Origin of the sequence: Paenibacillus sp. ALJ109b (assembly GCF_010747435.1) — a bacterium.
Classification (GTDB): domain Bacteria; phylum Bacillota; class Bacilli; order Paenibacillales; family Paenibacillaceae; genus Paenibacillus; species Paenibacillus taichungensis.
The window spans coordinates 57,672-288,357 of record NZ_JAAIFP010000007.1; the positions used below are offsets into that span (position 1 = coordinate 57,672).

A 230,686-nucleotide genomic window follows, 5' to 3' on the forward strand; every position below is an offset into this window, starting at 1 on the left:
TGTTGTGGCTAATCCGGAGGACACAGGCATCTATAACCATCGTATCCGCGAATTTACGGATGTGGTGCACGAAGCTGGTGGTGTCTGCTACTATGATCAGGCTAACGCCAATGGCCTGCTCGGTATTACACGAGCGAAGGAAGCGGGTTTTGATATGTGCTTTTTCAATCTTCACAAAACCTTTGCTGCGCCCCATATGTGCGGCGGTCCTGCTACGGGCGCTCTCGGTGTGACGGAAGAATTGAAGAATTTCATGCCTGGCCCTTTGGTGGATAAGGAAGATGACGGACGTTATATTTTGAGAGATCAAACGGAAGTCAGCATTGGTAAGGTACGGAGTTTTCACGGTGTAGCCCAAACTGTACTCCGATCCTACGCCTGGATTATGAGCCTCGGACCGAACGGTCTGAAAGATGTCGCCCAGGTGGCGGTGCTGAATAACAACTATCTATATCATAAAATTGTTCAAATACGCGGAGCGAGTGCCCCGTATGTCCAAGGTCGTCGTTTAGAACAGGTCCGCTACAGCTGGAAGCAACTCACGGATGAGACTGGAGTGACGACGGAGGATATTACGCGGAGAATGTGCGACTTTGGCTTGCATTACTGGACCTCTCATCACCCGTATATTGTTCCACAGCCGTTCACACTGGAGCCAACGGAATCCTATTCTAAGGAGGATCTGGACGAATATATCCATGCGCTGGAGCATATCTCAAATGAAGCCTATACTCAGCCAGATATCGTCAAATCAGCTCCGCATAACAGCACGGTGCATCGCAATGACGAATCATCTTTGGACGATCCGAAACAATGGTGTATTACTTGGCGTGTATATTTGAAAAAAACACAGCCAGAGCTTCACTAACCACATTAGCATGACACTGTAGCTACTCTTATTGTTCATATAGAGGAACATTAATATTACTCATTTTATAAATAAACAGAAAAGCGACGACCCTCAAACGTGTTGAGGGTCGTTTTAATATGATTCTATAGCTTTCAGTGGAGTTAGATAACGATCTCTCCGGTTCCTCTTCCCCGTTTACACCGATTTTCTTATTCACTCAGCATGGACTGTGTGAAACTGATCCACTCCCGAGTTGCGAAGGATAAATATCGATCCTTCCGCCAGATCATGCCGAGCTGCCATGGAATCACAGGTTCCATCACGGGTATAATGCGCACACGCATATGATCCACCTCACGGCAGATCGTCTCTGGCAGCAACGCCACACCCAGATTGGCCGCTACCATCGCACTGAGCAGATCCCACTGGGAGCTTTCATACACCACCCGGGGCTGGAATCCCACATGCTGACAGGCGGCGATAATACGGTCATGCAGCGCAAAATCTTCCCGAAACAGCACAAATGCATCATTCTCCAGTTCACGTAGCGCGACAGAGTCTTTACCCGCAAGCGGGTGCGAAGGATGTACGAGCAGATTCAGCTTCTCTTTCACAAAAACAAAATGATCCACCAGTTCATCCACCGTTGGAAGAACGGCAACGCCAATATCCAGTGCACCGCTAATCACGTCGGCCTCCACTTTTTTCGCACCATCCTCGAACAGCTGAATGGTCACCTGGGGATAGGCTTTGTGAAATTCACCGATAATCATCGGGAAAAAGCTGGACCCCACCATCGGTGGCAGACCAATCCGAAGGTGTCCTTTCTTCAAATTCATTAGATCGTCCAGCTCGGATGATAAGCTGCGGAATGACTTTTCAATCTCCAGCGCCTGTCGGAAAAAGACATGGCCTGCATCCGTTAACGCTACCTTCTTGCCATAACGATCGAGCAGCGTTACGCCCAATTCGTCTTCCAGGCTTTTGACGGTTTTGCTAATGGTCGGTTGTGTAATGAACAGCACTTCGGCCGCTTTGGTGAAGCTTTGCTGCCGAGCAACTTCCAGAAAATATTGCAAATGGCGGATATCCATCGTCTGATCCCCATCTCTCATAGATAAATGGAATGGTAAACATTCTTAATATGCATTTTACTCATGAAAGAATGCGATGTAAAATTTGTGATATCAAGTGAATCATTTTCATAAACAACTCAAAATCATCACATTCATTATACAAGGAGGGATTGAAGTGAAGAAATGGGGCCTTGGCATTTTGCAAGTTGCGCTTTTGATGGCCTTTTCACTGCTCATGGACCAGTTGGCCCGTGCTCTCCATCTACCTGTACCAGGTTCCATACTCGGCATGATCGTGCTGTTTATTTTGCTTCAGACCCGAGTCGTGAAGCTGCGCTGGATCGAAATTGGAGCTGCCTGGCTGCTCGGTGAGCTGCTGCTATTTTTCATTCCGTCAGCCGTTGGCATTATGAACTACATGCCCATGCTGGAGCAAGACGGACTGCAAATTCTATTTATTGTTCTGCTTAGCACGTTTCTCGTCATGGCCTGCACAGGCCTTGTTGCCACCCGAATCGCCAAACGAAAGGAGCGTCACACCGGATGATTGGATTCCTCTGTCTCTTGTTAACCGTCGGTATATACTTGGTCGCCAAACGCATATATCGTAACCTGCCCAAAGTGTATCTGTCTCCGCTGCTGATTACGCCGCTTCTTGTCGTCGGTGTGCTGCTCGCAACAGGTACGGATTACGCAGCCTACAGCAGTGGTGGTAAATGGCTAAGTTTGCTGCTTCAACCGGCAACGGTGGCCTTCGCCATACCGCTCTATACGTTTTTCCATGTACTCAAAAAACATATTTCCGAGATCGTCTTCAGCGTTATGACGGGCTCCGTCGTGGCGGTCCTCTCTTCTGCCCTGCTCGCCAAATGGCTGCGCCTGGACTCCGGACTCATTCATAGTTTGATCCCTAGATCAATCACGACCCCTATTGCGATGAATGTATCGGCTACCATTGGAGGCATTCCGGCGGTTACAGCGGTTTTTGTCATCATGACCGGTCTGCTGGGGGCAATTATGGGGCCATCCATTGTGAAAATGCTGCGTATCGATGGTGAGATTGCACGTGGAACGCTGCTTGGAACCGGTGCCCACGGAACAGGCACATCCAAGGCTTTTGAGCTCAGTTCACTGACAGGAACCATCTCCAGTATCTCCATGGTACTGGCCGCATTGTTCACATTAGCGGTTGCACCCGTGCTATCCAAACTTATTTTCCCATAATAGATGGAATTAACCCTATTTCTTGAAATATTATTGTTGTATTAAAGCCCTTTCTTCCTTACAATAAGGACAGGTTTTAATTGTGAATATTGCGGGGGAGATGCGATGAAAAGAACCGGAATGAAGAGATCTCTGGACCGCCTTGGACGAATTGTCCTTCCCAAAGAAATGCGGGATACGATGGAAATCCATATCGGCGATCCGCTCGAGTTTTTCATTGAAGGGAAAGAGTTGATTTTGAGAAAGTACAAATCAACATTGTGTATTTTTTGCGGTGATGTGGATACGGAAATGTATTTCAAAGAGCAATTCATCTGCCGGACTTGTGCAATTCAATTAAAACACCCGGATGACACTCCCGAATGGTTCGTTCCTCAGAACAAACAGGCTCCTGCACCCGTGGAGCGTCCTGCTACCGAATCCGCCACAGTCTCGTCTCCCACTTGGGAAGAAGGGGCTACAGCTGCCAACCAAGAGTATCCGGACCTGCGGCCGAAGACGGCACGCATGCTGCAACAGATGAAGGAAATTGTTGAACAGAATCCCGGTTTGGCTCAACAGCAAATTGCGGAAAAGCTTGGCATTAGCCAAGGACGCGTCTCCCAACTTAAAAAACTACTATAATAGGAATTTATTCGATTATTTATAATCAGGAGACCTTCCGTTTCAAGAAGTCCCGTTGCAAGAGAACCCTTTGAACTCCGTGGGTTCTTCTTTTTTTTGAGAGATAAATCATAAAAAAGACGACTACCGCTTAATCACAGTGGTCATCTTTTTCAATATTCTTTAATCCAGCGTGTAACTCTTAGACCTGCACGAGATCCATATCCATTTCTTCTGCTTCCAGTTTACGCATCCCCATAATAAGAACGACAATGTTGGCAACCAGCAACACCGCTGGGAAAGGAACAGCTGCGTATTGTCCATAAATTAGATGGCTCCCCACAGCCCCAATCAGAATAAACGTCAGTACTCCCGAAGCCAGAATACGAGTACGAGGAATCAATAGACCCACCGCACTGAGCAGCTCTACTACACCAATGAGATACATCGTCCATGTAGGATAGGAGAAACCTTCGAAAGTCTGTACCATCATCTCTGCTCCACTAACCTTGTTAAAGCCTGCCATTACAAACATACCTGCAAGCACAACCAACGCAATATATCCCAAAATTCTTATGCCTTTGTTCATATGTATAATCCTCCTGAAAATGAATGTCCATATCCATCTGTTTTATAAAAAGCAATCTATGTAAAAGTTACAACGTAACTCTATTTTTAAAAATGGCAGTTTGCACTGCAAAGTTGGTATGTGCTGATATTATACATATTAATAATCATTAACTTACTTTTATGAAGTGAGTATATAATAATAACATTATTTATTCAAGTAATTTTTTGACGAATAGTGTATAATACATACAAAAGGTATGTTACAGTACATTTTGTAGTAACATGTTTGACTTCATTGTCCCTTACTTTGGTCAGAGCGGCAGAAAGCCACGCACTTTTATATATACGAGGAAATCCATCACTACTTACTTGAATCGAGGTGAACACGTTGAAGCTGAGAAAAGTAAAATCACCAAGTCCCTGTCTCATTACGCAAGCCATGGATATCATCGGTAAGAAATGGGTACTGCTCATCATGTACCAACTGTTATCCGGACCCAAACGATTCACAGAGCTGGAAGCTGAAATGGCGATTAGCGGTCGGTTGTTATCCGAACGTCTGAAGGAAATGGAAATGGAAGGTATCGTAACCCGCCATATGTATCCTGAAATTCCGCCTCGCGTAGAGTATGAATTGACGCCCAAAGGCAGAGCTATTGAACCCGTCATTAATCAGATTTACAACTGGTCCTCAGACTGGTTGAAACAGCAGCAGTCTACTAAGTAGCCAGATTCTGATTCATGTACAACACAAAGACGCCTGAATTGAATTGATCTTCGGATCAGTCCAGATTCAGGCGTCTTTTTCACGCGTTTATATTTCTGTTTACGTCATAAAGGATTAATGCGAGAGGTGTTTGGATGGCTGAAGCTGCACCGGCAATCCCGAATCTGCCGAAACCAAGGCCGCCGTTGTAATTTCCTGTGTACGGCAGGCATCCGCATAATCTGACAATATCCGTGAACGATCTCCGGTACGAAGGGCGTGAATGAACGCTTCATTTTCCCGCTCATACGGGTTATGCCCTGCAGGAATCTCCAGACCTGCCATCGCATGAGGGGCAGCACTTGGCAGAAGAAGACGTTCAGGTGTCCAGTCCCATACTCCGGCATCCGTGTAGAACTGGAGCCCCGCACCGCCCTCACCATCTGGCAGCAGGCAGGTGTTAGCAATGCTTGCGATCGCTCCACTCTCCAACTTAAGCGTTACATTCGCCACATCAGCTACCGTGACATGCTCATGCTTTTCATGCATACTGCGTTGGGCCGCTACAGCGTATACCTCTGTCACTTCACCAGCACAATACCGCAGCAAATCCACGATATGGGTCGTCTGTTCCACAAACTGTCCCCCGGAGCCTTCCTGGCGACGCCACCAAGCGACTCCCGGCATTCCGCCCATCCAGCGTCCAAGCGCCATGCCGACGGTCTGCTCTTTCATCGCTTCTTTCAGTACCTGTGCAGCCTCCTGATAACGGAAATGATAACCTACCGATGTCAACAATCCGGACTTCTGTACCTGATCCAACAACTGACGAGGAATATCCATGCCTGTACTCAGCGGCTTTTCCACCAGGAACGGGATACCCCGACGAATCAATTCAGCTTCAATCAATCCATGAGACATCGGAGGAACACAGATATAGACTGCATCCAGCTTTTCACCATCCAGCATATGTTCAAGTTCACCGTAGCCAACAGCATCATAGACGGAAGCCATTGCCTCTGCCTTCTCCAGCGTTGTTCCGCAGACAGCTGCTACACGAACGCCTTCCATTCGTGCCAGAATATCTGCATGTACCTTGCTGAACCAACCTGTTCCAATGATTCCGATCTGTAAAGTCATAGATGTAAACCCCTCTCCTTGTTACACGCTTACATGTTCCATTCGACCCCCAGATGCGAAATCCTGCATTACATTTTGCCCGATGCTTCCATGAGCAGCTGATCCAGTTCATTCGCAAACCGAATCGCTTGCTCCTCCCGCCAATCCAGGTGTTCAGCCATATACTGAATAACCACTGCCTTATACTGGCGGACTTCATCAATGCGGAAAAACAGGTCTCCGGTGCGTCTCACAAAAAAGTCTGCCGGTGTCACAGCCATCTCCTCGTCAATGGCATAACGCAGCATTAGCAGCAGCTCCTGTGACATACCATGCAGGTCGGCCTTTGTCCGCGGATCAGGCATCCGTTCGTACAGTGCGTCCACATTGGAACCATACACTCTGGCTAATCGTTCCGCAGTAGATCTGTCGAGTCCAAGTGCTACCCCATCCTTAATCTTGCGTTCAGCATACGCACCAAATCCGGCGGAACCACCAACATGGCCTCCAGAAATCGGCATCTTTTTCGTAATACATGGTCCAGCGGATCTCCCCGTCTCCTGCTCCAATTGGCGGGAAGCCAGATCAACAACCATCTCTGCCATCTTGCGGTACCCGGTCAATTTTCCCCCGGCAATCGTGATCAACCCCGAAGGGGCTACCCACACTTCATCCTTGCGCGAAATTTCGGAAGGCCCTTTACCCTCCTCATGGATCAAGGGACGTACTCCAGCCCAACCGGACTCCACGTCCTCAGCTCGAATTCGAACGTCCGGGAACATGCCGTTGACGGCATCGATGACATAATCCCGGTCTGCCTCAGAGATTAACGGGTGTGCGGGATCATCTTCAAAGACGGTATCTGTGGTTCCCACATAGGTTTTCCCATCCCGCGGGACAGCAAAGACCATTCGTCCATCCGGTGTATCAAAATATACAGCCTGCCTTAACGGGAAACGTGTACCGTCGAATACCAAATGAATACCTTTCGTCATCTGCAACGTTTTGCCTTGGCGCGAACCATCGATTTTGCGCAGCTCATCCACCCATGGACCGGAAGCATTAATCACCTTGGTTGCCCGCAAATCATAAGATTGACCGCTGATCTGGTCCACAGCCTGAATTCCGGTAATGACCCCATTCTCCTTCAGGAATGCTGCTGCCTTCACATAGTTCACTGCCTGTGCGCCGCGCCGCACCGCTTCCTTCATCACTTCAATGGTAAGCCGGGCATCGTCCGTTCGGTATTCCACATAACGTCCACCACCCAGCAGTCCTTCCTTGCGCAGCAAAGGCTCACTGTCTGAGACGGCACCGGCATTTAACATTTGGCGTCGTTCACTACGCTTCACTCCGGCAAGCCGGTCGTACACCATCAGACCAATGGATGTGCTGAAGCGTCCAAAGGTACCCGCCGTATAGATGGGGAGCAGCATCGGTTCGGGTGTTGTTACATGCGGCCCGTTCTCATACACCACCGCCCGCTCCCGTCCCACCTCAGCCACCATTTTCACTTCAAACTGCTTCAGATACCGTAGACCGCCATGCACCAGTTTGGTCGAACGACTGGATGTGCCTGCCGCAAAATCCTGCATTTCTACCAGTGCTGTCTTCAATCCGCGGGAAGCTGCATCCAGCGCAATCCCGGCTCCCGTGATTCCCCCACCAATAATCAATATGTCAAAATGTGCATTCGCCATCCGATCCAGATATTCGGTTCGTTTTTCCGCTGAGAACGATGTTGTCATCCCGATTCCTCCCATTGATTACCTCTGTTTTACCCACAAAAGCACAAAAAAAAGACCACGTCATTCGCTTCAGCAATTGCTGAGCGGTACGTGGTCTCTCCCGATCTCCAGACATCATTTTTTTAACTTGTGACTTAATCCTATCACACATTTAAGGCGGCGTGAAGGCCTGAAATGACACATTATTCAAAAAAATTTCAAAAAGTTGTTCTGCCTGCGGATGGAATTTCAAACTGATCCACTAATCATTTATTTTTCCTTATAGTGGGTATATGTTTTCTCTTCTCCAGGAAAATAAACCCTGTAAGTTATGCATCATTTCCCACCAATAAATATCATTTATTGTAGAACTTTATCGAAAAAGTACAAATACCCATTTGAAATTTAATCCACTCATTTGAACACCATAGCTGCCTTCACTGCACGTTGCCACCCTGCATACAGTTCTGTACGCTCTTCTTCAGCCATAACCGGCTGGAAGACACGTTCCGTATTCTCGTGATTCGCCAATTCATCCGCGCTATTCCAATAGCCTACTGCAAGTCCTGCCAGATAAGCCGCACCTAATGCCGTCGTTTCGTTCACATTGGGGCGCTCCACAGGGATATTCAGAATATCACTCTGGAATTGCATCAGAAAATCATTGGCCGCCGCTCCCCCATCTACGCGCAAGGCATTCACTGGAATACCTGAATCGGATTCCATTGCCTCCAGTACATCCTTGGTCTGATACGCCAGTGCTTCCAGGGTTGCACGGATAAAGTGTTCTTTGGTCGTTCCTCGCGTCAAACCAAACACTGCTCCCTTAACCTCACTGTCCCAGTAAGGGCTTCCCAGACCTACAAATGCAGGCACCATATAAACGCCGTCTGTAGAGGGTACACGTGCCGCATAGTCCTCACTGTCTTTTGAGGAACGAAGCATCCGTAAGCCGTCACGCAGCCACTGTACCGCCGAACCTGCGACAAAAATACTGCCTTCCAGCGCATACTCGATTTTGCCATTAATGCCCCATGCAATAGTTGTAATCAGGCCATGGTTGGATTGTACGGGTTGTTCACCGGTATTCATGAGCATGAAACAGCCGGTGCCGTACGTATTTTTCATGCTTCCCTTTGTATAACAGCCCTGGCCGAATAATGCCGACTGTTGATCTCCTGCTGCTCCGGCAATCGGAATCCGATGGCCAAAGAAATGGTAGTCAACCGTATGTGCGTACACCTCGGATGAACCGCGCACTTCTGGCAGCATCGCTTTGGGAATGTCCAAGATATGCAGCAATTCATCATCCCATTGCAGATCATAGATGTTGAACATTAATGTGCGGGAAGCATTGGATACATCAGTGACATGAGTACCACCGCTCAGCTTCCAGATCAGCCAACTGTCGATTGTACCAAACAGAAGCTCACCATTCTCTGCACGCTCTCGGGCACCAGGCACATGATCCAGAATCCACTTCACCTTGGTCCCCGAGAAGTAAGGGTCAATGAGTAAGCCTGTTTTGCGATGAAAAAGGTCACCCAGTCCCTTCGCCTTCAACTCATCACAAATATCAGCCGTTTGTCTGGACTGCCAGACTACTGCATTATAGATGGGCCGGCCCGTTTCTTTGTCCCATACCACAACCGTTTCCCGCTGGTTCGTAATGCCGATGCCGGCAATCTGGACCGGCTTGATTCCACTTTCGGCCAGACATGAAGCCATCACTGCCAGAATGGAGCTCCAAATTTCATTGGCGTTCTGCTCCACCCATCCCGGCTTGGGAAAGTACTGCGGAAATTCCTGCTGTGCGATATGCACTATCTCACCGCTCCGGTTAAACAGAATAGCCCGGGAACTCGTCGTCCCCTGATCTAGGGCCAGTATATATTTTTCCATACAGACAACCTCCTGTTGTGGGATTACTGCTTATATTCTGTATGCGATTTCTTGTAGTGCTGAATCAGGTCCATGTTGGAAGTGGTTACTGCGGTAGCTCCGGCTTCCAGCGCCAGTTCAACCTCTTCCGTTGAGCGGATCAACCCACCTGCAATAATGGGTATACCTGTCCGTATGGATACTTCTGCAATAATATGCGGGATAACACCGGGCAGTACTTCAATATAATCCGGTTGGGTCTTGGACAGCAAAAGATAACTTTTCTCCAGCGCATTTGTATCCAGCAGGAAAACACGCTGAATGGCTGTAATCCCTTTCTGTTTCGCCTTCTGAATTACACTGGCCCGCGTCGAAATAAGCCCTGCCGGACGAATATGCTGGCATAAATACTCTGCGGCATATTCATCGTTCTTCAGCCCCTGCACCAGATCGGCATGCAGTACTATTTTCTTGCCACGTCGCCGTGCTTCTTCCAGCAGACTATGAAGCTGTGCAATATGCGTATCCAGCATAACCCCATAGGTGTAAGGGCCTTCAATCATTGCTTCAAACTGCTTCATGCTCTTGGCAGCCGGTAACACATACTGTCCCTCAAATGGCACCTTCGTTCCTCCCGCATAAATCAGATGCCTATATTGTATAGTTCGTATGCCATGAACGGCAAGCAAAGTCAGGTCCGTCAGATTAATTCTTGGCGTGAGACGGGGCCGTTCCATTCTCTAAACTTAAAAAGCTGTTCATGTTTACCCCAGAAGGAGCATACACAAACAGCTTAAATTGTCCTGTCTATTGGACAGTATGACAAACAGGCTTTATGCCAAAATCATATTGAACGATCGATCGGGATCGGGATCAACCTTTTAGGCTTGGGCGTGTGGAAGCAAGGTCTCTTCACCAGCCCATGCATCATTTTCTGCCAAGTGACCCGAACGGCTCACTTTGGTCTGCAAATATTTTTCGTTAAAGGACGATCGATCTCCCCACAGTGGCACACGTCCACCCACATTCAGTCCCGCTTCCTGCAAAGCAGCGAGCTTGCGTGGATTGTTGGTGATCAATGTAACGGGAGCTGTACGAAGTGCCCGCAATACGGCAATGGCATCATCATAATTACGAGCATCGTCTGTAAATCCAAGTTGCAGGTTAGCATCAACGGTATCCAGACCTTCCTCTTGCAACAGGTAAGCCATCGCTTTGCTGAACAGACCGATGCCACGGCCCTCATGGTTTGCCAGATAGAAGAGTGCGCCTGCTCCATGGGCAGCAATCATCTTCATCGATTGCTCCAGTTGGAAGCCGCAGTCACAACGTTTGCTGCCAAAGATGTCGCCTGTATGACAGATGCTGTGCATCCGAATCAGCGCTTCCTGTGCTTCGGCAAACTCACCGTACACCAATACGCTGGATTGCTGACGTTCAGCCAGTTCGGCGGTAGCGAGAGATTCAATCAGCTCGCGGCTTTCCATAGCTTTCTCCGATTTCATCCAGCTGTACCACTGGAAGGTATGTGTCTCACCATCCAGATTCACCGGAAGTTTAATCGGCCCAACGAGGTAAATGAATTCTTTTCCACTCGGAAAAGTCTGAATTTTGGGGGCAAGCAGTTGAATAATATGTGAATTAATCATTAGTAATTTCCTCCTGTTAAACCATCTTGGTTATGAATTGATTCGCATCCAGACGTAAAATGGATCACTGGATTGCATATCATACGTATCTATATTATTGTCATCATCATTAGTTACTTTATGTAAGCAAGTTTAAAATAAAAATTATATTGTGTCAAGTAACTTTTGTTTTTAAAGTAACTAATAAATTTATGATACGTAACCGACACAAATTTGTGTTTCATTTCAGGAATATTGGGTATGAGTTTATAAACTGCTCATACACTTATGTTGTAGTCCATCGCACTTCATGCCTCGAACTTAACGATGAGGGGGTTATCACATGATCCGCCGGAAAAGAACATGCTGGACAGCCATTCTGCTAGTCTGTGTCATGCTGGTGAGCGGATGCTCCATATGGCCGGGACAGAACGATTCATCGAGTAACAAAAAGGTAGCGCTTACATTGTGGTACTGGAATCGTTCCATCGATGATAAGCTGATTGCCAAGGCCAAGGAAAAGTTCCCCAATATTGAACTGACCGCCCAGAAAATCGGTGGTGATTTCAAGGCAAAACTCAAAACGACACTCGCTGCGCGCTCAGGTGAGCCAGACATTGTCGCATTGAACGATTGGATCATGGAGCTCTTTCCCAGCGAGGACCGTTTCTATAATCTGTATGATCTCGGCGCAGGTGACGTCGAAGACCAATATCTGGATTGGAAATGGAAGCAAGGCGTTACACCGGGTGGACAAATGATCGGTTTCCCTATGGATACGGGACCGACAGCCCTCTTCTACCGTGCAGATCTATTTAAAGAGGCCGGATTGCCTTCCGAGCCTGAAGAAGTGGCTCGTCAGATCAACAACTGGGATGCCTATTCTGCTGCAGGAGAAAAGATCAAGGAGAAGTTCGGAGGCAAGGTATTTCTAACCGACAATATTGGAACCGTTTACAATCAAGTGTTATCGCAAGGAACCGAACGGTATTTCCGTCCTGACGGCTCGTTTATCGGCATGGATTCTCCACTCGTCAAGCAGAGCTGGGATACCGCCGTATCCTTCAAGCAAAAAGGGCTGCTCGCTAATGCAGACGGCTGGACCCCTGGCTGGAACGCAGCGATGAATAATGGTGAGATTGCTTCCTTTGTGGGAGCCGTCTGGATGAAGCAGGTACTGCAGGAAGCCGCGCCGGATACTTCTGGCCAATGGCGAGTCACTCGCGCTCCTGGTGGAGACGGCAATAACGGTGGATCATTCCTGTCCATTTTGAAGTCAAGCAAACATCCAAAAGAAGCGTTCGAAGTCATCCAGTGGCTGCAAAGCCCGGATAACCAGCTTGAACAATATAAGACGTTGAACCTGTTTCCTTCGGCACCTGGTGTGTTCGATACACCGGCGATGAAAGAAGAAGAACCCTTCTTCGGCGGACAGGCAACAGGGCCTGTATTTGCCGAATCGGCACAGCATGTGCCCGAGGCTTTCTTTGGTGAACGATACCCTTCGGTGCACAACATCATTACTCGGCGGCTGAATGATATTGCGAAGCAAAATGCCAACCCGGAGCAGGTCTGGCCTGATACGGTTCACCGTGTTGAGCGGGAGTTACAGCGTTAATTCAGACACTCTAATGAGATGGCAATCCGCAAAGGAGGAATTCATATGGCTGTAACCGAACCTCGCCTCACTCCGGATCAGGGGAAGGTAAGTCCGGATTTGGATCGGCAGAAATCACTCTTGTCCCGGATGTGGGAACATCGTGCACTCTATGTAGCGATCTCCCCGTTTTACATTCTGTTTGCCGTGTTTGGACTGTTTCCAATCGGTTTTTCCTTATATCTGGCCTTCCACAAATGGGATGGCATTGGTGTGATGACCTATAACGGACTAAACAACTTTAAATATATGCTGACCGATGCTGAATTCTGGCAAGCGGTGGGCAACACGTTCATGATCTGGATTTATTCCACCATCCCGATGCTGTTCTTTGCCCTAATCATTGCGTTTCTGCTGCATGCACCTTTTGTGAAGTTCCGTACGCTGTTTCGGGTGGGTTATTTCCTGCCGAACGTGACGTCCATCGTGGCCGTCGCCATTATCTTTGGTGCCCTGTTTGCCAACAACTACGGGTTTCTCAACTATCTGCTCCAGTCCGTCGGGCTTCCAGTGGTGGAGTGGCTGAACGCGCCATGGGGCATCAAAGTGGCAATCTCCTCCATGGTGGTCTGGCGCTGGACAGGATATAACGCAGTCATCTATCTGGCCGGACTTCAGAGCATCCCGCAGACATTGTACGAGGCTGCCAAGATTGACGGGGCATCCGGGATACAGTCTTTTTTCCGAATTACGATTCCAATGCTGCGTCCCGTCATTCTGTTCACTGTAATCACATCAACGATCGGCGGCATGCAGCTATTCACCGAGCCACAAATTCTCGTGGGTAACGATGGCGGCGCAGGTGCAGCCGGGATGACCATTGTATTGTACCTTTACCGCGAATCTTTCATTAATAACTACTTCGGCTACGGTGCTGCGGTTGGTTGGGGCATGTTCCTCATTATCGCCCTGTTCTCGATTGTGAACTGGAAGCTCGTTCAAGGCAAGTCATCCTGATGTGACAAGGGGGGAGCGCTCATGACGTCCAAATCTCTCAAATCGCTGGTGTTGTATATCGGTCTTATCGGGGGCATGCTCATTTCCATGTTCCCGTTCTATTGGCTGATTGTAATGTCTACCCGGACGACGTCCGACATTTATAAGTTCCCACCTCAGCTCTGGTTCGGAGGCGAACTGTGGAATAATATCAGTCGGGTGCTTCAGCAGATTGACTTCTGGGGCGCATTCATGAATACGTTGTTTGTGTCGGGCTTGGTGACGGTACTGGTACTGTTTTTTGATTCACTGGCAGGGTTTGCGTTTGCGAAGTTTGAATTCCCGGGTAAAAAATGGCTCTTCGTCCTGCTGCTCGCCACCATGATGGTGCCTTCCCAGCTGTCGCTGGTCCCTTCCTTCGTGCTCATGGCGACGTTCGGATGGGTCGGTTCCTTCAAAGCCCTCATTATTCCGGGCATGGTGAACGCCTTCGGCATCTTCTGGATTCGCCAATATGCCACGGAGTCCATACCGAATGATCTGCTGGATGCCGGGCGCATCGATGGCTGTAATTTTTTCCGGCTCTATTGGAATGTAGCGTTGCCCATTCTGCGGCCTGCGTTTGCTTTCCTCGGTGCGTTCACATTTATTGGCGTATGGAATGATTATCTCTGGCCCCTGATCGTCCTGACGGATGCACGAAAGTATACGCTGCAGATTGCGTTGTCTCAATTAAACGGACTGTACAATACGGATTACGCGATGGTTATCGCGGGTACATTGCTGGCTGTTATTCCGCTGATCGTAATGTTCCTGTTCATCAGCCGCCAGTTTATCTCCGATATTGCCGCAGGAGCTGTAAAGGATTAGGGATAGCGCATTTTGATCCATCCCTCAAGTCTGATATTCTTATCTATAGATAAATACCAGATGCCATATAAGTTGGATGAATAGACAGCATTCATTTCACTTATATATTCAAGAAAGAGGGATGACAAAATGGCTTCTTCACCCTATATGATCGGCGTAGATATCGGCACTACCTCCACCAAGGCCGTCCTGTTTGAAGAGAACGGAACCATTGTGGCTCAAGGCAGTGCCGATTACCCGCTGTATACCCCTACTCCTGCGATTGCAGAGCAGGATGCAGAAGATATTTTCAAAGCCGTAGTAGAATCAGTTAAACAAGCGACCTTCAAAGCGGGCATCAAACCGGATGAAATCCTGTTTGTATCGTTCAGTTCAGCCATGCACAGCATTCTGCCTGTTGATGAACATGGCAAACCACTGATGCGGGCGATGACTTGGGCAGACAATCGCAGTGCCGAGTGGACGGAAGCACTCAAAACCGAAATGAACGGTCACGAAATCTATTTGAGAACAGGTACGCCGATTCATCCGATGTCACCTCTGACCAAAATCATGTGGCTAACCAGAGATCAACCGGAACTGTTCAAACAGACGCACAAATTTATTTCAATGAAAGAATACGTATTTTATAAATTGTTCTCCGAGTATGTAATTGACCACTCTATGGCTTCTGCTACGGGAATGATGAATCTCGAAAAGCTTGACTGGGACGAGGAAGCTCTCCATGTCGCAGGCATCACTCCGGATCACCTGTCCCGCCTTGTGCCGACGACACATGTACTTAAGAAAGGCTTGAATCCTGAGTATGCCAAGGAGATGGGTATTGCGGATTCAACGCCATTTGTCATTGGGGCAAGTGACGGCGTGCTCTCCAACCTGGGTGTTAATGCCATTGATCCAGGCGTCGTAGCGGTTACCATAGGGACAAGCGGAGCGATTCGTACCGTCGTGGACAAGCCGGTCACTGATCCGAAAGGGCGCTTCTTCTGTTATGCGCTCACTGAGGATGCGTGGGTGATTGGCGGTCCAGTCAACAATGGCGGGGTTATATTCCGTTGGATTCGGGATGAGTTTGCGGCATCCGAGGTAGAGACAGCGAAACGACTCGGAATTGATCCGTATGAAGTATTGACCCGAGTCGCCGAAAATGTACCTCCAGGCTCGGAAGGCCTGCTGTTCCATCCGTACATGACGGGTGAGCGGGCCCCCCTCTGGAATCCGAATGCACGCGGTTCATTCTTCGGCCTGACGCTGCATCATAAGAAGGAGCATATGATTCGTGCTGCTCTCGAAGGTGTCTTGTTTAACCTGTACACCGTCATGCTGGCGATTGAAGAGAAAATCGGACGTCCCAAAAAGATTCAGGCGACAGGCGGCTTCGCCCGCTCTGAGCTGTGGCGCCAGATGATGGCTGATATTTTTGACCAGGATGTCATCATTCCCGAGAGTATCGAGAGCTCCTGCCTTGGGGCAGCTGTATTAGGGCTTTATGCTCTTGGCCGCATCGATTCCCTCAGCGCCGTCTCCGGCATGATTGGATCGACCCATCGGCATCAGCCAGACCCAGATAGCGTTCGCATCTATCGCGAACTGCTGCCGATCTTCATCCGTATCTCCCGCAAGTTTGAAGAGGAGTATGCCGATATCGCTGCTTTTCAGAATAAAACGATGCAGAAGTGAGTTGATACGACAACGAATCGCTGCACGTTAAAGAGGGCCATCCCACTATGTCTATGACATATGGGGTGACCCTTCTTCATGTACTTTTTTGTACAAATACTTCAAGTACCATAGGTGCATTGCCCATAGCACCATTAGCAACGGTGACATGATATGCAAGATAGATAACGAAGTATTTCACTAAGAAGAAATACAAAAGAATGTATGCATCCATATCCTAATTATTGCAATCATCCATTATATTTGCTGAATGCATCCTTATCTGCTTGCACATTTTCCAAATATACAATCTGTCCTGCCTCATTCACACGAGCGATATCGATGCCTGTTTTGGCATACACCGTTCCGTCCGCAGCTTGTCCACATACCGCCCAGTTCGTTTGATAGCTGCCATCCGGTTGAAGCTTCCACTCGTCCCACATATGTTTCACATCGCTATTGTATTCATAGAAAGCTTTCATAAAACCATCGAATCCTGTTCTGCTGGTTCCATTAAGCATAATCTCTGCATCCGGTGTAAACAGGGACAAGAGATCCTGCATCGCGCGTTCGTCTGTACGGGAAGCATCAAATAAACGGAAATAGTTGTTTAACAAGGTAGTCATGGGTATTCCTCCTGAGGTATACAAGCCGATTTGGATTTCAGTTCGAAAAGTTTCAAACTAACTGGGATGAAATGTACCACACTTTCCGTCCCCAGAACAACCCTCAGTTCGAAAAAAATCAAACATTGAAAGAGATTGTCGAATATGCTACCGTCATAGATATGAAAACTCCAACGATACCTATGGCTTCGGAATTGAATCTGACCACAGTCTGCAACGCACTCGGTGATCCGGTACGGATGAAAATTGCACACTGTCTGGCCAGCTCTGGCGAGAAAAACTGTTCCGCCTTCGAAGTGGACCATATTTCCAAATCAACGTTATCTCATCACATCAAAATTTTGCGTGAAGCAGGCCTTATCCGGCCTCGCATTGAAGGTAAACAGCACTTTTATTCTCTACGAAAGGAAGACTTGAACTCCCGTTTTCCCGGTCTTGTTGAACTGATTCTGAATACAACCGCGGAATATGTACATTAAGGAAAACGAAGCTTGAATCATGCGATCCATCATCTTATCGATTGTATAAAGGAGGTTTATTTCTTGGATAAAAAAGCAGCAAAAATTCTTCTAGGCACCTTCTGGGGAAGCGGCGGCTGGAAAACAATATCTGCTCCCTTCTCGGGGGATGACTTTGAATATGCCAAAAGCAGTGGTGTCATGTTCGATCCACTGACCATTACCCATGATGAAATCGTCGCACGTTTGCATAAGATTCATCAGGACAACTCCATCAAGCGACGGGTAGTATCAGCATTTTTACACAGTTTATCCACCAAAAAAGTTTACCTTCGCAGCGCTCTTTCCAGCTGGACTCTAACATCGCAACTGCCTTTGCATACCTACGAGGAACGCCGCGCACTACATGCCAACACCAGCTCCTGCGGGGATTGTAACTTCCTTCGACTGCAATCCGACAAGACGTACACGGACGTGGATCTGAATGTATTGAACTTTGAACGGGTGAAATGGGGCGGAGTCCGCCACAACAACCTGTTATACTGCCTGATGGATCTGGATCTACTGCTGGCTAGCAAGGAAGCCATCTATGAAGTGACTGACACAGACATCGCTATACTTGTGAGCATGCTTGAAGCAGCGCAAACCTGCGAGCCTCATGACAGCGCACGCGGGTTGGAGAAACGCTGGAAAGGCTTATTTCCTTCGAGCAAACAGGAACGCGACGCCATCCTCGAAATCTGGAGTGCATCCGGTCTGCTTGTGCCGCAGGATACGCCACGAAAAAGCAGAGGTGGGTACAGCGACTTCCACTTTGCCGCTACCTGGCAAGGCGATGATGGTTATAGCGCTGATGCAGCAATTTCCCTTTTTGGCTCCTATCTACCCCAGAAACTCTAAGCCCTTAACCAGCCATAGGTCTGCTTAAACCTGGTTATATGAATGACAAACAAATACTTAGGTGGATATAGTAAAAAACACTGTAGCTCGAAGGCTTGCAGTGTTTTACTGAAAATTGACCGATAATTTTCCAATAGGCATCAATACATATTTGAAGGACGACTTACTATGTGTGGAATCAATTCACACTTGTCGTTTTTTATATAATTGGCAATAACCCACTCTTTACTGCCCGATTTATTCTAAACTTTTTAACGATTCAATCATATTAATTCGGGATACCTTTCTCCGAAGCATCAAGTTAGAGAGCCCGGTAAGTAAAAATGCAATAATGATTGATACCAGCATAACAAACATATTTATTTGATCTGGGATTTGTTGATGGGTACTCGACAAGGCCTCAATAATAATCGAATACATGTATACGCTGATCGGCAGAGCTATAATGACCGCAAAGGTGGTGAGTATCATATTCTCGGAAAAGATAAGTCGATTTATTTTGTTTTTTTGATAACCCAATACCTTAAGAGTAGCCAGCTCGCGATTTCTTTCATAAATGTTGATGGAGGATATGGTGTAGATGGCGCCGAACGAAAGAATAACAGCACTAATGATAAACATAATGAAGATAAAACTATTTTGCTTCATAATAAATTGTGCAGTTTTTTTCAAATCATCTTTATCCGCGATTGTATCTACCTGGTTATCTTGTTCAAAAAACTGTCGAACGTTAGGAAGCTCTGCGGCATTGTTGGCTTTTACTAGAATCGATGTTGGCTTATAGTCGATGTCAAATCTATTCAGATACGCTATCGAACAAAAGAAAGATGGATTGGAATATTGATTGGATATTTGCGTAACCTTCATATCAACCGTTTTATTTTCAAACGACGGATCGGTGAATCGAATTTGGATCGTGTCCCCTATCGTAACTTTATATTGATTTGCATACGATTTGGGTATCAGCACGCCATTGTCCATAAGTGTCATCGGATTGTCTTTCTCGTCGAAAAATTGAATAAGAGCGTTGTCCTTCTCCGTAACGGTCAACGTGGCGTTCTCATGATCATCGCCCTTGGCGAATTCCACGGGAAAGGTCGATTGATAATAGCTGCTTTCAATCCCGGTGGGTAGCTCCACCTTCTCTAATGCTGCTCCCCTCGTGTATTCAACCTTCAAATCATAGGTATTTACCTCTTCGATCTGGTCGGCCACCCTCTGCAAAGACGTTTGCGTCCCGAAAGCAGTGATCAATAACACCGTGCTCACCACAACGCCTACGGAGCTTGCTATCGCCTTTTGCTTATTAAGAAAGATGTTTCTCAAAATGAGTTTATTGCTATAGGAAATACGTCCCCACATTTTCGGAAGCCGTTCAATAAGCAGTTTTTTCATCTTCCTCGGCGGTTTGGGCCTCATCGCCTGTGCTGCGTGTTCTCGCAGAATACCTATGCCGCTCAAGTAACAAGCCAGCATGCCGAATGCACTCGAGAATAGGATAGGCATAATGATCGAGAAGGGAGATAAGGAGAATGTTATGTTCGGCAACGAGTAGGATCTAGCATTTGACGCCTCAATCATTGGAACAAATATGATTGACGAAACGATACAACCAAGAATGGAACCTATGATACCGACCAGTATCGGGAACCCCATGTAATGGAGCATGATGCTGCTGTTCTTCACTCCTAACGCCTTCATAATTCCTACCTGGTTCCTTTGCGAATCGATGATCCGAGACATGGTGAGGAAAAGAATGATCGCTTCGATTATAAAGAGAACTAGCGGAATAACCTTACTCATCAATTTATTGTTATAGACTGTTTGTTGGAGCTGCGAGTAACTGAATGTTCGGTCTTTACTTATTTGGCTTACATAAGAGAAATTTTTGGAATGCGCTTCAACGTTTCGGCCTAATCGGTCTACATTGTACCCTTCTTCCGCATCGATCAAAACCTCATTATAATAAAGGCTACCTACGATTCGTGGAATTCCCGCTTCAGCCACATATGCGAATCCGGAATTTTTATGGTCCTGAGTTTCGTTCTTTTTGGTATATTCTACATTTTCGCCCAGTCCACTAATGGTGAATGCCACATCCTCGTTATTGACGCTTAACTTTATTTGATCCCCGACTCTGTACTGATGTTCCCTGGCGTAATGGGAATCAAGCAAGATTTGATCCTTGCGAGACGGAATGTTGCCTTCAATTATCGTAGGCGTATTAATGATATTGTTGGCGGGGATCGAGTGGATCTTTAAGGTCGCTTTCGTATCGCCAAAAGATTGCGTCGCATCAAAGGTATACCGTCCTTCAACCTTGTTTATCCCTTCGATTTCACCCAAATCCGACGTGTCCTGCCTGGAAATTTGGTCATAGTAGACGTTCAAGTCACTTAAATTATGTGTTTGAAAGTATTCCTTCGTATAAGAGCTAAGATTATTGCTTAACGTAACCAACCCCGTGTAGAAAAAAGCGCCTATGGTGATAACCAATACAAAGGCCAGAAATTGACCGATCGATTGCTTGATATCCCTTATCAATTTTTTGAATAATTTCATCACCACTCAATCCCTTCAACGCTTTGTTTATGCTCATTGACCGTTACGCTTTCGATTTTTCCGCTTTTCACCCGAATGATTTTATCCGCCATCGGCACAATCGCGGAGTTATGCGTGACCAGCACAACACATTTTTTCGTTTCCGTATTCAAATCCTGAAGCAGCTTCAAAACAGACTTGCCAGTTACATAATCCAACGCACCAGTCGGCTCATCGCATAGCAATAGCAAAGGGTTCTTTGCAACGGCTCGTGCTATAGCAACTCGCTGCTGTTCTCCTCCGGAGAGCTGGGACGGGAAGTTTTTTATACGATGATTTAAGCCGACTTTATTTAATATCTCTTTGGCATCCAGATGGTTTTTACATACTTCAGTGGCAAATTCAACGTTTTCTAAGGCATTCAAATTGGGAATTAAGTTATAGAATTGAAAGACAAATCCTACCTTCTCGGCGCGATATCCCGTAAGCTTCTTCTCGTTGAAGCTAGTAATATCCTTATCGCCAACAGTCACTCTACCCGAGGTGGCCGTATCCATGCCACCAAGTATATTCAGAATCGTGCTTTTGCCTGCTCCGCTTGCACCTAGAACAACGACGAATTCGCCCTCGTTGATGGAAAAGTCAACGCCGTTCAGCGCCTTAATCGGCACTTCGCCAATTTTGTATTCTTTCGTTACGCTTTTAAATTCGATTAAAGTTTTCATAAATTCTTCTCTCCCCGTTATCTATTTGTCATACTTCTGGTGCTCCCTTTGGCAAGTATTTTTTTATTTATGTAAGTATGTTAGTGTATGAGTATGTCACTCATGTAGCATACTATAATTCCATCGCAAACAATTGTCAATAACTGGACTTCGTGTAAAAAAATCATCATCTCCCCCTAAGAACGATTGTTTATTGACAAATTTTCGCATATAAGTTATGTTTTCCTGCTAGATGTGTAACAAACTACAATGCTGAGTGGTGAGGTAATGAGCGTCACTTTCGACGAAAAGCAGCCAATTTTTCAACAAGTAGCAGATATCATTGAGGACGATATTCTCAACGGAACTTACCGAGAGGACGAGCAAATTCTTTCCGTTGCTCAGTTTTCTCAGCTCTTTCAAATTAATCCAGCGACTGTTGTGAAAGGAATTGGCCTGCTCGTAAATGAAGAAATATTGTATAAAAAAAGAGGGCTTGGCATGTATGTCTCGTCTGATGCCAAACAAAAGATTAAGAATAAGCGAAGAAATCGTTTTTATAAGGAATTGCTGTCCAATCTCATTTGTGAAGCTGACAAACTTGAACTGGCAACCGAGGATATCATTGAGATGATTAAACAATTAAGGAAGGAATGAATTCATTGTGAGCATCTTGGTGAGTTGCGACAAATTGAATAAGAAATATGGTCGAACCTACGCATTACGGGATCTGGATATACAGCTCGAGGAAAACGTTATTTATGGCTTGCTCGGACGAAACGGCGCAGGCAAAACAACCTTGCTAAACATCATAGCAGGTGGACTCTTCGCCAATGACGGCACCATTGAGATAAGAGGTAAAAAGTTGGGTAAAGGAGCCCTACCAGAAGATTGCTGTTTCGTACGGGAGAATAACAAGCTATTTGGAGGAGCACGATTGATTGAGATTTTGCAGTTCGCTGCAAATTTCTATCCCAATTGGGACTGGACGTTTGCTCATAAGCTTCTTCAAACGTTTGAGCTTGATCCCAACAGAAAAATCAAACAGCTCTCAAGAGGCACAGAATCACTCGTAGGTAACATCATCGGTCTGTCTAGCCGATCGTCGTTGACATTATTCGACGAACCGGTGCTTGGACTTGATGTATTGATGCGGGAAAGGTTTTACAAGGAGCTTTTGGAGGATTACGCCAATCATCCCCGTACGATTTTACTTTCTACGCATTTGATTGATGAAATCGCCCCAATCGCAGAAAGAGTCTATATCATTGATGAGGGCTCCCTCCTGCTTCATGACGAGATGAATCGGATACGGATGGCAGCTTATTTGATTCGTGGAAATTCAGATGCCGTAGCTTTGTTCACAAAAGGAAAGCGAGTATTACATACAGAATCTTACGGCCACGGAAAGCTTGCCGCCATCTACGAAAAATTCAACGATGAGGACAGGCTGCAGGCCCGCAAACTAGACATAACTATTGAAAATTTGACGCTTCAGAAGTTTTTTTCGTATTTGATCGAAGGAGGTCGTTAAATTGGGTGCATTGACCGTTCATTTAAAGGCGACCTATTTGCAAATGAGGATTTATATATGGATGGTCATTATTTTAATCCTCCTTGGCAGGTTGGCAGAATTCATTGTTGGCCTCTTTATAGACAGCAGTCAGAACACAGGAATCGCGGATGGCAACCTGCTGCTGCTTATTTTGCTCATTTTCGCAATCGTACTTCCGCTTAGCTATTACAACCGCATCGTACATTTAGGAGCAAGCCGGAAACAATATTTTTTCGGGCTTCAGTTCGTTTATACCGTGTGGGCAGTGGCCATCGCTTTATTCAATTCTTTATGGTCTATGCTTGAAGTGAATGTACTCCACAAAAACACCGTAAATCTTATTGAAGCGTTTCATTGGAATGAATTTGGCGTTGTAGGTTCTTTCCTCTATCAAACCATTTTTTATTTGATGACGATGGCGCTCTTAAGCATGCTGATCTCTGGCTACCACCACCTTGTCGGTTGGCTGATGTGGGTGCTATTCATTGTGGCAATTCCAACCGGAACAGCGATTCCTGCGCTACGCGCTCATGTTGTTTCTTTTTTTGAAGCATTGTTATTCAACGGCTCACTACTCAAGGGTGTTGGATTTAATCTTGTGCTTTTCATCGTTTTCGTGGCCGGTGGTTGGTTTTTCACAAAGGGGAGAACATGCTAAACTATCTGGGTAGAAACTTAGGTTACAATAATGACATCGACAGATTTCCTGTTTAGCTCGTATAATAGGGGGAAATTGGTAGATAGGAGTGAATCAAGCGAATTTATGGTATACATACTGGCTTTTATGCTGTCTTTTGCTGTCGTGGTTCTGCTTATTCCGCCGCTTGGTCGACTGGCACATCGGCTCGATTTTGTGGACAAGCCCCGAGAAGATGTGGAGCGTAAGCTGCATAGGCAACCCATTCCACTGACGGCGAGTTACGCGATATTTACTGGATTCTTCCTGACATACATTGTTCTTACGAAAGAAATTTCTTGGGAAACGGCGGCCCTGGTCGCCGGCGGAATGCTTCTATTAACGATTGGTACAGTCGATGACTGGTACAAAACGAAAGGCAAAGACTTCCCTGCCCTGCCTAAAATGATCATTCAAGTCTCGGCGGCAGTACTTGTATTTGCTTCCGGCATTGCGTTCACCGGGTTCGTAAATCCCTTGAATTCTGAATACATTATGCTTCCGATCTGGCTGCAATTTATTCTGACGATCCTGTGGATCTTCGGTGTGACGACAGTCATTAACTTCACAGATGGCATGGACGGACTGGCAGGTGGTTTGTCAGCCATCTCAGCCATTACACTGTTTATCGTTGCAATAACCAAAGGCCAAACCGATTCTGCCCTCATGGCCATTACGCTGGTAGGTGTAACCCTTGGTTATCTGAAATATAACAAAGCTCCCGCCAAAGTGTTCATGGGTGATGCAGGGGCTACGTTTCTCGGCTTCATCCTGGCGGTAATCGCCCTGGACGGTGCTTTCAAACAGGCAACTATGTTGTCCATCTTCATCCCGATTCTGGCACTTGGTGTGCCGATCTTCGACAACATTTTTGTGGTCATCAAACGTTTCATTCAAGGTAAAGCCATCTATCAGGCAGATGCAAGTCAAGCTCACTATCGCTTGCTGCGTGCAGGTCTGAATCACAATCAGGTGGTTGGGGTCCTGTATCTCATCAGTACCTGTCTTTGCCTATCGTCTATTATTTTGATGCTGGTGGAGATGTAAATATTAGAAATAATCGTTACAACATAAGGTGTGCAAAAAGAGACGAGCCCACTGATCCTTGGGCTCGTCTCTTTGCTATGTCGCTGATAAAGTGAATTAACCTTTTAGCGGAGTAGCTACCGTGTCGTTCACAAACCTCGGTCTTCGCCCCCTACCCTTTCCCTCTCTCTTTTCCGTACCGTATATACTCTCTTATCTGGAAGCTACAGGCGGCAGCGGAGCCGCAGGTCTTTGCCCATCTGCCCAACCCGGACGGTCAAGTTCAACGAGACGGCGGTAACGCTCTTCCCGGGCTAGCAATTGTTCGTGAGAACCCTGCATGGTGATCTGTCCATTTTCCATAAAAATAAGTTCATCAAACCGTTCCGCTCCCATCAGGTGATGGGTGACCCAGATCATTGTTTTGCCCTGCATGCTGTCCAGAATAGTCCGCATAAGCGCTCGCTCCGTTACAGGATCAAGTCCTACCGTCGGTTCATCGAAAATAATGACAGGTGTTTCGCGAAGAAGGACCCGGGCCAGTGCAATCCGCTGTCTTTCTCCACCAGAGAAACGAAGTCCTGTCTCCAGCATCGGGGTATGATAACCCTGCGGCAAAGATTCAATGAGATCGGACAATCCTACTTGCGCAGCCACTCGCTGGATTTCTTCGTCTGTTGCTTGCGGACGGCCGATCCGCAGATTGTTAGCTACTGTTGTATCAAATAGATGTGGACTTTGGTTCAGCACCGCAATGACATCCGTTATATTTTCGCCCATCGTTTGTACTGGAAGATCATTGATGAATACGTTCCCGGCGGATGGGAGCAACGCTCCCTGGATGAGCTTCAGGAGGGTTGATTTCCCGCCGCCGCTGCGACCGAGAATAGCCAAGCGTTTGCCCTGAGGAAGATGAAGGGATACCTCCTGCACCGCATACGGAGCATCAGTCGTATAACGATAACTCACCTGATCGATCTGAATGTCGGCTCGAAGCCTGGGCGGAATGCGCAAGCGGATACGTCGGTCAGAAACTCTTTCCGTGCGACTCAGGGAACCCAGCTGCTCTCCAGCTACCAGATTGCTGCCTGATACACCTAAGGTCATCTCCGCTTTGGCTCCGGCTGCTGCATTCGCTTCTTCGGTTCCAGACTGTTCTGGCTTATGCTCTTCACCTTCCAAGTGCTGCAATCGTTCCAGCGATTCACGATACTGCGGGATATGCTCCACGGCATCTCCTACGGGCAGCAGTGCTTCCGTGAGTGGAAACAGTACCAGTACAAATGCTGCAATCATAACCGCAGGCAGCTGTCCCGCAGAAGCTGCATTTCCCGCCCATAAGGTCACGGATACCACCATTAGTCCGATCACACATTGGGCAACCAGATCACGCCAGCGCGTCCATTGTCGCAAGCGGAGGCGAATCATATCTGCCTGGCCTTCAGTCTCTTCCTGCCGACGCACAAATTCTTCAGCTCGTCCACTTGCTATCCAATCCCCGAGGCCAAGCACACCATCTGTCAGACGAGTGTACAACTCAGCATTCTCCCGCTTCAGCCGCACCCGCAACTTCCACGTCACTCGGAGCGAAATGGCAGGCAGCACGGCAACCAGAAACAGCATATACAACCCCATAAACATTCCAAAACCCAGATCAACGCTGCCAAAGGCCACAACAGCTCCACCGTACATCATGAGCGCCGTAACCGCCGGAAATACTGTACGCAGGTAAATATCCTGCAGTCGTTCTACATCCTCTGCAAGAGCAACAAGTACGTCTCCCGTCTGCATACGAGAGCGCAGGAACAGTGCCTGCGGCTCCAAAATCCGATACAGCTTCACGCGCTGATCCGCGAGTATACGTAAAACCGCATCATGACCCACCAGACGTTCGACATACCGGAATACGGCACGGAAAATCCCAAATGCACGAACTCCCACGATAGGTACATATACCATCAAAATATTTTCAGGACGGAGCGCCGACTTGGAGATCAGAAACCCGGAGGTGAAAAGCAGCAGCACAGCACATAATGTAGCGCATATCCCCAGCGCAATGACTGCCACGAGTCTCCAGCGGTACTTTGCCACGTACGGAGTGATCCAGCTATTCTTTTTGCTCCCGCTCCGGGCTGTTTCTGTCTGCTCATATCCGGCTTTCATCTTACACCGCCTCCATCTGGGCCTGAATCATCTGGTAATATACGCCTTGTCGGGCCAACAATTCTTCATGTGTTCCTGTCTCTGCAACCGTGCCGCCCTCCATCACGATAATGCGATCCATATGGGGCATCCAATGCAGTCGATGTGTTGCCAGAAAGACCATCTTACCCTCAAACAGCGGTAACATCGTCTGTTTCAGTTCATACTCAGTCTCCACATCCAGATGCGCAGTCGGCTCATCCAGCAGCAGAATTGGGCGCGCGCTAAGCAAGGCCCTCGCCAAAGCCACCCGCTGTTCCTGCCCGCCGCTGAGCTGCCTTGCCCCAGCCCCAATCGGTTCCTGCAACCCATTTGGCAAGGAGGAGGTAAGCTTATGCAGACCTGCTGCGTTAATGGCATCAGCCACCTCCGCATCCGAAGCTTCAGGCATATAGAACCGAACATTATCCGCTAAGCTGCCACTGAAAATAGTTGGATGCTGCGGGATCGCCGCCGTTTGTTTTCTCCAATCCTCCATCATCTCTGGAGATAAGGGCTGGCCGTTATATAAGATCTGACCTGAAGTAAGCTGCTGGAAACCTGCTAGCACATCAATCAAGGTTGATTTCCCTGCTCCGCTCGCTCCGATAATCCCTACTTTGCCAAGACCAGAAACCTGAAACGTCACATCATTCAGCGAGCATGGCCCGTCTTCCTGATGCCGTACCTGTACGTTGGTAAGCGCCAGTCTGCTCGTTGCCTCCCAAGAGGGTTTCGATGAGAAAGCAGCCACGCCAGTTCGGGCATTTACCTCGCGCAAGTCCACCCGTATGGTGGATGGAGCCACACTGCTTAGGCCAGAAGAAGGCTCAGACGAAGAGGATTCTCCGTTCTTTTCTGACACACCATGTAGAACAGCACTTGTGTATGCTTCCTTTTGCTTACGTTCGGCCATTTTCCCTCGTTCAATCATCTGGCTGATCGCTTCCCCGGCCTCTTTGCCGTCCAGTGTAGCGTGGTAATCTGCGCCTACCATTCGTACAGGCAGGAAGTATTCCGGTGCGAGAATGAGTACGGTCAGCGCTGGTCCAAGCAGCATATGTCCTTCCGTCAGGCGCAGCCCCAAGCCAACCGCCACCGAAGCCACCGACAGCATGGTGAAGAAATCGAGTGCGAAGGAGGACAGAAAAGCCATACGCAGCGTAGACATCGTAGCCTTGCGATATCGCTGACTGACCCGAATGATCGTTTCTCCATGCTTCCCGCCCTGTCCCAGTGTTTTGAGTGTTTCCAGTCCACGCAGCGTATCTACAAAATGGTTCGCAAGCGCTTTGTACGACTTGAACTGTCCATCGATCTTGCGTTGTGCAGCCAATCCCACCAAAATCATAAACACAATCAGGATCGGCAGCGTCAGCGTCAAAATAACCCCGGACATCATATCCAGCTTGAAGACATAGAACAGAATAACGATTGGCGTGAACCCCATCCCCAGCATTCGAGGAATAAACAGTTCCAGATACGTCTTATACTGGGCTGTTCCTTCGCGTGCCAAGGTGACCAGGTGCCCTGTTCCTTCCGTTTTGGCAAAACGCGGTCCCAGCCGGAACCACTGCTCCACCATCTGTCTACGCAGATCGTTTCCTGTCTTCTCCGCGTACCGCAAAGCGATGAGCTGCAACCAGAATGACAGGGCATAGCGGACAGCAAAAGCGGCCAGGAACAACAGCAGCACCGGGTACTGCTCCGTTACGGGTGAACCTTGAAACAATGCCGTAATCGCCTGTGCTAGCCATTTCGCCTGCATGATAATCGTCATCGCCTGTAACAGTACTAGCGCTGAGGCCAGCGCAAGTACTGGCCTGATGCCCGGCAGCTTCAGCAGCCCCCGTCCCATATCAGTACTCCAGGTGATGCTGATCGTTCAGACGTTTGCGGAAAATGTAATAACTCCAGATCTGATAGCCGAGTACAAACGGAAGCAGCGTACAAGCCACAATCGTCATCACTTTCAGAGAATATGCACCGGATGAAGCATTATAGACTGTTAGGTCAAACGCCGAACCCATTGAACTCACCATGACCCTTGGGAACAGACCGATAAATACGGATGCAAACGCGATTGCAATCACGGCTCCCGTCATGCCGAAGGCCCAGGCTTCACGTTTCTGACGCACGAAGTAAGCGGCCAGCCCCAATGAAGCAGCGCCAAGGACAACCATAATCCAGAGAGCCCAGCCGCGTACGGCGAACACATCGGTCATGAAGTATGTCATCACAGCGTAGATCGCGAGGATCGCGGCCAGCGGCAGCATCAGTTTTTTGGCCATATTCAGGGCACGTTCTCTAAGATCTCCGACGGTCCGCAAGGAAGCAAACAGCAGACCATGCACCAGACACAACAACGTAACGCTCAACCCACCTACCACCGTATACGGATTGACGATGTCCAGGAAGCTGGGACGGAGCTGCATCTGAGCATCAATAGGCAGGCCTTTCATCAAGGTAGCGAAAACAACGCCGAACAAGAATGGCAGTAACGCACTGGAGACTACAATGATGATGTCCCATGTTTTGCGCCAGCGTTCATGTCTCATTTTGCTGCGGAATTCAAAGGCAACTCCGCGTCCGATCAAGGCCAGCAGTACCACAACTAGCGGCAGATAAAAACCGCTAAACAGCGTGGCATACCAATGCGGGAAGGCTGCAAACATTGCACCCCCTGCCGTAATCAGCCAGACCTCATTCCCATCCCAGAACGGACCGATCGAGTTGATCAGAGTACGACGTTCACGATCCGTTTTGCCAATCATTGCAGTAGACATGCCCACACCAAAATCAAAACCTTCCAGAAAGAAAAAACCAACAAACAAGACGGCAATCAGCAAAAACCACAACTCACTTAGTGACAACAGAATAACCCCCATCCACGCCGAACGGATCGGCCGATTCATCATGCTCCTCCGGCTTTTCGACTGCATATGGCCCTGCCTTGATTTCACGAACGAACAGGTAGACCATCACCGCTCCCAGGATTGCATAAGTGACTGTAAACGCGATGGTGGAGAACAAAATCTGACCTGCAGACACGTTGGGTGACACCCCGGCTTCCGTCGTCATATAACCGAATACCGTCCACGGCTGCCTTCCTACCTCAGTCATAATCCATCCCGATGTATTAGCGATAAACGGCAGAGAGATGGCAAACACCATCAAGCGCATAAACCATTTGCCTGCTTCCTCCAATTTGCGGCGCATCGCCAGAAATGTACCGTATATCGCTAGCAAAATCATCATTCCGCCCGCAGCAATCATGATGCGGAAGCTCCAGAACGTCGTCCTTACCGGAGGAATGTAATCTCCTGGACCATACGTCTGCTCATACTCCGCCTGCAATTCCTTCATGCCTTTGACACTGCCGGAGAACTTGCTGTAGGACAGATAACTGAGCAATCCGGGGATTTTGATCTCGCCGGAATTCTCCTGTTTGTTCGGGTCGATAAAGGCTACCACGGTCCATGGTGCAGGGTCTTCCGTCGTCGTCCACGTTCCTTCACTGGCTGCCATTTTCATTGGCTGCGTCTCCACCAGATATTGCGCCTGGAAGTGACCAGAGAAGGCAACCCCCAGCGAGGAAACCAGGCCAATAATGATGGCAATGTTGAACGATTTGCGGAAAATCTCCACATCCTGCTTCTTCATCAACTTGTAAGCACTAATCCCAGTTACGACGAATGCACCTGTCATCAGGGCACCAAAGATCGTGTGCGGGAACTCTACCAGCAGTTGACCATTTGTAATCAGTGCAAAGAAATCATTCATCTCAGCGCGGCCATTATTAATCTCGAAGCCAACCGGATGCTGCATGAATGAATTGGCTGCCAGAATCCAGAGCGCAGACAGGAATGTGCCGACAAATACCAGCCAGATACAAGCTAGGTGCACTTTTTTGGACAAACGATCCCATCCGAAAATCCAAAGCCCAATAAAGGTAGACTCCATAAAAAACGCCAGCAAGGCTTCAATCGCCAGCGGCGCACCAAATACATCCCCGACAAACCGGGAATACTCGGACCAGTTCATGCCGAACTGGAATTCCTGAAAGATACCCGTGACCACACCGACGGCAAAGTTAATCAGGAACAGTTTGCCCCAGAATTTGGCCATCGTTTTGTAAACTTCCTTACCCTTCACTACGTACAACGTCTCCATAATGGCTACCAGCAGCACAAGACCGATGGACAGCGGTACAAAAAAGAAATGGAAAATCGTTGTGAGCGCATATTGGATACGCGATAACATGATCGGATCCATACCGTTACCCCTTCTTTCTGTTCATATCGCAGTGTTCGTATTTGGCATTGAAGCCCCTTCTTCAGTTTCTGTCAGCCAAACACGTATTGATGAACGTATTGTGCCAGATAGACTATTTTATACATGTGACAATTATCACAAACCCTGCCATGCCAGCAAAAAAAAGTGACGATGGTCACACAATAGAAAAAAATAAACCTAATCTTTGGGCTTGCCAGCTTCGTCTATTCACGGAAGATGCTCATGTTTGGGACGGAACGCCCATATGTTAGTGTCAGGCATAAAATACGCTGGGCAAAATGGGCATTACATATTGAATTATTGGATTCATTAATATCATTCAAAGCAGCGCCAATCTGATGTTTATCAGGTGGTGATGCTTCAATCCATGAACGGACAAAAATGTAAATCAAGTGAGGTGATTCATCGATGGAAGAGCTGTCTCCGATCCCGGACCCGGAGCCTCATCAAGGGGTAGATGCAGAAGAGTCAAGTACGGACCTGCCTGCCTTTCGTTATATTCTTTTCCCCCGGAAGGGAGGATGGTCTGCTTTTCCCTATCCAGACATCGCTGCTCTGATGGTCGCGGAAGGGCCTGTCTACTATGTCAGCAGCCTGGAGCGCTCCGAGAAAATGCCTGCGAATATTACCGTTATCACGCTTCCCGAAGCAGAACAATTGCTGCAAGAGCCCCGTACGGTTGCTGTGGTTGCTCATCCCTACTGGCTTACCGCCACAGCCTCGCTCCATCCGGAGCTCTGTATTGTACTTCTTCCCGAGCCGGTTGGTGAAGAAGCGGAGTCCCCCTTATGGGAGAGCTGTATTTCAAGACTGGTCGGTATCGCCGATCTGGTGGGCACCACTTCAGAAACACGCTACATGAAGCTGGTATTCCAGGGTGTACGCGCCATCTGGCTGAATGGAGAGGATTCCTCCCCTGCTGGCGTCATGCAAAAGGATGACCTCGAAGTCCCTCTCCGGGACTATGAACTGCTATTCCTGCATGCGCTGCGACAGACCCTCTCGGGTGTTCAGGATACGGTCACCCAGCTGCAATGCAGTGTGCGGGCCGACTTCTATCGTCAGCTTCGGTCCAAAGCTGGAGCGCATGAGACAATTTCCTTTTTGCTGGCAGCCTATGAATATGTGCTAGAGGATTCCAGAGCGGCCGCTTCACTCAAGGAGGCCTTCTCCCACGCGATATTAAACGGGCGCAATGATTGTTTAAGCTCCCACTATCGATTCCTCTCCGCGATTCATGCAAGGGCCGGAGAAATCGAGAACGCGCTGCAGGTTTATGGAATCAGCGCAGGCAACGAGCAGGAACGGCACCATTATGAACAACTCTGTCGCTGGCTGGAGGCCGGGGAGGAACAGCTTGTCCGGGCAGAACTGCTGCGTCTGAATGATGATTATGGAAACGCATTGCGCATTTTGGATGAACTCGGAGGCGAAACGGCACGGCATTGGAAATTTCGTATCTATCAGGAGACTGGACGTGTGGAAGATGCATTAGATTTGGTGCACGCAGTGGATATTCAGGATAGCCCCAGCCGACAGGATTATCGGCAATTATCAGGTCTAGCTCTGGCTCTGCGGGGAGAACGTCACGGGGCGGTGAGACAATTTCTGGAGACGGCACTGGAGGATGAAGATTCTCTTGCGCGAATCGTCGAGATGGAGCTGTTGGATCAAGCCGTCCAGCAATTGCTGGGGGAGGTGCCATGATGCTGGACCCGAAGAAGCGCAGACTACATGTGAATGGACCGATGGTGCATAAGGATATACGATCCGAAACAACTTATACTCCAACTGAAACGCTGGAATCGCTGCATGCTGACCCAGAGGGGCAAGGGGATCAGCAGCATGCTGCAAAACACCAGGATACAGACCTATTCAGAGAGCCGTTTTCCGTTCGTCGGGTTCGTAAAAGTCAGGGCAATAAACTGACCGCCATGCTTCAGGTACGTAACGAGCGAGGGCGATATCTGGAGGAAGTGCTGGACGATTTAAGTGAATTTGTGGATGAGATCGTCATTGTGGACGATGCCAGCACAGATGGAACACCCGATCTATGCAGAGCCTATCCAAAGGTCGTTCGTCTGGAAGTGCTGGAAAAGCCGTTATTTGCGGAGGAATGGCGATTACGCAATGCACTATGGCAAGCAGCAGCAGGTACCTCGCCGGATTGGCTGCTCTCGGTTGATGCCGATGAGCTATACAGCACGGAAGCGAAGAAAGCGATACGCGCTCTGATTAACCAGGACCATGCGGACTGGATCGCTTTCCGCTTCTACGATATGTGGGGCGGACGAACCCACTATCGGGAAGATGAGCTTTGGGGGCTTCACCGACGTCATACCGCTTCCCTGGTCCGTTATATGCCGGGTTATCCTTACTTTTATCCGCAGCAAAATCATCATGTGCCTCGCCTTCCCTTGCCCTGCACCGTACTGCCCGGAATCAGCACAGAATTGAAAGTCCAGCATCTTGGCTGGGCAGGAAGTCTGGAGGATCGGGTTCGAAAATATTTGCGTTATAAACGAATTGATCCACACGGCGAGTGGGGAAGCCTGGAACACTATGAATCGATTCTGGATCCGGATCCCCGACTGATTCCGTGGAAGGAGGAGCAGTGAGATGGGCGTGGTCAGCATATTGACACACAGCTTCACCGATGGATATAACCGTGAATTCAGCCGGGTGTTCGGGGGCGGTCTGGAGCGTTACGTTCTTGATTTGTGCAGTGTAATCCGCGGATTGGGACACATCCCCGAGGTTCATCAGTTGTCCTATTTTGAAGCTTTTCAGACCCGTACGGAACAGATCGATGTATATGGGTATGCCTACGATATGAATGATGTGCCCGAAGCTTTTGCCCGAATGGCTGCCGCAGCGCGAGGGCCTGTGATCTATGCAAGCTGCCTGTGGCAGCCCATTGCCTACAAGCCGGGTAGTCTCGGCATCTGCCACGGTATTAACTGGGATCGTCCCGCGCTGCCGCTGGAAACCAAGCAGCAAGTATCGGAGCATATTCAACTGGCACTGGATGGACTTGTACGCATCGTGTCGGTCGATTCACATTTTCAGACCTTTTGCCGTGCTGCTTGTACGTTTGCGGATGCCAGTCAGGTCGTGCTCATTCCCAATGCAGTGGATACCTCCTACTTCACACCTGCTCCGCCAAGACGTACGTTCGAGCATGAACAGGAAGAAGAATGGCTGGCTGCATGGAAGAAAGATCTTGCAGGCCATGAAGATCATGCTGAAGCTACCATCTCGGGGTTGAATGCTACGTCCGTGAGGGGAAGAAACGATGGAGACGGCATGGTACGGGCGAACAGATCCGAGGTGACAGTAATCGCTGAAGAACTGGACTCGAGGGATATCCGACAGGGCCACACTGGTCGGCAGCCAAATGAGCTGATGGGTGAACATTTGAAGGATCAGGGCGACGACACAAAGGCTGCAATTCATGTGAACCCATCGCGTCCACTGCGCATTTTATATCCGCGCCGCATCAGCATGGAACGGGGCATTATTCCGATGATGCTGGCAGCTGACCGACTGCTCGGTGCCTCTCCTGATCTGGAGGTCGAATTTGCGGGAGAGCTGGTCGAAGGCAGTACGGTGGGCCGATCCTTCCGATATTGGCATCGCACACACCCCCATGCGGATCGAATTATACAGCGCACGTATGATTTTCGGGATATCCGCGATGCCTACCATCAGGCGGATATCGCCGTGATCCCGACGGTCTTCTCGGAAGGAACATCCTACGCTTGTCTGGAGGCAATGAGCTGCGGGCTTCCGGTTGTTGCTTCCAATGTTGGCGGACTGAATGATCTGATTCAGGATGGCTTCAACGGACTGCTGGTACCTCCAGGGGAAGAAGCGCTGACCGCCGCGCTGTTGCGTCTCGTTCAGGATAAGGCCGAGCGGGAGCGGCTGGGTATCTATGCCCGCGAGACGGCGCTATCCTACGACATATCCCACTGGCGGCGGAGATGGAGTACGGTATTGGAATCTTTTCTGGCAGAAGCAGGATTAAAGGAGGGAATTCGGGGATGATGGATACACCAAATGCAACGGATTTCACGGAATCAAGATACATTCGGGAGGGTGACCCCAAAACGGATACATTGGTTTTTCCACTGCATCCTGCGTGGTGGAGCCGTCCGTACGAGTACGAATGGGCACGCCAGTTTGCGCGGCAGGAAGACGTCGTACTCGACGCTGCCTGTGGTATATCCCATCCATTCAAATTCTGGCTGGCAGAGTACTGCCGGGAAGTTCATGCCTGTGATTGGGATGAGCGCATTTTGTCCAGAGAAGCGATCCGGCTGGATATCGCTTCTGATTTTGGTGAGCTGGCCGCACGCGATCTGCCGGAATCGAGCCTGGACCGACTGCATCTTGCGCAGGCCAATCTGGCTCAGCTTCCGTATGAATCGGAGATGTTTGACAGCGTATTCTGCATCTCTGTGTTGGAGCATCTGGATACAGGCACGATGCTGCGGGCCTTTCGCGAATTCGCCAGGGTACTAAAGCCGGACGGACGATTGATAGCCACGTTTGATGTGCCAGAGATGCGCCCTGATCTGCTGGAGACCATTATGGCTGTCACTGGACTGACGATCGAAGGTAAGCTGAGCGTGAAAGAACCGGAGGATGCCATCTGGTCTGACATGTATGGCCCGGCAATCCGTTGTTTTCGTGCTGTTATTCGTAAGGAGTAATTGGGATGGATAAATGGGATCAGTGATGAGGGCGTAGATTCAGATTAACTCTAAATCCTTAAATCTTTTGGATACCGAAGCCGTTAGAGATGAACCAGCAGCATGCTGCACTGGTTAGCGTATGCTTCGGTGGATGCTGCGCCGAGTGATGTCAGGCGCAGCAGGGTATGCAGGCCCGGCGGGATGGTCGTCGCCGGGCTGCCGGAGGCGGCGGGTTGCCGTGCAGTGACTTGGGCCGATTCGGCCCAATCACGCGCAGTGCGCTGCCGCCCGGCGAGCAAAGCGAGCGTGCCCGCCAGTACCATGGCGGGCACTTCGTGCGTGAAGGGCTGCTGCACGCCATGCGGCGTGCCGAATAGCGCAAGCAGCCCTTCACGCACGCTCGCGGGCGCGCGCAGCAGCCCGCAGCGGGCCGCAGGCGGAAGCGCCGCGAGCAGCGCCGGCGCCTGGCCGGGCGGCAGGGCCCGCAGCAGGCGCAGCCATGCGGCCCAGGCGCCTACGCGCGCGAGCGCCAGCGCCGCGGCGTGCACGGCCTGCGGCGCTTGCAGAGCGCTGCTGGCCGGGGCGCCGCCGCGCAGCAGCGCTTCGGCTGCGCGGGCTGCGTCGGGCGCGGCTGCCTGCTGGCGGGCCTTACGCAGCGCTGGCGACGACGCTACGGCGCCTCGCGCTGAGCCAGCCGCAGCCCGGGTGCGATGCTCGCCGGGCTGCTTGTGGCCTAGCGCCCACAGTGCCAGCGCCGCCTCCGGCCCGTGCTGCGCATGCGTCGCCCAGGGCTGCAAGGCCGCCCGGGCAGCGGCGTCCTCGCCGAGCTGGGCCAGCGCCAGCCCGGCGGCGAGGGGCTGCGCCCGCAGCGCGGCGGACAGCGATGCCGCGTGGCGCAGCAACCATTCCGGCCGATGCGCATCCAGCGCGGCCGGGATCAGCGCCTGCCAGGCCGCAGGCGGCAGGCTTATCCGCTGGGCTGCGTCTGCGATGGCGTTCGGCCGCCCGCTAGCTGCCGCCAGCAGTAACAGCCGCTGCCATGTTGGCAAGCTGCCGGGCTGTACGGCGAGCGCAGATGTATAAGCCTTAGCTGCCTCCTGCCAGCAGCCCAGCCGTTCATGGGCCATGCCTTCCAGAGTCAGGCTGCGATACGTTCCCGCACCGGAAACGGACGTATATCGACTGGCTGTGGATGCTGCAGCTTTCGCCTGTTTGAGCCAGTCAAGCGCCGCAGCATCCCGTCCCTGATCGAGCTCCAACACAGCACCAAGCTCCAGCAAGTCAGGGAAGTCAGCATACACCGGCCTCCATTCCTCAATGATAGCGAGTGCTCTCTCTGGGCGGCTACGTTCCCGCCAGGCATAAGCCGTTTTGAGTACCAGATCCGAGTGATATCCGCATTCCGGCGTAAGCTTTGCCAGCAAAGGCTGTAACAACCTGAGCGCTTCATCGTATCTTGCTTGCTGAAACCACTCGGCAGCCATGGCATATAACAGTTCCGGTTGATCCGGTGACTCATGGAGAGCGGAGCGAATCAGCCGCATATTGCGCTCGGGTTTATTTTTGCCAACAATAACGTGCTCCAGATAGCCATAATGAATAACTTCAAGCCCGGAATCGACCACACCCCACGGAGCGAAGGACAGAATCGAAGATGCCACTTCTTCATGAATCATGCCTTGAAAAGCAATCCGGGGATCATTCCGAAATAAACGACACACCGCATCCGTCACACGCTCTTCTCCTGACATTCCGAGCAAACTCGTGACCTGTATCCAGTATCCCCATACGTCGTCCTGACTTGAGGTCAGCAGCCGCTTCATCTCGGCCAGATTGTGCTCGGTCTGCATCCAGACTTCATCCGCATCCAGTACCAGAATCCAAGGATGAGCGGCAGCAGCAAGAGACAGGTTGCGGGCAGCACTAAAATCTCCGGTCCATGCCGTACTGATGACAACCGCACCATAACGACGGGCAATGTCGATCGTCTCGTCCGTTGATCCCGTATCCACAATGATGATCTCATCCACAACATCCTGAATAGCATCCAGACACCGTTGAAGTGACCTAGCCTCATCCTTCACGATCATGCACAGGCTGATTCCTGTCTGCATGTTCATCCTCCCTCCTTCCTATTCGGGGTTCTACTCTCTTTCATTCAATCTTCAAAACTCAAAACCATCCGGCCCCGGTAAATCCAGCCTAATCTGCTGAACCACAGGCCAACAATGGTCTCGCTGTCCTTCTGTCCCTTGAGCAAATGCCTCCAAATGATGATCGGCAGCACTGACAAGCCCTTTCACCAACCAGCTGGTTCCCACACGTGAATCGGAGGCCCCGGGAAAGGGTTCTGCCGCTTCCTGACGTGCGCCTTCCACCAATGGATATACTCCTTCTGCCAACTGCCCCTCACCAAGCTGAACCAGCGCATGCAGCACATCCCATTTCCCGGATTGCACACATCCTTCCATCATCAGTCCAAGTGCCTGCCAGCCATTATATGCTGTTTCAGCAGCCACGTTTGAGTCGTCATTTTGGGCAACCACTTGTGAACTACTGCTTCGTTCTGCCTGTTGATATCGCTCCGACTCCGTACCCGGTTGCGAATGACGATACAGCCACGCAGTCAGTCGATCTTTCCCCTCTATTGGTCTTCCTTCAATCCAGTTTAGTCGCTCTATCCAATGGGTAGCTGGTACAGAAAGCTCTCCTTTTTTTCGCCGTATCGTATGCAGCTTAAGGTGTGCCTTGTTCCATTTTCCCTGTTGAATCTGGAGCAGAGCCTCAGCCATGGATAACCTCCCCCTCATCTCCGCTGAAAGGTCTGAAGATATGTCTGGCAACAACTGCACAGCTGTATCATAGCAACGACACTGCTCCAGAATGCCCAATACTTTCTGAATTGCCTCTTCTGAAGTCATTGCAAATCGCTCCCTAATCAGCTCCACCAAGTGTTGCTCTTGACCCGAAACCCGCATGATCCGAAAAATCCGGTACAAGGGCGGCAGCAGGCTCGATTTGGCACGGACTGCTTCCACATAAGCATCCACTGCGCCTTCAAGGTCCGCCCTCCCCTCCAGCAGCCTACCCAGGGTATACCATGTCTGATAGGTTCCGATTCCTTCTTCTGTATGAAATATGGGTGGCGGCGGTCCCATACGAACTGCTTCACGCAGCGATAGCTCTGCCTTTTCGGTCTCGCCCAACGCCTCCTCACATACTCCGCGATGATGCAGCAGGTCCGTGTATTCTGGGAAGAGTTCAAGAGCAGCATGGATGTGATCCAATGCTTCCTGCCAGCGACTCAAATGCTGGAAACAGCGAATCTCATATTTGAACAACAGATGTGCATAACTTGTCAGGGTGGGATCAATTCCCGCTTTTGCTACCCCAAACGTCTTCAGCGCCTGTTCCGTTTCCCCCATCCGTAAATACTCAACACCCAGGTTATAGTGATGGAACGGCTGATCTGGCTCTTCCTCCACCGCCTGTTGAAGCAAACGCAAATTCCGGTTCACCTTATCTTTGCGCTCCACAATGGCCGTCTGATACCCGTAATGGTGGATGATCATGTCTGTCACGTGAAAAGCAGCCTGTGGATTTTTCCGACAAATTGCCACCGCGATCTGCTCATGAATCCGACCCTCGAACCGATGCTCCGGCTCGTTCCTAAAGAGGCGCAATACCGGATTTACCGTCACCCCTTGCTGACCCGAACCTGTATAGTTATGGATATTTAAAAACAATCCGTCACATCCGCTGGCTGCCGTCCAGCTTCTGATCTGCTCCCGTGCAGTCTTATCCAGCGCCTCGTCCGCATCGAGAAAAAGAATCCATTCGCCCGAAGCCTGCTCCAGTCCAGCATTTCGTGCCGCGGCAAAATCGTCGCTCCACTTAAACGGCACAACCTCTGCCCCATATTCCCTGGCAATGGCAGGACTTCGGTCCGACGAACCGGTATCCACAACAATGATCTCGTCCACCGCCCCACGGACACTTTCGAGACAATGAGGCAATAGCTCTTCTTCATCCTTCACGATCATGCATAATGAAATGTGCTTGGTCGGCAAGCTGGTTCCTCCTTTCCCTTGCATGGAACACCGTACGCCAAGGAAGTCCTTCGGCGGTGCGAAGCTGCTGTTCCAGCAAAGTTTGTTGTGCCATGAGCACCTTATCAGCGGGAGAACGAGTTAGTTCCTGTCTGATAACCCCCAGCGCCAACCGTATATAACAGACAGCAGCTCCAGCCCTCGCCTGCCGCTGTTCTGAATCCTTCTCCAATGCCTGCTGGAAAAGAATTAATGCCTGATCGTAATGCCCTTTAGCATACACGGCTTCCCCAAGGTAAAAGAGGCTTTCCGCATCTAAATCGCCTTGTGACATAGATCGAATCAGCAGCTCTGCGGCCGCCATGGTGTATCCCTGGCGGTAAAGAACAGCGGCCATCCAACGGCTATGAACACCATTTTCGTCGTGTTCAGAGTTAATTGCAGTCATCTTCTCGTATAGCTTCTTGGCAAACGCCAATTGTCCCGTTTGCACTGCCCGAATCAATATGTTCTTACTCAGCTCCGTTGCAGCGTGAAGCGTCTGGTGAACTATTTCCCCATCTCTGTCATCCTCGACATGCATTCGTTTTCCCGTATCCAGCAGGCCATTCAGCAGTCTCCAGCCTTCCCTATCCTGAGGTTCTGCTGCTGCCATAAATGATTCGGATACAGATAATTCATTTGCCCAATAGGTCAATGCCAAATCCAGTCGTTGCTCAGGTTGGAGGTTTACGCCCGCAAGATGCTCGTCACTCCACTGTTTCTGCACGAACTGCAACGCATCTGATACCCTGTTGGCACATAACATCCAATACAGGTACTCTTCATGTTCTATACGCAAATTTCGGGTATCTCCATGTAGCAAGTCTAATGCTTGCCCATACGCTCCGCTGGAAGCAAGTGCATACACCACATATGCCTGACCATCATCGTATGTGACTCCGCTCAGATCTGGATCCTCTTTCTTTGAATGCTCTTTCCAGCGTGCGCATAGTGTCTCTGTTATGCTTTCATCCGTCTCTCCGGATTGCTGCAATACATCGGCTAACCCTGTCCATGCAGGAGCATACGTGATCTCACTCCCCAGAGCCAGGCTGTACAGATGAGCAGACTCCTGCAGAAAGCCTCTTTTCTGTGCAAGCCTTCCCATGGCTGTATAGGCCTTGTAGCTATCGCTACCTATATCCGTTACGTAATGCCTTTCCAATCGGTCTGGCTCTCTGTGAACATCATCAGAGGACTTGCCCTCACGTAATTCATCGCTTCCCGGTTTATCTGTTTGCTCGATTGCCTGCTGATGTATGCCTCGAATCTCTGCCTTGTTATTGTCCTTGAGATCAGCTCCATTGAAGCCCTCCCGGCAATCTGTTGCTCTTGCATAGGACTTGTAGGCCCTCTCCTCCAGACCCTGTTGCTCCAAAATCTCTCCATATATCAGATGCAGGTCGGCATACCCCGCATAACGCTGTCTTTCTACCGCCAATAATCCATGAGCCTCGTCATAGCGCCCCATTGCCAGAAGAACCTTGGCATAGTCCCGAACCAGGGTGGAGCGATACGGAGCTTGCAAGGGTGTATGAAGAAAGGATTCAGTAAAGGCTTCTGCTGCCTGTTCGATATTCCCTAGCTGGCAGTATGTCACCCCCACATTATAGAGGTGAAAAGGTTGCCCCGGACGATCAGCTAACTCCTGCTGCAAAAGCTTTAGATTACGCAAGGGTTTGTCTCCTTGAGCAATCGTGGACGGCAAATAACCATCATGAACCAAACGCAGTGGAGCCAAGGGTTCATGCTCAGCGATCCCGTCTTCCTCACGGGTAAAGGAGTCGTTTATTTCCAGAGCGCCTTCTTCATGTTTTCCATTATCCTTTGCTCCTCCACGAACCAATTGCTCATGGATACGCCCCGCATACCGATATTCTTGATGGGTGCGAAAAAGACGCACAGGTTGGAAGATCACACTCTCTCCCGCTCCCTCGCCAATTCGGTTCTCTATCGTAATCCGCAGTCTCGAAACGCTCTTATGGACCTTCGGTAGATAATCCAAAAGCTCTTCCAAACCCTGTATGACATACTCATCCGCGTCCAGACACAGAATCCATTCTGTGCTCGCAAGAGGCAAACTTATATTTCTGGCATATGCAAAATCATCTTCCCAACGTGCGTGAAGCACCGTTGCACCATAATGTCTGGCGATCTCCGGTGTACGGTCTGTTGATCCGGTATCTGTAATGAAGCATTCGCAGCCAATCGACTTGAAGCCGTCAAGACAGCGGGCCAGATGATGTTCTTCATTTTGCACAATCATATGAATTCCGAGTAACCTGTTCTGCATATGCAGCCACCTCCAATGCAAAAAAAAGTACATGAAGCCCACCAAAGGGACTCCATGTACCTATATGACAACAAACCAGGTTATGTGCCTTGTCCATTGAAGAACACATCAATCGTGCTGGGTGCTCCCAGCAGACTGGAGCGGTAGGAAAGACGTGTATATTTGAGAAAACGCTGCGGCACCAGAACATCCACCGATCCTGGCAAAATCCCGGTCACCGTGTCCACATCATCGTACCAGTTGGTACCGTTGGCACTGATTTCAACGCGGGCATCAACCCGGTTAAGCCCCGGCCCTCTGTTATATACAAAGAAAGAATAAGTGCCGAATACACTCGTCGTGACCGCCGGAAGCGGTGTAAACGTGTTTGCCGTCGGCGTACTAAGAAGCTGTGATTCCTGAAAGCTCTTTTGCGAGATGGACGTCACGCTGCTGAGTGTACCCGCTGTAATCGTGGCTCCCAATACGCTTGTAATGGTACCATTCAACAAATTGGTCAACGTCCCGGCCGTAATAGTGGCTCCGAGTACACTGGTAATGGTACCGTTCAGCAAATTCGTTAACGTTCCCGCTGTCACGGTAGCTCCCAAGACACTGGTGATTGTACCATTTAACAAGTTCGTCAGTGTTCCTGCTGTAATCGTAGCACCAAGTACACTGGTGATTGTACCGTTCAACAGATTGGTCAGCGTCCCTGCGGTAATCGTCGCTCCAAGCACGCTCGTAATTGTACCATTCAGCAAGTTTGTCAGCGTCCCCGCTGTCACCGTGGCTCCAAGCACACTGGTGATCGTTCCGGCTGTGATCGTCGCTCCGAGTACACTTGTGATTGTACCGTTCAGCAAGTTCGTTAGTGTTCCCGCCGTTACCGTGGCTCCAAGCACGCTGGTGATCGTTCCGGCTGTGATTGTCGCCCCAAGTACACTCGTGATTGTACCATTCAGCAAGTTCGTCAGCGTTCCCGCCGTTACCGTGGCTCCAAGCACGCTGGTGATCGTTCCAGCTGTAATCGTCGCTCCGAGTACACTCGTGATTGTACCATTCAACAAGTTGGTCAACGTTCCTGCGGTGATTGTAGCTCCAAGCACGCTGGTAATGGTACCATTGAGCAGGTTTGTTAATGTCCCCGAAGTCACGGTTGCGCCAAGCACGCTGTTAATTGTACCCGCCGTGATCGTTGCTCCGAGGACGCTGGTAATCGTTCCGTTCAGAATATTCGTGATGGTTCCGGCATTAATGGTAACGGTAGTGAGACCTGATATATTACTAATCGTACCATCCAAAATAATTCCGAGTACGTTCCCGCTTGTATCGGTGTGAACCGGCTGGGCCGCACCTGTACTATCATGACCAAAAATCAAAGTCCTGAGATTATCCGGATTCGTGTTAAACGTTGTAAAGTTAGGCATATGCCTCGTCCTCCTCCCTGGTAAATCGGTTGTATTCCACGTTCTTACGGCATACGCTGCCCCTGAAAATAAACATCGAGCCGGGTTGGCTGATCCGGTTCAACCGATTGGATAACCAGCCGGGTATAACGCAGAAATCGCAGCGGCACCAGCGCTTTGGTTTGACCTCCGGCAATCACTTCCTGGCTGTCCACAGCATAGTCTCTGGCATTAGGGCTGATCTGGATCTGCACAAGAGCCGGATGTTCGCCCCGATTTACAATGCCATATGTGTACATGCTGAGCGATGAGGTGTCTTGAGCCGGAAGAGAATTCATACTACCGTTTGTCTCGGCTCCGACATACGTATGCTCTGTAAAACAGTGAGTAGCACCAGGGAGTGTCGTACGTGAGGAACTACCCTGCTTGAACCGGGGACGAGTAATCCGGGCACAAGGAGGTTTCAGCAATTTAGCGCGGCAGGAACGACGGGATTGGCGGCGGCTGACATATTTAGTTGTTTGGTTCGTTTTCTTCTTGCTACGCTTCGCTGTTCGACTCATATCGATTTCCCCTTAAAAAATGTGCTTCCGCATCGTATGCCTGCATGTAAAATACGGGCACGGCATGCGCCGTTATTTGAGGATTTACTATGCATATCCCAAACCCTTCCCTTGTTTCCCACATACACTGCAAGTACAACCTCTTCACGGCTCTCTTTCAAACTTTCATAGAAACAGTTCATTCCAAAAATTTCGCTTTGATTATTCAGACAGATTGGAGGTGGATTATATGACCAATTCCAATGTATTTAATCAATCCAACGGCCCCTTATATACTCAACTGACTAATACATTCTCTGCCCCCGGCATTGAGTCCACTCCAGAGGGCGGTGCGGCAGCCGCAGGCAGTTCATTTGCACTGACTACCAATAATGTCAGTGTAGGTGCTGGACTAAATCTGTTGCTGCAGGTCGTTAATGCAGCGGGCAGTGGGCGTACCTTGTACGTCTCTAGGATCAGCGGAGGTACAACCGCAGCTGCTACACTCATTGTCTATTCCGGCGGAACCATTACAGGTGGTACCACACCTGCGCCAGTCAATACATTGTTGGGCAATACCAATACGAGTGTGATGACAACAAGGCAAAATACCGGCTCATTAACGGGAACATTAACAAGCTTATTAAGCATTCCTCTTACAGCGGGCATGTATATGTTAAACCTGAACGGTTCTATCATCGTCCCTCCAGGGCAGACACTATCCATCAGTGCGGGAACGGGTTCCCAAACCGCCTCCATTAATCTTTCCTGGTGGGAATTCTGACATATCATTTAGAAAAGGAGTGTGCACAATGCCGAATGAACACGTGTTCAACCCGCTAAACCGTCCCGTTTATACGTCCATTACTAATACGTTTACTTCTCCCGGCATTGTGGCTCCACCTGAGAATAATGCAGGTAGTACTGGCAATCTGTACAATGCAGGCTCAACCAACTCCACAACACTAGGATTGCTGGGGGGCAGTGTTATTGCTACTGTCCAACTGACCAACCCAGTCGGGAGCGGTAAAAATGTATATATATCACGGCTTTCCGGTGGAATCACGGTCGCGCTCAACTTGCTTTCTTCCTTCAGTGGTACCATGACTCTGTCTGCAAATGGAACATTGACATCACCGAGCACACTCACACCGGTAAACAATAATTTATCAAGCAGTAATACGAGCATTGCAACGGTACGATTCTCCGCTGCCGCTCCCACGGGTACCACAACCTTATTGGCTATGCCCTTGCAGGTAGGGCCCTTTCTATCCAACGAGTTAGGACGTTACGTGGTTCCTCCCGGTCAGTCCATTAACCTGTCGGTGAGCGGATCCCTGTCTGTTGGTGGGCTGATGGCCTCCACTTCCTATTTCTCTTGGTGGGAAGCATGATGTACTGCCCTATTAAATAGAAATAGCCGCTTACGGATAAGTAACCGTAGCGGCTGTTCATCGTTCGATCTTCTTTTTACCGTAACAATGGCAATTATGGCTGTCTGACTGACTTCTGTCCAAGTTCTCCAGTCGACTCTACCGGATGCGCTTGTTTCCCCACCCATAAGATTCGTTGCAGCAGCATGCCTGCCAAACCAATGGCCAGTGTCGCCATGCCGATATATTGAAATGTGGGACTGGGTCCTACACTCCGAATCAAGGCGCCGCCAGCAAGTGGAGCAACGACCAGCACGACACTGGAAAGTGAGTTTTGAATACCGAATACACGGCCTACATAGGCAGGCGGAGTTTCTTTTTGCAGCAAGTAATTCAACGTCACCATGAACAGACCATTGCCCACTCCGATGCATAAGCCCCAGATGATGATCCAGAACTCGGACGTTTGAGAACTAACCCAACCAAGCGCAGCAATTCCCGCACCAATCAGCAAATATCCTCCACCCAGCCCCCAGCCATACCCAATTCGCGGAAGCCGATTCAACAGGAGAATGATCACAACCGCACCTGCCCCAGCGGATGATCCCAGCCAGCCAATCAGGGCTTCGTTGCCAGGCTTGATCTCCCGAAACAGCGTCGTAAACTGGTAATCGATCATGAGGATCGCCATTAATCCAAAGCAACCAAACAGAATCGTACTCAGAAGGATGCGGCTGCTCTGAATAAAACGCCAACCTTTCTGCCATTGGCTGAATAAAGATTCCGTGGTCTCCCCTGTTTCCAAAGGACTCCCGTCCGATGAAGACGATTCTGGATTCTCTGTTAGACGCCGTAAAGGCCATAATACGGCTCCGGACAACAAACGTGTACAAGCATTGATTAAAATACAAACTTGTGGTGAAAATACGGCCACAATGACTGCACCCAGCAGCGGTCCCGCTACTTTGGAGCATTGGTTCACAAAACCGTTCAATGACGATGCCTGGAACAAATGCTCCTCTGCTACTACTTGGCGGGTGAGTGCCTGCTGCGCAGGAACATGGAATACTCCCATCAGCGCTCGTAAAGCAAGAAGCGGCAGCAGCCAAGCCGCACTTGGCGCGAACAGAATTGCAACCGTTAATACAACGGTGATCACATCACATATCATCATGATTTTCACCTTCTGCAAACGATCAGCGAGTGCACCTGCCACTGAGCCAAGTACGATACCCGGAACAGCCATACATACCGGAATAAGGGCAATGATCAGCGGATCAGCACCCCAACGATAAGCGACCATTATCTGGATGGCGAGCGCGTCAAACCAATCTCCAAAGGTTGCAAGCGAATACGCAATAAACATTCGCATGAAGCGGAAGTTGGTCCATAGGCTTTTGGAGGCGCTATTGGACGAAATGGATGATGGATTGGGTTCATTTGAAACGACGGTCATACGTTATACTTCCTCCCCTGATTACAGCCTTGTTGCTGGCTTGTATGTTCCTGGCTGTAATCATAAGGGAGTTATATCAGAGGAAGATCAGAGGATGGAGCAAACGGGGATAAAAATGTGCGAATTTCATCCACAATTTGCTGTCCATAAACAGGTACGCCGTAACTTTTGGAGATATCCGCATGAATTTGAAGGTATTTAGTGCGAAGACGCCCCTCTATCCGGTGATGTGCTATGAACAACAATATCTGGTATGCCGAATTGAGATATAGCGGTGCGTTCAATGTCATTTTCAATACGTCCAGACCATCGTCCATTCTCGGCTCTGCCTCTCGTATTCTCCCTTGTCTGAGCAGCCATAGGCCTTCCATTACTTGAAAACGTCCGATTTCCCGCAAGTATGGCGCATCTTTCAACCCGGAACGCAGAGAAGCCATTTGATCCTCTACCGCTTCGCCGCTGCCACCCCACAGTTCCACATACAACGCTGAGAGCTTTACCGGAAGTCTGAAATGGACCAGTTCATCTTGCTCCATCACATGATACGTTTCAATGAGTCGGGCTTTGGCTTGCTCATACTGGCCCACCTCTGCGTAGACTTCAACAATGTTCAGAATGCGAAGTTCACGAAGCTGTTCGGCAGACAAAGCGGATGAATTCAGAGCCTTTTCGTACAATAGCAAACTCTCCGATGGTTCAATCAGGGTATGTGTAAAAATGAGCAGCCAATACAAACGTTCCTCGAAGGGAATTTCCGTTGTTGTAATCAGCCATTCCAGATCTCCCTGAATAAAGTGGATATACAACTGATAAAATGGATCAATCGCAATGCCCAGCGCTTCTTGCTGATCCAGCAGCGTGAGCATCGACTTGCCCTGCCCATACAGATGATATTTGCGGAACAATCCATGAATCACTTCTCGCATCTCCTGATCTTGGGCGGAAGGGTTAGAGGGCAATATCGCCATATTCGATCGGATGATAAGCCGGTAACCATAACCACGCACGGTCTCCAGTGCAATTTCTTCCCAACGTTTCAGTTTCTTGCGCAGTCGATACACATGGTCGTCCACGGTGCGTTCAACCGGATATTCCAGGGGCCATACCCGGTCCAGCAGTTGGCTGCGAGTAAAGGCTTTTTCCTTGTTCTCATACAAAAAATGCAGCAGCGCAAATTCCTTCGCCAGCAGGCGAATCGAATCGGTACGCCGGGTTACGGTGTATGTTCCTTCATCGAATTGTAACGACATGCTCGGCCCTCCTATGTATGCTTACTAATTGTGATCCTTATTCTGTTCAACATACCACAAAAACCCTTTGCGAGAACGCAAAAGGTTTTTGTACCGAGATGTACTGCGTTTCTTCCCGAGCGCAAAATGCTCCCTCGATCTAACCGAGCACCACGCGATCATCCGCCATCTTTTTGCCACTGATGCGTTCGAATTCTCCCAGCAGTTCAGGTACGGTCAATGTACGCTTGCGCTCTTCACTGACGTCCAGAATAATCCGGCCCTTGTCCATCATAATCAGACGATTACCCAAACGTATGGCCTGCTCCATATTATGTGTGACCATCAGGGTTGTGAGTTTCATTTCCCTTACAAGCGTCTCTGTCAGTTCAGTGATCAGCTCGGCACGAGAAGGATCAAGTGCAGCCGTATGTTCGTCTAACAGCAAAATCTGCGGCTGGGTGAATGTCGCCATCAGCAGACTAAGCGCCTGGCGTTCACCACCGGACAGAAGGCCTACTTTGGCATTGGGACGTTTGTCGAGCCCGATACCAAGCTTCTCCAACTGGGCATTGAAAATCTCCCGTCTTGCACGGGTAACTCCAAAGCCCAATCCGCGCCCCTTGCCTCGTTTGTACGCCATCGCCATGTTCTCCTCAATGGACATATGCGGTGCTGTACCCGCCATCGGGTCCTGAAACACACGGCCAATCCAGCTGCTGCGCTTATGCTCAGGCAGGCTTTTGATGGAGCGATCATTGATCAGCACATCGCCCATGTCGGGCTTCATGACGCCTGAGATAATGTTCATCAACGTTGATTTTCCTGCGCCGTTACTACCAATCACCGTCACAAAATCTCCCGGATTCATGGTCAGATTTACGCCAACCAGTGCGGTCTTCTCGTCCGTCGTTCCCGGATTAAACAGTTTGGTCACTTGTGTAATCTCAAGCATAATCACATGCCTCCCTTCGCCTGTTGGCTCGACGAGCCCATAAGCTCTTCGGTTCGTTTACGAGCCAGACTTTTCTGCTTCATGGAGCGCTGCATGGTTGGGAAAACAAGTGCGATAATAACGATCACCGCGGTGATTAGCTTCAGATCGGATGTGTCGAACCATTCGACCTGGAGTGCGATCGCGACCACAATTCGGTAAATAATTGAACCGACAACGGCCGCAAGAGTGGCCCAGAATACGGTTCTTGCACCCAGAATCGCTTCCCCGATAATAACGGAGGCCAGTCCGATAACGATCATCCCAATTCCCATCGTAATGTCTGCAAAACCAGATTGCTGTGCAATAAATGCTCCAGACAGCGCAACAAGTCCGTTGGACAGACTGACACCAACAATGGTGGTCACATCCGTATTCGCACCGAAGCTGCGAATCATGCGTTTATTGTCACCTGTGGCGCGCAGTGCCAGTCCAATATCTGTTTTCATAAACAGATCCAGCATGATTTTGAATACCAGCACAACCACGATTATGATGATCATGACATGCTCACCCGAAAAAGGGTTGTCCATGCCCATAATGGATTTGTTCGGTGCGCCGAGAATACGCATATTAATCGAATACAAGGCAATCATCATCAGAATACCGGATAACAGCCCGTTAATTTTGCCTTTGGTATGCAGCAGACCTGTACAGGCGCCAGCCACCATTCCTCCAGCCATTGCTGCCAAGCAAGCGAGCCAAGGAGAGAAGTCGTTGGATATCATGACCGCCGCGATTGCGCCTCCAGTTGTAAAACTTCCGTCTACGGTGAGATCGGGGAAGTCCAGTATGCGGAATGTAATATATACACCCAATGCCATCAGTGCATACAACAATCCAAGCTCGATTGCCCCTTCAATTGAACCCCAAGTCAAATTCACATTGCTTCCTCCCTGTCTATCGAAAAAAATGAGGCGAACCCGCCTGCACGTCCGCCTCGCATCGCTACTGCCGGAGGATCTCCGGTCAGATTATTGAATAATGTTGTTATCCTGGTCCTTCACTTCTGCCTTCATCTCATCGGTAACAGTGATGCCTTGGGCTTCAGCAGCTTTCAGGTTCAGAATCAGATCCAGCTTATCGGGCACGGTGACTTTCAAGTCGCCCGGTTTCGACCCATTTTTCAAAATATCCGCAGCCATTTCACCCACCTGGTATCCGTGATCATAGTATTTGAAGCCAACGGTTGCGAAAGCCCCTTTTTCCACGGTATCCCGGTCACTGGAGAAGAACGGAATTTTATTTTTATTCGCTGTCTGGATGATTGTATCCACTGCGCTAACTACTGAATTATCCAGTGTGATATAGAAGGCATCCACTTTGCCCACTAGAGAATCGGTCGCCTGTTTTACTTCGGATGTGTTCGTAACTGGTGCTTTGACCAGCTTGATATTATGTGTTGCGAGTGCTTTTTCTGCATTGTTAGCCATCACAACTGCATTCGGTTCGCCCTCATTAATAACCAGACCTACCGTCTTCACATCCGGCAAATTTTTGGCGATAAAATCAGCCAATTGCACGATCGCCTCCGGGTTCGTATCCGATGCACCTGTTACGTTACCGCCTGGCTTGTCCATGTCACTCACCAGTTTGGCACCCAGTGGATCTGTCACTGCCGCGAAAAGCAATGGCTTGTCCTTTACTTGTTGAGCCAGGGCCAGTGCGGATGGTGTTGCAATCCCTAGGACCAGATCATTCTTGGAATCCCCGGCAATCTTCTGGGCAATGGACAGGTTGTTCGTTGAATCCCCTTGCGCGTTATTGTAGTCAATCGTCAGATTCTTGTTCTCTTCAAGACCAGCATCCTTCAGCGCTGCAATAAATCCTTCACGTGTGGCATCCAACGATGGATGTTCGACGATTTGCGAGATCGCAATGCGATAGGATTTTTCTGCCGTACCTTCACCTGTTGTGCTGCCCGATCCCTCGGTCGCTGTGCTACCGCCGCTGTTATTTCCGCAACCAGCTGCTACGACCATAGATGCAACCATCATCAGAGACATTAACCATTTCTTTTTCATGTGTGAGAACCCCTCTCCATCTTCTAAAATGTTGATGCCCTCATCGTTATCCAAGTGACACGATAGGGCGGGACAAAACGAACGCTTCAACGCATTGTTGCTTTGATCGACAAAAGCAGACAAATATAGACTTTTCTCATGCGACTGAAGTCCATGACTCGTGTTGGTATTTTATTGTTTCCCTAATATTAAGGTGCGACCTGTTTCCCGTCAATGGTTGAACCGCTTCCAATTTGCATTCATTGCAGATACGTGAGAGAAAACATTACATAAAACAAAAAAAGGCCTCTGCTAAGAAAGGATATACAACTGGTTTAAGAGAAAATACATATCATTCTTTTTCTTTTTTCAATTCTTCTAGTTCAGATAATGTTAGCCCGGTAGCTTTGATAATGGTATCTTGATCAAGCCCCAAAGCGAGCATATTGATTGCGATTTTACGTTTACTCTCTGCTTCTCCTTCTTTGATGCCTTCTTTGATGCCTTCTTCGATTCCTTTTTGGATGCCTTCTTCCAAGCCTTTCTTGAGACCTTCTTCTCGTGCGCCCTCAATCATGGAAACTTCATCCCATAGAAATTTCTGACGGTCGATATATTGTTGACGTGCTTGCTCATCCTGGCTCAGAAACTCCAATACACTCATGGCTTTTTTCAACGCCGGTTCCGGTTCGTGCATCAATAACTCCTCCCAGCTTGATCTAGTCATTCCTTTCAAAAATAACAGCCAGCGCACCAATCCATTCTTCATTTGAATATTTTCATCATTCAGCTTAGGTATTTCCATAAAATGAATCTCTATAACATCCGTCAACGGAATATCGGTATGGTCTTCTCTTAAATGAAATACGTTGTGGTACTGGTCATTAGCGAGCATTTTGAAATTAACAATGTTGAGTGTCCTTGTCCAGATAAGGGTTGATCAACAAAATGTCAGTCAGTAAGGATTCGCCTGCATTTTTAAAGGTATGATTTAGAAAAGCCAGAAGCACATCCTTATTCTCTTCACTTCCAAAAATTCGTTTGAACACATAATCGTTCTTGGGATCAAGCAACTCTGTCATCATTATTCACTCCTACATGCAAAATGAACAGGATATATCTGCTGAATATTTAGCAAATATAAGGATGCGAACATACACTAGATGTTAGCCCTATTGTAGCACGCATCCCCATATCAAAATAACGTTTTTACGTAATTTATGATCAAAAAAGAGACTGTTCCGAGTGATCGAAACAATCTCCGTACATTCTAATTCCCAGCCGCCTCGCGAATCTGGTACGTGCATTTTTTGCCACCGTCTGCATAACATTCAGTGCGCTCCACATCAGCCTGCAGCAATGAACGGAACAGCTCCAGTTCACAGCGGCAAGCCTGTTTATAGACACTCGCTACCTGCACAATGGGGCAGTTCAGCTCGGTAAGCACATAGGTGCCATCCTCTTCTTTGGAGGCATCAGCCATATATCCGTTTGCATTCTGAATGCGCGCAAGCTCCTCGACACGTCCGGCCAGATCCTGACCTTCCATCTGTGGCTGTCCGCTGCGAAACAGCTTGTCCCGGCGGCTCTCGAACAATGCATCCACGACACCGCTGCCCGCTGAATCCGACAGTTCCTCCAGCAGTTCCAGGGTCAGTGATGAATATGATTTTGGGAAAAAGCTATCCCCGCGTACCGTCAGATGGTACACCGCAGATGGACGTCCAGCTGTCGCTCTGGCTTCCCGAACTTCAATCCATCCATCCTGCTCCAGTGTTGTGAGGTGACGGCGAATCGCCATGCCGGTCAGACCAAGCTCAGCTGTCATTTCCCTTGCGGTCATTGTGCCTTGCTGCTTCAGCATGAACAAAATCCGTTCACGCGTCGTTCGTTCCTCTTCGCGCTTCACGATCAGCACCTGCTCTCCCTGCTTATGCGGTTACCGGTGCTGCCTCCCGGCAGGCATCCGAGCAAAAGCGGTTATGCGTCTCTTCGCAATCCTCACAGCATACATGCTGCAGGTTGCAGGTTGGACAATTAATATAACGGTCATGTGTCGTTCCACAGTGATAACAGCTAGCAATCACGATATCTTCATCCGTCCGGTTAATCGGCACGGAAATACGCTCGTCAAATACATAACATTTGCCATCAAACAGACGACCTTGTACCTCATCGTCCTTACCATAGGTTACGATTCCGCCATCAAGTTGTGCCACGTCCTGGAAACCTTCGTTAATCATGAACCCAGTCAGCTTCTCACAACGGATTCCGCCAGTACAGTAGGTAATGATCTTTTTGTCCTTCATGTCACCCAGGTTCTCCCGAATCCATTCTGGGAACTCACGGAACGACTCAACGTCCGGACGAATCGCGCCTCGGAAATGACCAATCTCGTACTCGTAGTCATTGCGGCCGTCAATTACAATGACATCCTCCTGTTGAAGATGCTCGTAAAATTCTTTCGGGGACAACCGTTTACCGCTAATTACGTTCGGGTCCAAGTCTTCGTCCACGCGGAACGTAACCAACTCGGCTTTGTGACGAACAAATATTTTTTTGAACGCATGCTCTTCGACATCATCAATCTTGAATACCATATCGCTGAACAGCGGGTTGGCATGCATATCCTTCATGTATTGCTCGGTTTGCTCTGGTGTACCGGATACAGTACCGTTAATGCCTTCTGAGGCAATCAGAATACGGCCTTTTACACCCAGGTCCTTACAGTATTGCAGATGCTCTTGCGTAAACGTTTCAGGGTCTTCAATCTTCACGAACTTATAATATAAAAGCACGCGGTACGCGCTGTTACACATGTGTATCACCTGTTCCTATTCCATGTTGTTATTGGCCGGATCATCCGACAAGACTACAACGTTGCAACCTTGCTCATTAAAAAGAAAATAAACAGCCGTCCGAAACAATGTCTCGAACTGCTGCTTTGAACATTCGACTTTTATTCCTGCGTTCTAGTTTATCGGAAGCGGAATAGCTTAGTCAATATAAATGTATAGAAAGGAATGTAAGTTATGGAATACATTTTTCGTTACTTATCTTAATTGAACGATTAAGAATACTGAATGGCATTGGCAATAAGCATAAATACAATACCCATAGCGATCCACATGACCATCAGCGGCCAGAAGAATCTAACCCATTTCTGATACGGAATGCCGGAAACTGCCAGACTGCCCATCAAAGCAGAAGACGTTGGCAGAATCATGTTGGTAAAGCCGTCTCCGAACTGAAAAGCTAGTACGGCAGTCTGGCGGGTAACCCCGAGCAGATCCGATAATGGAACCATAATCGGCATCGTAGTCACGGCCATACCTGTACCTGACGTGATAAACACGTTCATAATATTTTGGAAGAAATACATACCCAATACCTGCACCGAAGACGGCAATTCGCCAACCGCTGTGGACATTCCGTATACGACGGAATCAATCACGTTCCCCTGATCAAGGACAACCATAATCCCTCTTGCCAGACCGATAATAAAGGCACCGTAGGCAATACTGCTTGCACCTTTGACGAATTCGCTCGCAATCCGGCTGGGCCCGAACCCGGACACTAGACCAGAGATGACGCCCATGCTCAGGAAGAGAGCCGCGAGTTCCTCCATCCACCAGCCTTCTTTGGATACACCCCAGATTAACAGGACGAAGCCGGCTACAATCGTAATGATGGTCAGAATATGTGTGATGCGAATTGTAGGCAACTTGTTCAGATCCACCGCAGGGGCATCTGCTGCCTGCTCCTGTTCCAATTCATGCACCAAACCGCGAGTTGGATCAGACTTCACTCTGGACGCATACCGCATAATATAGATACTTGTTACGGAGATGAGACACACCAGGATAATCGCACGAAGCCACATACCTGAGAAAATCGGAACTTCTGCAATAGCTTGAGCTAGTCCCACATTGAACGGATTGAGCAGTCCCGCCGTAAAACCACACGAGGCCCCCAGTGAGATCATCGCCGTACCCGTTAGAGCGTCATATCCCAGCGCACGCGCGATGGCAATTCCAATCGGTACAAAGACCATAACCTCCGTGGACATGCCCATGGTAAACCCACCAACTGAGAACAAGGTGATGAATACCGGGATGACCCATAATCCTTTATTAGCAAACGAACGAGCTACCCTACCTGTAAGAGCCTCAATCGTTCCCGTACTCGTAATGATCTGAAATGCTCCACCGATGATGAAAATAAAGAATACAACATCTGCGGAGTCAACCAGTCCGCGAACGATGGACTTGGGAATATCCCACAATCCCGTTGGATTGGCCTCCACATGATGGTATGAACCCGGAACGAGCAAGGATTTGCCTGTCGCTTCATCCTTGACCCGATCAAATTCCCCTGCAGGAATAATATAGGTCAGGACAGTAGCTACGAGCACCAAAATGAACAAGATGACGAAGGTGTGAGGCATTTTAAACCATTTACGCCGTTGTTGTGGTTGTTTTGTTATGTTTTCCAATTCATCATCCCTCGTCCTTCTGTTGTTTCCATGCTTCAAACTCATCACGTACCTGCTGCAATGCTGCCTTGTCTGCGTACAGGTCGAACGCTGTCAGTGCAAGGGCCTTCGCCGCACGGTTTAACTCAATCATGCCTTCCTCTGCTCCGGCAAGCCGGGCAAATTCAGGAGTGTGTGTTGTCGCATCTCCTAACCGAATATACGGATGGATTGCGGCTGTAATTTGGCTTACGTTACCGATATCCGAGGAACCCACACCGCCTGTTTGCGGTGGATCATGTACTTCAATGCCCATATCCTCCAGGTTCTGCTGGAACAGACCCGCCAGAGTCTTGTTGTTATTCCGCTCGGCATAGATCAGGCCTTCTGTAATATCTACCGTAGCCCCAACGCCTTCCGCAGCATGGCGCACGACGCGGTAAACTTTGTCCATGACGACTTTCAGTTCTTCAACTGTCTTCGCCCGAATGATATATACGGCTTCAGCCAGCTCAGGCACCACGTTGGGCGCATCTCCACCCTTGGTTATAATCCCGTTCACCCGAACGTCATCCTTCAAATAAGGACGCAGCGAGTTTATTCCCGCGTACGCGTTGACCAAGGCATCTAGCGCACTAATGCCCTTCTCAGGAGACGAGGCAGCATGTGCCTGCTTGCCGTGGAACGTAAAGGTTGCGTCCACACAAGCCAGCGCACCTCTCAGTACCATCGTTTTTTGCTGCGGGTGACACATCATGACGGCATCCATCTCATTGAATACGCCATCGTTCACCATGATGATTTTGCCACCGCCCTCTTCTTCAGCCGGTGTACCAAGTACGACAATTCGTCCCGGAAGATCAGGGCAAGCTTCCTTGAGCGCCAATGCTGCACCTACAGCAGAGGTTCCGATCAGATTGTGTCCGCAGGCATGTCCGATGCGGGGCAGCGCATCATATTCAGCGAGCAGTGCAATCGTGGGTCCACCTGACTGACCTTCCCATACAGCGCGGAACGAGGTGTCGAGGCCTGAAATGCCTTTTTCCACCTGAAATCCGGCTGCTTCCAGCGGTTCGGTTAACCATTGTTGTGCTTGGACTTCCTGAAAGCTCAGTTCAGGGTTAGCGTGAATACGCAGGGATAATTCCCGCAAGTCGGGGTCTATCAGATCTACAGCTTCTTTGATTTTTTGCTTCATAAGAGCCGGGTCAGAATACATATTTTTTGCCGCCTTTCTTCAAATACAGCATTTCTATATTCAATTCAATCGAATAAATATACAATCAGATTGGATATATTGTATGTGTGACCAAGCTATAAGTAAATTCGAAAAAATTAAGGAATAGCCCATAAAAAATTTTATGGACTCGCTAGATATAATATATGGATATCATTAGATGTCAGTATCATACTGGTTTATTTACATATTAACCAAGACAGCATCGGTATACATTTTGATCTTATGTACATCCTTCGAATCAGTTTTCCCCATAAAAATGACATTGCCAAATAGCAATAAAATTCCTGTTTTGATAAGGAAATATCGGATAATTATGCATAAAGCCTAGCACCTGCACCACCACGTCTGTATCTAGCTTCCATCCACAACATGCTGTGTTCCAGCCGTTTTCATCAAGTCAACAAAGCGACCAACCGTTGCCTGTTGCAGTACACTTTCCTTATACACCAACCACGTGTTACGCCGCACTCCCTGTCCATTCTGTCGGATTAGTTCCTGCTGATGAAGACCATCCGAAGCAGATACGAAAATACCCGGAATAATGGCATAACCAAGCCCGTATCGCACCATTTCCTTGCATGTCTCATAGCTGTCCACACGCATCGCTACAGTTGGTGAACATTCATAGCGCTCATACCACCAGGCCGCTACTCCTTCTCGGAATGGACTCACAGGAGATCCACCCGTTTTTGTCAGGGGCTCCTGAAATGCAATTTGCGGAAGCGCGGGAAGTTCATCCAGATGAATGGGTTCACGGGATACAATGCAGACCGGTTCATCGTGCAGCAGATGTTTCCCCTCATACCAGGGATGCTCCCCCCGTATGACACCCACCTGGATTTCGTCCCTCATCAACAGTTCCATAACCTCCACACTTAGTGCACAGGTCACAGCAAACTGAACCTCAGGGTACAGCTCCTTGAACTGCTTTAACAAGGGAGGAAGCTTGTACAACGAATAATGATTGGCAATCCCCAGGCGCAACGTTCCCTTAACCTCATTACGAATGTTAGACAACTGCTCCTTGACCTGGTTAAGCTCCTTGAGCATTTTACGGGCATAGATCGCGAGATGCTCTCCTTCGGGAGTAAATCTGGCGCCTTTTAACGTTTTATCGATTAGTGGCACGCCAAATTCCTTCTCCAATTGCTGCAAACGGTATGTCAAAGCCGGCTGGGTCATAAACATGCGCTCCGCAGCCTTGGTCAGACTACTCTCCTCGGAAACGCTCAGCAGTAGACGGCAGTCCTTCTCATCCATGATCATGTTCCCCCTTTACTTCTCGTCTCTTCAGTATAACCCAGAAAAACTGCGTTAAGAGTACAGAAAAAGCCCAACTCGATATGAGTCAGGCCCGCCCCTGCTAATTTGCTTCTTCTTCTTCGATGATGATTTACTGCGAAATCGTAATGACCGAGGTAACAAAGTGGTATGATTCATTTTCCTGCACTGCCTGTGACAGTAAAATTCGGTTGCCTTCCGGACTCCAGCTCAGCGGATCAGATGCGTTATCCATATCAGCTGAGATCTGGAACTGCTCTGCCGATTCCGTATTGGAGACGAATAGCCCTTTTTCATCATCACTCTCCGAATTGATCGTGTAGGCGATTTTGGAATCGTCACCAGACCAGCTCGTGCCGAAAATCTGTGTACCTCTGGCAAGCGTCGCTTTTTCATTCCCTTCGAGATCGGTTAGCACCAGCGCCCGTTTAGTATCGGCTGTTTTTTTCACAATCGCCAGTCTTGAGCCATCGTTGGACGGGATTACCCTCTCTACACTTTTCAGTACCTGCTTTACTTCACCGGTCTTCGTATCGTAGCTATTCAACTGTCCGTCCGTGCCTGTGATGTAGTAAATTACATTGCCCGAAACGCTGACACTGCTTATATTAAAGTTCCCCGTCTTGACCAGCGCTTTGGTCGTTCCATCCACACTAGCTGATATGATATCCCCATTCATGTTTGGAAAAACAACATGCTCCTTATCCAGCCATGCTCCTTCAAAGACAAATCCATCGTCCTTGCCCGCAGGTACCACTTCCCCGTTGTGCAGATTCAAAATGAAGCCTTTGCCTGTCGATTCCTCTGGTTCTCTGTAGAAAATATACTGACTATCCGGGGACACGAGTGGTGAACCCAGACTCACTTCACTTTCCTTCACGGGTGTATCTGTGCCCTTCGTAAGATCGTACATGTATAAGTTATGCGGGTAACGTTTCTCACCCTCCACAGTGACAGGCTTCATGGACTCGTTTTCTTTATCCGACAAAATCCAGTCATTGCTTAGCCACGCTACCCCGCGCATATTCGACAGTTTATCGATTTTCTCCAGCTTAAAGCTCTGGTATACCGACGTATTTGTATTGTCCTTGACCGTAATATCCGTGCCGGATTTCCCGTTCTGTGTATTATCCCCTGGTTTCGTTGCTCCCCCGCATGCTGTTGCTGATAATAGGACGATTGCCCCGAGCGTGCCCATAGCCGCCTGTTTCCAATTCATCATGGTCCCTCCTGAGTACTTTCTATAGACCAAGCATACATATCGCATACTTCCAAAGTTATTCAGACTTGTTTCCAACTTGTAAACTTGAATGGGCCAGAGGGAAAACAAGCTGGAACGTCGTCCCTTCTCCGTGTTGCGGATCGCCCGGCAACAATGAGATTGTGCCGCCCTGCTTCTCTACAAACTGCTTGACGAGTGATAGTCCCAGCCCGGTTCCCCCGGTTTTTCTAGCCCTGTCTTTATTGACGGTGTAAAAGGGTTCAAAGATTTTCTCGCGCGCCTCGTTCGGAATGGGCGTACCCGAGTTGAAGATGCGAATCACCGCTTGTCGCTCCTGCATTCGCAGTTCATTGCTTACCCGGATGACACCTCCCGGCACATTATATTTGATCGCATTATCTAACAAATTGATGAAAATATGCATCAGGCTTTCCCGATCGCTGCGGATCACCGCAGGCAGTAACACCAGCTCCATGTTCAATGCAAACTTCTCGGCTTTGCCCCGCATCCGGCCACAGGCATCCTCCAGTAGAGCACGAACTTCCACGTCTTCTGCCTGATTCTCAAAATCATATTTCTCCAGAGCAGACAAATGTAATACCTTCTCAACCATCTCGTACAGCCGCTCAGTTTCCTTGCCAATATTGCTCGTGGCATCATCCAGCAATTGTGGATCATCTTTATACATGTCCAGCAGCTCTACATACGCCTTAATCGACGTAAGTGGCGTCTTGAACTCATGGCTGATGTTGCCAATATATTGTTTCTGCTGCTGCTCCAGGGCCTGAAGCTTCTCGATAGCGAGCTGAAGCTTCTGTTGTTCCATATGCATGGCTTCAATATTTTGCTGAATCGATGTGCTCATATAATAAATGCCCTGTCCCAGCTCACCTAATTCATCCTTGCGTTTCACAGGTGATTCAGTAATATAAAGCCCTTCACGGATGGAATCGGCAGACCTCTTCAAGCGGGTTATGGCAACTGCAAAACGATTGTAGAAGAGATATCCTAAAATGAAGCTTAGTCCAACAACCGCAATTCCCGCCCACATAAACAACTGAAGGATATGGGCATAAAATTCATGATAGCTCTGAACCGGATACTGCATGCGCACAGCACCCATCTGTCCATCCGGTCCGTCCAGCGGTGCTATATAGAGCAGGGTATCCCCCTGTTCGTGGTAAGCAATTTTATTTTGCAGCGCATAGTTCAGCGTCGCTGTGATATCTGCACTTTCCTCAGACATGATCGATGAACCAACTTGCTGTCCCTTCATATCATAAAGCGCGATTGGCAGACCTGTGGAGCTTGCAAGCTCCTGCGCCAGTCTGCGGCCATTTTGCTGTAAAAAAACCTCCTGCTCCAGACGAACGGACTCGGTATAGTAAGACTGCCGCACATTCAGATTCACCAGACGGGTCTGCTGGGACAGAATGGTCTCGATCTGTGTCTGCTGGTTGCGCTCAATACCTCGCAATACCAGGGAGCTGAGCACAACAACGGTCAGGATAAGCAATGCGGCCAGAAAAACGCTGAACTTCAGCTTGATGCTGACTCTCATACCAAGCCGCCCGGTTCAGGGGCTGATGCCTTATAGCCAATGCCGTATACCGTCTGCAATTTTTGCTGGTCGGTATCGCCGATTTTTTTGCGCAGCCGCTGAATATGAATATCCACCGTGCGTGTACCCCCGGCATATTCCATGCCCCACACCCGGTCCAGCAAATCATCCCGTGTGTATACACGCTCGGGGTTGGACATCAGAATGGTCAGCAAATCGAACTCTTTTGGCGTCAAATCCAGCTTCTCCTCATTCACCGTCACGGTGCGGTGAGCGATATGGATACGTAGCGTTCCATTGACGATAGCCTGATTCTTCTGGTCGTCAGAGGATGGACTGCTTTTCTCTACACGACGCATCAGTGCCTTTACCCGGGCGAGCAGTTCGCGGATCTCAAACGGTTTGGTCATGTAATCATCCGCGCCCATTTCCAGGCCAACGATCTTATCCACAATATCATTTTTGACGGTCAACAAAATAATGCCGATATCCTCCCGATCCTCCAGCCTGCGGCATACGCCGTATCCATCCAGTTTGGGCATCATCACGTCCAGAATCATGACCTGCGGATGGAATGAAGCTACCTTGACCAGCGCTTCTTCGCCGTCATTTGCTGTCTCTACTTCATATCCTTCGCGCCGTAGCGCGTAAGCAATAGCACTAACAATGCTTGACTCGTCATCCACGACCAGCACTTTTTTATTCATCCGAATCATCCTCTATATATGTCATGAGTTATCTTATTCTTTGGATCTATGTTAACAAGGTATGGCCTGATTAGCTATGGAGGACTTTTCGATTTGCGAGAAACGCTAGAAACGTCTGTATCCTCCCAGCTTGGACTTCGCTCCACTTTTTTTATACCCCAAACACAACAAAAAGAGCCAACCCGTGATTGGATCAGCCCTAATAAAAACAAAAAGAGCCCATCATCAGGAGAAATGCTCCATCCCATTTGGCTCTTCTTTAATAAGACTAACGGCTCCAAGTGCGGCGCCTTTTTATTTCTATACCCCGCTCAAATCGAATTTATTTCCCAAACCATCATCATACTGCTGGCACAGGCTGAGCTCCAACTTCCTCCTCATGATCCAACAGATCATGTTTCTCCCAAGCCCGGCTCTTCCAGCGGAAATACATAATGACAGCACGTGTCCACTCGTCTGCGGCAATCGCAAGCCATACACCGGCGAGCCCCATGTGAAGCTTGAACACCAGCAGGTAGCCCAGCGGCAGACTCATGCAGACCATGGAGATCAGTCCCATATATACCGGGAACTTCGCATCACCTGCGGCACGAAGGGAACCAATAATCACAATGTTGCAGGTTCGCCCGGTCTCCAGCAGAAGACTGAGCAGGATGACCTGTGCACCCAGTTTTATAATTTCCGGATTATCCGTGAACACACTCATCAGCGGAACACGGAAAAGAATAATAATTACATCGATCACAACTGTGGCGAGCAGCGCCCATTTTACACTGTCGAATACACGTTTGTATGCATCGTTCTTGCGTCGCGCACCGACCAGTCGGCCAACTATAATGGAAGTTCCCATTCCGATAGCCATGCTGAATAGATAGATGTAGCTTGAAATGTTACCCGCATATTGCCGGGTCGCCATCGCTTCAGCACCCAGATAGGTCACATACAGTGTGAAGACGAGCTGGCAGGACTGATATACAACGGATTCCAGCGCAGAGGGGATACCAATTCGCAAGATTTTGCTGATAAATTTCTTCGAAAGATTGATGTAATAGCTAAACTCTACCCTTACATCCATAACGCGATAGAGCAACCAGAAGAAAATAATCAAACAGATCAGACGGCTTCCGACCGTTGAGATCGCTGCCCCTTCTACACCAAGCCTCGGCATGCCGAAATGGCCAAAAATAAGAGCGTAGTTACCAACGACGTGAATCACGTTCATCAGAACAGAAACATACATCGTCTCTTTGGTGTAACCATGCGTACGAATCGTCGCGGCCAGCGCGTTAATCAGCGCCTGAAGGAAGATTCCGCCTCCGACAATACTTATATAAGAACGGGCAAAATCGTATATTTCACCTTGGATATGAAGCAGTGTAAGCAGATGTCCTCCGAACAGAAGGAAGCTTCCGCTCAGGATTAGTCCAACAATCAGATTAAGCGTAATCGCATTACCTGTGACCTGTGCCGCCTCACTCAACTTCTTCGAACCAATATATTGTGCCACAACAATAGCAGCACCATGTCCAATGACTTCCAATACAAGAATCGCAATGGAAATAATCTGGTTAGCTGCTCCGACTCCGGATACTGCATTATCGGACACCGAACTGAGCATGAACGTATCCACGCTCCCCATCAACATAAACAAGAAGAGTTCCAGGAAAATAGGCCATGTTAGCCGAATCAGATTCAGATCTTTGGCATCCGAACGCAAGGACTCTTTGGTTGAGGATATTGCTGTCATTTTCTCACCTTTCCCGTGTGGGCTTTAATTCTTAGGGTATGTTAGCACAGGTAGTTTGAAAATGCAGTAGTTTTGCGAAAAAACTTGAAAGTTTTTTGAAATTCCAATAATAGGTATTTTCAGTTCTTTCATTTAATTTGCATTATAGAGAATAAATACATTCATATAGTCGTTCTAAATACATGTTCTCAGGAGATATACGAAGTCCGAGGCGATGAGCAAAAACCCTCACACATCCCTTTTGGATCGGGATGTGTAAGGGTCCAAGGTTTAAGTTAGCCATTTAATCATATGGAATACATGGTCTATCCTTTTACCGATCCGGCAGCGATGCCCTCCACAATTCGGTTGCTCAAGACGAGGAAAGCGATCAGGATCGGCAGGATGCTAATCATCAGTGTCGCACCAATCGCTCCCCAATCCGTAGTGTACTGTCCAATAAAATTCTGTACCCCAACGGTCAGCGTCTTGTACGCATCTGTGCTGATGAACGTATTCACGAAGATGAATTCATTCCAGTCATAAATCATGTTGATAATCGCTGTCGTAGCGATCACCGAAGCTGTCATCGGCAGGACGATACGGAAGAAAACCCGATGGACAGAGCAGCCGTCCATCACCGCTGCTTCCTCCACTTCCCGCGGAAGGGCGTAGTAGAAGCCAAGCAGGATCATAATGGTGATCGGCATATTAAACGCGATGTATGAAAGAATGACCGACAATGGATGATCTGTAAGATGGAGCTTCAGAAAAAGGCTGAACAACGGAATCAGCGTAGAATGCACAGGGATCATCATACCCACCATGAATAGTCCGAGCACCAGAGAACGTCCTTTCCAGCGCATGCGGGTTATCGCAAAGGTGACCAGACTCGCGAACAGCACGGTGAATACAACGGACACCACCGTGATCCAGACACTATTGAAGAAATATAAACTAATGTTGCCTTCCGTCCACACCTTCACATAGTTCTCCCAACGCGGAGTCGCGGGAAGGGCAAACGGTGCCATATCAAATACTTCCTGATTGTTTTTTAGCGAGAACAGCAGCAGCCATATCAAAGGCAGAATCTGCAGCAGCGCCACCAGAATCAACAGACTGTAGAGCAGGACATAGCCTAGCCTTCTCAGCACTGTCGGTCCCACGCCTGTTCCGGGATAGGCTGGCAACCGAATCGCAGTATCGGTCTTCACAGGGATGGGCCTCCTTTCATTTCACGTCACTTAAGAATACTGAATGGTGTCCTTGGATGCCGTAGCCTTTCGAAGCAGCCAGGTTACGACCAGACAGATCACGAGCAGGAAGAAACCAACGGCACTCCCATAACCAAAGTCGAATCCACGGAAAGCCTGATGATACATATAGGAAGCCATCACTTCACTAGAACCATTCGGTCCACCGTCCGTCATCACATAAATGAGGTCAAAGTACTTCAACGAACCAACGACAGCCAGCACGATAGTCACTTTGATCACTTCCGTAATCAGAGGCAGCTTGATTCGGAAGGCAATCTGCCAAGGACTTGCACCATCAATCCGCGCTGCTTCAACCAACGATTCCGGGATATTCTTGAGTGCAGCGTAGTAGATCAGAATATAGAATCCGGCATACTGCCATAAGATCGGTACGAACAGGGCATACAGCACCAGGGATGGCTCCGCCAGCCAGGCTGGTGGATTGGCAATCCCGATTGCTTCCAGAAAGGTATTAAGCACACCGTTACTGGGATGATAAATCTTCAGCCACAGCTGGGCAATCGCTACGGAGGACAGCAGCATCGGAATCAGATATATTTTCCGAAACAGGTTGGCACCCTTAATTTTGCCTGACAGCACAAGGGCAATCATAAGATAACCGATCAGGCTCAGTGCTGAGAATAAGGCCAGCAGAAAGGTATGATATGCACTCTGCCAGAACGTTGCGTCATGAAGCAATCTTGCATAATTTTCAAAACCGATAAAGGTCATTGCGCCGATCCCGTCCCACTGCATCAATCCGTAATATCCGGTCAGCACGATCGGGATATAGATCAGTACCAATAACAGCAGCAGTGCGGGAAGCACGTACAACGCAGCGACTAAACGGTTGGACATGACTTTATCCATCACAATATCCTCCCTATGAGCGTTGTACGTTAGTTGCCTTTATCAATCGCTTCCTGATGATTCTTCACAAATTCCTCAGGAGTGACCGCTTTTCCGAACAACGCCTGGATCATGTCCAGATGGACTTGAGCTGCGGTCGGTTTCATCTGCACGTCGGCGAATAATGTCAGGCTGCTGGCCTGATTCAATTCATTCAGCAGGTCAGTATAAAGCTGCGGCAGTTGTACCTCGGCTGTGTCCACTTTCGTTGCCGGAATAACACCCGCTTCGGTTACAGAGCTTTCGCCCCATTTTTCCACAAAATATTGAACGAATTTTTGAGCTTCATCCTTCACCTTGGAGTTCTGTGCGACGAACAAGCCTACACCCGGGCCGCCGACCCAACTGTTAATATCGCTTTTGCCGCCATCCATCGTCGGGAATTTGAAAAATCCGATTTTATCCTTGAACTCCTGCGGTACATCCGGATTGGTGGTATAGTTCGGCAGTTCCCAGGTGCCCATCAGGTACATGGCAGCTTTCTCATTCATGAATTCCGATTTGCCTTCATCATTGGACAAGCCGTTATAACCTTTGTTAAAGGCGTTCATATCCACCAGCTTCTGTACTTCGGCTGCCGCCTGGATCAGGGCAGGATCGTCAAACTTGCCTGTGCCATTGATGGCCTTCTCCAATGCATCCCCGCCCAATCGATTGGCCAGATACATATACCAGAGAGATCCGGTCCATCGATCCTTGTTGCCGAGAGCGATGGGAACCACACCATTGTCTGTCAGCGTTTTCACAACACTCAGGAATTCATCATATGTGGCCGGGGGCTGCAGATTATATTTGGCGAAAATGTCTTTGTTGTAATAGATCGGAGAAATGTTCAACTCAATCGGGAGCGCATAGGTTTTGCTGTCTACGGCATACGCCTCGGTTGTTCCGGCAATGAATTTCCCCTCGAGCGAACCACTCAGGAGGTCATCCAGTGGAGCAAACAGATTGCCCTTCACGTAAGGCTCAAGAAAACCCGCAGCCCAGGTTACGCCTACATCCGGGAGTTCATTGGAAGCGGACAAAATTTTCAATTTGTTCTTATATTGCTCATTCTCCAGCACTTCCTGCTTGATGGTCACGTTGGGATGATCGGTCTGATACTGTTTGATGATCTCATTGACCAGCTTATTCTGCTGTGCAGAACTGCCTGCTGGCCAGAGATGCATAAACTTGAGGGTCACTTTTCCGTCAGAGCCACTTCCACTCGCTTCACCCTCTCCGTCAGAACCTGAATTGCTGCATCCGGATAAAAACACGGCGAGGATAAGTGTCAATGTCAGTAGCATTGCTATTGGCTTTTTTCTCATATTCCTAACCCCCTGTAATGGTTATTCGGTTGATGTAACCGCTTTAATAAAATTGTAGCATGGGTACATCTCCCCCATAAGACCAGGATGATTTGGAAAAACTCCACTATTTTATGGTTATTTAGTCTCTTTACGAATCCCAATGGAATGACGATATTTGCTTGGGCTAAGCCCTTCGAGACTTTTGAATACCTTAATAAAATATTTATCCGTCTGGTAGCCTACCTGTTCGGCGATCTCCGAGATTGGCAGGGCCGTCTGAACGAGCATCTCCTTCGCCCGCTGAACACGTGTGCGGGTCAGATATTCGCTGAAATTAATTCCTATCTGCTCCTTGAACAAAACGCTAAAATAACTGGAGTTCAAGTGCAGCATATCAGCGATTTCCCGCAGGGTAACATGTTCGCTCAGATGGGCATCCACGTAAGCAACAGCTTCACTGATCTGGGGATTAAGTCTCTCGTCTCCCCGTCCTTTGGCATCCAGCAGCTTGGGGTCAACCAGCTTCTGCATCATTTGAATACGCCGTTGTTGGTCTCCAAGCTGCAAAGCCTTCTCTACCGTCTGAATAAGCTGTTCCTTCTCAATCGGTTTAAGCAAATAATCTACCACGCCAAGCTTGATGGCCTGCTGGGCATATTGGAAGTCGGCATGCCCTGACATAATCAACACGACTGGTTTGCTCGGAAACTGCTGAACGGCTTCAACGAGGGACAGGCCAGAGAATTCCGGCATGCGAACATCTGTAATCAAAAGGTCCGCCGTCTGTTCACGGAGCCATGCTGCTGCTTCGACTCCACTTGCCGCAGTTCGAATTTCGTTACGACCAGCCGACCAGCCTTCCAGCGTCTTGCGAATTCCTTCTCGTGTACGCGGTTCATCATCAACGATTAGAATCGTTCTGCCATGAATCATATGCACCCTCCGTATCCTTCGGAATCTCAAAGCGAATGACAGTCCCTTCACCGACCTTACTCGTAATGCAAAGTCTGCACAATTCGCCAAGCTGACTGCCAAAATAAAGCTTCAACCTGCGATGCACGTTAATCAGCCCCACGCCTGTTCCCTTGTCGGAAACAGCAGGTCCACCATTCAATGCACGAACAACGGATTGAAGCCGGAAATCATCCATGCCAGGTCCATCATCCCGAACTTCGATGTGGACCAGCCCATCCTGCGTGGAAGCATCTACATGGATGCTTACCTTTCCCGGTTCAATTTTGCTCTCAATCCCGTGAAGAATAGCATTCTCCACCAAGGGCTGTATGAGCAATTTGGGAATCCTCACGGTGCGCATCGCATCACTCAGTCTGATCTCCCATTGCAGCCGTTCTCCCAGCCTCATCTCCATAATTCGAAGATAACGCTCCGCGTGCTCCAGTTCATCGGCCATGGTAACCCATTCATCCTGATTGGGACTGGAGATGATGTAGCGAAATAGGCGGGACATCGCCACAACCATACGCGCCATTTCCTCGTCTCCTTTGTCATCAAGTGACCAATAGAACGCCTCCAGCGTGTTAAACAGAAAATGAGGATTGATCTGCGACTGCAGAGCTTTCAGTTCTGTTCTTGACTGCATGATTTCCTTCTCGTATATCTCCTGAGTCAACTCATTTAGCCGATAAACCATCTGATTGTATACTTCATTGAGCCTATGAATCTCCATCGTTGAGCTGAACATAATATTGGGCTTCATGGCTCCCGGACGTGCACTGCGCATGGCCCTCATTAGTCGGGTGATGGGACGTGTAATCATGGTGGACAAGAGAAAGGACATAATGAGGAACAGCACGACGCCAAACAAACCGGAAATAAGCAGTGCCGTCCGAAGAATGGACACGCCCTCCGTTGTCTCGCTCACAGGTGTAAGAACCGCGAGCGTCCATCCAGTCATTTCGGAATGCTGTCTAACGACGATATAAGGCTCCTCCCGGGTCTCGACTACAGAGCTGTCACTGCTTAGGAGTGCCTCCACATCCAGACTAGCCTCCAGATTGGAAGTAACTACGCTTCCTGCCGCATCTACCAGAAGAATAGAATCCTCCACATCGTCCTCAGCATCCAAGTCATTCAGTTGAAAAAAGCTACGCTGCATCCGCACCACGACATAACCGCCAGGTTCAAAAGCCCGGTCCATCAGGCTGATTCGCCGAATAGCCATAATGACCCCCGGATCTTCCGGGTCGGGGCCGACCCAGACCAGCCTCCCCTTCTCCGCGTCTGCTTCCGCTATCCAGTTACGTCCGAGCCTTCCATCCAAAGATCGGTCATCCATGGGAAATATTCTGCTGTAAGTTGTCGTATAGATTTCCAGACTCTGCACACCACTCATAAAGGACGGATAGCTGCTCACAACCTGCAAGAGAGCTTGACGCTGATTAAACGTAGCCGTTTCCCCACCTTTCTCATTGCTCAGCAAACGCTGCACATAAGAATCATCTGCCACTTGAGCTGTCAACGAGTTAACTTGTGCGATTAAGGCATCCAGTCTGCCGTTAGCCTGAACAGCAGTTTGATGGATATGCTTCTCCGCATTGGTCTTCAGCAAACCGGATACCCGGTCATAGGCGGCGATTCCCGCAATAAATAACACCACCAACATCACCAGTACAAAACCAACAAAAATCTGATTGCGCAACGAGTTCCATCTGCCCCAATTCACTCGCAAACCCCATTCTCCTCCCCGCATGTAAAAGAAATCGCCACCCGTTTCTCATCTTGGGTGACGATTGAGTACAAGTATGCCGGAATCCATCATCGCCAATTATTGAAGCGTTTACATTTTGGCTCATCGATCTCCTTCACCGATCTTTGTTTAGTGATTAAACTAACGACTAAAAAATAGCACAGAATCCTATCTTTATCAATCATTTAAATATAGGGCAGCTCCACAAACCGGAAGCTCATGAAAACAAAAAAAGGACGGACTCCATGAGTCCGCCCTTTTCTTCATTATTTCACTGAACCTTGTGTTACACCATTGATAATCCACTTTTGTGCAAACAGATAAATGATGATCATCGGCAGCAACGCCAGCAGGTACGATGCAAACGCCAGGTTGAAGTCAGTATTGAATTGACCCTGGAACACATATTGTACCAGAGGAAGCGTGTATTGTGCCGGATCACTAATAATAATGAGTGGCAGCAGAAAGTCATTATAGGTAGACAGACAAGTTAGAATACCAACCGTGGCACTGATCGGCGCCATCAATGGGAAAATGATTTTCCAGAATGTTCCCCAGGTTGTTGCTCCATCTACGAAGGCTGCTTCCTCCAGCGCTACCGGAATGGACCGAATGTAACCTACATACACAAATACGTTAAAGGCGAGACCATAAACCGTATGCAGCAGGATAAGACCCAGAAGATTGGTCATTTCCAGTGACGCAGTCAGCTTAACAATCGGCAGCATGATGATTGGAAACGGAATGAACATCGCGCTGACGAAGTAATAGTACAGCCCTTTGAAAAACTTCCGTTTCTCCATATTCCGGGCAATTGCGTAAGCAACCATAGAGTTACTGAGCAAGGTCAGAATGACTGTTGACGCAGTAACAATGGCACTGTTACGGAACGATTGGAAGAAGTTTGTCATGTCTATTGCACTTGCAAAGTTCTCCCAGTGGAGTGTTGTCGGAATAGCAAATACCGATTGAGCCATTTGCTCCGGATTCTTCAATGCGATTGTAACTGTCATATATAAAGGGAACAGAATGAACAAGGTACCCAGAACAATTAACAACATAACGGGCCAGTTGGTACGTAAACGGCTTCTCATTACAGATCCGTCTCCCTTCTTTGCAGGAACCGGATTTGCAGAATCGAAATCACCGCAATAACGATGAAATAGATAACCGAGTTCGCAGATTGATATGCATATTCGCCGCCTTCAAATCCACCCGTGTAGATCAGATGGGAGATGGACTGTGTTGCCCGTCCCGGTCCACCATTCGTCAAGGCCACGATCTGGTCAAAGACCATCAGTGAGTTTTTCATCGCCAGCACCATATTAATTGTGAAGAACGGGGCAATAAGCGGAAACGTAATGCTCCAGAATTCACGCCATTTGCCGGCGCCGTCCAGATTTGATGCTTCATACAATGTCGTAGGGATCGTTTGCAATCCCGCCAAATACAGAATCGTATTCAACGCAACGGATTGCCATACCGCTACAATCACGATCCCAATCCATGCCAGGCTTTCGCTCCCTAGAATGTTGGTGGATAGGGCGTTGATGCCCAGGTTTTGTCCCCAGATCGGGAATACGTTGGAGAACAGGTAGTTAAATATGTAACCCACGATCAATACACTCAGGATATTCGGCAAGAAGTAGATGCCCCGGAAAAAGTTACGGAACTTAATCTTGGCATTCAGCCCGAGTGCAATGAGCAGGCTCAGAATATTCGTCAGGATCGTTACAACGATCGCAAACTTGAAGGTAAACCAGTAGGCGTTGCCTACATTGTCATCTTGAAACAGATTGAAATAGTTTTTGAATCCAACAAAATCATAACCTTTACCGAATCCGTTGTAGTTCGTAAATGAATAATAGATCCCCTGGAGGGCCGGCAGCGTCATAAATACAAAGAACAGTATTACCGCCGGAACCGTCATCCAGTAATAAGGCGCAATGCGCTTGTTCATACTCCATCCTCCTTCGGACAAGGCGTTATCGCCGATTCGCTACCTTGTCCCATTCTTTGTCGAGTGTATCCAGATAGTTGTCGATGTTCTTGTTCTGCAAAAAGGACTGTACGATGGAATTCAGCTGCACTGCAGCCGGAATATAGTGATCGGCGAAGTCGATAACCTTGCCCTGCTCAATGTAAGGTGTCAGTTCCTGTACAGCAGGATCATCTTGTTTTACACCTTCCACCGCAGAGAACAGCGTCTGTTCCTCAATGTATTTGCCTATATTTTCAGGCTCCAGCAGAAACGCGATGAACTGCTCGGCCTGCTCCTTGTTCGGTGTATCCGCTGCAATGGTAAACAGGGAGTCGATTCCGTTCACCAGCTTGATCTTGCTCAGATCATTGCCTGTCGGGAATGGGAAGAAACCAATGTCCACATTCGGGTTGGCTTTGCGAATCTCGGAGATCGCCCAGGTACCCTGGATGTACATATAAGCTTCGCCATTGGCAAAGGCACGGTTACCATCCGAATACGCTTTACCGAAGTTGTCGCCGTGACCGTAATTCATCAGTTCCAACTGCTTCTCCGCAACCTCACGGTATTTCTCCTTGAAGGTCACTCTGTTCTCGCGACGCTCCAGGTAGAAATCAATACCAACCAAGTTAGGTCCGAGTGCATTGAACGGCAGATTGGTCTGCCAGTCGTCCTTGTATGTGAAGTAAAACGGAATTTTACCCGCATCCTTAATTTTTTTTGCTGTAGCAATCAGCTCGTCCCAGGTCTTGGGTACGTCCAGACCCATTTCTTTAAACAACGTTTTGTTGTACATGATGCCGTTTGCATTTGTTGCGTAAGGGACACCTGTCACTTCATCCATGCCCGTGACATCCTTCAGCATCTGTATGTAGTTGGGATCGATCGTTTTTAACAGTGGACTGTCTGTCAGATCGGCGAAAATATCACTCTGTGCAAGAATGGAATAGGTATCGGTTGCCCCCATTGCCATAATGTCTGGCACATCGTTCTTCACCACACGTGTCTTCAGCACCGTCTCCGCGTCAGGTGGATTCACCTGAGTGACCTGAATATCGGAGTGTTCGGCATTGAATGTTTTGATTAATTCGTCAAAGGTTCCTTTGGCTTCGGGTTTGTTCTGAAAAAATTCAACTTGCACTTTGCCGTTGGCATTATTCCCACTGGTGCAGGAAGACAGAAGTACAGCCGTTATTCCACAAAGCAGCATTATCCCGAGTGCCTTGGTAAGCGATGTTCTCATGTTGTACCTCCCTCAGCTTATATACGTAAAGATTTACCCATTAAATTAGTGAAATAACCACATGGTTAATCCTTCCACCGTTTTATACTTAGAGCGTTGACTATAATGTGTCCTATTATTCCTAAAACGGTTTCGGTGAAATTGAATCAGTCCCATTGAGCCCGAGTCCGCTCATTGACATAACAAAAAAGGACATCGGAATATATCCAATGTCCCTCATGTATTCAGTTACGCTGCTTACATCAAAGCTGTTGCTAACTCTCTATCAACGCTCTATTTTCGGCAAAGCATTACGTAAACGCTTGGCTCGGTAACTCTGAAATGCACGGATTAACATGCCGATGACCAGCATAACCACACCAACATTTATTGCTACATCCGCCAAATTGAGAATACCACGTCCCGACGGAAATACGAGAAAATCCGTTACGCGTGCGTAGATAAACCGATCGATTGCATTACCCAAAGCACCACCGACCATGAAACCGGCACCTGCCTGCATCCAGAAACCGCGAATCTCACCTTTTTTCCGATAATACATCATGCCCGCCACGAACAGAATGGCGACCACACCGAACAGACGCGCATTCCCCTGAAACAGGCTGCCTGCCATTCCACTGTTCTCATAATGCTGCAATTGCATTCCCGAGTCGCCAAGCCTCATCGTGTCGCCAACTTCCATATACATCCTCACCGCCATCTTGGTTCCCTGATCAACCAAGGTAACCAGCAGTGCTACAAAATAAAATAACATTGTGCCACTCCTCCTGCCGGACGCTCCAAAGTTAAACTAAAGGCTCTCCGCTGTAACATTTCCTTCACTTTAACACACCCGAAGCGTTGTCACCAACTGGGTAGAGCACGCGCATTACAAACCATCAGGAGTGATTCTTCCGCTTTAATATATGATAGGTGTTGCTGAACATACCGAATAGCACTCCTGTAATCGGGAATATGGCCCAGTTAACGTCCCATCGCTGGTATACAAAGCCCGTGAACAGAAACAGCGCCGTAGCCAAAGGCCATACGATAGCCCCCACTGCTCCTACCATTCTTTCCTGCTCCTTCTTATCAGCACTAAAGTGTGGCTCCTCCAGCAATTTCGTGTAAGCCCCCTGGATATTACCGTAATAAATGAACAGGAACACGCCCACCGCTGCCATTAACATAAAGAGAGAGACACCGTAAGATGCGTAGACATCGTTAATATATGCACCCGCGAAAATAAAAACGGGTGACAGCACGCACAGACCGACGCCTGTAATGATCGAAACGCGGTATGTCAGCGCGAAATGAGCCTGATTGCGTTGAAGTGACATCTTGAGCGCATAGGGCAACTGAAAGCCCTTCTCCATATACTTGAAGCGATCAAGCTTCATCCCGCTGTGAATAAACATGCCGACTGCAATGGCGATCAGTACAAACATCCCGATTAGTCCCAGCAGGCTGCCCGTTTCCATCGATCCTGTCATGGACTTGATATTGTTGTTTTCAAAGAATGTATCAAGGAATATCAGGAATGCAACCCCCGAGGAGCAGAGAAAAACGCCCAAGCCGGTCCATAGACCGACGCTGCGTTTGACAGCAGCATAATCGTAAGCCTCTTCCTCCGTCAGCACAGGTGCTGCTTCCTCGATCCCGGCTGGTTGAATACCGAGCTCAGCTGTTAACTCCTCGATATTGCCAAATTCCGCAATCACAATACCAATCGCCTCATTCTCCGATTTGCCCTCTCGCTTCAGTTCCAAGTATTTATCTTCCATCCCCGAGAGAAGCTCCTGTTTCAAACGCTCCACCTCGGAGGTCTTCGGCAGATTAGCAAACATGTTTTCCAGATACACCATAATCGTCTCCATGCTCTGTCACCACTCCCTGATAAATAGATTCACAACCTCCTGCGTAACCTTCCATTCCTCGCATTTTTCCTTGTAATAATCGAGGCCGAGCGGCGTGATCCGGTAATAGGTACGCCGCTTCCCAAGACTCTCATCCCGGTAGAATGATTCAATGTACCCGTTCTTCTCCAATCGGGTGAAGGCAGAGTATAGTGTCGTCTCTTTCATCACATACTTCTCATCTGTCAGCTGCCTGATGTTTTTGGAAATCTCGTACCCGTACGACTCCCCTTCTAGCAGCATGTAGAGAATTAGCGTATCGTTGTAGCCGCGTATAACGTCACTGCTGATCACAAAAGATAATCCCCCTCTGTTACTTCATCTGTCGTAGTAGTTGAAGTATATCACAACTTACTACGACAGGTGAAGTAGTTGGACTTAAAATGGGCAAAAAAAATCCGTACCTGGAATAGGCACGGATGATAAATACTTTTATTTGAGTTGAAATCCACAATTTTATTGAATAGCAGAGAGCACATCCAGCAGCATGGATTTGAATTTCGGACGGTCAATGGCCTCACAGACGCGTACATTCGGCTCTTTACCGAAACGTCCGTTGATATCCACAACGCTATATCCGCGCGTTAACTCTCCTGCTGCTTCTACATCCACATAATACTGACCGGATTTGGTCATGAGCGACTCATCTGCGGCAACAGCCATCAGCAACGTATCCGGGTGAGTGGTGCCATTCAGTTTATGTACCGATTTGTTGAACTGCATCACCACTTTGTTGATAGCCGTGAAGAAATCGGCACCAGATGTACCCAATGCTGCAATCTCCGCAAGATCATCATCATCCATAACAGAATATTGCGTACACATCTCCCAGCCAACCATGGTGGTCGGAATGCCTGCGTGCAATACAATTTTGGCTGCTTCCGGATCTACATAGAAGTTATACTCCGCAGCTGGTGTGATATTACCCAGTGCATTATTCGTTCCACCCATGATGTAGAGGTGGGCAATCTCCGGAATAATGGTTGGGTCCTTCTGGATTGCCATCGCAATATTAGTCAGGGGTGCAATGGCCAGAAGCGAGATTTCGCCTGGATTTGCGTGTACTTTTTCAATGATAAAATCTACTGCATGCCCTGCCTCTGGACGCTGGTCCGCCTTCGGGAAATGGGCTCCGCCCATGCCGTCATCGCCATGTACGTCTTCCACCGTGCGGTGCTGGGCCTTGCCATAGGCCATCAATGGGCGTTCGCATCCTTTGTACACAGGCACCTTGCCACCATGTCCTGCAACCTGTACCGTGTACAGGGCATTTTCAACCTCCTGGTCAAACTGTACGTTCCCGCCTGTAATCGTAATGCCCTCCACCTGAAAATGGTGCAGTGCCGTCAGAATCGCAATCGTATCGTCTCCTGCTGTATCTGTATCGATGATGACTTTTCTCATGATGCCGCGCTCCTTCGTTGAATTGATATTCATTCCAAATAAACACTAGGGTTTATTTTACATCAAAAACGTACCGATGACGATGGAAACGCCGATGATAATGGAACGCAGCAGCTGTGCTACCGCCATATTGCCTCGTGCGATTTCGTCACATACCCGCATCTTGGGGGTAAGGAAGTCAAATATAATATAGACCAGACATAAAATAATGATTCCTAGCGCTGACCAGAGCAGCATATCCAGCCACGAATGCGTGGAGAAGGACACCATGCCCACTATGATACACAGGCCCAGCAATTTGCTGCCCATATACATGCCTGCCGCCTCGTTGCCTTTCGCGATTTCCTCGCTATCGTTATACCGGGTCAATTGGCTAAAAGCGAAATACCCACATACCAATACAACCAGCAGAATGCCTACACCTACCGCTACATTCAGCAGGTTTAATCCCAAATTGTCCATTCCTTCTCCTCCTCATCATCCATCCGTTCATTGACCACAGCCGCACAATAATAGGCCATATCTCCGGTTACCTTCTCCCCGATCCGTGGCAGTACACCGGCAAACCGTCCACCGATGACAAACACTCCTGTAAGCAAATAACCGCTGTATTCGCCATCCTCTGTCTGAATTACGGCATGCTCCATCGGTACCAGCTGCTGATATATTTTAGGCTGATTATTATAATAGGCTGCAATCTCCTCATCTTCTTGCAGTTCGGCTATTGTGTTGGAGTTCGTAGGGGCGTGCAGCTGATGAGAAGCAGCAGTTTGGCCCCCATGATGATCCGATTCCTCACCCAGCAGCGATGTGCCTCGACCCTCGCGCCCCCAATAGCTTTTGGCTACATAAGGCATTGCGCTCCATTCAAAAGGCCCAGCTTCGAAATAAGTCGGTAGCAGATACCGTGAAATGGAAGCTAACTCTGCATCGTTAAACAGCCGAAATCCACAATATTCCGGGGTTTGTTCATTACGTTCATAGAGTGACCAGATCGCTGCCATGAAGCCCTTGCTCTGCATCAGCACATGCTGTGCAGGATTCATCAGACCCAGGCGTCCATCCTGAACCAATTCAAGCAGTGCTGCGCCGATGTCCACGCCGGTTGTATCATCTCGATCATCGATTAGATATTCCAGGGGATAGAGCCGGTACAGAAGGTTGATCTCGCGTCCATGATGGTAGAGCGCCTCCCCTGGAGCAATCTCCAACTCCTCCAGTGGAACGTAGAACGTTTCATACCCCGCCTCCTGGCACAGCTTCATCAGATACTCCGTATTAGTCCGATCCTCCACATGCTCCCCAAATGAAGTAAAGGTCACCGGGCCCAGCAAACCCTGCTGTGCGTAAGCATCCAGCCAGCGGCGAAAGCATTCCCGGATACATTCATCCATTCCTTTGGATGGAGCATGGAGCGATATTTTTTCAGCCATCCCCACCAAAATACCTTCCAATGCAGCTGCTTCAGGTAATCCGGTTGGGGTATCCGTATTATTCTCAATACACTTAGGTCCAGCTTCCCCGATAATCCAGTCCTGCCGAGTGATCCCGCCTGTCACTATCTCCATACGCGCCGCCGGAATCAGGCCGGGATGAATGCCCAACTGCTGCTCCAGAAAAGAGTCGGGCATGTATTGCTGAATAAAACGCATCACCTTGCAGTAGATTCCATCTACAACCTCAACTGCTGTACGCAATTCCTGCATCTCCGCAGAAGAATAGACCGTCAACGCAGGCACGCAATATTGCTTACCATACATGCGATGGTATGGGACCTGCTGCCCTGCTTCGCCCCTGAATACTTCTTCATGACTGAACGGCAGCTGGTATATATGCCTCATCAGGTTCTAACCTCCCGAACTGCGGAAGAAGCTGCCAAAGCCGCTCGATTTTGAACTGGATTTGCTGTAGGAGCTGCTATCCTTGTTGCTCCGATAGGACGATCCGCCACCGTAATAATAGTGCCCACTACTGGAGTCATATTCACATCCGGTATCGTATTCCGGGTCACATTCGTCGTTATTGCTGCTACAACCGGATAATACGGCCGGAACCGCAAGCATTAGGGAGAAGGCAACCAGCTTGGCGCGTGATCCGGGTTTGGGTTTGGAATTTTCGTCCATCACAGATCCACCTCCTTCATAAAAAACAACACTTTCTTGCGATCCGCATCCAGCAAGGAATACACAAATTCATAGGTCATACCGCCCTGGACCATGTAATGGTCCAGCAGTTGCTCGGCAAGCTCCATCGTGTACGAGGAGGATTCTGCCAAGTCCAATTCCTGAAATGCACTCCCATTCCACAGCATATATTCCGCACTGTACATGGAGGACATTTTACACATTGCCAGTGCAGCGTCCGCAATCGCTGTACCGTATTCCGCAGGTTTTTGATTGTCATACTCGGTCACGTAAACTGCATGCTCCCGACGATCCTCGCTTTCATTGGACAGATGCGCCCAAAGCCTATTTTTCATCAGGGTAGCATCGACCAGCTTGCGCATGAAAAGCTCATCACGAGTAACCGAAACCTGCTCCAATACCCCCGTCTCCACCTGCCGGTCATCCGACCAGTTCCGATAAGTCATTGAATAATAAATAAAGATAACCTGCCTTTCTGAGAGCTCTAAGAGGAGCCGTTTCCATACACACAAACGTATTAAACGCATGAGAAGGAAAAAAGTTACACTATTCCCGATGACATGTAAAAAAGCTTTTTATATAAATCCCAAGAACGGTTTTCAATCAGCAAGATATAGATCGAAATCATTCTATTCCTCTAGATCCTGTACCCGCGAGCGATACACAACATAACTAGCCAATTAATGCGGATATCATCGCGTTATGAAGCTAACTTTGAAGATCAAAAAGGCCAGAGAAGTTTCTCCGGCCTTCTATCCTTCTTTATCTATTTCAAGATCTACCCTAAGATAAGCTCCCTAATCTGACCTGTCTCACAGCTCTGCCCACTGGGCCAACATTTCATTATATTCACCAGACAATTGCTCGCGTTCGTTCCACATTTGCTCCAGCTCGTTTGAATTGTTCTGCACGGATTCAAGCTGGCGGTCCATCTCCTGGATTTGCCCTTCAAGGCGAGCCAGTCTCTCCTCCAATTGTTCAGCGGACAGCTTTTTGGAAGTGACCGTGGTATCAGGCGTTCTACCGGACTTCGTCTCCTGTTTCGGTTTTGAACTTCCACGTGATGGAGTGGCTTCAACTGCTACATGCTGATTTGCCGCGGCTGCGCGGGCTTGCAGATCCAGCTTTTTCTCGCGATAGGCTTCATAGTCTCCCAGATAAGCGGTCATCCGCCCATTCTCCAGTTCCCACACGTGGGAAGCCAGTCGATTGACGAAGTAACGGTCATGCGAGATGGCAAGCACCGTGCCTTCGAAATCAACGAGTGACTCTTCGAGTGCTTCCCTTGAAGCGATATCCAGATGGTTGGTTGGTTCATCCAGCAAAAGCACATTCGGCTTGCGCTGAACCAGCAGAGCCAACCTTAGCCGTGTCCATTCCCCACCGGATAACTGTCCTACGGAGCGAAATACATCTGCTCCATAGAATAGATACCGGGCCAAAATGCCGCGTGCTTCTCCTTCTTCCACGCCCGCTTCCTGACGGAAGTACTCCAGCACATTCAGCTTCGGATTGGAAGGCTCCTCCTGCTGGGCCAGATAACCGACGTCTACACGTGCACCCCACTCCAGGTTGCCTGCACTGGGTTGTTCCTCGCCCAGCAACAGCTTGAACAACGTCGTTTTGCCTGAACCATTGCGTCCAATAAGGGCAATTTTGTCGCCATATTCAAGTAATCCTGATACACCGCACAGAATTGGACGTTCTCCATAAGCCTTTTCAACCTGTTCCATAACGGCCACCCGTTTTCCCGTACGGTCCGTAGGACGAACATCAAAGTCAGCGTTACGCCGCTCCAGTACCGGGCGCTTCACCTGTTCCATCCGTTCGATTGCTTTACGCATCGAAGCCGCGCGACGGAAGAACTTTTCATTACCCCCGACTCGGCCCCATTCTTCCAGTTGGCGGATCGTTTCTTTCATTTTTTTGATCACCTTCTGCTGCTCCTTGAACTCCTCGAATTGCTGCAGCAGTCGTTGTTCCTTCACTTTCATATATTCCGTATAACCACCAGCTGACGTCTGCGCTTCTCCATCCTCCAGCTCTAACGCCCGGGATGCTACACGGTCCAAAAAGTAGCGATCATGTGAGATCAAGATTATCGTACCTGTGTACTCGCGCAAAAATCCTTCCAGCCATTCCACCCGCTCCAGATCAAGATGGTTGGTCGGCTCATCCAGCAATAACAGATCAGGCCTTACAATTAGCTGTGAAGCCAGCACAACCCGGGTCTGTTCACCACCAGACAACGAACCAAACCGCCATCCGTAATGCTCCTTCGCAATATCCAGACCGTCCGCCACCTGATCGATCCGGGCATCCATTTCATATCCACCCTCGCGCTCGAACTGGTCCTGCAAGGCCGCGTACCGCTTCAACAGTCGCTCCAATTGGTTCGGATCGGATGCACAGTCCGGATCGGACATCTGCTGCTCCATATCCTTCATTTGACTCCTGCACGCCATAAGCTCCCTGAATCCAAGACTCAGCACATCCAGCACTGTGTACTCGTCCATTCCTTCCGGCACCTGAGCGACGTAACCGATTCGTGTATCCTTCTTGATCATCAATTGTCCTTCATCCGGCTGGCTCAGTCGTGCCAACAGACGCATCAATGTTGTTTTACCGCTTCCGTTGCGGCCGATTAAGGCGACCTTGTCGCCTTCCATAATTTCAAATGTGATGCCGTCCAGCACCAGATGTGCCCCGTGGTATTGGGTCAGTTGTTGTGCGCTAATAATCATCATAATAAGGTTCCTCCTATGGATTGGAAGATCCTGACCGCAACACAAAAAGAGCCGCAGGAGGTTAGCTCCGCGGCCCTTCAGAATTCAAGCAATATCGCTTATCGTCCGAATGAGGTCAAGGCAGGCATCTTCTCGCAAGTGTTAACTTCCGTATATTCAAAATTGGACAGACTTCTCCCGTTGGTCAGAAAAGTATGAACAATGCCAGCCATAGCAATCGGCAGCTGGCTAATACGGTTGTTAAGCATCTCGTGATTCACCTGTCTTCACCTCCCTTGTCATAATTAATGTCAATATATCACAGACGAATGCATTCCTGCAACCGCCCTATCGTCCAATTCACTCTTACTGTACAGCAGCTAACCCTCCGATTAATTCCGTCTCCGACGCCGAAACACTACATCCGTGATCGCCACCGTAATTAGTGTCAACATTCCCGCTGTACCCAGCGATACGCCAAGCAAGGCATAACCGATACCGTTCCACCCGCCAATATCAATGCTAATCATGATCACAACGGCTCCGCCGAGCAAGGCCACACATGGCAGTATATATTGAACCCCGGTCATTCGACGTCCCTGTAGCCGATAGATGAGCCATTCGATCAGCAGCTGCACTGCCCACATGCCAAGCGTCCATAGGATGAGTACTTCCATAAGGTTCTCCTCCTTCTTGCTGAATGGTTAGAGCCTTCATTACAAACCTTACATTACTTCAACCAGTTGGCAAAGAACTCCCGGTATCCCTCTTTCATGATCGTGCGCGAAAAAGCACCAAAGGCATACTCCCGGTTGTCTTCCGAAATACTACGCGGCGCGGCAGCAGCCATATTCACCAATTCAAACCAGTTATCCTCATTTCCTGCAAAAGCATGCGTGGAACGGATGTGTCCATAGCAGGCATGCTCCGGTTTCACAACCATTTTGCCCATCGCCATAGCTTCGGTCAGCGGCATCGCAAACGTATCAAAGGCCGAACAGCTCCAATACACCTTGGACGAGTTCATCAGGGTAAATACTTCATCCTGTGTCAGCGCGAATTGCAATTTTACGTTGTCCGGAATGTTGTATTTCTTCATGCTTTCCTCATAGCGGCGACCGCCGAATACCATGTATACTTCCTTGTCCGGGTTCTGCCGGGCGTATTCCAGCACCAGATCCGGGCGACGATTCGCTTCATCCCGACCGATCCAGAGCACACGATTATGCACAACCTGACTCGGGTCGTAGTGGCGATGCGCCAGCTCTTCGTTGAAGCCGATCGGGATAACGTTCACGTCATGTACACCGAAATTGCGTCCCAGTTCTGTTTTTAGGAACTCCGTCTGCACAATCGCTTTATCCACCATCGTATAAAATGGCTTCATCATCTCATACCCCGTCAGCGCCGGGTCGGGAAAGCTGTGCGGGAACAACACACTCTTCGGTAAAAACATCTTCAAAAACGTAAACCCAGATACGGTATAGATGACATGCTCTATATTTTGGCTATAGATCTGGTCCAGTACGATATCATAGTTCACCAGGTCGCCTTTCTCATGCTCATAGCCTGGTAACCAGTCATACCCGCTGACATGGCGCTCCGGTGAGATGAACACAATCTCAACGCCCAGCTCCAGCCCAATCTGCTTCAACCGATCCGCAAATACGCGCGGGCCCTGTGCCTCCGTGAATTGAATTTTACGCATTACGAGTCCTACTTTACGCATGTTCTGCCCCCCTCATTTCTATTCCCTACAACTCTGTTTTATACACTGTTTCAGCGTCATTGCCGTCTCATGCCACTGGTTCCGCAGCTGTTCCTCCGGCCATACACAGTCTGCACTTCTCAGATCCCCATCAATCAGACGCAGCATCCAGAGCGAGAATACAATGGCATATGCACGGTACCACCTTTTAAAAGAAACCCGTTCAACCTGAACGCTATGGCGTTCCAGCCCGTCCAGATAAACATCGATAATCTGCTCCCGCAGCTCAGGCGTAACGGTTCTCGGGAACAGCGGGTGTGATAGATCCACCAGATGATATACGTCCCAGAGAGCCGTATTCAGATGCGCATGCTCCCAATCGATAATCACCAGCCTGCCATTCACATCCGCCATGTTGCCGGGATGGAGATCTCCGTGACACAAAACACGAGGTAACTTCTCCTCCGCTGTATGGATTAGCGAGGCGATGTTGTGCCAATCCGATGGTGACAGCGAGATCTCCAGCTTGGACAACAAATCAGCGGTGGATTCCTTTTGCCCAAGCAGATCATCCAGTATGTCCCGAATTGGCGGTTTCTGACCCACCCGGGGCAGCTCACCCCAATCAGTAACAGATAAGGAGTGCCACTCCCCCATATGTACAGCAGCAGCCAGCATCGTCTCTTCCCGCGAATCATGCACCAGTTCGCCCAGATCCTCATAGATGATCCAGCTCTGTTCCGCGTTAATTTCACGGTCTGATGCAGCAATTAGCGCTGGATAAATAGGCGGCAATACAGACAGCACATACTGGGACATCCATTGTTCACGTCCATGTTGTGCAGGATTGGTCAGTGGTTTGAAAATATAACTTTCCCCGGTACGAACAGTGAAACGCTCCACATATTTACCATTCATGCCTTTGTAGAGCCTTTCTCTGCTTGTTACATATTGTTCATTTAACGTCCCTTCGGGAGTCACCCAGCGATGCGCCTGCACTTCTTCATTCACGCCATTCACCATCCATTTCGTTCCCCAGACCTGGAGCTGGCGCCGCTGATGTTTGCCTTTGCAGCCCTACTTCTGTCCAAGCTCCTTTGCCCGTCTATCCGTTATTATTTCTATCCATCATACGTTGCCGTTCATAAGCCTGCAAGCTTTGAGTGAAAGCACTTTTCCTAGCGTTAAATAAGAGATTCTGAAATGTTAGTTGCAATTTAGTTAGTAATCACTTACTATACAATCATGAAGAACAAACCTCATGTAGACAGCAAAAAGAAAGACATCCTACAAGCGGCGATGCGCTTGTTTGCAACCAAAGGCGTTGACGGCATTTCCGTCAAAGAGATCGGTGACGCCGCCGGAGTAACGGATGCGGCGATCTACAAACATTTTAAAAACAAAGATGCCGTTGCCCTTGAGGCCTTCACCCAATATTGCGCAGACTATACCGCCCTGATTGACGGGTATGTTCGCCAGGAGGGCCCGGTGCTGGAACGCTTCCGACAACTGATTACCGAAGTTCTCCATCTGCATGATGAAGATCCCTACGGGCTGCTGCTGATTTCACAAAATCATGAGATTTTCATTGAAGCTGGAAGCAGTGAGGATTACCGTCAGCCGCTTGATGCGTTGATTGATCTAATCGATCAGGGGATTATGCGAGGTGAACTGCCAGATCAGGATTCACGGCTCACAGCCGTTCTGGTCATTGGTGCCATTACGCGCCTGGCCGTATCCAGTATGCAAGGTGAACTGCCGGAGCTGCTTGTTCCATACACCGGGGAAACCGTTCACCGACTTGCGTTGATGTTGGGTCAGGTAACGACTGAGTTGGGATAACACCCGACGGATTGCATCTCAAATTCGTTCCGATCAGATCAGGCAATAATCATTGGAATAAGTATGCGCCTATACACAAGACCAGCTTCATCCGACTTCAGGATATTCCTGAATGTTTACCAGGTCATTCGTGACCTTTTCTTTTTGCACATGAGGTTAGCGTTCATTAACTAAAATAGTCAGGACGTGTCATCACTATGAAGAAAATATTAATCATCCAAGGCAACCCCGTCTCCCCAAGTTACAATGGCGCAATCGCCGAAGCTTATCGTAAAGGCGCTGTGCAGGCAGGTGCCGAGGTTCGCATGATCACCCTAAACGAGTTGGAATTTAACATGAATTTAGAAGGTGGATACCGCAATAAACTTCCACTCGAACCCGACTTACTGGAAGCCCAAGAGGCGATTAAATGGGCAGAGCATCTCGTATGGGTATTTCCGATTTGGTGGGGAGGACCACCAGCTTTGTTCAAAGGATTCATCGACCGCATCTTCATGCCAGGCTATGCCTTCAAGTATCACAAAGGTAAACTTTTCCCGGATCAACTGCTCAAAGGTCGCACCGCACGCATGATCACCACCATGGACGGTCCGAACTGGTACTACAAATGGTTCCAGGGTGAACCTGCACACAAAATGATGAAGATCTCCACCTTTGCTCTGACAGGCATCAAACCTGTGCGCATAACACCTGTAGATCTAGTGGGCAAACAGTCCGAGGAACAGAGAAAGAAATGGTTGGAGAAGATTGAGCAGCTTGGACGGAAGATGAATTAAGTAGGTATTTCTAAAATTCGATCAGAATGTACATCCTCCATCGCTTAGAAAATATCCAATTGTATCCTTCCACAATATGGAGATTACACTTAAAATAAGACGTTGTGACAGTGTTGCCATAAAAGGAGGTATCCATAGAATTAATGGTCGTCTCATAACATCACAAAAGCATGGAGGATCACGAAAATGAGAAAGATATGGTTCGTACTATTGGCTTTATTCGTAGCTTTTCCAGCTTCGAGCACATCTACCTACGCAGATTCTGTTAAAGCGAAAGCCGAAGCTAGTGTTACCAAAAGCAATGTTACAGTGAATGGAAAAACAATAAAATTATCCGGTTTCAATATCGCAGGAAGCAACTATTACAGTCTAAGAGATATTTCCAAACATTTATCAGGAACAACAAGTGAGTTTGATGTCATATGGAATACGAAAACCAACGCGATCGAGATCGTGAAGGAGCAATCTTATACTCCTGATGATTCGATTAAACAAAAGTCCTACTCTTCAAACAATAGCTACACAGCGATTTTGTCCAATGCCAGAGTAATCGTTAATGGAGCTCCTCAACAACTTAAAGCATACAATATAGATGGATCGAATTATTTCCAACTTAGAGATTTAGCTGCACAAATACCTTTTGAAGTTGAATTCGATGAAAGCTCCAATCAGATTAATATTTTTTCCAAAGCCGTTGAGAATACATATCGTGCGAACGTTACATCCATAATCAATGACAATGTCGTATCATCTGAATTCCCAAGATGGAAGAACCCAATCCTCTCCTATCTCATTCATAACGCAGATCAAACGATTAGCGTAGTCGAAGCCAACCAGGGAGTGACCATTGAGACTTACAATACCGATTTTGAACTCATCGAGAATCACAAGGTAGATTTGGAACTTCCGTTGTTTGGAGGGTTCTATAGCGGTAAAACCTACAACTATATTGCCTTTGGGCAGGGAAATAAAGAAGAAAACGACGATAAAGAAGTTATCCGTATCGTTCGATATGATAAAAATTTCAAGCGAGTGGATAGTCTGTCGATCAAAGGTGGAGAAAGCTTTACTATAGAACCATTCGCTCACGGATCGGGGAGAATGGCGGAGCATGACAATACACTCATCTTCCACACCGCACGCAAACGTTATACTACATCCGACGGACTTAACCATCAGTCTCAGTTAACGATTCAAGTGAATACTTCAACAATGACTGTCACAAACGACCTGGGTCAATTTCAGAAGAATCATGTAAGCCATTCCTTTGATCAATATGTACAGTTCGATGGGAGCACACCTGTCCTTGTGGATCATGGAGACGCCTACCCTCGCTCTATTGTTATTCATCGTGGGAATGGATCGAATTATACCGAAGCAGACGTATTCAACATCCCGGGCCGAGTTGGCGCAAACATGACGGGGGTATCTCTCGGAGGCTTTGAAATGTCCAATGACTATTATATGGTTGCTATGAACTCCATAGATCACACTTATGTAACAGACTATACTTCCTACGAGATGGTTGGGTTACCCCGAGATCAACGGGACATTATTCTTAGCCTGATGCCCAAATCCAATTTTAATAGCACCGCTGCAAAACAGATTACCTTGAGTAAATATGTTGGAAGTGACCATATTGCCTCTATACCTAAATTGATCAAACGTTCTGACAATAGCATGATCGTTCTTTGGCAAGAATTCGATATGAATAACCATCTACAGGATGTCAAATATGTTGAGATTGACGGACAAGGCAATCCATTAGGGGAAATTCAAAGCTTACCTCACTATGTATTATCTGAAACGGATCCCATTGTAGTCGATAACCGTATCATCTGGTATACCAACGTGGATGGGAAACGTACGTTTTACACCATTCCTCTTCATTAATTCAAAAGTTGTTCCATAAGAATCCAAAAATTTTGAAGTATCTAATTACAGAATCCCCCGTAGTCGAAAAAGGTACTTTAAGAACCTACCCACGAAGATGGTAGGTTCTTCTTTTTTTTTGCTTATTGCTTGTCACAGCACGGATATCATCAAAAAAACAATGAACCCGAGACAGGGTGTCTTGCATCCACAGCATTGATGTAGATGGAGAAATTTTGGATATTATTGGATTTGGTTGCATCAAACATTGCATCTGCAATGTGCGTATCCGGCTGCACAGGTTTGAAAAATATTCCATCTACAGTCAAGGTTTAGGCTTTCACTCTAACATCTTGATAGAATTGGCGTATGACCTTCTCAGCTGGTTTGCCGTAAACTCCGTATCCATCATCGCTCAGGGCATCCTGCTCCTGATGCAGATGCGCGCTCCAGTCCCACAGACCAAATCCGCGTACCCACTCCCTCTTGCTTGCATGACAGAACATGGCTTCATAGAACTGCTCCTGCTCCTCCGCGCTGACCGCTCCTTCTAACCCCCAGTCGTTCGGCACCTGTGCCGATCCACTGCGGCTAGGGCAGCCCGCTTCTGCGAAGAAAAAAGGTTTGCCGTAGGGTGCAATGACATGCTCAATACGATCCAATTGCGCTTCCCAATCTCCGATGGGATAGTAACCGCTGGAGGAAATGACGTCTACGACATCCCACCATTTCACATGCCCTTCCTGATACTTGTCGGTGTTGTAGGATACTAGCCCGGAATACACTTCACGCACTCCCGCGATGACCTCGCGCCATTCCTCGCTCCGACGCTCAGACTGCACCATCTCACAGCCCACAATAAACATCTCGCATTTCTCACGCTCTGCAATGGCTGCATAATGCTTCTGATACACGGTATAACTGTGGAACCAGTCTTTCCATTTCGGCTCACACGGCACATCGATATCAAAGAAGTTAATGTGTGCACGCCATGTGCCATCGGTGCAATGATCCTGATGTGCCGCCAGTGCAAAAATAACATGCGAACTGCCCGTGCGTTCAGCCATCAGACGCAAGGATTCTTTTGCTTCCGGCTTGCGGAAGTCTCCCCTGCCACTCATCCAGCCAAATGTAAATCCCTTGATGTATTCCATATGCATTGTTCCGCAATGCCCCTTTCATTCTGCAAGGTAAAATAATTTTAAAAAAGCTGAATTTTACACAGCAACGGAGAGTGCAGAACCAATCTGAAGAAGCGCAGCGTTCGCATTTATCCTCGGATTTTACCCTTGCATAAAGAAAATCAAAAAATCCGAGGATAACGGCGATCGGAAGATGGTACTGCAATCGAAGTGATCGTGTAAAAGTGATCTGCATCTTTTGAAATAAACCACAATTATAATTTGCCTTCCTCACGGTCTCCAGCAATGACTTCGTCGGTTTCGATGACGTAGTTCACAATCTCTTCGACAGTGGTATAAGCGACTCCAACGTATGTGTCGGCTGCACCAAAATAGATGGCGATCCGTCCTGTCTCCGCATCATGCAATGTGGCACAGGGGAAGACGACATTGTCCACAAAGCCTTGCTCCTCATACCATTTTTCCGGTGTCAGTACGAAGTTCGAGGAACGATATTTTACTTTCGATGGCTCATCCAGATCCAGAATGACCGCACCCATGCTGTAGACAAAACCATTACAAGTCCCGGTTACGCCGTGGTAGAACATCAGCCAGCCTTCGGACGTTTCAATCGGTGCTGGACCGCCGCCAATTTTGACCGACTGCCACCAGCCCTGACCACCTTTGCTCATGACATGACGGTGCTTGCCCCAGTACACGAGATCCGGACTTTCGCTCAGAAAAATGTCCCCGAACGGCGTATGTCCGCTGTCGCTTGGTCTGGACAACATCACATAGTTATCATTGATTTTACGTGGAAACAACACGCCATTCCGGTTGAACGGCAGCATCGGATTTTCGAGACGCACAAACGTTTTGAAATCATCCGTTTTGGCCAAACCCAACGCTGCACCGTAGAAATCGGTACACCAGATGATGTAATACGTATCTTCTACTTTCACCAGACGCGGATCATATGCATAGTTCGGCATGAAGGGATCGCCGTTCTCATCCACAAAGGCAATACGTTTCTCTTCAATATTCCACTCAAGGCCATCCTCACTGGAACCCATATGAAGATGCGGACGTCCATTAATGGTTTCTGCGCGGAATACCCCGATGAATTTTCCTTCATATGGAATCACTGCACTGTTGAAAATACGGGCAATTCCCTTGACTGGGTTACGCGGCACAATCGGGTTCGTGGAGTGTCTCCATACCGGACCTTCCGTGCCCTCCGGTTTATCCTCCCAAGGCATATTCGGCAATGCATCCCCAACAATGTGTACATTTTTCGTATCAACAACTGTCATCGTTTCATTTCTCCCTTCGTTTTTTATTTAACGGAGCCTTGCGCGAAGCCATTGTAGATGTACTTCTGTAGCAGCAGGAAGATGATCATCGTTGGAATGATGGCAATCATGATCCCAGCGCTGATGACCTCCCACTGTGATCCGAATGGCCCCTTGAATTTGAAAAGAGCCGTGGATATGACCTGCAAGTCTGTCTTGGGCATGTACAGGAATGGTGTGTAAAAATCGTTGTAGATGTTGACACCCTTCACGATAATGACCGTTACAATCGCCGGTTTCAGGAGGGGCAGAATGATTCTCCAATAGATCGTAAAGTAGGAAGCGCCGTCCAGCATGGCGGATTCATCCAATGCATTCGAGATGGAACCCAGGAATTGCAGGAAGATATATACCGCGATGATATCTGTACCTAGGTACATCACAATGGCTGCCCATCTGGTATTGAACAAATCCAGCGCGTTGATGATCTGGAATGTGGCGACCTGTGTCGTTACACTTGGGATTAACGTGGCGAGCAGAAACGCGGCGACCATGATCTTTTTACCTTTGAATTTGAAACGATCCAGCACATACGCGATCATGGAACCCGTTAAAGTGGCACCCACGATGGAGATGATCAGGATGATAATCGTATTTTTGAAACCGACCAGCATGTTGCCGTCCACGAAAGCCTTGGTATAGTTTGCAAAGTTCAGCCAGTTGGCTGGTGGGGCGAGCGGACTGCTGGTCGCATACTCTGCATTGGTTTTGAGTGATGCAAACAGCACCACAACAATGGGTACAAGCGCAATGAACGCTGCGAGAATGAGTGAAGCATATTTAAATATGCTCGCTAGGGTGTATTTGAATGGTTGCACGTTCATTCCTCCCCTTTCATGGTGACACGCTGAACCAACGTAACAAGAATGACGATAAAGAGCAGCACAACAGCCATCGCTGACGCCAAGCCCAGCTTGCCGTATTTGAATGCGAGGTGAACCGTCTGGATGACAAATGTCTCACTACCGTTGGAACCATCGGTCATAATATATGGAATATCGAACGCACTGATTGCGCCGCTAATCGCCAAAATCAGATTGAGTTGCAGGATACGCGTAATGCTTGGCAGGATGATATGGCGGAACTGCTGCCAGCGATTGGCTCCGTCAATGTCTGACGCTTCATAGACATCTTTTTGAATGGAAGAGATCGCACCTAGGAAGATGATGAAGTTAAAGCCCATGTATCTCCATACCGATGCGCCTGCGAGCGACACGTTAATAATATTCGGATTCCCAAGCCAGAGCTGGGTGTATTGTCCAAGCCCTACGGCCTGCATGAGTGTATCGAGGGTACCATCCGGTTTGAAGAAAAAGAGGAAGATAAATCCGATGGCTACGCCATTTAGCAGATAGGGGAAAAACAATATGCCTTTGAAAAAGTTTTTGCCGCGGATTTTGAAGCTCAGAATCGTTGCAAAGTAGAGGGCCAGACCCATTTGTACGAAGGTAGCCACAAAATAATACAAACTGACAATAAACACTTTAAAATACTCAGGGTCACTGAATATCCGCGTGTAGTTCTCAAACCCCACATAGTCGAACCTTTTGCTGTATCCATTCCAATCCGTGAAGCTGTATTTGAACATGTTAATGACAGGTAAATAAGCAAACGTGAACAGCAGTGCCAGCGGAATGATTGAGAAGGCACAGATGATAAATATGCGTTGCGCTGAGTAGCCCCAATTCGAAATCTTTAAGTATTTCATGCTCTCCACACCTCCAAGCGGTTCTGCCGCTTTTATATCGAAAGACTCCGTCCAAATAACAAATGTCTGAGTAATCAACCACCGAAGGTGGCATTCCACATCCGATATGCTGCATCCAGATGCAAAATGCCGTATGAAAAGGGGAATCCTCTCCCCTCAGCCAAGGCGTGGTGCCTCGCTGCATGTCAGCGGTGGTCGGACACTGGTAGCGCCTTTACAGATCGTTGTATACCCATAATCTGCTTATTTCGTCAGTTCTGTCCGCGCTTTAACCCATTTGTCATTCAGATCCTTCATGATGTCATCGTACGATTCGCTGCGATTACCGATGGCAGCTTCGATAATGCGTTTCTTGAAGTCAGGCTGCCAGAGGCCAATCTCGCCTTCGTTGTCGATTTTGTCAACCAGACCTTCCTGTCCTTCTTTGGCAGGAGTCAATGTGGAGAATGTAACGTCTTTGTATTGATCCAAAATCGGTGGCAATTCCGCATTTTTGTCTGCGCTCATGCCTCCCCCTTGCTCAACCGCATAGTTTGATTTTGCGAGGAACCAGTCAATCCATGCTTTCGCAGCAGGTTTGTTCTCACTGTTCACGTTCATGCCGATGTTATAGTCTGCTGCGAGCGGAACGACCACATCACTTGCATTCGTAGGAAATGGCAGGAATCCAATATTATCCGGTGTATCTGTCAAACCTTGAATTTGTGTAATGGCCCAAGATCCAAGTGCCATCGTTGCAATTTTCCCGTTCGCCAGATCAGCCTTAGAGCTTTCCCAGTCGGTTGTGGTCGGATCTTTTTCAATCAGGCCATTTTGGGCTGCATCATAAAGCACTTTGTACAATTCATAGTGCGGCTTGCCAGCCACAAAGTTTTCATCCGTGTTCGGTTGATCAATGTTTACGTAGTCCACACTGCCTGCAACCGTCGGCAGATCTGCTTCCCATTGTGTCAAAGCCCAGCCGGAGGCATAGTTGGTGTACAGTGGAATCGCGTCTGTATTGTCTTTCACCAGTTGGAGTGCAGCCTGGAATTGCTCAGGCGTTTTGGGAACTTCCGCAATGCCAGCGTCCTTGAACACCTGTTTGTTATAAATGATACCGGAGAACGTGATAACGGTTGGAATACCATATACTTGGCCGTCAACCATACGCTCTTCAATGGCTGTGTACTTATCTTTCAACTCATCGTACGTGCCCAGCGGTTCAAAAAAGTCCGGAATGTCCGCAATCGGTACACTGGTGGGGATCATCAGCACATCACCGTAATCTTTGGTACTCATACGAATCTTCACTTGTCCCTCATAGTCGGCCAGTGCCTGGAAGTTTACTTTGACATCCGGGTACTCCTTATTAAATTCCGCAGCATAGTCTTTGAATACAGTATCAACAATATCTGTACGTTGTGTAAGGACAGTGATCTCACCCTTGATATCTGCAGGATCTGTGCTGATTTCCTCTCCTGCCTGTGAGGATCCACCTCCAGAAGAGCATGCTGCGAGCAGAGAAGTGATGAGCAGCATGGTGAGCAGCAACATCCAACCTTTGTTTTTATTCAATTCATTCGACCCCTTTCTTAAGTTAATTTAAGTTATCGTTAAGGTTACAAAATGAATTTTATTATGGTAACGCTTACCTGTCAATTAAATTATTTATAACTTAACAATAAGTTTTTATTTCGGGACGCGTTGACAATGCTTTTGCCCGACACTAATATTATCAAATAAGGTTAACGTTAACTTAATTAAACTTTATCCCTGTACTTTGAAGGAGCGCTCACTTATGACTCACATCAATGACATCAGAACTGAAATAAAAGAACACTGGGAAGGTCATATTCTGCCATTCTGGTCCGCCCTCAAAGATCATAACAACGGCGGATTCTATGGTTGGGTTGGCAATGACCTTCATGTCGATCCACTCGCTCCCAAGGGCGGAATCGCCACGGCACGACAATTATGGTCCTTTGCAGCTGCCTACCGGGTAACCGGAAATGAAATCTGGCGTGATCACGCTGAACATGCTTACCGTTTCCTTGTGGATCATGTGATGGATATGGAATACGGCGGAATGTACTGGATGGTCAATGCCAATGGAGAACCATTGGACACAAGCAAACATGTGTATACCCAATCCTTCGGCGTCTACTCACTGAGTGAGTACTATCGTGCCACCGGGGATGAATCTGCTTTGGAACTTGCGAAAACGCTTTTTGCTCTCATTGAGGATCGAGGGCTGAATGCCGAACTACCTGCATATAAGGAACAATTTGACCGCCTTTGGAATGAACAGCCCAATGAAATGCTGAGCGAAAATGGTGTGATTGCGGATTACACGATGAATACGCATATTCACGTGTTGGAGGCCTATACCACGCTCTACCGAGTGTGGCCAGATTCGCAGGTGAAGACGGCGCTGGAACGCTTGCTCGGCATCTTATATGAACGGGTGTATGACAAGAACACAAAGTTTCTTGGGGTATTTTTCAACAAGGATTGGCAATCCATCATCGATCTGCGTTCATTCGGGCATGACATTGAAGCCAGCTGGCTGATCGACGAAACGTTGAAAGTGCTGGGCTTGGACCAACACCCGGAGTATTCCGCTATGGTTACGGATATTGCCTATAACATTTCCAAGGTGGCTGTACAGGACGATGGCTCCCTGATGAATGAACAAGAGGGCGATCATGTGGATGAGAAGCGGATATGGTGGGTTCAGGCCGAGGCGATGGTCGGCTTCTACAACGCCTATGAGCGTACAGGTGACCCTTTGTTTTTGGAGAGAGTAGAACGCTTGTGGACATATACGAAGGAACATATTATCGATCACCGTGCTGGCGGGGAATGGTACTGGTCGGTAGACGGAAACGGCAAACCGGATCAAAGTGAAATCGCCGGACCGTGGAAATGCCCGTATCACAATAGTCGATTCTGCATTGAACTAATTGAGAGGATGGGATAACGATGATACACCCCAAATACAATGAATTATTGGAGCAACAGGAGCAGCTGCTTACACGCCAAAATGAAATTGATCCTTCCTTCTACAACGGCGTATACGATCGGTACCGTTATCCGGTAATCACACGCCATCATGTACCGCTGCACTGGAGATTTGATCTGGACAAAACGACGAATCCCCACTTCATGGAGCGTCTGGGCATTAACGCTACGCTTAATCCGGGGGCCATCTATTTCAATGGTAAATACGTGATGGTCATCCGAACCGAAGGATTGGACCGTAAATCCATCTTCGCCCTAGCTGAAAGTGATAACGGCATCGACGGATTTCGCTTCACAGGCAAACCCTTAGTGTGGGAAGATATCGATGCCGACGAAACCAACCAGTACGATATGCGATTGGTTCAGCATGAAGATGGCTGGATCTATGGTATCTACTGTTCTGAGCGCAAAGACCCGGAAGCTCCAGCATTTGATACATCCAGTGCTGTAGCCCAGGCCGGACTTGTCCGGACACGCGATCTGGTCAGCTGGGAGCGTCTACCCAACATCACAACCAACTCCCCTCAACAGCGAAATGTTGTATTACATCCAGAGTTTGTTGATGGTAAATATGCGTTCTATACACGGCCGCAAGACGGATTCATCTCCACAGGCAGCGGCGGCGGGATTGCCTTTGGTCTGTGTGATGACATTCTGAATCCAGTGATTGAGGAAGAGACAATCATCGATGAACGTATATACCATACGGTATACGAAGTAAAAAACGGCCAGGGCCCTGCTCCGCTCAAAACGGATCGCGGCTGGATTCACATTGCTCACGGGGTTCGCAACACGGCAGCGGGTCTTCGTTATGTACTGTACACGTTCGCTACGGATCTCAATGATCCGGCACGCATTATCGCCAAGCCGGGCGGACACTTCATTGCTCCTTATGACGACGAGCGCGTAGGCGATGTGTCCAATGTTATTTTCTGCAACGGTGCGGTGGTCAACGAACAGGGTGAGGTGTTCATTTATTATGCATCCAGCGATACACGCTGTCATGTGACCACAACGACGCTGGATAAACTGGTCGATTACACCTTCAATACTCCGGCTGATCCATACCGTTCCTTGGATTGTGCTAGCCAGCGCGGTGACCTAATTGAGCGGAATGAGAAGCTTCTCCAAAAGCAATTGTCTTAAAATCCGAAGAGTAGCCTTCAACGGAAAATGCAGCATGCTGAAAAATTAGCGCAGCGCCAATCAGAATTTCTTTATTCCATGTGGGTAACGATGTATACTAATATGGATTGTTGTTATGTTTGAAGGAAGCGCTAACCATAATGACAGCACATTGTACGTAAACCGGCTTGAAGGAGGCGACCAAAGCTGAAGAACAATATCACCATGCGGGATATCGCCGACAAGCTCGGAGTTAGCAGTGTGACGGTCTCGAAAGCATTAAATGATAAAGATGGCGTCAGTGGCGAATTGAAGGAAAAAATTAAAGTGCTTGCCGTTCAGATGGGCTACCGGTATAACGCCGCGGCTCGTTCGATGAAGGAAGGCTTGACTCATAATATTGGTGTTATTATCCCGGAACGGTTTACCGGACCTACACAATCGTTCTATGTACGTGTATTCCAGCGCATCACCAAACATCTGGAGGATCAGGGATACTACGGTATTCTGCACATTCTGAATGTTCAGGACGAAGAGGAATTAATCCTGCCGAAGCTCTATAGTGACAACAAAGTGGATGGTTTCATTGTGCTTGGACAAGTCAGCAAGGAATATATTGAGCTGGTCCAGTCGATGGAGGTACCCAAAATGTTTCTCGATTTCTACGATGAGCATTCTGATATCGACTCTGTCGTTACCGATAACTTTTACGCTGCTTATGAGCTGACAAACGTTTTGGTACAGCAGGGACACCGCCGCATCGCTTATGTAGGGAATCTCTATTCTACAAGCAGCATTCAGGACCGATTCCTCGGTTATTACAAATCATTGCTGGAACATCGGTTGCCGATGAATCCGGATCTTGTGCTTAATGACCGCGATGAGCGAGGTACGTTTATTGAAATTGATCTGCCAGAGCAGCTGCCTACGGCTTTTGTATGCAACTGTGATCAGGTGGCCCATCTGCTCGTTCAAAAACTGACTTCACTGGGTATTCAGGTGCCTGCACAATGCTCTGTGGTTGGGTTCGATAATGATATCTATGCCACACTCTCCGATCCCAAATTAACTACGGTTGAGGTCGATGTGGAACAGATGGCGCGTACTGCGGTTCATTCCATGCTCAAAAAGATTGATAACCCGAGTCGCAGCTTCGGCCGCGTACACGTGAAGGGCAATATCATTTATCGTGATTCGGTGAGTGCTGCACCTGCCCTTTCGGATGACGTACCTAACTAAAAAGGAACTAGACTCCCTGTTCCACAAAAAGAGTGCTCCCGGCCATTACGGCTGCAGGAGCACTCTTTGCTTATGAAAAAAAGAGGAAGTGGTCAGGAACCACTATAGATCACGGCCACTCTCCACTCGATTCCAAATACCTAACTCCTGTTACAGCCTAGTAACTCGTCTTCAGCCAATTGTCTTTGGACCAGGATAATTTGCCGGCACCTGCTCCGCTTGAACCGGTGAGGCGTGCATTCAGCGTCGCTGGATCATCGGTAGTGTAGCTGTAAGGAAGTGCCGAGAATCCATTCCAGGAGAAAGCTTTCACTGCGGCCGGAACCGGGCTGAGCGGACTGCCGGATGTATCACTGTTTCCACGGAATGAGCTTCCATCCAGAGAATACATCGTGTCAGTCACCTTAATTTTACCGGTATACGTTGCATCGGCCGGATCCGTCTGATTATTGCGGACCGGGAACAGTACGTCTTTGATCGCCGATTTTTCGACCAGCACTGCACCATCTTCAGTGGAAATAGCTCCGTTGCCAATGATATCAAAATGATACCCTTTGGACGAAATCGCCGTTGCCATCGCAGAAGTGATTCTGGATTTGGCTGCACGTGCCCCTGTCGCATCCATCACAATATTGTAGGCGTGTGCATTGCCTCCGCGCAGACGCGGCATGCGATCCTGGATATCTTTGTACAGGTTATGGTGCAGGGTCATGGACAGATTGGCATTGGCCGATTCGAAGCTGGTCGAACCAACCAGATGACCTTTTTTCTGAGGGGATGAAATGGCAATGATATCGGCTTTGCTGAGCCCAACCGCGCTGCTACGCAGGTAGTTGTACATCGGATAGGAAGCCTTGTTCGCCTCCAACTCGTTAATCTGCTGGGTAACCCAGCTGTTTGAGCTGCCGTCATCCCCTTTGAAGAGGGACCAGGAGATAGTCACACCGCTTGTTCCTTTTTTCGAATCGACAAGCCCGTCATAGGCTTTATTGAATGTACAGTGATCAATCCATACGTTGCTGTTCTCCTCAAGAGTGATGTAATCCCAGTCATTTTTGTCATAGTCACCTTTGGTCGCTTCATCCCATTCCCATAATTCATCGAATTCGAGGTTGCGAATAATAACGTTGGAACTGCGTTTGACACTGATGGCTGCATGCTTGATCTTGGCACCGTTGGCTGAGAAAATGGTCAGGCCATTGAAGCTGTCAATCGTCAGCTTACTGACACCCGTTTGCTTCAATACAGGATGAGTCAGAGCATCATTATGCTTGGCAAAAGGAGATGTCTGTGCAGCGCTCGGAATTTCGTTCCATCCCAGGTTCAGGTCGTTCATAATCTCGACGACTTTGACACCAGAGTTCTTTTTCAACGCCGCAGCGAGATCCGTTGCATTGTATACCTTCTTATACTTGGACGTGTCCGACTCGCTGATGGCACCTCCACCCGCATTCCCTTGGGAGAAACCTGTAAGATTGTAATCTGCATTGCCTGCTGCCTGTACACTTGTCGGTCCAGACAATAGAGTAAAGCCCAACGTCAGAGCCAGTGCGGCACTGCACCATGTTCGAATTTTGCTTTTCATAAAACCATTCCTCCCTAATGATAATGATTACGTCCGTCCATTTCTGCCATCGCATGTCACGAAGGACATGTCCTCAATGTAAATGTTGGAAGCGATTACAACAATAATCCTTATCTCAGATTCTATGTATATGTGATCTTATCTTCAGGGATTGTACCGTATGCAACCTGGCATCGTACGTACTTAACTTATGTATAGGGCCCTTCTACCATAATTGAACGATTACTTGAGATTTAGTGAGAATATTATCTATTATTCAAGTCTAAACTAAGAATATCCTGGAGGTGTTCATTCAATGTATGTCACTTGCCCTTCCTGTAGTAAAGAAGTCAAAATTAAAAAAAATGGCCACGGCAGATGTTCATGCGGTGCCCACATAAAGGTTATAAATGATAAATAACCACTCCACCTCTTCATTCTATTTATAAAAATAAGCTCATTTTTATAAATAGATATGTACATTTCGCTTTTTATATGTAAAAATCTCTTTAATTATAGAAAAGAGGTGATGGAATGAGGTATATTCAAAAAATTTATCATGAGAAAAGTGCTAGTGAATTTAACACTACATATCAACAAAGATTCAATTATGAGTCAACAGTCCATACGGGACTAAAAATAAAACCAATGAGCCAGCCAAATAATTATGAGCTTTACTATGTTCCCACTAACCACTTGTTAACCCTCGTAAACAATATCCATCTCATATCTCGAGAGTTTCAGAAAACGTTTGAACAGCTCCCTACGGTAGCGCAACACCAATTTATTAATGAGTGCTTGGTAGAAGAACTATACAATACCAATGATTTGGAAGGAGTAAGGAGTTCACGTGAAGAGATCGCAAGAAGCACGAAAGAGATTCAATTAAAAAGAAAATCTAAAAATAGGTTTGACAGTATGATTAAATCTTATTTGGCTCTATTAAACAAGGAAATGAAGTACCCCGTTTCACCCCAAGATATAAGACAAATCTATGATGAAATTACAAATGGTGAGATTGACTCGAGCGAGTTACCCGATGGCGAAATTTTCAGAGAAGAAGCAACCTATATTTATAAAAAATCGGGGAGCGGAAAGATTATTCACCAGGGAATGACACCAGAAAAAGAAGTTTATCGTGCAATAGAACATTTATTAAACTTTATGAACACTCATGACGACATTCCTCTGATTATAAGAGTGGCTGTTGGCCATTATTTCTTTGGTTATATCCATCCATTCTATGACGGTAATGGCAGGAGTTCTCGCTTCATTAGCAGCTTATATTTGATAGAGGTACTTGGTGAGATCGGTACACTGTCTCTATCTAGAGGGTGCAATACGTATAGGAACAAGTATCTAGAGACTTTCGAGATTACAAACAGTATTAAGAGTCGGGGCGAAATGAATTGTTTTATTGAATCCTTCCTTGAAATAATTCTGGAAACGCTTAGCAAAATGAGTGGCGAGTTAAAAGAAAAAATCGAATTACTTAAAATTACTGAGAATAAATTATCTAAAGATTACAGACTCAAAGATAAAGATGCTATATATCGCAATATCATGTTTATCTTGGCCCAAAACCATTTCTTTGTTACAGAAAACGGATTGACCATCAAAGAATTGGCTGAAATTTTAAATAAATCCGAAATGACGATCCGCAAAACAATCAAAGAATTGCTACAAGTGTCTCTTATTGATAAAAACGGTGAGAAACCCGCGTATTATTCAATTAGCCGAAACTACTTTGAATGATAATTTATCTGAAACAACTGATTATATTTACAACTAAAAAAGCAGGACTGCACCTGCTGCAGCCCTGCCACAATTTATCTTTTGATGGAACGTGTCCAGAACCCGCCATGGAACTGTTTGGGCTCAACGGTGATGACAAATGCTTTAGGATCAAGCTCCAGAATCGTCTGATACAGCAGTTTCTGGTTTTTTCGTTTCGCCAAAATCTCCATAACCAGCCGATCTCCATCTCGTCCACTACCAACCCAAGCAGTGACGCCGTATCCTTTATCCCGCAAGGCATTCGCTACATCCCCACCCATCTGGTTACAAATAACCTTAACGGTAACGTAACCGAGTGCAATCTTCTCTTCAATCCAAGCACCCAGCAATACCCCCAGCCCATAACCAACGGCATATACAATTAACGCAGATGGCTGGGTCAGATATTTGAGTACCAGATTCAGACCGAGTACGTAGATCACAATTTCGCCCATACTGATGAGCGCAGCAATATATTTCTGTCCTTTGAGCGTCAGAATCATCCGAAGCGTATAGGCAGATACATACACAATCTGGATCAAAAAGATAAATACCAATATTTTAAACAATCGCAATCCCTCTTTCCTGACTTTCACAACGGAATGGGCCGTTTGTTGCACGCCTTCTTTCCGCTTCCTCTGCATGTCATTTACGCTTCTGTGTATTTACTCTATCTCCATCATTGGACGTTATGCGGTCATTTTAAACGGTGGAACGTAAATCGGACTGCAGTTCCTTGCCGGAACTGCCATTATAGAGCCCTTTCTGCGCATTATCAACCCGGCCTGAGACCCAGGGGCGAAAATCGGCTTGACTGAATATGCTGAACCAACAGCAGGTAGATTGAGGCGTACAGGCAAACAGGTTCGGAAAACGACGGCTACCAAAAGGGGGAACTGTCATGCAGTTGTGGCACGAAATGGAGCGGGAAGGTATGGAAGAACTCATATTTTGCCATGATTCACACAGCGGGCTTAAAGCCGTCATCGCCATCCATAGCACAGTACTGGGTCCCGCACTTGGGGGATGCCGCTGCTGGACGTATGCATCGGAGGAAGAAGCGGTTCGGGATGCCATCAAACTCGCAAAGGGCATGACATACAAGTCGGCAGTCTCCGGTCTGCCTTATGGCGGGGGCAAAGCTGTGGTGTGGGATGTGCCCGCCGAACTGGTCATCCAATCGGGTGATGCCAGCCCAGACAACAATCTGAATCCCAGAAAAGGCAAACAGGATGTCGGACCCCATACGAACATCATTAAAGGCAAGGATACATCGGACGGATTAGATAAGGGTTTAGATACGACATCCAAAAACAACCCGTTAGCTTCCCGGCGTGCCGAAACGTTCCGTTCACTAGGCCGCTATCTGGAACGACTGAACGGACGTTATGTGACAGGCCTGGATTTGGGCACTACGGCGGCAGATATGGACCAGATCCGGCTGGAGACGGTACATGTGACAGATACGACCGGGTCACTTGGCGCGCAAGATGATTTCACAGCCGAGATGACCGCCTACGGTGTATACACTGGCATTGTGACATCGCTCCGTCACCAAGGCATCGACGCCTTGCAGGGCATTTCCGTTGCCGTCCAGGGACTGGGCAAGGTCGGCTATGCCCTGTGCCGTTACCTGCATGCAGCCGGGGCACGGCTGATTGTGGCAGACGTTGTACCCGAACGTGTACAACGTGCTCTTGTGCAGTTCAGCGGCGCCATGTCGGCCGATCCGGCCCATATTCACGCCGCTGACTGCAAGGTGTTCGCCCCCTGTGCCCTAGGGGGCGTATTGACCCCGGCAACGGTGGAGGAGCTGCGCTGCTCCATCGTTGCCGGGGCGGCGAACAACCAGCTCAGCCATCGGGAGCTGGTTGTTCGCGGCATACAGGCGCGCGGCATCCTGTACGCGCCTGACTATGTGCTCAACGCAGGCGGAATCATTAGCACCGCCTACGAGCTGGAGGGCGCAGGGCCCGACCTGATCCGCCAAAAGGTGGCGGGGATTGCGGGCACGCTGTCCAAGGTCTATGCGATAGCAGAGCAATCTGCCTTCTCCACGGCGGATGCAGCCGATCAGCTGGCAGAAGCTGTCCTGCAAAGCAGAAAACCCCATGCTTAACATATACCGATTTTGCATATTTACTAGCGGCTCGTTAATTATTCCAGAAGCGAGATCACTGTTACAGTTCGCCATATCATTTTCTCCATAGTTAAAAATCAGCGCATCACATAAAGAATTAGAAAAAAACGTAAAAAAGCCAATCCGGGTCATCAAGAAAACGGATTGGCTATAATCAACTTTTCTTCACATATACATCTTCTACACTTCACAGGCAACCTCAACCTGCTACCGCCCGCTTTAACCTTCAACCATTACAGAGGCCCGCTTCACCCGATGCAGCATCGTCCAGAACAGCATATTAATCACCACCAGGAGCGCTACATAGATCCAAATGCCTGCTGGTATGGTGCGGATGAATACATGTAGTCCCCATAACAATGCCATGAGTGGAAAGAAGGCAAAGACGAGCCAGCCGTCACTCTGCCCGGCCACACTAAAGGATTGGGAGAACGGCGGTTTTCGCATCAACAGCTTTCCAGACAGCGGGATAAGTGCAGTTGCCACCAAAAATATTACGACCAGATCAGGAAGAATTCTTAACCCAAAGGTCCACACAAATATGATAGCGTTCAATATAAATACGGGTAGAAACATATTGCATAAGAAAGCCTTCAGCGCTCCACTATATAGCACATTCTCGTTGGCCAGAGGGGCTGCCCGGAAGGTCCAAAACGCCTTATATTGCCCGGAATACTTCAGCATGGTCACAACAGACACAATCAGCATGAGCACAATATATAGCGTGTAAAAGAAGGAGCTTTCCCTGAATTCTGCCCACGAAGAACTCTGCAATTGGGTGAACCAGAATACATAGGGTAATACAAAAGATAAACCAACCGAAGGGTATACCTTCAGCTTGAACTCCCTTTCACTTCGCATCATACTGGCAGACAAACGAAAGCACGCCTGCTCTTCTCTCGAACGAGAGAATACCCTCGCCATGATGCGATCCCAATTCCCACGTCTTCGTCCGGAGGCCTGACCTGCGTGTGCCATTTTCTCCAAATACAATTCGAAGGAAGGCATCAGCTTCACGTACACCAACAGACTGACCATTGGAACGATCACAGCAAGCGCCGAGAAAGTATACAGCCAGGCATCTCCCCCGCCACCGAACAGCAGCTCAAAAGCCGCTGCATACCATACAGGAGGCAGCAGTAACTGCCACCAAGCAGGCGTGAACACCATATTAAAGTCGATGATGCTGAACGAACGTATGACCAGCTGATAACCTACGGCAATCCCGATGGAAAGCAGGATTTGCATCATGTTGATCATGTCCTTAAGCTTCTCGCCATCCAGAAACTTCATCATGAATAGATAGATCAGGGACGTGGTCACCAGAATTAACATATTAATCAGCACCAATTCCACCAGAAAAAGCAGAAAAAAGCCGATCCCGTGGGCAATCAATCCGGCTACCAGCGGCGCAGCCGTCAGAGAGCCTGTCAGGAGCAGCAAATAAACCCCTGCGTGAATGGCACGAGCCAAGCCAACAGTGCGTCCATTTACCGGCTTGGTCATGATGATATTACGATCCCGAATATCGAGCAGTACCGAAGAAAAATCGGAGATCATGGAGGTCATGATCATAAACATCAGCATGGCGGTCACTAGACCCATCTGGAGCATAAAGTGTCCCGTATCCCAGACAACAAAAGGAACCATAATCAGCCCCATCAGTGCATACAACCAGAGGGAACGCAGATACAGGTTGCCTTCTTTCTGCTTCTTATTGCCATTACGCGCTGACAATACCGTCGGCACCCTGCGCTGATCCATCTGAAACTTCACCCGTAGAATCAAACGCAGTACATCATAATCCGCCCCTGTTTTGGCGATAATAGGCCGAAAACGGTCCAGAATCTTCAGCGTGCGGAAGTCCGAGGATTCTGCCATATCAATACACCTCCTGCACGATGGACACAAAACGTTCGGCAATTGCCCGATGCTCATTGAAGCCCGTCAGTTGGTTGAATACTTCCTCCAGCGAGCCTTCCATGGATTGCTGCTGAAGCTGCCTGAACGTACCATCCGCCATCACACGTCCTTCGGCAATCAGAACGATTCGGCTGCTGATCTTCTCCACCACATCCATGATGTGTGACGAATAGAATATCGTTGTGCCCTTGGCTGACAGCTGTGTCAAAATCTCTTTTACCACCATCACACTGTTGGCATCCAGTCCACTGAGTGGTTCATCCAGGAACAACAGATCCGGGTCATGCAGCAGCGCGGAGATCAGCAGCACTTTCTGACGCATGCCTTTGGAGAAGGAAGCAATGCGGGAATGATATGATTTTTCCAGTCCAAAACAGTCCATCAACTGCTTCGCCTTATAATCGGCATCTTCATAGGACAACCCGTACAGTTCTCCTATAAAGGTCAGATACTCTGCCGGGGTTAATTGTTCGTATAGCTCCGCGACTTCCGGTACATAACCGATTCTTCGCTTATATTCCGCGTCACCATCCGCGATATCCTTGCCAAAGATGCGGACCGTACCCACATATCCCTCAACCAGTCCGAGCAAAATCTTGACCGTCGTACTTTTACCCGCACCGTTCGGACCGATGTATCCGATCATCTCGCCCCGATTCACTTCCAGATCAATCCCATTGAGCACATAACGCCCGTTATACCGCATACGCAAGCCTTCAATTGACAGTACTTGTTTTTCACTCACTTCGTTATCCAGCCCCTGTCTCAACTATTTCTACAATTCTACTAGTTTACCACAGATTGGATTAAGAGAAAGGGTTAAAGAAAAATTAAAAGACCCTTGCTCTGCACAAAGAAATGCATAACAAAGGTCCAAAATTTATAAATTAGAATACAATTTTTGTTAATTCACCAATTAAGCCTGGTAATTATTATTTTTTTATTTAGTTGAAATTCTTATTAATAAAAGGTAAAACAACACCCCTCCTATCACTCCAAAAAAAGCATATAAATCTATAAAAATATAAGCTATAAACGCGGATGATATCAACGTCACAATAATCCCAGCTCTATTTTTTAATAATAATCTATAAGTTAGATAGCCTAGCAATCCAGAGATTAATGTCGATAACAAAACAATAAATCCTTATTGAACCTTAACAATCTGGAATTGCTGATTCGTACCACCATTATCTGTCCACTGGATTGCAGCTGCCCCGTCTGCCAAGGATTGTCCCGAAATATCAAGCACCTTGCCTGTGCTGCGGTTTTTCAATTTATAATAACCACCGCCCACACTAACCAACTGCCATTGCTGACTGGCCCAGCCACCATCGTTCCACTGTTCAATAACAGCTCCATCTGCAGTAGAGCCATTCTCAACACCGATCAGCTTGCCGCTGGATCGGTTGATGATTCTGACATAACCGCCACCTGCATCCGTGATCTGCCACTGCTGGCTGGTTGTTCCGCCGTCTGCCCGCTGTTCCAGATCGGCACCATTATCCGAAGAACCACCGATGACATTAAGCAATTTATTACTTTTGCGACTAATCAACTGGTACGAAGCATTCGGGTCCCATACGTTAGTGGTATCCACTCCGGTTACGGAACCCGTGGCTGCATCGATGGTAACCGTGCTTGCCCAGTTCATTGCCAGACTGGTTGCACTAGGGAAAGACAACGGTAACCACACATACTTGGAATCCTGCACTGGCCCGCTCCAGGCGCCAGCCCAGCGATCGCCCATGTAGAGATAGGATGTTGTCTGTGAGCCTTCCACTGGAAGCACGTATGCGGATTGGGAGCCATAGGTTGTACTATCTCCAAAGTTGCTCAGGCCGCTCCATGTGCCAGTTATGCTGGTAGCAGTCGCATATTTGGCCTGATTCGGATTCCACCCCGTAGCCCCGGATGTGATCAGGAAGTAGGCCCCACCCTTTTTGAACATGGCAGGTGCCTCACGATATTGACCCGGCCACAGCGTCGTTACAAGCGATTCCACACCGAGAAAATCTGGAGTCAGCTTGTAGATATTCAGGTCAGCATTCACTTTGGTCGCGGAAATAAGATAAGCCGTTCCGTTGTCGTTGTATACCGTCATGTCTCTCGAATCATAGCCAAGCGGCCGATAGCTGCCCACATACGTATAATTGCCATCCACTGTACTTGAGGTCGCTACAGCCACTTTCGCTTCACCGTAGTCAACCCCGTTTTCCTTATGCATCCAAAGGACATACTTGCCTGTTGCACTGTTATAGATGACTTTCGGGCGTTCGATGTTGGAAATGTTCAGCTCGGCAGCCGAGCTGCTGGTGAGCACATCATTGCGATACTCCCAATTTTTCAGATCTGCTGAACGATATACGGAAACCGCCTTGAACGTTCCATTAGGATTGCGGTTCTCTCCAAACCAATAATAGTACCCGTTAGCCTTAATCATCCCGCCCCCATGGGCATGAATGACATTGCCATTCGTATCCTTGAACTGTACCCCATTGGTCACACTGAGTGGAGCAGCGGAAGCCTGTTGTCCTGGAGTGACCAGCATACCTAGCGATTGTAGCGCCAGGATTAGAGCAAGCAGATAACAAAGGCGACGAATGAAGCGATGCGAATTTGTTTTCTTTTCCAACCAATACTCATTCATAGAACAATACACCTCCGCAATTTATTTATAAAGCGCTTACAATAAAATCGATACGTCTCTTCTTCCTCCGATCGATGATGCATTTCATAAATCACCTGTTGCTCAGTCTGGCTCGGCACTCACCTCCTGATTACGATTGTATCCGCGATCCCCCTGCTCGAATAGTGAACAATACGGCGGAACATGTACGATTACACACTAAACTTATGGAGCGAACAGCAAAAAGACGCTTCATCCGAAGCGTCCTCTGTTATACACAAGCCAAATCCCTATAATATACTTTATTTCTTAATCTTCGTCGTCAAAATCCTGATCAAACGAAAGCACTTTGCCTGTATTGGCATCGACGTCTACATCGGCTTCACCGTTTGCTGTTCTCAGTTCCACTTCATAAACATAACGGCCGTTATCATGATCCAGTTCGATTTCGGTTACTTTTCCGCCTGTCACCTGTTTCAGGGCAATGTTCGAAGCTTGTGCTTCTGTCAGTTTAACCTGTTTTGAAGCAGCTTGATTAGAAGAAGTACCTGCCACAGTCCCATTATAATCATCGTCGTCATCGTAATCTTCATCATCGACTACTGCAAGGATTTTACCTGTGTAAGCATCCAAACGAACGACAACATCATTACTACCTTTTTTGTCGATTTCAACTTCATAGAACGTTTGGCCGTTTCTGCGCTCCAGATCCACATCATCCACTTTACCATCAGTTGCTTTCAAGGCTACTTCTTTTGCCTGTGCGACCGTCAGCAATTTACCTGTGTTCTGGGTCTGTGTTACTGATTGTGTAGTGGACGTTTGCGTAGGCTGTACCGATTGTCCGTTTACGCTCCCACTAGCCAGAGCGGCTGATCCTCCGAGCAACACCGCTGCCGACAAGCTGCCAATCCATAGTTTATGTTTGTTCATCATCATCATTCATCTCCTCGTTTTTGTTCTCGTTCTCGTCTACAGTTATAGAATAACCTGTACGAATGAGAGTTCAGCGAGAGTTAGATTAGAATTTGATGAGAAGATGAGCGAGAACCTCACAGAATGGCTTCTATACCTTTAATCTTCGTCATTATCCCAAGTGACCGAGCGAATCGCGCCTGAAATGGCATTCACCTGCACAATGGCCTCACGGCCGTCTTCCAGGTCAATTTCAACCAGATAATACGGATTGCCACTATTCGTTCCACGGAGTTCGATATCATCCACTTCACCAGGAATCCTAGCCAGCGCCTTCTGCTCTGCTTCTTTCTCGCTCAGAAATGAAGTCTTGGTGCCTTCCCCTGTCGTCGGGTCGGGTGAAGAGGATTCTAGCGTCTTTGAAGACTGTTTCTCTCCGGTATACGGATCAATGGTCCATTGCTCCCGATTATTGTCCTTCATCTTAAATGCCGCCAGATACACCGGACTTCCCTGCTGCTCGACGAGTTCAAGCGACACGAGCTCGGCATCCGTTTGTTTCAGCAATTCCGTCTTGATCTGTTCCCGGCTCCATAACGTCTTCTCCTCGGCTTGCGGGTTGGACTCCAGCCGTTTAATGGAATTCACGGTCGCCGTAACCGCATCAACTTGTACGTCATACAGTCCGGTTTCTGAGCGGAGCTGCATGATATAGGTTCCGTCCTTCAACGTGGAATTCACGATTTCTCCCGGATATTGATCCAAGACCGATTGGGCCGCTGCATCTGCTGTTAACATCACGCGGTCTGATTGCCACGGCTTCCACCACATGACTGCTACAACGATAAGGAAAGCCAGGAATCCCGCACCCCACCAAAATGAACGTCTTGGCTCCGCCCATTCTTTGCGTCGTTGTTTTTCCCGTTTCATTTCCGGACGTCCCTCATGCTCTTCCATCATGGTTCCCCCTTACGCACTCTCTTATGATCCGAAATTGTACCGTGTTCACCAGTATATAAGAGAAGAATGAGATTTTCATGAGAGTGACCCGTTCTGTACGGATGTGGGCAAAATAATCGAAGCCTCGGTTCCCCTGCCCTCGGTGCTGTTCAATTCAATACGTGCGCCCACGGCTTCTGCGATATCTTTGGCCAGGGAAAGTCCCAAGCCCGAACCGCTTGCTCCGCCGCTGCGTGTTCTGGCCTGATCTACGCGATAGAAACGGTCAAACACCTTGGACAAATCCTCTTCACGCATGCCGATCCCCTTATCCACAATACGTATCCGACATTCCTGCCCCTTTGCCTCCAGCCGCACTTCAATGGCATCTCCACTATACTTACGAGCATTGTCCAGCAAAATAAAAAGCAGCTGCTTCAGCTTGCTCACATCGCTAATTGCCCATATCCTGCCTGGATCGTCGCAGTGGACTTCCCGATGATAGGCTTCGCGAAATGCACGTGTGGTATCCAGCGCAAGCCGGGTGATATCCACCCGCTCCAGCTGCACATTCCACTGCTCTGGCTGCTTTGCCAGCAATAGCAGCTGCTCGGTCATCTCCCGCATGCGCACGGATTCGGACAGAATGGCTTCTACCGCCTCGTCGAATACTTCGGGTCGATCCTTACCCCTTCGTTGCAGCAAACTGGCATAACTTTCAATGATGGTAAGTGGCGTTTTCAGTTCATGAGAAGCATCGGAAACAAAGCGCTCCTGCCGCTCGAAGTTGGATTCAAGCAGATCCATCATGCGGTTGAACGTCTGCCCCATCGTTTTCAGCTCATCCTTCGATTTTTCTTCGAGCGGAAGCCGCTTGAACTGACCGCTCGACTGGATATCACTCATCGTACGTGTCATCTGCTGGATCGGCCGTGTCATCCGGTTCGCCAGAATACGGCTGGAGATGATGGCCGGAATCAGCGCGATGATGGTCACGGCAACAAGAACCGTACGAAGCACAGACAGGCGATTCTCGGTATCCTCAATGCTCTCGGTGACTTGTAGATTCACCACTTCTCCGTCCGGCCAGATCACTGGAACAGAGACCCAGACATAACCGATTTGCTCAACTTGGGTATACTCGGATTTTTTTTCGCTTTCGTACTTGTAGGATAGCTTGCTCAGCTGCTCCTCAGCGGAGGTCGTCACCGGCGGGGAGCTGGTGCCGTCTTCATTGACGATCCGCAGCATGCCGTCCAGCGGCGCGTAGGCCCGGAGCAAGTCGTCCGGCGGAATGGAGCCGGCAGACTGGCGCACTCCTTTTACAATAGACTCGGCCTCAGCCTCTACCCGCTTGATCTCGTTATCGATCGACATTCGTTCAAACACGATATACACCGACAGGTTGACGGCAATCAGCAGCACGGCGAACAATACGGACGAGTATCCGTAGATTTTGCTTCGTAGGCTCATACTTGCTCCTTCAGGACGTAACCAACACCCCGAACGGTATGTATTAAGGGTGGTGTGAATCCGTTATCGACCTTTTTGCGCACATAACGGATATACACATCCACCACATTGGTATCTCCATAATAATCGTATCCCCAGACGGCCTGAACAATCTGATCCCGGCTCAGCACCTGGCGCTGGTTTTGCAGCAGATACACCAATAGATCGAACTCTCGCGGGGTAAGCTCCATCGATTGGCCATCCCTGGATACCTCACGGGTTCCTTCATTCAGCTTCAATCCACCTGCGGTAAGCCAGCCTGTCTCATTTTCCGCCGTGTGCTCTGATGATTGCGCCGTGTCCCATGGAACCGAAGAGGAAGAAGGGGCAGTAGCCGATGCAGCACTCAGGCGCAGTGCAGCACGCACTCTCGCGAGCAGTTCTTCAATCTGGAACGGTTTTGTAATGTAATCGTTAGCTCCGAGATCGAGTCCCGAGACTTTGTCTTCCACAGAGTTTTTGGCTGTGAGCATCAGAATGGGCACGGTCGCATCTTTGGCACGTATCCGCCGCAGCACTTCAATGCCACTCAGACCCGGCAGCATAATATCCAGCAGAATCAGATCCCATTGCCCGTCCCCATACATCTCCAGCCCTTCCGTTCCGCTGCCTGCCTTGCCTACCTGATATCCCTCATACTGTAATTCCAGTTCAAGCAGGCGTGCAATTTTGGGCTCATCTTCGATCACCAGCACGGCTTCATTCATGCAGAGCTCCCCCTCATTCCGTCATTCCATTCTCCCGTTATATTACAATTTACCAAAGGCATCCTCAACCAATTCATCCCCGGCGATCAGATCAAAAGCCATTCGATACGTCTTCTCCTCCTGGAGGGAAGCAGCGATGACACGAGCCACATCTTCACGTGGAATACTTCCCGGTTTCAGATTTGTTCCTACAGAGATTTTGCCGGTGCCCGGTTCATTTTTCAAACCACCAGGACGGATAATGGTGTAATTCAGATCACTTGCGAACAACGCCCGATCGGCATAATGCTTCGCCACGTAATACGGTTTAATGGCGTCCGACCATTTCTCCCGTTGATCTGCGCCAAACGCACTGACCAAAATATATCTGGTAATTCCCTGCTGCTGTGCAGCCTCCATTGTTTTCACTGCACCATCGAGATCAATGAGCAATGTTTTGTCTTCGCCCGTAGATCCACCGGAACCCGCTGTAAATACAATGGCATTGTGATCTTTCATTGCCTCGGCTAGATCATCCACGCTGCCTTCCAAATCGCCAATTACGACATTGGCACCAAGCTGCTTCAGTGCATCTGCCTGCTCCGGTTTGCGAATCATCGCGGTGACCTGATGTTTCCCTTCCTGCGCCAGTTGCTGCACCAGAAATTTGCCGATTTGTCCATTCGCTCCAATTACTAATACGTTCATATGTCATTCTCCTCTCGGTTTTCCTTTTTATAAGCTAGCTTTTATAAAACAGACTTGTCTTTAATTTAAACGAAAGCCGACGCTTCTAAGCGCCGGCTGCTATGTATTACTACCGTTCAGCGCATCTGGCAAGATGCGGATAACACGTCTTTCCTTTAATATACCATACACCCTATACGGTTATACTTCCGCATTCACTTCATGGAACTTAGCCCCTATGCCAAACGGATGCTGGTTAAAAATAAAAAAAGGCACCCCAAGTGGGGTGCCTTTCTGCTGCATGGCATACAGGTATTAGTAAGCCAGTGCAAACAAACCGTGAATATGAGCAAGGTAACGGATGTTACTTGCTTCTTTCATCATGGTTGCTGGCAGACCTTTCAGACGAGTCTGGTTGCCACCGATCATGCCGACAGCATCCTTACGACCCAGACTTCCCAGTGTACCGGAGAATACTGGTGTGAAGGATTCCATTGCGCCACCTTTGAACATTACGCCCAAGTTGTGACCAATGGTTTCACCCATTTGCCAAGCCAATTGTGCTGTTGGAGGGTATGGACGAGCGCCTTCGCTAGGGAAGACCACTGCGCTGTCACCAGCAACAAACACGTCTTTATGAGATGTGGATTGCAGTACTTCCGTAACTTTCGCACGGCCACGATCCACTTCAATTCCGCTGTTGGCAACAACTGCATTACCTTGAACGCCACCTGTCCATACGAGTGTGTTCGTAGGGATCGAGCTTCCGTCTTTCAGCAGAACTTCATTTTCTTTCATTTCGGTAATCGCTACGCCAACGATGAAGTTAACGCCACGTTTTTCCAGACTCGATTTTGCACGCTCAACCAGTTCTGGCGGGAATCCTGCCAGGATGGAAGGACCTGCTTCAACCGTGTACAGGGAAACTTCTTTGAAGTCGATACCTTTTTCTTGGCATACAGCCGGAAGAAGGTCAGCGAATTCACCAACAAGCTCGATACCTGTCAAACCACCGCCACCGATAACAAACGTAGCGTCTGCTTTGTTGCCGGATTGTTTGTAAGCATCCAAACGAGCTTCCACGTGTGCACGAATGCGGTTAGCATCGCTAACGGATTTCAGCGTGAAGCTGTACTCCTGCAATCCCGGAATTCCGAAGAATGCCGTTTCACTGCCCAAGGCAACAACGAGTGCATCGTAAGAGTAAGTAGAACCGCTGGTCATGAGAACTTTTTTCTCGTCCGGCTTGATTGTATCCACCGTATCGATTTTCAAGTTCACATTTTTACCACTCAGCAATTTTTCGAGTGGAAGGGCAACTGCTTTTTCAGCAATGCTTCCTGCTGCAAGACGGTGCAGTTCCGTAATAATTTGGTGCGTAGGGTAACGGTTCACGACTGTAATAGTCGCTTCTTCCGGTGTCAGGTATTGACGCGCAGTCAGCGCAGTCAACAGACCACCGTAACCTCCGCCCAAGATCAAAATTTGCTTCGACATATCCATCCTCCGTTCTTCTAATCTTAACGTTGCTGTTGTTGACGCTCGTTCAGGATGCTCAGGAATGATTGAGCAAAACGCAGCGTTTGTTGTACGTTTGGATCTTTAAGCATTTTGAGCATAGCGAACAAACCAACCGAAGTTTGCTCGGCTTGCGCACGATCACTTGCTTCGATGGCAGCAGAAGCTACACCCTTAGCTTTGTCTACAACAGGTTTAGCAAACTCGCCCATTGCGCTCATTGTGTCGCTGATCAGAACTTTGTCTGTAGCTACGCTTTGTGCAAAGTCATAAGCTTTGGTCATTGCAGTGACCATTTCAGCCAGTTTAGGCAGGTTCTCCACCAGAACGGTCAGAGACTCCTGTACCTCAGGCTTCATCAGTTGATCCAGTACGTCCAAGGACTGGCGTTGGGAAACGTCGGCACCTTCTGTAACCGGCACCTCTTGTTGAGTAGGCGATTGTGACATAAGAGAAAGTCCTCCTTTACTTTGGGATAGAAGTCCGCGACTTTCATGATGCCTGTCAAGCAGAGCCGAACCACAAATACATCCAATACAACTAAATGTACCAAATTTCACACAATAGAATGAGCATAGCCCAAGGGCCGTTCCCACATCGTGTATTGTATCTTGGGTCTATTGCGGACAACATGTGTTGACGCAAAACGACAAGCAGGCCGAAACCGAACTCTATACCCCTATATTACACCTCTTACACATGAACATGAAAAAGAAATTTTTTACACTTGTGAAGATATTGTGAACATTGTAACAAAATCGATTTTTTTGTCAAGCATTGCGGTCGGATTAAAATCGATTATTCTCCTGTCCCAGATCCGTAATCCTACCACATGTGGTATGAAGACAAGATCACATATGACCATATGTGCGATATGTACACAAGGAAGGATTTTTTCAACTGAATTTTTCAGGAATTGTTTTCCAAAACCATGAATTTCATGCAACGAAATTGGTCACTGTCGTTATTATGCAGCTAGGGGTGCAGCCTTATTCCTGAAATGACATCATTTCTTGTTCAAGTATGAACCTATCCGGGTATGAAAGCAAAAAAGTCAGAAAGAACGCCTGACGGATCGTCCTGCCTTCTGATATTTCTTTCACTGTTTGCCTGATCTGATCGTTACATGTAGGTCACACCATAACAATTTCTGGGGAATGCTGATCCATTTCTTCAAGCAACGCTTTTATTACAATGACAGCAGCCCGCTCCAATTCCTCCACCTCCAGAAGTATCGAGATAGCCTGATCGGCATGAAGCTTCTCATTAGGCAGTCCTCCATCTGGAAAAGGAAAACACTGCTTGAGCATATTTAACCTTTGGGACATGTTTCGATATAACTCTTCCGCCTGAAGACAGAATGGAATCAAGCTGGAATAGCGGGGAGTCGAAGCCCACTTTACAGAAAGTTCTTTGAAAAACTCACTTGCATAACGTCTTGCATCCCACAAAACCGCAATGTTATAGGCATGACCGTTCGGCTCTACCCGTCTATATTCTAGGGCTTCTCTCCAGACCGCATAAGCAGCAAGACCACTGACTGTGTTCGGCAAGGTATACGGGTCCTCCCCACGATAATGAGCCAAAACAGCTGTCAGTGCTGCGCGCAGGTCCATTTCTCGTATCATGCCATCTGATTCCGCTGCCAGTACAAATACTTCCTGATTCACACCCCGCCCTACATGATCATAGGGAATTGTTCCTGATTTAATGAAATCTGTGCCGTATAGTATCCGGGCTGTATCATCATAGCCATAGATCAATCCGAATTCGGGAATATTGAGGTCCCATACTACGGCCGGAATTCCCCGATGAATGGAGTAACGAATTAGGGAGAGGGCACGAACTAACCTTGGATTTAGCAACCTTTTCCCCTTCGCTTTCTCCTCTAGCATCGAAGGATCGACCAGATTGGCATTGAGCCCCGCTTCGCTCGCCAAAGCCTCAACCGCATGGGAACGATAGCCCATATGTTGCAATCCTCTGGTAAGCACCTCTTTGAAGTTATAGGCGGTGGGTCCAGCGATATGTATGTCCTGAGGCAGGATGGTCAGACGAAAAGAAAGTCCGCTCATCCCCATAACCATGGGGAGAGATGGAGATGAACCGATATAACCTAACATCTCGTGAATGGATGCTGCTGCCGAGTTCCAGGTGTGGGGAGTCCGAAACGAAAGGGGCTCCTCCAAAATCAATCGATTTTGTCCGATTGAATGCCACTCTGCCAGCATTTCTTCTACGGATAAATGAATATGAAGCTGCGACACTTTTTTACGTGAACGGGACAGAATTTGATACACATTGGCACTCGTCAGATTGAATTTGCAGGCAATTTCCTGCGGTGACAGCTGCTCCATCCAATACGATGCAAAGACCTGTTGCTCTCTCTCATTCAGACAACCCAGCAGCTTGTGGAGATTGTTCCTCATTTCCTGCTGAGCAACAGCTTGATATGGATCATAGCCTGTTTCCTGCGATCTCCGATCGGTGTCATTCAAAAGATGGTTCAGCGTCATGTCGAGCGAGTCTTGATCGCTCCACGAGGCACCATCGGCTCCAAATCTAAATGCAAAGTACGAAGAAAAGTGTTGTTCCCGCTGCTGCTCTCGGCGTTGCATATGTGAATACGCCTGATTACGCACAATGCGCTGCATCCAGGCCATAAAACGGTCAGCATTCTGAAGCTGTCTCATATGAATGAACGCACGAATAAGCCCATCCTGTAAAATGTCTTCTGCGAGATAAGAATCATGCGTAAGTGCTCGCACATAACGGAACAATTGCCCCCGGTAACGGTGAATCAACTCACCAAAGGCCTCTGTATCCCCAGTTTGGGCTCGTTGGATAAGCGCGATGTCCGACTCCTTTTGCCGACTTTCAAATGTCTCATCTTCCTCTAGCCTGATATGGCGATTGTCAGCTAATTCATCCATGTGTATCTCCCTTTCTTATAGCCTTGCTTCACTTCCATTACTCCATCTTCAAAATAGCAGCTTCGATCATGGCTTCCGTCTCCGCGAGTGCCACCATGATTGTCGCAGCAGCCTCCCAGTTCCGGGAGGCAAGACGGGATTGGCATTCCCCGAATTGGCGGGATTGTGCGTACTTCAAAGCAGAAAGGTCAGGATGGATTGTTTTAAAAAACAAGCCAAAATCATGGGCACGACGCGCGCCTACTGGCAGAGCAAAATACACATAATGAGCCCACTCATTACCATCGATTGCTCCAGCACGAACCTGTTCCGCCTTATGCAGAATGGCCGAAGCTCCTGTTCGTCCTTCCTGAGCAGCAATGTTATGGAGCTGTTCTGTAAGGCTTGATTTGAACCAAGTAAAAGCGCGGCGGTTAACCTCCTCCAGATCAGGCTGTTCAATGCGTTCAGGACACCACCATCGTCGATACACACCGCTACTCCACGGGAATTCAGACTTCCATGCTTCCTCAAGTGTATCCAATGTCAGGAAGACATTCGGAAATCCAGCCGGGTCATGCAGGCATATTTCATCACCCTCCATGCTCAACGCCACTACATAATGATCGCAACCAACCAGGTTGGGAGAGTTGGGATTATAGACGAGTTTGCCCATATCCAGCGGCCCCATCATCACAGGACCCTGCTTCAAAGCCTCTCTTAGCTCATCTACAGGCATCTCTGTACCCCGTGATTGCACACTTTCACGCACACTAAATCCCAGAACGCTCATCGCTTTGCTGATGGCCAGATCAGGACTAGAGGTACAGTTATCGAAAAAGAGAAGGTCTTCCTGCGTTCGAAAGGCCCCTAGTGAAAAGCCACCGACGGTTTCAAGCAGACCAGGGTTTACCTTTTCTCCAATGGACGATAGCAGCATTGAAGCTGAATTAGCGTAGCAATATGCACCATTTCCAATATAATTGCTCATATCATAACATCCTCTCATTTCTTTAATGAAGCACGCTACTTGCAACGCCTATACTTATACTGACTCTTCGTTAAGCTCATTTCTGACAGAATATTCAGAACAAATTTCTGCCCGCATGAACTAGCGAACGTTTAGAATGTGGGCATCCCGGTTAATAAGGACTACACCAGAAACGAAGGAGATGTTCGATATGAGTAATTCAACTAGCGATAAAATTAAAGCAGGCGTCAACAAGGCCAAAGGCGAAGTGAAGGATCAGATCGGTAATGCAACTAACAACAGATCCCTTCAGGCTGAGGGTAAAAAAGACAAAGCCAAAGGTGCTGTGCAGGACAAAATTGCTGATGTAAAAAAACATCACTAGATCCATTCGTTAAACGTGAACATGCACGACGATTCGTGCAGTAAATATAGGATCTTTGCCCGACCGTCCATATCCATATCGGTTGAAAGCCGGGATTCGACGGGGGCGCAAAAAAGCCAAGGAAGGTGTTATTCACTACACCCTTCCCTGGCTTTTTTTGTCCTATTTAGATAGCCGGAACTGCATATCTCGCCATATCGATAATAAAACTGCGTGCTTCTCTTGTCGTGTGATATTCACGGTTGAATTGTCTTACCCATTCGGGATGTTCCTGATACCATCGAAAGGTCTGCTCCAGCCCCTGCTCCAGGGTCGTCTGGGGGAACCATCCGGTCTCTGATCGTAACTTTCCAGAGTGAACGACCAGACTCGAACCTCTGGACTGGGTGGGCTCCTGCTCCCGAATCTCCGCCGTTCCATTAGAAGTATGCAATTGTTGCAAATGATCTCCGATCTCTTGCATGGTCGTTCCTTGCCCTGTCGAAATGTTATAGATCTGCTGATCTTGTCCATTCAGCATAATCTGTTCAATCGCTCGCAGCGCATCATCCACATACAGAAAATCACGTACAGCTGATCCCTGAATATCCAGAGGAAGGCCGTCCATCATTCGGCCAAAATTACGCGGGATAATCCGGTCCGGCAACTGCCAAGGTCCATAGAGATTGGTTAAACGAAATATTTTTACAGGAAGCTGGTAACATTGAGCGTAGGATCGTGCAAGCATCTCACAGGCTACTTTGGAAGCGGAGTATGGGGATACCGGAGCATATTCATCGGATTCGTGATACACTCTGCCCATCTCCCCTCCGTATACCTCAACGGATGAAGCCAGCACCACGGGAATATGGTGATCGGAAGCGTATTGCAGAATGGCCTGTGTACTGAGGGTGTTGTTACGAAACACTTCTCCGGGGTGATGATACGAATAATCTACGTGTGGCATCGCTGCCAGATGAATAATATAGTCTGTTTCGTGCGGCAAGCTGAATCTGTCCTTCGCGAGATCACAACAGATAAAAGCCATCTCATGAAGTGGGGAGCTGTGAACAAGCCTCTGACAATAATCATCTTGGTCCACCAGGGTGATTCGATGTCCTTTTTGCGCCAAATACTGAGAAAGGTTAAATCCTACAAATCCAGAAGCCCCTGTAATGACAATATTCAAGCACATTCCCCCTTGGATTAATACAACAAGTTCACTGAAGAGAGTCTATGTTCTGATTATAACCTTATAGTGATACATTTTGTATCATTTTACAATTGTTTTTTGTTCTTCTCCAGAAATAAACGGGTAATGCCATAGAGAGGTGATATTTACGATGAAAGAGGACATAAACAATGTACAGACGATGTTATTCCAGGACGATGGTGTGATCCCCAATCATCCGAGTCTGCCTGTACTTCTGTATAAGGGAATATGGGCAACAGATCCCTCTCGTGCGGAGTCGTTGCTGAACCAAAACGGATGGGGAAACAGCTGGATAAACGGTGTGTTTGATTATCATCATTATCACAGCAATGCTCACGAAGTACTTGCAGTGGTGAGTGGTTGGGTTGAGCTCATCCTTGGTGGGGAACATGGAAAGGTTGTGCGCCTTCAGGCAGGAGATGTCGTCGTGTTACCTGCGGGAACCGGACATAAGCGGCTGAGTGCTAGCCTGGATTTCCGCATTGCAGGGGCCTACCCAGATGGCAAGAGCTATAATACACGAACGGGTGAACCGGGAGAGCGACCCAAAGTTCTGCGTGAAATTCAGGAGGTTCCCATCCCGGATACAGATCCAGTCTATGGGCAAGAGGGGCCACTATTGGAGTTATGGAATCAGAATAAGACATGAAAGAATAAATGGACTGCTCCTGGATAAAAAAACTACCGGGAAGAGTCCATATTTCGGTTACTGGGGGAGCCTCACACTGTAGAATCGCATGGCATGTGGCTTCCCTTCCATCTCAAGCCGTCCTTCTATGATCAACTGTCGAACACGGTATTCAATGAATGCGTCTCCGACAGCTTGTTCGAGATGGCCCAGCACCTCACCTACGACGCGGGCTGCTTTTATAAACTCGCCAGGCTGTCTGGTTAGCGTAAGCTCTCTGGCCTTCTGCATAATGTACTCATCGATCGCGTTTTCGGGCACGCTCTGAATCTTGCCATCCCTCATTAAGCGCAGAAGCCCTGGCTGTACAGCCAAATCCACCCACTCTTGCTCCATGTGTTTGCGTTTCTCCAAAGATAACGGTTGAGCATTCACACAGTGTTGCCACATCGATAACAACTTCTCAGAAAAAATTTCAGCTGTTCTAAGAACATCATGCTGAACTTCAGAATTATTAAATAATTCCTGATATAATGCACTTGTTTCGATCAAATAAATAGGCCCCAGCCTGTTACGCAGCAAATACATGGCATATAAAAGCCCTGTTCTCTCATGAGCATTATTCCCATACCAGATGGTGATTCGCGTATCTTCATCAATTGAACTCACTACGCTGTTTAATTGAATCAGCTCATCCATGTCTTGGACGGCGTAGCTTCCATGCTCACTCAAATAAAGTTTCTCAAGTAGCCAGAGGTGCCTGCGGTGTAAATCCGCCTTGTTCGTCAAATCGCCCAATGGACCGATGGCATAGTAGTCATTCATAGAGAAAAACCGCCGCTCCGAGCGCCCTGGAACCTTGCCCATCGCAACCTTAATGCTACCTAGCGGCGATTCTCCAATCGCTATATGAATTTCACGTGGTTTCTGTGCCATCAATGCCTGTTTCTCAGCTTTCTCCCGGTTCCGATTCTCGTCCAATGTATTAAATATCGACTGAATTTTTGTTGCAAACTGATCAGAATGTTCTTCCGCCGACTGAACGCTGATTTCCCTTTCTGCAATGAGATAAAGCATACGCAATAGTGAACGCAGCTCATCCTCATTCATAAGGTGCAGCTCCTTTTCAAAATCAAAGACATTGTCAATCATGCTTATCCCCCTCTAAACAGTCTGAACATATGGTCATCTCCGATTAAACTCATTCAAAATCGAACGTACGTATGTGTATCATCGTAAGTTTACGATGAAATAGACTTTCCAGAGGAGTGACTCAGATCATTCATTTCCTCACGATTGGATGACGAACGGGTGAAATGCCGCTCCAGCTTCCGACTTGCCCACAGGGATATCGCGATAAACAGCAACACGCCACCCCACCGCACAGGGTGTTCCATAAACTGAGCTACATTGGAACCAATATACGTCACACAGAAGATCATAATGGCTTTGCCAAAACTCACAGCAAGCAGGAAGGACATTAACCTCATCCGCGCGATACCTGCCGCAACATTGATAATCACGAACGGACCCACTGGAAATATACTCAGCAAAAACACATAACTGAATGCATTCCGCCGAATCCATACCATACTGCGCTGCACACGTGGTTTATTGGCCCAACGTTCCACGAAAGCCGACTTCCCAATCTCTCGTACAATCAGGAATGTAACGGTACAGCCAAGTACCATCCCAATCCATGAATATAAAAATCCTGCCCATAGCCCGTACACTGCTCCGTTAACCCCAACAATGAGCAGTGTAGGCAGCGGGGGCACGAACGATTTCATAAAGGTAAGCAAAATTCCCGGTAAAGGGCCCAGGGAGCGAAACTTCTCCAGCCAGAAACGAATATTCTCTTCCGTAATATAGGACATGATGTCCAAAGATGCCGGGTTCATCTGCTTCCCTCCAATCTATACAGTTCAAATTTTCTAAAGATGTGGTGCCCATTATAAAATACATCTGGTAAACCGATGTGAAGTTTCACGACTCACTTCTCCCCAGTATAACGTACATATGAGCGCTGTACCGTTGTCAATTTGAAGAAATTTCACCAGCGACGCTGAAAAACAAAAAAGCACACCCGGACCTGTTCAGTCTTGATGTGCTCTATATATCGGATACCCGCTTGAAACCATTGGTGAACAAGCTTAGGGCAGTATTTCGCTTGACCGTTTATTCTAGCTGAGCTTCCTGCATTGCCAATTCATTCAGCTCTTCCTGATGTGCAGCATTCCACTCGGGAATACCGGAACGCATGAATTCTTCGGCATCCATCGCTGCTTTGGACTGATTGCACAGATTGCAGGCGCAGACACAGTTAAGTGGGGTGGTATGCCCCCCTTTGGCTCGCGGCAGAAGATGGTCAATCGTATCTCCATACGATCCACAGAAGTAACAGGTATAGTTATCACGGGTCAAAATAAACCGTTTGAAATCCTTGTTGCTAAACAATCGGCGGATCGTGTACCGATTAACCACAACAGCGGCCTTTTCCTTGACCAGCGTGACCGCCAGCTCCATATCCACTTCCTGATGCCAGCGCCGCCCTTTGTCCGTCTTGCCCCGCATGCGCACCATACCCTGCCGGTTCGTCCGAAGCGATGCCGGATCTTCCGGATCAATCGCTACAGGCACCGCCGGCGTATGACGGCGGGGACGGCTTTCCGTTCCAGCCCCATGACTGCGGCTGGAATGCGCTGGCGCCCGCTGCCCGGATGATCCGGCACGGGCTGCGTCTTCGCCGCCCGCCTTAGGCGCACGCTCCTTTTGTGCCGGGCGCGGCTTCGACCCGGGCGAGTCTGGCTGGCGCACGGGTGCAGGAGGCGCAGCCTCCATGGCCGTGCCCGGTGCTTGGCCGGGCACAGGCTTTGCAGCAGCGGCAGGCTGTGCGGCCGCTGCCGGGGGGCCGGCGACCGAGGCATCGCCACGGTCGCTCAGGCTCGGCGCACTGGCCTCAGCTATGCTGCGGGCCTGTCCTGCGCCGGACGGCAGCGCGGCAGCACGTTTGCGGCGCCGCTTGCGTTTGCGCTTGGCTGCGGTCGGCTGATCCGCAGCCCCTGGCTCTGCTGCCGGGCCTTTCGGCTTAGCTGGCAGCAGAGCCTTGGCCGCCGCAATCTCCTGCTCGGCGGCCTGATCCGTGCCAGCGGCTAGACGCGCGCGGGCACGCTTCGCAGATGGATCAGCATTCGCTGTATGCACCTGCGAATCCCTGTCTTGCAGATCAGCCCCCGTCTGCGGCTGATCTACAGTCTCGCTCTCCTCGGCAGTTTGGGAGAGTGATTTCGTTTGCTCTATACCAGACTGCAGCTCTGGGCGCTTCGCCTTTCTCCTCCTTCTCCTCTTCTTGCGGTTGCCCGAAGGCGAAGAAACAGTTGAAGAAGCAACGAAGTCAGCCGTTTCACCTTCCACCGAAGAAGATGAAGTTACGGACGGCTTTGACTCCCCATTTCTTTCTGAAGTAGCAGCAATAGAAGGCGTACCATTTGCTGTATCGACGCTCCGTTCTGCTGTATGACTTGCAGATGCAGAAGGCCGGGCAGCCCCATCACCTTTATGACTCTTTACCGCCTCATCCGCAGGCCGGAGTGAGTTGTTATTGTTATCCGCTTGTCCACCGAGCTGACGACAGTAGCGACAAGCGCCACGTCTGGCTCCAGGGCCAGCCCGCTTTCCGGTTCTTCGTCGGAATTCGGACAAAGGACGCTTTTGCCCGCAGTACATACATGTCTTGGTCAGTTGCGCTTCATGTTCCGTCATTTCCTGCCGGAAAGGGGCCGAGCCCATCTCCATGTTGTCACCTCGGTTCCGTATGAATCCGGTTTCTTTCTATTGTATCACATCTGCTCGCCAACACACTCATAGCCAGATGTCCCATAGTCTTTTGTCTTGTACTCCTGCGTCTGCCCCACGCATTCGTGAAGGATGTGTTCCACGTATTCCAATATATCTTGCATCGGTTTCCCGCATTGTTCACATGTTGTCATTGTTCTCACCTTAATCCTGTTCTTAAAGTTCTCTGCTTATAAAAAATAAATGTGTTCCGCCTTCTCATTACCCTTCGCGTATAAAAAAGAAACATCCGTTCCCTATATATGAAGCAAATCGGCAATCAAAAAAACCGTTTCCTGCTCAACCCTAATGGTCGACCAAGAAACGGTTTATTATTCCTATATTGGCGTAAAACTTTTAACGAACGTCGAGTTGTCCGGAGTTTTGTTGCGGTACCAGACGTGGCTTTGGTTTTGGCAAATTGCCGAAAATCACCCATGCAAATGGAACGAATCTTGCAGTGAGTCCAACCACAATCCACGATGCGATCAATGCCACACCAAAACCTCCGGCGTACCACAGGTGAATCAGCCAGGAAACCCCGGTTTGTGGTGGATAATTCCGATAGACCAAGAGGAAGAATGGATGAATCAAATAAATACCGAAGGACAGTGCCCCAAGCCGATTGAGCGGCTTAACGATCAGCGATGGTCCTTTACGATAAAGCAGGTACGCAATCTGAATGAGCACCAGCGCACAGGCGAACGTATGCAGATTCCAGAAAAACTCGTACCACAGCGTGTTATACGTCGCAATCTTCAGACGCAACAGATAATAAATGTATACATGGCCGAGTCCGGCAAAAATCCAAACCGCCCACAGCAAAATCCATGAAACTACACGAGCCTTGGTTGCATTTTCCCGACTAATGACAAACCATTGTTTAATCTTCGGAAAATATACTCCTATAAAAGCTCCCAACATGAAATAGGAGAAGTACGAGAACGCCCAACTTCCCTTGTTCGGCACCTGGAAGCCATATTTATTACTTACGATAAATGCCCACTGAATGAGCAGCCCGATCGGTACCGACCATTTAACGACTGAGGGATATTTCTTGAGCAGCCACAATACAAATGGGAATAACAGATAAAATTGCATATTGATAAATACAAAGTACAGATGCGTATACGCCTTGCCCGTGAACAGTTTCGTTATGAAACTTACCGCTGATTCACCGAACGGACGGCCCTGATAATGCGTGAAGTGCAGGATTACAAAATACATTAATGAAAATAAGAAATACGGCAGTAAAATGTAAACAAATCTTTTTTTGTAAAAGTTGCTGACCAGCTTCTTATCGAGCGGGCGAGAATAATAGTTATAGAACAGTACAAAACTGCTCATGAAAATAAACGTTGGTGTACCATATTTCATAAAAATATTAATAAAATTGTACAGCCAGTAATACCCTGAACCTGTCATGTCCACCGTCGCATATGAAGTGGAATGCACACACAGCACGCCGATGATAGCCATTGCCCGTACGAGATTCAGCTCTGGGATTCGCTCTCTTTTGATTGTTTCACTCATAATTAGCGTTTCTCCTTAATATGTTTCGTTGATATGTCTAAGATGACTTAATACGATAAGCTCACTATCTATTAAAAAGCATAAAGCTTAAGATGGGTAGTCCAAATTCTTAAAAGTTCCTAAATTTTCAACATGTTTCACAGTTTTTTCATGTATATATATGTAAAAAAGACCGCTATGACGCGGCCTGTGAGCATGTTTCGTATCTGTAGAAAATATTGTTGGTTCACTGGGATGAAAATGGTAAACTTCAATGCTGACGACTGGCCAGAATTTGTTTATAGACCTCAATAGCCGATTGTCTTGAGACTTTCAGATCCACAATTGCACCCTGCCGAGGCTGATGAATCTCTTTGCTATGCAAATCCTTCAGGTCAGGCAGCCATTTGCGAATGTAATCCCCTTGGGGATCATACTTCTCTGACTGTGTCACCGGATTGTTCACCCGAAAGTATGGAGCTGCATTCTCGCCAAGTGATGCACACCATAGCCAGTTGCCCCGGTTTTGAATATTGTCATAGTCACGAAGCTTACGTCTGAAATACGCTTCTCCCAGCGTGAACGGACATCGCAGATTTTTGGTAAGGAACATCGCGGTCAGAATACGAAGCCGATTCGGCATATGTCCAGTCTCATTCAGTTCCGTCATGGCTGCGTCGATAATCGAAATGCCCGTTTCGGCCTTGCACCACCGTTCGAAGTGGACCTCGCTGAGCGCCGACAGATCATAAACTTTTTCATATGTAAAATAATGACTCTCATATACGGCCCGATACAGATAGAAGTCGCGGAAGCACAATTGTCTGATCCATTCATCCGAATGCTCCGTGCGTTTTGCAGCATCGTACATCTTACGGATGGAAACAGCCCCCACTGCTACATAAGAACTGAGCCGACTCGATTCATAAGCTTCATATTCATCCCGATGGTCTCCGTAATCGGCAATTCTGTCAGATAAAAAACCATCCAACAATTGATGAGGTTCCTCCAAATCCGATACATCATATGACAGCAATTGAGGTGGCACCTGGAAGGTCTCCGGCCATTCTATCTGCTGATCACTGACCTGCACATCCGCAACCGTAGTGGTTGAAGCTGGATTAGGATGCTCATTCATGAATTCCACCCAGCGTCGGTGGAAGGCAGCAAATACTTTGTAAGGCTCGGACTTACTCGTATAATCAGCGAACCCCTTCAGGTCCATCAGCAAATGATCCGTCAGCTGCGTAAACGTGACTTCTCGTGCCTCCGTTACCTTACGTATTCCACGATCCCGCTCGATTGCATATGGGGTCATATCCCGATGAACTACAACTTCATCTATACGACTTTGCATCCGATCGAGGATATGTTCAATCACCTCAGCTGGTTTGCCATAAAGGACGTGCAGCTTGCGGCCTGACTCGCGATACCGCTTACCAAGCTCAGCAGCATGCTGTAGAAAGTTCACTCCGCTATGTTCCTCTTCGCGACCTTGCCGCAGCAGAAATGGATCATAGATGAGCACATGCAGACTCTCTGCATCCTGGTTCCGCAAATAATCGAATGCGACTAGATCATCTGTACGCAAATCTTTGCGATGTATGAATAACTTCATGCTTCATCCTCCTGCTGAACTTCTGCCTACTTTGCCGTTAAATCTTCATACAGCCTGATTGTCTCCTGCTCCGGTTGATGTCCCAGTTCTTCAAGCAGGGTCAGCGTAAATGAATGATATATTCTGAGTATGGCTTGTTGATCACCCATGGATGCACATACTCTCATCATTAATCGGCAGATCTCTTCTGCATATGGCTCCCGTTCCTGTAGTTCGTTCAATTGCTCCATCGCTTCCTTGCTCCGTCCATGCTTCGTGTCCCATTCGGCGATATCCATAACCAGTCCTACATATTTACTTTTCAGTTCTCTAGCTTTGGCTTGAGCCCAGCGATAATCATGCTCCTCCAGATAATCACCGCGGTAGAGCGGGACGATATCCCGCAGTTGATCGACATTGTCTGACGTAACGGTATCATAGGCCATACTTTGCTCGAATTGCTCTACATCACTCACCAGATTACCCGATAACAAACGATAGCGGTTCATGTTGTACTCCAGTTTGCCCGTCATGTTCCATTCCTTCAGCAGTTTGCGTATCTGATAAACGGAAGTATGCAGATGCGTAAGCCCTTTCTCTTGCGAAACATCCGCCCACAGCTTATCGAGCAGAATCTCTTTGCTTACCCAATCCCCTCTATGGTGAAACATAAAAGCAAACAGTTCTTGCGATTTGGCTGTACGCCACTTGTGCTTCTGTGCTTCCTGATCCAGACTTCTGTAGATATCCAGATGTTTAAAAGTAAGCAATCCAGGCACGCGGGTATCCAACTCCACAGCCTCAGATTCCTGAACCTCAGCAGTTGCAGCAACCTGAGGGGATGAGGCTATCATCCCTGCGGCAATGCGATCGATCGTTTTGCCAAGCCTCACTGAACTTACCGGCTTCAGCACATAATCCAACGCCTGAAGTTCGAAGGCTTCAACCGCATGATCCGCGTAAGCCGTTATAAATATAATGCGAATACTGCTGTCCAATTGCTGTATATATTCAGCCGCTTCCAGTCCATTCATTTCCGGCATGCCAATGTCCAGAAACACTACGTCCACACGCTCTTTTGCCAGAAAATCCAGACCGGCACGGGCTGTTGAAAAACACTGCACGGGTGTAATCCGCCCATCCGATCGTAACAGGCGCTCCAGATGAAGCTGCGCCGGTTTCTCATCATCGATTACAATGGCTTTCATCGCTATTCCAGCCTCCTGCCGTGAATTATTCAATGGGAATACCGGTTATCTTGGCACCCGCTTAATAGTCTGTTAACCAAATCCGCCCAGCTCGGCCCATTATTTGGAACCATTTTTCTTCTCCACAGGTATGCGAAACCGTATTAGCGTTCCTTTCCCCGAATGACTCTGAATCTCCAGCCCTTGACCATATATAGACAACAGGCGTCGATTAATATTCTGTAGCCCTACACCTCCAGGACCTTCAGTTCGCCCTGAACTTACTTGAGCCAAACGCTCAGGAGGTATGCCTACTCCATCATCCTGTACCACAATGACGATGTGCTCATCTTCCCTGGTAATACCAAGGTTAACCGTGCCGCCTGCAGCACGCTCCATCACCCCGTGACGAATCGCATTCTCCACAAGTGGTTGAATACTGAGTGGTGGCAGGTAAAGACGCACATCTGGGTCGATATTATAATGGACCACCAAACGTTCCTCGAATCGAGCTTGTTCCAGATGAACGTAGGACTCCACTAACTCCAGTTCCTTCGCAAGTGGAACCAGTTGGTCGCGGTTCTGGAAGTCAAAACTTCCCCGCAGGTAGTGACTCAGTTCAATAAGCAAATCTGTCGCTTTATCCGGATTGACGGCGCAAGTTGCAATAATGACGTTGAGCGCGTTATATAAAAAGTGTGGTTTGATCTGAGCCTGCAAAAAGGCCATTTCCGTACGAATAACTTCCTGTACCGAGGTACGCATCTCAATTAACGTCCTTACCCGGGCTCGCAGTTCACCTGCATCCACAGGTTTACTCAGAAAATCATTTGCTCCTGCCTGGAACCCCATTTTGATATCCTCAGGCAGCCCGCGAGCTGTCAGCATAAGAATAGGCAGCTCGGACAAGGAGCTGTTCTCACGCAGCTTGCGACACAGCTCAAGCCCGGACATTTGCGGCATCATCCAATCTGTAATGACAAGATCAATGGAGGGGTGTTCTTCACGAAGCTTCAGTGCTACTGCCCCGCTATCCGCTGCAATGACACGGTAACGTTCCGTTGATAGAAGATTGAACAATACCTGTCGATTCACAGGATCATCGTCCACAATCAGAATGGTATGCTCTGCTTCAAGATTATCATCCGTCTCATCCCAATCCACTGCTGCTGCCGTATCCTGCGCTCTTCTTTCTTGGGTAGATACATATTGGGCTGCAACAGGCCTCGAACTCGCTTGCAGCAAAGGATACTGCACAACAGGCAGGGTAAAATGAAAGGTCGAACCTTCACCTGGCTCCGATTCTACCCAGAGGGTCCCTCCCCCAAGCTCGACCAGTTTGCGAGTGATACTCAGTCCAAGACCAGTTCCCCCGTTAACCCTCTCACTTGTTCCGTTGCCCTGCTCGTAAGACTGAAATATGTCTTCCAGTTTATCTGGGGTAATACCAACACCTGTATCGGCGATAGATACCGTCACCATAGCTCCATCCACACGGGCATAGAGCCGAATCTCACCTTGCTTCGTGTACTTATACGCATTGCCCAGCAGGTTGTACAGAATCTGCCTTAGGCGATCCTCGTCAGCTTCAACCAACGGCAACGCTGGAGGCCATTTCTGAATCAGCACAATCGGTTTATCTTCAAAGGTAAAACCAGAGACTTCAACGACCGTTCGGGCAACGGACTCGAGGTCCACAGCACTCCGTTTTAATTTAATTTCACCATTTTTGAGCTTGGAAAAATCCAAAATATCGTTTACCAGCAGTGAAAGCCGCTTACCAGTTGAGGTGATCATGGACAGATTTTTGGCCTGCTTGGGTGTGACCGCTCCAGCCGCCCCTTCCAGCATCGATTGAGCAATATTAATAATGCCGTGTAGGGGAGTTCTCAGTTCATGTGACGTATTGGCCATAAACTCATCCTTGAGAATGTCAATTGCAAGCAAACGTTCAGACAACGCTTCAACTTCACGGAATGATTGTGCGAACCTGGTCGCTGTTAGAATCATCTGTGCAAAGACGAATAACAGAAGCTCATACAGCGCAAGAAATGTCGTATCCACGGTGGTGAAAGCACCAACGGTGTGCAGCACAACTACCATAAATATACTCATCATGCTCATTAGGACAAAATGACCGTCGTTCGGTTGCTTTTTCAGCCAATGGATCATGGCTCGCAGCGTGTAACCAATCACCACCAGTGAAATCAGCAGCATAGGCAGCTCCAACAATGAGAATAGAACAGGAGACAATGTAAGGCCTACCACGCATTGGACTATTACCAGAACCACACCCAAGCGAACAAACCATTGATGTACCGCTCCAGGTACAAGTGCATCCATATAACGTAGCAAGTAATAATACGCAAGAGCCGCGCTGAGTAATTGAAGCCGCAGAATATCATTATTCGGTAAAAACGGTAACAGTGTTCCCAGCAACTTCTCTCCATGAGTTAATGCGTACATTGCACCGGACAGGCTGAATAACCCTAGATACCGAAGCTCTTTTTCACTGCGCCGCAGACGAAAAAGCATCAGAAAGAAGGCCGCTGGAAGAATAAATCCGAACAATGTCATGAGATCTTTGAGCCAGTCCTGCTGTTGGCTCTTCAGAATGCTGTGCTCGTCCCCGAACAAAATGGATGCAATAATGCCTCCAGACGAGTAGCTGTAATTGGATACCTGAATGATAATATCTGCAACGTCGCCTTCTATGGAAGTAAATCCTGTAAAAGGCAAATTGAGCTGAATGTCGGTATTTCGTGTTGTACCTGGCAGCCCTTTGCCGCCAATCTCTTTGCCATCTATAAATAAACGATGAGCCATACGGATATTTTGAGTGCGAATTCCGTAATCGTTCTTCTCTAATCTCTGGGGAATTCGAACACGCAGATGATAGGTCCCATACCCGTGCGCCTCTCCAAGAGTCCCATTCCATCGGGATGGAACATGGATAGGTAGAGGTTTGGAAAGCAGCTTGCGTCCGGATACATCCGCCTCAAAATCAACGGGCGTCAACAATTGACCCGGATAGAAATCCCACGTACCATTCAGGGATGCAGCCCCATGCCTGTCGAAGTTCCAGCTGGTCAGGTCCATGACCCCATCCCTCGCATGAGGGTTGCCGCGCTCGATAATTAACGTTTGTACAATGGATCCCAGAGGAAAGACAACAATACATATAAAGCTAATGGTAAGTATAATCCAGTGTTTTCTCATCTATGTAATCCTTCCGCCCCCATGGCGAGAGACGTCTAATTTTGTCGTTTTATACCTATAACTCCATGTTACACGTTTCTGTTGCTGACGGAAATAGTTCTTACATGATATTTTAACGCCAAAAAAGCCACAGGCTCAGCTACCGGAATGCAGACCGGAGTAAGACCCGTGACTTTTTGAATTTGTTGACTATCTTTTTTTACTTCTCTCGTTTCCTTACGCTTGTCCAACGACCTGGGCCAGTTTCTGAACGATTCCAGCCCAGCCTTGCTCCATCCGTTCACGAACCATGGCATGAGCCTGTCCAAATTCAGTCAGTTTGTCCGCGTCCCAGCCACTGTGAATCAATGTAAAATCAGTATCTTGTCCTTGCTCCGTTAGTTCAAACGTAAGCGTCCAGTCCTTACCCCATTGGAATGATAGCTTATGTAGCGGCTGAACTTCCGTGACTTTGCACGGTGATTTACCAAAGGGTCCTGCTTCCAATATAAATTCATGCCCTTCCACTGGCTCCAGATTGCTTGGCATAAACCATGATTCCAATCCCTTCGACGTCGATACAATCGCCCACACTTTCTCCGCAGGTGCGTGAAGCAACAGTTGTTCCCGAATATCTGGTAATGCACTTGAAGATTCCATGATATCTCTCCTTCTAAATGGATATAACTCATTGTTCAAGATTAGATGATGTGTGTCAAATATATTCTAATCATAACAGATATTCCGGCAGGAGCTTTGTTGACCAACTCTCAAACCCACCCTATAATTGGAACATATTACATAAAAGGTGCGTGATTCTTATGATAGTCTGCTCTGAAAAATTCAATTCCAACCGTTGCCGGAAGGGATAAACATTTCGTAGCTAGTCCCTTCCACATTCTTATTCTAATTATGTTGTGGAGGAAACGTTAAATGTCTTTTAGTTATTATGGTCCGTTATGTACAGAGGTTTATAATGCCACCAAACCCGTTGGCCAATCCCTTGGAGGCGATATTGAATTTTACCGTGATTATCTGAAGAACTGCAATGGACGCATCCTGGAAGCGATGTCTGGTTCAGGTCGAATGCTGATTCCATTACTTGAGGCTGGTTTGAGCGTAGACGGTCTTGATTATTCAACGGATATGCTTGATTCATGCCGGGCTCTTTGCGCCAAGCGGGGATTGCCCATGCCTGAATTGTTCGCTGCTGATCTGGAGACACTTGATCTTCCTTATCGGTATGAAGTCATTATCATCGCCGCAGGCTCACTGCTGCTTATTCAAGACAGACAGGCTTCCATAAAGGCCCTGCGTAATCTGTATCAACATCTGGAACCGGGAGGACGACTTGTGCTGGACCTCTTTCTACCCGATGTAACGAATACGACTTCACACTACTCAGGTACCTCGACTGTTCAATTACCGGATGGCGATACGATTACAATGGAGAGCAAAGACATCGAAGTCAATATGCTTCAGCAGTACAAAGTAAGTTTAATTCGCTATGAAAAGTGGCGCCATGGCACCCTCATAGCCACGGAACTGCAACAGCTTGCATTACGTTGGTACGGTGTGGAGGAGCTACGCATGATTCTGGAACAGATCGGTTTCGTCGACGTTGTTGTATATGCAGACTTCGATCCCGAGCAGGAACCTTCGCGTTCTGATCAGAAATATGTGTTTGAAGCGACACGAGGACTACCCTCGAAAGTGGTTTCACTTTCAGGTCAAAGCGCTAACGAATCGACTGCACCGGGAAAGATCCAAGATCGAGGAAGTAACGCGCCTACGATTCGTTAGATTGTTTCGTTAGATTGTAATGATACTGAAAAGGGATGCCCTCCGTCATGTTCATGACTTATGGGACATCCCTTTTTAATTGCATTTATATAAATGTTCTAATTAAGATCAGTATCCGCGGGAATATGGCTGTGCGATAGCCGCCTTATCTTTGCTAACACCCAGTTCCAGAGCTGCATGAGTCGCCCAGTAAGGATCACGCAGCATACCTCTGCCAACCGCGACCAGATCTGCATCACCGTTGCCGATAACCGCTTGAGCCAGAGCTGAATCCTCAAGCATGCCTACCGCAATGACAGGGATGTTCAGTTCTTCACGGAAACGACGAGCAAAAGGCACTTGGTAACCAGGGTAGTTACCTGGTTTACGTTGTCCGGAAGGTCCTTCACCGCCAGAGCTAATGTGGAACATATCCACGCCCGCTGCCTGATAGGCACGGGAAATTTCAATGGTATGATCAATATCATACCCGCCATCAGCGTATTCCACTGCCGAAATCCGCATAATCAGCGGCATATCTTCCGGCATTTCTTTTTTCGCTGCACGAATAATCTCGACACCAAAACGGGAAAGATCCTGTCCATACTCATCCTCGCGATGGTTCATCAGTGGAGAATGGAATTGGTGAATGAGGTAACCATGTGCACCATGCAGCTCAATCGCATCGACCCCGGCAGCTACTGCACGTCGTACACCGTCCGCAAACTTCTGTACCATGGCTTGTGTTTCCTCTGTAGTTAAAGCGTGTGGTGTATTAAAGCTCTCTCCAGGGAAGGTAACCACCGATGGAGCTACAGGTCGAGCCGCATCCTCTGCTTTACGTCCAGCATGCGCGATCTGAATCGCCACCTTGGAGCCATAAGCGTGAATGCCATCCACCAGCTTGGTAAAGGCAGGAATGTGTTCATCTGACCAGATGCCCAGATCATTATCAGTAATACGTCCGTCCGGATCAACATCCGTCATCTCGATCACGATCAACCCTGTACCCCCAACCGCACGGCTTACATAGTGTACCTGATGCCAATCGTTCGGAATGCCGTCTTTAGCAGTAACGGAATATTGGCACATCGGTGCCATAACGACACGGTTATTTAGTTGAAGTCCCTTGAATTGATACGGGGAAAATAATTTCTCTGTCATTTCAATTCCATCTCCTATTCAATATGTTGATATATGTTGAGGCAATTCCTTGTTTTCCAGATCGGAAAACAGCTGCCCATGCTTGCCGCAGTTGTCCTGCTCCAAATCCTCAATAACTATTATGAACCTAACCTATAGAAATACAAGTACGTACTTTTTTGTGAGATAGTACCCTTTTTTATACCTAGTCGACCCTTTCCTCTGATGCATTCACCACAACTCGAAATGATCCCAAAACATGATATGATAGCCATACAGACATACAGGTTATAATATACCCACTTTATATAAGTTGTACCTAACGGTTACACGAAAACGGAGAGGGCAGGATAAACTGGAGAATCGAAGCTAAAAGCTTTCTGAAAGAAAGCTGCATCGGAAGCACACACTCGCCTTTATCACCGGATTTTCCCTTTTAATAAGGGAATCAAAAAAATCTGGGGATAACAGCGATCAGAAGGGTATTCTGACCTCGTAGTGATAGTGTAAAATAAGTGGTCAACTTATATACTAACCGAGCCGAAGGAGCGATTACTGGTGAAAGATATTTTAATTCAAAGACTAACAACCTATGCTCAAATGGACACACAATCCGATGAAAATAGTGAGACCTGCCCTTCCACACCAGGCCAGCTGGTCTTGGGTAAATACCTGGTTGAAGAATGTAAATCCATTGGATTGCAGGAAGTAACCATGGATGATAACGGCTACGTAATGGCGACATTGCCATCCAACACAGATAAGGATGTTCCAGTGATCGGTTTCCTCGCTCATCTGGATACAGCAACCGACTTCACAGGCAAAGATGTCAAACCACAGGTCATCGACAACTATGATGGACAGGACATTGTGCTGAATCAGAAATTGGATGTGGTGTTATCCACAACTGATTTCCCGGAACTGCGTGAATATAAAGGCCACACCCTGATTACAACAGATGGCACAACACTGCTTGGTGCGGACAATAAAGCCGGCATTACCGAGATCATGACGGCAATGGCCTACCTGATTGAACACCCGGAAATAAAACACGGAAAGATTCGTGTTGCTTTTACCCCGGATGAAGAGATTGGCCGCGGGCCGCATAAGTTCGATGTCCCTGCTTTTGGAGCCAAATATGCCTACACGGTGGACGGCGGACCACTCGGCGAGCTGGAATACGAAAGTTTCAACGCAGCTGCTGCCAAAATTACAGTACGAGGCACCAACGTGCACCCGGGCACAGCCAAAAACAAGATGGTCAACTCCGCTAAAATTGCGATGGAGTTGAACCGCCGATTGCCTGCGGAGGAAGCTCCCGAATTCACAGAAGGTTATGAAGGATTCTATCATTTGTTATCTATCGAGGGAGACGTCGAGCTGACTAAGATGAGTTACATCATCCGGGACTTCGACCGGGAGAAGTTTGAGGAACGTAAAGCGTATTTATTGGATGTCGTGGGCGAATTGAAAGGCAAATATGGCGAGAAAAGTATCTCCATTGAATTAAATGATCAATACTATAACATGCGTGAGAAAATCGAACCTGTGCGCCAGATCGTCGATATTGCACACGAAGCGATGACTCGCCTGGATATCGAACCTGTCATCCGCCCAATTCGGGGAGGCACAGACGGTTCCCAGCTCTCGTACATGGGTATGCCTACACCCAACATCTTCACTGGCGGAGAGAACTATCACGGCAAATTCGAATATGTATCGGTTGATAATATGGTGAAAGCCACACAGGTCATCGTGGAAATCGCTCAATTATTCGAACAGCGTGGAGATGTTTAATCCGTATCTAAGTCAATAGAACGACAAAGAAAAAAGCCTTCACCTGACAGGTGGAGGCACCGGACACCCTCTGACCTGCAGAGGGTGTCTTTACATTTTTGCCGTAAAACGACGTGAGGCACTGCCATCTATCCTTATTTATTCGTACATGTTACCTCCCGCAATTTCACGTAACTGCTCCAGATTGCAGATGACAATGTTACGCTGTTCTTTGCGGATGATATCACGGTCGCGGAGGTCATGAATGACCCGGTTCAAGTGTCTATAGCTCGTGCCCAGCATATCCGCCAGCTCTGTCAGCTTGGAAGTCTGGATTTCTTCTGTGATCTGCTCCCCTTGCTCCATCGTGGACAACAAATAGCTTGCAAAACGGCTCTCGACAGGGTAAAGCAGATTAAGACTCGATAGATTCGAGAAGGTATATAATTTGTGGGTCACATGACTAAGCATAAAATGGAGAAACTTCGGGTTTTCAGCATATGTATTCTTGAGATAGCGATAGCTTACACCGAGCAGCAGGCTCTTGTTGACGGATTCCACGGTGTTTTTGGCTTCCTTGCCATTGACGAGCTCCAGATCACCTACCAGCGCAGGAGGCATACTGAAACGAAGCAACAAAGACTTGCCATTCGGCAGTGTTGTATAAATCTTGAGCTTACCTTGGACGAGAAAATATAATCGTTCGGGACGTTCACCTTTGGCACATATAATCTCGCCTTTGGAAGCTTCGAGCAATCTTAATTCAGCAAGCGCAGGTTCGTCGAGCACCTGATCCAGGCCATGCTCCCGCGCAAGCTGGCGCAGCAATCCAAAGTCCATGATTTCTCTCATCTCGGATTCCCCCTGTGTGGATCTACAATTCAATGGACATATGTCCCATAAACGATATAGGTCTGTGTAAATATCTAGATATAAAAATAGTTACAACTAGAACTTATATCCAATACATTCATTTAAATGGGAAATACTTTAAAATCCAGCCTTCAAAATGACAATATTTCATGAAAAAAGGAGTACATGATAGCGCACTCTTATCCGATGAAAGATAAAGCAATAAGCATAGTTACAACTTCTAATTTAGTATTCAAATAAAGAAAGGATGGTTCTACCTGTTATGAACGTTGTAGATGCTCTTTTGAAAGTAATGCCTTATATCCGTATGATTCTTAGAGAACCAGCCAGTCTAACGGTGTATGATCACGAGAAGGTATTGTATTCTGTCTCCACCGATAAGTTCAATCTTGGATTCAAAGAAGGCGATCCTCTTTTGGATGGATATAAGAACTTCACCGCTCTCACGAACGGAAACGAAGCCTCTCTGACCCACCTGCCGGCAGAATACTACGGTATCGAGCTTGATATCCTTAATGTACCGATCTTTGATGATAATCATCAGGTCGTTGCTATTTTCTGCGTATCGTATGATCAATCGAACCAGAATCAGCTTGAAGCTATTATACAAGAAAACCAAACGATTAATGGAAACCTGGTTGAAATGGTCCAGCACGTTGCCGCTCATGCGGAGGAATTGCAGGCCACCAGCGAACAGATTCTGGAGAATACACGCCTGGCGGTAAAGAATTCGTCTCAGATCAACAAGGTTGCCGGGTTCATTCGTGAAATCTCTGAACAGACCAACTTGCTTGGGCTCAATGCCGCTATCGAAGCTGCGCGTGTAGGTGAAGCTGGAGCAGGCTTTGGTGTGGTCGCAACAGAAGTGCGCAAACTTTCTGTCGATGCCAAACAGGCTACCAGCGATATTGATATCAGCTTGAAAGATGTACAACAGGTTATCAAACAGATGGAAGTCGAAGTATCCCAGATTGCAGCTTCTTCTCAGGAGCAAGCTACGCTCGTATCTTCGTTCACGGATGTCATCGAGAAGCTGAATGAAGCGGGAGAACGCATGAAAGCCCTGTCTGAGCAACTGATCAGTTACTCTGTGAACGATTAAGAAAATGTGCATCTCCCTATAGGAGGTTACCCATTCCCTCAAAAAAAGCTGAACACGAACTACTTTATATGTAATAAACAGGACTTGGAATCCCCGTCCCCGTGACGGAAATTCTAAGTCCTGTTTCATTGTCTTTTTATCGTGGTGTACGTGGAGTTCCTAGTACCTCTGCCTCCGACTCCCAGCATTCCACTTCACCTGGAATGTGAATACGGTCCCGAGTAAAGATCGGATCACGTCCTTCGGCCTTTTGTTTCTTGTAATCCTTCAGCGCATCGAATGTCACCTTGGACAGCATCAGGATGGCGATCAGATTCACCACAACCATTAGTCCCATAAACAGGTCGGCCAGATCCCATACCAACTGTACCTTGGCAACGGCACCGAACAGCACCATCGCAATGACACAGACACGGTATACCCACAGCCATACTTTATTGGATTTGATAAACTCAATATTGGTTTCCCCGTAGTAATAATTCCCGATGAGCGTACTAAAGGCGAACAGGAACACCATCACTGCCAAAAATCCGGATGCCCATGAACCAATATGCACACTTAATGCCGCTTGAGTTAATTCAATCCCGCCCAGATTGGAACCTTTGTACACCCCAGATAACAAAATAATCATGGCTGTGCTTGTACAAATAACCAAGGTATCGGTCAACACACCAAACGCCTGAATAAGCCCTTGTTTGACCGGATGTGTTGTATCCGCCGTAGCGGCAGCATTCGGTGCACTACCCATACCCGCCTCATTGGAGAACAAACCACGTTTAACACCATTCATCAGCGCGGCTCCAAGTGTACCACCAGCGACCTGTTCAATGCCGAAGGCATTTTTCACAATCAGCGCAATCATGGCCGGAAGTTGTGTGATGTTCGACAGAACAACAAATGCAGCCACGCCAATGTACAGCACAGCAAGAACAACGACGATGTATTCAGACGCCTTGGCAATCCGTTTAACACCACCCATTATGATTCCTGCGAACACAACGGCCATAATGATGCCTACAGTCAACCGATCGATGCCGAAAGAATTTTTGAATGCGACTGTAATTGTGTTGGACTGCACAGCATTAAAGACCAAACCGAACGATAACGTAATGAGAATTGCGAACAATATCCCCATCCATCGTTTCCCGAGGCCACGCTCCATATAATAAGCCGGCCCTCCGCGGAATCCGCCCTTATCTTTGATTTTATAAATTTGAGCAAGCGTACTCTCCACAAAACTCGAAGCCGAACCAAAAATTGCGATAACCCACATCCAGAATACAGCCCCTGGTCCCCCCAGTGCGATTGCCAGTGCAATACCGGTAATATTCCCGGTTCCCACGCGGGCTGCCATACTGATACAGAATGCCTGAAACGGCGAAATTTTGCCGGGCTCCTTGCTCTTTGGCTCCTTGAGCACTTTCACCATATCCCCAATCATGCGGAATTGCATGAACCGGGTCTTGGTCGTAAAATACAAACCACATACGACCAACAAGATGATTAACAGCTTGGACCACAGAAAATCATTGAAAACTGCAATAATATCTTGTATTGTTTGCTCCATTGGCTATGCCCCTTTTCGTTGACGGTTCGTTAAAAAGCGTTCCCCAGCTGTATGACTGAGCGAAAAATTCTCATACTACTTCATAAAGGCATGCAGTTCTATCGCCCCAGACGGACAGATCTCTGCTGCAGTACGATAGTTAAGAGATCGTTTGCACCATTCTGCACATCTCGGAATTCACATTTTCGGATGTTACTTATACTACAGGGGCATCTACGGAAACCGACAAATACCTACACGGAAACATTTAAATTTTTTATAAATAAGCAACGTTTATCCATTCACTGTCACTTTATCTGACATATTCTTCAGGATACACGGGTCTTCACATCGGGATATACAACCAAGTATGATAATAGGGGACATTAATAGCAGGGAAAGATCATTTATAGATGCAGAGAACGAAATATATAGGAGTGAACTTAATCAGAAAGGAGGACCACGGAAATGCGTTATTTTATCGTGGATGATGATCCTAGTGTTCGATCCATGCTAATGGATATTATTGAAGATGAGGGGCTCGGTGAGATTGTGGGAGAAGCCGAAGATGGGGCTCATATTCATGCTGAACTGTTGGAGCTGCATAAGGTGGATGTACTCCTGATTGATCTGCTCATGCCGCAGCGAGACGGGATTCAGACGATACGTGCACTTGAAGGAAGGTTCGATGGCAAGATCGTGATGATCTCCCAGATTGAGTCGAAAAATATGATCGGAGAAGCCTATTCACTTGGCATCGAATACTATATTACGAAGCCGATTAATCGACTGGAGATTCTGTCTGTTCTGCGTCTGGTGGACGAGCGTCTGCGTATGCAGCAATCCATCGCAGATATTCAGCGTACGCTGCAAGGACTGTCCAGATTACAATCTTCTGAACGTGCTTCAACACCGGCCCCCGACAAAACGATCACGACAGCAGGACATTTCCTGTTATCCGAGATGGGCATGATCGGAGAAGCCGGCAGCAGAGATCTGCTGGACATGCTGGAATACCTGGAACAGATTGAAACGGACGAACATAAACTCTCTCCATACACGTTTCCGTCACTTAAGGATATTTTCCAGAATGTAGCCTTACGCAAACTGGGTTCCGATGCCACATCAGCGGAAATAACGAAGGAGATCAAGGCATCTGAGCAGCGCGTTCGCCGGGCAATTTTCCAAACATTAAGCCATGTCGTATCGCTCGGACTCACGGATTACACACATCCGAAGTTCGAGAATTACGCGTCAAAGTTCTTTGACTTTACGGAGATTCGCAAGAAAATGCTGGAACTGCAAAACAATGTGGAGCCCTCCTTGTCCCAGACCCGCATTAACACCAAAAAGTTCGTTCAGGTACTGTATCTTGAAGCCAAGCGGCTGTTGCATTAAAGAGTAACAAAAAAAACATGCGCTCATGATCGTACTGGAATGATACAGCATTCGTTCTTCCTGCTGCCTATTCCAGCTATTTTCATGTGCGCATGATTGCAAAAAATAGCTCATCTATATCCATCAAGCCCTCGGCTTGCTTAAGTGCATTCGATTATACTCATTGATCAATTCATCCAGTACCATGGACTGCTGAAGCACATCGGGATGTCCAAATCTACCCTCGTTATGCTCTACCAACATATGAAGGTTATGTCTGGCTTTCTCTATTTGATTTTTCAATTCCAAACTCATAACCATCGCGTCTGATCCCTCCTTATTTCTGTGTTACATTTTAGGTTTTCCTGTCAATCTATAGTTGGATTAACATATGGCATAGTTCGCATGGATGTTTTGTATCCTTCTCCAATTTTTGAAAGTCTCTATAGCCATCTCTACAAGACGATCCGAAAATGGCTCTGCAACGCCTAATTAAAGGTTGGCTTACAATTTCACGAGCAAATTTTCCCCACTAACTTCATATTCAAACAGTTGTGTCATTATTGTGTATGTTAAAAAAACCAATCTCTTCGTTCTTAATCTTTAACACAAGCCTCACAAGGGATCGGATAATGCCCCAAAAGGTAATAAAATCCCTTTTCATACGTAATTCATTCAGGTACAATAGGGCGATGTGTGTGTCCGGACCAGGCGGATACGAAATAAGAAGTATAGAGGACGATTCAGTTCGAACGGATCATCCTGATTTGATTATTTGGAGGCTCATCAACACCATGCAAACCGATTCACAGACTAAAGTCAAAATCATAAACGCCGATCCCAGCGCGATGGGATTATTTGGGTTGGCCATCGTCACTCTGGTCGCTTCTTCCCAAAAGCTTGGCATTACAGACGGCCTTAGCTACGCCATTCCTTGGGCGATTTTCCTAGGTGCTTTTGCCCAGTTGTTCGCTTGTATTCAAGATTCCAAACGTAACAATACCTTTGGCACAACTGCCTTCGGCGCATATGCATTCTTCTGGTTCGCCATGGGTGCCAACTGGCTGATCAAAATGGGCGTGTTTGGCTCCACTCTTGCGGAACAGGCAGATGGAAAGCAGCTCGGATTTGCTTTTGCCGGATACCTCGTGTTCACCCTGTTCATGACGCTGGGTGCCGTGGAAGCCAACAAAGTATTGCTCATCATTTTCATTCTCATTGACTTCCTGTTCCTTGGCCTGACCTTTGACGCTTTCGGCGTAGCTCCTCATATCTTCCATACCATCGCAGCTTATGCTGAAATGGGAATCGGAATCGTGTCGTTGTACGGCACAGGTGCTTCCGTACTGAACGCTCACTTCGGCTATACGTTCTTGCCCATCGGCAAGCCGGCTGGCATTTTCAGACCCAAGGCTTAATATACAGCATCAAACCGCCAGCGCGCCGGTCCGCGCCTGGCGGTTTTTTTGAATCATGCTTCACTTGAATAGGGATACAGCTTCTTTTTTACTTTTTACCATTTTTTCATTGCTTTTTCTGAAAAAAAGTATAATATTAACATTTAATATACAACATTCTACTAGGTGAGGGAGTTTATAACAAATGAGAAACAAAGCAAGATCCGCAGTTTTATCCTTAGCCCTAGCCGCAACTTTGGCGATTCCAGCAGTAGTTAGCGCTGATAGCGTCGAGCTAAATCCGGCAGATGAGACAACTCCACCAATTGTTACTCCGTTCTCTGTTGGTAACCAACAGCCGCTCACAACTGTGAGCGCTGCTACTTCTATCGTCCCCGCTTATTTCTCGGTTCCAGCTGGTTACGGACATGGTAAATTCTACTTCCTAAACAATGGAACAAGCAATCTAACTGTTACGATGACACACTCATCAGGATTAGAGTATATTGCAGCTACTGTTAAGCCGGGAGCAGCATATACTTGGAGAAGCACGGCGGATTATCCGCAAGGTATGCGCGGTGGTGATTATACCATCTCATTCCATTGTTCCAGTGGTGTAAATGCAAAGTGGTCTGCATTCGCTTCCAATAGCGTCACTGAAGCTAACGCATAAAACATTAAAATCCGTTACGACTGATTATTCACAAAAAAGGATTCGAGGCCATTATCGGCAGCTCGAATCCTTTTTTGTGTATTCGAAATGTAACAGTGTATGACAGTCTATTATACTGGTACATCAGACGGCATGTCGTCGACGCTAGAAGCGCCCTAGCTTCCGATAATATCGGTGAACGAGCAGGACTCAAGCAGTCGGCTATTGCCCGTCTGGAGAGCTCCGCGCAGATTCCGCGCTTCGATACGCTCCAGAAGGTGGCTTTTGCGCTTGGCTTGCGCTTTGAACTGGTTCCTGATGGCGAGGAAGATGTGACCGACACCTATACTAGAACTAACATATAGAGACGATGGGCGTGGCATATCTTGCAAAGTCCATCAGCCATACTGTCAGGAGGACTACAAAGAATGAGAGATATTCCTAAACCTACGGAATCAGATCAAGTGGAGAGAAAATATGTGCGCGAAACACGTTGTTTCAAGACGGCAAGAGTATTCCCAACCGATGTGAATAACCATAATACCTTGTTTGGCGGCAAACTCATGTCCTATATCGATGACATTGCATCCATCGCCGCATCCAAGTTGTGCCGGGTCAATACCGTCACGGCTTCGACCGATTCGGTGGATTTCTTGTATCCGATTAATCCGACAGATTCGGTAACGTTGGAATCCTTCGCATCGTGGACAGGACGAAGTTCAATGGAGATTTTTGTGAAGGTGATCCGCGAGGATCTGAAGACGGGGGAGAAAAAGATTGCGGCGACCGCATTCCTTACCTTTGTCGCATTAGATGAAAAAAACCGTAAACTCATTGTTCCTCGCATCATTCCGGAGACGGAGGAAGAGAAGAAATTATACGAGACTGCTCCAGCCCGGGCGGCCATGCGGAAACAACGACGAGAAGAAAGCAAGAACTTTGCCGACTTCCTCACCGTTAGTTACCCCTGGGAATAAAAGAACTTACTTCAACTTACAGGTTCATGAGTATTTCAACATGCTTATCTGGACGATGCCGGAAACGTAGATACTGCTCTGCTATCCGGCAGTTCGCCGCCCATGGCGACACACCACTGTTGATAGATGCGATAGGCAGCGCCACTCTCCAGCAACCCCTGGCATGTGTAGATACCTTCTTCTATTGAATTGACACGCCCCGTCGCATACAGACGGAACCCGCCATTCAACAAGACCTGGTTCACAAAGGCGATATGCCCATTCCCGCTCAAGACGGCTTCTCCTACTTCAAGCTGTTTGGCTGCCGTCCACACCAGCTCCGGTGCAGGAATGTCCAGATCATAGGCCGCCGGGTCTACCAACTCAAGCCTCATTTCGCCGTCTTCCACTGCATAGACCCGAGTTGGCCGATCAATATGCAAGTCTTCCGAACCCTCCACCCCCTGTACAACATGAGCACGACGATACTGGAAACGGGTGAGCAGTTTGGCAATCCGATCAAGAAAAGTATTATGAAATACACCAAAAACCAAATATGGCGAATGGTTAAAATCAATCAGTTTCTCCGCTGTGTTCAGTACCGTACGAAATCCAAGCTCTTCCCGCAAAGGACGAAGCTGTCGGAGAGGGGTGCACCATTCCTCGGATGAAACATACATCACTCCTGTACGAAGTGCAGCACTTCTGGCATCTTCACGATCCATCTCTCCTGTATTGATTCCCGCTTTTCTTAACAAAACCGATAACGTAACTCCCCACTTCGGTGGCAAAGGTTCACTTCCATGCAATGTCACTGGAAGGCCGGCAGCAGCGAGCACAAACGAAGTTGGAAATGTTGCCATAAAGGACTTGGTTCGACCATCATACGGGCCAGCGCAATCCAGTCCATCCTGAAATATGGACATACGCTCCGCATTGTTCTGGCAAGCACGAACAAATGCTTCAAGCTCCTCGACATTTTCCATCTTCATTCGCTCAGCCATAAGAAAGGCAGCCGTCTGGGCAGGCGATACCTCTTGTCTCAGAATTTTTTCCGCTACAGCCAGCGCCTCCGCGTAGTTCAGATCACGCGAGCCTCGTTTCCCCCGCCCGACTTCCCTGAGTATCTCTGACATATCCATGAAAAACCCTCCTTCCCCATTAAGACTGGAGCAGTTGATGCGCCTTCACAATGGCTGTAGCCACATCCACCATCCGTTTCCGTTCATCCATCGCTTTCTTGCGCAAAAGATCATAAGCTTCAGATTCGGAAATCTGCTTCAAATCACACAAGATTGCTTTGGCCATGTCAATCCATTTCCGGTCCTCCAGCCTGGATTGCAGCTGCTTGCGCTCCTGCTCCCACTGCTTGCGCTCCATATAACGCTTGGCTGCAAAATGAAGTGTCCAATGAATCTCCGGTCCGTTCATGGAGGGGGTGAGTATTCCGTCAAAGGATGTCTCCACCTCGCAGGATTCTGCCGAAGAAGAGGCTGTATCCGGAGCGCACCACCAAAGCAATGGCATGCCCGTTTTCCCCTTTCCCAGATGTTCCACCCAGTATTCCATATCGGTCAGGGACAGATGAAGGATGGATGCATCAGCTCCGCCAGCCAACTTTAGTGCCTCCGTCTCACAGTCTGTCACCTGCACATGATACCCATTCGCTCCAAGTAGTTTCTCCGGTGTCGGAGGGATTGCATCAATCGAGGCAGATAGTGTTGGCTGTACACGGATGACCAATAAAGATCGCATGATGGATCAATCCCTCCCTATTTTCATTTGGCTGACTTAGATAAAAAGCGGGCACATATGTGAGTCGTCCCTCATTCGTGTCACATTAACTAACAAAATATACGAATCTGTATTTAATGGTATCCGTTAACGAAGTAAACTTATGTCGTTCGATCACTTTTCCGATAACCACATGTAAACATAATTAACTTTAAATTTCAAATACTTTTTTATGTTAACTATATTGACATGAAGAGATGGATCTTTTATAGTTAGGCCATAACAACTCCATATTGAATTAATCACAGCTACAACGGCGTAGCTGGTTGAAACGGCAATGAAGCCTGTTTTGCAATCTCGGAGCAAGGGATTGCGCATGTATATGCGCAATCCCCCGAGGCATAACAGGCTTTTTCTATTTTAGAGCAATGTTGTGGGCATTTCGCAAAATGGATCCAAGGGGGCTAACTACAATGAGTACAACGAGAAAATTGGTGCTGGTCGGCAATGGCATGGCAGGAATCCGAACAATTGAGCATATCCTCAAGCTTGCGCCGCATGCTTATGAAATTACGGTCTTCGGCGCTGAGCCGCATCCTAACTACAACCGCATCATGCTCTCTTCTGTGCTGGCAGGAGGCACGAGCATTGAAGATATCGTGATCAATGACTGGAGCTGGTACGAAGACAATGGCATTCAGGTATACCCAGGTGACCCGGTCATCCAGATTAATGCCGAGCTCAAGGAAGTTGTATCTCAGAATGGTGTACGTGCAACCTATGATGAGCTGATTATGGCGACAGGCTCTCATGCTTTCATCCTCCCACTCCCTGGAGCCAACAAAGAGGGCGTAATTGGTTTCCGGGACATTAAGGACTGCGAGACGATGATGGCTGCATCGCAAACGTATCGCAAAGCTGCCGTCATTGGAGGCGGCCTGCTTGGACTGGAAGCTGCGCGCGGCCTGCTCAATCTGGGTATGGACGTCACTGTGATCCATATTAATGGACATTTGATGGACCGAAATCTGGATTTGCCAGCAGGTCTAATGCTCCAGCGGGAGCTTGAGGAGCAGGGCATGAAGTTCCTGTTGAACAAACATACCGAAGAAATTACAGGCAAACATCGTGTTAAAGCCATTCGTTTCACCGACCAAACGGTGCTTGAGACCGATCTGGTCGTCATGGCCGTCGGAATAAGACCCCAGGTTGAACTGGCCCGTCAGGCCGGCCTGGACGTGAGCCGAGGTGTCATTGTGGATGATTATATGAATACCAGCACACCTGGCATCTCCGCTGTGGGCGAATGCGCAGAGCACCGCGGGATTGCATATGGACTGGTAGCTCCATTATACGAACAAGGCATGGTGCTGGCCAAACGTCTTGCGGGTGTGGCAACGGAAGGTTATGAAGGATCTGTGACTTCGACAAAGTTGAAAGTATCCGGTGTAGACGTCTTCTCCGCAGGACAGTTCAAGGATGCAGCGAACACGCGCAGCATTCGTATACAGGACGACGTGGATGGCGTCTATAAAAAGATGGTCATGAAAGACGGAAAGCTGATCGGTGCTGTACTGTTTGGTGATACAACAGATGGCGCCTCCCTCTTCTCCCTCATTAAAAGTGGTGAGAACATCAGTGGACGCGAAAAGGAAATATTGCTTGGTGTCCCTTCAGGTTTAGGCTCCGGTCCATCCATTGCCGAACGAATGGCAAGCATGCCAGATGACGAGATCGTCTGCGGTTGTAACGGTGTCACTAAATCTGCCATTGGGGATGCTGTACTGAATAAAGGATGCAACACACTGGGTGCCATCAAGTCCTGTACCAAAGCTTCAGCTTCCTGCGGTGGATGCAAACCGATTGTAGAATCGCTGCTTGTCCATTATGCAGGCGATACTATGGGTGAACAGGCGAAGGAAGGTATCTGTGGCTGTACCTCCTATGACCGTGATGAGATTGTTGCCCAGATCAAGGAGATGGGACTAAAAACGGTGAAGGAAGTCATGAATGTGCTTGGTTGGAATGAGCCAGAAGGCTGCTCCAAATGCCGTCCTTCCCTCAACTATTACCTCGGCATGATCTGGCCGACCGAATACGAGGATGAGCGGGTATCCAAGTTCACAAATGAGAGATATCACGCAAACATCCAGAAAGACGGAACCTATTCAGTTATTCCACGGATCTACGGCGGTGTCACTTCTCCGGCAGAGCTGATGAAGATTGCAGCAGTTGCGGAGAAATACGATGTACCCATGGTGAAATTTACAGGCGGGCAGCGGCTTGATCTGCTCGGTGTACAAAAGGAAAATCTGCCGAAGATTTGGGAAGAGCTTGATATGCCTTCCGGCTTCGGTTATGGCAAGGCACTGCGTACCGTCAAGACATGTGTAGGCAACACCTTTTGCCGATTCGGAACACAGGATTCTATTGAGATGGGTATTCGTCTGGAGAAAAAACTCGACAAGATGGTCGCTCCTGCCAAAGTAAAGCTTGCCGTCTCAGGTTGTCCAAGGAACTGTGCGGAGGCAACGATTAAAGACCTCGGTGTTGTTGCGATTGACGGTGCATGGGAACTGCATGTCGGTGGCAACGGTGGAGTTAAGGTCCGCGCAGCCGAGCTATTGTGTACGGTTAAGACGGACGCTGAAGTGGAAGAGTGGACGTATGCCTATCTCCAATACTATAGAGAGAACGCACGATGGAATGAGAGAACAGCGGCTTGGATTGAACGGGTCGGTCTGGATCATGTAAAAAAAGCTCTGGAAGACCGCGACGTACGCCTTGCACTGGTAGAAAGACTTGAACTGACCCTTGGTCGTACCGTCGATCCGTGGAAAGAAATCATTGAAGATGATAAGTTACGTAAAAACTTCACCCCTTTGACCGACGCTCAGCCGACAACCCACTAGAAGAGGAGGATCAGCGATGAATAAATTGCGCATTGGACACCTTGCGGATATTGATGAAAAGGGATCACGAACCTTCAAGATACAGGATACTGAAATTGCCGTCTTCAAATTGAGTGACGGAAGTCTGCACGCTGTGGAAAATCGCTGCCCTCACAAGGGCGGCAGACTGTCAGAAGGCATGGTATGCGGGACGGCAGTCCACTGCCCCCTTCATGACTGGAAGATTGATCTTCGCAGCGGCAAGGTACATGAACCGGATGATGGTTGTCTGAACACATATCCCACAGAAGTGGATGGAAACAGCGGAGAAATTTACATTACCATTGCAGGCTGAAGGACCAAGTTACCCTGACATCAAGGAGGAGTACGCTATGGATTTTGTTAAACCGGCAGAAGTATTGCAATCAATGGTTGAGGCAGGAGAAAGCAAAGCCAGAATGAACCGGGTACAGATGTTGATCCGAGGTTTTCTGGCGGGAGCTGTTCTTGCCTTTGCAACAACCCTGGCGTATACCGCTGTATCTCAAACTTCCGTTGGCCTGGCAGGTGCATTGATCTTTCCAGCGGGGTTCGTCATTATCATTCTGCTTGGACTTGAACTAGTAACCGGGAGCTTTGCCCTAATTCCGCTTGCAGTGCTAAAACGCAAGGTCAGTGTGATGCATATGCTGAGCAATTACTTCTGGGTCATTGCGGGTCACGTGCTCGGATGTTTATTCTATGCACTATTATATGGACTGGCTCTCACCAAAATGGGAACGGATATGAACAGTCCGCTCATCCAAACTCTGATTCAGACCAGTGAAGCCAAAACGCTGGGGTATCAACACTTGGGCGGAGCAGGTATTGTTCTTGTGATTGTCAAAGCGATTCTATGTAACTGGATGGTCACTCTCGGTGCAGTCATGGCGATGACTTCCACTTCGACGCTCGGTAAAATTGTGGCCATGTGGTTGCCAATTACAATCTTTTTTGCACAAGGGTTCGAACACGCTGTAGTGAACATGTTTGTGATTCCGGCAGGCATGATGCTGGGCGCTGATGTTGGTATCGCAGATTGGTGGCTGTGGAATCAGATTCCCGTGCTGATAGGCAACTTCATTGGCGGAGCTGTCTTTACAGGATTTGGGCTGTATGCCGCTCATAAATGGGGAAGCCCCGTCAAGCTTTCATCCACGCTGCCAACCATTTCTGATGGCCGTACAGGACTGGTCAGTCCTGATACTACATCCAAGCTGGGGACACGATCATGAGCCGGGGCATGGTTAGTATCGTAGGTGCAGGTCCCGGAGATCCCGAGTTGATTACGGTAAAAGCCCTGAAACGTATTCAGTCCGCAGATGTTATCCTGTATGATCGACTTGTTAATGATCAGTTACTTGGCGAGGCCCGTGAATGCGCGCTCCGAATTTATTGCGGCAAAGCTCCGGGTCTGCATTCAATGACTCAGGAGATGATCGGACGTATGCTGGCCGCACATGCAGCTGAAGGCAAACAGGTGGTTCGACTCAAGGGCGGCGATCCATTCATCTTTGGGCGTGGAGGAGAGGAAGCCCTTGTACTTGCACAAGCTGGAATTCAATTCGAAGTCATTCCGGGCATCACTTCAGCTGTAGGTACATCGGCTTCTTCTCTAATTCCTTTAACACATCGCGGAGTGGCTTCATCCTTCGCATGTGTCACCGGAACGGGCAGCGACGGCAATGTAGCCTCTGTCCGATGGGACCTGCTCGCCCATAGTGTAGACACCCTGGTGATCTACATGGGCATCAGTCAATTGCCCCAGATACAGCTCGAATTGCTTCACCATGGCAAAAGCGGCTGCACACCAGCGGCGCTGATTGAACGAGGTACCACCTCGCAGGAGCGAATTATTACAGGTACACTTGCCGAACTTCATTCTCTCGCCCTGTCGCAAAAAGTGAGTAATCCGGCGTTAATTATCATTGGAGAGGCCGTCCTTGTACGCGAACAGGTTCTTCAACTGCAACAGGCGGCTAACACCTCCATGACAGGGTAACCGAAATCTACTTAGTTAATCCAACATCATACGTTCATGAATCGTCCGACCCTTCTGCCCTGGTTCAATCAGCAGACGGGTCGGTTTGATGTTTATCAGTGCCGTGAGTTGTTCACCCATGTAATGCGCCGAATATTTGAACCCGATTTCGGCCCAGTGCATAACGACGCCGACCGTTGCGGAAACAAGATAACTGAGCATGATGTCGTAATTAATGGTGTACTCGCTATCCTCAGTCACAAGCACAAAGTCTTCCGTTAAATAGGTACGGAACATGTTACATAAACGGGAAGCCATATCACTGTGCATTGTGATAAGGGCCCGAAAGGTATCCTGATGCGCCTCGATATATTCAAATACAGGCATCGTTGATGGCAGTAATGCTGTCATATCCACTTCTTTTAACTCCGCATAAGGTGATGCATAAGCTTGTCCCACGCCCTGCATGAAATCATCCAGAATGAATTGCAATAGCTCGGGTTTACCAGGAAAATGTAAATAGAACGTTCCCCGGTTATAATCCGCCCGCTCCGTAATGTCACGAATCGTGACGGCTTCAGCTCCCTTTTCCAATATCAAAGAAACTGCCGCAGCGATGATGGCATCCTGCGTTCTTCGTGCTCTCCGATCCTGAGGGTGTTCGATAATCAACATTTCCACCTCCTCTGTCCATTATTGTAACCTAAATGAACACCGCTTACATCTCTGTCCGATAGCTGACATATGCGCTGTCAATGATGATTGTCACATTTCTATGTATATCTTAACATTGAGATAGGAACGATAGACCACAGGTTGAACGTTCACTCACAGTTCACCTGATTTCAATTTATAAGGAGCGAATACATGATGAGTACATCATATACCCAAACAGCCGTTATTACAGGAGCAGCCGGAGGCATTGGTAAAGAATTGGCACGTCGCCTTGCTGAACGCAAAATTAATCTGGTGCTGGTCGATCTGAACGAAGAAGCCATCCAGCAAACCATCGCGGATCTGAAACTCGACAAAGAGCACGTCATTGCCGTGAAAGCAAACGTATCTCAGGAAGCCGACGTGAAAAACTATGTGCAGCAAGCACTTGATACGTTTGGTCGTATCGATTATTTTGCCAACAATGCCGGCATTGAAGGTCCAACCGGACTGATCGAGGATCTGAGCGTTGAAGCGCTCGACCTCGTATATAACGTCAATGTGCGTGGTGTATTCCTTGGTTTGCAGAACGTCATCCCTGTCATGAAAAAACAAAAATCTGGTGCGATTCTGAATACCTCTTCCCTCGCAGGTCTGATGGGTGCTCCAGCCGTATCTCCATATATTATGTCCAAACATGCCGTGATTGGCCTCACCCGCACAGCAGCGAATGAACTCGCGCCTCATGGTATTCGGGTTAACGCGGTATTGCCAGGCACCATTAATACCCGTATGATGCGTCAAATCGAAGCAAACTCCGGTAATGTGAAAGATTATCAATCCGCTACCGTATCCGCAATTCCGATGGGCCGCTATGGTGAACCGGAAGAAGTCGCAGCCATCATGAACTTCCTGTTGTCCGAAGAAGCTTCGTATGTCACCGCTTCCCTCTATACTGTCGATGGCGGTATGATGGGTCAATAAGGAAAATGGGCCTAGCCCAACGGGCTGGTTGTTTAAAAGGTAATTCCCAAAGTACAATCCAAAATGACCTCAAATTCCACAGTAACGTGGAGGCTGAGGTCATTTTTCTTAATAGATTGATTTACATTTAATCCACGTAGCCTGCGAGACCTTTTTCCATCAAGTAGTCCATTTCAGCATCCAGAATGCCTTCAACGGTCAGCTCGTCCAGCTTCACATCTTTGCGGCTCAGAATGTAGTCGGCCAAATCATCACCGTCGATATCCACGTCGCCTTTGGCATTTTCATGTGCTTTGTTAATGTATGCCTGCTCGTGCTTCAGGACAAGAGCGATATTCGCTTCGCTTGCCTTTGTCTTCTCTGCAATATATGCCTTCATTTCCTGTTCATTAATTGAATTTGCCTCAGTCACGTTAAAGTCAGCTCCTTGATTCATACGTTCTGTTGTCATTGTAGCATAGGTTAACCCACAACAGTCATGCCTTATTCCTTACCCCTAGGATAAACGAACGTAAAATGTTGCACCTTCCCCTACCACACTGCGGGCGTAAATCTCACCTTTGTGCTGCTCCACGATCGACCTTGCAATCGCAAGACCCAATCCATGTCCACCATGTTTCCGTGCTCTGGAAGCATCCGTGCGATAGAAACGATCGAAGATCCGGTCCAGATGTTCAGCCGCAATGCCCTCTCCCGTGTTGGAAACGGCCAGCACAACATCATTATTTTGTTTCTTCAACGATACGTTGACCGAGCCCTTGGCTCTGGAGTACTTCACAGCATTATCGAGCAAAATCAGAATGACCTGCTTGATCTGTTCGCTGTTGCCATGGACCATGAGCTGCGGCTCAATGCTGTAGTCCAGGGATATATTTTTCTCAAAAATCACAGCTTCCATCGTCAAAATGATCGTCTCCACCGCATCGCTCATATTGAATTTGGCATGAATCATCGAGGATCGCGAATCGTCAATTTGAGTCAGGTATAACAGATCATTCGTCAGTCCCGACATGCGTTCCGTCTCCGACTTGATGTAATGCAGCCACTTGGCCTGATTCTCAATCGTATCCTCCCGGTTTGCGAGAAGCACATCTGTGTTGGTGTTGATGATCGCCAGCGGCGTTTTCAATTCATGTGAAGCATCAGCTATGAACTGCTTTTGCTTCTCAAATGCTTCCTTGACCGGGGTAATGGAACGATTGGCGAAATAACGGCTCAGGAAGAAGATGACGATCAGCATGATCAAACCTACGACGGCAAAAGTATAAATCAGATTCGTCAGGATGCCCTGTTGAGCCGTCACATCCATGAAAATAATCATGTGCCCTGTGCTGCTTGGGTCGATCACATAGGCCCAGTCCGTTCCATTCAGTGTAAATTGTCCTGTCTTCCGATCGAGATCGTCGACTTTATTCACCTTTTGCAATGCTTCAGTATAGAACGTGTCATCCATATCAAACCTGGAGTGTGCATCCGTGATTTTCCATTCACTGTCCGTCTTGACCATGAACGATACGGAGCGTCCTGGTGGTGAGTTCGGATCACTTCCCGGCGCTCCATTGGCAATGGAATCGGCTGGCTGTGATCCGGCCCCTGAATCCCTGTCATCACCACGTGGCATCTTGCTGGAGTTGTACGGACCATGATAGAAATCCGACACTTTGAACAGCTCCATGTTGGTTTCCCGCTGTACATTCTGGTACGTAATGATGTAGATCGTAGCAAAGGCAACCAGCATCATAATTGAGATGGATACCAGGTTCACGATCAGAAATCGATTTCTGAGTTTCTTGAACATCAGGACGTCACCTCAAGTACGTACCCCACACCCCGAATCGTATTGATGCGGACCGCTGAGTTTAGGAAGGTTAATTTTTTGCGTAAAAATGAGATGTACACCTCCACATTGTTATACTCCACTTCTGAATCGAAACCCCACAACTTCTCAATAATCTGCTCTTTGGATGTTATGGCCTGTTTGCGAGTGATTAACAGTTCCAGGAGTTCATTTTCCTTCAGATTCAGCTTGATCTCCTTACCTTGCACACTTAGCTTCAGCTGCGTGGTGTTCAATTCGACGTCACCGAACTTCAATCCATCCTCTGGAACGACTTCTCCCTTCCTTCTCAGGGCTGCCCGAATCCGGGCGAGCAATTCCTCCGTGGCAAAGGGCTTTGCTATATAATCATCGGCTCCATAATCCAGCCCGGTCACTTTGTCTGAAATTTCTCCTTTGGCTGTGAGCAGAATGACAGGCGTATGATTGCCTTCGCTGCGCAGTTTCTTCAGCACGGTAATCCCGTCCATTTCCGGCATCATGATGTCCAGCAGCAACAGATCATAGATTCCACTCAGCGCATAATCCAGACCCGATCTCCCGTCATGCACCATGTCTACAGAGTAATTGTGTTTTTTCAATATTTGCGATACGGCTTCCGCCAAATGAACCTCATCTTCCGCAATAAGTATTCTCATCGGTTCTTCATTCCTCTGCATGAATTGGTTTCGATATATGTCAATCTATTATACCAACGATTGTATCAACGGAACCTTGAATCAATCTTAATTCCACTTTTTTCGCAAACTATTAAAGGAAGGTAAAAAAAGATCAACGGAATGTAAAATCATTTAAGATTCATTCAAGGTTGGAGCTCTAAGATACAGACATGGAAGCAATACACGATGCAACAAAACATACAAAACATGGATGAAAGGACTGAACCCCAATGGCAATTGAAGTATTCAACCGATATGAGAGCAAGTATCTCCTGACAGATGAGCAATACGAGAACTTCTACACCGACTTGCTGAAGTATATGGAGCTGGACGCCTATAACAAGAAACACGAGTTTTACTCCATTAGCAACCTGTACTTCGACACTCCGCAGGATTCCCTGATCCGCGCCAGTCTCTCCAAACCTAAATACAAGGAGAAGCTGAGACTGCGGGCATACGGAGTTCCTGAAGAGAATGCGAAGGTATATCTGGAGATCAAAAAGAAAGTATTTGGCTTGGTGAACAAACGCCGAACTGCCCTGAAGCTGGATGAAGCCTACGAATTCGTTCGGACAGGCAAAGCGCCTGATCTCGCCGATTATATGAACAAACAGGTTGTCGAAGAGATCAAGTATTTCCTCCGGCTGTACGATCTGGAACCAAAAGTATATCTGGCGTATGAACGCAAGGCGTTGTTCGACAAGAACAGCCGCGATCTCCGCATCACCTTTGATACCAACATCCGCAGTCGCAGATACGATCTGAAGCTGGAGCAAGGGGATTACGGTGAACCACTGGTGAAAGATGGACGCTGGCTGATGGAAGTCAAAGCCGAGAAAACCGTTCCGATGTGGCTCTCCCAACTGTTATCCGAACACGGCCTATATCGTACCGGATTCTCGAAATACGGCAATGAGTACAGACATCTGGCCAGAACAACCAACCTGAACTACCAGACTGAACGAGAATTGCTGCCGGGTACCGATTTCAACCCATCCATAGAACAAGAAAAAACAATCACAGAAAGAGAGCGTGTAGTATATGCTTGATTCCATTTTCAGCTCAGCTTTAACAGACACCACACTAACTTTTAGTAATGCGATTCTAACGATCGGACTTGCCATCATCATGGGGGTCATCATCAGCCTGACGTACATGAAGACAAATCAGAGCACATACTCCCAAAGTTTTACACTAACTATGGTCGTCTTGCCAGTCATCGTAGCCATCATCATTCTACTGATCGGCAGCAACATTGCCCGTGCATTCAGCCTCGCGGGTGCCTTCTCCATCATCCGATTCAGAAGTGCGCCTGGTGACCCGAAAGACATTGCTTATGTTCTGTTCACCATGGCTTCCGGTCTTGCCTGCGGTGTAGGCGCATTCGGTTATGCTGTAATGTTCACCATTATCCTGTGTGTACTGATGTTTGTCCTGAGCCGCTTCAACTTCGGAGGGAAGAAAGCCCAGCAAAAAACGCTGAAAGTAACCATTCCGGAAAACTTGAGCTACGAAGAAGCACTGAACGAAGTGTTCCATAAATTTAACGTACCTTTTGATCTCAAAAAAATCAGAACGACCGAACTCGGCAGTCTGTACGAGCTTGTCTACAGTGTTACCATTCACGAAAGTGTAAGCCAAAAGGAATTCTTGGACGCGATTCGTACACGAAACGGAAATCTGGATATCTCGTTAACGATGAGTCCAACACCAGAATACTAAATTGAATCCGAAGGGAACGATATACTATGAAAAAGAAAATCATAACTGGCAGCAAACTGTGGTCCGTCGCGATGATTACTGCAATGGTTACAGCTTGCAGCGCTCCGGCTGCAACCAGCAGTACCGCAAACGCCGCAGTGTCAACGACAGGGACAACCAAAACCGTATCCGTCAGTGAACAAACCTCGGTGAAATATGCCGATCTGGTCACGATGGATGCAGACGATACCAACGTTAGCTGGAGTGCAACAGATTCCACAACGATTAAGCTGAACGGTACGACCGCTTCCATCACAGGATCGGGTGCAAAAGCAGCAAACGGATCGGTAACCATCTCCGCAGCAGGTACCTATGTACTTAGCGGCAAGCTTACCGATGGACAGATTGTGGTCAATGTTGCCGATAAGGGCACCGTACATCTCGTATTAAACGGGGCAACAATCAATGATAACGACAGTGCAGCTATCTATATCCAGAAAGCGGGCAAAGCCATTATTACGCTGGAGGAAGGAACCGAGAATGCTGTCTCGGATGGCAAGACTTACGTATACGCAGACGCTACAACGGATGAGCCGGATGCAGCCATCTTCAGCAAGGCAGACCTGACGTTCAATGGTACAGGCAAGCTGACAGTTACGGGTAACTACAATGAAGGTATTACGAGCAAGGATGATCTGAAAATCGTCAGCGGCACAATTAACGTCAAATCCGCCGATGACGGCATCAAAGGTAAAGATATGGTGGCGATTCAAGCAGGAACCATTACCATTGATTCAGAAGGTGACGGCATCAAATCTACAAACGATACGGATACGACCAAAGGCTTTGTTGCCATTGCTGGAGGCACATTCAACATCCAGAGCGGCAGCGACGGCATTCAAGCGGAAACCGCATTGGTTACGGATGGCGGCACATTTGACATCGTAACCGGAGGCGGCAGTGCCAATGCACCAGAAAAAGTAGAAGAAGGACCATTTGGCGGCGGATGGGGTGGCGGTACACCTCCAACCGATATGGGCACACCACCGGATGGGGAACCACCTGCTGGTATGCCGAGCAATAATGGAACGAACGCAGCAGGCGCAGCACCATCCAGCTCTACAAATGCAACAGCACCTGCTGATTCCAATGCAGATGCAGACACAAGCACAACGGCTGCAGAAGAAGAAACAACGAGTGCCAAAGCACTTAAAGCAGGAGCAGATCTTACCGTTAATGGCGGTACGTATACGATCGATTCCATGGATGATTCCCTGCACAGCAACAACAATGTGACCGTCAATGACGGCAAGTTCAGCATTGAATCGGGTGATGACGGTATTCATGCAGATCAGGCGCTTACCATTAACGGCGGAACGATCACCATTGCCAAGAGCTATGAAGGCCTTGAAGGTGCAATCATCACTATGAACGATGGGGATGTGGATGTGACTGCATCAGATGATGGCGTGAATGCTTCCGGTGAAATAACTGCAACTGATGCGGATGCAACCACCACTGCAGATGACAGTACTCAAGCAGCCGATACTGATACAACTGCAGTCTCCAACACTTCTGTTACAGAGACGACTGGCACAACATCAACTACGGATCAAGCCAATCAAAGTACAGACACGAATAGCAATACTCGCCCACAAGGCGGTGCTCCAGGTGGTATGCCGGGTGAATCCGCCAGCAATAGTGAGCTTCATATCAACGGCGGCTCCCTCACCGTCAATGCAGGCGGCGATGGACTGGATTCGAATGGCTCCATCTATATGACAGACGGAACCGTCATTGTGAACGGCCCTACAGACAGCGGCAACGGAGCACTGGATTATGACGGTAACTTCGAGATCAGCGGTGGATATCTTGTCTCAGCTGGCAGCTCCGGTATGGCTCAGGCAACATCTGAAGCATCGACTCAAAATACCATTGCGATGACGTTCCCTGAAACGCAAAAAGCAGGAACACTGGTACACGTGGAAGACAGCGAAGGCAATAATATCCTGACCTTTGCTCCAGCGAAAGATTATCAAACGGTGGTAGTAAGCTCCCCGGATCTGAAAAAAGACGGCTCTTACGTGATTTACTCCGGCGGATCATCGACTGGTAAAGCTGTGGATGGACTCTATACAGACGGAACGTATAGTGGCGGAACCAAAGTGGTTGCCTTCCAATCCACAAGCAATGTAACTTGGGTGAATGAATCTGGTGTTACAACTGCCAATTCAGGTATGGGTGGTCCAGGCGGAGGCCGTGGCCAAGGTGGATTCGGAGGCGGTAGAAACAGAACGCAATCCGGTACATCGGGCACAACAACAGACACTACAGGTACAACGGGCACTACAGATACCGCGAAGTAAGCTAAGATTCAGGCTATAAAAGCCAACGATTAAACAATTAAAAATAAGGGATGTCCCCTACGTCATGAATATGACGAGGGACATCCCTTATTTTTGCTATTTTGTTCTATAGAAGCTGGTACACGCTATTCGCTCCCATTTGCCCAGGTCTGTGAAGGAATAACGTTGCTGATGTTCATTAAATGCTGCATCCCTTGATATCCACCTTTTAAGATGCTGTACATTCGTTAGCGCTCAAAACGTATATACATACACCTTGGTACGCAGCGTATCCCGACATGTAATCGTCCGTAACGGTACCTTGCCTGGCAGTGCAAAACAAACGCTAATCACCTTTGCTCCCGGCGGAAGCTCCCGATTGAATTTGTCGACGAGACGTTTCATTGCTCCAGGGAACAAATAACAGATGACGCAATCTGCGTGTTCATATGAACTGGTATAAATGTTGCCACGGATGAATCGCAGCCGCCCCTCCAGAGAATGACGCTTTCCCTTCGCTCGCCGTAAGCGGACACTTAGAAAAGCAATCAACTGAGATGCCCATAAGGGAATGATTGAATTTTCGATCCCCGTAAGCCGTTTGCCAGGGCAATGTCTCACCAAATCAAGTCCGAGCGTTCCCCACCCGGAGCCTGCTTCAATAACATCGCCGTAACCGGGAATGCGGTTGACCTCCTGAATGACTGTCTGCCTGACGATGCTGGATGTGGGCATAGGTGAGATTCCATTTTTCCAACTTACCAGCACGATGGATACTACCGATATAAGTGTCACCACAGCAATGAGCCATGGTATAAATTGAACTATGAACATAACCTCAACCCTTTGGATTTTAATTAAGAGGCGGCATTTGCACCTTCATCATAACAAAAGAAGCTTCCCCAGGTCTAAAAAAACCTGACAGAAGCTTCCTTCTTGTTATTCTATTTTGGGTTAATCTCATTCCATCCCGCTGCTCATTCCACGCATTCAGTCCGGCACATGGGACTTCATGTATACACCCTTTTTGTACACCGATTTGATTGTAAAATGTACTCCCAGCTTGCGATTCGTCCGGTAGATGAGCGAGTTAATCTCGTCAATGCCCACCGGCTCACTCTCCAGCATGCTTCGCTCCGGCCACACTTGGCCGACAATCTGCTCCCGTGTCACAAAGTGATCCAACTGGCTGTACAATAGCTTGAACAGTTGGTACTCCTTCTTGGACAGTGGAATCTCAACTTCTCCAATCTGCACGGTTTGCAGGTGATCCTGTAAACGCACGCCTTCGCCCAGCAGGTCCGATAGCCGATATTCTCTCGTTTCTTCGAGATCCCCTTCTACGCGAAGCTGAATCAAGCCGTTGACCAGCGTCAGGCTGTCTCCTTCGGCAAACGGATATTTCTCATAAGGAACGAGGCGTTGCCCGTTCAATTCCGTTCCATTTTTGCTATCCAGATCCTCAATCCACAGTTGCTGCTGCACATCATAATGAATGCGGCAATGCCGCTTCGATATCAACTGATTGTAGACAGACAAGTCCAATTCATCTCCACCCGTATAACGCCCCACAGTAATGGAACGCTCCTGGCTGACATAAGCGAATGAACCATCACTTTCCTGCCCTGGCGTACGAATGACGATTTTTGCCGTCTCCCGCATGTTATTCTCCCACCTTCAAATATCACTCTATCTCTATGAGCGTTCCGTTCATAAATAATGATAAATTCATCAGATTTGTTCCATTGTTTGCATCCATAATAATTTATATAGTGTATACAGGCATCGTTATATGCTTTTCTCTACTATACCAGACGTTGTGCTTTTTTTCTCATAACAGTCGTATGCATGCCTTAGCCCAACCAACAAGAGAGGTCCCTCATCATGAACAAAAAAAACATTTTCATATATGTGCTGCTCGCCTTCACCCTGTCCATTACATTAACAGTGCTCTCCCGCATCAACGATGATCGCGGAGAATCATTGAAAGGCATAACCACAACCGAAACATCATGGCTGCAACTGAATACCCAGCGGTAAGTATACTCTATTATAACGTGATCAACAGAAAAAACGTTTCACGAATGTCATCTTATGCTGGGTCATGCCATCCTGAATGAGGATCATATCTTAATCCATTCATCAGAATAAGGCCCTGGACGCTAACTACTAGCGCTCAAGAGCCTCATTTTAATGTATTTTTGTGATATGGATACCGATCAATGCATCCGATAATGAAATTTTGTCAAAAGCGATGTTGCAACGGCATTCTCTGCCCTTAGCGCCGCTTTTTCCTGATACCAATTTTCCTCCACCCATAGACAAAAAGCGCTACAGGGCCAGCAATCCATAACAGTTGCCATAACATGATACTCAGGTCAAATCCCATGTTGCATCCCTCCCTCAAAGATTGTGAATGCTGCATCAACTATCCTAAAATTGGTTCTTTTCATCCTCCGGCAGATCGGATTCATCAGACTGTTCGGTCTCTCTAACCTGAATTTCCTCCATCCGGCTCGACACCTTCTGATACAGATAAGAAATTCCAAGCAGCAGTACGCCAAAGCTGAAATAGGCAATGATCTTGCTGCCCGATGTAAGCAATCCCACATCATAGAACACCATTTTCCCGGTGGAAAACAACGTCAGGCCCAGACCGAGGCGCCGAATCATTACATATTTTCTGCGGAACCCATAGGCAATGTACAGGATCGCAAGCAGTAGATAGATTAGGCTGAATAACAGCCCTACATCTCCCCACTGGAATTGGATCGTCAGGAACACGGTGATGACACCCAGCAGATAGACCCCTGCGATAACCGGATACCATTCAATGCTTTTGAACTGCCCGCGGATTGCCTTGATCAGCAGATCCCTTCCAGCAAAGAACACGCCCACATTAAAGATGATTAATACGAGTAAACCTACGACTTCAGCAGCTGTGTGCTGCTGAACATCCGGCTGAAGTGCCGGCATGGATAACGTTACTGCCAGTGCAATACAACAGCCCACCGCATGCAGGAAGAAGATATAACCCTGCACGATCCGATCACGCAAAAGCCTCACTTTACCCAATCCATAGGCCATGGCAATGGTCAGCGCAGCGAACATCAGCCATTTGTAGAACAGGTATAACAGGAATGAGTCATCGACTGCTTTCATATACAATTCATTCGATTCATACAGCACATATAACCACAGATTGGCGAGTGTGACGTACTTGAATGCATTCAAAAAGCCAAGCTCTGTCTGGCTATAATGATACTTCTCTCCGGATAGGGAGCCGTTGCGATCCAAGGCGTAATAGATCGTAATAAGCAGCGCACCCAGCGTGATGCAGGAGTATTTTAGCATGAAATAGGATTGCTCCCCCATGATGAACAGCACCAGCACGTCATAGTACACAAAGGTGAACATGCACAGAAGCACGATTCCCCATCCGGCACGCTCCACCAATTTGAACCGCTTCAGATGTCCGAACGTAACAAGTAGAACCCCTTCAATTAGCCAGCCCATAGACAGCCACTTTGCACCAAACTGGAACGGTATAATCAGAATGGCAAAGGTCAGGGAAGTCACGTAGAACAATAGAAGGGTCTGCTTTTCCTGAGGCATCCTCTGCTGGATAAAACGGGCGAGCCCGAAATAGACCAGAGCGAAAATCAGAGCAAGCAAGCCTTGTGCGTCATTCCATCCCGCGGCATCGAACAATACATACAACATCAGGCAACTGATGCTCGTATTCATGGCCAGGAGTGCGAAGTCCCACCAGGTTAACTTCACGCGATGTTTGAAGGGATACGCCAGTGTAATGCCGAGATATAATGCAAATGTCACAATGGAATACACCATGCCGATCTTCTCACTTGGTGAGAGCCATAACAGGATGAGCATGGACGGTGTGTTGAACAGAAAACTGATATAATGCACAATCGGCCACCGTTTACCAAATGAAATCAAAACAATAATTCCGTTCAGGAGCAACAGATAAATCATGGCCACATACACAGCCGAGCCTTGAAGGCCGAAATAGGCCACATAGGAGATTAACGGCAGATATCCTCCAACCAGACCAAGTGAGCAGATCGTCCTGGACTGATACCTTAACGAAAGTAGAACGGATAACGCTGAAACCAGCACCGACAAGGCAAGTCCCGTATATAACCCGATGATATGCAATAGAAAATAGCTGTAGAAAATGGAGCCAAACAGAACCGATATCCCGCCGCCCAGCAGCCCCATCGCGAACGTCTGACGCTTGCGTCGGAACAGCCACTCACCCCCGGCAAGCATGAGCACGCCGAGCAGGAAAAACGCGCCACCTTTCATCTCATCGTTGAACCAGGTCTTGTAGGAGTACTGAAAGGCTGCACCAACGCCAAAAATGATCAGCAGGATGGCGACCTTGTTGATCCAGCTTAGGCCAATCTTCATCTCCATCCGGTTCTGGCGAATACGCCGCTGAATGGTCTCTTCGCTTAAGCCTTCTTCCGCCATATGTTCGTATCCTTGTTGCATCTGCCCGCGTAGCGCCTCTTCTCTCTCCCACAGGACCTGTCTGTGCAGCTCAATTCGTTCCTGCACCTCAGTAGCCAGATGAGCAATTCTCTCCTTCATCTCATTGGCGTCACTCTGAAGTTCCTCTGAAGCCCTGTTAAATATGGCATTCAAATTCACTTTGGCGCGGTGCTCATGCGCCGCAAGCCGATCATTATGTACACTCGTCTTTCCCCGAAAATAGGTCTCCATCTTCTCTTGGGATACACGAATGAGATTCAATTTCTCATCCAGCATCTGTTCAGACAGAGCCATGCGAAGACGGGCATTCTCCTCTTCCATTTTCCGTGTGCGTACTTCAAGATGTTGCAGCTTGAGTTGGTGCGCTTCATATTGCGTTCGCAGTTGTTCGTTCTGCACGATCAGATCATCCGATTGATACTCCTGAAGCAGTGCATTATATTCCTTTACCAGCTGCTTCTGCTGCTCCTGAACCTGGTGAAGCCGATCCTTGAACTCTTTCATGAGCTTCCTCCGTTGGGTGATGTTGATGTCGTTCCCTATATTTTACTATATGTATGCCATAAAATGGGGTTTAAGGAATAGAATCATTCAACCGTTCCCTGCGGATTGGAAGTCGTTACGGGATTTTTGCAAAATGCTTACATTACAAAAAGCCCGGGAAGCATCAGCTTCCTGGACTCTCATTCATTGATATAAGTCATTCTGTACATGCATACAACTTCTGGTCATCTTACTGAGCCTTGGATACTTGCTTACGCCGGATCTTTCGTATCCGCCGTCTCCGGCTCCATAATTTCGGTGGTATCCGGGTCTAACCAATTCGTGAGCAGGGTTCGCACATATTGCAGATCACTCTCTGACAAATCATAGTACCATGTGCCGCTGCGCGTTGCGCCTTCACCCTTCAGCATGTAATTGCTGATTGTTGGCGTGCTGTCTTTCATATATAGAGACTCGGCAAATTTCACGATGAAATCCGAGTTCATGTTGGTTGTAAAATTCGATCCAGCGATTTGGATAACGTCCGGGATCTTGGTCAGGTTTTTGACCTCAAGCGCACGATTCATGAAAGCACTTAGAAAAAGACGGTGCCGCATCGTCCGATTGAAATCGGAATCTTCCCGGTAACGGACATAGCCCAGCGCTTCTTCGCCGCTGTAGATCGGTTTGTTCGCTTCAACAAACAGCTTCTCATGCGTTTTCAATTTGTTCTCAATATTTTTCTTAATCGGCAATTCAACACCGCCAACCGCATCAACAATATCCTTGAGTCCGTTAAAATTAATCGCGGCATAGAAATCGACTTTGTTTTCCAACAAATGCTCCACGGTATCCATCGCCATCTTGGCTTCACCATGTGCATAGGCTGAATTAATCTTCGACTTCACATCCCGGCCGATAATATCGGTGTAGGAGTCACGTGGAATCGACAGCAGCAACACTTTATTTTCTTCCGGACGCACAACAGAATAGATCATGGTATCCGAACGGCTTGGTTCGTTATCCCGTTGATCAATTCCTAACAACAACAGCGAGAATGGATCGGTATGTTCTACAACGGGTGCATCCTTATCGCCAACAGGCTTGAAGGATTCATCGAGCGTTTCCTTTACGGTTTCCGAAGCAAACAGGTTAAACGCAAACACAACGAGTTGCTTTTGATAGATAAATCCGAGTCCCCCCAGCACAATCAAAGTACTCAGGATGATAATCAAAGGTTTCTTCCATCTCTTCTTCGGTTTCTTCGGCTTCCGTCTGGTTAAATGTGCGGCACTGTTCTCCATCATATCTCCTTTAATAACGGTCTTAGAATCATTTAACTATATTAATAACACGTTTTCAATAGATTACGTTATAATCTGCTATACAAGAAATGACACAGAAGGAGCGATGAACGATGGAATATCGACGTTTGGGGAATAGTGGTCTGCGCGTTTCCGCACTTGGACTCGGTACCAATGCCTTTGGTAAACGGGCGGATGACCCCACTTCTATCCGCATTATTCATGCGGCACTGGATCAGGGAATCAATTTTATCGATACCGCCAACATCTACGCCGGAACGGAATCGGAGCGGATTATTGGACAAGCCCTGACGGGCAGACGTGAAAACGCTGTGCTTGCTACCAAAGCCGGACTTCCCCGGCATGAGGGTCCCAATGGACGCGGTTCATCCCGCTATCATTTGCAGCAAGAGCTTGAACATAGCCTGCGGCGTCTGCAAACGGACTATGTGGATCTCTATCAGATCCATACCTTTGATCCGCATACACCACTGGATGAGACGCTGCGCACATTGGACGATATGGTCACTTCCGGCAAAGTCCGCTATATCGGAGCTTCCAACTATGCAGCCTGGGAACTGATGAAAGCTCTTGGTACCAGCGAACTAAAAGGATATGTACGTTATATCTCGACCCAAACCAGCTACTCTCTGGCTGATCGCACGCCTGAGCTTGAACTTGTACCGATGTGCCTTGATCAAGGCGTCGGTATTATCCCGTATTTTCCGCTCGCGGGTGGCATTCTGACAGGAAAATACAATGGTGAAGCTGGCGTGCCTTCCGGTTCCAGAGCGGATACTGATCCAGCCTTCAATCGTTTCTTGTTGGAACACAATATTAAATTAGGTGAGCAGGTCAGTGAAAAGGCATCCGCGTATGGCTGCTCCCCAAGTGTCCTGTCGCTTGCATGGCTACTGGCCCGCCCTGCTGTTTCAACGGTTATCGTTGGGGCAACGAGTACCGAACAGCTGGAGCATAATATGGCTAGCCTGGACATGAAACTGACCGATGATATGATCTCCGAGCTCGATCAACTCAGCGACTCTTTCCGTCACGGTAAGCCATTCGCGACTTATCGGTTGGATTGAACCAACAGAAAAAACCTCCCGGCTAAAAAGCCCGGGAGGTACAACTTCACTACACATTGTAGTCTAATAAATCATAGAAAAAATCTTTCTATGTATTAAACATCTGTTTTATATCGAATAAATTCCTGCATGATTTCCATGTATTCGTCCTTACGATCACTTATATTATCAAAGAAAACCTTGTCCGCGGCTTCAACAAGATGAATACCTTCAAGCGCCAAGCGAGTACCTTCCGGTGTTGTTGTAATAATATTCGCACGGGTATCGGTAAGATGACGCTTCCGAGTTATCAACTCTCTCTTTTCAAGAGCACGGAGAACTTGAGAAGTAACGTTAACATCCACATTGGCAAATTGCGCGAGCTGGACCTGAGTTACGCCCTTACCCTCTGTGTCGCGTTCATTGAGCCACACACAGGCATGCAATAATACAAATTGGGGTTGTGTTAATTCCAGAGGCTCGAGCACCCTGCGCATTTCCTTTTGCCACATTGTAGTAACCTGCCATAGCAAGTATCCTGGACTTTCCTGAGCATTTTTATACCGTGAGCTTTCCATCTCAATATACCTCCATCATTACACCTTGAGCTTCATCTTTTCTTATAACGCTTGTCGGAACGTATGCGTTTCAACATTGTACATTTTCAGCAGAAAACATTAGCGTGAAGGAATAAATTGCTTGACCCATTGACCAAATCCATGCGGATTTCGGCTCTGAATCAGGACTGTCCCTTCACCACGGAATCGGCATACTAATCCTTCTCCACTGGTCACGCTAGATAACCAGCCTTGCGATGCTTTCTCAATGCGATAATCCATATAATTGGGCCATGCGACCAAGTGGGCATTATCCACGATCACTTCTTCACCCGCAACCAGATTGATCGCATGGATTGCACCATAGGATGATAGGAACACTGTTCCTCGCCCACTGATCTCTATAATAAAGAAACCCTCTCCCGAGAAGAGACCTTTCTTCAAGTTTTGCATTTTGGTATTCACCTGGATGCCTTCTGTTCCGGCCAGAAATCCATCTTTCTGTACGTAGAGCGAATAGGAACCATCCAGTTCAATTGCTTCCACATCCCCCATACTGGAGGGTGACAACAGAATTTCCGCAGATCCGCCTGCAGCCGTCAATTCCTGAAAAAAGAATTTCTCACCGCTGATCATACGTCCAAATCCGGCAAACATACCGCCTTCGGCAGATCCCTTCAATTCAACGGTTGGTGTCATGGATACCATGGCCCCGCTTTCTGCCTTGAACCGTTCTCCCCGTTGCAATTGCACTTTAAGCATCGCAAATGCACCATCATATAGAATTTCATAGTTCATGGCTTCATCAGCTCCTTGTTGTCCGTGTTAAAATCATTTAACCCATTATCCTCCAACACTGAAGATTTGTCTCCGTATTCCTTAATTATATGTTGATCTCCCCAGTTACATAGGGCATTCAGAATTGGTTCCAAACTTCGCCCATAATCACTCAGTTCATACTCCACCTTGGGAGGTACCTGATTATACACAATGCGGTTCACAATCCCGTCATCTTCAAGCTCCCTTAGCTGCTGCGTTAACATTTTCTGCGTAATTGCGGGCATAATACGCTTGAGATCACTAGTCCGCTTCTTCCCGTGTGTCAGATGGCAGAGAATAACGCATTTCCACTTGCCACCAATGACTTCAAGTGTCGCTTCAACTGAAATATTATATTTCTTTCTGATCATGCTGAATGTCCTCCCTGGAATTCTTATTTCATAAAAGCAATTGCTATATAGGCACTAAAAAGTACGTAGGGTACTAAAAAGTACGTACTATTCATTTTATGTCGAATAACTCATAATAGCATTTGCCGGTACGTAAATCTACATTCTGGGGAGTTGAACAAGACATGCTACAAGATTCAAAACGCAGTACCTGGGCACTGCTGGCGCTGGCAATCAGTGCGTTTGCCATCGGCACCACTGAATTTATCAGCGTTGGTCTGCTGCCCCTTATTGCAGATGACCTGGGCATTTCCGTAACGACAGCGGGACTGACCGTTACTTTATATGCATTAGGCGTAACCTTCGGGGCACCAATTCTGACCTCATTGACGTCAACGGTGTCACGCAAGACGTTGCTGCTTGCTATTATGGTTGTTTTTATCGCTGGTAACACCATGGCGGCGCTCTCGAGTGGAATTACCATACTGCTCATTGCGCGAATTATCTCCGCTCTGGCACACGGAGTATTCATGTCCATTGGTTCCACTATTGCAGCAGACCTGGTACCTGCAAACCGCAGGGCAAGCGCCATTGCCATTATGTTCTCTGGTTTGACCATTGCTACAGTAACTGGTGTACCCCTAGGTACACTTATCGGTCAAAACTGGGGCTGGCGCGCAGCTTTCATTCTTATCGTTGTCGTAGGTGTTGTGGCCTTCATCGGCAACATGCTTCTCGTGCCATCCACGTTGCAACGTGGAACGCGAACTGCATTCCGCGAACAACTGAAGCTGGTGACAGGCGGACGGTTGCTGCTGGCTTTTGCCATTACAGCCGTGGGATATGGGGGAACGTTTGTGGTATTCACTTACCTGTCCCCACTATTGCATGATATCAGCGGGTATTCCGAGAAAACGGTCGCGGGAATTCTGCTGCTGTACGGAATCGCCATTGCTATCGGCAATATTATCGGAGGGAAAGCTGCCAACCGCAATCCTCTCCGAGCACTCTTCTATATGTTTATCATTCAGACCGTCATTCTGGGCATACTGTATTTCACAGTTCCATTTAAGCTGGCAGCGTTACTCACCATACTCGGCATGGGTCTGCTTGCCTTCATGAATGTGCCAGGGCTTCAGATGTACGTCGTGACGCTCGCAGAACGTTATGCTCCACAAGCCAAAGACGTCGCCTCCGCCTTCAACATCGCAGCCTTTAACGCAGGTATCGCAATTGGTGCATATTTGGGCGGTGTAATCACAGATTCCATCGGTCTGATTCATACCACATGGGTTGGTGCAATTATGGTTCTGGCTGCTGTTCTTCTGACTGGTTGGGCAAGAGCGCTTGATCGTAAAGATCCCTATTCCCCATCAGAGACGTAAGACAGGTTCAGTCAGAGATCAGCGTAAACACGATTCTTTCCAGTGTTGAAGCTACAACTCGGAACCGGTTTCGGCTTTTATTTTAATCTAGTATAATACGTTAATTCGAATTTAATCTACTATGACTTAATGAAGGATACTAGGATTTATCGTTTACATCGTTACTACCATTTTGATTCATAATATGAGGAGGACTTCACATGACAGCACAACATTTACAATCTATAGTAGCTTTAAATAACGGCGTTCATATGCCTTGGTTCGGACTTGGCGTATTTCAGGTAGAAGAAGGATCTGAATTAATCGAGGCCGTCAAACAAGCGATTGCTCACGGTTACCGCAGCATTGATACAGCCGCTATCTATGGCAATGAATCCGGTGTAGGACAAGCCATTGCCGAGGCATTGAAAGAGAATAATCTGAAACGTGAAGAACTGTTCATTACGTCCAAAGTGTGGAATGCAGACCTCGGATACGAGGAAACTCTTGCTGCTTTTGATGTCACGCTGAACAAACTGGGACTGGAATATCTGGACCTGTATCTGATTCACTGGCCAAAAGAAGGCAAATATAAAGGCGCATGGAAAGCGATGGAGCAGCTGTACAAAGCAGGCCGCATTAAAGCCATTGGCGTCAGTAACTTCCAGATTCATCACCTTGAAGATCTGTTGCAGGATGCTGAAGTGAAACCAGCAATTAATCAGGTGGAGTACCACCCTCGTCTGACTCAAGCTCCGCTCAAAGCGTTCTGTGAGAAAAACGGAATTCAATTGGAAGCCTGGTCGCCGCTGATGCAGGGTCAACTTCTGGACAATCCGGTTCTGACTGAAATTGCCACTGCGAAAGGTAAATCGGTAGCACAAGTCATCCTGCGCTGGGACTTGCAGAACGGTGTTATTACTATTCCGAAGTCTACCAAGGAAAAGCGTATCGTTGAGAACTCTTCCATCTTCGACTTTGAGTTGTCCAATGATGAGATGGAGCGTATTAGCGCTCTGAACGAAGATGTTCGCGTTGGACCTGACCCGGACAACTTTGATTTTTAATTTGAAAGATACTAAATAAGCTAATGCCTATACAGGTAAAAAAAGCAGGCAAAACCTCCAATCTTCGCTACGTGCGAAGTTGAAGGTTTTCCTTCTTTTTGGCTTCAGTAATTCCTTCGTACCCCATCAGCTTGAATAACCTTTTGCAATTTCTATTTTAGAAGGCTCCCATTTCCCATTAACAAATGCATATCTAACGATCGCATCCCCTAAATAATGACTTGTTGAAATCTGAATTGGTAACTCCGCAATAAGCTGGTTATCCTGTATCTCAAATCTCAATATATTCTGAACCATAGGTTGTTTAAACCAATCGTTGGAATCGCTCTCGCTGAACTCAAAGGAGTGCTCCTGACCATCAACGGAAATTGTATACTGTCGAATCTCCTTATGTGTTTTTAGATCAACTTTAATATGACTGAGAACAAATTTTCTCGGGTCCGATACCAGTATTTCTGTAAAATCTGATTGAAGCACATGCACTTCCGAATCATGTACTCCAGTCCCTGTGCCTTTGGTCAGAATAATGACAATTTCATTTTCCCCATCTGCATCTAAATCAACGACCGATATTTGAGGATAAAAGGAAGGATTGGCTACATTGCTCCAATTGAATGTTTTCATTTCCCCGTTCTACATCTAAAGATGAAAATATATCTTTTTGTGTTTTATCCCGAACACCATAAATAGCTATTTTCTGATCTGAAGTCTCGGATAGTAGTGTATTTAGAGTCGATGTAGCTGGTGGTGTAGCATTTAATCCAGAAGCGGCTTCATATGTATTTGCAGGACTTGAAGACTGATTATTTTCCCCACATCCAGATAACAAAATAGCTCCCACCATTGTGATAATACTGATTTTTTTCAAAAAGTGTATCCTCCAGTTCATGTTTTTTTGCTGTCGATCAACTGTCCCGCTCTTAGACCTGAACTGCGAAGAACCTTGGCTGCCCTTAACGGTACAAGGGATATGTTCACAAGCCTAATTTAGTGCCATCTGGTGTCGACTTTTATGTGGAAGCATTTGGGCAAGAGGGCCGCGTGGAGACGTAACCATACGTGCTCATTTTCTAAGGAACACAGGCCGTCTTATTTAGAGCCAAAGCCCTCTTTTTCAATCGTAAGGAACACCCAAGACGTATTTTTCTAAATCACCCTATAAAATGCTAAACACTACCTTAAATTCCGATATAACGTGTCTCCGATTCCTTAGCCTTCTGCAGGCGCTTCAAATCCCTGAATAAGACGTCTCAGATTCGTTAGCGCTCCACCCACGAGCGAGAGGGGCGACTTGGATACCCAGCCTAAACGAAGGTCTACAAGAAAGAAAACCAATCATGCAACGTCTAGATTAATTGCTTACCGTTCAATTCAGTCCGGTCAGGCTGCGTTCTCGCCAAAAACACCAAGAAAAAAACTTTTCCACTTTATAGTGATAGATTTCTTTATTCAGCAATTAATTGCTTCTTGCTCAAATCGAGTTTATAAAGAGCGCCTTTTGCGTATTCTTCAGGGGTACCCGCACCAACGGGCGGATGAACAACTAAACCGTCATTATCGACACTTAGCAAAGGTTTGGATTCAGAATACAGAAGTTTCTTATAAACTTGGCCCTCTTTAACGATCTCTAATAGGAATGCATCTCCACTTTGTTTGGTGACCGCGAATAAATAACCTTCCAATCCATGCCCTGTTTGGTATTGTGGGGTGAGGATATAAACATCAGCATCTTTAAAACTCACCCTTTCAAAGGTTAATGTTTTGTCAGATGGCTGAACAAATAAATATGAAGGTAGTTCCAATAAAACTTTATCCTGATCTTCGTGTCTGTAGACAATAGAATAATTACTCTGGAAGGTCTGATCTCCCTCTTGTCCCTGCGTACTAGAAACGTTTAAATGTCCTCTTTCTTCCTTACCATTGGAAACCATAAGCAGGGTTCCCTTCTCCGTTTGTTGTTCTGCCTGAATTGATTGGTCTTCATTAACTGAATCAATGGTAATTGAATCCGTGAGATCAGACTTGGGAAATACACTAGATATATCACCCGAAGAATTTTGTTCTGGTGTAGAAGGATTATTGGTGGTTTCTTGATTGGTATTTTTGCCAGGTGTAGTCGCCTCCATGTCTTTTTGATTATTACAGGCGAGAAGCACACTAAACAGCAATACCGATGACGCTAATAGCCAAGCATATTTCTTAATTGTAAACTCCCGCTTTCATATACATATTTTCCTAACATTATACTAATCCATTTATCCAATAAGTTTAAAAATTGTATTTCTTTGTTGAACATTACGTAACATTTTAATCGGCCTCATCACCATTCCGAAGTCTACCAAGGAAAAACGTATCGTTGAGAACTCTTCCATCTTCGACTTTGAATTGTCCAATGATGAGATGGAGCGTATTAGCGCTCTGAACGAAGATGTTCGCGTTGGACCTGACCCGGACAACTTTGATTTTTAATTGAAGATTCTAATTATGTCAGCTTAAATTTTCAGATAAAATAAGTAGGACAAATCCTTGTTGGAGCCTGCTTCGACATACCATTGCCAAAAACCACCGGATCAAGATCCGGTGGTTTTTTGTCTTCCCTTTTCTTATCTGCTTCTGTTTAACGCCGAGAAACAATCCATGTATCATATTCTCTTTCCATTAAGCTCGCCAACACTGCACGCTTCAATTAAAAATGTTGTATTTCAATTTTTAACTATTGAAGCTGCCACAAGGCAGGAACGTTGGATGGCTCCCACCCTGTCAAAGACGTGTGGGGCTGCAAACATTTATACGTCTTGCCGTTATATGTGACCAATTGTCCCGCAGTATAAGCTGTGTTGACCTGCCATGCGGATACACCAGGATTCGTCGTTTCGGCGGCTGTCTTCACACTTACCGCGTTGCTCGCTGCAGACACGTTGCCTGCCGCATCCTTTGCTTTTACCGTAAATGTATACGAGGTATCCGCCGCAAGCCCGCTGATTGTTGCCGTCGTACCGGTTACCGTTGTTGCCAGTGTCGTTCCGTTGTACACGTCATAACCCGTTACACCCACATTGTCAGTGGATGCCGACCAGCTCAGCGTTATGCTGGATGTGGTTTGCGCGGTGGACACAAGGTTTGTCGGTGCAGTTGGTGCTTGCGTATCGCCTCCCGGCTGAGCCGTTGTGCTTACGGTTACAGCATTACTGGCTGCAGACAGATTACCTGCCGCATCTTTTGCTTTTACCGTGAAGGTATATGAGGTACCCGCTGTAAGTCCACTAATTGTTGCTGTCGTTCCGGTGACGGATGTCGCAAGATTAGCGCCATTATAGACGTTATAACCGGTAACGCCTACATTATCCGTTGAAGCATTCCAGGCCAGCGTCACCGAGTTTGCCGTCACGCCTGTCGAACGAGCATTCCCGGGTACGCTTGGTGCCGTCGTATCTACTGGAGGCACTGTGCCTCCGGTAGGCAGGTCGGCTTTCAGTTTGTTTTGAAGTGTTTTATTTCGGTCACCGCTGAGCTCCCAGAACATCGCTCCGCCGAGTCCTTTGCTCTTGATATAAGCCGTTTTATATCCAATGGACTCCGCATCGTCATAACTGATAAAGCGCTTGTTGGACGCATTATAGAGATATGGCACTTTGGCCGTGTCATTCCAGTAACGTGTGTACCCGTTTTTGTTGATGTAATTGGCTTCGAGATCATAGAAGTCAAAGGAGCCTGCTTCCCATGTTCCAACGGAAGAACCACCCGTACACGTCTGATACTGGCCGTTGCCTGCTTGTGCGCATCCATCCCAGCCACGACCGTAGAATGGAACACCAAGCACGAGTTTAGCGGCCGGTACGCCTGCATCCAGATGCCCTTGTGCTCCGGCTGCCACATTAAATGCATTGGCATCTGGCACGCCAGCAGCTGAAGCCGCAGGATCATAATTCAACGGTGCATTATGTGCGCTGATTTTTTGCCAAGCCCCGTTAAAATCGTATGTCATAATGTTAATCCAGTCGACGATGGCAGCAATTTTTGCAAGCTCCGTATTGGCAGCATAGGTTGCAGATGCACCGCTTGCAATCGTAAGCAAATACTTTTTGCCATCCACAGCTCCCGCTGCATCCAGCTTTTCACGGATTTTGCTCAAGAGCAATGTGTAGTTTTGCTTATCTTCAGGACGTTTGCTGTTACCATCGAGTCCGCCTGATACCGGGTACTCCCAGTCCAGATCTACCCCATCAAAATTGTACTTCCGTAGGAAGTCTACGGCAGAGTTAGCAAAGACCTCTCGGGTTGCAGCAGTCGCGGCTACATCAGAGAAACGGTTGGACCACGTCCATCCTCCAACGGAGATAATAGTCTTCAGGTTAGGATTAGTTTGTTTCAACTTGTTAAGCTGATTGATATTACCTGCAATAGGCTGATCCCACGTATCCCCTGCAAATGTCTTGCCCGTATCGATCCATGGATCACCGAGCACGATTGTTCCGTTTGGCACATTGATTGTCTGGCTTTTTTCATTCTGACAAGTCCAGGTCACAGGATTTGGCCCCGAAGGGTCCGGATTTCCATGAATGCCGTTCCAGCAAATATCAGCAAATGCATAGTTGATATGTGTCACTTTGTTCGGATCGATATCGGTTACATTATAGTTTCTCCCGTACGCAGCCCAGGCAGGGTAATAACCAACAATTTTATAAGAATCTGCTGCTTCGGCCGTAGCAGGTTGGAGCGCAAAGGAAGGAACAATGACGGATAAGAGCAGGGACAGACCAAGGAAAAACTTTGCAGTCTTCTTAAAAGCAGTGTGTTTATTTAAATTTATCATTTAATACACAACCTCCTCTGTCTTTTGCGTGCTAAGTCCATTCAGGAATGGACGATGTGAGTTCGAGAACTGGTTATTCGTATACGCGTCCCAGTTGATTGACCAGGTCATAATGCCCTTGAGACCGGCATAGCCCGCAGGCTGGCGCAAGGTATAGGAACCGCCATATGATACTCCTTTGATCAGATAGTTCAATGCCTTTTGCAGCTCAGCTGGCGCCGTATAGCCGCCTCCAGCCGCCTGCTGGGAAGCTGGTACGCCAATCGCAATCTGGTCCGGACGCAGAGGGCTAAAGAATGGACCCGAGCTTCCGCCTACGTTAAACCCTTGAAGCAGCATTTCGGCCATGGCGACATGGAAATCGGCTGTCCCTTGAGCGTAAGAACGTCCATCCAGTCCCACCATCGAACCGGTGTTATAGTGCTGCACATGAAGTAGAGTCAGGTCATTACGTAAAGCGTGAATCACTGGAAGATACGCCCCCCAAGGACCACCATAGTTCAGATATCCGCCCTGTACGTAGGCCGTTTCCGGTGCAGCGGTCAGGACGAAATTGGCACCAAAGTGTGATTTAAGCGCTTTCACGCCGTTAATCAGGTTAACGATCTTCGGAGTCGTTGGACTGCGAAAGTCGGTATCGCCCGCATTTAAAGACAGGGAGCTTCCTTCAAGATCGATGTCGAGGCCATTGAATCCATAAGTCGAAATAATGGATTTTAGGGAATCCTCGAACTGTTGTCTCTTGGTCGCATCTGTGAGCTCAATCGTGCCATTGGCTCCTCCCATAGATATCAGTACCTTCTTCCCTTGGCTTTGAAGGTACGCAATGTCCGACTTGAACTCTTCTACCGTAGCGTTATACGGAGTAAAAGCGAGCGTTCCGCTGCCGGGTGAAATCGGCTCGGCAAAGGAGACATTAATAACGTCATAGGCTGTTGACACGTTGCGCAGTTTAATGTTGGTAGAGCCATTATCGAAGTTGTGCCAGTAGCCGATCAGCCATTTGCTGCCGCTAGGCCCAGGATTCGAAGATCCGGTGGAAGTGGTAACGCTGAGAGAGGTGCTTGCTGCGGACAGATTGCCTGCCGCATCTTTTGCTTTGACTGTAAAAACATATGTGGTGCCGGCTGTCAGTCCTGTTACTACAGCAGTAGTCGTTGAAGTGTTCGCCGCGAGAGTACCGTTCCGGTACACTTCATATCCGGTTACACCCACATTGTCCGTGGATGCGTTCCAGGTAAGATTGACCGATGTCTCCGTGACGAAGGATGAGGTTAAACCTGCAGGAACGGAAGGTGGTGTCGTATCCGGAGTTGGAGTTCCTCCTCCCGTACCTTCCCCCACGTATTTCCACAACGCAGGCACATTTGAGGGCTCCCATCCGGTCAAAGCCGTATGGGGCTGAATACATTCATAATCTTTATTTAAATAGGTTACTAGATCTCCTTGTTTGTATGCGGTGCCTGCCTGCCACTGGGCAGCGGCGTCTGCTCTTGGTGCAAACCACGTAATAATCAGAAGAAATGCCAAAGCGAATGTAATGATCGGGCGGAATCGAACAGCTTGATTCAAGCAAAATCCCTCCTGTATTCAGATTATTTTCACCTTGCAAACAATGCTTCACTGGTGCACATACATGTGATCCGCGATCTATAGAGCTTATAAAACCGTCTGACGATGAGTATCGCTTCACTCCCTTCCCTTATCAAAAATGGACCTTCCCTCTCGTTTTCTTTTTTTGCAGACATCATCCAAATTTTACAGGGAATTTACAGATCCTCACCCTGTATTTAATCAGTAAAATGCATTTGAGATAAGGGATAAATTATTTCTATGGGGGGCGAAAAATGTAATATACCGCACAAAAAGGCCGTCTACCAAGTCATTAAGAGACTTGATAGACGGCCTTTTTTATTTTTTTTATAAATAAACGGATGTATTACCAAGCTTATTTCAACTTCGAGGAGGCTAGTTCAAATGACAGCATACCTTCGAAAGGTTGCCATCCATCCTCACCGGATAAAATAACAGGCAAAGCGTATTCGGCCGCTTCCCGGTCACTGAGTATTTTCGCCCATGGAACTCTCCCCATCACACTTCCTGCCCCAGGTCCGGCACTATGATATTCGACGTACGCAACCGTTGCTTCCGCATCGGTCTTGTTCCAATTATGCCAGCCCTCCTGCTTCACATGTGCCCCCATCCAGCAGTTCAGGAAGCAGACTTTGGCATGATTACGCCACGGTCTGCCCAGATATACGGACTGAGGAGGGGCATTGCTGGTCAGGTCACAATCGATAAACACATAGCCATATCGTGCATCCTCTGGTGTGGAAGCAGCCGTTATCCAACCATTCACTTCTCCCTCTGCAGCAGCAACATCGCTCAAGCGATTCTTCGCAAAGATTTCACAGCCCTGGAACACTGCCGTAGCCGAGCCAAAAATAAAATCTACATCGCCCTCAATGTAACAGTCCTCATAATATTGGCGCAGCTTCCGCCGCTCCGCCCCGTCACGCGGCCCCCCGAAGAAACTCCGGTCCATCGGCTGCTCGGGCAATGGTCCGGTAAAGATCGTGTCCTGGTGACCTATAAATCGGCAATGCCGGAAGGCTGCCCGATCCCCATCCACGTATACAGCCAACGCCTGTCCCACCTCACGACCAGGTCCAGCCGAATTAATGAAGGAAAGTCCTTCAGCGGTGAAATCATCAGCACCAATAAAGGCTGTGTAAGAATGAAAGGTGTGATACAACTCCCCGTTCGGGAACTTCTTGAGCGCATAATCATCATACGTGATGATGGTCTGATCGGCTCCAGCACCGACGAGGTGAACCATCGTCTTCTCGATGTGCAGTTTTTCAACATAGGTGCCTGGCTTTATGCGAATCGTATACTTTTCAGTACAGTCGGCCGGAATCGCATCAATGGCAGCCTGAATAGAGGGAAAATCTCCGCTTCCATCCGCAGCAACCAGGTAACCATTCCTGAACAGATCCAGATCTGATCCGTGTGACAGAGGTTTGTTCATGGCAATCGCTCCATTTCCAGCGCAGGATTGTTCTATTTTTTATATGTGTACCCTTGGTTTCAACCTATTCGGATTCTACATCTGGTTTCGATACTCCATCGGTGTTACACCCGTCACGCGCTGAAACGCCCTGTAGAACTGACTGACATTGGAGAACCCCAACCCAAAGCTGATGGTGGTTACTGAATCTGTTGTATGGCGCAGTCGTCGGGTGGCTTCCTCCACACGCAAATTCAGCACGTACTGATACGGCGTTGAACCTGTCAGTGCCTTGAAAGAACGCATAAAGTGATATCTGCTCTGGTGCGCAACCGCCGCCATGGATTCAATGTCCATTGGACTTGTATAGTCACTGTGTATATACTCCAGCACCCGCCGCAGATGGGGATCAATGAACGCGCCATCTTTGTTATTAGTTCGCTGAAGCAGATTCTGAAACTGCCCGCAAACCAGACCAGACCCCACACTCCCCACCATATCTATTCCTGCGGTTGCCAGCGTCAGGTTATTCCCATTCGGTTCACCAGTCAGCATCCGTCCAAGATAGGTCTCTACTGCAAGCTCCGTTTCCTGTATCTTCAATGGTTCAGGCGCATCGTCCAGCAAAATGGCGTTCCAGCCTCGAAATAGTCTGCTAATTTCAGCAGGATCGAAGGTTTGTGTAGTCCGAAATTCGGTCTGCTCCCCTTGCCTCCCTGAATCCTCGAATCCGCCAGCTGGCGGATTACGAAACTTGATAACGATAACTGCGGAATCCGAACCAATCTCAAAAAAGTGCTCCATCCGGGGATGCGCAATAATTCCCAGTCCTGCTTTTAGTGGATAAGCATGCTGTTCCTGCACCAGATGGCATTGTCCCCTTACAGGCAACGTAACCTGATACCAGTCATCATGCACATGAGGTTCATTGGTGAATCCGCCAGAAGCCTTCCACAATTCCAATCCATTCAGCATCATATTTAATTCCATCGTTTCCTCACCTGCTGACATTATAGCAAATCGTGCTCACTTTCCAAGCACTTTTCACAAAGACAATATCTGTCCGTATCTTTTATCATGGTAAAAAAATAATTCGAGGTGATCTCCCGTGGTACAAGCCGCTGTAAGCAAAATGCAAATCAATCACTCCGCCAATTGGGCGCTTGCCGGAGTCAGCTTCGCCCATCTGCTGAATGATGCGATGCAGACTGTTGTCCCGTCTGCTTTTCCGCTGTTCCAGCAAACCATGCAGCTCAGTTTTGCCCAGATGGGCTGGATTGCCTTCACATTGAATATTACCGCATCGGTTCTACAGCCGCTGGTCGGTTATATGTCTGATCGCAAGCCCATGCCGATCCTTCTGCCTGGCGGCATGTTGTTCTCCCTCATCGGTGTTCTCGGCTTTGCCTTGTCTTCCGAGCTATGGATGCTGCTTGTCTCCGCAGCATTAATTGGTATAGGCTCATCCATCCTGCATCCTGAATCCTCACGCGTCGCCCATCTGGCAGCAGGTCGCGGACGTGGAATGGCACAGTCCATCTTCCAGGTAGGTGGCAACACAGGTCAGGCTCTCGCCCCATTGCTGGTTGCCTTTATCCTGCTCCCGCATGGACAGCTTAGTTTTCTGTGGCTAATGGCTTTTGCCCTAATTGGGATCGTTATTCAGTCTTCCGTTAGCCGTTGGTATAGAGACAAATTGGCGGATAATCGCAACCGTCAGCAACAGTCTGTAAAGGCATATGGCATCGTGCAGCCTGCTGCCCAGCCTATAAGTCGGGGATTTATCGCTTTTACAATGGGGATCCTCATCCTGCTGCTATTTTCCAAATTCGTATATATTGCCGGTATGACCGGGTACTATGCCTTTTATTACGCGGATGCGTATAACCTGCCTCTTTCGCAGGCCCAGATCTGCCTGTTCGTTCTGCAATTTGCGGGTATGGTTGGAACCTTGCTCGGCGGCCCACTGGCTGACCGTTATGGACGTAAACCGATGATCTGGTTCTCCATCGCGGGTACTGCACCATTTTCACTGCTGCTGCCTTATGCAGGACCTGCTCTATCCATGGTATTATGCGGCATCATCGGTCTGATTCTGATGTCCGGCTTCAGTGTCATCATTGTCTACGCACAGGAATTGCTGCCGCATCATATTGGGACGGTATCGGGATTGTTCTTCGGCCTGTCGTTCGGTATGGCGGGACTCGGCTCGGTTGTGCTCGGTTCCCTGATTGATGTGACCAGCATTTCATTCGTCATCAAGCTATGTTCTTTTTTGCCACTGCTCGGGGTATGTGCTGTATTCCTGCGCCGGGATCGGCCAAGAAACGCCTAATATGCATTGAAACGTCAGTCGTTTTGTGACTACAATAAGGTCAGGATAATCGAGACAGAGGCTAAACAGAAGGAAGGAATAACCCATGATCATTGATGTACAGCATGTTACTTGGAAAAGGGGACCGATCACCCTCCTGAACGATGTCAGCTGGCGTGTAAACGAAGGCGAACATTGGGCATTACTTGGCCTGAATGGTTCCGGTAAAACCACACTCCTGAACATGATCACCGGATATCTCTGGCCCACAGAAGGTACGATATCCGTGCTCGGACACCGTTACGGGGATGTGGATTTGCGTGAGCTGCGGAAATCGATTGGCTGGGTCAGCTCCTCCCTTCAGGAGAAATTGTATGGCACCGACCGCACCCAGTATGTCGTGATCAGCGGTAAACACGCCACGATCGGACTGTACGATAAACTGTCAGACGAGGATCTAGATCAGGCACGAGAATTGATGCATACGCTCGGCTGTCAGCATCTGTGGGATCGCGAATACCGTACCTGCTCCCAGGGGGAGAAGCAGAAGCTGCTCATCGCCCGAGCCCTGATGGCTAACCCGCGTGTACTCATTCTGGACGAGCCCTGCAATGGTCTCGATCTGTTTTCTAGAGAGCGGCTGCTTGAAAGTATCAGTGAGCTAACGCAGAAGCCGGATACCCCTTCGCTCATCTACGTGACTCATCATACGGAGGAAATATTGCCCGTGTTCAGTCACAGCCTGCTGCTCCGGCGAGGCGAGATCGTAAATAGCGGATTAACCAGCGAGTTGATGAACAGAGACGTACTGAGTAACTTTTTTGAATCACCTGTGGATGTGGATCGACATGGAGAACGTGTCTATGTCAGAGCATCGGATAAATAATTTTTTATATCTATATAAATTGAATTGAACTAAACATTTACACGATAACGGAGAGGACAGAAATAACCTGAAGAAGCGGAGCTAAAAGCTTTCTGAAAGAAAGCTGCATCGGAAGCATACACCTCGCCTTTATCCCCGGATTTTCCCCTTTAAATAAGGGATTCAAAAAATCTGGGGATAACAGCGATCGGAAGGTTGTTCTGTCATCGGAGTGGCAAGTGTAAATATTCTTTAGTTCAATTTATCTATTCACAGTCAGAACAGTCGAAACAGCCCAAAATCTTATCCACATGTGGACAGGTTTTTGGCTGTTTTGGCTATATTATGAATTATCCACAGTGTTCTGTGTACTATTTTCGGGCAGAGAGGAATAAAAACAACGGAATCCGCTGTCTGCGCAGGTACGTCTCCTCGTTCACAAAATGCTGACGCTGAGGCGCCGATTCCCGCAGATGCTGTACTTGAAATCCTGCCTGCTGTAATGCCATATAGTAGGATTCGATAGAGCGATGCATTTTTTTCACTGTACCTCCAAGCCATTGCTGCTCCCGAAATCCCTCCACAAAATACTGATCGACGACCCAGTTGGTTCGGACCCCCGAAGGCTGCAACGTCGACGTGATCACAGGATGTTCTACCGAAAATACGAATGTGCCGTTCTCTTTTAACGTGTGGTATACCTTGCGAAATAGGCGGTCCACATCCTCAATATAATGAATCGCCAGTCTGGATATGACCAGATCATATGTATCCGCAGGATAGCTCCAATCTTCCATAAACGCTTGCTCAATCTGGGCGTTCTGACCCTTTATCGATTCATAGGCAGCCTGAATCATATTCACTGAACCTTCAACTCCTGTGTAACTGCCAGCACGGTGGTCGGGACCCAACAGTTCTGCTCCGAACCTTGCATCCCCACAACCGAGCTCCAATATGCTCTTGCTCCCAACGTCTCCAATCAGCTCCAGCATTACAGGCTTCTCCAACGTATCATTGGCATTCTCCTGCCACTGTCGGCGTTCCATATACTTCTCGAAATTGGCCGCATCTTCGTAAAAATCCGATCCTCGTTCGCTCATTGCGCAACCCCTCCGTTACTGTAATGAAGCTCAGCTCTAATATTCAGCCTGAAAGATTATACAGAATATCGGCATAGGTTTCTACAGCAAAAAGGCTGTCACCGGAAATAAACCAGCAAACAGCCCTACGCATTAGAAGATGATCGTTATAATGGCTCAGCCAAAGCGCTGCGTTTTGTACCATTTGCTCTCACGTTTCTTGATCTTGTCCATTACCAAAGAGTAAAAGGCTTTGATCGAGATGAGAATAAACAGCTGCGCATACGTAAAATAGGATACACAGGCGTATATGAAATTACGAGTGTTGCTCTGTCCAATGTCTGCCGCGAGTGCAAGATTGATCTGCAATACATATATAAAGTACATAAATGCCCATCCAATGACAAGAAAGACATACGCATCTCCGGCAAATTGGAACGGTGAACTCACTCCCGGTTTGAACATCGCAATGATCTGATAGACCAGATTAACGAGAAAGATAATATCCGATACAATGATGGCGAGCATAAACCAAAAGTAACTGACCGCATAATAGATAACCAACAACTTATTACGCCAGCTGGACCGGTTGAACAGGTTATGGATATTATCCAAAACAACCTGATAGTTCCCTTTTGCCCATCGTTCACGCTGCTTCATATACACGCTGACCTTTTCAGGCTCTTGTTGATAGGCTTCTGCCTGGGGCGCAAGGGCAATGAATTGCCCTCGATTCAAAATCTCAAAGGATAAAGCCGTATCTTCCGTGATCGCCGTAACATCCCAGCCGCCAATCTCACGAATCAGCTCCGTTTTGATAATATAATTGGTCCCCGGAATGGAACCGAGCTGGAATAATTCCCACAGCCCTGTATGGTAGACTCGTTGAGATGTGATAATCTCCAGATTAATGCATTTGGAAAGGAAGTTCTGCCCCCGGTTCCTTGCTTTATTTCTGCCAAATACGACACCGTATTGCTCCGGGTTCTCCAACGACTTCTGTGTCAGAAACATCAGGGAATTTCGCTCAGGGGCAGCATCTGCATCAAAGATGCAAATCCACTCACCCGTGGATATCTCCAGACCGTCATTTAATGCACCAGACTTGCCTCCAGTACCCTTTCGCTCCATAACGGTCACATTCCGATGTACATAACTGGTTTGGCTGAGAAATGTCCGCAGCTTCTCCGCTGTATCGTCCGTGCAGTTATCCGCAATAACGATGACCTGAACCTTATCTTCAGGATAATTTAGACGCAGGATATGCTCCACGGTAGCTACAATAACCAATCCTTCATTATGTGCAGGTACCATGACGGTTACGGTTGGATAATGATCCATGTTCTTAGGAATCTGAATCCCCTTTTTGTCCTGTTTTTGAATAAAACGAACAGCTCCAGCCATAATGACTATAGATTCAAATACGGCAATCCATATACTAAATATGGATAGTAGTAATATAAAATCAGCCACTTACCTTCCTCCGATCGTACTTACGATTCACCTTGGATCGAAAGCGAAGAGTGGCAATCGTTAATACAATTGTAAAAACCGCGAACATACAGCTGACGGCGATACAAATCGGGATGAACCATGACATGTAGTCCACAGAGCATCTCTCCTTTCACGCTAGTTTTAGATATACTCTCCAATGAGATCTGTCTCCGTGTTCCGTTCCAGCGCAGCAATAACAGCATCAATATCCTCATACTTGCCGAACTGTTCCTGCTGGAATACCAATGCACCGGATCGAATAACCGTCTGTAGTTCATTTCCTTTTTTATCAATCATCTGCAGATCCATCATCGCTTTTTTGATCCGTCCTGTAAGCACTGGCAAGTACCCCACATCGGTCATCGGGCAAATGATCACAAACCGTCCCCGATCCACATAAAACTTGTAATCCTCATACCGGATTTGCTTCTGGATCGTATTGGACAGCTCAAGCAGAAACTGTGCATATCTTACGGAACCAAGTGACTCCAGTACCAATGGCAAAAATTCAATCTTGAACATGGCCATGCTGAACCCATATTGCTCCGAATAACGTCTGGCAAGATTGCTTTGTTTAATGACCGTATCGGCAAGCGCTTCCTTGTTGCCCAAGGATGTATCCGGGTCAATCTGCGGATTACGTTCCTGCAGCTCCTGCAGACGTTCCATGACACGGGCACTGCGCACAAGACTTGTCTTAATAAAAGCAGCCACAGCCACATTTGCCGGGATCAATAACCACCATGAGAACGTAAGCACATTCACATCCGCATAGGTAACAAGCCAGACAAAGTAAGAGACCAGATATACAAATCCGGCGACGACAGACACTCCAACAGGTATCACAAAACCAAGAACCAGCGCACCGAGCGATGCGATACTGAACACCACATCCAGTGTGGTATAACTCTGATTCATATAAATTTTAAGATAGACAACGAGTTGCTGAATCACGGCTAATCCGATCAAACTGGCATATCCCCATGCAATACGACGAATGGGTGCTTTATTCCTCATAAGTACCTTCTCTCCAGTAGAATTTAATAGTGATCATTAGAATGAAATAAATTATGACATGATTAGACAATGCTAACATAATATTAAAACTATAAAATGACAAGATTAATACTTATTAAGGAACTTTTGTAATTCAGTTTCACCAAGCAAAGGGAACAGGTTATCAAACATATGTGTATTGCCATCAAATACGTACCCTCCTGGATAAGCGTTATCCAGACTGCGCAAGGTGATCATATGGTTATACAGCTGTTTGGCCCATTTTGGATCACCTGATTGAACAGCGAGCAGTATGGCGAGTCCATAAACAGATGGAGATTCATAGGATACGGCGGGTGTACGCCCCGTACGTTTATATTGGCCCGGCAACTGGTGGCGGGTATCGAACTCTTTTTTCAAAAAGGCAATTAGCTTGTCCGGTCTCCGATCGGTTGCCGTTGAATGGTTTGCGACAATCAGTTGATCGATCAGGTTGACCGTGTCATCATATGTATATTTTTTCGTTACGACATTAAAGGTTTTAGGGTAAAATACGCCGTCATCCGGCATGCTTTTCAGCAGAGATTCGTATTTGGTATAGGTTCCTGGTTCCAGCATTTCATGCTCTTCCATCGCTTGCAGCGCCTGTAGATCAACATAAACCAGACTTAATATATCCGGTGAATGTCCATTGGCGAAATCGTGAAAATCAACATAATACCCATTGGTCTGAACGGATTGCGTAAGTGTACGGACAATATGATTGGCTGTTGCCAGCTTCTCCTCCCGGCCCTGCTCCCATTGATCTGCCGCCTTCAATATTGCCCCAACGATTCGAAAATCATCGCCAAGCGCATTGGTGGTCACATGAGACTTCCCTTCCGTATCCAGCTTCCAGGCAATATAGTTTTGAGGCATCAGGAAATAAGTCTTTAAGAGATCATAACTCTCCTCAAATAAAACCTGATCGTTCTTGGTTACGGCGTATTGCATCCACAGTCCGATGGACTCAGACAATGCCTCTCGACCTGCCACCATATTTGGATCTTGTGACGGAGCATCCTTAAGATAGGTGGCCAGTGTGTCGTTCGAGTTGGTCATATGATTCTGGACAAAAGAGACTGTCGGGGATGGATCGTTCATCACAAACCGCTCCTTCATAAAAATAATCCATGCTGCCGCGATACCAACTACCAGTATGACCAACCACACCAGTCTTTTCCGGTTCATGACCTGCATATTTCCCTCCTGTGTTGTTACAGCTCTGGAGCATCACTCTTTTCTCATTCAGATTGATCCATATAAGGTCGGCGGCCGCCTTTTTTGACGAATTTCCAATCGACTTCAATGTTGTGGCGCATCCGGCGCAGAAGCTTAACCGCAATCTCGATCTCTTCCTCTGTTAAGCCCTCCAGCGTTACCTGGTCTGAATGAACACCCTCTCTGCGAATAAATTCCCAAGCTTCAAGACCAGCATCAGTCGGATATAACAGCTTATTCTTCTTATTACCCATTGCCGACTGTTTGACGACAAACCCGTCCGCTTCCAATTTGCTAATGGCTCTAGCCGCAGTGGTCCGATCAACTTTGATTAATTCAGCGAGCTGGTTGGGGATAATACCAGGATTCTCACATATGCGATAAAGATACAAATACTGTCCACGAGACAAGTTTAGATGTTGGAATTCAACGTTGCTGATCGAATCCAGACAGCGGGCAATCATGCCGATTTCACGCAACACTTCTTTTTTTTCAGTCAATGGATTCACTCCTCTATAAAATTGTTGCATTCGCAACATAATTGATGATATAACTGAATTAAATCAGTTTAAATTTTTAACCATGATAACACATGGAACAGGTATACGTTCATGCTATCTACCAGTTTACCATGCCATAATAGAATTACTATTGACTAAAGGAGAAACATTCATGAATACAACTATTGTTGAAGCTAATAACCAGGAATTGCTCGACGCCTGCTTCGCCATTCGTACCGCTATTTTTGTTGAAGAGCAAGGGGTGCCTGCTGAGGACGAATTCGATGCTTATGATGCACTGGAGACGGAAGCAAAACATATTCTGCTCTACGTAGACGACGTTCCTGCTGCCTCTTCCAGGCTGCGTGTGGTCGAAAATGTTGCCAAATTGGAACGGATCTGTGTCATGATCGATTATCGGAAACATGGACTTGGTCGTGTGCTGATCGATAAGCTGGAGCAAATGGCACTCGCTCAAGGACTTGAGAAGGCCAAGCTGCACGCACAGGTACAAGCCTCTGGGTTCTACGAACGTCTCGGATACACGGCAGCTTCGGACGTATTCATGGAAGATGGCATTCCTCATCTGCTGATGACCAAGAGCTTAAAATAAATACCAAAAAGAGCATCCTCAAAGTTCAAGAACAAGACTTTGGGATGCTCTTTTTGGTTTCTAATGAACCCAGCCAGTGCTATTAATGGAGATTCAATTATTTGTGAGTGTAACGAAAATAACTTGATTGAAGTTCGTTAGCATTTCTAATTCACGTATTTTGCCGCAATTAGGTGCGATGATTTCGTTAGATTTAGCGCCACATTGAAAGAGTATTTACTTAGCATATAGCATGACAAAGAAGCCAGGCGTTAACCTGACTTCTTGGCTTACATCCTTATCCCAAAGCCAGACGACCTGGCTGAGATTCAGTGGCGTTATTTTTCATCTGTTTACTGCGCAATTGTCCGCAGGCCGCATCGATATCGGTACCATGTTCCATGCGTACAGTTGCGTTAATGTTATTCTTTTTCAATGTATCATAGAAGCCCAGAATAGACTCTTCCGTACTCCGCTGATACTGACTGTGCTCATCCACCGGATTGTATGGAATCAGATTGATACTGACCATACTCTTGCGGCTGGACAACAGTTCAGCCAGTTCGGCCGCATGTTCCCGCTGATCGTTGACGTCCCGAAGCAAAATATACTCAAACATAATACGCTTGTTCGTCGTAGCCAGGTAATAATCCACCGCGTCCATCAATTGTTCAATCGGGAAGGCCCGGTTGATCTTCATGATCTGTGTCCGCAGTTCGTTGTTCGGTGCGTGCAGGGAGATCGCCAGATTAACCTGCAGACTGCTGTCTGCAAATTCCTTGATCTTGTCAGGCAGCCCACTCGTGGATACGGTAATCCGTTTGGCCGCAAGCGCCAGCCCTTTACGATGCTTGATCACTTCAATGAAGTCAGTCATGTTCTGGAAATTGTCAAACGGCTCGCCAATTCCCATCACGACCACGTTAGTTACTCGCTCGCCTTGGCCAGCTGCATCAAGATATTGTTGTACATGCATAATCTGTTCTACAATCTCACCACCAGACAAATCGCGGCTCTTCTTGATCAGCCCGCTCGCGCAGAAGCTGCAACCAATATTACATCCCACTTGAGTAGTTACACATACAGTGAGACCATATTTTTGGCGCATTAAAACTGTTTCAATCAGATTTCCGTCCTGCATACGCAGCAGAAATTTCACCGTGCCGTCAGCGGATTCCTGCTTCACATGTTCACTCAGCGAGTTCATCGTGAAATGCTCTGAAATGACATCCAGACATTCCTGACGCACATCCGTCATCTCTGTAAAATCATGCACTCGTTCCTGATATAACCATTCCCAGATGCGGGAAGCACGGGATTTCTTCTGTCCGTGCTCCGGTAGCCAGTCACGTAGTTGCTCTAATGTTAATCCATATATGGATGATTTAATCATGTTATTGTCCTCTTTTCGCAAAAAGCATATGGCTTATCGGCCTGTCGAAAAAACCTCTACTCTGTATTGTCCCAAAATTGACGAGGGAACACAAGGGCTTTTGCATTTCTTCCAAGAGGTTTTATCAATGGCAAATCTGCACAGCAACTTACTTCTCCACTTCAATTCCCAACCGTTTAGAAGTGAATAATACCGGAGGTATGCAGCAGAACCAGAAGCACTAGGATTGGCGCTACATAACGCAGCATGAACAGCCATACCCGGAACCAGCCTGCACGCAGGCCGGATGCTTCGGCAGCCTTTTTCCAGAAGTATCCGGCAAAAATAGTAACCAGCAATCCACCAATCGGAAGTAAAATGTTGGACGCCATAAAGTCCATCCAGTCGAACACACTCTTCGATCCAATCGTCCATTCAGGGAATAATCCGAGCGACAATACCGAAGGAAGCCCAACGATGAAGACGGCAAGTGAGATGGTCCATACCGAGCGACTCCGGCTCCAGGATAATCTCTCCATGAAATATTTCACTGGAACTTCCAGCAAGGATACCGCCGATGTTAACGCAGCAATCGCCAAAAGCACGAAGAACAACCCACCAAACACGAAGCCCAGCGGCATGGCCGAGAAGGCTGCCGGCAGAGCTACAAAGATCAGAGATGGACCCTGATCCGGTGCAATCCCGAAGGAGAAGGTCGTTGGGAAAATGATCAGACCTGCAATGAACGCATAGAGCAGGTCACCCGCACCGACAGCGACGGTTGCTGCACCCAGTGATTGATTTTTATCAACATACGAACCGTATGTCACAAGAATACCCATACCCAGTGATAGGGAGAAGAACGCATGTCCAAGCGCTACCAGCGCAGATTCGGTCGTAAGCTGCGAGAAGTCCGGATTCAGGAAGAAGGAAATTCCCGCACCAGCTCCTGGCAAAGTCACTGCACGAATCATTAGGATAATGAGCAAAACCAACATCGCTGGAATCAGTACCTTGTTAAACTTCTCGATTCCGTTCGATACCCCTTTGGCTACGATCCAACCTGTAATCAGAACTGAAACCAGTTGCCACACAATCGGCATATAGCCGCCAACAAAGTCACCGAACTGTCCGGCATAATCCGGATTGTTATACAATGTGCCACTAAAGGACGTGATTGCATACTGCAGCGTCCAGCCTGCAATGATCACATAAAAGGAAAGAATGATAAATGGCGTCAGTACTTGCAGCAATCCAGCCGCAAGCCACCCTTTTTGCCCACCTGCTTTAATAAAGGCCGTAGCCGCGCTTCCTCTGCCGCTGCGACCAATCGCAAGTTCAGCCAGCAATACGGGCAGACCAATCAACAGGAGACAAACGATAAAGAGCAGGAAAAACGCCGCTCCCCCGTTCTCTCCCGTAATATAAGGAAACTTCCACATGTTGCCGAGACCCACTGAACTACCAATGGCAGCCAGAATAAATCCGGCCTGCGAGAAGCGTTCACCTTTGTTGGGTCCATCTTGATCCAGATTAGGCTTACTAAAATTCATCGTATCTACTCCATCACTTTAAAGTTTTCCCGTAATTATATACTACTCCACGTGTCAGGTCATTCGAAAATCGAAATTTGTCGAAATGTTATTTATTTACAGGTATGTGTACAATAAATAGGTTGGCCTTTGCTTCTTCATTTAACATAGGAAGCAGCAGGCGACGTGTTGTCCACTGAATTTCCTAATATACAGTATGTGATAAAAAGGAGCATGCCAACCCTGCCCTGTAGTTCGGTAATTCCACAGATGGCTGGGATCCATATCGTGATTCTGCTCTGGGTTGTATATGCCATGACCCGTGAAGTTCTGAATGGACGGAAGAAACGTAGCTGAATATGATCCTGCAAGAATAAAAAAAAGAGGTGTTCCAGCACCACTTACATGGTTACCGAAACACCTCTATTTGGATTAAATTTTAATTTCAAGCAACTCATATTTGATAATGCCCATAGGCGCATTTACATGAATGACACTGCCTACTTCTTTGCCCATCAGTTCTTTACCAAGCGGGCTCTCATACGATATTTTGTTATCAGCAACATCCGCCTCGGCTGGACCAACCAGCATGTATTCAATCTTCTCGGCGAATTCAATATCATTAAGCAGAATGGTTGAGCCAATGCTTACTTTGTTCGAGTCGATATTGTCCGAATTGATGACTCTTGCTTTGGTCAGCATTTTCTCCAGAATCAAAATGCGTGTTTCCATAAAAGCCTGATCATCTTTGGCTGAATGATACTCACTATTTTCCTTCAGGTCACCGTAACTGATCGCGAGTTTCAGACGCGCCGCCAGTTCCTTACGCTTCACCGTCTTTAAATCCCTCAGTTCGTCCTCCAGCTTTTCCAAGCCTTCCTGTGTCAAAATCACTTCATCATTAGCCATTTTTTCCATCTCCTAATCCTGCTTTCTATCTATATTCTAACCTATATCCACTCCAAACGGTTAACATACCAAGAAAAAGAAATAACGCTCCCATTGATGGAAAGATGTGTATGTGTAACCTTTACTGTTACTTACTATTATAGGTAACAACCCTAGAATCATCTCAATACTTTGTCGCAGTTTTTCTATAATGGGCATTATTGCCATATAAAGTCTTCTAACCTACAATAGACGATACTGCTATCGAAGGAGGAAATATTTTGTATGCGACGATTCAATTCATAGGACTCTTCCTGATCCTCCCAGCTGCCTCAGGGTGGATTATGATGAATAGTTTTCTGAAGAAGGCCTCGGGAAATGGCCGAAAACTTCTCAAGGTGTTCGAATTTATTTTTCTGGCCGTCACTCTATTCCTTTTCGCAGTAGGTCTTGCAATAGACAGTATGGGTGTTCAGGGAGGAGAACCCTTATCCATGTATGAAGATTCCGGCCTGATGGCATCCAATTATGCCACGTTGGATCATCGTAGTCTTCTTGTCCTTATGGTCACGTTATTGCTTGGCTTGCTCGCTTATTTAGTAATGTTCACACGTCCAGATAAACTCTCACCGATCATTTACACTTTATGCAACAGTATCCTTGTATTAAATATCTTTTGGGGTATCGTCTATATCACGCATACTAGCATTGCTTGGTACACCGAGACGGGCATGTTCTTGATGTTTGCTGTCCTTCTGTTGCAGAGCAGCTATCTATCGCTCATCTTCCTATATATTGGTCGATTGAAACGTTCATGGGATGGCTTTATGGCCGCTACTCTGGTTGAATATCAAACGTCTATGGATATGGAGCATTTACCAAAATGGCAACGACTGCTATACCGGTCTATCATTCGCTTTCATACCGCCCCAATAGTGTGGATCATTCTGATGTTTCCTGTACAGCTGGTTATACAACTGCTCCTTGTTCTGTTTGGACAACGCCCGGATAGCGCCATTCGCGTATTTCTGGATACAAGCAGCTTTAATTACTCCAGACTGCCAGCTCCACCGCCGAATATGATTCCCGGTGATGGGCACTATCTATGTACAGTTGCAGCTGGTGGACATCAAAAATGGGTCAAACCTGTGCGAGCAGGCATACGACATGGCCACATTATTCACGTTAATCGGCAACTCATGATCGCCAACGCATTCGAGCATGTTATTGAGCAGTATACGCCGCGGTTCCATGGCTTAGTTCGAGGTGTGTACAATCGATATGGATATCCAATCAGTAAACATATTCGTTCCAAATGGACCGCCGATATCGTCTATCTATTGATGAAACCGCTCGAATGGCTATTCCTCATCGTCCTTTACACAACAGACGCTCACCCTGAAAACCGAATTCATATCCAGTACAGTGAGATGCGAGGAAAATATACACGTTTCTAGAAAAACGGAATTTTAACTGTACCGGTACAATTGAAGCAAACCAGTGTATTCATTTCATCCGTTCACTTTTACAATGAATTCAGGGCAGAAGTTTATAACACGCTCACTACATGACTCGAGGTGATCTGGATGAATGTTACATTGACTCCATCTGAAATAATGGCCTACCTGAAACGGATAGGCATCCATGATATCAAGGAACCTACACTGGCATTTCTAACCGAAATCCAGCAGGCACATGTGCAGTATCTATCCTGGCAAACGGTCGATATATTTGCAGGTCGACCTGTGGGCATTGATCTTCAAGAATCGGTCCAGCTTATATTGCAAGGCCGCAGTGGTTACTGTTTTCATCTGAATGGCGCTTTCAGCGTCCTGCTTCGCTCTCTGGGATATACGGTGCATTGGCATCGTGCCGGAGTTCAGCCATATGGAGAGCAGCCACGTGTGAACTCGTTCCATCTCGGTCTGTCCGTCTCTTTGCCAGATGCAGACCCGAATGTGGAACGTTGGATTGTGGACGTCGGTCTGGGCGGCATGCCCTTTGAACCGATTCCCCTTCGTTATGGAACCTACGGATCGGCCCCGTTTACTTATACATTAATGCCTTCATCCGTTGCCCCTGGCGGATGGAGACTTGAATATGAGCCGAACGGGCCAAGTGAGGGTGTCGACTTCGCTCCCGAAGAGCTTACTAACCTGGAGGAGTTCATTCCTAAGCATGAATTCTACAGCCAGTCAGCCGATTCACCTTGGCATAACGCATTTTTGCTCCGTCAGAGGCATGCTCTCCAAAGCAACGAACTACGTGGATGTATGCTCCGGACGCATGACCGCGATGGTATCCGCAAGAAGGAAATTCAAACCTACGCCAAGTGGAAAGACGTATTGGCTGAGAAATTCCACGAACCGTTGATGAATTACACAGAACTTGAACGCAAAGAAATGTGGGGACGGATACAGGCTGCACATGAAGAATGGAAAAGGACACAGCAGGTATGAAGCGGCACGGGGAAAGCTGATAAACCAATGATTATAAAGGAAAGTGTGCAATCAATGCCGAATACATCGTCAGGTGATAAATGATGATAACGATTCAAGTTCTTCAAGTTCCGGCAGAATTGCCGGAGGCATACTGGAACCTTTTTCAGTCGCGGGTATCTGAGGAAAGACGAGGACAAGCTGCACGTTTTGTACATCAGGCGGATGCTTATCGCTCTGTACTGGGTGAAGTGTTGACCCGTGTGACGCTGAGCAAGTTGACTGGCCTAAGGCCGGGAGAACTTTCCTTTACACGTAACAAATACGGCAAACCTGCACTCAGTAACTATGCTGATGTTCAATTTAATGTCTCGCACTCCGGCGATTGGATTGCTTTAATCTCTGGTGGTGACACTGATCTGGGTGTGGATGTTGAAAAAATAGCGCCTATCGACATGAAGATTGCAGAGCGTTTCTTCTCTCTCACGGAGAGCGGATTCCTGGCTGCGGAACCCGCTGAGATGCAGCTGGAGACCTTTTACCGTCTATGGACTCTGAAGGAAAGCTACATCAAGGCTGTCGGCATGGGTCTGTCCATCCCACTTGATTCATTCTCCATGATCCGTAATGCTGACGGGAACTGGCACTCGCCAGAAGCAGCCGCTTATCCATTCCTCAGCCTGCGACTGGATCACGGGCATATGATAGCTGCTTGCTCCGCAGGAGATGATTTACCTAACCAGCCGGATGTCATCACAATCGAAGAGTTGTATCAGGCATTATTATGAAGGAGGGGTTATAGACCCCTCCTTCATTTTTTACATTTTATCAAAAAGTGCATTAATCCCTTTTCAAACCATAATTTTCAAAAAAAATGATTACATTCTGTCCAGTTAATGGTACTATAGGACCAAAAGGAAGAGAAGTAGGTAATATAGATCAGGTATTTATAACTATTTTCTACAGTACATACTTGTTAATGCTCGATTCTCTCTCCATTTATTATTTTAGAAGGAAGTGGACAAATGCATATCTTTTTGCAAAACAATGCAGGTGTGACCAAAAACGTTAAGGTTGGTTTCAGCTGGACAACACTCTTTTTCGGTTTTTTCCCTGCTCTTTTCCGTGGTGATTTGAAATGGGCTGCCATCATGTTTTTGATTAGTGCTGCTCTTGGAGTCTTCACTGTGGGTTTCGGAGCTTGGGTTAGTGGAATCGTATTCTCCTTCGTTTACAACAAAATTTACATTAAAGAATTGCTGGAAAAAGGCTACCGTCCTGCAAATGCTGAGTCTCAAGCGGTTCTTGAGAGAAATCAGATTATTGCTCGAGCAGCATAAACTTAGAAAAGAATGTAACCAACATAGCAATTTAGATTTTTATTGTAGATTTATGAACTAACACGCATGTAGAAATATCGAAAAGTCCCTGGCGAACCCGTCAGGGACTTTTTAATATTCAATGGATTGCATTCACTCACTCATGATCTGAAGAGATATCATGTTCAACTGCCAGGCTACAGGACTTAACCTTTCGATTGTACAGACGATTCCTGCGTCAATGATGGAGATTTCTTTTGCCTCCGGAAGAGACCCTGACCGCTGTTTTTCCGTATCGTTGCAGCCGCGTCAGCATCGCTGATTTTCAGGGCAAAGCATAAACCAATCAACAGAAACGCAGCAGCACCCAGTAAAGCCAAACGGTACGCCAGCATATTTGGCTCCATCGCTCCGGCTACAGTCACCGTCGTTGTACCTACGCCAGCCAGAACAGCAGACAATAAAGCCATTCCAATGGCGGAACCCAGCCGATTTTGCACCGTGAACCAGGTGGAGGCTCGTCCCATGGAAGGAGGCGGTATTCGGGCAAACGAAGCAATCTGTACCGCGCCTACCGTTTGCCCCAGGAAGATCCCCACGCCGAACAATAATGAACGAATGAACCACGGATTGGTATCCACTGTAATCTGACTAAGCGTAATGAAAATCACAGCCGTACAGATCAAACCCATGGATATCAGCTTACGCGGACCCAGCCGCGGATATGTCCAGGGCACAAGCTGCGAAGCGATCATAAGTCCCAGAGCTTCAGGGAATGTGGTTAGTCCTGTCTCAAGCGCAGAGGCATTTAGCACGTTTTGATACATCAGCGGAAATACATACAACATGCCCAGCAGACCCGCTGCTCCACATACGGACACCAAACCGGAATAGCGGAATAAACGGTCTTTCAGCAAACGTAGATCAAGCAAAGGATGCTTCGCGCGCAGTTCGGCAACCACGAGCAACGTGAGCAGGATGATTCCTGTCAGACCAGCTCCAATAATTAGAGGGGAAGTCCACCCTCGCAGCGGACCCTGACTAAGAGCGTACATCGTCAGAGCGAGTCCTGGGGCAGATATTAACCACCCCGGTACATCCAGTCGACCGGCTCCCTGTTCTTTGTGTTCCTTCAGATAAATCATTCCGAAGATTACCGCTGGAATGCCGACGGGTAGATTCACATAGAAGATCCATCGCCAAGAGAGCTGATCGACAATCAATCCGCTCACAATCGGCCCTAGGGCCGGGGCCAGCGCGATGGGCAGTACGAGCATTCGAGATACTTTGGCCCGTTCCTGGGGAGGAAAGGTTCGAAACAGCATCGCCATCCCTACTGGAGTAAGCAGACCACCTCCTGCCCCCTGCAAAATGCGAAAGAACGTCAGCGTACTTAATTGATCGGCCGTCGCACACAGTGCAGAGGATACCGTAAACAGTGCCAGTGCAGATAAGAAAACTCGTTTCGTTCCCCATCGATCACCAAGCCACCCGGCAACAGGCAGGAATACAGCCAAACTCACCAAATACCCCACATTCAAGGTACCCGAAGCAGCCGGGGGAATCCCTAGCTCCTCACTAATGGTTCGTAATGCTACGTTCAAGACCGTTCCATCCATAGCCACCATAAACATCGCTAACACATAGACGATGCTGACAATGACCTTGGGATTCAGACCGAATTTCATCTGCTAGCCTCATGAACGGCTCCAGGCATACCGATTTCATCACAGAGGCTTAACGGTTTCAGATCTGTCCATTGCTCGGCGATGTAATCGAGACACACCCGGCGCTTGGCCTTGCCAAGCATCACGGTCCAACCTGCGGGTACTTCAAGGGATGCAGGCCAGAGGGAGTATTGCCCCTCCTCATTGATTAACACCAGATAATTGCTGTCTTCATATTCAAATGGGTTGCTCATCGCCTTATCCTCCTATTTATGTTGAATTTCGCGCTTGTTCAGCTCTTCCAGCTTGGCGGCCAGTGTTCGGCAGATTTCCTCCAGCGGTCCAGGCTGACAGAGGTCTTTGTGACGGCAAGCGATATCATGACGTTCCAATTGGCCCCCGATATACGCATTCCACATTTCCGGTTCAATCGGGTCAAACCAGTCAGGAATAATGGTGGAACGGAAGAAGATCAGATCCCCCTCGAATCGGGATGGCGTATAGGCACCCAAGATCCGTACGGAATTTTCATAGGTCTTCCGCAGCTTCATGATCGTATCTTCGTCCAAACTTGCCAGTGCACTGCCCTCACTGCGCAATATGCGCATAGCCGTTGCCATATCCAGCGGCCCATCCCCAATGCTGTCCGGATCATAACCCCCCAGTGCAAGCAATGCCGTTAAGGCTTCTTCCTCATCCGGTTCTCCGCGAATCGGCAGATAGTGGCTCGGATACGCATCCAGCATGGCGAGAAACTCTACTTCTTCCCCTTCCAATTGCAGTTGTACCGCCATAGCCTGGGCTACGTTGCCTCCGAGAGACCAGCCCAGCAGACGGTAAGGTCCCTCAGGCTGTACCGAGCGGATATGGCGGATGTAGTCTGCTGTCATATCTTCCAGTGTAGACGGAAGTTCCTCGTACTCAGCAATTCCTCTGGCCTGTAACCCATAGAGTGGATATTCCATGCCCAGATGTTTCATCAGCCCGGCATAGCACCAGCTAAGTCCTCCTGCGGGATGGACACAGAATATAGGCAGATGTTCCCCATGCGTTCTGAGCGGCAACAGCACTTGAAGCGAGCTTTTTCCGGAATCCGAATCCATCTCCAGTCGCTCCGCCAGTCCCGCTACGGTAGCTGTTTCGAACAAAATGCCGATGCCCGGCTCCCGTCCCATCGCTTCACGAATGCGGCTCATCAAGCGAACAGCCAGTAACGAATGGCCACCCAGCTCGAAGAAACTGTCATCAATACTCACACTCCGCATGCCCAATATTTCAGCAAACAAATCACAGAGGATCTCCTCCTGCGGGTTGCGAGGCGCTCTGCCACCTGTCGTTAATTGCATTTCCGGTGCGGGTAGTGCCTTGCGATCGAGCTTTCCATTCGGTGTAAGCGGCAGGCTCTCCATCGCTACAACCGCAGATGGAACCATATAATCGGGAAGGCTGGCAGACGCATGACGACGCAAGGCAGTCGATTCCGGTATCGTCCCTGTGTCCGAAGCCGGAACGATATAAGCTACAAGACGTTTATCCCCCGGCTGGTCCTCACGGACAATTACAGCAGCCTGGGCCACGCTTGAATGCCTTGCCAGCACTGCTTCAATCTCGCCAAGCTCAATGCGGAATCCCCGTATTTTCACCTGCTGATCCGCCCGCCCCAAATAATCAAGCGAGCCATCATGCAGACGCTTCGCCAAATCTCCTGTCCGGTACATACGTGTGCCTGGTGGACCGTATGGATCAGCAACGAATCGCTCAGCTGTAAGATCAGGTCGATTCCAATAACCACGAGCCAGACCTGCTCCGGCTACATACATCTCTCCGGTTACTCCTGTTGGTACAGGCTCAAGTTGATCATCCAACACATATACCCGAAGATCCGGTATGGCGCATCCAATCCAGCTGCTCGCGCCTTCCGTAGAACTGCCTGCATGCAGTTCCTGGTAGCTGACATGAACCGTCGTCTCAGTGATGCCATACATATTGATGAGTTTTGGCGCATCATCAGCATGACGTTCATACCAGTCATCCAAGCGCCCAAGCTCCAGTGCCTCGCCTCCAAAAATGACATAACGGAGTGCAAGCTGCTGTCCCCAGGCCGGATTTTCCCCGTCAGCCTGCATGAGTTGGTAGAACGCAGATGGCGTCTGGTTCAATACGGTCACCTTTTGTTCAGCGAGCAACTGCAGGAACGCTCCAGGTGAACGGCTAATCTCATGAGGAACAACGACTAATCGTCCTCCATGCAGCAGCGGTCCCCAGATTTCCCATACAGAGAAGTCAAATGCATAGGAGTGGAACAAGGTCCATACATCACTCGCGTCAAAATGGAACCAGTGCTGCGTGGCATCCAATAAACGGATGACATTCGCATGCGGAATAACGACCCCTTTGGGCTTACCTGTCGAGCCTGAGGTATAGATCATGTAAGCCGGGCTCAGAGGTGTTACACGCCCATTGCGTTCACTATCCGCAGGGTTTCGATCATCCAGCATCTCCAATTGCTGCAAAGTATGCAAATTATCCATATTAATACACTGAATTTCTGCCACCTGTGGAAGCAAGGTGTATACCTCTGTACTCGTTACCATTACTTTCGGTGCTGCATCTGTCAGCATATGTGTCAAACGATCTGCCGGATAATTGGGGTCAAGTGGCAGATACGCGGCTCCTGCTTTTAGCACAGCGAGAATGCCCACAACCATTTCAACGGAACGAGGCAAGGCTAGCGCAACCATTTGTTCCGGTGCCACGCCTTGACCGATCAGTAATCTGGCCAGCTGATTGGCTCTTGCATTCAGCTCCCTGTAATTCAAGGTGATATCCTCACAGGTCATGGCAGTCGCTTCCGGATGAGCCGCTGCTTGTATTTCAAAGCGCTCGGCTATGGTCAGTTGCGCATCCTCACTCAGCGTAAAAGACCATTCTTTTTCAAGCTGCGCCTGCTCTGTCGGGGTCACAACATGAAATCTGCTGATTCGTTCATCCAACTGCTGCACTGCATCTTCAAGCACCTGCATCAATCGGACCACAAGTTCACCTGCAGTAGATTCCCGGAAGAGATCTGCACTATATTCCAGCACACCTTCAATTCCGCCTGGAGATCCGTTATGCTCACGCTGCTCGGTCAGCTCAAGGGTTAGATCAAATTTGGATGAACCCACACCATACATGCGGGTTTCCGCCGCAATACCCGGCAGATCAAGACGAATATCCGGTGTATTTTGCAGCACAAGCATCACTTGGAAGAGCGGATGTTTGGAACGCGACCGAGGCGGATTTAATACTTCAACCAACCGTTCAAAGGGCAGATCCTGATGTTCATATGCAGCCAGGTCGACTTCCCGCACACGAGCCAGCAGCTCACGGAATGTTGGATCACCTGAAGTATCTGTGCGCAGCACAAGGGTGTTAATGAACATACCGACGACTTCATCCAGCGCATCATCGCTCCGTCCGGCAATCGGTGTTCCTATCGCGATATCCGTTCCTGCCCCCATTCGGGTAAGCAACAAGGACAGTGCCGAGTGCAGCACCATGAATAGGCTGACTTTATTCTCACGTGCGATGACCATCAATTGCTCATGCAAACGTTGACTGATCGTAAAAGGCACCGACCCACCGCGATAACTAGACACGACTGGACGAGCGTAATCCGTAGGGAATGTAACCTGCTCCGGTAAATGGGCCAGCTGATTGCTCCAGAATTCCATCTGTCTTGCAATCAGACTGTCCTGCTGTTTCTCATCCCCTAGCAATCTCTCCTGCCACACCGCATAGTCGGCATATTGAATGCGAAGCGGCGCCCAGGTAGGCGAAGAACCCCGCAAGCGTGACGCATAAGCCTCCGATAGATCACGGATCAGCGGCGACAGTGACCATCCATCCCCGGCAATATGATGGAGCAGCAACAACAGCACGTGCTCATCCGCGCCGATTCTGAACAACTCGGCACGAATGCCTGGTTCAGTGGAAAGCTGGAAGCTGTAGCGTGACGCTTCTGTCAGAAGCTCGGGAAGCTCCTGCCCTGCAGCAGCGGTTATATTCAATTTCACTTTGACGTCAGCAGCATTCAGAATATGCTGGCTCGCAGAACCCACTTCAGGCGGATACAACGTTCGTAATGTCTCATGACGGTCTACAATATCCTGCAGGGCGTTCTCCAGAGCATCCGTATCCAGCTTCCCGGCCAACCGGGCAACCAGCGGAATGTTATACGTCGGATTGGCGCCTTCCAGACAATACATGAACCACAACCTCCGCTGGGCAAAGGAGAGCGGAAGCTCCCCCTGACGTGGAACAGGCTGAATAACAGGCCTCACCGATTTTACCTGATCCAATCGTTTGGCTAGGCCTGCTGCGGTTGGAGCTTCAAATACACTGCCAATGGTCAGATCTGCACCGAATACATCACGGATACGTGCTGTAATTCGTCCAGCCAGCAGGGAGTGCCCACCCAGTTCAAAGAAATCATCGTCAATGCCCACACGACCAACACCAAGAATCTCAGCGAACAGACTGCACAGAATTTCTTCTTGTGGCGTGCGCGCCTCCCGTCCATTGGCATTTGACAGCAAAGCAGGTACCGGAAGCCGTTTGCGATCGATCTTTTTATTCGGTGTCAACGGCATCTCGGGCAGTAGTGTGAATGCAGCAGGCACCATGTAATCCGGCAACGCATCCGCCACGTAAGCTCTTAGTTCTGCCAGATCCATACGATTCTCGAGCTCAGACTCACCCACTACGTACGCTGCCAATCGCTGGTTTCCCGGTTGGTCTTCGCGAGCCATAACCGTGACCTGAGCTACGCCAGGATACCTGGAGATTACCGATTCAATCTCGCCCAGTTCTATCCGGAAACCTCTAATTTTGATCTGATGATCGGCACGACCCAAATAATCGATAGAACCATCCGGCAGCCATTTCGCCAAATCTCCTGTACGGTACATCCGACTGCCTGGCTGACCGAAGGGATTGGCTACAAAGCGTTCTGCGGTCAGATCAGGCCTGCCCAAATACCCGCGCGCAAGCCCTTCGCCTGCGATATACAGTTCCCCTGCTACACCCGAGGGTACTGGCTTTAAGCATTGATCGAGCACATATAACTGCGTGTTGCGAACCGGACCACCAATCGACGGTTTCCCCATTTCCCCTGTGTCGAACGAGGCAGCCGTGGAATAAATGGTTGTCTCGGTCGGGCCGTACTGGTTATTGACGTGACAACCCAGTTCCTGCAAAGAAAGCTTCAGTTCCTCCGTCAGCGCCTCTCCTCCAGTAATCAAGGTTAGCCCATCGAATCGCCCTGGCCGGCTCGTCACCAAAGACTGCCATAACGTAGGCGTAGCCTGCATAATGGTGGTTCCCAGCTCTCTCATCTTCCCAGCCAGAGCTACCGGATCAAGAATCGTCTCTTTGTGTGTAATATCCAGCCGGGCACCCGTCGTAAGCGGCAGAAATACTTCCAGTACGGATATGTCAAAAGCAATCGTAGTCACCGACAGCCAGTGGTCCTGCGGACCAACCTGTAGTCTCGTCTTCATATCCTCAAGCAGATTCGCCAGCCCCAGATGGGTTACGGCTACGCCCTTGGGCTTACCTGTGGAGCCTGAAGTGTAGATAATATACGAAGGATTGAGCAGAGAAGCTGTACTTGTCAGATCATCACCTTCGGGATTACTTCCAGGCCGGCGACTCACTGCCGTAGCAGTATTCGGTTCATCCATGACCATCATCGGTACACTGGATGTTGTCGGCAGACTGGAAACATGGTCCATCACCGTCACCACACAAGCAGGCTTGGCATCATCCAACATGTAGATCAGACGCTCTTCGGGATAGTCAGGGTCAAGCGGCAGATAGGCGGCCCCCGTTTTGTGGACAGCCACAATGGCGATGACCACTTCCAGCGAACGAGGCAGAGCAATGGCCACCCGCTGTTCCGGTCCTGCCTGATATCGGTGAATCAATTGATGAGCCAACTGATTCGCCCGTTCATTCAGCTCCGCATACGTCAGGGAGGCCCCTTCGAACGTCAGCGCCGTTGCAGAAGGTGTGCGGCGGACCTGCTGTTCAAACAGTGCTGCTGAATTGCTCTCGGCTGTTAGCCCTCCCGTTCCATTCCATGTCACCAAAACTTGCTCACGTTCGGCAGGGAGCAGCAATTCCAGTCGTCCCACCGTTTCTGTCTCCATTCCTTCCTGCATGATCAGGTTTAGCAGCTGCATATAACGAAGCTGATGGTTCAGCAGTTCGGAATCATTGTAGATAGACGGGTTCGCATCAAAATCAATACTCATCCCATGACCATGCCCTTGGTCCACAACATGAATGGACAGATCGTCTACCGGTCCCGTGGACAAGTTGTGAATCATGCCGCGCCGCCCTGCAAAGTTCAATTCATGGTGGAATGGCATGACATTAATCATGGGTCCGAACAAACGACGATTCTCTCCAAGCAGCTTCAGATCACGCCGCAGATCCTGGTGCCGATAGCGTTGATGCTTTCGTACCGCCCGAATCTCCTGCATAACCTGTTTCAGCAACTCTGACACGGTCAGATCCGACTCTACGTTGAGACGCAGCGGAAGCACATTCATGACCATACCCGGAACCCGCAGGGAAGTTGATCCCAATCGGCACATCACGGGCAGGGCCAGCACAACATCGGTCGCCCCTGTCATTCGGTGAACGTAAATGGCCGTTGCCGCTACAAACAAATCCGGCCAAGTCACACCGAACCTTGCCGCTGCCGCCTGCATTTGCTCGCGCTGCGGTTGTGTAAACAGGCCACTCTGTCTCAGGAAGTAGGTAGAGGTTCGCGGAGCACGTTCCCCCAGACTGACAACATCCGGTTCGTCTGCATACCGATCCATCCAGAACTGACGATCCTGCTCTTTGTCCACTGATCCAAGATAAGCCTCGTCTTCCTGAAGAACGGCCGTCCATGAGCCAAACGACGCCCCCTGCTGGACTTGATCTACACCTTCTCCTCTTACACTTGCGGAGTATAGGCTCGCCACCCTGCGGGTAATCAGCGAAACGCCGTATCCATCATTCGCGATATGATGGATGCGCTGATACCAGTAATAACAATCATGGCTCACCTGGAACAATGCCTCCGTGAAGAGTGGACCTGTCGCCAGATTGACGGGATTGGCCAGATCCTTTTTCATCCAGTTTAATGCTACTGTGTGGGGCTCCGATTCCTCCCTCACGTCGATGACATGAAATGTCCAATGATTCGGGTTTCTGTTCAAAGACTGCCATGGACCTTGTTCATTTTCACCATAAACCATATTCAGCGACTCTGCTTCCGAAACGGTCTGTCGCACACTTTCTTCGAATCGTCTGGCGTCTACGCTACCCTCGATGACCACATACTCAGCGGTATTGTACATCGGATTGTCCGGATTCAACTGCTGAGCGAACCAGATGCCGGACTGTGCAGAGGAAAGGGGCCAAGCCGTATTCCGACTGTACGACGTATGCACGGCCCCGCTCAAAAGTAGTCTCCGTTCGGGAGCACCTTATTTTTGGCCTTATCCAGCAATGCTGCCCATGCAGCCAATGTAGGCAGCTCCGCCAGATCCACGAACGTTACCCCCGCTCCTTCCACTCGAAAGCGCTCAGCCAGACTCATAATACGAATGGAGTCCAGTCCCCAGATCTGAATCAGATCATCGTGCTCTCCAATGTTGCCAGGTTGCTCCTGGAGCATCTCTCCGACCTGATTTCTCAATGCTTCCAACGTGACTTGTTCAATGCCATGACTTCCGTCCTGGGTTCTCTCTGCTGCCGATGCCGTTTGCTGCTCAGCCTCTGAAACAGCCACACGTGCAGGTGTAGCATAGGATTGCTCACCTTGCTCACCTGCCTCAGACTTTACTACTCCTTTAATGCCGTCTGCGGCAAAATCATTTAGGAATTCAAGTAAACGTCCGGTTGTCAGTGTTACCGCGCACCGTTCTGCTGCATACGTCAGGGCCATGCGATGTTTTTCCACCGAAAAATCAGCTACTGCATCCGCAACCAGGAACGCCTGAATGTCTCTCATAAAGGCTTCGCAGGAGGTCATCAGACATCCAATATGAGCATAAATGCCGCAGACGATCAGTTGATCACGACCATCCTGCTGCATTAGTTCAAACAGTTCTGTCTTCTGGAAGGCGCTATATCGCCATTTGGTCATGAACGTATCCTGCGGAGCGGGTGCGAGTGCTTCAATAATTTCTTTTTGCACAGGTCCTCCATCAATTCCCGCACCCCAAAAGTCCAGCTGTAACCCGCGCTGCTCCGGAGTCTGTCCGCCCGGTTGTGCGGAGTAGACCACCGGAATGCCAAGCTCATGACACTTTGAACGAAGTTGTGAAATATGATCGATCAGCTCCACAACAGGGGATTGTCCTGCCGTAAAGGCGTTCATAAAATATTGCTGCATATCATGGATCAGGAGTACCGAGCGCTTCGCATCCGGTGTCCATGTTACCTTGTTGACGGGAAGCTCCGACTCTACAGGCATTGCATAGGGTTGAATCTTTGGAAGTGCCATGAATATCCCTCTTTTCAGCTTTATTTATCACAATCATGTTCATCACTGCGCTACAGTGTACAGTGCTATCTATCAGTCGTTACAATCAGGAGATGGGCTGTTTAGCCGTAATCATCTCACGCAACGCTTTTTTGCTAACTTTGCCAACTTGAGTTTTGGGAAAAGACTGCACAAACTCAATCCGATCCGGTATTTTATAGCTCGCCAGACCCCGATTACGCAGAAAAGTTTTCACTTCGGCAGCTGACGGAGCTTCACCGCTCGGCACGATAAATGCACAGGAGCGCTCGCCCAGATATTCATCCGGCATGGATACCAAAGCCGCATCATGTACGGCAGGATGGGCCAGCAGATGATTTTCCACTTCCTCGGCAGCCACTTTGTCGCCGCCACGGTTGATTTGATCCTTCGCCCGTCCTTCCACAACGAGATATCCATCAGCCGTAAGACTGGCAATATCTCCGGTACGATAGAAACCGTCCGTGGTAAACGATCTGGCATTATGTTCATCAGCCTTGTAGTAACCTTTAATCGTATAAGGCCCTCTTGTCAGTAAATGCCCCGATTGTCCCTGTTCCACATCCATGTCCTCATCATCCACAATTCGTACTTCGTCATACGGAGACATCGGCTTGCCCTGAGTGTTAACAATGACATGCATTGGATCATCCAGACGGGTATAGTTCACCAGCCCCTCCGCCATACCGAACACTTGCTGTAAGGTGCAGCCTAGGACGGGTTGGACACGTGCAGCCACCTCGGCGCTGAATTTGGCTCCACCAACCTGAAGCACCTCAAGTGAAGAAAGTTTAATCCCCCGGGTAGCCGCCGCATTCAACCATATGAGTGCAAGAGGGGGTACAAGAGCCGTTATGGTCACCTTATGGCGCATAATGAGTGGAAAAGCTTCATCGGGGCTGGACCCGCGTGACAGTATAATGGTTCCACCCGCATACAGCGTACCCAGGAAGCCGGGTGAGCTCATGGGATAGTTATGTGCTATAGGCAGAACCGCTAGGTAGACACTCTCTTGGGTAAGTCCACAGACTTCCACACTTCTCCGCAAACTGTAGATGTAGTCATCATGGGTGCGGGGAATCATTTTGGACAGCCCGGTACTTCCACCAGACAACTGTAGAAAAGCAACGTCCGAAGAAACCGGCTCATCCGGCAGTGTGACTGGTGCTGTATAAACATCCTCCAAAGCCGCAAATCGCCCCGCTTCTCCCGCCACGAATACATGCCGAAGTCCCGGAACCTCTGCCTGAACCTCTTCGGCCAGTGTGCGGTAATCAAACCCTCCATCCTGATCAGGTATCACGTATGCTACGGCCTCAGAGAAACGGGCAAAATACGTAATCTCACTCTTCCGATGTAAGGGAAGTGCATATACAGGCAGTGCACCAATGCGGAATAGGGCAAAACACACCTCGATAAACGCCGTAATATTGGGCAGTTGGATAATAACTCGATCATGCTGTCGTATTCCTTTGGCATATAAACCAGCGGCCAGACGATCCACCCGATCGTTCAGCTCCGCATAGGTTAATTGTTGTTCTCCACTGACAACGGCTACTCGATTGCCATATAGTTCTGCGCGCTGGCGGAGCATTTCTCCAAACGTAATTCCTTCCCAGCAACCTTCCTGACGATAACGTTCGGCAACTTCCTCAGGCCAGGCCTGAAATCCTGACAGCATCATTCATTCCTCCTTCATACTGGACACAGATGAATCCAAACCCATGGCGAGCAGCATTGTTCCGAATTTCGCTGAGGTCTCTGCCAGCTCCGCTTCGGCTGTAGAACCTGCCACAATCCCCGCACCAGCGAACAGTTTAAGCGTTCTTCCTTCCACTTCCGCACATCGGATCGTTACGGCCCACTCGCCGTCACCGTCACTGTCACACCAGCCCACCATGCCGGTGAATAATCCCCGTTCAAACGGTTCCTGTTCTCGGATGGCTTCCCGAGCGGCCTGTACAGGCGTTCCACAGATTGCTGGTGTAGGATGAAGAGCAAAGGCAAGTTCCAGTGCTGATTTGTTCACATCAGCAAGCTCCCCGTGAATTTCTGTAGATAAGTGCCACATGGTCCGTGTCTGGATCAAGGAAGGTTCTGTCGGGACGAATAGCTGTTTGCACAGCGGACGCAGTGCTTCCGCCACAGCCTCAATGACTACTGCATGTTCATGACGATCTTTGGCTGAAGCCAGCAGTGCTTCTGCACGGCGACGGTCCTCAGCCGGATCTTCACTCCGGGCAGCAGAACCGGCGAGTGGATTGGCTCTTACTTTGGACCCTTTCCGGGTAACCAGTAATTCGGGACTCGCTCCGATATAAGTCCGCTGGTTTTCTTTTTCCGCCTCAACACTAGCGCGTTTATCCGTTGTTATATCACTTTTTGCTAGAGAGAGTTTCGTCATCGGAACAGCAAATGTATATCCGTGTGTGTTATCCCTGAACAAATTACGGAGTAACTGATGCGTGTTCACCAACGTCTGTGAATTCACATGCAGTGTACGGGATAACACCACTTTGTGGAGATTGCCTTGATTTAGATCCAACAAAACGTTGTTTACGCTTTGCTGAAATATGGCTCCGGCAGGTTCTTCACGCACCTCACAACCTACTGCAGCTGGTCGTTTTTCCACCGATGCTCTGGCGTCCGGGGATAAGGGTTCAGCCCATTGGATCTTCTCTGGCACGAATAGCTCCGCAGAAGAATGTATCGGATCGAACGGAATGGCACCGACCACAATCGGTTTCGTTTGGCCCGAGCGTCTCGCCTTTTGCATCAACTGCTCCATTCGGTTAATGAAAAGCTGCGTTTCTTCATACCGCATTTGCTCAGTAACATTAACCGCGCCCATGGAATCAGTTGTATTCCCTTCCGATACCTCCATGGCAGACCACCGAATCTGTTCCCCTTGAGCTAACAGGGTATGTTGCGGTGAAGACCAGAAAAAGGACGTCCCCTCCCGATATTGTTCCAGAAGGTGTAAGGCGGAAGTTGCAGCAACCGTACCCGCTTTTGACATGATTATCATCTCCTTATCTTGATTCAGGCACCTAACGTGGCGCCTCCGTCCACACACAAGTTATGCATCGTTATATGTCTAGCCTGATCCGATACCAAAAAAAGCACACTATCCGCTATATCCGATGGCAGCGCCAGTCTGTTCAGTGGTATGCCCAGTCGATATGCTTGCGGGGAACCGGCGATAACGGCCTGTGCTCCCTGCTCATCTGCCCACAATGCACGCTGCATATCGGTATCCGTCGAACCTGGAGATACAATGTTACAGCGGATATGGTCTGAGGCGTATTCAAGCGCCAAACATTTGGTGAACATGGTTGAAGCCGCTTTGGAGGCTACGTAGGCGGACATGTGCATCCGGGGCACGCCAGAAGCATTTGAACCGACAGTGACAATCGCCCCTGATTGACGTTCGGCCATGTATCGCACCACAGCACGTGACATGTAAAATACACCATGTGTATTCACGTCAAAAGTTCTTGTCCATTCTTCATCACGGAGCTCACTCACAGCCCCCGTGTATAGTACTCCCGCTGCGTTCACCAGAATGCCAATCGGACCTAATGTCTCCTCAATACGCTGGATTGCATCTTCAACGGATTGACGATTAGATATATCCATAGGACAGGCTGTTGCCTGATGACCCTGACTATGCAGATCTGTGACCAGTTGATTCAACTGATCCTCTCGTATGTCGACAGCTGCAACAATAGCGCCTTGCTCGGCAAGTAATCTCGCCACGGCTTCACCAATGCCTTGCGCAGCACCGGTGACTACGGCTACTTTTCCATCAGTCCCTGTGTAACTCACTCCTGTTCCTCCCTTACACTACTGCTCTCTCCTGTTGGAGAGATATGTTAGCCTGCTGAACCCGATTGGTTCATCCGTAAATCCATAACATTTCGCTCCACATGCCTTTCGTCCACTCTCCCATACTGATACCTCTAATTGAGAAATACTGTCGCCTCTTTCCTCCTACGACTCCGGGCTGCAGGCAAAACGCATCGTACGACTAATCAGAAACGGTAATACTGATACATGGTTTTCTTCTTCAAACTCGGTATATTTAATGTCCAGACCCGGCTGATTCAGCGCAGATAACCGTTCTGTAAGACTCGAAGCCTTATCATTGTTGCGCGCAGGATGCGTCTTCTCCTGTTCACCCATGCCAATCCACACCTTGACGTTCACGGGATGCTGCTCCAGCCGTGCGACAAACTCCTGTTCCTCCGCCAACATGACGTTCTGATTCCAGTGAAGCGAAGGGCTGCCCGCAATGTAATAGCGGAAAGCTTCTGGTTTCTTGAACAGCGTATGCAATACGAACAATCCACCAAGGGAATGGCCAAAAATAGCCTGTCTGCTCCGGTCAATCCGGAACTGCCGTTCCATATCAGGCTTCAGCTCTTCTTCAATAAACTGCAAGAATTCATCGGCTCCACCCTGTTTCGGTAAAGGTGTTCCATCCGAATTCTGTGTATATTCCGTTGTGGCCTGCGGGGTAAAGTCGTAGTAACGGTGCGGCGAAAAAGGGCCCGCCGTGGGATACCCGATGCCAACAACAATGGCCGGAAGTGCTCCGGTCTTCTCCGGTCTGCGGCCCTGTACACGAACGGCTTCCACCATTGTGCCAAACACCGAGTTGGCATCCAGCAGATAGATCACCGGATACCCCGAAGGCGGTGGCGCTTCTGCCGGTTGGAATACCATGATCTGATAGGCATGATTGCCGTTGCGTGATTTCATGGTCCATTGTTCGGCGCGGGGAATCTGTACGGTACTGCGTGCGATATGTTCAAGGGTGCCAGATGCGGGTTGATTGGGCTGAAACGTCATTACGGATGGTTCCTCCTCGTTGTTCTGCGTATATAAGTTGAATACTGAACTACACATGTTTTATATGAGATTGATTCTCATTACCAATTATAAGAGAGTAAATCCGGCTGTCCCATGGACGATATCCAGAAATGATTTTGATTATCTCCATATTTCCACATTTCTGTAACTGACTTGGTTACCCCTAAAATAAAAAAACTCCCTCACGGAATACCTGAAACGCTGGAATTTGTCCGGCTTCTGGCACTCCGCTGGGAGCTACATTTCTCATATTGTGATCAATACATCAATGGATTGTCTCTATTATTGCGTTAACGCCTTCAGCGTGTCGTCAATGACATGACCATAAGCAATCAATCCACCGCCCAGCCACGGAGCGGGCTCCACTGCGTATACATTTCCAGCTTTAACGGCTGGCATGCTGTTCCATACTTTGGTATCCGTCATTTCCTTCATGCTCCCTGGACCCTGTTCCACCGTGAAAATAAAGTCGGCATCAATCTCAGGCAACACCTCGGTAGATACCGTTGCGCTGTTCTCCGTTTGTACCAGTGTTGGTTTGCCAAGTCCCAATTGCTGATATACCACGTAACCACTAAAGTAGTTACCACCCATCATACTAATCCCGCGAGGTGCAAAACGAATGATCGCTGCTTTCTTGCCTTCGGTAACTTTGGCGAGCTTGGCCTTAGCATCATCTACCTTCGCATGATACGTTGCAATGGCTTTTTCGGCCTCAGCCGCTTTGCCCAGCAGATCACCAATTACCTGCAAAGACTTCTCAACATCACCCGAAGCATTCGTAAATACGTAGGTTGGTGCAATTTTCGAATAACTCTCATATACACCGTTCTCGGCATATTGGGCCGTGTGTAGAATAATAAAATCCGGATTGTACGCCATTAGTGCTTCAGGAGAAGGCAAACCACTGGAGAAATCCAGTGTTGGCACTCCGCTCAACTGGTCCTGAAGGTAAACATGACCTTGCGTACCACTCGCCCACTGAGCTACCGGTTTAACGCCTAGCGTCAGCAGAGAGTCTTCCAGATAAGGTGCAAAAACACGCTCTGTATGCTCAGGAACAATAACATCATGTCCCAGATCGTCTTTGACAGTTCGTTCTCCTTTGGTTTCTTCCGTGTTCTCTTCGGTTACAGCAGTCCCTGATGAGGCCGTGGTCGAAGCCTCCGTTGTTGGCTGCTCTTTCTGTGCTTCTCCCTCATTTTCTGATTTTGAGCCACAGGCAGATAGCAGACCCGTAATCAATACCAGTACGAGCAAGGCCGAGAATCCGGCACTACGAAATGGACGAACGGAACGGTGTCCGTTACCTTTTTTCTGTTGAAACATGACATATCCCCCTTGATAAACATTCTCATTTAGATAGATGGATTATATGTCATGTAGCCCGAGAATCACCATGGACGTTATCCAGATATACATTTGGACAATATCCCGTGAAAATCAGCAGCGCTTCATCCAGCATACGCATCACGCCTACGGCAGAGTAGTCAAACCAGGGATCACCTGTAATCAGATGAATCTGGTATTGCCTTACTGCCTTAAGCTGACGCCATACTGGCGAGTGTTGCAGACTGAGCCAGTATGCACGCGATGCGGCCTCAGGACACACCATAACAAGAATCCGATCTGGATTTAGCGCAGCCAGTTGTTCCAATGTTAACCGTGTATTGGCCTGAACGTCGGGAAACGTCTCTAGTTGTAAACCATTGTTGTACAACACTTCTTCAATACCCGGATTTCGATACAGATAAAGGTGCTGACCATACACTCGAACAACGATGACCTTCTCCCGGCCCACTTTCTGTTTTACGGAATCCCGTGTCTTCTCGACTCGCTGATTGTATACACCAATCCACTGCTCTGCCTGTTCTTCCCGTTCCAGAAAAGCAGCAATCATGCGTAACTGTGCACGCCAATCCAAGTGATACTTCGGTACAAAACAACAAGGTGCAATCTCAGCCAGTTTGGCCTGATCCTGGTCACTGATCTGATCCGTACCGACAATAGCGTCCGGCCGGATATGAACCAAACGCTCCACGTTGGCTTCAAATCTCAAGCTGGTATACGGGTCTGTCAGTCTCAAATGTGACTGAATCTCTGTTCGGTGCGCGTTATAATAATAAGCGGTCCATTTGGGGTCAATCGGCGCAGCGACAGGCATGACATTAAGCGCCAGCAGCTGTCCAATGATGCTGGAGGAGCAGGTGGCGATGCGTTTTCTCGCATTTTTGGCATAATCCGAAGGAGATACGCCCACTTCCTTTTTAAATTTGCGGCTAAAATAATACTCATCGCTATACCCTACTCTCAGCGCGATTTCACGAAGTTTGTACCCTGTTTCTTTCAGATATCGTTTCGCACGATTGATACGGAGATCGGTCAGATATTCCATTGCACTCTGCCCGTAGGTCTTCTTGAACAGGTCCACGAAATATTTCGCACTGATATTGGCTTTGTGGGCGAGATCTGCAATAGACAATGGTTCGTCATAGTGCTCGTCCATATATACTTTTACCTTGGCAAGATCCGTCTTGGGACTGCGGCCGGTAACGGGCAAGTGCGCAGGGGTCTGCGAATCATTTTCCAGTAACATAAGGCCACTCCTTTCGATCTGCTTGATCGGTTTGATATGAAATGTACAGGGCAATACAGCCGGTACTATATTAGACTAACGAAAATGATAATCATTATCAATTAAAATATCACATTCTTTTCCATTCAGTCAATCCATATATGGAAGAATGTACACAGTTCGATGTTATGACTATCCCGTAAAAGGCAAAAAAGCTAACTGCGTGTTTTGGGCACGAGTTAGCTTTTGATGGGAGACTACATGATTAGGTTTGAGAAGTTTTGAATTGAATTAATCCCGGCTCCGCAGCTTACCGAGTAGACGAATAATTTCAAGATACAGCCATACCAGCGTAACCATCAATCCAAATGCACCGTACCACTCCATATATTTCGGAGCACCGTTCTCGGCACCACTTTCAATAAAATCAAAATCAAGTACCAGATTCAGTGCGGCCACAATGACGATAACGACAGAAATGCCGATTCCGATCAGGCTGTTGTCATGCAAATAGGGAACGGTAATCCCGAAAAAACCAAGAACAAAACTGAGGAGATACATAATCATGATGCCTCCGGTTGCTGCCACAACCCCCAGCTTGAAATTCTCCGTAGCTTTGATCAATCTTGTCTTGTATGCCATCAGCAGAGCAATAAAGACGGCCATGGTCAGCAAAGCAGCTTGCAGCGTAATGCCGTTATACAAGTATTCATACGTAGCCGAGAGTGCTCCGAGGAACATCCCTTCTGCCACGGCATAGATCGGCACAAGGTAAGGCGCCGCAACAGGTTTGAATGAAATAATCAATGCGAGGATAAAACCGACGATTGCCCCTCCATATGCAAGAGGAAGCACTTCCTGCCCATTGAAAAACATCATCCAGGATGCAAATGCACTGCCCAGCAGAATTACCAACGTAATAAACGCTTTGTTTACCGTACCGTTGATCGTCATTCTGGTTTGATACCGATCATCTCCATAACCTCTAGAGTCTTCAAACGTACTATCTTTGAGTGTTGGGTTACCGCTACGTCCGATCAAAACAATCACCTCTTCTATGTATTTGGTTAATCCTGTACTACCATCTCTAGGTTCTACATTGCTGTTTCTACGAACTACATATTAAATTACATATTGAAAAATAAAAATTCTAATGCTTCCAAGCAGACGTGGGATGCAATCCGCAGATCACATCCTTGTCTGTTGACGCAAGCCATAGGCTATATGTCCCAAAACTTTGCGAAAAATACTTTACACTTTATTTAGCACATTCCATCATTTGATTCCCATTCTTATCGCTCTTGGGGCACATTCGAGATACTTATTTGTACAACACTTTATCTACATTGTATTTCGCACGCATCGTGTTGATGATATAGGTCTCGTAAATTTCGCGGTCCACCGGATCTTCAATAACGCACACTTCAATGGTGGTTACTTCCTCGCGGTGTGACTTCATTGGTGATACGGTATCTTCAAAATGTTTCTTGATGCGCGGTCTTAATTTTCGTGCTTTCCCGACAAATAACAACTCATCAGCAGCATTGTAAAACATGAAGATACCGCCCTTTTCCCGTGTAATCAGGTGGAAATCGGTGAATCCATAAATGTGGCTAAGCTGTGGATCAGCCTGCTTCGTGATGATGACATCTGGTGTGGGCACAGTAATATTAATCAATAGGTTCACTTCCTCATTATCTATAGGTTTACATCCTATCATATATTATAAAGGGAAACCATTTCATTAATAAGAAGCAAGATTCAAGCTTTTTTCAACTATTACGACAAATATTTCAAAAAAAAGGTTAACTTCCCTGATTCAAAGTGGTACTATAGGGGTATGAGGAAGAATTTGGGCACTAAGACATATGTCTTTATATCTACTTCCGTCTATTGTACCCTATGATTGATCATCTTTTTCATACTGAATTCTGTTACGTGCGCACGACAAGAGTACAGTTAGCAAGAACCTAGCTTTATAGCTTTACGATTCATCATCTATTCGACCCTTGCAGCAAGCAAACGTAGAAAGATCCTAGATTTACGAAGATAGTATAGAATTGGATTGACCTAGAAAGCCTGCAATTATAGCCGTACGAGAGTAAATAGACACACGTAGAAGGACAGATAGCTATCGATCCTAGAGAGACTAGTCATGTAACGCCAACCTAGAAAGTTATAGCAGCAGCACTATAAAAGATGGATCACGTTTCACCCCAGCCCGGCATGATGCCAGGGCTTTTTTACGTTTGCGCAAACAACCAACCACCTCCGCAGGGAAACAGAGGTATCGTGGTTCTTTCTGCGGGGGTTATAATATGGCAAGATAGCAAATAAGGGAGTGATGGGATGTATTCCGATCTGCAACTGACGGAGGACCGCCCTGTATATATACAAGTCAAAGATTATATGAAGCGATTGATGCTCAAAGGCGGCCTGCAAGCCAAACAAAAGCTTCCTTCCACCCGCGAACTCAGTACACTCATGAAAGTAAGCCGCAGCACGATTCTGCTGGCCTATGCTGAACTTGAGGAGGAAGGCCTGATTTACGCGGTCAAAGGCAAAGGCAATTACGTAAGCTCCACCATTGATGCAACTGAGGCAACATCCGGGTGGCAGCTGGACTGGAACGAACGTGTCAGCGATTATGCAATCCAGGCAGAGCAGTATGATCTGATGAAACATGGCTCTGGCTCAGAGCGCGGTGAGATTTCATTTACCAGCATCGCGCCGGATGAGAAGCTTTTCGACATGCACAATGTCAAAAGAGCCTTCCTCGACCGGATGTCGCTTGAAGGTGAAGTACTGCTGAATTACGGATATGCGCAAGGCTACAGGCCTCTTATGAAGTATCTGCTGCGCTATATGGAAAATAAAGGTGTCGACCTATCCGGCAAGGATATTCTGATTACCAACGGATTTACTGAAGGTTTTGATCTGGTACTGGGCGCACTTCGCAAAAAAAGCGGCAGAGCCCTGTGTGAAAACCCGACACATCATACCGCTGTTAAAAATCTGAGACTTCATCAATTCCATCTCACCGGTGTGGATATGGAATCAGATGGTCTGGACCTGAAGCAGTTGGAACGGGAACTTGCAGCAAACCCGTATGATCTGGCCTACCTTGTGCCCTCCTACCACAATCCAACCGGGATCGTCACATCACCTGCCAAACGGACAGAGATCATTCGGCTGATGAACCAGTACCATGTGCCGATAATTGAAGACGGCTTTAACGAGGAGCTGCGCTATTCCGGTTCCCATGTCTCCCCTCTGATTGCCAGTGTGGGCAAAGGGAACGGACTCGTGTATCTGGGCAGCTTCTCCAAGGTATTGTTTCCGGGATTGCGCGTAGGCTGGGTCATTGCGGATGCGGCACTGATTGATTATCTGGAAAGCATGAAACGGGCGCGCAGCATTCATACCTCGACGCTGGATCAGTCCCTGCTCTATCAATATCTGAGCAACGGCAATTTCGAGAAATATTTGAAGCGGGCTCGCACGGAGTACAAACGAAAATATGAGCTGGTCGTTCGCTGCTTGCGGCAGTATCTACCGATGTGCCGGGTTTCCGGTGAAGGAGGACTTCACCTGTTCGTACAATTCCAACCAGAATACCGCACGAGGGAGCTGCTGGCGGCTTGCAAGGCAAAAGGCGTTACCTTCATGCCCGGGGATACCTTTTATCTTGAACCAGGCCAGGGACAAAACACGATGCGTTTGGGCTTCTCCCGAGTCAGCGATGAGAACATTCGCAAAGGTATTCGCATCATTGGCGAGACGGTTGCTCAAATGAAATGAGGAGGATTACACATGAAAGTTGGCGTGATAATGGGTGGCACATCTTCGGAGCGGAATGTTTCTCTGCTCACCGGACAGGAGATGATCAACCATCTGGATGGACAGAAGTATGAGGTTATTCCGGTGGAGATCAACAGCAAACGTGATCTCATTGAGAAAGCCGCAGGATTGGATGTGGCACTGCTCGCTCTGCACGGCAAATATGGCGAGGATGGTACGATTCAAGGTACGTTGGAGTCGCTGGGTGTTCCTTATACAGGCTGTGGTGTCCTCGCGAGCAGCGTATGCATGGACAAAGATATGTCCAAACGGCTCATCCAGCATGCGGGTGTACCTACTGGCGAGTGGCTTCAGGTAAGCAGTCTGGATGAATTGTCATCAATCGCTGTGCAACAGTTAACGTATCCCGTTGTAGTAAAACCCAACTCAGGCGGTTCCAGTATCGGTACGCAAGTGGTTCAGGAACCCTCGGCTCTTCATGCGGCTGTAGAAGCGGCACTCATCTGGGACGAAGTCGTCATGATCGAGCAGTATATTGAGGGCGAAGAGATTACCTGCGCCGTTCTGGATGGTCAGATGCTTCCTGTTATCTCGATTCGTTCAAATGCCGATTTTTTCGATTACACCTCCAAATATAATGACGGCGGCGCTGAGGAGCAGGTCGTTCATTTGCCTGCGGATTTGCATAAACGTGTAGAAGCTGCGGCACTAACCTGTTACCGGGTGTTAAAATGCAGTGTCTATGCCCGTGTGGACATGATGATTCGGGATGGCATACCATATGTGCTTGAGGTGAACACGTTGCCAGGTCTTACCCGAAATAGCCTGCTGCCCAAAAGTGCAGCCGCGGCTGGTATCTCCTTTGCCGGTTTGCTGGATTCCATCATTGATCTCTCGTTAAAAGAACGTCAAAAGGAGGCAACGCGATCATGAGTCTGAATGTAACGATTCGTAACAGTACCCCTGGAGATCTGCAGGACATGGTCATTCTTATGGATCAACTCGGTTATCCAACCACATATGCCGAGATGAAGGAGCGTTATTCGCACATCGCTGCAGATTCAAACTTTGCAACGTTGGTTGCCGAAGTCCGTGGCCGTGTCGTTGGACTGATCGGACTCCAAACATCTTATCTATATGAGAAAAACGGAAGACACTGCCGCATCATGGCTCTTATCGTGCATGACCAGTTCAGAAGCTCCGGCATCGGTCGTCAGCTTATTCTGGAAGCAGAGCAATGGGCAGCCACTCATGGCGTGGATTCCTTATCCCTGAACAGCGGCAATCGCCCGGATCGTGAAGCTGCGCATAAATTCTACCAACAGATGGGCTTTACCGCGGGAAGTACCGGCTTTAGCAAAAAGCCGCAGGCTTTGCAGCATAGCTGACTGTTTACAAAGTAACATCAAAAAAACGCCCATTTCCAACACAGAGGTCGGAAACGGGCGTTCTCTATTTTGCTATAACTAATTTATCTTTTGGCCTTCATGGATTCATACGCAGCAAGTAACTCCTCTATAGCCACTCCATTAATCTTCATTCCTGCCACCTGACACTGTTCCAACTGTACGCCGGATAGATCACAGTCATTGAAATGACTGCCCTTGAGATCACAATGTTCCCAACGCATGGGTACTCTGTCTTGGCCGAGATGTGTATCCTGAAAATGAACACCATCCAAAGCACAGAATTCAACCTTGCTACCTGTTAAACGTAAATCGGCCAGTAATATGCTGGTCATATTCAGATTGGTGAATTTGCCCCCACTCAGGTTGCAATCGGTCATCCGGATATCCCGAAGATTGCTGGTGCTGAAGCGAAGTGAATCGAGATCAGCTTGGTAAAATTCAGTAACCATCTCACCCTTAACGTTGGATAATTCCTCGGGTGGGAGCTGGATTACAGACTCTAGTGTTATGATTTTCTCATATCCATATTCATCTTCAGATGCATAGAGACAGACATAACCCATTTTCTCATAAAAATGATGATTATCGCGCTGTCTTCCCGAGGTCTCCAGCTTCCATATCCCAATCTCCGGGAATTCGGCCTCAACAAGCCTGAAGACCTGAGATCCTATACCCCGACCATGACAAACGGGATCAATAAAGATTTTATCCAGTCTCGCATGCCTACTTCCCAATACATTGACACTGACTCCACCAATGGTACATCCATCCCATTCTATAACGTAATAGTCCCATTCACGGATCACGTAACTGTGCATACGAACAGACGAATAGCCTGGTGGACAAAGGTTGCTGTCCGGAACTGTGTCTCCTTTAGCCCAGACTCTAATCGCATGATCAAAGGCTCTGGTGCATATCTCAGTAAGCACTTCAGCATCCTCTTGGCATGCACGACGAAGCTGAACTTGAGATTGCAGCCCCAGTGAAGATGCTGGTGCCGGCTGTACTTTATGTCGCTCAAAGTAATCGTAATCTGCCTGATCCGAAAGTTTTCTGCGAGAGACATAACGAAATTCGGCATGCTCAAGCACCTTGCGTGAAGGCTGGTTAAACGGCTTCACAATACCCACGATTCGGTCCAACAGAGTATTTTCGAACAAGTATGTCGTTAAGGCATTCACTGCTTCTGTGATATACCCTTTATTCCGATAATCCCGTGAAATGGCATAAGCCACTTCACGATCATCACTATCCAGCATATCATTGGGAAACACACCACACCAACCAATGATTTGCTGATCTTTATTGTGTACAACAGCCAGCATGACCCTTACATCTTTTGGGTCGAACTGCTCGTAACTGCCAACAACAAATTGCAGAAAACCATGCAGCTGTTCCTCTGTCATCCTCCATTCGGGAAGAATATCCGTGATTTCAGGTTGTCGGATTAATGCGTACAGCGCGTCCTGGTCTTCCAGCGTTAGTGGACGTAATGTAATCGAACTGGATTGGATGATTAATTGACTTTTCATATATAACACCTCTGGGGATCTATTTGGGATGACACGACAAAGAGGAGCACCTCCAATAGAGGCACTCCCCGATTCGTTTCATCATTTCAGAAACGCCGAAGCTCCTCGTAATGGGTCAAAAAGGACACACGTATCCCGTTAATGGTCTAACGGAAATTTTTTTCATTGTGTTCTTTCATGATCATTACGAGAAATCTGGCATACTCTGAAATCCCCTCTCAACCTAAGACTTACATACAAATCTTACTTATGGCCGGTCGATGAAAATCCAGCCTGTTTCTTTTTCCTTATCTACAGATGCCCCAAGAGACTCAGCCATAAAGCGCAGCGGGACATAGGTCTTGCCGTTTTTGCCCACATAAGCAGGTTCGACCATTGTTACTTCCTTGCCTGCAACGGTTGCCTTTTTGGAACCCACAGTCAGGACAATCTCATCGCCGGTGATATCGTCAATAACGACGATTTTATCCGACCCTTTGGTCCATTTCACTTCAGCATCCAATTCCTCGGACAGATAACGAAGAGGAACAAATGTTGTATTTTTAACAGTGATTGCACCATAGGATTCGTCGTCCGGATACAACATGACATATTTACGGGTGATTCCCGCTTCATCTTTCAACAGCTGATACACAAGTGAATTGGAATCAAAGTTGCGCAACATCTGACCTGGCGTGATATCTCCCTGCATCAGATCAATTGCACCAGCCGTTTTGTCCACGGCATCCACAGTTACTGGTCCACCAATATTCCACAGTTCACTGTCACCATATACGGATACCGAATTGACCGGCAGATCTTCAGAAGCAGGCAACGCTACTTTGAAATCATAATTCTGTTTACGGATATTCAGTGCGCTGTCCAGATAAAAGTCCAATTTGAGATTGGTCTCAGTTCCGAACACCGTCTTCAATTCAGGTGTTTCGGTCAACAAGTTGGCTAGTTCCTTGTCGTAATTGGCAAGAATCTCGTCAAGACCGCCCTTAATCATTTCATACAATGAAGCAACTTCGGCATCCCGTGATTCGCTAATCGTAGAAGGAAGGGCACTGCCGTCGCCAGTATCAACCGTGTTGAATGTAACGAGGATAGGGTAGAACACATCATACAGATCTCCAATCAGGTCCTTGAGTCCTTGCTCATCCTGAGCAACACTTGTCAGAAACGGCTTAACCATGGCAAGAAGCTCTTCTCCACTGATCTCCACATGCAGCTTGGAGAGACTCAGCGATTCACCATTAACCGATTCCTGTACCGGGGTTACCGAAATATTTTTCGGGTTGGACAAATGCTTCAGCGCAAAGGTCAGCAATTTCGGGGAAAGCTCCTCGATCTGCTTCTCCAACGCCTTCGTATCTAGCATAGGAAGTGTGTCATCCTGTAAAGATATGTATAGAGGCTTTTGCGCTCCGTCTACATCAATGACCATTTCCGATTTATCCATCGACAGATGGAAAGGTAATTTCTTTCCTTGCATACTCAGTGTACCTTTGACAGACGCCGTGTTGGAGTCTTTCACTTTGGCATCTTCAATATCCAATGAAACGGAATTAATGAGTTCAATCATTTGAAGCGCATCCTCATCGACGAGGTCTGCTGTAGGTTCAATTTTTATATGCATCGACTGTTTGGATTCACCGGACTTGACGGTTGTACTGTTGACAACGGCTTTGCCAATATCTACGCCACCTACGGCCTGACATCCCGTAAGCACAACCATCATCAAAACGAGTGGTACGGCAATCCACTTCACTAGCTTGTGATTTTTGATACGATCTCCTCCTTAGGAAAAATGTGGTTCAATCCTATTATGAGGGTTATAGGTAATTGTTGTAAACCGGATCCATAAATAAATACCAAAAAAGGCCGAACAATTGTCCGACCTCGGGTATGACGTATATTTAAAATTTGGTGTAATTCGCTTCAACAACAATATGCCTAGTCGAATCATAAACAGTTAAGTTTATTCTTTTTCTGTATCCTCGGACTCAGTGTCCTCATCGGATTCTTTACCATCGGTACGTGCAGGGGTTTCAAATTGATCCGGCTCGTCGTCTTGAATGGCTTTGTTCTCTTCATTCTGGTCTTGTGTCATATCGTATTCCCTCTCTTCTACCGGATTTTAGGCACAGTCTGTGCCTTGTTTCTATCAATAACCGGAATAATGACAAATTAAACAAACAGAGGTGGGAACTTAGAAAATATAAAAGACAATTCCGTTCCCGCTCGCAGCCGTTGCCTGATATAAAGCCTGAACATCATTCAGTGTCTGAACGATCTCCTGGAATGTCTCCTCTGCGTCCCAATCTTCCATGACAGGATACACGCCCTCAGCAACCATTTCTTCCAGGCTAAACCGTTTCTTCAATTCTTCAGGTGTCAGTTGTTCTAACTCCATGTACGCCTCGAGTACCTGTTCATTGTTCAGCAGGAACAGATCCATGTCTGAATAGTTGCCCAGATATTGTTCACCTGCCAAAGGGACCACATATCCCAGAGGAGGCTGCCCCTCTACCACTTCACCAGTCAACGTAAACTGAAGCATCTGCCACATTTTATCGATATCCAGCTCGACCGAACAATCATGCACACTGACCTCACCTGACTTAATGGATTCAACCAATTCCTTGGTGACAACAAGATATCTGCCGGACATGCCCATACCCTTACCCCTCCTATGTATGTACTTCTCTTCTTTCCCATTAACCGTGCATGTTGTACAAGAATCGGGGTAAAGAGGTGGAAAGGAACAATAATCTTCAAGGAGGGGTGGAATCCATGAAAAAGTTTGATTACAGCCTCAATTACGAGGAGCTTGATCTGCGCAAGCAGCCTGAACTGTATACCGTTGGCCGGGGAGAGCAAGGGGTATTAATGGTGGAGCCCTACAAAAGCGAGATTCTACCGCACTGGCGGTTCAAAACACCCGAAATTGCGAAAGAATCGTCGCAGAAGATCTACGAACTATTTTTGGAGTATAAGCAAAAGGATGACTTTATCGGTATGGATATGGCACGCAAGTTTCTGCAAATGGGCTATACGCGGGCCCGACGGTATACGAATCATAAAGGCGGACGCAAATATTCGAAGGAGGACGGCTCCATCCTGCCTTATCAGAATGATAAGGTGAAGGCTGAATCAGCAGCCATTTTCAAAGCACAATGGGAGATCGCCAAAACGGACCCGGATTATGTGAAAATGAAGCAGAAGCACCGAGAAAAGTACGAGTCGGAGAACGCGCAGGAGCATGGGTGAAAATACATGATTCATGCAGATGTTCATTTTGATATAATGCAATACATCAAGCTTCACACACGAGATTAACGATGTACACCCATCCAAAGGAGCCCTTATGAACCCACCTAGCCACCATTTCATCCTGACGCTTGTTTGCATGACCCTGTGTCTGTTTATTCTGCTTCCTTTGCCTGCATCTGCAGCCAAGTCTGAACTTGCCAGACAACATGAAATGACGGCCTTTGGTCCGCTACAAAGCGATGTTGACGGGATGCAACCGGGATGGAACCTGGGAAATTCCCTGGATACGGTCGGACCTGATGAAACGTATTGGGGCAACCCGCGAGTTACCCGCGAACTGATACAGCAGATCGCTGCTCAGGGATACCGAAGTATTCGCATTCCCGTCACATGGGATGGGCATATTGGAGATGCACCAGACTACAATGTTGATCCAGCCTACATGGCTCGTGTTCAGGAGGTTGTCCAATGGGCGCTGGATGCCAACCTCTATGTCGTCGTGAACGTTCACCATGATTCCTACCTCTGGATCAGCCAACTGGAGACGGACCATGATCAGGTGCTTTCCCGTTATAAAGCAGTATGGACTCAGATTGCCAAGCAGTTCAAAGATGAACCACGTAAGCTGATGTTTGAAAGTGTTAACGAACCGCGCTTTAACCGCGGAGCAACAAATGCAGGCGACATGGGCTCAGGCAGCAATATTGATGAGGCACGGCAGTTGGAGCTTTTGCATGAATTGAACACTGCATTTGTTAAGTTGGTACGAGAAACAGGTGGAAATAACGCCGAGCGTCCGTTGGCCCTGCCTACACTGGAAGGTTCGCCAACACAGGTGAGACTCGACAGTTTGCAGCAGACGATAGCTGGCCTAAAGGATCACAATCTGATTGCTACGGTGCATTATTACGGATACTGGCCGTTCAGCGTTAACATTGCAGGGCATACCACCTTCGATCCGGATACGAAAAATGATGCAGCTAGCACGTTCAATAATGTGTACAACACACTGGTGGTTCAGGGCATTCCGGTTATTCTGGGCGAATACGGCCTGCTCGGTTTTGACAAACATACGGATGTCATCGAACAGGGAGAGAAGCTGAAATATTTTGAATTCATCGGTCATCAGTTAAAAGAAAAAAAGATCACGTCCATGTTATGGGACAACGGTCAGCATCTGAATCGACAAACATTCCAGTGGGCTGACCCGGATTTATTTCAGATGATCCAAGCTTCCTGGACAGGACGTTCTGCCGTGGGAGAAAGCGATCTGCTCTATTTCAGACAAGGTTCGCCTGTGGAAGACAGACAAATGACGATCAAGTTAAACAAAAACAAGCTGGTTGCCCTGTATGAGGGTGATCAATTGCTGAAAGCTGGCACGGATTATTCGTTCAGTGGCAACACGTTAACCGTCAAATCCGCTGCGTTATCCCGGATAATCAGCTCAAGTCAGAAGCTTGGGAACAATGGAATACTCACAGCGAAGTTCAGTCAAGGCGCAGAATGGAAATGGAATGTGATTGTGTCCACGGAGCCCGAGTTGGGCCACGCAACAGGTACGGTAGACAGCATCTCCATTCCCACCCAGTTTCAAGGTGATCAGCTTGCCTCGATGGAGGCTGTGTATTCATCCGGTGAGAATACCGCGCCACAGGACTGGACATCGTATAAGGAATTCTTGACTACATTTGCTCCTTCTTATGAAACGAATGAAATTAAACTACAGCCCGATTGGCTCAAAGAACTGCACGACGGACAGATCGAGCTGACATTTCACTTCTGGAGTGGTGAGCTCATTCGCTACACTCTGATTAAGAACGGAAATCAGGTGACTGGTAAGGTACGAAATACTTGAAACTGTTCGCAGGTTGAGTTGAGATTTGGACGACCCGTTGATTGCAATGGGCGCTGCTGGATGCAGCATGACCTACACAGTATTGAAGAATGTTCAAAAGAGACGCTGCCAGTGGGTAATCCTCGCTGGCAGCGTCTTTGGGTTTGGTAGGTTTGGTTTGGTATGGTTAAGCCTGTGCCTTTTGCGGTTTGCCACTCTTCGAACGGGGCCGAAGCATGCCACCTACGATGCGTAACATTTGTCTGCGCGGCATAAGACGAGCGAACTGGGCCGTCCAGTAATTGGAGGCACCTGGTACAGCATACGGCTTACCTGACTCCAACGCCTTCATCGCCACTTCCACAACATGCTCTGGCGTATCCCGTTTGCCTACCGAAGCCTCTTCGGCTCCTACTATGTCAAAGAATGAGGTATCGGTTGAGCCAGGGCATAGAGCCAAAAACTGAACGCCTCGCTTCCGGTTCTCTTCATATAACGCCTCTGTAAAAGAAAGGACGAAAGATTTCGTAGCCCCATATACAGCCATGTATGGATCAGGTTGAAAAGCAGCCGTTGAAGAGACATTGATGACGGTACCGTTCCGTTTTTGCAGCATGCCTGGCAGGAAAAGATGGGTCATGTTCATGACTGCGAGTACATTCAGCATAATCTCTTCCTGCTGCCGTGCACCATCCACCTGCTCAAACATTCCATGCGTGGCAAATCCCGCATTGTTGATTAATACATTGACCTGTATGCCCCGATTCATACATTCCTCATAAACGTGTTGTGGTGCATCCGCCTGGGATAGATCCGCTACAATTACTTCCGTCTTCACTTGATAGGTTCGCTCAATCCGTTCTGCCAATTGACGCAATTTGGACTCCGATCGGGCCACCAAGACCACATGTTTTCCTTTTGACGCCATCTCCAATGCAAAAGTCTGCCCAATTCCTGAAGAAGCCCCCGTAATGAGTACCCATTGATTTTGAACCTGCTTCATATCTCATCCGCCTTTTTAGAACACTCGTTTTTTATTTGAAACAATGTTTCCTAATGAAATCATCGTACTCTCTTGTCTTCTTACTGTCAACTTCTTTTGATCATTTGACGATTTCCAGCGTAAAACAGTAGAATGACGATAAGAAACACGGTTTCCGTTAAACAACAATATGGATGTATGAGGATGAGATAGATGAAAGATCATAATTCGGGTTCCAAAGAATCCGCTCACACGGTCACTACCTTTCAGGAAGCCAGACTCCAGCACTCCGAAAACCTACGCCAAAATATTGTGCATGCCGCCGCATCTTTGCTGCAAGAGCACGGTCCCGAAGCCGTCACGGTTCGGCGCGTGGCAGAACGAATGGAGTGCTCCACCAAAATTATATATAACCTCTTTGGCAAGAAAGAAGGGTTAGCTAAATATCTATATATGGAGGGGTGCTCCCTCCTATCCCAATCGTTTGAATCCGTGCCTCAGCAAGCATCATTCGAGAGTTATTTTCGCGATCTCGCTTATGCCTACTGGGATTTCGGGATTACACAATCCAGCTTCTATCAGCTGATGTTTGGTGGTTCTTTTGCAGAATTCAAACCAGATGCAGAGAGTCTGCAAGAAACAGCGACTGCCCTCAAACAAATCACGTCCCTGGTTGCGGCCGCAATTGAGCAGGGAATGCTTAAGGAGAATGATCTCCTGCTTGCAGTCCGTATGATCTGGGCCCCTCTGCATGGTGTCGTCCATCTGTATCTGGGAGGCCATATTGAGAGTGAAGAGGCCGCAAAACGGCTATATGATCATACGTTGTCCATGGTTATTCTTTCCCTTGTTGGAGTATCCTCCAATGGCTAAAAGCCATAAATTAATAAGGAAAGGAAAAAAGGAGCAGGCACTTCATCGCTCGGATGAAGGACCTGCTCCTTTTTATCATTATATATAAGGGATTACTATCGCTAATTAACGCCCGGCTTCATTCTCAGCTTCCCAACGCGAGATTTCTGCACGGACTTTGGGAGCGACTTCTTTGCCGAGCAGTTCAATGGCTCTCATTACCTCCTCATGCGGCATCGTGCCGAGGGGAGTGTGTAACATGAAGCGTGTGATACCAACTTCTTTACGCAGATAGATAATCTTCTGAGCAACGGTATCCACATCACCCACATACAGCGCACCTTCCAGACTACGTGCCGCGTCAAAGGTTGCACGGCTGTAGTGTCCCCAGCCACGTTCACGGCCCAGTATGTTCATCACAGCCTGAGCTGGAGGGAAGAATTTCTCCACGGCTTCATCTGTTGTATCTGCAATGAAGCCGTGAGAGTGGGAAGCCACAGTCAGTTTGGAAGCGTCGTGACCTGCATGTGCGGCTGCTTTTTTGTACAACTCCACCAGTGGCGCGAATTGAACGGGGCGACCACCAATAATGGCGAGTACAAGCGGTAATCCAAGCAGACCTGCGCGGACAACCGATTCCTGATTACCGCCACTACCGATCCATACGGGAAGTTTTTCCTGTACCGGACGCGGGTAAATGCCCAGATTGTTAAAGGAAGGGCGGTGTTTGCCTTCCCAAGTTACTTTTTCAGAATCACGCAGCTTTAAGAGTAGCTCCAATTTCTCATCAAACAACTCATCATAGTCATTCAGATCGTAGCCGAACAATGGGAATGACTCGATGAATGATCCCCGCCCTGCCATAATCTCTGCACGCCCATTCGAAATGCCGTCCAACGTTGCAAAATCCTGAAAAACCCGTACCGGATCAGCCGAAGATAGCACCGTTACAGCACTGGTTAGGCGAATGCGTTTGGTCTGTGAAGCTGCGGCGGCCAGAATGACAGCTGGTGATGAAGCGGCGTAGTCGGCACGGTGATGTTCTCCCACGCCGTATACATCCAGCCCCACCTGATCTGCCAAAACAATTTCTTCAACGACGTCGCGAATACGCTGCGCATGACTTATAAGTTCTCCTGTGTTTACATCTGGGTTCGTCTCCACAAATGTACTGATTCCGATTTCCATTGTCTATTCCTCCCTGTTATGAAGCGATCCGTCGTTCATCTAACCTATTGTAAGTAGATCACCTTTTGTTATTTATCTTAATATTGAACTATTTTGAGGAAAAATACAAGTGCCCCCTGTTTTCCAGAGGGCACTTTTTATTTTTCTAAATCAATTCTTTATCTATACTTAGTTCCATTAAATTTGCATTAATTATAATGCCAGCCTGTTTAATAAAATTAAACCCCAAAATCCCATCGATCTCCAAACCATAATCCATATTTCCAATTTCAATCTGAAATTCCCTAAGCGTTGTTCCATCCACAGTTATAGAGTCCAGTAACTTGGTGTAAACATATTCTATGCCACCTACGCCTCTAATAATATCTACCTCATCATTCTCTTCAGGAACCATACCTATTTCCTGGACAATGTCTGCATTTAGCAACGTACTGGCTGATCCTGTGTCGAGCAGGACTTTCTCTAAATAGAGTACTTCTCCTCTAAACGTAAGTTGTAGGCTTATAAAAGACAGACCATATATTTCCGAGATTTTCATCGGGGACCTCTTATCCCAACGTACCGCTCTCTCGCCACAACTTCTGGACGAGAAGTATGAAAAAAACAATATTCCCGTCTTGGATCTTCCTGATGCAATTCACTGTATCGTTTTAATGCTTGTGTGGAATCATCAAATGAATCAATAACCGCCATCTCTTCAATATAACGCTGGCCTTCCCTAGAATGTGCCTTGGTTGCCTCAAAAACGACCCATTCGTTAGGGAATCGATCCTGAACTTCCTTCCATTGCATAGTGACACCTCCAGCCCGCTATTTGATCCCTATTATACCATGTTCCATGATCGATCCAATTGAAATGGTAAGCTCTCATTTTCATTTATAAAGAGTATCCATTCTTCTCAAAATCCAATGATTTCATGATTATTTCTTTTTCCCAATGTACAGTAGATGAGACGAGATTCCCAGTATTGACGGGTCTTTGGCCGCCTCAATCATGTACTGGATCAACTCATCGTATTCTCCGCGTTCTTTCCAGTATTGCTGCTGCTCTTCTGTGAGCATGGCTCTCAGACTGGACGATCCAATCAGGTCTACCGTTTCGAATCCGTGCTGCTCCATAAATGGGTTAATATCTTGAATGTTGAAATAGTACGCCCCTGTAAACCGCCCTTGATCCAGATGATCGAATGTCCCCTTTTCCACAAAAGACCGGATAGCTTCCATGTGGTCATGTGGTTTCCATTGCTGCGGGGATTGCAAAGAGGTAATGCCCATTCGCATACGGCTCTGCATCGCTACAAACACAGTTCCCCCACGCTTGGTGACCCGATGCAGCTCCCGTACCGCAGCCACTCGCTCTTCTTCTATCTGCAGATGATACAACGGCCCCAGCATCAGCGACGCATCATATGTCTCATCTGCAATGCCGTTCAGATGGGTCGCATCCAATACATGGAATCCGTCAAACTGCTGAGTCAGATCCAACTCCTTTGCCTTCTGCCGAGCCGTATCCACAGATGCAGGGGTCAGGTCTGACAGCGTGACATGGTATCCGAGTTTGGCAAGCTCCATGGCATATTTGCCTGGTCCTGCGCCATTATCCAGCACAAGTCCGGTTGCCGGAAGTGACTCTCGGATATAATGCATATTAATGATGAACTCAAGCGGTTCCCGGTCCAACCTTCCCCACTCGTCAAATCTGGAATAATACTCAATCACACGTGATCTTTCCATGATTCTGCACCTGCCTTTTCTCAACATTAAGGCCATATAAAAAAACAAAAACCTGCCGCCTCAACTAAGAGGCGACAGGTCTGACCTTCGCGGTACCACTCTTTTTGATCCATGAACAGGATTGGATACATCATACTCCGACCTACCCTGCCATAACATCTCAGGACCTGATGACGGAGGTTAACCGTCAGGATCTACATGAAGTCGGCGTATAGCATCATTTTTAACATCCAGCCCTTTGTGCGCTGAGCAATGACGATATTCGCGTAACTACGGTTCGATTCTGCTGCTCACAGGTGAGTTGGGGAAAGGTTGGACTGCCTTGCACCGAATCGACAGTTCTCTGGACCAAACCTAGAGCCTTATTACTCCTGATCATTGCGTTTGACTGTTAAATTTTATCCAGTATAGTACTTCTAAATATTTCCTGTCAATTCTTATCTTCCAGTTGCACAGCTACTTCACGTTCCGGTTCTTCTGTGCTGTACATCCACGGATATACAATTGCTGTATCCGATGTGTAATTATTATATCGATCAATACCCAGGTTTTTTCCGTCACCAGCAAATTGAGTCTTGGCCGGAGTACCATAACTTCGTTTGCCCTTCTGGATCGTATAGGTCTGATTAATTCCACCAAAATGCAGATCATCACTATATCTCTCCACGTACAAATCACCGTCCTTACGGTAATATGTCCAATGGATTATAGAACCGCCCAAATTCGAATCAATGTATTGTGGTTTCTCCCCAATGTCGGATAACGTAATCGGCTCAAATTCACCCTGAAAATAATTGACTTTATGATGGGCATAAAGGGTCATTGGTGTATCTGGATTGATTTCCAGACCAGCACTCACTTCAAAACGTAGTTCCGCTTCATGCTTCGAATCCTCTGACAGCCACACTCCTCCATCTAGCTGAACGCCATTCACACCAAGTGTGTATCTCAAATAGGGTAGTTGCAAGAACTGCTCATCATGAGCAAGGGTCACCCTGATTTGGGTAGGTGTAATGATAGCTTCCTTAACGATCACTTCATCCGATTGCTGATCCAGAGGAATATTCAGCACTCTTTTACTCGTACCACTAAGCATCTTTGTTTTATCCAGACGTATACCAATATCCAGTGATTGGTCCATTTTGCCTTCTTCTTTACTGTAAGCCAGTACATAAGATGATGCTTGTTGCTTCAACGTCTTCAGGTTATAGAACTGTTCTGATATATATTCACCATGTTCTCCAGGCTTACCGTTTATACTCGGTGCATTCTCCTCCAACGTCTGTCCTTTCTGATCGTATATCTTCAAATACGGAAAGGCATAATCACGAACCTCCGGCTGATCAAAGGTTAATGATGTTGACAACATCATCTTATTTTCTTTCTCGTTGAATGCGCTAACAACAAGTTTACCCAAACCGTCCTTGTTGATATGGAACACCTGTGATTGCTGCTGAGAAAGATCTAGGGTAATTTCTTTTTCTTCCGGGACCAATATTTGGATTCCACCTACCGTGAAGTTAACATTTGCTTCATTTCCTGATGGCGTCCACTCTGTCTCAAAATACCCTTTAAACTTGCCATCAGTCTGATCAGGAACATGGTAGTATCTCCCTTCAATTAGCTTGCCACTCTCATCCCGCAGGCCAATAGAAGGGAATCGCAATGTATCACCTCTGTACTTACCAGGGTCCAATGTATACAAAATAACCGTGCGATTATCATCGGAAAAGGCTGTATCTAAGGTTAAAGTCACCCCGTTGACCGTTACGGACTGATTCAGTTTCTGTCCAAGCTCCTTTTGCATGGCATTCTGGATACCACTGCGGTGATTTAAAAGATCACCCCAATTATAGTGGACTGCTGCATATACTGGCGTCGCCATGAGAATAACTGCAGCGGTTCCTATCAGTGCAGTCTTTTTCCATTTGATCTGTTGCGCAACATGTTCTTTATTCTCTGATACATGAAGCTCTGGGCAGCGCTCCTGATCCTGTCGAATTTGATTCCACATGGCATCAAAATCGGGATAGCGAATATCTGCATCATTTTTCAGATGATGAGACAACAGATTTTCCGTATGTTTCACTATACATTTCCCCTTTCTGATGTTGCTTTCTGGCTTGATCCCATTTTTTCCTAAGCAATCGAATTCCCTTATATACTCTTGACTTCACCGTTCCCAGTGGCACTTCCAGAATCTCTGCAGTTTCGGATAAAC

Annotated in this window: 201 protein-coding genes and 2 pseudogenes (2 of these 203 only partly in view); 65 read left to right on the forward strand and 138 right to left on the reverse strand. The window is 47.9% G+C overall.

Features of this window, described 5'->3' with window-relative positions; all coding sequences use genetic code 11:
- Positions 1–868, forward strand: partial view of an aminomethyl-transferring glycine dehydrogenase subunit GcvPB gene (gene gcvPB / locus G3352_RS07890; RefSeq protein ID WP_163755493.1) — the 3' portion only. 701 nt of this gene lie to the left of the window's left edge; only the last 868 of its 1,569 coding nucleotides appear in the window; its start codon lies off the left edge, out of view; it ends in the stop codon at positions 866–868.
- Positions 869–1,059: 191 nt separating this feature from the next.
- Here gcvPB and cidR read toward each other — a convergent pair whose 3' ends face one another.
- Positions 1,060–1,944 (reverse strand): cidABC operon transcriptional activator CidR, encoded by an 885-nt coding sequence (gene cidR, locus G3352_RS07895; protein ID WP_163756017.1) that lies wholly within the window; start codon positions 1,942–1,944, stop codon positions 1,060–1,062.
- Positions 1,945–2,101: 157 nt separating this feature from the next.
- Here cidR and G3352_RS07900 point away from each other — a divergent pair, with 157 nt between their 5' ends.
- From G3352_RS07900 to G3352_RS07910, 3 genes are all read left to right on the forward strand, one after another.
- Positions 2,102–2,473 (forward strand): CidA/LrgA family protein, encoded by a 372-nt coding sequence (locus tag G3352_RS07900; RefSeq protein WP_063567332.1) that lies wholly within the window; start codon positions 2,102–2,104, stop codon positions 2,471–2,473.
- The gene (locus G3352_RS07905) at positions 2,470–3,150 is read left to right on the forward strand and encodes a CidB/LrgB family autolysis modulator (RefSeq protein ID WP_163755495.1); all 681 of its coding nucleotides are present in this window, start codon (positions 2,470–2,472) and stop codon (positions 3,148–3,150) included. Before G3352_RS07900 ends, G3352_RS07905 begins: the two co-directional genes overlap by 4 nt.
- A gap of 105 nt (positions 3,151–3,255) precedes the next feature.
- Positions 3,256–3,774 carry an AbrB/MazE/SpoVT family DNA-binding domain-containing protein gene (locus G3352_RS07910; protein WP_163755497.1) on the forward strand — a complete coding sequence of 173 codons (519 nt, stop codon included), beginning with the start codon at positions 3,256–3,258 and terminating at the stop codon, positions 3,772–3,774.
- Positions 3,775–3,955: 181 nt separating this feature from the next.
- On the opposite strand, the gene G3352_RS07915 is transcribed toward G3352_RS07910, so the two are convergent.
- Positions 3,956–4,342 (reverse strand): DoxX family protein, encoded by a 387-nt coding sequence (locus G3352_RS07915; protein WP_163755498.1) that lies wholly within the window; start codon positions 4,340–4,342, stop codon positions 3,956–3,958.
- A gap of 420 nt (positions 4,343–4,762) precedes the next feature.
- Here G3352_RS07915 and G3352_RS07920 point away from each other — a divergent pair, with 420 nt between their 5' ends.
- Complete coding sequence (locus G3352_RS07920) at positions 4,763–5,050, forward strand: winged helix-turn-helix transcriptional regulator (RefSeq protein ID WP_062321783.1); 288 nt, start codon at positions 4,763–4,765, stop codon at positions 5,048–5,050.
- A 114-nt stretch (positions 5,051–5,164) separates the two neighbouring features.
- Here G3352_RS07920 and G3352_RS07925 read toward each other — a convergent pair whose 3' ends face one another.
- The 5 genes from G3352_RS07925 to G3352_RS07945 all read right to left on the reverse strand — a co-directional run bounded on the left by G3352_RS07925 (position 5,165) and on the right by G3352_RS07945 (position 11,405).
- Positions 5,165–6,169 carry a Gfo/Idh/MocA family protein gene (locus tag G3352_RS07925; RefSeq protein ID WP_163755500.1) on the reverse strand — a complete coding sequence of 335 codons (1,005 nt, stop codon included), beginning with the start codon at positions 6,167–6,169 and terminating at the stop codon, positions 5,165–5,167.
- A gap of 68 nt (positions 6,170–6,237) precedes the next feature.
- A complete protein-coding gene (locus G3352_RS07930; RefSeq protein ID WP_163755502.1) occupies positions 6,238–7,896 on the reverse strand; it encodes a glycerol-3-phosphate dehydrogenase/oxidase in 1,659 nt (552 codons plus the stop codon).
- A 393-nt stretch (positions 7,897–8,289) separates the two neighbouring features.
- Positions 8,290–9,777 carry a glycerol kinase GlpK gene (gene glpK, locus G3352_RS07935; RefSeq protein ID WP_163755504.1) on the reverse strand — a complete coding sequence of 496 codons (1,488 nt, stop codon included), beginning with the start codon at positions 9,775–9,777 and terminating at the stop codon, positions 8,290–8,292.
- Between the two features lie 23 nt (positions 9,778–9,800).
- On the reverse strand, positions 9,801–10,379 hold the full coding sequence (locus G3352_RS07940; RefSeq protein WP_163755507.1) for a glycerol-3-phosphate responsive antiterminator: 579 nt from the start codon (positions 10,377–10,379) through the stop codon (positions 9,801–9,803).
- Positions 10,380–10,637: 258 nt separating this feature from the next.
- Positions 10,638–11,405 (reverse strand): GTP cyclohydrolase II, encoded by a 768-nt coding sequence (locus tag G3352_RS07945; protein WP_111619439.1) that lies wholly within the window; start codon positions 11,403–11,405, stop codon positions 10,638–10,640.
- Between the two features lie 322 nt (positions 11,406–11,727).
- On the opposite strand from G3352_RS07945, the gene G3352_RS07950 reads away from it, so the two are divergent.
- The 4 genes from G3352_RS07950 (at position 11,728) to gntK (ending at position 16,527) form a co-directional block, all read left to right on the forward strand.
- Positions 11,728–13,002, forward strand: a complete 1,275-nt coding sequence (locus tag G3352_RS07950; protein ID WP_163755509.1) for an ABC transporter substrate-binding protein — start codon at positions 11,728–11,730, stop codon at positions 13,000–13,002.
- 129 nt (positions 13,003–13,131) lie between these two features.
- Entirely contained in the window at positions 13,132–13,998 is an 867-nt protein-coding gene (locus G3352_RS07955; protein WP_076287712.1) for a carbohydrate ABC transporter permease, read from the forward strand.
- Between the two features lie 21 nt (positions 13,999–14,019).
- A complete protein-coding gene (locus G3352_RS07960; RefSeq protein ID WP_072733733.1) occupies positions 14,020–14,847 on the forward strand; it encodes a carbohydrate ABC transporter permease in 828 nt (275 codons plus the stop codon).
- A gap of 129 nt (positions 14,848–14,976) precedes the next feature.
- Positions 14,977–16,527: a gluconokinase gene (gene gntK, locus G3352_RS07965; RefSeq protein WP_163755511.1), complete on the forward strand. Its 1,551-nt coding sequence runs from the start codon at positions 14,977–14,979 to the stop codon at positions 16,525–16,527.
- Between the two features lie 230 nt (positions 16,528–16,757).
- On the opposite strand, the gene G3352_RS07970 is transcribed toward gntK, so the two are convergent.
- Positions 16,758–17,132 carry a nuclear transport factor 2 family protein gene (locus G3352_RS07970; RefSeq protein ID WP_163755513.1) on the reverse strand — a complete coding sequence of 125 codons (375 nt, stop codon included), beginning with the start codon at positions 17,130–17,132 and terminating at the stop codon, positions 16,758–16,760.
- Between the two features lie 161 nt (positions 17,133–17,293).
- Between G3352_RS07970 and G3352_RS07975 the strand changes: the two genes are divergently transcribed.
- Positions 17,294–17,611 (forward strand): ArsR/SmtB family transcription factor, encoded by a 318-nt coding sequence (locus G3352_RS07975; RefSeq protein WP_240342981.1) that lies wholly within the window; start codon positions 17,294–17,296, stop codon positions 17,609–17,611.
- Positions 17,612–17,674: 63 nt separating this feature from the next.
- Positions 17,675–18,490, forward strand: a complete 816-nt coding sequence (locus tag G3352_RS07980; RefSeq protein ID WP_163755515.1) for a hypothetical protein — start codon at positions 17,675–17,677, stop codon at positions 18,488–18,490.
- 237 nt (positions 18,491–18,727) lie between these two features.
- On the opposite strand, the gene G3352_RS07985 is transcribed toward G3352_RS07980, so the two are convergent.
- Positions 18,728–21,052: an ABC transporter permease gene (locus G3352_RS07985; RefSeq protein ID WP_163755517.1), complete on the reverse strand. Its 2,325-nt coding sequence runs from the start codon at positions 21,050–21,052 to the stop codon at positions 18,728–18,730.
- The gene (locus G3352_RS07990) at positions 21,052–21,756 is read right to left on the reverse strand and encodes an ABC transporter ATP-binding protein (RefSeq protein ID WP_163755519.1); all 705 of its coding nucleotides are present in this window, start codon (positions 21,754–21,756) and stop codon (positions 21,052–21,054) included. The genes G3352_RS07985 and G3352_RS07990 overlap by 1 nt, the downstream gene beginning before the upstream one ends.
- A gap of 249 nt (positions 21,757–22,005) precedes the next feature.
- On the opposite strand from G3352_RS07990, the gene G3352_RS07995 reads away from it, so the two are divergent.
- From G3352_RS07995 to G3352_RS08010, 4 genes are all read left to right on the forward strand, one after another.
- Positions 22,006–22,392, forward strand: a complete 387-nt coding sequence (locus G3352_RS07995) for a GntR family transcriptional regulator (RefSeq protein ID WP_111619444.1) — start codon at positions 22,006–22,008, stop codon at positions 22,390–22,392.
- Between the two features lie 19 nt (positions 22,393–22,411).
- Positions 22,412–23,269, forward strand: a complete 858-nt coding sequence (locus G3352_RS08000; RefSeq protein ID WP_345940737.1) for an ATP-binding cassette domain-containing protein — start codon at positions 22,412–22,414, stop codon at positions 23,267–23,269.
- Position 23,270: 1 nt separating this feature from the next.
- The gene (locus G3352_RS08005; RefSeq protein ID WP_163755522.1) at positions 23,271–23,948 is read left to right on the forward strand and encodes a hypothetical protein; all 678 of its coding nucleotides are present in this window, start codon (positions 23,271–23,273) and stop codon (positions 23,946–23,948) included.
- Between the two features lie 105 nt (positions 23,949–24,053).
- Positions 24,054–25,013: an MraY family glycosyltransferase gene (locus G3352_RS08010; protein ID WP_163755524.1), complete on the forward strand. Its 960-nt coding sequence runs from the start codon at positions 24,054–24,056 to the stop codon at positions 25,011–25,013.
- A gap of 192 nt (positions 25,014–25,205) precedes the next feature.
- On the opposite strand, the gene cydC is transcribed toward G3352_RS08010, so the two are convergent.
- From cydC to G3352_RS08030, 4 genes are read right to left on the reverse strand one after another with little or no spacing between them, the layout of a single operon-like run.
- On the reverse strand, positions 25,206–27,155 hold the full coding sequence (gene cydC, locus G3352_RS08015; protein ID WP_163755527.1) for a thiol reductant ABC exporter subunit CydC: 1,950 nt from the start codon (positions 27,153–27,155) through the stop codon (positions 25,206–25,208).
- A gap of 1 nt (position 27,156) precedes the next feature.
- Entirely contained in the window at positions 27,157–29,031 is a 1,875-nt protein-coding gene (gene cydD, locus G3352_RS08020) for a thiol reductant ABC exporter subunit CydD (RefSeq protein ID WP_163755529.1), read from the reverse strand.
- A gap of 1 nt (position 29,032) precedes the next feature.
- Positions 29,033–30,049 (reverse strand): cytochrome d ubiquinol oxidase subunit II, encoded by a 1,017-nt coding sequence (cydB, locus tag G3352_RS08025; protein ID WP_099857679.1) that lies wholly within the window; start codon positions 30,047–30,049, stop codon positions 29,033–29,035.
- A complete protein-coding gene (locus G3352_RS08030; protein ID WP_163755531.1) occupies positions 30,033–31,448 on the reverse strand; it encodes a cytochrome ubiquinol oxidase subunit I in 1,416 nt (471 codons plus the stop codon). The genes cydB and G3352_RS08030 overlap by 17 nt, the downstream gene beginning before the upstream one ends.
- Positions 31,449–31,877: 429 nt before the next feature.
- On the opposite strand from G3352_RS08030, the gene G3352_RS08035 reads away from it, so the two are divergent.
- Genes G3352_RS08035 through G3352_RS08055 form a run of 4 tightly spaced genes read left to right on the forward strand, consistent with a single transcriptional unit; the run spans position 31,878 to position 36,187 of the window.
- On the forward strand, positions 31,878–33,176 hold the full coding sequence (locus tag G3352_RS08035; protein WP_163755533.1) for a tetratricopeptide repeat protein: 1,299 nt from the start codon (positions 31,878–31,880) through the stop codon (positions 33,174–33,176).
- Entirely contained in the window at positions 33,173–34,087 is a 915-nt protein-coding gene (locus tag G3352_RS08040; RefSeq protein WP_240342982.1) for a glycosyltransferase, read from the forward strand. The genes G3352_RS08035 and G3352_RS08040 overlap by 4 nt, the downstream gene beginning before the upstream one ends.
- A 1-nt stretch (position 34,088) precedes the next feature.
- Positions 34,089–35,519, forward strand: coding sequence for a glycosyltransferase family 4 protein (locus G3352_RS31095; protein WP_240342983.1), 1,431 nt, complete (start codon positions 34,089–34,091; stop codon positions 35,517–35,519).
- Positions 35,516–36,187 carry a class I SAM-dependent methyltransferase gene (locus G3352_RS08055; protein ID WP_163755537.1) on the forward strand — a complete coding sequence of 224 codons (672 nt, stop codon included), beginning with the start codon at positions 35,516–35,518 and terminating at the stop codon, positions 36,185–36,187. The genes G3352_RS31095 and G3352_RS08055 overlap by 4 nt, the downstream gene beginning before the upstream one ends.
- 83 nt (positions 36,188–36,270) lie before the next feature.
- Here G3352_RS08055 and G3352_RS08060 read toward each other — a convergent pair whose 3' ends face one another.
- From G3352_RS08060 to G3352_RS08080, 5 genes are all read right to left on the reverse strand, one after another.
- On the reverse strand, positions 36,271–38,283 hold the full coding sequence (locus G3352_RS08060) for a tetratricopeptide repeat-containing glycosyltransferase family 2 protein (protein WP_163755539.1): 2,013 nt from the start codon (positions 38,281–38,283) through the stop codon (positions 36,271–36,273).
- 51 nt (positions 38,284–38,334) lie between these two features.
- Positions 38,335–40,239, reverse strand: a complete 1,905-nt coding sequence (locus G3352_RS08065) for a tetratricopeptide repeat-containing glycosyltransferase family 2 protein (protein WP_163755541.1) — start codon at positions 40,237–40,239, stop codon at positions 38,335–38,337.
- Positions 40,196–42,553 carry a glycosyltransferase gene (locus G3352_RS08070; protein WP_163755543.1) on the reverse strand — a complete coding sequence of 786 codons (2,358 nt, stop codon included), beginning with the start codon at positions 42,551–42,553 and terminating at the stop codon, positions 40,196–40,198. The genes G3352_RS08065 and G3352_RS08070 overlap by 44 nt, the downstream gene beginning before the upstream one ends.
- Positions 42,554–42,633: 80 nt before the next feature.
- The gene (locus G3352_RS08075) at positions 42,634–43,962 is read right to left on the reverse strand and encodes a DUF6385 domain-containing protein (RefSeq protein WP_240342984.1); all 1,329 of its coding nucleotides are present in this window, start codon (positions 43,960–43,962) and stop codon (positions 42,634–42,636) included.
- A 44-nt stretch (positions 43,963–44,006) separates the two neighbouring features.
- Complete coding sequence (locus G3352_RS08080) at positions 44,007–44,504, reverse strand: DUF6385 domain-containing protein (protein ID WP_163755545.1); 498 nt, start codon at positions 44,502–44,504, stop codon at positions 44,007–44,009.
- A 229-nt stretch (positions 44,505–44,733) separates the two neighbouring features.
- On the opposite strand from G3352_RS08080, the gene G3352_RS08085 reads away from it, so the two are divergent.
- The gene (locus tag G3352_RS08085; protein WP_076287407.1) at positions 44,734–45,267 is read left to right on the forward strand and encodes a hypothetical protein; all 534 of its coding nucleotides are present in this window, start codon (positions 44,734–44,736) and stop codon (positions 45,265–45,267) included.
- Positions 45,268–45,295: 28 nt separating this feature from the next.
- Complete coding sequence (locus G3352_RS08090) at positions 45,296–45,877, forward strand: hypothetical protein (RefSeq protein ID WP_163755547.1); 582 nt, start codon at positions 45,296–45,298, stop codon at positions 45,875–45,877.
- Between the two features lie 94 nt (positions 45,878–45,971).
- On the opposite strand, the gene G3352_RS08095 is transcribed toward G3352_RS08090, so the two are convergent.
- The 36 genes and pseudogenes from G3352_RS08095 to G3352_RS08265 all read right to left on the reverse strand — a co-directional run bounded on the left by G3352_RS08095 (position 45,972) and on the right by G3352_RS08265 (position 84,037).
- The gene (locus G3352_RS08095; protein WP_163755549.1) at positions 45,972–47,312 is read right to left on the reverse strand and encodes an MFS transporter; all 1,341 of its coding nucleotides are present in this window, start codon (positions 47,310–47,312) and stop codon (positions 45,972–45,974) included.
- A gap of 71 nt (positions 47,313–47,383) precedes the next feature.
- On the reverse strand, positions 47,384–48,562 hold the full coding sequence (locus G3352_RS08100) for a winged helix-turn-helix domain-containing protein (protein WP_163755552.1): 1,179 nt from the start codon (positions 48,560–48,562) through the stop codon (positions 47,384–47,386).
- A gap of 139 nt (positions 48,563–48,701) precedes the next feature.
- The gene (locus G3352_RS08105) at positions 48,702–49,496 is read right to left on the reverse strand and encodes an ABC transporter ATP-binding protein (protein WP_163755554.1); all 795 of its coding nucleotides are present in this window, start codon (positions 49,494–49,496) and stop codon (positions 48,702–48,704) included.
- Positions 49,497–49,498: 2 nt separating this feature from the next.
- Positions 49,499–50,359, reverse strand: coding sequence for an ABC transporter permease (locus G3352_RS08110; RefSeq protein WP_064642035.1), 861 nt, complete (start codon positions 50,357–50,359; stop codon positions 49,499–49,501).
- Positions 50,360–50,509: 150 nt separating this feature from the next.
- Positions 50,510–51,559, reverse strand: coding sequence for an ABC transporter substrate-binding protein (locus tag G3352_RS08115; RefSeq protein WP_163755556.1), 1,050 nt, complete (start codon positions 51,557–51,559; stop codon positions 50,510–50,512).
- A gap of 331 nt (positions 51,560–51,890) precedes the next feature.
- Positions 51,891–52,620: pseudogene (locus tag G3352_RS08120) on the reverse strand (Rpn family recombination-promoting nuclease/putative transposase).
- 188 nt (positions 52,621–52,808) lie between these two features.
- Positions 52,809–53,456 (reverse strand): helix-turn-helix transcriptional regulator, encoded by a 648-nt coding sequence (locus G3352_RS08125; protein ID WP_345940740.1) that lies wholly within the window; start codon positions 53,454–53,456, stop codon positions 52,809–52,811.
- 13 nt (positions 53,457–53,469) lie between these two features.
- Positions 53,470–54,357 carry an oxygen-dependent tRNA uridine(34) hydroxylase TrhO gene (gene trhO / locus G3352_RS08130; RefSeq protein WP_076287400.1) on the reverse strand — a complete coding sequence of 296 codons (888 nt, stop codon included), beginning with the start codon at positions 54,355–54,357 and terminating at the stop codon, positions 53,470–53,472.
- A 251-nt stretch (positions 54,358–54,608) separates the two neighbouring features.
- Positions 54,609–56,033 (reverse strand): YfcC family protein, encoded by a 1,425-nt coding sequence (locus G3352_RS08135; protein ID WP_240342985.1) that lies wholly within the window; start codon positions 56,031–56,033, stop codon positions 54,609–54,611.
- Positions 56,034–56,037: 4 nt separating this feature from the next.
- Positions 56,038–57,210 carry a M20 family metallopeptidase gene (locus G3352_RS08140; RefSeq protein ID WP_240342986.1) on the reverse strand — a complete coding sequence of 391 codons (1,173 nt, stop codon included), beginning with the start codon at positions 57,208–57,210 and terminating at the stop codon, positions 56,038–56,040.
- Positions 57,211–57,603: 393 nt separating this feature from the next.
- Complete coding sequence (locus G3352_RS08145; RefSeq protein ID WP_163755563.1) at positions 57,604–58,512, reverse strand: LysR family transcriptional regulator; 909 nt, start codon at positions 58,510–58,512, stop codon at positions 57,604–57,606.
- A gap of 133 nt (positions 58,513–58,645) precedes the next feature.
- Positions 58,646–59,752: a DUF5050 domain-containing protein gene (locus G3352_RS08150; RefSeq protein WP_163755565.1), complete on the reverse strand. Its 1,107-nt coding sequence runs from the start codon at positions 59,750–59,752 to the stop codon at positions 58,646–58,648.
- A 58-nt stretch (positions 59,753–59,810) separates the two neighbouring features.
- Positions 59,811–61,316 carry a sensor histidine kinase gene (locus tag G3352_RS08155; RefSeq protein WP_163755566.1) on the reverse strand — a complete coding sequence of 502 codons (1,506 nt, stop codon included), beginning with the start codon at positions 61,314–61,316 and terminating at the stop codon, positions 59,811–59,813.
- Positions 61,313–62,023, reverse strand: a complete 711-nt coding sequence (locus G3352_RS08160; protein WP_163755568.1) for a response regulator transcription factor — start codon at positions 62,021–62,023, stop codon at positions 61,313–61,315. The genes G3352_RS08155 and G3352_RS08160 overlap by 4 nt, the downstream gene beginning before the upstream one ends.
- Positions 62,024–62,363: 340 nt before the next feature.
- Complete coding sequence (locus tag G3352_RS08165) at positions 62,364–63,770, reverse strand: MATE family efflux transporter (protein ID WP_163755570.1); 1,407 nt, start codon at positions 63,768–63,770, stop codon at positions 62,364–62,366.
- 305 nt (positions 63,771–64,075) lie between these two features.
- A complete protein-coding gene (locus tag G3352_RS08170) occupies positions 64,076–64,915 on the reverse strand; it encodes a carbohydrate ABC transporter permease (protein ID WP_481856275.1) in 840 nt (279 codons plus the stop codon).
- A 78-nt stretch (positions 64,916–64,993) separates the two neighbouring features.
- Complete coding sequence (locus G3352_RS08175; protein ID WP_113053090.1) at positions 64,994–65,875, reverse strand: carbohydrate ABC transporter permease; 882 nt, start codon at positions 65,873–65,875, stop codon at positions 64,994–64,996.
- 29 nt (positions 65,876–65,904) lie between these two features.
- Positions 65,905–67,224 carry an extracellular solute-binding protein gene (locus G3352_RS08180; protein WP_163755573.1) on the reverse strand — a complete coding sequence of 440 codons (1,320 nt, stop codon included), beginning with the start codon at positions 67,222–67,224 and terminating at the stop codon, positions 65,905–65,907.
- 117 nt (positions 67,225–67,341) lie between these two features.
- A complete protein-coding gene (locus tag G3352_RS08185) occupies positions 67,342–68,139 on the reverse strand; it encodes a response regulator transcription factor (RefSeq protein ID WP_163755575.1) in 798 nt (265 codons plus the stop codon).
- Entirely contained in the window at positions 68,108–69,889 is a 1,782-nt protein-coding gene (locus tag G3352_RS08190; RefSeq protein WP_345940746.1) for a cache domain-containing sensor histidine kinase, read from the reverse strand. Before G3352_RS08190 ends, G3352_RS08185 begins: the two co-directional genes overlap by 32 nt.
- Before the next feature lie 290 nt (positions 69,890–70,179).
- Positions 70,180–71,007, reverse strand: coding sequence for a carbohydrate ABC transporter permease (locus tag G3352_RS08195; RefSeq protein ID WP_076287389.1), 828 nt, complete (start codon positions 71,005–71,007; stop codon positions 70,180–70,182).
- Positions 71,007–71,873 (reverse strand): carbohydrate ABC transporter permease, encoded by an 867-nt coding sequence (locus G3352_RS08200; RefSeq protein WP_063567591.1) that lies wholly within the window; start codon positions 71,871–71,873, stop codon positions 71,007–71,009. The genes G3352_RS08195 and G3352_RS08200 overlap by 1 nt, the downstream gene beginning before the upstream one ends.
- Before the next feature lie 25 nt (positions 71,874–71,898).
- Entirely contained in the window at positions 71,899–73,137 is a 1,239-nt protein-coding gene (locus G3352_RS08205; protein WP_481856274.1) for an ABC transporter substrate-binding protein, read from the reverse strand.
- 265 nt (positions 73,138–73,402) lie between these two features.
- Positions 73,403–73,891: a signal peptidase II gene (gene lspA, locus G3352_RS08210; protein WP_163755579.1), complete on the reverse strand. Its 489-nt coding sequence runs from the start codon at positions 73,889–73,891 to the stop codon at positions 73,403–73,405.
- Positions 73,892–74,015: 124 nt separating this feature from the next.
- A complete protein-coding gene (locus G3352_RS08215; RefSeq protein WP_163755581.1) occupies positions 74,016–74,993 on the reverse strand; it encodes a permease prefix domain 1-containing protein in 978 nt (325 codons plus the stop codon).
- Positions 74,994–74,999: 6 nt separating this feature from the next.
- Positions 75,000–75,326 carry a PadR family transcriptional regulator gene (locus tag G3352_RS08220; RefSeq protein ID WP_079695459.1) on the reverse strand — a complete coding sequence of 109 codons (327 nt, stop codon included), beginning with the start codon at positions 75,324–75,326 and terminating at the stop codon, positions 75,000–75,002.
- Positions 75,327–75,488: 162 nt separating this feature from the next.
- Positions 75,489–76,436: a nucleoside hydrolase gene (locus G3352_RS08225; protein WP_163755584.1), complete on the reverse strand. Its 948-nt coding sequence runs from the start codon at positions 76,434–76,436 to the stop codon at positions 75,489–75,491.
- 57 nt (positions 76,437–76,493) lie between these two features.
- Entirely contained in the window at positions 76,494–76,898 is a 405-nt protein-coding gene (locus G3352_RS08230) for a DUF350 domain-containing protein (RefSeq protein WP_072733770.1), read from the reverse strand.
- Entirely contained in the window at positions 76,880–78,277 is a 1,398-nt protein-coding gene (locus tag G3352_RS08235) for a glutathionylspermidine synthase family protein (RefSeq protein ID WP_163755586.1), read from the reverse strand. Before G3352_RS08235 ends, G3352_RS08230 begins: the two co-directional genes overlap by 19 nt.
- Positions 78,278–78,283: 6 nt before the next feature.
- Complete coding sequence (locus tag G3352_RS08240) at positions 78,284–78,559, reverse strand: hypothetical protein (protein ID WP_163756028.1); 276 nt, start codon at positions 78,557–78,559, stop codon at positions 78,284–78,286.
- Positions 78,559–79,026 (reverse strand): hypothetical protein, encoded by a 468-nt coding sequence (locus tag G3352_RS08245; protein ID WP_163755588.1) that lies wholly within the window; start codon positions 79,024–79,026, stop codon positions 78,559–78,561. The genes G3352_RS08240 and G3352_RS08245 overlap by 1 nt, the downstream gene beginning before the upstream one ends.
- 366 nt (positions 79,027–79,392) lie before the next feature.
- Positions 79,393–81,327, reverse strand: a complete 1,935-nt coding sequence (gene abc-f / locus G3352_RS08250) for a ribosomal protection-like ABC-F family protein (protein WP_163755590.1) — start codon at positions 81,325–81,327, stop codon at positions 79,393–79,395.
- 98 nt (positions 81,328–81,425) lie between these two features.
- A complete protein-coding gene (locus G3352_RS30855) occupies positions 81,426–81,587 on the reverse strand; it encodes a hypothetical protein (protein WP_205524802.1) in 162 nt (53 codons plus the stop codon).
- Between the two features lie 111 nt (positions 81,588–81,698).
- Complete coding sequence (locus G3352_RS08255) at positions 81,699–81,983, reverse strand: YesK family protein (RefSeq protein WP_163755592.1); 285 nt, start codon at positions 81,981–81,983, stop codon at positions 81,699–81,701.
- Between the two features lie 53 nt (positions 81,984–82,036).
- Positions 82,037–83,035: a glycosyltransferase gene (locus tag G3352_RS08260; RefSeq protein WP_163755594.1), complete on the reverse strand. Its 999-nt coding sequence runs from the start codon at positions 83,033–83,035 to the stop codon at positions 82,037–82,039.
- An 18-nt stretch (positions 83,036–83,053) separates the two neighbouring features.
- The gene (locus tag G3352_RS08265; protein ID WP_205524766.1) at positions 83,054–84,037 is read right to left on the reverse strand and encodes a phosphotransferase family protein; all 984 of its coding nucleotides are present in this window, start codon (positions 84,035–84,037) and stop codon (positions 83,054–83,056) included.
- 222 nt (positions 84,038–84,259) lie between these two features.
- On the opposite strand from G3352_RS08265, the gene G3352_RS08270 reads away from it, so the two are divergent.
- From G3352_RS08270 to G3352_RS08280, 3 genes are all read left to right on the forward strand, one after another.
- Positions 84,260–84,856: a TetR/AcrR family transcriptional regulator gene (locus G3352_RS08270; protein ID WP_163755598.1), complete on the forward strand. Its 597-nt coding sequence runs from the start codon at positions 84,260–84,262 to the stop codon at positions 84,854–84,856.
- Positions 84,857–85,053: 197 nt separating this feature from the next.
- Entirely contained in the window at positions 85,054–85,632 is a 579-nt protein-coding gene (locus G3352_RS08275; RefSeq protein ID WP_163755600.1) for an NAD(P)H-dependent oxidoreductase, read from the forward strand.
- Positions 85,633–85,818: 186 nt separating this feature from the next.
- Positions 85,819–87,525 carry a hypothetical protein gene (locus G3352_RS08280; protein WP_163755601.1) on the forward strand — a complete coding sequence of 569 codons (1,707 nt, stop codon included), beginning with the start codon at positions 85,819–85,821 and terminating at the stop codon, positions 87,523–87,525.
- A 311-nt stretch (positions 87,526–87,836) separates the two neighbouring features.
- On the opposite strand, the gene G3352_RS08285 is transcribed toward G3352_RS08280, so the two are convergent.
- From G3352_RS08285 to G3352_RS08305, 5 genes are all read right to left on the reverse strand, one after another.
- Positions 87,837–88,658 carry a glycoside hydrolase family 113 gene (locus tag G3352_RS08285; RefSeq protein WP_205524767.1) on the reverse strand — a complete coding sequence of 274 codons (822 nt, stop codon included), beginning with the start codon at positions 88,656–88,658 and terminating at the stop codon, positions 87,837–87,839.
- 242 nt (positions 88,659–88,900) lie between these two features.
- Positions 88,901–89,938, reverse strand: coding sequence for a glycoside hydrolase family 130 protein (locus G3352_RS08290; protein WP_163755605.1), 1,038 nt, complete (start codon positions 89,936–89,938; stop codon positions 88,901–88,903).
- A gap of 23 nt (positions 89,939–89,961) precedes the next feature.
- Positions 89,962–90,801 (reverse strand): carbohydrate ABC transporter permease, encoded by an 840-nt coding sequence (locus tag G3352_RS08295; protein ID WP_063567578.1) that lies wholly within the window; start codon positions 90,799–90,801, stop codon positions 89,962–89,964.
- Entirely contained in the window at positions 90,798–91,685 is an 888-nt protein-coding gene (locus tag G3352_RS08300; protein ID WP_062323195.1) for a carbohydrate ABC transporter permease, read from the reverse strand. The genes G3352_RS08295 and G3352_RS08300 overlap by 4 nt, the downstream gene beginning before the upstream one ends.
- Positions 91,686–91,928: 243 nt before the next feature.
- Positions 91,929–93,242 carry an ABC transporter substrate-binding protein gene (locus G3352_RS08305; protein WP_163755615.1) on the reverse strand — a complete coding sequence of 438 codons (1,314 nt, stop codon included), beginning with the start codon at positions 93,240–93,242 and terminating at the stop codon, positions 91,929–91,931.
- A gap of 232 nt (positions 93,243–93,474) precedes the next feature.
- Here G3352_RS08305 and G3352_RS08310 point away from each other — a divergent pair, with 232 nt between their 5' ends.
- The 3 genes from G3352_RS08310 (at position 93,475) to G3352_RS08320 (ending at position 97,052) form a co-directional block, all read left to right on the forward strand.
- A complete protein-coding gene (locus tag G3352_RS08310) occupies positions 93,475–94,647 on the forward strand; it encodes an AGE family epimerase/isomerase (protein ID WP_481856276.1) in 1,173 nt (390 codons plus the stop codon).
- A 2-nt stretch (positions 94,648–94,649) separates the two neighbouring features.
- On the forward strand, positions 94,650–95,834 hold the full coding sequence (locus G3352_RS08315; RefSeq protein ID WP_163755619.1) for a glycoside hydrolase family 130 protein: 1,185 nt from the start codon (positions 94,650–94,652) through the stop codon (positions 95,832–95,834).
- Between the two features lie 204 nt (positions 95,835–96,038).
- Positions 96,039–97,052 carry a LacI family DNA-binding transcriptional regulator gene (locus G3352_RS08320; RefSeq protein ID WP_163755621.1) on the forward strand — a complete coding sequence of 338 codons (1,014 nt, stop codon included), beginning with the start codon at positions 96,039–96,041 and terminating at the stop codon, positions 97,050–97,052.
- A 157-nt stretch (positions 97,053–97,209) separates the two neighbouring features.
- On the opposite strand, the gene G3352_RS08325 is transcribed toward G3352_RS08320, so the two are convergent.
- Entirely contained in the window at positions 97,210–98,637 is a 1,428-nt protein-coding gene (locus G3352_RS08325; protein WP_163755623.1) for a pectate lyase family protein, read from the reverse strand.
- 513 nt (positions 98,638–99,150) lie between these two features.
- Here G3352_RS08325 and G3352_RS08330 point away from each other — a divergent pair.
- Positions 99,151–100,371, forward strand: a complete 1,221-nt coding sequence (locus G3352_RS08330) for a Fic family protein (protein ID WP_163755625.1) — start codon at positions 99,151–99,153, stop codon at positions 100,369–100,371.
- 74 nt (positions 100,372–100,445) lie between these two features.
- On the opposite strand, the gene G3352_RS08335 is transcribed toward G3352_RS08330, so the two are convergent.
- A complete protein-coding gene (locus G3352_RS08335; RefSeq protein ID WP_053782622.1) occupies positions 100,446–100,961 on the reverse strand; it encodes a DUF2179 domain-containing protein in 516 nt (171 codons plus the stop codon).
- 332 nt (positions 100,962–101,293) lie between these two features.
- On the opposite strand from G3352_RS08335, the gene G3352_RS31410 reads away from it, so the two are divergent.
- Positions 101,294–102,511: a Glu/Leu/Phe/Val dehydrogenase family protein gene (locus G3352_RS31410; protein WP_163755627.1), complete on the forward strand. Its 1,218-nt coding sequence runs from the start codon at positions 101,294–101,296 to the stop codon at positions 102,509–102,511.
- Positions 102,512–102,751: 240 nt separating this feature from the next.
- Here G3352_RS31410 and G3352_RS08345 read toward each other — a convergent pair whose 3' ends face one another.
- The 12 genes from G3352_RS08345 to G3352_RS08400 all read right to left on the reverse strand — a co-directional run bounded on the left by G3352_RS08345 (position 102,752) and on the right by G3352_RS08400 (position 117,244).
- A complete protein-coding gene (locus G3352_RS08345) occupies positions 102,752–104,413 on the reverse strand; it encodes a hypothetical protein (RefSeq protein ID WP_163755629.1) in 1,662 nt (553 codons plus the stop codon).
- A 1-nt stretch (position 104,414) separates the two neighbouring features.
- Complete coding sequence (locus tag G3352_RS08350; protein ID WP_063568220.1) at positions 104,415–105,200, reverse strand: ABC transporter ATP-binding protein; 786 nt, start codon at positions 105,198–105,200, stop codon at positions 104,415–104,417.
- Positions 105,201–105,602: 402 nt separating this feature from the next.
- On the reverse strand, positions 105,603–107,105 hold the full coding sequence (locus tag G3352_RS08355) for an RICIN domain-containing protein (protein ID WP_163755631.1): 1,503 nt from the start codon (positions 107,103–107,105) through the stop codon (positions 105,603–105,605).
- Positions 107,106–107,393: 288 nt separating this feature from the next.
- Positions 107,394–108,020 carry a PepSY domain-containing protein gene (locus G3352_RS08360; protein WP_163755632.1) on the reverse strand — a complete coding sequence of 209 codons (627 nt, stop codon included), beginning with the start codon at positions 108,018–108,020 and terminating at the stop codon, positions 107,394–107,396.
- 138 nt (positions 108,021–108,158) lie between these two features.
- A complete protein-coding gene (locus G3352_RS08365; protein ID WP_163755634.1) occupies positions 108,159–108,956 on the reverse strand; it encodes a PepSY domain-containing protein in 798 nt (265 codons plus the stop codon).
- Between the two features lie 78 nt (positions 108,957–109,034).
- The gene (locus G3352_RS08370) at positions 109,035–110,411 is read right to left on the reverse strand and encodes a sensor histidine kinase (protein WP_163755636.1); all 1,377 of its coding nucleotides are present in this window, start codon (positions 110,409–110,411) and stop codon (positions 109,035–109,037) included.
- A complete protein-coding gene (locus tag G3352_RS08375; protein WP_163755638.1) occupies positions 110,408–111,157 on the reverse strand; it encodes a response regulator transcription factor in 750 nt (249 codons plus the stop codon). Before G3352_RS08375 ends, G3352_RS08370 begins: the two co-directional genes overlap by 4 nt.
- Positions 111,158–111,199: 42 nt before the next feature.
- On the reverse strand, positions 111,200–111,844 hold the full coding sequence (locus G3352_RS08380) for an SDR family oxidoreductase (protein WP_163755640.1): 645 nt from the start codon (positions 111,842–111,844) through the stop codon (positions 111,200–111,202).
- A gap of 294 nt (positions 111,845–112,138) precedes the next feature.
- A complete protein-coding gene (locus G3352_RS08385) occupies positions 112,139–113,320 on the reverse strand; it encodes an NAD(P)/FAD-dependent oxidoreductase (protein WP_076287362.1) in 1,182 nt (393 codons plus the stop codon).
- A 23-nt stretch (positions 113,321–113,343) separates the two neighbouring features.
- Positions 113,344–113,790, reverse strand: coding sequence for a DUF1641 domain-containing protein (locus tag G3352_RS08390; RefSeq protein ID WP_024629786.1), 447 nt, complete (start codon positions 113,788–113,790; stop codon positions 113,344–113,346).
- A 684-nt stretch (positions 113,791–114,474) separates the two neighbouring features.
- A complete protein-coding gene (locus G3352_RS08395; RefSeq protein ID WP_163755642.1) occupies positions 114,475–116,274 on the reverse strand; it encodes an RNA polymerase sigma factor in 1,800 nt (599 codons plus the stop codon).
- Between the two features lie 37 nt (positions 116,275–116,311).
- Positions 116,312–117,244: a hypothetical protein gene (locus tag G3352_RS08400; protein WP_163755644.1), complete on the reverse strand. Its 933-nt coding sequence runs from the start codon at positions 117,242–117,244 to the stop codon at positions 116,312–116,314.
- A 190-nt stretch (positions 117,245–117,434) separates the two neighbouring features.
- On the opposite strand from G3352_RS08400, the gene G3352_RS08405 reads away from it, so the two are divergent.
- On the forward strand, positions 117,435–117,608 hold the full coding sequence (locus G3352_RS08405; protein WP_064506464.1) for a CsbD family protein: 174 nt from the start codon (positions 117,435–117,437) through the stop codon (positions 117,606–117,608).
- Between the two features lie 166 nt (positions 117,609–117,774).
- Here the strand turns inward: G3352_RS08405 and G3352_RS08410 are convergent, their stop codons facing one another.
- A complete protein-coding gene (locus G3352_RS08410; RefSeq protein ID WP_163755646.1) occupies positions 117,775–118,782 on the reverse strand; it encodes an NAD-dependent epimerase/dehydratase family protein in 1,008 nt (335 codons plus the stop codon).
- Positions 118,783–118,930: 148 nt separating this feature from the next.
- On the opposite strand from G3352_RS08410, the gene G3352_RS08415 reads away from it, so the two are divergent.
- The gene (locus G3352_RS08415; RefSeq protein WP_163755648.1) at positions 118,931–119,449 is read left to right on the forward strand and encodes a cupin domain-containing protein; all 519 of its coding nucleotides are present in this window, start codon (positions 118,931–118,933) and stop codon (positions 119,447–119,449) included.
- Between the two features lie 57 nt (positions 119,450–119,506).
- Here G3352_RS08415 and G3352_RS08420 read toward each other — a convergent pair whose 3' ends face one another.
- The 8 genes from G3352_RS08420 to G3352_RS08455 all read right to left on the reverse strand — a co-directional run bounded on the left by G3352_RS08420 (position 119,507) and on the right by G3352_RS08455 (position 131,416).
- Entirely contained in the window at positions 119,507–120,580 is a 1,074-nt protein-coding gene (locus G3352_RS08420) for a DUF1835 domain-containing protein (RefSeq protein WP_163755650.1), read from the reverse strand.
- An 89-nt stretch (positions 120,581–120,669) separates the two neighbouring features.
- A complete protein-coding gene (locus tag G3352_RS08425; RefSeq protein WP_163755652.1) occupies positions 120,670–121,329 on the reverse strand; it encodes a TVP38/TMEM64 family protein in 660 nt (219 codons plus the stop codon).
- A 277-nt stretch (positions 121,330–121,606) separates the two neighbouring features.
- Positions 121,607–123,190, reverse strand: a complete 1,584-nt coding sequence (locus tag G3352_RS31565) for an HNH endonuclease (protein WP_345940741.1) — start codon at positions 123,188–123,190, stop codon at positions 121,607–121,609.
- A gap of 429 nt (positions 123,191–123,619) precedes the next feature.
- The gene (locus G3352_RS08435) at positions 123,620–124,795 is read right to left on the reverse strand and encodes an acyltransferase (RefSeq protein ID WP_163755654.1); all 1,176 of its coding nucleotides are present in this window, start codon (positions 124,793–124,795) and stop codon (positions 123,620–123,622) included.
- Between the two features lie 250 nt (positions 124,796–125,045).
- The gene (locus tag G3352_RS08440; RefSeq protein WP_163755657.1) at positions 125,046–126,392 is read right to left on the reverse strand and encodes a cryptochrome/photolyase family protein; all 1,347 of its coding nucleotides are present in this window, start codon (positions 126,390–126,392) and stop codon (positions 125,046–125,048) included.
- A 26-nt stretch (positions 126,393–126,418) separates the two neighbouring features.
- Complete coding sequence (locus G3352_RS08445) at positions 126,419–127,579, reverse strand: response regulator (RefSeq protein ID WP_163755658.1); 1,161 nt, start codon at positions 127,577–127,579, stop codon at positions 126,419–126,421.
- Between the two features lie 99 nt (positions 127,580–127,678).
- Positions 127,679–130,777, reverse strand: a complete 3,099-nt coding sequence (locus tag G3352_RS08450) for a hybrid sensor histidine kinase/response regulator (RefSeq protein ID WP_163755660.1) — start codon at positions 130,775–130,777, stop codon at positions 127,679–127,681.
- A gap of 216 nt (positions 130,778–130,993) precedes the next feature.
- Entirely contained in the window at positions 130,994–131,416 is a 423-nt protein-coding gene (locus tag G3352_RS08455) for an SRPBCC family protein (protein ID WP_163755661.1), read from the reverse strand.
- Between the two features lie 273 nt (positions 131,417–131,689).
- On the opposite strand from G3352_RS08455, the gene G3352_RS08460 reads away from it, so the two are divergent.
- Complete coding sequence (locus tag G3352_RS08460; protein WP_163755662.1) at positions 131,690–132,559, forward strand: class I SAM-dependent methyltransferase; 870 nt, start codon at positions 131,690–131,692, stop codon at positions 132,557–132,559.
- A 108-nt stretch (positions 132,560–132,667) separates the two neighbouring features.
- Here G3352_RS08460 and G3352_RS08465 read toward each other — a convergent pair whose 3' ends face one another.
- Positions 132,668–133,702 carry an NADH:flavin oxidoreductase/NADH oxidase gene (locus G3352_RS08465; protein WP_163755663.1) on the reverse strand — a complete coding sequence of 345 codons (1,035 nt, stop codon included), beginning with the start codon at positions 133,700–133,702 and terminating at the stop codon, positions 132,668–132,670.
- A 537-nt stretch (positions 133,703–134,239) separates the two neighbouring features.
- On the opposite strand from G3352_RS08465, the gene pepT reads away from it, so the two are divergent.
- Positions 134,240–135,478 (forward strand): peptidase T, encoded by a 1,239-nt coding sequence (pepT, locus tag G3352_RS08470; protein ID WP_163755664.1) that lies wholly within the window; start codon positions 134,240–134,242, stop codon positions 135,476–135,478.
- 138 nt (positions 135,479–135,616) lie between these two features.
- Here pepT and G3352_RS08475 read toward each other — a convergent pair whose 3' ends face one another.
- Entirely contained in the window at positions 135,617–136,309 is a 693-nt protein-coding gene (locus tag G3352_RS08475) for a Crp/Fnr family transcriptional regulator (RefSeq protein ID WP_163755665.1), read from the reverse strand.
- A gap of 664 nt (positions 136,310–136,973) precedes the next feature.
- On the opposite strand from G3352_RS08475, the gene G3352_RS31680 reads away from it, so the two are divergent.
- Positions 136,974–137,432, forward strand: coding sequence for a methyl-accepting chemotaxis protein (locus G3352_RS31680; RefSeq protein ID WP_371121638.1), 459 nt, complete (start codon positions 136,974–136,976; stop codon positions 137,430–137,432).
- Between the two features lie 136 nt (positions 137,433–137,568).
- Here G3352_RS31680 and G3352_RS08485 read toward each other — a convergent pair whose 3' ends face one another.
- A complete protein-coding gene (locus tag G3352_RS08485) occupies positions 137,569–138,999 on the reverse strand; it encodes an alanine/glycine:cation symporter family protein (RefSeq protein WP_163755667.1) in 1,431 nt (476 codons plus the stop codon).
- A gap of 447 nt (positions 139,000–139,446) precedes the next feature.
- On the opposite strand from G3352_RS08485, the gene G3352_RS08490 reads away from it, so the two are divergent.
- Complete coding sequence (locus G3352_RS08490) at positions 139,447–140,376, forward strand: response regulator (RefSeq protein WP_163755668.1); 930 nt, start codon at positions 139,447–139,449, stop codon at positions 140,374–140,376.
- A gap of 123 nt (positions 140,377–140,499) precedes the next feature.
- On the opposite strand, the gene G3352_RS08495 is transcribed toward G3352_RS08490, so the two are convergent.
- Entirely contained in the window at positions 140,500–140,676 is a 177-nt protein-coding gene (locus G3352_RS08495; RefSeq protein WP_053782597.1) for an aspartyl-phosphate phosphatase Spo0E family protein, read from the reverse strand.
- A gap of 473 nt (positions 140,677–141,149) precedes the next feature.
- Here G3352_RS08495 and G3352_RS08500 point away from each other — a divergent pair, with 473 nt between their 5' ends.
- The 4 genes from G3352_RS08500 (at position 141,150) to G3352_RS08515 (ending at position 143,381) form a co-directional block, all read left to right on the forward strand.
- Positions 141,150–141,773, forward strand: coding sequence for an acetate uptake transporter (locus tag G3352_RS08500; protein ID WP_063567767.1), 624 nt, complete (start codon positions 141,150–141,152; stop codon positions 141,771–141,773).
- A gap of 184 nt (positions 141,774–141,957) precedes the next feature.
- The gene (locus tag G3352_RS08505) at positions 141,958–142,425 is read left to right on the forward strand and encodes a hypothetical protein (protein ID WP_205524768.1); all 468 of its coding nucleotides are present in this window, start codon (positions 141,958–141,960) and stop codon (positions 142,423–142,425) included.
- A gap of 74 nt (positions 142,426–142,499) precedes the next feature.
- Positions 142,500–142,769, forward strand: coding sequence for a helix-turn-helix domain-containing protein (locus tag G3352_RS08510; protein ID WP_205524769.1), 270 nt, complete (start codon positions 142,500–142,502; stop codon positions 142,767–142,769).
- A 99-nt stretch (positions 142,770–142,868) separates the two neighbouring features.
- A complete protein-coding gene (locus G3352_RS08515; RefSeq protein WP_163756034.1) occupies positions 142,869–143,381 on the forward strand; it encodes a hotdog domain-containing protein in 513 nt (170 codons plus the stop codon).
- Between the two features lie 44 nt (positions 143,382–143,425).
- Here G3352_RS08515 and G3352_RS08520 read toward each other — a convergent pair whose 3' ends face one another.
- Positions 143,426–144,502, reverse strand: coding sequence for an anthranilate phosphoribosyltransferase (locus G3352_RS08520; protein WP_163755669.1), 1,077 nt, complete (start codon positions 144,500–144,502; stop codon positions 143,426–143,428).
- Between the two features lie 19 nt (positions 144,503–144,521).
- A complete protein-coding gene (locus G3352_RS08525) occupies positions 144,522–145,115 on the reverse strand; it encodes an ANTAR domain-containing response regulator (protein WP_163755670.1) in 594 nt (197 codons plus the stop codon).
- Positions 145,116–145,567: 452 nt separating this feature from the next.
- Here G3352_RS08525 and nirB point away from each other — a divergent pair, with 452 nt between their 5' ends.
- The 4 genes from nirB to cobA are packed head-to-tail and all read left to right on the forward strand — an operon-like array spanning position 145,568 to position 150,026.
- A complete protein-coding gene (gene nirB, locus G3352_RS08530) occupies positions 145,568–148,006 on the forward strand; it encodes a nitrite reductase large subunit NirB (RefSeq protein ID WP_163755671.1) in 2,439 nt (812 codons plus the stop codon).
- A 16-nt stretch (positions 148,007–148,022) separates the two neighbouring features.
- Positions 148,023–148,340, forward strand: a complete 318-nt coding sequence (nirD, locus tag G3352_RS08535; protein ID WP_163755672.1) for a nitrite reductase small subunit NirD — start codon at positions 148,023–148,025, stop codon at positions 148,338–148,340.
- Between the two features lie 37 nt (positions 148,341–148,377).
- Entirely contained in the window at positions 148,378–149,259 is an 882-nt protein-coding gene (locus G3352_RS08540) for a formate/nitrite transporter family protein (RefSeq protein ID WP_163755673.1), read from the forward strand.
- Positions 149,256–150,026 carry a uroporphyrinogen-III C-methyltransferase gene (gene cobA / locus G3352_RS08545; RefSeq protein WP_163755674.1) on the forward strand — a complete coding sequence of 257 codons (771 nt, stop codon included), beginning with the start codon at positions 149,256–149,258 and terminating at the stop codon, positions 150,024–150,026. The genes G3352_RS08540 and cobA overlap by 4 nt, the downstream gene beginning before the upstream one ends.
- 15 nt (positions 150,027–150,041) lie before the next feature.
- On the opposite strand, the gene G3352_RS08550 is transcribed toward cobA, so the two are convergent.
- The gene (locus tag G3352_RS08550; protein ID WP_205524771.1) at positions 150,042–150,680 is read right to left on the reverse strand and encodes a TetR/AcrR family transcriptional regulator; all 639 of its coding nucleotides are present in this window, start codon (positions 150,678–150,680) and stop codon (positions 150,042–150,044) included.
- A 195-nt stretch (positions 150,681–150,875) separates the two neighbouring features.
- Here G3352_RS08550 and G3352_RS08555 point away from each other — a divergent pair, with 195 nt between their 5' ends.
- Positions 150,876–151,643 carry an SDR family NAD(P)-dependent oxidoreductase gene (locus G3352_RS08555; protein ID WP_163755678.1) on the forward strand — a complete coding sequence of 256 codons (768 nt, stop codon included), beginning with the start codon at positions 150,876–150,878 and terminating at the stop codon, positions 151,641–151,643.
- A gap of 127 nt (positions 151,644–151,770) precedes the next feature.
- Here the strand turns inward: G3352_RS08555 and G3352_RS08560 are convergent, their stop codons facing one another.
- Genes G3352_RS08560 through G3352_RS08570 form a run of 3 tightly spaced genes read right to left on the reverse strand, consistent with a single transcriptional unit; the run spans position 151,771 to position 154,118 of the window.
- A complete protein-coding gene (locus G3352_RS08560) occupies positions 151,771–152,094 on the reverse strand; it encodes a hypothetical protein (protein ID WP_240342987.1) in 324 nt (107 codons plus the stop codon).
- 45 nt (positions 152,095–152,139) lie between these two features.
- Complete coding sequence (locus tag G3352_RS08565; protein ID WP_163755680.1) at positions 152,140–153,441, reverse strand: sensor histidine kinase; 1,302 nt, start codon at positions 153,439–153,441, stop codon at positions 152,140–152,142.
- Positions 153,441–154,118 (reverse strand): response regulator transcription factor, encoded by a 678-nt coding sequence (locus G3352_RS08570; RefSeq protein WP_076287342.1) that lies wholly within the window; start codon positions 154,116–154,118, stop codon positions 153,441–153,443. Before G3352_RS08570 ends, G3352_RS08565 begins: the two co-directional genes overlap by 1 nt.
- 251 nt (positions 154,119–154,369) lie before the next feature.
- Here G3352_RS08570 and G3352_RS08575 point away from each other — a divergent pair, with 251 nt between their 5' ends.
- Genes G3352_RS08575 through G3352_RS08585 form a run of 3 tightly spaced genes read left to right on the forward strand, consistent with a single transcriptional unit; the run spans position 154,370 to position 158,206 of the window.
- Positions 154,370–155,188 (forward strand): polyphosphate polymerase domain-containing protein, encoded by an 819-nt coding sequence (locus tag G3352_RS08575; protein ID WP_110000545.1) that lies wholly within the window; start codon positions 154,370–154,372, stop codon positions 155,186–155,188.
- Positions 155,181–155,861, forward strand: coding sequence for a DUF4956 domain-containing protein (locus G3352_RS08580; RefSeq protein WP_076287340.1), 681 nt, complete (start codon positions 155,181–155,183; stop codon positions 155,859–155,861). The genes G3352_RS08575 and G3352_RS08580 overlap by 8 nt, the downstream gene beginning before the upstream one ends.
- Positions 155,862–155,887: 26 nt before the next feature.
- Positions 155,888–158,206 carry a carbohydrate-binding domain-containing protein gene (locus G3352_RS08585; RefSeq protein ID WP_163755682.1) on the forward strand — a complete coding sequence of 773 codons (2,319 nt, stop codon included), beginning with the start codon at positions 155,888–155,890 and terminating at the stop codon, positions 158,204–158,206.
- A gap of 234 nt (positions 158,207–158,440) precedes the next feature.
- On the opposite strand, the gene G3352_RS08590 is transcribed toward G3352_RS08585, so the two are convergent.
- Together G3352_RS08590 and G3352_RS08595 are read right to left on the reverse strand one after the other, a co-directional pair.
- Positions 158,441–159,019: a class I SAM-dependent methyltransferase gene (locus G3352_RS08590; protein WP_163755684.1), complete on the reverse strand. Its 579-nt coding sequence runs from the start codon at positions 159,017–159,019 to the stop codon at positions 158,441–158,443.
- A gap of 156 nt (positions 159,020–159,175) precedes the next feature.
- Positions 159,176–159,847 (reverse strand): FHA domain-containing protein, encoded by a 672-nt coding sequence (locus tag G3352_RS08595; protein ID WP_163755686.1) that lies wholly within the window; start codon positions 159,845–159,847, stop codon positions 159,176–159,178.
- 222 nt (positions 159,848–160,069) lie between these two features.
- Here G3352_RS08595 and G3352_RS08600 point away from each other — a divergent pair, with 222 nt between their 5' ends.
- Positions 160,070–160,225: a hypothetical protein gene (locus G3352_RS08600; RefSeq protein WP_163755688.1), complete on the forward strand. Its 156-nt coding sequence runs from the start codon at positions 160,070–160,072 to the stop codon at positions 160,223–160,225.
- Positions 160,226–160,618: 393 nt separating this feature from the next.
- Here the strand turns inward: G3352_RS08600 and G3352_RS08605 are convergent, their stop codons facing one another.
- Positions 160,619–163,207, reverse strand: a complete 2,589-nt coding sequence (locus G3352_RS08605; RefSeq protein ID WP_163755690.1) for a DUF2339 domain-containing protein — start codon at positions 163,205–163,207, stop codon at positions 160,619–160,621.
- Between the two features lie 251 nt (positions 163,208–163,458).
- Complete coding sequence (locus tag G3352_RS08610) at positions 163,459–164,493, reverse strand: LCP family protein (protein ID WP_345940742.1); 1,035 nt, start codon at positions 164,491–164,493, stop codon at positions 163,459–163,461.
- A 110-nt stretch (positions 164,494–164,603) separates the two neighbouring features.
- Here G3352_RS08610 and G3352_RS08615 point away from each other — a divergent pair, with 110 nt between their 5' ends.
- On the forward strand, positions 164,604–165,578 hold the full coding sequence (locus tag G3352_RS08615; RefSeq protein ID WP_163755694.1) for an aldo/keto reductase: 975 nt from the start codon (positions 164,604–164,606) through the stop codon (positions 165,576–165,578).
- A 95-nt stretch (positions 165,579–165,673) separates the two neighbouring features.
- Here the strand turns inward: G3352_RS08615 and G3352_RS08620 are convergent, their stop codons facing one another.
- From G3352_RS08620 to G3352_RS08630, 3 genes are all read right to left on the reverse strand, one after another.
- A complete protein-coding gene (locus G3352_RS08620) occupies positions 165,674–166,135 on the reverse strand; it encodes a MarR family winged helix-turn-helix transcriptional regulator (protein WP_163755696.1) in 462 nt (153 codons plus the stop codon).
- A gap of 99 nt (positions 166,136–166,234) precedes the next feature.
- Positions 166,235–166,912 (reverse strand): TIGR00266 family protein, encoded by a 678-nt coding sequence (locus G3352_RS08625; protein ID WP_163755697.1) that lies wholly within the window; start codon positions 166,910–166,912, stop codon positions 166,235–166,237.
- Positions 166,909–167,304 (reverse strand): winged helix-turn-helix transcriptional regulator, encoded by a 396-nt coding sequence (locus G3352_RS08630; protein ID WP_053782581.1) that lies wholly within the window; start codon positions 167,302–167,304, stop codon positions 166,909–166,911. Before G3352_RS08630 ends, G3352_RS08625 begins: the two co-directional genes overlap by 4 nt.
- Positions 167,305–167,468: 164 nt before the next feature.
- Here G3352_RS08630 and G3352_RS08635 point away from each other — a divergent pair, with 164 nt between their 5' ends.
- Complete coding sequence (locus G3352_RS08635; RefSeq protein WP_163755701.1) at positions 167,469–168,668, forward strand: MFS transporter; 1,200 nt, start codon at positions 167,469–167,471, stop codon at positions 168,666–168,668.
- A gap of 200 nt (positions 168,669–168,868) precedes the next feature.
- The gene (locus G3352_RS08640; RefSeq protein WP_163755703.1) at positions 168,869–169,714 is read left to right on the forward strand and encodes an aldo/keto reductase; all 846 of its coding nucleotides are present in this window, start codon (positions 168,869–168,871) and stop codon (positions 169,712–169,714) included.
- A 126-nt stretch (positions 169,715–169,840) separates the two neighbouring features.
- Here G3352_RS08640 and G3352_RS08645 read toward each other — a convergent pair whose 3' ends face one another.
- The 3 genes from G3352_RS08645 to G3352_RS08655 form a co-directional block, all read right to left on the reverse strand.
- Positions 169,841–170,338, reverse strand: a complete 498-nt coding sequence (locus tag G3352_RS08645; RefSeq protein WP_163755705.1) for a lactonase family protein — start codon at positions 170,336–170,338, stop codon at positions 169,841–169,843.
- Positions 170,274–170,582: a hypothetical protein gene (locus tag G3352_RS08650; RefSeq protein ID WP_163755708.1), complete on the reverse strand. Its 309-nt coding sequence runs from the start codon at positions 170,580–170,582 to the stop codon at positions 170,274–170,276. The genes G3352_RS08645 and G3352_RS08650 overlap by 65 nt, the downstream gene beginning before the upstream one ends.
- A gap of 577 nt (positions 170,583–171,159) precedes the next feature.
- On the reverse strand, positions 171,160–171,840 hold the full coding sequence (locus G3352_RS08655; RefSeq protein WP_163755710.1) for a hypothetical protein: 681 nt from the start codon (positions 171,838–171,840) through the stop codon (positions 171,160–171,162).
- Positions 171,841–172,027: 187 nt separating this feature from the next.
- Between G3352_RS08655 and G3352_RS31115 the strand changes: the two are divergent.
- Positions 172,028–172,183 (forward strand): annotated as a pseudogene (locus G3352_RS31115) (aldo/keto reductase); the annotation flags it as partial.
- Positions 172,184–172,427: 244 nt separating this feature from the next.
- Here G3352_RS31115 and G3352_RS08660 read toward each other — a convergent pair.
- The 4 genes from G3352_RS08660 to G3352_RS08675 all read right to left on the reverse strand — a co-directional run bounded on the left by G3352_RS08660 (position 172,428) and on the right by G3352_RS08675 (position 178,527).
- Complete coding sequence (locus G3352_RS08660) at positions 172,428–174,527, reverse strand: glycosyl hydrolase family 18 protein (RefSeq protein WP_163755712.1); 2,100 nt, start codon at positions 174,525–174,527, stop codon at positions 172,428–172,430.
- On the reverse strand, positions 174,528–176,099 hold the full coding sequence (locus G3352_RS31415; protein WP_163755714.1) for a chitinase: 1,572 nt from the start codon (positions 176,097–176,099) through the stop codon (positions 174,528–174,530).
- 376 nt (positions 176,100–176,475) lie between these two features.
- Positions 176,476–177,558: a pectinesterase family protein gene (locus tag G3352_RS08670; RefSeq protein ID WP_163755715.1), complete on the reverse strand. Its 1,083-nt coding sequence runs from the start codon at positions 177,556–177,558 to the stop codon at positions 176,476–176,478.
- Positions 177,559–177,633: 75 nt separating this feature from the next.
- Positions 177,634–178,527, reverse strand: coding sequence for a helix-turn-helix domain-containing protein (locus G3352_RS08675; protein WP_163755716.1), 894 nt, complete (start codon positions 178,525–178,527; stop codon positions 177,634–177,636).
- A 118-nt stretch (positions 178,528–178,645) separates the two neighbouring features.
- Here G3352_RS08675 and G3352_RS08680 point away from each other — a divergent pair, with 118 nt between their 5' ends.
- Both G3352_RS08680 and G3352_RS08685 read left to right on the forward strand, forming a co-directional pair.
- Positions 178,646–179,872 (forward strand): MFS transporter, encoded by a 1,227-nt coding sequence (locus tag G3352_RS08680; protein ID WP_163755717.1) that lies wholly within the window; start codon positions 178,646–178,648, stop codon positions 179,870–179,872.
- 85 nt (positions 179,873–179,957) lie between these two features.
- Positions 179,958–180,737, forward strand: coding sequence for an ABC transporter ATP-binding protein (locus G3352_RS08685; protein WP_090902999.1), 780 nt, complete (start codon positions 179,958–179,960; stop codon positions 180,735–180,737).
- Positions 180,738–181,087: 350 nt separating this feature from the next.
- On the opposite strand, the gene G3352_RS08690 is transcribed toward G3352_RS08685, so the two are convergent.
- The 5 genes from G3352_RS08690 to G3352_RS08710 form a co-directional block, all read right to left on the reverse strand.
- Positions 181,088–181,816, reverse strand: coding sequence for a class I SAM-dependent DNA methyltransferase (locus G3352_RS08690; RefSeq protein WP_163755718.1), 729 nt, complete (start codon positions 181,814–181,816; stop codon positions 181,088–181,090).
- A 156-nt stretch (positions 181,817–181,972) separates the two neighbouring features.
- Positions 181,973–183,268, reverse strand: a complete 1,296-nt coding sequence (locus G3352_RS08695; protein WP_163755719.1) for a glycosyltransferase — start codon at positions 183,266–183,268, stop codon at positions 181,973–181,975.
- Between the two features lie 162 nt (positions 183,269–183,430).
- Positions 183,431–184,306, reverse strand: coding sequence for a diguanylate cyclase domain-containing protein (locus G3352_RS08700; RefSeq protein ID WP_163755723.1), 876 nt, complete (start codon positions 184,304–184,306; stop codon positions 183,431–183,433).
- A 105-nt stretch (positions 184,307–184,411) separates the two neighbouring features.
- Positions 184,412–185,515, reverse strand: coding sequence for a glycosyl hydrolase family 8 (locus G3352_RS08705; RefSeq protein WP_345940743.1), 1,104 nt, complete (start codon positions 185,513–185,515; stop codon positions 184,412–184,414).
- 53 nt (positions 185,516–185,568) lie between these two features.
- Complete coding sequence (locus tag G3352_RS08710; protein ID WP_240343003.1) at positions 185,569–186,009, reverse strand: MarR family winged helix-turn-helix transcriptional regulator; 441 nt, start codon at positions 186,007–186,009, stop codon at positions 185,569–185,571.
- Between the two features lie 208 nt (positions 186,010–186,217).
- Between G3352_RS08710 and G3352_RS08715 the strand changes: the two genes are divergently transcribed.
- Positions 186,218–186,658 carry a GNAT family N-acetyltransferase gene (locus tag G3352_RS08715; RefSeq protein ID WP_163755726.1) on the forward strand — a complete coding sequence of 147 codons (441 nt, stop codon included), beginning with the start codon at positions 186,218–186,220 and terminating at the stop codon, positions 186,656–186,658.
- Between the two features lie 277 nt (positions 186,659–186,935).
- Here G3352_RS08715 and rlmN read toward each other — a convergent pair whose 3' ends face one another.
- The 3 genes from rlmN to greA form a co-directional block, all read right to left on the reverse strand.
- Positions 186,936–188,030: a dual-specificity RNA methyltransferase RlmN gene (gene rlmN, locus G3352_RS08720; RefSeq protein WP_163755728.1), complete on the reverse strand. Its 1,095-nt coding sequence runs from the start codon at positions 188,028–188,030 to the stop codon at positions 186,936–186,938.
- 176 nt (positions 188,031–188,206) lie between these two features.
- Positions 188,207–189,562 (reverse strand): sodium-dependent transporter, encoded by a 1,356-nt coding sequence (locus G3352_RS08725; RefSeq protein WP_163755730.1) that lies wholly within the window; start codon positions 189,560–189,562, stop codon positions 188,207–188,209.
- Between the two features lie 411 nt (positions 189,563–189,973).
- On the reverse strand, positions 189,974–190,450 hold the full coding sequence (gene greA, locus G3352_RS08730; RefSeq protein ID WP_163755732.1) for a transcription elongation factor GreA: 477 nt from the start codon (positions 190,448–190,450) through the stop codon (positions 189,974–189,976).
- 260 nt (positions 190,451–190,710) lie between these two features.
- Here greA and G3352_RS08735 point away from each other — a divergent pair, with 260 nt between their 5' ends.
- The 4 genes from G3352_RS08735 to G3352_RS08750 all read left to right on the forward strand — a co-directional run bounded on the left by G3352_RS08735 (position 190,711) and on the right by G3352_RS08750 (position 194,207).
- Positions 190,711–191,886, forward strand: coding sequence for a DUF6688 domain-containing protein (locus tag G3352_RS08735; protein WP_163755734.1), 1,176 nt, complete (start codon positions 190,711–190,713; stop codon positions 191,884–191,886).
- A gap of 129 nt (positions 191,887–192,015) precedes the next feature.
- Positions 192,016–192,888, forward strand: coding sequence for an arylamine N-acetyltransferase family protein (locus G3352_RS08740; protein ID WP_163755736.1), 873 nt, complete (start codon positions 192,016–192,018; stop codon positions 192,886–192,888).
- An 83-nt stretch (positions 192,889–192,971) separates the two neighbouring features.
- Complete coding sequence (locus tag G3352_RS08745) at positions 192,972–193,655, forward strand: 4'-phosphopantetheinyl transferase family protein (RefSeq protein ID WP_163755738.1); 684 nt, start codon at positions 192,972–192,974, stop codon at positions 193,653–193,655.
- Positions 193,656–193,892: 237 nt separating this feature from the next.
- Entirely contained in the window at positions 193,893–194,207 is a 315-nt protein-coding gene (locus G3352_RS08750) for a DUF2628 domain-containing protein (RefSeq protein ID WP_163755740.1), read from the forward strand.
- Positions 194,208–194,392: 185 nt separating this feature from the next.
- Here the strand turns inward: G3352_RS08750 and G3352_RS08755 are convergent, their stop codons facing one another.
- From G3352_RS08755 to G3352_RS08810, 12 genes are all read right to left on the reverse strand, one after another.
- A complete protein-coding gene (locus tag G3352_RS08755; protein ID WP_163755742.1) occupies positions 194,393–195,874 on the reverse strand; it encodes an MDR family MFS transporter in 1,482 nt (493 codons plus the stop codon).
- Complete coding sequence (locus tag G3352_RS08760; protein WP_072733826.1) at positions 195,871–196,107, reverse strand: MbtH family protein; 237 nt, start codon at positions 196,105–196,107, stop codon at positions 195,871–195,873. Before G3352_RS08760 ends, G3352_RS08755 begins: the two co-directional genes overlap by 4 nt.
- A gap of 12 nt (positions 196,108–196,119) precedes the next feature.
- Positions 196,120–203,358 (reverse strand): amino acid adenylation domain-containing protein, encoded by a 7,239-nt coding sequence (locus G3352_RS08765; RefSeq protein WP_240342988.1) that lies wholly within the window; start codon positions 203,356–203,358, stop codon positions 196,120–196,122.
- Entirely contained in the window at positions 203,355–204,404 is a 1,050-nt protein-coding gene (locus tag G3352_RS08770; RefSeq protein ID WP_163755744.1) for an isochorismatase family protein, read from the reverse strand. Before G3352_RS08770 ends, G3352_RS08765 begins: the two co-directional genes overlap by 4 nt.
- An 85-nt stretch (positions 204,405–204,489) precedes the next feature.
- Positions 204,490–206,103 carry a (2,3-dihydroxybenzoyl)adenylate synthase gene (locus tag G3352_RS08775; RefSeq protein WP_163755746.1) on the reverse strand — a complete coding sequence of 538 codons (1,614 nt, stop codon included), beginning with the start codon at positions 206,101–206,103 and terminating at the stop codon, positions 204,490–204,492.
- Between the two features lie 3 nt (positions 206,104–206,106).
- Entirely contained in the window at positions 206,107–207,441 is a 1,335-nt protein-coding gene (dhbC, locus tag G3352_RS08780) for an isochorismate synthase DhbC (protein ID WP_163755747.1), read from the reverse strand.
- 23 nt (positions 207,442–207,464) lie between these two features.
- Positions 207,465–208,250: a 2,3-dihydro-2,3-dihydroxybenzoate dehydrogenase gene (locus G3352_RS08785; protein WP_163755749.1), complete on the reverse strand. Its 786-nt coding sequence runs from the start codon at positions 208,248–208,250 to the stop codon at positions 207,465–207,467.
- 165 nt (positions 208,251–208,415) lie between these two features.
- The gene (locus G3352_RS08790; RefSeq protein ID WP_163755751.1) at positions 208,416–209,276 is read right to left on the reverse strand and encodes an alpha/beta hydrolase; all 861 of its coding nucleotides are present in this window, start codon (positions 209,274–209,276) and stop codon (positions 208,416–208,418) included.
- Positions 209,277–209,579: 303 nt separating this feature from the next.
- The gene (locus G3352_RS08795; protein WP_163755753.1) at positions 209,580–210,626 is read right to left on the reverse strand and encodes an ABC transporter substrate-binding protein; all 1,047 of its coding nucleotides are present in this window, start codon (positions 210,624–210,626) and stop codon (positions 209,580–209,582) included.
- Between the two features lie 49 nt (positions 210,627–210,675).
- The gene (locus G3352_RS08800) at positions 210,676–211,893 is read right to left on the reverse strand and encodes an AraC family transcriptional regulator (RefSeq protein ID WP_163755755.1); all 1,218 of its coding nucleotides are present in this window, start codon (positions 211,891–211,893) and stop codon (positions 210,676–210,678) included.
- Between the two features lie 270 nt (positions 211,894–212,163).
- Positions 212,164–212,913, reverse strand: a complete 750-nt coding sequence (locus tag G3352_RS08805; protein WP_163755757.1) for a Bax inhibitor-1/YccA family protein — start codon at positions 212,911–212,913, stop codon at positions 212,164–212,166.
- Positions 212,914–213,193: 280 nt separating this feature from the next.
- Positions 213,194–213,550, reverse strand: coding sequence for a nucleotide excision repair endonuclease (locus G3352_RS08810; protein WP_090994431.1), 357 nt, complete (start codon positions 213,548–213,550; stop codon positions 213,194–213,196).
- 671 nt (positions 213,551–214,221) lie between these two features.
- On the opposite strand from G3352_RS08810, the gene pdxR reads away from it, so the two are divergent.
- From pdxR to G3352_RS08825, 3 genes are read left to right on the forward strand one after another with little or no spacing between them, the layout of a single operon-like run.
- Entirely contained in the window at positions 214,222–215,673 is a 1,452-nt protein-coding gene (gene pdxR / locus G3352_RS08815; RefSeq protein ID WP_163755759.1) for a MocR-like pyridoxine biosynthesis transcription factor PdxR, read from the forward strand.
- Between the two features lie 12 nt (positions 215,674–215,685).
- The gene (locus G3352_RS08820; protein ID WP_163755761.1) at positions 215,686–216,606 is read left to right on the forward strand and encodes a D-alanine--D-alanine ligase; all 921 of its coding nucleotides are present in this window, start codon (positions 215,686–215,688) and stop codon (positions 216,604–216,606) included.
- On the forward strand, positions 216,603–217,061 hold the full coding sequence (locus tag G3352_RS08825; protein WP_240342989.1) for a GNAT family N-acetyltransferase: 459 nt from the start codon (positions 216,603–216,605) through the stop codon (positions 217,059–217,061). The genes G3352_RS08820 and G3352_RS08825 overlap by 4 nt, the downstream gene beginning before the upstream one ends.
- 83 nt (positions 217,062–217,144) lie before the next feature.
- Here the strand turns inward: G3352_RS08825 and G3352_RS08830 are convergent, their stop codons facing one another.
- From G3352_RS08830 to G3352_RS08840, 4 genes are all read right to left on the reverse strand, one after another.
- Positions 217,145–218,614: a GNAT family N-acetyltransferase gene (locus G3352_RS08830; RefSeq protein WP_163755763.1), complete on the reverse strand. Its 1,470-nt coding sequence runs from the start codon at positions 218,612–218,614 to the stop codon at positions 217,145–217,147.
- A gap of 247 nt (positions 218,615–218,861) precedes the next feature.
- On the reverse strand, positions 218,862–220,367 hold the full coding sequence (locus G3352_RS08835) for a copper amine oxidase N-terminal domain-containing protein (protein ID WP_345940744.1): 1,506 nt from the start codon (positions 220,365–220,367) through the stop codon (positions 218,862–218,864).
- 210 nt (positions 220,368–220,577) lie between these two features.
- A complete protein-coding gene (locus G3352_RS31420; RefSeq protein ID WP_275898416.1) occupies positions 220,578–220,709 on the reverse strand; it encodes a hypothetical protein in 132 nt (43 codons plus the stop codon).
- Between the two features lie 99 nt (positions 220,710–220,808).
- On the reverse strand, positions 220,809–221,276 hold the full coding sequence (locus G3352_RS08840; RefSeq protein WP_163755765.1) for a YfbM family protein: 468 nt from the start codon (positions 221,274–221,276) through the stop codon (positions 220,809–220,811).
- A gap of 116 nt (positions 221,277–221,392) precedes the next feature.
- Between G3352_RS08840 and G3352_RS08845 the strand changes: the two genes are divergently transcribed.
- Positions 221,393–221,869, forward strand: a complete 477-nt coding sequence (locus G3352_RS08845; RefSeq protein ID WP_163755767.1) for a DUF4385 domain-containing protein — start codon at positions 221,393–221,395, stop codon at positions 221,867–221,869.
- 97 nt (positions 221,870–221,966) lie between these two features.
- Positions 221,967–223,730: a cellulase family glycosylhydrolase gene (locus G3352_RS08850; RefSeq protein ID WP_163755769.1), complete on the forward strand. Its 1,764-nt coding sequence runs from the start codon at positions 221,967–221,969 to the stop codon at positions 223,728–223,730.
- A gap of 166 nt (positions 223,731–223,896) precedes the next feature.
- Here the strand turns inward: G3352_RS08850 and G3352_RS08855 are convergent, their stop codons facing one another.
- Positions 223,897–224,712 (reverse strand): SDR family NAD(P)-dependent oxidoreductase, encoded by an 816-nt coding sequence (locus G3352_RS08855; protein WP_163755770.1) that lies wholly within the window; start codon positions 224,710–224,712, stop codon positions 223,897–223,899.
- Between the two features lie 192 nt (positions 224,713–224,904).
- On the opposite strand from G3352_RS08855, the gene G3352_RS08860 reads away from it, so the two are divergent.
- The gene (locus G3352_RS08860; protein ID WP_163755772.1) at positions 224,905–225,564 is read left to right on the forward strand and encodes a TetR/AcrR family transcriptional regulator; all 660 of its coding nucleotides are present in this window, start codon (positions 224,905–224,907) and stop codon (positions 225,562–225,564) included.
- 105 nt (positions 225,565–225,669) lie between these two features.
- Here the strand turns inward: G3352_RS08860 and G3352_RS08865 are convergent, their stop codons facing one another.
- The 6 genes from G3352_RS08865 to G3352_RS08890 all read right to left on the reverse strand — a co-directional run.
- A complete protein-coding gene (locus G3352_RS08865) occupies positions 225,670–226,731 on the reverse strand; it encodes an LLM class flavin-dependent oxidoreductase (RefSeq protein WP_076287296.1) in 1,062 nt (353 codons plus the stop codon).
- Positions 226,732–226,876: 145 nt separating this feature from the next.
- Positions 226,877–227,269: a retropepsin-like aspartic protease gene (locus G3352_RS08870; RefSeq protein ID WP_163755774.1), complete on the reverse strand. Its 393-nt coding sequence runs from the start codon at positions 227,267–227,269 to the stop codon at positions 226,877–226,879.
- Positions 227,266–227,523: a hypothetical protein gene (locus G3352_RS08875; RefSeq protein ID WP_079348175.1), complete on the reverse strand. Its 258-nt coding sequence runs from the start codon at positions 227,521–227,523 to the stop codon at positions 227,266–227,268. The genes G3352_RS08870 and G3352_RS08875 overlap by 4 nt, the downstream gene beginning before the upstream one ends.
- 129 nt (positions 227,524–227,652) lie before the next feature.
- Complete coding sequence (locus G3352_RS08880; RefSeq protein ID WP_163755776.1) at positions 227,653–228,465, reverse strand: class I SAM-dependent methyltransferase; 813 nt, start codon at positions 228,463–228,465, stop codon at positions 227,653–227,655.
- 430 nt (positions 228,466–228,895) lie between these two features.
- Positions 228,896–230,554: a DUF4179 domain-containing protein gene (locus G3352_RS08885; RefSeq protein WP_163755778.1), complete on the reverse strand. Its 1,659-nt coding sequence runs from the start codon at positions 230,552–230,554 to the stop codon at positions 228,896–228,898.
- Positions 230,511–230,686: the final stretch of an RNA polymerase sigma factor gene (locus G3352_RS08890; RefSeq protein WP_163755780.1), read on the reverse strand. 382 nt of this gene lie beyond the right edge of the window; only the last 176 of its 558 coding nucleotides appear in the window; its start codon lies off the right edge, out of view — the gene reads right to left on this strand; the stop codon is at positions 230,511–230,513. The genes G3352_RS08885 and G3352_RS08890 overlap by 44 nt, the downstream gene beginning before the upstream one ends.

Excerpts from the sequence above, each read along its gene's own strand:
- cidR (WP_163756017.1), bottom strand. The coding sequence starts at position 1,944 with ATGGATATCCGCCATTTGCAATATTTTCTGGAAGTTGCTCGGCAGCAA.
- G3352_RS07905 (WP_163755495.1), top strand. The coding sequence starts at position 2,470 with ATGATTGGATTCCTCTGTCTCTTGTTAACCGTCGGTATATACTTGGTC.
- G3352_RS07910 (WP_163755497.1), top strand. The coding sequence starts at position 3,256 with ATGAAAAGAACCGGAATGAAGAGATCTCTGGACCGCCTTGGACGAATT.
- G3352_RS07915 (WP_163755498.1), bottom strand. The coding sequence starts at position 4,342 with ATGAACAAAGGCATAAGAATTTTGGGATATATTGCGTTGGTTGTGCTT.
- G3352_RS07920 (WP_062321783.1), top strand. The coding sequence starts at position 4,763 with ATGGATATCATCGGTAAGAAATGGGTACTGCTCATCATGTACCAACTG.
- G3352_RS07925 (WP_163755500.1), bottom strand. The coding sequence starts at position 6,169 with ATGACTTTACAGATCGGAATCATTGGAACAGGTTGGTTCAGCAAGGTA.
- G3352_RS07930 (WP_163755502.1), bottom strand. The coding sequence starts at position 7,896 with ATGACAACATCGTTCTCAGCGGAAAAACGAACCGAATATCTGGATCGG.
- glpK (WP_163755504.1), bottom strand. The coding sequence starts at position 9,777 with ATGGAAAAATATATACTGGCCCTAGATCAGGGGACGACGAGTTCCCGG.
- G3352_RS07945 (WP_111619439.1), bottom strand. The coding sequence starts at position 11,405 with ATGATTAATTCACATATTATTCAACTGCTTGCCCCCAAAATTCAGACT.
- G3352_RS07950 (WP_163755509.1), top strand. The coding sequence starts at position 11,728 with ATGATCCGCCGGAAAAGAACATGCTGGACAGCCATTCTGCTAGTCTGT.
- G3352_RS07955 (WP_076287712.1), top strand. The coding sequence starts at position 13,132 with ATGTGGGAACATCGTGCACTCTATGTAGCGATCTCCCCGTTTTACATT.
- G3352_RS07960 (WP_072733733.1), top strand. The coding sequence starts at position 14,020 with ATGACGTCCAAATCTCTCAAATCGCTGGTGTTGTATATCGGTCTTATC.
- gntK (WP_163755511.1), top strand. The coding sequence starts at position 14,977 with ATGGCTTCTTCACCCTATATGATCGGCGTAGATATCGGCACTACCTCC.
- G3352_RS07970 (WP_163755513.1), bottom strand. The coding sequence starts at position 17,132 with ATGACTACCTTGTTAAACAACTATTTCCGTTTATTTGATGCTTCCCGT.
- G3352_RS07975 (WP_240342981.1), top strand. The coding sequence starts at position 17,294 with ATGAAAACTCCAACGATACCTATGGCTTCGGAATTGAATCTGACCACA.
- G3352_RS07985 (WP_163755517.1), bottom strand. The coding sequence starts at position 21,052 with ATGAAATTATTCAAAAAATTGATAAGGGATATCAAGCAATCGATCGGT.
- G3352_RS07990 (WP_163755519.1), bottom strand. The coding sequence starts at position 21,756 with ATGAAAACTTTAATCGAATTTAAAAGCGTAACGAAAGAATACAAAATT.
- G3352_RS07995 (WP_111619444.1), top strand. The coding sequence starts at position 22,006 with ATGCTGAGTGGTGAGGTAATGAGCGTCACTTTCGACGAAAAGCAGCCA.
- G3352_RS08010 (WP_163755524.1), top strand. The coding sequence starts at position 24,054 with ATGGTATACATACTGGCTTTTATGCTGTCTTTTGCTGTCGTGGTTCTG.
- cydC (WP_163755527.1), bottom strand. The coding sequence starts at position 27,155 with ATGAAAGCCGGATATGAGCAGACAGAAACAGCCCGGAGCGGGAGCAAA.
- cydD (WP_163755529.1), bottom strand. The coding sequence starts at position 29,031 with ATGGGACGGGGGCTGCTGAAGCTGCCGGGCATCAGGCCAGTACTTGCG.
- G3352_RS08030 (WP_163755531.1), bottom strand. The coding sequence starts at position 31,448 with ATGGATCCGATCATGTTATCGCGTATCCAATATGCGCTCACAACGATT.
- G3352_RS08035 (WP_163755533.1), top strand. The coding sequence starts at position 31,878 with ATGGAAGAGCTGTCTCCGATCCCGGACCCGGAGCCTCATCAAGGGGTA.
- G3352_RS08040 (WP_240342982.1), top strand. The coding sequence starts at position 33,173 with ATGATGCTGGACCCGAAGAAGCGCAGACTACATGTGAATGGACCGATG.
- G3352_RS31095 (WP_240342983.1), top strand. The coding sequence starts at position 34,089 with ATGGGCGTGGTCAGCATATTGACACACAGCTTCACCGATGGATATAAC.
- G3352_RS08055 (WP_163755537.1), top strand. The coding sequence starts at position 35,516 with ATGATGGATACACCAAATGCAACGGATTTCACGGAATCAAGATACATT.
- G3352_RS08060 (WP_163755539.1), bottom strand. The coding sequence starts at position 38,283 with ATGCAGACAGGAATCAGCCTGTGCATGATCGTGAAGGATGAGGCTAGG.
- G3352_RS08070 (WP_163755543.1), bottom strand. The coding sequence starts at position 42,553 with ATGCAGAACAGGTTACTCGGAATTCATATGATTGTGCAAAATGAAGAA.
- G3352_RS08075 (WP_240342984.1), bottom strand. The coding sequence starts at position 43,962 with ATGCCTAACTTTACAACGTTTAACACGAATCCGGATAATCTCAGGACT.
- G3352_RS08080 (WP_163755545.1), bottom strand. The coding sequence starts at position 44,504 with ATGAGTCGAACAGCGAAGCGTAGCAAGAAGAAAACGAACCAAACAACT.
- G3352_RS08085 (WP_076287407.1), top strand. The coding sequence starts at position 44,734 with ATGACCAATTCCAATGTATTTAATCAATCCAACGGCCCCTTATATACT.
- G3352_RS08090 (WP_163755547.1), top strand. The coding sequence starts at position 45,296 with ATGCCGAATGAACACGTGTTCAACCCGCTAAACCGTCCCGTTTATACG.
- G3352_RS08095 (WP_163755549.1), bottom strand. The coding sequence starts at position 47,312 with ATGACCGTCGTTTCAAATGAACCCAATCCATCATCCATTTCGTCCAAT.
- G3352_RS08100 (WP_163755552.1), bottom strand. The coding sequence starts at position 48,562 with ATGTCGTTACAATTCGATGAAGGAACATACACCGTAACCCGGCGTACC.
- G3352_RS08105 (WP_163755554.1), bottom strand. The coding sequence starts at position 49,496 with ATGCTTGAGATTACACAAGTGACCAAACTGTTTAATCCGGGAACGACG.
- G3352_RS08110 (WP_064642035.1), bottom strand. The coding sequence starts at position 50,359 with ATGGCATTGGGTGTATATATTACATTCCGCATACTGGACTTCCCCGAT.
- G3352_RS08115 (WP_163755556.1), bottom strand. The coding sequence starts at position 51,559 with ATGAAAAAGAAATGGTTAATGTCTCTGATGATGGTTGCATCTATGGTC.
- trhO (WP_076287400.1), bottom strand. The coding sequence starts at position 54,357 with ATGTGTAACAGCGCGTACCGCGTGCTTTTATATTATAAGTTCGTGAAG.
- G3352_RS08140 (WP_240342986.1), bottom strand. The coding sequence starts at position 57,210 with ATGAAGCAAAAAATCAAAGAAGCTGTAGATCTGATAGACCCCGACTTG.
- G3352_RS08145 (WP_163755563.1), bottom strand. The coding sequence starts at position 58,512 with ATGGATGAGAAGGACTGCCGTCTACTGCTGAGCGTTTCCGAGGAGAGT.
- G3352_RS08150 (WP_163755565.1), bottom strand. The coding sequence starts at position 59,752 with ATGAATTGGAAACAGGCGGCTATGGGCACGCTCGGGGCAATCGTCCTA.
- G3352_RS08155 (WP_163755566.1), bottom strand. The coding sequence starts at position 61,316 with ATGAGAGTCAGCATCAAGCTGAAGTTCAGCGTTTTTCTGGCCGCATTG.
- G3352_RS08160 (WP_163755568.1), bottom strand. The coding sequence starts at position 62,023 with ATGAATAAAAAAGTGCTGGTCGTGGATGACGAGTCAAGCATTGTTAGT.
- G3352_RS08165 (WP_163755570.1), bottom strand. The coding sequence starts at position 63,770 with ATGACAGCAATATCCTCAACCAAAGAGTCCTTGCGTTCGGATGCCAAA.
- G3352_RS08175 (WP_113053090.1), bottom strand. The coding sequence starts at position 65,875 with ATGGATAAAGTCATGTCCAACCGTTTAGTCGCTGCGTTGTACGTGCTT.
- G3352_RS08180 (WP_163755573.1), bottom strand. The coding sequence starts at position 67,224 with ATGAGAAAAAAGCCAATAGCAATGCTACTGACATTGACACTTATCCTC.
- G3352_RS08185 (WP_163755575.1), bottom strand. The coding sequence starts at position 68,139 with ATGATTCATGGCAGAACGATTCTAATCGTTGATGATGAACCGCGTACA.
- G3352_RS08195 (WP_076287389.1), bottom strand. The coding sequence starts at position 71,007 with ATGAGAAGCCGTTTACGTACCAACTGGCCCGTTATGTTGTTAATTGTT.
- G3352_RS08200 (WP_063567591.1), bottom strand. The coding sequence starts at position 71,873 with ATGAACAAGCGCATTGCGCCTTATTACTGGATGACGGTTCCGGCGGTA.
- G3352_RS08205 (WP_481856274.1), bottom strand. The coding sequence starts at position 73,137 with ATGAGAACATCGCTTACCAAGGCACTCGGGATAATGCTGCTTTGTGGA.
- lspA (WP_163755579.1), bottom strand. The coding sequence starts at position 73,891 with ATGTTATTTTATTTTGTAGCACTGCTGGTTACCTTGGTTGATCAGGGA.
- G3352_RS08215 (WP_163755581.1), bottom strand. The coding sequence starts at position 74,993 with ATGGAGACGATTATGGTGTATCTGGAAAACATGTTTGCTAATCTGCCG.
- G3352_RS08225 (WP_163755584.1), bottom strand. The coding sequence starts at position 76,436 with ATGAGAAAAGTCATCATCGATACAGATACAGCAGGAGACGATACGATT.
- G3352_RS08230 (WP_072733770.1), bottom strand. The coding sequence starts at position 76,898 with ATGGACAATTTGGGATTAAACCTGCTGAATGTAGCGGTAGGTGTAGGC.
- G3352_RS08235 (WP_163755586.1), bottom strand. The coding sequence starts at position 78,277 with ATGAGGCATATATACCAGCTGCCGTTCAGTCATGAAGAAGTATTCAGG.
- G3352_RS08240 (WP_163756028.1), bottom strand. The coding sequence starts at position 78,559 with ATGGACGAAAATTCCAAACCCAAACCCGGATCACGCGCCAAGCTGGTT.
- G3352_RS08245 (WP_163755588.1), bottom strand. The coding sequence starts at position 79,026 with ATGACTTATCGGAACTGGTCGGATGACCGGCAGGTGGAGACGGGGGTA.
- abc-f (WP_163755590.1), bottom strand. The coding sequence starts at position 81,327 with ATGATGATTATTAGCGCACAACAACTGACCCAATACCACGGGGCACAT.
- G3352_RS08255 (WP_163755592.1), bottom strand. The coding sequence starts at position 81,983 with ATGGAAGTACTCATCCTATGGACGCTTGGCATGTGGGCAGTGCAGCTG.
- G3352_RS08260 (WP_163755594.1), bottom strand. The coding sequence starts at position 83,035 with ATGCGTAAAGTAGGACTCGTAATGCGTAAAATTCAATTCACGGAGGCA.
- G3352_RS08265 (WP_205524766.1), bottom strand. The coding sequence starts at position 84,037 with ATGGTGAATGGCGTGAATGAAGAAGTGCAGGCGCATCGCTGGGTGACT.
- G3352_RS08270 (WP_163755598.1), top strand. The coding sequence starts at position 84,260 with ATGAAGAACAAACCTCATGTAGACAGCAAAAAGAAAGACATCCTACAA.
- G3352_RS08275 (WP_163755600.1), top strand. The coding sequence starts at position 85,054 with ATGAAGAAAATATTAATCATCCAAGGCAACCCCGTCTCCCCAAGTTAC.
- G3352_RS08280 (WP_163755601.1), top strand. The coding sequence starts at position 85,819 with ATGAGAAAGATATGGTTCGTACTATTGGCTTTATTCGTAGCTTTTCCA.
- G3352_RS08285 (WP_205524767.1), bottom strand. The coding sequence starts at position 88,658 with ATGGAATACATCAAGGGATTTACATTTGGCTGGATGAGTGGCAGGGGA.
- G3352_RS08290 (WP_163755605.1), bottom strand. The coding sequence starts at position 89,938 with ATGACAGTTGTTGATACGAAAAATGTACACATTGTTGGGGATGCATTG.
- G3352_RS08295 (WP_063567578.1), bottom strand. The coding sequence starts at position 90,801 with ATGAACGTGCAACCATTCAAATACACCCTAGCGAGCATATTTAAATAT.
- G3352_RS08300 (WP_062323195.1), bottom strand. The coding sequence starts at position 91,685 with ATGAAATACTTAAAGATTTCGAATTGGGGCTACTCAGCGCAACGCATA.
- G3352_RS08315 (WP_163755619.1), top strand. The coding sequence starts at position 94,650 with ATGATACACCCCAAATACAATGAATTATTGGAGCAACAGGAGCAGCTG.
- G3352_RS08320 (WP_163755621.1), top strand. The coding sequence starts at position 96,039 with ATGCGGGATATCGCCGACAAGCTCGGAGTTAGCAGTGTGACGGTCTCG.
- G3352_RS08325 (WP_163755623.1), bottom strand. The coding sequence starts at position 98,637 with ATGAAAAGCAAAATTCGAACATGGTGCAGTGCCGCACTGGCTCTGACG.
- G3352_RS08330 (WP_163755625.1), top strand. The coding sequence starts at position 99,151 with ATGAGGTATATTCAAAAAATTTATCATGAGAAAAGTGCTAGTGAATTT.
- G3352_RS31410 (WP_163755627.1), top strand. The coding sequence starts at position 101,294 with ATGCAGTTGTGGCACGAAATGGAGCGGGAAGGTATGGAAGAACTCATA.
- G3352_RS08345 (WP_163755629.1), bottom strand. The coding sequence starts at position 104,413 with ATGGCAGAATCCTCGGACTTCCGCACGCTGAAGATTCTGGACCGTTTT.
- G3352_RS08355 (WP_163755631.1), bottom strand. The coding sequence starts at position 107,105 with ATGAATGAGTATTGGTTGGAAAAGAAAACAAATTCGCATCGCTTCATT.
- G3352_RS08360 (WP_163755632.1), bottom strand. The coding sequence starts at position 108,020 with ATGATGAACAAACATAAACTATGGATTGGCAGCTTGTCGGCAGCGGTG.
- G3352_RS08365 (WP_163755634.1), bottom strand. The coding sequence starts at position 108,956 with ATGGAAGAGCATGAGGGACGTCCGGAAATGAAACGGGAAAAACAACGA.
- G3352_RS08370 (WP_163755636.1), bottom strand. The coding sequence starts at position 110,411 with ATGAGCCTACGAAGCAAAATCTACGGATACTCGTCCGTATTGTTCGCC.
- G3352_RS08375 (WP_163755638.1), bottom strand. The coding sequence starts at position 111,157 with ATGAATGAAGCCGTGCTGGTGATCGAAGATGAGCCCAAAATTGCACGC.
- G3352_RS08380 (WP_163755640.1), bottom strand. The coding sequence starts at position 111,844 with ATGAACGTATTAGTAATTGGAGCGAATGGACAAATCGGCAAATTTCTG.
- G3352_RS08385 (WP_076287362.1), bottom strand. The coding sequence starts at position 113,320 with ATGTCGAAGCAAATTTTGATCTTGGGCGGAGGTTACGGTGGTCTGTTG.
- G3352_RS08390 (WP_024629786.1), bottom strand. The coding sequence starts at position 113,790 with ATGTCACAATCGCCTACTCAACAAGAGGTGCCGGTTACAGAAGGTGCC.
- G3352_RS08395 (WP_163755642.1), bottom strand. The coding sequence starts at position 116,274 with ATGGATGAATTAGCTGACAATCGCCATATCAGGCTAGAGGAAGATGAG.
- G3352_RS08400 (WP_163755644.1), bottom strand. The coding sequence starts at position 117,244 with ATGAGCAATTATATTGGAAATGGTGCATATTGCTACGCTAATTCAGCT.
- G3352_RS08405 (WP_064506464.1), top strand. The coding sequence starts at position 117,435 with ATGAGTAATTCAACTAGCGATAAAATTAAAGCAGGCGTCAACAAGGCC.
- G3352_RS08410 (WP_163755646.1), bottom strand. The coding sequence starts at position 118,782 with ATGTGCTTGAATATTGTCATTACAGGGGCTTCTGGATTTGTAGGATTT.
- G3352_RS08415 (WP_163755648.1), top strand. The coding sequence starts at position 118,931 with ATGAAAGAGGACATAAACAATGTACAGACGATGTTATTCCAGGACGAT.
- G3352_RS08420 (WP_163755650.1), bottom strand. The coding sequence starts at position 120,580 with ATGATTGACAATGTCTTTGATTTTGAAAAGGAGCTGCACCTTATGAAT.
- G3352_RS08425 (WP_163755652.1), bottom strand. The coding sequence starts at position 121,329 with ATGAACCCGGCATCTTTGGACATCATGTCCTATATTACGGAAGAGAAT.
- G3352_RS31565 (WP_345940741.1), bottom strand. The coding sequence starts at position 123,190 with ATGACGGAACATGAAGCGCAACTGACCAAGACATGTATGTACTGCGGG.
- G3352_RS08435 (WP_163755654.1), bottom strand. The coding sequence starts at position 124,795 with ATGAGTGAAACAATCAAAAGAGAGCGAATCCCAGAGCTGAATCTCGTA.
- G3352_RS08440 (WP_163755657.1), bottom strand. The coding sequence starts at position 126,392 with ATGAAGTTATTCATACATCGCAAAGATTTGCGTACAGATGATCTAGTC.
- G3352_RS08445 (WP_163755658.1), bottom strand. The coding sequence starts at position 127,579 with ATGAAAGCCATTGTAATCGATGATGAGAAACCGGCGCAGCTTCATCTG.
- G3352_RS08450 (WP_163755660.1), bottom strand. The coding sequence starts at position 130,777 with ATGAGAAAACACTGGATTATACTTACCATTAGCTTTATATGTATTGTT.
- G3352_RS08455 (WP_163755661.1), bottom strand. The coding sequence starts at position 131,416 with ATGGAATCTTCAAGTGCATTACCAGATATTCGGGAACAACTGTTGCTT.
- G3352_RS08460 (WP_163755662.1), top strand. The coding sequence starts at position 131,690 with ATGTCTTTTAGTTATTATGGTCCGTTATGTACAGAGGTTTATAATGCC.
- G3352_RS08465 (WP_163755663.1), bottom strand. The coding sequence starts at position 133,702 with ATGACAGAGAAATTATTTTCCCCGTATCAATTCAAGGGACTTCAACTA.
- G3352_RS08475 (WP_163755665.1), bottom strand. The coding sequence starts at position 136,309 with ATGAGAGAAATCATGGACTTTGGATTGCTGCGCCAGCTTGCGCGGGAG.
- G3352_RS31680 (WP_371121638.1), top strand. The coding sequence starts at position 136,974 with ATGGTCCAGCACGTTGCCGCTCATGCGGAGGAATTGCAGGCCACCAGC.
- G3352_RS08485 (WP_163755667.1), bottom strand. The coding sequence starts at position 138,999 with ATGGAGCAAACAATACAAGATATTATTGCAGTTTTCAATGATTTTCTG.
- G3352_RS08490 (WP_163755668.1), top strand. The coding sequence starts at position 139,447 with ATGCGTTATTTTATCGTGGATGATGATCCTAGTGTTCGATCCATGCTA.
- G3352_RS08495 (WP_053782597.1), bottom strand. The coding sequence starts at position 140,676 with ATGGTTATGAGTTTGGAATTGAAAAATCAAATAGAGAAAGCCAGACAT.
- G3352_RS08500 (WP_063567767.1), top strand. The coding sequence starts at position 141,150 with ATGCAAACCGATTCACAGACTAAAGTCAAAATCATAAACGCCGATCCC.
- G3352_RS08505 (WP_205524768.1), top strand. The coding sequence starts at position 141,958 with ATGAGAAACAAAGCAAGATCCGCAGTTTTATCCTTAGCCCTAGCCGCA.
- G3352_RS08520 (WP_163755669.1), bottom strand. The coding sequence starts at position 144,502 with ATGGATATGTCAGAGATACTCAGGGAAGTCGGGCGGGGGAAACGAGGC.
- G3352_RS08525 (WP_163755670.1), bottom strand. The coding sequence starts at position 145,115 with ATGCGATCTTTATTGGTCATCCGTGTACAGCCAACACTATCTGCCTCG.
- nirB (WP_163755671.1), top strand. The coding sequence starts at position 145,568 with ATGAGTACAACGAGAAAATTGGTGCTGGTCGGCAATGGCATGGCAGGA.
- nirD (WP_163755672.1), top strand. The coding sequence starts at position 148,023 with ATGAATAAATTGCGCATTGGACACCTTGCGGATATTGATGAAAAGGGA.
- G3352_RS08540 (WP_163755673.1), top strand. The coding sequence starts at position 148,378 with ATGGATTTTGTTAAACCGGCAGAAGTATTGCAATCAATGGTTGAGGCA.
- cobA (WP_163755674.1), top strand. The coding sequence starts at position 149,256 with ATGAGCCGGGGCATGGTTAGTATCGTAGGTGCAGGTCCCGGAGATCCC.
- G3352_RS08550 (WP_205524771.1), bottom strand. The coding sequence starts at position 150,680 with ATGTTGATTATCGAACACCCTCAGGATCGGAGAGCACGAAGAACGCAG.
- G3352_RS08555 (WP_163755678.1), top strand. The coding sequence starts at position 150,876 with ATGAGTACATCATATACCCAAACAGCCGTTATTACAGGAGCAGCCGGA.
- G3352_RS08560 (WP_240342987.1), bottom strand. The coding sequence starts at position 152,094 with ATGACAACAGAACGTATGAATCAAGGAGCTGACTTTAACGTGACTGAG.
- G3352_RS08565 (WP_163755680.1), bottom strand. The coding sequence starts at position 153,441 with ATGTTCAAGAAACTCAGAAATCGATTTCTGATCGTGAACCTGGTATCC.
- G3352_RS08570 (WP_076287342.1), bottom strand. The coding sequence starts at position 154,118 with ATGAGAATACTTATTGCGGAAGATGAGGTTCATTTGGCGGAAGCCGTA.
- G3352_RS08575 (WP_110000545.1), top strand. The coding sequence starts at position 154,370 with ATGGCAATTGAAGTATTCAACCGATATGAGAGCAAGTATCTCCTGACA.
- G3352_RS08580 (WP_076287340.1), top strand. The coding sequence starts at position 155,181 with ATGCTTGATTCCATTTTCAGCTCAGCTTTAACAGACACCACACTAACT.
- G3352_RS08585 (WP_163755682.1), top strand. The coding sequence starts at position 155,888 with ATGAAAAAGAAAATCATAACTGGCAGCAAACTGTGGTCCGTCGCGATG.
- G3352_RS08590 (WP_163755684.1), bottom strand. The coding sequence starts at position 159,019 with ATGTTCATAGTTCAATTTATACCATGGCTCATTGCTGTGGTGACACTT.
- G3352_RS08595 (WP_163755686.1), bottom strand. The coding sequence starts at position 159,847 with ATGCGGGAGACGGCAAAAATCGTCATTCGTACGCCAGGGCAGGAAAGT.
- G3352_RS08600 (WP_163755688.1), top strand. The coding sequence starts at position 160,070 with ATGAACAAAAAAAACATTTTCATATATGTGCTGCTCGCCTTCACCCTG.
- G3352_RS08605 (WP_163755690.1), bottom strand. The coding sequence starts at position 163,207 with ATGAAAGAGTTCAAGGATCGGCTTCACCAGGTTCAGGAGCAGCAGAAG.
- G3352_RS08610 (WP_345940742.1), bottom strand. The coding sequence starts at position 164,493 with ATGATGGAGAACAGTGCCGCACATTTAACCAGACGGAAGCCGAAGAAA.
- G3352_RS08615 (WP_163755694.1), top strand. The coding sequence starts at position 164,604 with ATGGAATATCGACGTTTGGGGAATAGTGGTCTGCGCGTTTCCGCACTT.
- G3352_RS08620 (WP_163755696.1), bottom strand. The coding sequence starts at position 166,135 with ATGGAAAGCTCACGGTATAAAAATGCTCAGGAAAGTCCAGGATACTTG.
- G3352_RS08625 (WP_163755697.1), bottom strand. The coding sequence starts at position 166,912 with ATGAACTATGAAATTCTATATGATGGTGCATTTGCGATGCTTAAAGTG.
- G3352_RS08630 (WP_053782581.1), bottom strand. The coding sequence starts at position 167,304 with ATGATCAGAAAGAAATATAATATTTCAGTTGAAGCGACACTTGAAGTC.
- G3352_RS08635 (WP_163755701.1), top strand. The coding sequence starts at position 167,469 with ATGCTACAAGATTCAAAACGCAGTACCTGGGCACTGCTGGCGCTGGCA.
- G3352_RS08640 (WP_163755703.1), top strand. The coding sequence starts at position 168,869 with ATGACAGCACAACATTTACAATCTATAGTAGCTTTAAATAACGGCGTT.
- G3352_RS08645 (WP_163755705.1), bottom strand. The coding sequence starts at position 170,338 with ATGAAAACATTCAATTGGAGCAATGTAGCCAATCCTTCCTTTTATCCT.
- G3352_RS08655 (WP_163755710.1), bottom strand. The coding sequence starts at position 171,840 with ATGGAGGCGACTACACCTGGCAAAAATACCAATCAAGAAACCACCAAT.
- G3352_RS08660 (WP_163755712.1), bottom strand. The coding sequence starts at position 174,527 with ATGATAAATTTAAATAAACACACTGCTTTTAAGAAGACTGCAAAGTTT.
- G3352_RS08670 (WP_163755715.1), bottom strand. The coding sequence starts at position 177,558 with ATGAACAAACCTCTGTCACACGGATCAGATCTGGATCTGTTCAGGAAT.
- G3352_RS08675 (WP_163755716.1), bottom strand. The coding sequence starts at position 178,527 with ATGGAATTAAATATGATGCTGAATGGATTGGAATTGTGGAAGGCTTCT.
- G3352_RS08685 (WP_090902999.1), top strand. The coding sequence starts at position 179,958 with ATGATCATTGATGTACAGCATGTTACTTGGAAAAGGGGACCGATCACC.
- G3352_RS08690 (WP_163755718.1), bottom strand. The coding sequence starts at position 181,816 with ATGAGCGAACGAGGATCGGATTTTTACGAAGATGCGGCCAATTTCGAG.
- G3352_RS08700 (WP_163755723.1), bottom strand. The coding sequence starts at position 184,306 with ATGAGGAATAAAGCACCCATTCGTCGTATTGCATGGGGATATGCCAGT.
- G3352_RS08705 (WP_345940743.1), bottom strand. The coding sequence starts at position 185,515 with ATGAACCGGAAAAGACTGGTGTGGTTGGTCATACTGGTAGTTGGTATC.
- G3352_RS08710 (WP_240343003.1), bottom strand. The coding sequence starts at position 186,009 with ATGATTGCCCGCTGTCTGGATTCGATCAGCAACGTTGAATTCCAACAT.
- G3352_RS08715 (WP_163755726.1), top strand. The coding sequence starts at position 186,218 with ATGAATACAACTATTGTTGAAGCTAATAACCAGGAATTGCTCGACGCC.
- rlmN (WP_163755728.1), bottom strand. The coding sequence starts at position 188,030 with ATGATTAAATCATCCATATATGGATTAACATTAGAGCAACTACGTGAC.
- G3352_RS08725 (WP_163755730.1), bottom strand. The coding sequence starts at position 189,562 with ATGAATTTTAGTAAGCCTAATCTGGATCAAGATGGACCCAACAAAGGT.
- greA (WP_163755732.1), bottom strand. The coding sequence starts at position 190,450 with ATGGCTAATGATGAAGTGATTTTGACACAGGAAGGCTTGGAAAAGCTG.
- G3352_RS08740 (WP_163755736.1), top strand. The coding sequence starts at position 192,016 with ATGAATGTTACATTGACTCCATCTGAAATAATGGCCTACCTGAAACGG.
- G3352_RS08745 (WP_163755738.1), top strand. The coding sequence starts at position 192,972 with ATGATAACGATTCAAGTTCTTCAAGTTCCGGCAGAATTGCCGGAGGCA.
- G3352_RS08750 (WP_163755740.1), top strand. The coding sequence starts at position 193,893 with ATGCATATCTTTTTGCAAAACAATGCAGGTGTGACCAAAAACGTTAAG.
- G3352_RS08755 (WP_163755742.1), bottom strand. The coding sequence starts at position 195,874 with ATGAAATTCGGTCTGAATCCCAAGGTCATTGTCAGCATCGTCTATGTG.
- G3352_RS08760 (WP_072733826.1), bottom strand. The coding sequence starts at position 196,107 with ATGAGCAACCCATTTGAATATGAAGACAGCAATTATCTGGTGTTAATC.
- G3352_RS08770 (WP_163755744.1), bottom strand. The coding sequence starts at position 204,404 with ATGGCACTTCCAAAGATTCAACCCTATGCAATGCCTGTAGAGTCGGAG.
- G3352_RS08775 (WP_163755746.1), bottom strand. The coding sequence starts at position 206,103 with ATGCTGTCAGGATTTCAGGCCTGGCCTGAGGAAGTTGCCGAACGTTAT.
- dhbC (WP_163755747.1), bottom strand. The coding sequence starts at position 207,441 with ATGTCAAAAGCGGGTACGGTTGCTGCAACTTCCGCCTTACACCTTCTG.
- G3352_RS08790 (WP_163755751.1), bottom strand. The coding sequence starts at position 209,276 with ATGACGTTTCAGCCCAATCAACCCGCATCTGGCACCCTTGAACATATC.
- G3352_RS08795 (WP_163755753.1), bottom strand. The coding sequence starts at position 210,626 with ATGTTTCAACAGAAAAAAGGTAACGGACACCGTTCCGTTCGTCCATTT.
- G3352_RS08800 (WP_163755755.1), bottom strand. The coding sequence starts at position 211,893 with ATGTTACTGGAAAATGATTCGCAGACCCCTGCGCACTTGCCCGTTACC.
- pdxR (WP_163755759.1), top strand. The coding sequence starts at position 214,222 with ATGTATTCCGATCTGCAACTGACGGAGGACCGCCCTGTATATATACAA.
- G3352_RS08820 (WP_163755761.1), top strand. The coding sequence starts at position 215,686 with ATGAAAGTTGGCGTGATAATGGGTGGCACATCTTCGGAGCGGAATGTT.
- G3352_RS08825 (WP_240342989.1), top strand. The coding sequence starts at position 216,603 with ATGAGTCTGAATGTAACGATTCGTAACAGTACCCCTGGAGATCTGCAG.
- G3352_RS08830 (WP_163755763.1), bottom strand. The coding sequence starts at position 218,614 with ATGAAAAGTCAATTAATCATCCAATCCAGTTCGATTACATTACGTCCA.
- G3352_RS31420 (WP_275898416.1), bottom strand. The coding sequence starts at position 220,709 with ATGACACAAGACCAGAATGAAGAGAACAAAGCCATTCAAGACGACGAG.
- G3352_RS08840 (WP_163755765.1), bottom strand. The coding sequence starts at position 221,276 with ATGGGCATGTCCGGCAGATATCTTGTTGTCACCAAGGAATTGGTTGAA.
- G3352_RS08845 (WP_163755767.1), top strand. The coding sequence starts at position 221,393 with ATGAAAAAGTTTGATTACAGCCTCAATTACGAGGAGCTTGATCTGCGC.
- G3352_RS08850 (WP_163755769.1), top strand. The coding sequence starts at position 221,967 with ATGAACCCACCTAGCCACCATTTCATCCTGACGCTTGTTTGCATGACC.
- G3352_RS08855 (WP_163755770.1), bottom strand. The coding sequence starts at position 224,712 with ATGAAGCAGGTTCAAAATCAATGGGTACTCATTACGGGGGCTTCTTCA.
- G3352_RS08860 (WP_163755772.1), top strand. The coding sequence starts at position 224,905 with ATGAAAGATCATAATTCGGGTTCCAAAGAATCCGCTCACACGGTCACT.
- G3352_RS08865 (WP_076287296.1), bottom strand. The coding sequence starts at position 226,731 with ATGGAAATCGGAATCAGTACATTTGTGGAGACGAACCCAGATGTAAAC.
- G3352_RS08870 (WP_163755774.1), bottom strand. The coding sequence starts at position 227,269 with ATGAAAATCTCGGAAATATATGGTCTGTCTTTTATAAGCCTACAACTT.
- G3352_RS08875 (WP_079348175.1), bottom strand. The coding sequence starts at position 227,523 with ATGCAATGGAAGGAAGTTCAGGATCGATTCCCTAACGAATGGGTCGTT.
- G3352_RS08880 (WP_163755776.1), bottom strand. The coding sequence starts at position 228,465 with ATGGAAAGATCACGTGTGATTGAGTATTATTCCAGATTTGACGAGTGG.